This is a genomic window from Gracilibacillus sp. Marseille-QA3620 (assembly GCF_054950035.1).
In genome coordinates, this window is sequence record NZ_CM143102.1 from 852843 (window position 1) to 1083528 (window position 230686).

General features: G+C 42.4%; 243 protein-coding genes, 3 pseudogenes, 1 riboswitch and 1 other annotated feature (2 of these 248 only partly in view). Of the genes and pseudogenes, 174 read left to right on the forward strand and 72 right to left on the reverse strand.

The annotated features are described in order from the left end of the window. Positions 1-249 carry the beginning of a glucose 1-dehydrogenase gene (locus ACY8DX_RS04300; protein WP_049671981.1) on the reverse strand. It extends 486 nt beyond the left edge of the window, so the window shows 249 of its 735 coding nt (coding positions 1-249); its start codon is at positions 247-249; its stop codon lies off the left edge, out of view. Between the two features lie 156 nt (positions 250-405). Here ACY8DX_RS04300 and ACY8DX_RS04305 point away from each other — a divergent pair, with 156 nt between their 5' ends. Then, the gene (locus tag ACY8DX_RS04305; RefSeq protein ID WP_049671980.1) at positions 406-990 is read left to right on the forward strand and encodes a TetR/AcrR family transcriptional regulator; all 585 of its coding nucleotides are present in this window, start codon (positions 406-408) and stop codon (positions 988-990) included. Between the two features lie 35 nt (positions 991-1025). Here ACY8DX_RS04305 and ACY8DX_RS04310 read toward each other — a convergent pair. Next, a pseudogene (locus ACY8DX_RS04310) lies at positions 1026-1460 on the reverse strand (cytochrome P450); the annotation flags it as partial. Positions 1461-1648: 188 nt separating this feature from the next. On the opposite strand from ACY8DX_RS04310, the gene ACY8DX_RS04315 reads away from it, so the two are divergent. Continuing rightward, positions 1649-2542, forward strand: a complete 894-nt coding sequence (locus tag ACY8DX_RS04315) for a patatin-like phospholipase family protein (RefSeq protein ID WP_462406259.1) — start codon at positions 1649-1651, stop codon at positions 2540-2542. A gap of 33 nt (positions 2543-2575) precedes the next feature. Here the strand turns inward: ACY8DX_RS04315 and ACY8DX_RS04320 are convergent, their stop codons facing one another. Beyond that, positions 2576-2752: a hypothetical protein gene (locus tag ACY8DX_RS04320; RefSeq protein WP_462406260.1), complete on the reverse strand. Its 177-nt coding sequence runs from the start codon at positions 2750-2752 to the stop codon at positions 2576-2578. Between the two features lie 56 nt (positions 2753-2808). Beyond that, positions 2809-3342 (reverse strand): TetR/AcrR family transcriptional regulator, encoded by a 534-nt coding sequence (locus ACY8DX_RS04325; protein WP_049671978.1) that lies wholly within the window; start codon positions 3340-3342, stop codon positions 2809-2811. A 160-nt stretch (positions 3343-3502) separates the two neighbouring features. Here ACY8DX_RS04325 and ACY8DX_RS04330 point away from each other — a divergent pair. The 4 genes and pseudogenes from ACY8DX_RS04330 (at position 3503) to ACY8DX_RS04345 (ending at position 9009) form a co-directional block, all read left to right on the forward strand. Further along, a pseudogene (locus tag ACY8DX_RS04330) lies at positions 3503-5269 on the forward strand (ABC transporter ATP-binding protein). After that, positions 5259-7085, forward strand: a complete 1827-nt coding sequence (locus ACY8DX_RS04335) for an ABC transporter ATP-binding protein (RefSeq protein ID WP_439802467.1) — start codon at positions 5259-5261, stop codon at positions 7083-7085. Before ACY8DX_RS04330 ends, ACY8DX_RS04335 begins: the two are co-directional and overlap by 11 nt. Before the next feature lie 131 nt (positions 7086-7216). Then, positions 7217-8011 (forward strand): acetamidase/formamidase family protein, encoded by a 795-nt coding sequence (locus ACY8DX_RS04340; protein ID WP_439802468.1) that lies wholly within the window; start codon positions 7217-7219, stop codon positions 8009-8011. A 263-nt stretch (positions 8012-8274) separates the two neighbouring features. Next, positions 8275-9009 (forward strand): glucose 1-dehydrogenase, encoded by a 735-nt coding sequence (locus tag ACY8DX_RS04345; RefSeq protein WP_439802482.1) that lies wholly within the window; start codon positions 8275-8277, stop codon positions 9007-9009. Between the two features lie 96 nt (positions 9010-9105). On the opposite strand, the gene ACY8DX_RS04350 is transcribed toward ACY8DX_RS04345, so the two are convergent. Beyond that, a complete protein-coding gene (locus ACY8DX_RS04350) occupies positions 9106-9327 on the reverse strand; it encodes a hypothetical protein (RefSeq protein WP_049671974.1) in 222 nt (73 codons plus the stop codon). A gap of 160 nt (positions 9328-9487) precedes the next feature. Between ACY8DX_RS04350 and ACY8DX_RS04355 the strand changes: the two genes are divergently transcribed. The 6 genes from ACY8DX_RS04355 to ACY8DX_RS04380 all read left to right on the forward strand — a co-directional run bounded on the left by ACY8DX_RS04355 (position 9488) and on the right by ACY8DX_RS04380 (position 14020). Next, entirely contained in the window at positions 9488-9952 is a 465-nt protein-coding gene (locus ACY8DX_RS04355; protein WP_049671973.1) for an NUDIX hydrolase, read from the forward strand. A gap of 65 nt (positions 9953-10017) precedes the next feature. Continuing rightward, positions 10018-10362, forward strand: coding sequence for a hypothetical protein (locus ACY8DX_RS04360; protein ID WP_462406261.1), 345 nt, complete (start codon positions 10018-10020; stop codon positions 10360-10362). 160 nt (positions 10363-10522) lie between these two features. Further along, positions 10523-11482 (forward strand): LacI family DNA-binding transcriptional regulator, encoded by a 960-nt coding sequence (locus ACY8DX_RS04365; protein WP_462406262.1) that lies wholly within the window; start codon positions 10523-10525, stop codon positions 11480-11482. Between the two features lie 29 nt (positions 11483-11511). Continuing rightward, on the forward strand, positions 11512-12294 hold the full coding sequence (locus tag ACY8DX_RS04370; protein ID WP_439802470.1) for a Cof-type HAD-IIB family hydrolase: 783 nt from the start codon (positions 11512-11514) through the stop codon (positions 12292-12294). A gap of 84 nt (positions 12295-12378) precedes the next feature. Further along, positions 12379-13095 (forward strand): DsbA family oxidoreductase, encoded by a 717-nt coding sequence (locus tag ACY8DX_RS04375; protein WP_439802471.1) that lies wholly within the window; start codon positions 12379-12381, stop codon positions 13093-13095. Positions 13096-13282: 187 nt separating this feature from the next. Beyond that, entirely contained in the window at positions 13283-14020 is a 738-nt protein-coding gene (locus ACY8DX_RS04380) for a DUF975 family protein (RefSeq protein WP_462406263.1), read from the forward strand. A gap of 30 nt (positions 14021-14050) precedes the next feature. Here ACY8DX_RS04380 and ACY8DX_RS04385 read toward each other — a convergent pair whose 3' ends face one another. Beyond that, positions 14051-14629 (reverse strand): TetR/AcrR family transcriptional regulator, encoded by a 579-nt coding sequence (locus tag ACY8DX_RS04385; protein WP_439802473.1) that lies wholly within the window; start codon positions 14627-14629, stop codon positions 14051-14053. A 184-nt stretch (positions 14630-14813) separates the two neighbouring features. Here ACY8DX_RS04385 and ACY8DX_RS04390 point away from each other — a divergent pair, with 184 nt between their 5' ends. From ACY8DX_RS04390 to ACY8DX_RS04400, 3 genes are all read left to right on the forward strand, one after another. After that, complete coding sequence (locus tag ACY8DX_RS04390; RefSeq protein WP_462406264.1) at positions 14814-15572, forward strand: SDR family oxidoreductase; 759 nt, start codon at positions 14814-14816, stop codon at positions 15570-15572. A gap of 165 nt (positions 15573-15737) precedes the next feature. Beyond that, positions 15738-16961 (forward strand): ISL3 family transposase, encoded by a 1224-nt coding sequence (locus ACY8DX_RS04395; RefSeq protein ID WP_462406874.1) that lies wholly within the window; start codon positions 15738-15740, stop codon positions 16959-16961. Positions 16962-17077: 116 nt separating this feature from the next. Beyond that, positions 17078-17734: an MEDS domain-containing protein gene (locus ACY8DX_RS04400; protein WP_462406265.1), complete on the forward strand. Its 657-nt coding sequence runs from the start codon at positions 17078-17080 to the stop codon at positions 17732-17734. 59 nt (positions 17735-17793) lie between these two features. Here ACY8DX_RS04400 and ACY8DX_RS04405 read toward each other — a convergent pair whose 3' ends face one another. Continuing rightward, positions 17794-18132 (reverse strand): zinc ribbon domain-containing protein YjdM, encoded by a 339-nt coding sequence (locus ACY8DX_RS04405; protein WP_049671965.1) that lies wholly within the window; start codon positions 18130-18132, stop codon positions 17794-17796. A 331-nt stretch (positions 18133-18463) separates the two neighbouring features. On the opposite strand from ACY8DX_RS04405, the gene ACY8DX_RS04410 reads away from it, so the two are divergent. The 7 genes from ACY8DX_RS04410 (at position 18464) to ACY8DX_RS04440 (ending at position 26311) form a co-directional block, all read left to right on the forward strand. After that, positions 18464-19642 carry an acyl-CoA dehydrogenase family protein gene (locus tag ACY8DX_RS04410; RefSeq protein WP_049671964.1) on the forward strand — a complete coding sequence of 393 codons (1179 nt, stop codon included), beginning with the start codon at positions 18464-18466 and terminating at the stop codon, positions 19640-19642. Next, complete coding sequence (locus ACY8DX_RS04415) at positions 19620-21203, forward strand: class I adenylate-forming enzyme family protein (RefSeq protein ID WP_462406266.1); 1584 nt, start codon at positions 19620-19622, stop codon at positions 21201-21203. The genes ACY8DX_RS04410 and ACY8DX_RS04415 overlap by 23 nt, the downstream gene beginning before the upstream one ends. 521 nt (positions 21204-21724) lie before the next feature. Continuing rightward, positions 21725-22108 (forward strand): ArsR/SmtB family transcription factor, encoded by a 384-nt coding sequence (locus ACY8DX_RS04420; RefSeq protein WP_049671963.1) that lies wholly within the window; start codon positions 21725-21727, stop codon positions 22106-22108. Beyond that, positions 22086-24221, forward strand: coding sequence for a heavy metal translocating P-type ATPase (locus ACY8DX_RS04425; RefSeq protein ID WP_049671962.1), 2136 nt, complete (start codon positions 22086-22088; stop codon positions 24219-24221). Before ACY8DX_RS04420 ends, ACY8DX_RS04425 begins: the two co-directional genes overlap by 23 nt. A gap of 103 nt (positions 24222-24324) precedes the next feature. Then, a complete protein-coding gene (locus ACY8DX_RS04430) occupies positions 24325-24747 on the forward strand; it encodes a VOC family protein (protein ID WP_049671961.1) in 423 nt (140 codons plus the stop codon). A gap of 197 nt (positions 24748-24944) precedes the next feature. Further along, positions 24945-25175, forward strand: a complete 231-nt coding sequence (locus tag ACY8DX_RS04435; RefSeq protein ID WP_049671960.1) for a hypothetical protein — start codon at positions 24945-24947, stop codon at positions 25173-25175. A 137-nt stretch (positions 25176-25312) separates the two neighbouring features. Then, a complete protein-coding gene (locus ACY8DX_RS04440) occupies positions 25313-26311 on the forward strand; it encodes a BRCT domain-containing protein (RefSeq protein ID WP_049671959.1) in 999 nt (332 codons plus the stop codon). Between the two features lie 37 nt (positions 26312-26348). Here the strand turns inward: ACY8DX_RS04440 and ACY8DX_RS04445 are convergent, their stop codons facing one another. The 3 genes from ACY8DX_RS04445 to ACY8DX_RS04455 all read right to left on the reverse strand — a co-directional run bounded on the left by ACY8DX_RS04445 (position 26349) and on the right by ACY8DX_RS04455 (position 28099). Next, a complete protein-coding gene (locus ACY8DX_RS04445) occupies positions 26349-26759 on the reverse strand; it encodes a putative ABC transporter permease (protein WP_082197177.1) in 411 nt (136 codons plus the stop codon). Then, positions 26749-26877: a YpzI family protein gene (locus ACY8DX_RS04450; RefSeq protein WP_439802475.1), complete on the reverse strand. Its 129-nt coding sequence runs from the start codon at positions 26875-26877 to the stop codon at positions 26749-26751. The genes ACY8DX_RS04445 and ACY8DX_RS04450 overlap by 11 nt, the downstream gene beginning before the upstream one ends. A 94-nt stretch (positions 26878-26971) precedes the next feature. Beyond that, entirely contained in the window at positions 26972-28099 is a 1128-nt protein-coding gene (locus ACY8DX_RS04455; protein WP_231589544.1) for a NupC/NupG family nucleoside CNT transporter, read from the reverse strand. Between the two features lie 311 nt (positions 28100-28410). On the opposite strand from ACY8DX_RS04455, the gene ACY8DX_RS04460 reads away from it, so the two are divergent. From ACY8DX_RS04460 to ACY8DX_RS04475, 4 genes are all read left to right on the forward strand, one after another. Beyond that, complete coding sequence (locus ACY8DX_RS04460; protein ID WP_049671957.1) at positions 28411-29106, forward strand: Crp/Fnr family transcriptional regulator; 696 nt, start codon at positions 28411-28413, stop codon at positions 29104-29106. Between the two features lie 103 nt (positions 29107-29209). Beyond that, complete coding sequence (locus ACY8DX_RS04465) at positions 29210-29389, forward strand: hypothetical protein (protein WP_049671956.1); 180 nt, start codon at positions 29210-29212, stop codon at positions 29387-29389. A gap of 29 nt (positions 29390-29418) precedes the next feature. Further along, positions 29419-30276, forward strand: a complete 858-nt coding sequence (locus ACY8DX_RS04470) for a DUF421 domain-containing protein (protein WP_462406267.1) — start codon at positions 29419-29421, stop codon at positions 30274-30276. A gap of 200 nt (positions 30277-30476) precedes the next feature. Then, positions 30477-31184, forward strand: a complete 708-nt coding sequence (locus ACY8DX_RS04475; protein WP_462406268.1) for a TVP38/TMEM64 family protein — start codon at positions 30477-30479, stop codon at positions 31182-31184. 54 nt (positions 31185-31238) lie between these two features. On the opposite strand, the gene ACY8DX_RS04480 is transcribed toward ACY8DX_RS04475, so the two are convergent. The 3 genes from ACY8DX_RS04480 to ACY8DX_RS04490 form a co-directional block, all read right to left on the reverse strand. Beyond that, the gene (locus ACY8DX_RS04480) at positions 31239-31673 is read right to left on the reverse strand and encodes a DMT family transporter (protein ID WP_231589543.1); all 435 of its coding nucleotides are present in this window, start codon (positions 31671-31673) and stop codon (positions 31239-31241) included. 595 nt (positions 31674-32268) lie between these two features. Then, positions 32269-33537, reverse strand: a complete 1269-nt coding sequence (locus ACY8DX_RS04485; RefSeq protein WP_049671951.1) for an MDR family MFS transporter — start codon at positions 33535-33537, stop codon at positions 32269-32271. A gap of 172 nt (positions 33538-33709) precedes the next feature. After that, the gene (locus ACY8DX_RS04490) at positions 33710-34960 is read right to left on the reverse strand and encodes an esterase/lipase family protein (protein WP_462406269.1); all 1251 of its coding nucleotides are present in this window, start codon (positions 34958-34960) and stop codon (positions 33710-33712) included. Positions 34961-35203: 243 nt separating this feature from the next. On the opposite strand from ACY8DX_RS04490, the gene hpaB reads away from it, so the two are divergent. The 3 genes from hpaB (at position 35204) to ACY8DX_RS04505 (ending at position 38549) form a co-directional block, all read left to right on the forward strand. Then, on the forward strand, positions 35204-36649 hold the full coding sequence (gene hpaB, locus ACY8DX_RS04495) for a 4-hydroxyphenylacetate 3-monooxygenase, oxygenase component (protein ID WP_462406270.1): 1446 nt from the start codon (positions 35204-35206) through the stop codon (positions 36647-36649). 226 nt (positions 36650-36875) lie between these two features. Then, entirely contained in the window at positions 36876-37850 is a 975-nt protein-coding gene (gene glpX / locus ACY8DX_RS04500) for a class II fructose-bisphosphatase (RefSeq protein ID WP_082197175.1), read from the forward strand. Between the two features lie 135 nt (positions 37851-37985). Then, positions 37986-38549, forward strand: coding sequence for a GNAT family N-acetyltransferase (locus ACY8DX_RS04505; RefSeq protein ID WP_049671949.1), 564 nt, complete (start codon positions 37986-37988; stop codon positions 38547-38549). Between the two features lie 42 nt (positions 38550-38591). Here the strand turns inward: ACY8DX_RS04505 and ACY8DX_RS04510 are convergent, their stop codons facing one another. The 3 genes from ACY8DX_RS04510 to ACY8DX_RS04520 all read right to left on the reverse strand — a co-directional run bounded on the left by ACY8DX_RS04510 (position 38592) and on the right by ACY8DX_RS04520 (position 41936). Further along, on the reverse strand, positions 38592-38921 hold the full coding sequence (locus ACY8DX_RS04510; RefSeq protein WP_462406271.1) for a GtrA family protein: 330 nt from the start codon (positions 38919-38921) through the stop codon (positions 38592-38594). 153 nt (positions 38922-39074) lie between these two features. After that, positions 39075-39674 (reverse strand): tetratricopeptide repeat protein, encoded by a 600-nt coding sequence (locus ACY8DX_RS04515; protein ID WP_049671947.1) that lies wholly within the window; start codon positions 39672-39674, stop codon positions 39075-39077. A 126-nt stretch (positions 39675-39800) separates the two neighbouring features. Continuing rightward, positions 39801-41936: an MMPL family transporter gene (locus tag ACY8DX_RS04520; RefSeq protein WP_049671946.1), complete on the reverse strand. Its 2136-nt coding sequence runs from the start codon at positions 41934-41936 to the stop codon at positions 39801-39803. Positions 41937-42143: 207 nt separating this feature from the next. Here ACY8DX_RS04520 and ACY8DX_RS04525 point away from each other — a divergent pair, with 207 nt between their 5' ends. Continuing rightward, a complete protein-coding gene (locus ACY8DX_RS04525) occupies positions 42144-42647 on the forward strand; it encodes a YusW family protein (RefSeq protein WP_049671945.1) in 504 nt (167 codons plus the stop codon). A 61-nt stretch (positions 42648-42708) separates the two neighbouring features. On the opposite strand, the gene ACY8DX_RS04530 is transcribed toward ACY8DX_RS04525, so the two are convergent. Continuing rightward, on the reverse strand, positions 42709-46047 hold the full coding sequence (locus ACY8DX_RS04530; protein WP_049671944.1) for a hypothetical protein: 3339 nt from the start codon (positions 46045-46047) through the stop codon (positions 42709-42711). A 165-nt stretch (positions 46048-46212) separates the two neighbouring features. Between ACY8DX_RS04530 and ACY8DX_RS04535 the strand changes: the two genes are divergently transcribed. From ACY8DX_RS04535 to ACY8DX_RS04565, 7 genes are all read left to right on the forward strand, one after another. Continuing rightward, on the forward strand, positions 46213-46563 hold the full coding sequence (locus tag ACY8DX_RS04535) for a KGG domain-containing protein (RefSeq protein WP_439802479.1): 351 nt from the start codon (positions 46213-46215) through the stop codon (positions 46561-46563). 286 nt (positions 46564-46849) lie between these two features. Beyond that, positions 46850-47788 (forward strand): magnesium transporter CorA family protein, encoded by a 939-nt coding sequence (locus ACY8DX_RS04540; RefSeq protein WP_049671943.1) that lies wholly within the window; start codon positions 46850-46852, stop codon positions 47786-47788. A gap of 161 nt (positions 47789-47949) precedes the next feature. After that, positions 47950-48840 carry a cation diffusion facilitator family transporter gene (locus ACY8DX_RS04545; protein WP_049671942.1) on the forward strand — a complete coding sequence of 297 codons (891 nt, stop codon included), beginning with the start codon at positions 47950-47952 and terminating at the stop codon, positions 48838-48840. Positions 48841-48969: 129 nt separating this feature from the next. Further along, complete coding sequence (modA, locus tag ACY8DX_RS04550; protein ID WP_049671941.1) at positions 48970-49749, forward strand: molybdate ABC transporter substrate-binding protein; 780 nt, start codon at positions 48970-48972, stop codon at positions 49747-49749. A gap of 3 nt (positions 49750-49752) precedes the next feature. Beyond that, on the forward strand, positions 49753-50421 hold the full coding sequence (gene modB, locus ACY8DX_RS04555; RefSeq protein WP_049671940.1) for a molybdate ABC transporter permease subunit: 669 nt from the start codon (positions 49753-49755) through the stop codon (positions 50419-50421). A 102-nt stretch (positions 50422-50523) separates the two neighbouring features. Continuing rightward, positions 50524-51750, forward strand: coding sequence for an aminopeptidase (locus ACY8DX_RS04560; protein ID WP_049671939.1), 1227 nt, complete (start codon positions 50524-50526; stop codon positions 51748-51750). Between the two features lie 132 nt (positions 51751-51882). Continuing rightward, entirely contained in the window at positions 51883-52986 is a 1104-nt protein-coding gene (locus ACY8DX_RS04565) for an AI-2E family transporter (protein WP_439802480.1), read from the forward strand. A gap of 67 nt (positions 52987-53053) precedes the next feature. On the opposite strand, the gene ACY8DX_RS04570 is transcribed toward ACY8DX_RS04565, so the two are convergent. Beyond that, positions 53054-54439 (reverse strand): hemolysin family protein, encoded by a 1386-nt coding sequence (locus ACY8DX_RS04570; protein ID WP_049671937.1) that lies wholly within the window; start codon positions 54437-54439, stop codon positions 53054-53056. 532 nt (positions 54440-54971) lie between these two features. Here ACY8DX_RS04570 and ACY8DX_RS04575 point away from each other — a divergent pair. From ACY8DX_RS04575 to thiT, 3 genes are all read left to right on the forward strand, one after another. After that, positions 54972-55178: an Lmo0850 family protein gene (locus tag ACY8DX_RS04575; protein ID WP_442853811.1), complete on the forward strand. Its 207-nt coding sequence runs from the start codon at positions 54972-54974 to the stop codon at positions 55176-55178. A 276-nt stretch (positions 55179-55454) separates the two neighbouring features. Further along, a complete protein-coding gene (locus ACY8DX_RS04580) occupies positions 55455-56696 on the forward strand; it encodes a dicarboxylate/amino acid:cation symporter (RefSeq protein WP_462406272.1) in 1242 nt (413 codons plus the stop codon). A gap of 68 nt (positions 56697-56764) precedes the next feature. Further along, positions 56765-56867, forward strand: a riboswitch (TPP riboswitch). A gap of 110 nt (positions 56868-56977) precedes the next feature. Then, complete coding sequence (gene thiT, locus ACY8DX_RS04585) at positions 56978-57559, forward strand: energy-coupled thiamine transporter ThiT (protein ID WP_049671935.1); 582 nt, start codon at positions 56978-56980, stop codon at positions 57557-57559. Between the two features lie 52 nt (positions 57560-57611). On the opposite strand, the gene ACY8DX_RS04590 is transcribed toward thiT, so the two are convergent. Then, positions 57612-58229, reverse strand: a complete 618-nt coding sequence (locus ACY8DX_RS04590) for a nitroreductase family protein (RefSeq protein WP_049671934.1) — start codon at positions 58227-58229, stop codon at positions 57612-57614. Between the two features lie 129 nt (positions 58230-58358). Between ACY8DX_RS04590 and ACY8DX_RS04595 the strand changes: the two genes are divergently transcribed. Continuing rightward, positions 58359-58703, forward strand: a complete 345-nt coding sequence (locus tag ACY8DX_RS04595) for a winged helix-turn-helix transcriptional regulator (RefSeq protein WP_049671933.1) — start codon at positions 58359-58361, stop codon at positions 58701-58703. A 491-nt stretch (positions 58704-59194) separates the two neighbouring features. Further along, entirely contained in the window at positions 59195-59653 is a 459-nt protein-coding gene (locus tag ACY8DX_RS04600; RefSeq protein WP_049671932.1) for a helix-turn-helix domain-containing protein, read from the forward strand. A 142-nt stretch (positions 59654-59795) separates the two neighbouring features. Here the strand turns inward: ACY8DX_RS04600 and ACY8DX_RS04605 are convergent, their stop codons facing one another. Further along, complete coding sequence (locus ACY8DX_RS04605) at positions 59796-60305, reverse strand: universal stress protein (protein ID WP_462406273.1); 510 nt, start codon at positions 60303-60305, stop codon at positions 59796-59798. Positions 60306-60522: 217 nt separating this feature from the next. On the opposite strand from ACY8DX_RS04605, the gene ACY8DX_RS04610 reads away from it, so the two are divergent. The 3 genes from ACY8DX_RS04610 (at position 60523) to ACY8DX_RS04620 (ending at position 63350) form a co-directional block, all read left to right on the forward strand. Beyond that, the gene (locus tag ACY8DX_RS04610) at positions 60523-60699 is read left to right on the forward strand and encodes a hypothetical protein (RefSeq protein WP_462406274.1); all 177 of its coding nucleotides are present in this window, start codon (positions 60523-60525) and stop codon (positions 60697-60699) included. Between the two features lie 132 nt (positions 60700-60831). Further along, on the forward strand, positions 60832-62850 hold the full coding sequence (locus ACY8DX_RS04615) for a transglycosylase domain-containing protein (RefSeq protein WP_462406275.1): 2019 nt from the start codon (positions 60832-60834) through the stop codon (positions 62848-62850). Positions 62851-62999: 149 nt separating this feature from the next. After that, the gene (locus tag ACY8DX_RS04620; protein ID WP_462406276.1) at positions 63000-63350 is read left to right on the forward strand and encodes a nuclear transport factor 2 family protein; all 351 of its coding nucleotides are present in this window, start codon (positions 63000-63002) and stop codon (positions 63348-63350) included. A 75-nt stretch (positions 63351-63425) separates the two neighbouring features. Here ACY8DX_RS04620 and ACY8DX_RS04625 read toward each other — a convergent pair whose 3' ends face one another. Further along, positions 63426-63734 (reverse strand): HPr family phosphocarrier protein, encoded by a 309-nt coding sequence (locus ACY8DX_RS04625; RefSeq protein ID WP_049671929.1) that lies wholly within the window; start codon positions 63732-63734, stop codon positions 63426-63428. A 279-nt stretch (positions 63735-64013) separates the two neighbouring features. On the opposite strand from ACY8DX_RS04625, the gene fumC reads away from it, so the two are divergent. Further along, positions 64014-65402, forward strand: a complete 1389-nt coding sequence (gene fumC / locus ACY8DX_RS04630; RefSeq protein ID WP_462406277.1) for a class II fumarate hydratase — start codon at positions 64014-64016, stop codon at positions 65400-65402. A gap of 91 nt (positions 65403-65493) precedes the next feature. Here the strand turns inward: fumC and ACY8DX_RS04635 are convergent, their stop codons facing one another. Further along, positions 65494-65703: an alpha/beta-type small acid-soluble spore protein gene (locus ACY8DX_RS04635; RefSeq protein WP_049671927.1), complete on the reverse strand. Its 210-nt coding sequence runs from the start codon at positions 65701-65703 to the stop codon at positions 65494-65496. A gap of 291 nt (positions 65704-65994) precedes the next feature. Between ACY8DX_RS04635 and ACY8DX_RS04640 the strand changes: the two genes are divergently transcribed. After that, positions 65995-66237, forward strand: coding sequence for a hypothetical protein (locus tag ACY8DX_RS04640; RefSeq protein ID WP_049671926.1), 243 nt, complete (start codon positions 65995-65997; stop codon positions 66235-66237). A gap of 128 nt (positions 66238-66365) precedes the next feature. Here ACY8DX_RS04640 and ACY8DX_RS04645 read toward each other — a convergent pair whose 3' ends face one another. The 3 genes from ACY8DX_RS04645 to ACY8DX_RS04655 form a co-directional block, all read right to left on the reverse strand. Beyond that, positions 66366-67469 (reverse strand): ABC transporter ATP-binding protein, encoded by a 1104-nt coding sequence (locus ACY8DX_RS04645; protein ID WP_049671925.1) that lies wholly within the window; start codon positions 67467-67469, stop codon positions 66366-66368. A gap of 126 nt (positions 67470-67595) precedes the next feature. Beyond that, positions 67596-68501 (reverse strand): PucR family transcriptional regulator, encoded by a 906-nt coding sequence (locus tag ACY8DX_RS04650; RefSeq protein ID WP_439802957.1) that lies wholly within the window; start codon positions 68499-68501, stop codon positions 67596-67598. A gap of 32 nt (positions 68502-68533) precedes the next feature. Continuing rightward, positions 68534-68749, reverse strand: coding sequence for a YheE family protein (locus ACY8DX_RS04655; protein ID WP_049671923.1), 216 nt, complete (start codon positions 68747-68749; stop codon positions 68534-68536). Between the two features lie 302 nt (positions 68750-69051). On the opposite strand from ACY8DX_RS04655, the gene ACY8DX_RS04660 reads away from it, so the two are divergent. From ACY8DX_RS04660 to ACY8DX_RS04685, 6 genes are all read left to right on the forward strand, one after another. Beyond that, positions 69052-70188: a DUF445 domain-containing protein gene (locus tag ACY8DX_RS04660; RefSeq protein ID WP_462406278.1), complete on the forward strand. Its 1137-nt coding sequence runs from the start codon at positions 69052-69054 to the stop codon at positions 70186-70188. A 95-nt stretch (positions 70189-70283) separates the two neighbouring features. Next, complete coding sequence (locus ACY8DX_RS04665) at positions 70284-70634, forward strand: YlbF/YmcA family competence regulator (RefSeq protein ID WP_049671921.1); 351 nt, start codon at positions 70284-70286, stop codon at positions 70632-70634. Between the two features lie 593 nt (positions 70635-71227). Beyond that, entirely contained in the window at positions 71228-72493 is a 1266-nt protein-coding gene (ltrA, locus tag ACY8DX_RS04670; protein ID WP_049670210.1) for a group II intron reverse transcriptase/maturase, read from the forward strand. Between the two features lie 154 nt (positions 72494-72647). After that, on the forward strand, positions 72648-73520 hold the full coding sequence (locus ACY8DX_RS04675) for an HAD hydrolase family protein (protein ID WP_439802961.1): 873 nt from the start codon (positions 72648-72650) through the stop codon (positions 73518-73520). Positions 73521-73702: 182 nt separating this feature from the next. Beyond that, a complete protein-coding gene (locus ACY8DX_RS04680) occupies positions 73703-75208 on the forward strand; it encodes a coproporphyrinogen III oxidase (protein WP_462406891.1) in 1506 nt (501 codons plus the stop codon). A 212-nt stretch (positions 75209-75420) separates the two neighbouring features. Continuing rightward, positions 75421-76212: an enoyl-CoA hydratase gene (locus tag ACY8DX_RS04685; protein WP_439802962.1), complete on the forward strand. Its 792-nt coding sequence runs from the start codon at positions 75421-75423 to the stop codon at positions 76210-76212. A 51-nt stretch (positions 76213-76263) separates the two neighbouring features. Here ACY8DX_RS04685 and ACY8DX_RS04690 read toward each other — a convergent pair whose 3' ends face one another. Continuing rightward, the gene (locus tag ACY8DX_RS04690; RefSeq protein WP_462406279.1) at positions 76264-76449 is read right to left on the reverse strand and encodes a YhzD family protein; all 186 of its coding nucleotides are present in this window, start codon (positions 76447-76449) and stop codon (positions 76264-76266) included. A gap of 167 nt (positions 76450-76616) precedes the next feature. On the opposite strand from ACY8DX_RS04690, the gene ACY8DX_RS04695 reads away from it, so the two are divergent. From ACY8DX_RS04695 to ACY8DX_RS04715, 5 genes are all read left to right on the forward strand, one after another. Beyond that, positions 76617-77516: an ABC transporter ATP-binding protein gene (locus ACY8DX_RS04695; RefSeq protein ID WP_439802963.1), complete on the forward strand. Its 900-nt coding sequence runs from the start codon at positions 76617-76619 to the stop codon at positions 77514-77516. Continuing rightward, entirely contained in the window at positions 77509-78744 is a 1236-nt protein-coding gene (locus tag ACY8DX_RS04700) for an ABC transporter permease (RefSeq protein WP_462406280.1), read from the forward strand. Before ACY8DX_RS04695 ends, ACY8DX_RS04700 begins: the two co-directional genes overlap by 8 nt. Before the next feature lie 581 nt (positions 78745-79325). Next, positions 79326-79841 carry an RNA polymerase sigma factor gene (locus ACY8DX_RS04705; RefSeq protein WP_049671915.1) on the forward strand — a complete coding sequence of 172 codons (516 nt, stop codon included), beginning with the start codon at positions 79326-79328 and terminating at the stop codon, positions 79839-79841. Further along, complete coding sequence (locus ACY8DX_RS04710) at positions 79825-80781, forward strand: anti sigma factor C-terminal domain-containing protein (protein ID WP_462406281.1); 957 nt, start codon at positions 79825-79827, stop codon at positions 80779-80781. The genes ACY8DX_RS04705 and ACY8DX_RS04710 overlap by 17 nt, the downstream gene beginning before the upstream one ends. Before the next feature lie 27 nt (positions 80782-80808). After that, positions 80809-81171 (forward strand): hypothetical protein, encoded by a 363-nt coding sequence (locus ACY8DX_RS04715; RefSeq protein WP_049671913.1) that lies wholly within the window; start codon positions 80809-80811, stop codon positions 81169-81171. Positions 81172-81266: 95 nt separating this feature from the next. On the opposite strand, the gene ACY8DX_RS04720 is transcribed toward ACY8DX_RS04715, so the two are convergent. The 3 genes and pseudogenes from ACY8DX_RS04720 to ACY8DX_RS04730 all read right to left on the reverse strand — a co-directional run. Beyond that, a complete protein-coding gene (locus tag ACY8DX_RS04720; protein ID WP_462406282.1) occupies positions 81267-81671 on the reverse strand; it encodes a GNAT family N-acetyltransferase in 405 nt (134 codons plus the stop codon). A 145-nt stretch (positions 81672-81816) separates the two neighbouring features. Next, on the reverse strand, positions 81817-82167 hold the full coding sequence (locus tag ACY8DX_RS04725; protein ID WP_462406283.1) for a YciI family protein: 351 nt from the start codon (positions 82165-82167) through the stop codon (positions 81817-81819). 422 nt (positions 82168-82589) lie between these two features. Then, a pseudogene (locus tag ACY8DX_RS04730) lies at positions 82590-83123 on the reverse strand (DUF2199 domain-containing protein); the annotation flags it as partial. 133 nt (positions 83124-83256) lie between these two features. Here ACY8DX_RS04730 and ACY8DX_RS04735 point away from each other — a divergent pair. The 4 genes from ACY8DX_RS04735 (at position 83257) to ACY8DX_RS04750 (ending at position 88744) form a co-directional block, all read left to right on the forward strand. After that, on the forward strand, positions 83257-84483 hold the full coding sequence (locus ACY8DX_RS04735) for a metallophosphoesterase family protein (RefSeq protein WP_049671910.1): 1227 nt from the start codon (positions 83257-83259) through the stop codon (positions 84481-84483). 15 nt (positions 84484-84498) lie between these two features. Further along, positions 84499-87471 carry an AAA family ATPase gene (locus ACY8DX_RS04740; RefSeq protein ID WP_462406284.1) on the forward strand — a complete coding sequence of 991 codons (2973 nt, stop codon included), beginning with the start codon at positions 84499-84501 and terminating at the stop codon, positions 87469-87471. 65 nt (positions 87472-87536) lie between these two features. Next, a complete protein-coding gene (gene yhaM / locus ACY8DX_RS04745; RefSeq protein ID WP_439802967.1) occupies positions 87537-88475 on the forward strand; it encodes a 3'-5' exoribonuclease YhaM in 939 nt (312 codons plus the stop codon). A gap of 89 nt (positions 88476-88564) precedes the next feature. Continuing rightward, on the forward strand, positions 88565-88744 hold the full coding sequence (locus tag ACY8DX_RS04750) for a sporulation YhaL family protein (protein ID WP_049671907.1): 180 nt from the start codon (positions 88565-88567) through the stop codon (positions 88742-88744). Positions 88745-88776: 32 nt separating this feature from the next. Here the strand turns inward: ACY8DX_RS04750 and ACY8DX_RS04755 are convergent, their stop codons facing one another. Further along, positions 88777-89628 carry a peptidylprolyl isomerase gene (locus tag ACY8DX_RS04755; RefSeq protein WP_049671906.1) on the reverse strand — a complete coding sequence of 284 codons (852 nt, stop codon included), beginning with the start codon at positions 89626-89628 and terminating at the stop codon, positions 88777-88779. A gap of 289 nt (positions 89629-89917) precedes the next feature. Between ACY8DX_RS04755 and ACY8DX_RS04760 the strand changes: the two genes are divergently transcribed. Then, positions 89918-90004 (forward strand): YjcZ family sporulation protein, encoded by an 87-nt coding sequence (locus tag ACY8DX_RS04760; protein ID WP_049671905.1) that lies wholly within the window; start codon positions 89918-89920, stop codon positions 90002-90004. A 41-nt stretch (positions 90005-90045) separates the two neighbouring features. After that, on the forward strand, positions 90046-90132 hold the full coding sequence (locus tag ACY8DX_RS04765; RefSeq protein WP_049671904.1) for a YjcZ family sporulation protein: 87 nt from the start codon (positions 90046-90048) through the stop codon (positions 90130-90132). Between the two features lie 47 nt (positions 90133-90179). Here ACY8DX_RS04765 and ACY8DX_RS04770 read toward each other — a convergent pair whose 3' ends face one another. The 3 genes from ACY8DX_RS04770 to ACY8DX_RS04780 form a co-directional block, all read right to left on the reverse strand. Continuing rightward, positions 90180-90368 carry a hypothetical protein gene (locus ACY8DX_RS04770; RefSeq protein ID WP_439802968.1) on the reverse strand — a complete coding sequence of 63 codons (189 nt, stop codon included), beginning with the start codon at positions 90366-90368 and terminating at the stop codon, positions 90180-90182. Between the two features lie 214 nt (positions 90369-90582). Beyond that, positions 90583-91161, reverse strand: a complete 579-nt coding sequence (locus ACY8DX_RS04775; RefSeq protein WP_049671903.1) for an HTH-type transcriptional regulator Hpr — start codon at positions 91159-91161, stop codon at positions 90583-90585. A 127-nt stretch (positions 91162-91288) separates the two neighbouring features. Next, on the reverse strand, positions 91289-91654 hold the full coding sequence (locus tag ACY8DX_RS04780) for a YtxH domain-containing protein (protein WP_049671902.1): 366 nt from the start codon (positions 91652-91654) through the stop codon (positions 91289-91291). A 261-nt stretch (positions 91655-91915) separates the two neighbouring features. Between ACY8DX_RS04780 and ACY8DX_RS04785 the strand changes: the two genes are divergently transcribed. Further along, complete coding sequence (locus ACY8DX_RS04785) at positions 91916-92101, forward strand: membrane protein YhzF (RefSeq protein ID WP_049671901.1); 186 nt, start codon at positions 91916-91918, stop codon at positions 92099-92101. A gap of 60 nt (positions 92102-92161) precedes the next feature. Here the strand turns inward: ACY8DX_RS04785 and ACY8DX_RS04790 are convergent, their stop codons facing one another. The 3 genes from ACY8DX_RS04790 to ACY8DX_RS04800 all read right to left on the reverse strand — a co-directional run bounded on the left by ACY8DX_RS04790 (position 92162) and on the right by ACY8DX_RS04800 (position 94621). Further along, positions 92162-92680, reverse strand: coding sequence for a tryptophan transporter (locus ACY8DX_RS04790; RefSeq protein WP_049671899.1), 519 nt, complete (start codon positions 92678-92680; stop codon positions 92162-92164). A 114-nt stretch (positions 92681-92794) separates the two neighbouring features. Then, the gene (gene serC / locus ACY8DX_RS04795; protein WP_462406285.1) at positions 92795-93877 is read right to left on the reverse strand and encodes a 3-phosphoserine/phosphohydroxythreonine transaminase; all 1083 of its coding nucleotides are present in this window, start codon (positions 93875-93877) and stop codon (positions 92795-92797) included. 321 nt (positions 93878-94198) lie between these two features. Then, positions 94199-94621, reverse strand: a complete 423-nt coding sequence (locus ACY8DX_RS04800) for an HIT family protein (protein WP_462406286.1) — start codon at positions 94619-94621, stop codon at positions 94199-94201. Between the two features lie 543 nt (positions 94622-95164). On the opposite strand from ACY8DX_RS04800, the gene ACY8DX_RS04805 reads away from it, so the two are divergent. The 3 genes from ACY8DX_RS04805 to ACY8DX_RS04815 all read left to right on the forward strand — a co-directional run bounded on the left by ACY8DX_RS04805 (position 95165) and on the right by ACY8DX_RS04815 (position 97914). Continuing rightward, positions 95165-95908 (forward strand): ABC transporter ATP-binding protein, encoded by a 744-nt coding sequence (locus ACY8DX_RS04805; RefSeq protein WP_049671896.1) that lies wholly within the window; start codon positions 95165-95167, stop codon positions 95906-95908. Continuing rightward, positions 95898-97103, forward strand: coding sequence for an ABC transporter permease (locus ACY8DX_RS04810; protein ID WP_462406287.1), 1206 nt, complete (start codon positions 95898-95900; stop codon positions 97101-97103). Before ACY8DX_RS04805 ends, ACY8DX_RS04810 begins: the two co-directional genes overlap by 11 nt. Before the next feature lie 91 nt (positions 97104-97194). Beyond that, a complete protein-coding gene (locus ACY8DX_RS04815) occupies positions 97195-97914 on the forward strand; it encodes an EcsC family protein (RefSeq protein WP_439802970.1) in 720 nt (239 codons plus the stop codon). A 24-nt stretch (positions 97915-97938) separates the two neighbouring features. Here ACY8DX_RS04815 and ACY8DX_RS04820 read toward each other — a convergent pair whose 3' ends face one another. Both ACY8DX_RS04820 and ACY8DX_RS04825 read right to left on the reverse strand, forming a co-directional pair. Beyond that, positions 97939-99123, reverse strand: a complete 1185-nt coding sequence (locus tag ACY8DX_RS04820; protein ID WP_049671893.1) for an amidohydrolase — start codon at positions 99121-99123, stop codon at positions 97939-97941. Between the two features lie 204 nt (positions 99124-99327). Next, positions 99328-99831: an antibiotic biosynthesis monooxygenase family protein gene (locus tag ACY8DX_RS04825; RefSeq protein WP_439802971.1), complete on the reverse strand. Its 504-nt coding sequence runs from the start codon at positions 99829-99831 to the stop codon at positions 99328-99330. Between the two features lie 273 nt (positions 99832-100104). Between ACY8DX_RS04825 and hemE the strand changes: the two genes are divergently transcribed. From hemE to ACY8DX_RS04860, 7 genes are all read left to right on the forward strand, one after another. Further along, positions 100105-101145, forward strand: coding sequence for a uroporphyrinogen decarboxylase (gene hemE, locus ACY8DX_RS04830; protein WP_049671891.1), 1041 nt, complete (start codon positions 100105-100107; stop codon positions 101143-101145). 20 nt (positions 101146-101165) lie between these two features. Beyond that, the gene (hemH, locus tag ACY8DX_RS04835; RefSeq protein ID WP_049671890.1) at positions 101166-102101 is read left to right on the forward strand and encodes a ferrochelatase; all 936 of its coding nucleotides are present in this window, start codon (positions 101166-101168) and stop codon (positions 102099-102101) included. A gap of 28 nt (positions 102102-102129) precedes the next feature. Continuing rightward, positions 102130-103596 carry a protoporphyrinogen oxidase gene (hemY, locus tag ACY8DX_RS04840; RefSeq protein ID WP_462406288.1) on the forward strand — a complete coding sequence of 489 codons (1467 nt, stop codon included), beginning with the start codon at positions 102130-102132 and terminating at the stop codon, positions 103594-103596. Between the two features lie 189 nt (positions 103597-103785). Further along, positions 103786-104091, forward strand: coding sequence for a hypothetical protein (locus tag ACY8DX_RS04845; protein ID WP_049671888.1), 306 nt, complete (start codon positions 103786-103788; stop codon positions 104089-104091). Positions 104092-104108: 17 nt separating this feature from the next. After that, a complete protein-coding gene (locus ACY8DX_RS04850; protein ID WP_049671887.1) occupies positions 104109-104492 on the forward strand; it encodes a YbaN family protein in 384 nt (127 codons plus the stop codon). Further along, a complete protein-coding gene (locus tag ACY8DX_RS04855) occupies positions 104489-106222 on the forward strand; it encodes an ABC transporter ATP-binding protein/permease (RefSeq protein ID WP_439802975.1) in 1734 nt (577 codons plus the stop codon). Before ACY8DX_RS04850 ends, ACY8DX_RS04855 begins: the two co-directional genes overlap by 4 nt. 5 nt (positions 106223-106227) lie before the next feature. Next, complete coding sequence (locus tag ACY8DX_RS04860; protein ID WP_462406289.1) at positions 106228-107892, forward strand: amino acid ABC transporter ATP-binding/permease protein; 1665 nt, start codon at positions 106228-106230, stop codon at positions 107890-107892. 21 nt (positions 107893-107913) lie between these two features. Here the strand turns inward: ACY8DX_RS04860 and ACY8DX_RS04865 are convergent, their stop codons facing one another. Beyond that, positions 107914-108057, reverse strand: coding sequence for a hypothetical protein (locus ACY8DX_RS04865; protein ID WP_156185645.1), 144 nt, complete (start codon positions 108055-108057; stop codon positions 107914-107916). A gap of 153 nt (positions 108058-108210) precedes the next feature. Between ACY8DX_RS04865 and ACY8DX_RS04870 the strand changes: the two genes are divergently transcribed. From ACY8DX_RS04870 to ACY8DX_RS04905, 8 genes are all read left to right on the forward strand, one after another. Further along, complete coding sequence (locus ACY8DX_RS04870; protein WP_049671884.1) at positions 108211-108786, forward strand: TetR/AcrR family transcriptional regulator; 576 nt, start codon at positions 108211-108213, stop codon at positions 108784-108786. 74 nt (positions 108787-108860) lie between these two features. Next, the gene (locus ACY8DX_RS04875; protein WP_439802976.1) at positions 108861-111104 is read left to right on the forward strand and encodes a YhgE/Pip family protein; all 2244 of its coding nucleotides are present in this window, start codon (positions 108861-108863) and stop codon (positions 111102-111104) included. 249 nt (positions 111105-111353) lie between these two features. Next, complete coding sequence (locus tag ACY8DX_RS04880) at positions 111354-111482, forward strand: hypothetical protein (protein ID WP_462406290.1); 129 nt, start codon at positions 111354-111356, stop codon at positions 111480-111482. Between the two features lie 32 nt (positions 111483-111514). Beyond that, entirely contained in the window at positions 111515-112003 is a 489-nt protein-coding gene (locus ACY8DX_RS04885; protein ID WP_462406291.1) for an RDD family protein, read from the forward strand. A 701-nt stretch (positions 112004-112704) separates the two neighbouring features. Then, positions 112705-112872 (forward strand): hypothetical protein, encoded by a 168-nt coding sequence (locus tag ACY8DX_RS04890; RefSeq protein WP_462406292.1) that lies wholly within the window; start codon positions 112705-112707, stop codon positions 112870-112872. Positions 112873-113118: 246 nt separating this feature from the next. Continuing rightward, complete coding sequence (locus tag ACY8DX_RS04895; protein WP_462406293.1) at positions 113119-113868, forward strand: hypothetical protein; 750 nt, start codon at positions 113119-113121, stop codon at positions 113866-113868. A 220-nt stretch (positions 113869-114088) separates the two neighbouring features. Then, on the forward strand, positions 114089-114358 hold the full coding sequence (locus tag ACY8DX_RS04900; protein WP_049671879.1) for a hypothetical protein: 270 nt from the start codon (positions 114089-114091) through the stop codon (positions 114356-114358). 49 nt (positions 114359-114407) lie between these two features. Then, positions 114408-114875, forward strand: coding sequence for a DUF4306 domain-containing protein (locus ACY8DX_RS04905; RefSeq protein WP_049671878.1), 468 nt, complete (start codon positions 114408-114410; stop codon positions 114873-114875). Between the two features lie 300 nt (positions 114876-115175). On the opposite strand, the gene yhfH is transcribed toward ACY8DX_RS04905, so the two are convergent. After that, the gene (yhfH, locus tag ACY8DX_RS04910; protein WP_082197166.1) at positions 115176-115310 is read right to left on the reverse strand and encodes a protein YhfH; all 135 of its coding nucleotides are present in this window, start codon (positions 115308-115310) and stop codon (positions 115176-115178) included. Positions 115311-115509: 199 nt separating this feature from the next. Between yhfH and ACY8DX_RS04915 the strand changes: the two genes are divergently transcribed. From ACY8DX_RS04915 to ACY8DX_RS04960, 10 genes are all read left to right on the forward strand, one after another. Then, entirely contained in the window at positions 115510-116247 is a 738-nt protein-coding gene (locus ACY8DX_RS04915; RefSeq protein ID WP_049671877.1) for an MBL fold metallo-hydrolase, read from the forward strand. A gap of 19 nt (positions 116248-116266) precedes the next feature. After that, positions 116267-117262 carry a lipoate--protein ligase gene (locus ACY8DX_RS04920; protein WP_049671876.1) on the forward strand — a complete coding sequence of 332 codons (996 nt, stop codon included), beginning with the start codon at positions 116267-116269 and terminating at the stop codon, positions 117260-117262. 174 nt (positions 117263-117436) lie between these two features. Further along, on the forward strand, positions 117437-118279 hold the full coding sequence (locus ACY8DX_RS04925; protein ID WP_439802983.1) for a MurR/RpiR family transcriptional regulator: 843 nt from the start codon (positions 117437-117439) through the stop codon (positions 118277-118279). A gap of 109 nt (positions 118280-118388) precedes the next feature. Beyond that, on the forward strand, positions 118389-119660 hold the full coding sequence (locus ACY8DX_RS04930; RefSeq protein WP_462406294.1) for an ABC transporter substrate-binding protein: 1272 nt from the start codon (positions 118389-118391) through the stop codon (positions 119658-119660). A gap of 22 nt (positions 119661-119682) precedes the next feature. Next, positions 119683-120633, forward strand: coding sequence for a carbohydrate ABC transporter permease (locus tag ACY8DX_RS04935; protein WP_462406295.1), 951 nt, complete (start codon positions 119683-119685; stop codon positions 120631-120633). A 12-nt stretch (positions 120634-120645) separates the two neighbouring features. Then, positions 120646-121470, forward strand: coding sequence for a carbohydrate ABC transporter permease (locus ACY8DX_RS04940; protein WP_049671872.1), 825 nt, complete (start codon positions 120646-120648; stop codon positions 121468-121470). Continuing rightward, a complete protein-coding gene (locus ACY8DX_RS04945; protein WP_462406296.1) occupies positions 121457-122479 on the forward strand; it encodes an N-acetylglucosamine kinase in 1023 nt (340 codons plus the stop codon). The genes ACY8DX_RS04940 and ACY8DX_RS04945 overlap by 14 nt, the downstream gene beginning before the upstream one ends. Then, entirely contained in the window at positions 122472-123386 is a 915-nt protein-coding gene (gene murQ / locus ACY8DX_RS04950) for an N-acetylmuramic acid 6-phosphate etherase (RefSeq protein ID WP_462406297.1), read from the forward strand. The genes ACY8DX_RS04945 and murQ overlap by 8 nt, the downstream gene beginning before the upstream one ends. Further along, on the forward strand, positions 123379-123741 hold the full coding sequence (locus tag ACY8DX_RS04955) for a hypothetical protein (protein WP_049671869.1): 363 nt from the start codon (positions 123379-123381) through the stop codon (positions 123739-123741). Before murQ ends, ACY8DX_RS04955 begins: the two co-directional genes overlap by 8 nt. 682 nt (positions 123742-124423) lie before the next feature. Then, positions 124424-124879 carry a GNAT family N-acetyltransferase gene (locus ACY8DX_RS04960; protein ID WP_049671868.1) on the forward strand — a complete coding sequence of 152 codons (456 nt, stop codon included), beginning with the start codon at positions 124424-124426 and terminating at the stop codon, positions 124877-124879. A 171-nt stretch (positions 124880-125050) separates the two neighbouring features. Here ACY8DX_RS04960 and brnQ read toward each other — a convergent pair whose 3' ends face one another. Further along, positions 125051-126415, reverse strand: a complete 1365-nt coding sequence (brnQ, locus tag ACY8DX_RS04965; RefSeq protein ID WP_462406298.1) for a branched-chain amino acid transport system II carrier protein — start codon at positions 126413-126415, stop codon at positions 125051-125053. Between the two features lie 247 nt (positions 126416-126662). Between brnQ and ACY8DX_RS04970 the strand changes: the two genes are divergently transcribed. From ACY8DX_RS04970 to ACY8DX_RS05000, 7 genes are all read left to right on the forward strand, one after another. Further along, positions 126663-126824, forward strand: a complete 162-nt coding sequence (locus ACY8DX_RS04970) for a hypothetical protein (RefSeq protein ID WP_439802992.1) — start codon at positions 126663-126665, stop codon at positions 126822-126824. A gap of 180 nt (positions 126825-127004) precedes the next feature. After that, positions 127005-128555 carry a fatty acid--CoA ligase family protein gene (locus ACY8DX_RS04975; RefSeq protein WP_462406299.1) on the forward strand — a complete coding sequence of 517 codons (1551 nt, stop codon included), beginning with the start codon at positions 127005-127007 and terminating at the stop codon, positions 128553-128555. A gap of 174 nt (positions 128556-128729) precedes the next feature. Then, positions 128730-129701 carry an ABC transporter substrate-binding protein gene (locus tag ACY8DX_RS04980; RefSeq protein WP_049671865.1) on the forward strand — a complete coding sequence of 324 codons (972 nt, stop codon included), beginning with the start codon at positions 128730-128732 and terminating at the stop codon, positions 129699-129701. A 52-nt stretch (positions 129702-129753) separates the two neighbouring features. Further along, entirely contained in the window at positions 129754-130791 is a 1038-nt protein-coding gene (locus ACY8DX_RS04985; protein WP_462406300.1) for an ABC transporter permease, read from the forward strand. Then, the gene (locus tag ACY8DX_RS04990) at positions 130766-131560 is read left to right on the forward strand and encodes an ABC transporter ATP-binding protein (protein ID WP_462406301.1); all 795 of its coding nucleotides are present in this window, start codon (positions 130766-130768) and stop codon (positions 131558-131560) included. The genes ACY8DX_RS04985 and ACY8DX_RS04990 overlap by 26 nt, the downstream gene beginning before the upstream one ends. 85 nt (positions 131561-131645) lie before the next feature. Beyond that, on the forward strand, positions 131646-132368 hold the full coding sequence (locus tag ACY8DX_RS04995; RefSeq protein ID WP_462406302.1) for an AzlC family ABC transporter permease: 723 nt from the start codon (positions 131646-131648) through the stop codon (positions 132366-132368). Beyond that, on the forward strand, positions 132365-132670 hold the full coding sequence (locus tag ACY8DX_RS05000) for an AzlD domain-containing protein (RefSeq protein WP_462406303.1): 306 nt from the start codon (positions 132365-132367) through the stop codon (positions 132668-132670). Before ACY8DX_RS04995 ends, ACY8DX_RS05000 begins: the two co-directional genes overlap by 4 nt. A 40-nt stretch (positions 132671-132710) precedes the next feature. On the opposite strand, the gene ACY8DX_RS05005 is transcribed toward ACY8DX_RS05000, so the two are convergent. Then, positions 132711-133220: a CAP domain-containing protein gene (locus tag ACY8DX_RS05005; RefSeq protein WP_049673007.1), complete on the reverse strand. Its 510-nt coding sequence runs from the start codon at positions 133218-133220 to the stop codon at positions 132711-132713. A 613-nt stretch (positions 133221-133833) separates the two neighbouring features. On the opposite strand from ACY8DX_RS05005, the gene ACY8DX_RS05010 reads away from it, so the two are divergent. Next, positions 133834-135099, forward strand: a complete 1266-nt coding sequence (locus ACY8DX_RS05010) for a M48 family metallopeptidase (RefSeq protein ID WP_439802996.1) — start codon at positions 133834-133836, stop codon at positions 135097-135099. 262 nt (positions 135100-135361) lie between these two features. Here ACY8DX_RS05010 and ACY8DX_RS05015 read toward each other — a convergent pair whose 3' ends face one another. Then, the gene (locus tag ACY8DX_RS05015) at positions 135362-135589 is read right to left on the reverse strand and encodes an IDEAL domain-containing protein (RefSeq protein ID WP_049671860.1); all 228 of its coding nucleotides are present in this window, start codon (positions 135587-135589) and stop codon (positions 135362-135364) included. 204 nt (positions 135590-135793) lie between these two features. On the opposite strand from ACY8DX_RS05015, the gene ACY8DX_RS05020 reads away from it, so the two are divergent. Then, the gene (locus ACY8DX_RS05020; RefSeq protein WP_439802997.1) at positions 135794-136390 is read left to right on the forward strand and encodes a competence protein ComK; all 597 of its coding nucleotides are present in this window, start codon (positions 135794-135796) and stop codon (positions 136388-136390) included. Here the strand turns inward: ACY8DX_RS05020 and ACY8DX_RS05025 are convergent. Then, a complete protein-coding gene (locus ACY8DX_RS05025; RefSeq protein WP_049671859.1) occupies positions 136387-136761 on the reverse strand; it encodes a YhjD family protein in 375 nt (124 codons plus the stop codon). The genes ACY8DX_RS05020 and ACY8DX_RS05025 overlap by 4 nt on opposite strands. 223 nt (positions 136762-136984) lie before the next feature. Here ACY8DX_RS05025 and ACY8DX_RS05030 point away from each other — a divergent pair, with 223 nt between their 5' ends. The 7 genes from ACY8DX_RS05030 (at position 136985) to ACY8DX_RS05060 (ending at position 142108) form a co-directional block, all read left to right on the forward strand. Beyond that, positions 136985-137596: a TVP38/TMEM64 family protein gene (locus ACY8DX_RS05030; protein ID WP_049671858.1), complete on the forward strand. Its 612-nt coding sequence runs from the start codon at positions 136985-136987 to the stop codon at positions 137594-137596. 18 nt (positions 137597-137614) lie between these two features. After that, complete coding sequence (gene lepB, locus ACY8DX_RS05035; protein WP_462406304.1) at positions 137615-138166, forward strand: signal peptidase I; 552 nt, start codon at positions 137615-137617, stop codon at positions 138164-138166. Between the two features lie 66 nt (positions 138167-138232). Then, complete coding sequence (locus ACY8DX_RS05040) at positions 138233-138370, forward strand: RAxF-45 family protein (protein WP_439802998.1); 138 nt, start codon at positions 138233-138235, stop codon at positions 138368-138370. Between the two features lie 111 nt (positions 138371-138481). Continuing rightward, positions 138482-140338 carry a ribosomal protection-like ABC-F family protein gene (gene abc-f / locus ACY8DX_RS05045; protein WP_439802999.1) on the forward strand — a complete coding sequence of 619 codons (1857 nt, stop codon included), beginning with the start codon at positions 138482-138484 and terminating at the stop codon, positions 140336-140338. 94 nt (positions 140339-140432) lie between these two features. Further along, positions 140433-140681, forward strand: a complete 249-nt coding sequence (locus ACY8DX_RS05050; protein ID WP_462406305.1) for a hypothetical protein — start codon at positions 140433-140435, stop codon at positions 140679-140681. Between the two features lie 157 nt (positions 140682-140838). Next, complete coding sequence (locus tag ACY8DX_RS05055) at positions 140839-141258, forward strand: hypothetical protein (RefSeq protein WP_462406306.1); 420 nt, start codon at positions 140839-140841, stop codon at positions 141256-141258. 151 nt (positions 141259-141409) lie between these two features. Continuing rightward, positions 141410-142108: a DUF1287 domain-containing protein gene (locus tag ACY8DX_RS05060; protein ID WP_082197164.1), complete on the forward strand. Its 699-nt coding sequence runs from the start codon at positions 141410-141412 to the stop codon at positions 142106-142108. A gap of 304 nt (positions 142109-142412) precedes the next feature. Here ACY8DX_RS05060 and ACY8DX_RS05065 read toward each other — a convergent pair whose 3' ends face one another. Continuing rightward, positions 142413-143084, reverse strand: a complete 672-nt coding sequence (locus ACY8DX_RS05065) for a hypothetical protein (protein WP_439803001.1) — start codon at positions 143082-143084, stop codon at positions 142413-142415. A 186-nt stretch (positions 143085-143270) separates the two neighbouring features. Between ACY8DX_RS05065 and ACY8DX_RS05070 the strand changes: the two genes are divergently transcribed. Next, a complete protein-coding gene (locus ACY8DX_RS05070; protein ID WP_462406307.1) occupies positions 143271-143702 on the forward strand; it encodes a VOC family protein in 432 nt (143 codons plus the stop codon). A 162-nt stretch (positions 143703-143864) separates the two neighbouring features. Then, entirely contained in the window at positions 143865-144275 is a 411-nt protein-coding gene (locus tag ACY8DX_RS05075; RefSeq protein ID WP_439803016.1) for a GNAT family N-acetyltransferase, read from the forward strand. Between the two features lie 48 nt (positions 144276-144323). Here the strand turns inward: ACY8DX_RS05075 and ACY8DX_RS05080 are convergent, their stop codons facing one another. Then, positions 144324-145109: an SDR family oxidoreductase gene (locus ACY8DX_RS05080; RefSeq protein WP_462406308.1), complete on the reverse strand. Its 786-nt coding sequence runs from the start codon at positions 145107-145109 to the stop codon at positions 144324-144326. A 159-nt stretch (positions 145110-145268) separates the two neighbouring features. Here ACY8DX_RS05080 and addB point away from each other — a divergent pair, with 159 nt between their 5' ends. Together addB and addA are read left to right on the forward strand one after the other, a co-directional pair. Continuing rightward, the gene (gene addB / locus ACY8DX_RS05085) at positions 145269-148748 is read left to right on the forward strand and encodes a helicase-exonuclease AddAB subunit AddB (protein WP_462406309.1); all 3480 of its coding nucleotides are present in this window, start codon (positions 145269-145271) and stop codon (positions 148746-148748) included. After that, entirely contained in the window at positions 148741-152457 is a 3717-nt protein-coding gene (gene addA / locus ACY8DX_RS05090) for a helicase-exonuclease AddAB subunit AddA (protein WP_462406310.1), read from the forward strand. Before addB ends, addA begins: the two co-directional genes overlap by 8 nt. Before the next feature lie 250 nt (positions 152458-152707). Here addA and ACY8DX_RS05095 read toward each other — a convergent pair whose 3' ends face one another. Then, on the reverse strand, positions 152708-153238 hold the full coding sequence (locus ACY8DX_RS05095) for a GNAT family N-acetyltransferase (protein WP_462406311.1): 531 nt from the start codon (positions 153236-153238) through the stop codon (positions 152708-152710). Positions 153239-153457: 219 nt separating this feature from the next. On the opposite strand from ACY8DX_RS05095, the gene ACY8DX_RS05100 reads away from it, so the two are divergent. After that, a complete protein-coding gene (locus tag ACY8DX_RS05100) occupies positions 153458-154009 on the forward strand; it encodes a GNAT family N-acetyltransferase (protein ID WP_462406312.1) in 552 nt (183 codons plus the stop codon). A 66-nt stretch (positions 154010-154075) separates the two neighbouring features. On the opposite strand, the gene ACY8DX_RS05105 is transcribed toward ACY8DX_RS05100, so the two are convergent. After that, positions 154076-155311, reverse strand: a complete 1236-nt coding sequence (locus tag ACY8DX_RS05105) for a DUF438 domain-containing protein (protein WP_462406313.1) — start codon at positions 155309-155311, stop codon at positions 154076-154078. Between the two features lie 5 nt (positions 155312-155316). Then, positions 155317-155547 carry a DUF1858 domain-containing protein gene (locus ACY8DX_RS05110; protein ID WP_462406314.1) on the reverse strand — a complete coding sequence of 77 codons (231 nt, stop codon included), beginning with the start codon at positions 155545-155547 and terminating at the stop codon, positions 155317-155319. Between the two features lie 245 nt (positions 155548-155792). Here ACY8DX_RS05110 and ACY8DX_RS05115 point away from each other — a divergent pair, with 245 nt between their 5' ends. Continuing rightward, entirely contained in the window at positions 155793-156416 is a 624-nt protein-coding gene (locus tag ACY8DX_RS05115) for a Crp/Fnr family transcriptional regulator (protein WP_462406315.1), read from the forward strand. On the opposite strand, the gene ACY8DX_RS05120 is transcribed toward ACY8DX_RS05115, so the two are convergent. From ACY8DX_RS05120 to ACY8DX_RS05150, 7 genes are all read right to left on the reverse strand, one after another. After that, positions 156409-157125, reverse strand: coding sequence for a class I SAM-dependent methyltransferase (locus ACY8DX_RS05120; protein WP_462406316.1), 717 nt, complete (start codon positions 157123-157125; stop codon positions 156409-156411). The genes ACY8DX_RS05115 and ACY8DX_RS05120 overlap by 8 nt on opposite strands. Positions 157126-157265: 140 nt before the next feature. After that, positions 157266-157484, reverse strand: a complete 219-nt coding sequence (locus tag ACY8DX_RS05125) for a spore germination protein (RefSeq protein WP_049671841.1) — start codon at positions 157482-157484, stop codon at positions 157266-157268. 2 nt (positions 157485-157486) lie between these two features. Next, positions 157487-157879 (reverse strand): spore germination protein GerPE, encoded by a 393-nt coding sequence (locus ACY8DX_RS05130; protein ID WP_049671840.1) that lies wholly within the window; start codon positions 157877-157879, stop codon positions 157487-157489. An 8-nt stretch (positions 157880-157887) separates the two neighbouring features. Further along, entirely contained in the window at positions 157888-158064 is a 177-nt protein-coding gene (locus ACY8DX_RS05135; protein WP_049671839.1) for a hypothetical protein, read from the reverse strand. Next, positions 158061-158687, reverse strand: a complete 627-nt coding sequence (gerPC, locus tag ACY8DX_RS05140) for a spore germination protein GerPC (protein WP_439803009.1) — start codon at positions 158685-158687, stop codon at positions 158061-158063. Before gerPC ends, ACY8DX_RS05135 begins: the two co-directional genes overlap by 4 nt. A gap of 7 nt (positions 158688-158694) precedes the next feature. Further along, the gene (locus ACY8DX_RS05145; protein ID WP_462406317.1) at positions 158695-158871 is read right to left on the reverse strand and encodes a spore germination protein GerPB; all 177 of its coding nucleotides are present in this window, start codon (positions 158869-158871) and stop codon (positions 158695-158697) included. Positions 158872-158918: 47 nt separating this feature from the next. Then, positions 158919-159140, reverse strand: coding sequence for a spore germination protein (locus tag ACY8DX_RS05150; RefSeq protein WP_049671836.1), 222 nt, complete (start codon positions 159138-159140; stop codon positions 158919-158921). Between the two features lie 227 nt (positions 159141-159367). Between ACY8DX_RS05150 and ACY8DX_RS05155 the strand changes: the two genes are divergently transcribed. From ACY8DX_RS05155 to ACY8DX_RS05170, 4 genes are all read left to right on the forward strand, one after another. Further along, positions 159368-160576, forward strand: coding sequence for a DUF418 domain-containing protein (locus ACY8DX_RS05155; protein ID WP_439803010.1), 1209 nt, complete (start codon positions 159368-159370; stop codon positions 160574-160576). Next, a complete protein-coding gene (locus tag ACY8DX_RS05160; RefSeq protein WP_462406318.1) occupies positions 160561-161061 on the forward strand; it encodes a DNA topology modulation protein in 501 nt (166 codons plus the stop codon). Before ACY8DX_RS05155 ends, ACY8DX_RS05160 begins: the two co-directional genes overlap by 16 nt. A gap of 21 nt (positions 161062-161082) precedes the next feature. Continuing rightward, positions 161083-161946, forward strand: coding sequence for a fumarylacetoacetate hydrolase family protein (locus ACY8DX_RS05165; protein ID WP_439803012.1), 864 nt, complete (start codon positions 161083-161085; stop codon positions 161944-161946). A 74-nt stretch (positions 161947-162020) separates the two neighbouring features. Continuing rightward, the gene (locus ACY8DX_RS05170) at positions 162021-162374 is read left to right on the forward strand and encodes a YisL family protein (RefSeq protein WP_231589541.1); all 354 of its coding nucleotides are present in this window, start codon (positions 162021-162023) and stop codon (positions 162372-162374) included. A 1270-nt stretch (positions 162375-163644) separates the two neighbouring features. On the opposite strand, the gene ACY8DX_RS05175 is transcribed toward ACY8DX_RS05170, so the two are convergent. Then, on the reverse strand, positions 163645-164205 hold the full coding sequence (locus tag ACY8DX_RS05175) for a DUF2777 family protein (RefSeq protein WP_049671831.1): 561 nt from the start codon (positions 164203-164205) through the stop codon (positions 163645-163647). A 213-nt stretch (positions 164206-164418) separates the two neighbouring features. Between ACY8DX_RS05175 and asnB the strand changes: the two genes are divergently transcribed. After that, positions 164419-166266 (forward strand): asparagine synthase (glutamine-hydrolyzing), encoded by a 1848-nt coding sequence (gene asnB, locus ACY8DX_RS05180; RefSeq protein WP_462406319.1) that lies wholly within the window; start codon positions 164419-164421, stop codon positions 166264-166266. 105 nt (positions 166267-166371) lie between these two features. Further along, entirely contained in the window at positions 166372-166851 is a 480-nt protein-coding gene (locus ACY8DX_RS05185) for a DUF1648 domain-containing protein (RefSeq protein ID WP_049671829.1), read from the forward strand. Positions 166852-166890: 39 nt separating this feature from the next. Here the strand turns inward: ACY8DX_RS05185 and ACY8DX_RS05190 are convergent, their stop codons facing one another. Continuing rightward, positions 166891-168627: a glycoside hydrolase family 13 protein gene (locus ACY8DX_RS05190; protein ID WP_462406320.1), complete on the reverse strand. Its 1737-nt coding sequence runs from the start codon at positions 168625-168627 to the stop codon at positions 166891-166893. A 323-nt stretch (positions 168628-168950) separates the two neighbouring features. Between ACY8DX_RS05190 and ACY8DX_RS05195 the strand changes: the two genes are divergently transcribed. The 7 genes from ACY8DX_RS05195 (at position 168951) to rbsK (ending at position 177834) form a co-directional block, all read left to right on the forward strand. Further along, positions 168951-170222 (forward strand): extracellular solute-binding protein, encoded by a 1272-nt coding sequence (locus ACY8DX_RS05195; protein WP_049671827.1) that lies wholly within the window; start codon positions 168951-168953, stop codon positions 170220-170222. Between the two features lie 112 nt (positions 170223-170334). Next, a complete protein-coding gene (locus ACY8DX_RS05200; protein WP_049673002.1) occupies positions 170335-171630 on the forward strand; it encodes a carbohydrate ABC transporter permease in 1296 nt (431 codons plus the stop codon). Beyond that, positions 171630-172475 carry a sugar ABC transporter permease gene (locus ACY8DX_RS05205; RefSeq protein WP_049671826.1) on the forward strand — a complete coding sequence of 282 codons (846 nt, stop codon included), beginning with the start codon at positions 171630-171632 and terminating at the stop codon, positions 172473-172475. Before ACY8DX_RS05200 ends, ACY8DX_RS05205 begins: the two co-directional genes overlap by 1 nt. 36 nt (positions 172476-172511) lie before the next feature. After that, positions 172512-174014: an alpha-amylase family glycosyl hydrolase gene (locus ACY8DX_RS05210; RefSeq protein ID WP_439802218.1), complete on the forward strand. Its 1503-nt coding sequence runs from the start codon at positions 172512-172514 to the stop codon at positions 174012-174014. 130 nt (positions 174015-174144) lie between these two features. Continuing rightward, the gene (locus ACY8DX_RS05215; RefSeq protein WP_439802217.1) at positions 174145-175800 is read left to right on the forward strand and encodes a glycoside hydrolase family 13 protein; all 1656 of its coding nucleotides are present in this window, start codon (positions 174145-174147) and stop codon (positions 175798-175800) included. A 27-nt stretch (positions 175801-175827) separates the two neighbouring features. Further along, positions 175828-176865: a LacI family DNA-binding transcriptional regulator gene (locus ACY8DX_RS05220; RefSeq protein WP_439802216.1), complete on the forward strand. Its 1038-nt coding sequence runs from the start codon at positions 175828-175830 to the stop codon at positions 176863-176865. 99 nt (positions 176866-176964) lie between these two features. Further along, a complete protein-coding gene (gene rbsK / locus ACY8DX_RS05225) occupies positions 176965-177834 on the forward strand; it encodes a ribokinase (protein WP_462406321.1) in 870 nt (289 codons plus the stop codon). Between the two features lie 43 nt (positions 177835-177877). On the opposite strand, the gene ACY8DX_RS05230 is transcribed toward rbsK, so the two are convergent. The 4 genes from ACY8DX_RS05230 to ACY8DX_RS05245 all read right to left on the reverse strand — a co-directional run bounded on the left by ACY8DX_RS05230 (position 177878) and on the right by ACY8DX_RS05245 (position 180626). Beyond that, entirely contained in the window at positions 177878-178750 is an 873-nt protein-coding gene (locus ACY8DX_RS05230) for an SDR family oxidoreductase (protein WP_462406322.1), read from the reverse strand. 154 nt (positions 178751-178904) lie between these two features. Further along, on the reverse strand, positions 178905-179396 hold the full coding sequence (locus tag ACY8DX_RS05235) for a YajQ family cyclic di-GMP-binding protein (RefSeq protein WP_049671820.1): 492 nt from the start codon (positions 179394-179396) through the stop codon (positions 178905-178907). 148 nt (positions 179397-179544) lie between these two features. Continuing rightward, positions 179545-179679, reverse strand: a complete 135-nt coding sequence (locus tag ACY8DX_RS05240) for a DUF3941 domain-containing protein (RefSeq protein WP_082197160.1) — start codon at positions 179677-179679, stop codon at positions 179545-179547. A gap of 86 nt (positions 179680-179765) precedes the next feature. Further along, positions 179766-180626, reverse strand: coding sequence for a DegV family protein (locus ACY8DX_RS05245; protein WP_439802214.1), 861 nt, complete (start codon positions 180624-180626; stop codon positions 179766-179768). A 129-nt stretch (positions 180627-180755) separates the two neighbouring features. Here ACY8DX_RS05245 and ACY8DX_RS05250 point away from each other — a divergent pair, with 129 nt between their 5' ends. From ACY8DX_RS05250 to ACY8DX_RS05325, 16 genes are all read left to right on the forward strand, one after another. Continuing rightward, the gene (locus ACY8DX_RS05250; protein ID WP_049671818.1) at positions 180756-181598 is read left to right on the forward strand and encodes a YitT family protein; all 843 of its coding nucleotides are present in this window, start codon (positions 180756-180758) and stop codon (positions 181596-181598) included. A 423-nt stretch (positions 181599-182021) separates the two neighbouring features. After that, positions 182022-182819 carry a YveK family protein gene (locus tag ACY8DX_RS05255; RefSeq protein ID WP_439802213.1) on the forward strand — a complete coding sequence of 266 codons (798 nt, stop codon included), beginning with the start codon at positions 182022-182024 and terminating at the stop codon, positions 182817-182819. Then, positions 182809-183501 (forward strand): CpsD/CapB family tyrosine-protein kinase, encoded by a 693-nt coding sequence (locus tag ACY8DX_RS05260; protein ID WP_462406323.1) that lies wholly within the window; start codon positions 182809-182811, stop codon positions 183499-183501. The genes ACY8DX_RS05255 and ACY8DX_RS05260 overlap by 11 nt, the downstream gene beginning before the upstream one ends. 42 nt (positions 183502-183543) lie before the next feature. After that, positions 183544-184914, forward strand: coding sequence for a sugar phosphate nucleotidyltransferase (locus tag ACY8DX_RS05265; protein WP_049671815.1), 1371 nt, complete (start codon positions 183544-183546; stop codon positions 184912-184914). 50 nt (positions 184915-184964) lie between these two features. After that, positions 184965-185840, forward strand: coding sequence for a UTP--glucose-1-phosphate uridylyltransferase GalU (gene galU, locus ACY8DX_RS05270; RefSeq protein ID WP_462406324.1), 876 nt, complete (start codon positions 184965-184967; stop codon positions 185838-185840). Between the two features lie 12 nt (positions 185841-185852). Continuing rightward, on the forward strand, positions 185853-186533 hold the full coding sequence (locus ACY8DX_RS05275) for a sugar transferase (RefSeq protein ID WP_439802211.1): 681 nt from the start codon (positions 185853-185855) through the stop codon (positions 186531-186533). 89 nt (positions 186534-186622) lie between these two features. Next, positions 186623-188077, forward strand: a complete 1455-nt coding sequence (locus ACY8DX_RS05280; RefSeq protein WP_049671812.1) for an oligosaccharide flippase family protein — start codon at positions 186623-186625, stop codon at positions 188075-188077. A gap of 14 nt (positions 188078-188091) precedes the next feature. Further along, positions 188092-188844: a sugar phosphate nucleotidyltransferase gene (locus tag ACY8DX_RS05285; protein WP_462406325.1), complete on the forward strand. Its 753-nt coding sequence runs from the start codon at positions 188092-188094 to the stop codon at positions 188842-188844. A 43-nt stretch (positions 188845-188887) separates the two neighbouring features. Then, positions 188888-189649 (forward strand): WecB/TagA/CpsF family glycosyltransferase, encoded by a 762-nt coding sequence (locus ACY8DX_RS05290; RefSeq protein WP_462406326.1) that lies wholly within the window; start codon positions 188888-188890, stop codon positions 189647-189649. A gap of 17 nt (positions 189650-189666) precedes the next feature. Beyond that, on the forward strand, positions 189667-190575 hold the full coding sequence (locus ACY8DX_RS05295; RefSeq protein ID WP_462406327.1) for a glycosyltransferase family 2 protein: 909 nt from the start codon (positions 189667-189669) through the stop codon (positions 190573-190575). A gap of 84 nt (positions 190576-190659) precedes the next feature. Then, positions 190660-191289 (forward strand): CatB-related O-acetyltransferase, encoded by a 630-nt coding sequence (locus ACY8DX_RS05300; RefSeq protein ID WP_053103771.1) that lies wholly within the window; start codon positions 190660-190662, stop codon positions 191287-191289. A gap of 117 nt (positions 191290-191406) precedes the next feature. Further along, positions 191407-191688, forward strand: coding sequence for a helix-turn-helix domain-containing protein (locus tag ACY8DX_RS05305; RefSeq protein ID WP_439802210.1), 282 nt, complete (start codon positions 191407-191409; stop codon positions 191686-191688). Positions 191689-191692: 4 nt separating this feature from the next. Next, positions 191693-193363, forward strand: a complete 1671-nt coding sequence (locus tag ACY8DX_RS05310; RefSeq protein WP_462406328.1) for a right-handed parallel beta-helix repeat-containing protein — start codon at positions 191693-191695, stop codon at positions 193361-193363. A gap of 97 nt (positions 193364-193460) precedes the next feature. Further along, positions 193461-194894, forward strand: a complete 1434-nt coding sequence (locus tag ACY8DX_RS05315) for an O-antigen ligase family protein (RefSeq protein ID WP_049671806.1) — start codon at positions 193461-193463, stop codon at positions 194892-194894. Continuing rightward, positions 194891-196060 (forward strand): NAD(P)-dependent oxidoreductase, encoded by a 1170-nt coding sequence (locus tag ACY8DX_RS05320; RefSeq protein ID WP_049671805.1) that lies wholly within the window; start codon positions 194891-194893, stop codon positions 196058-196060. Before ACY8DX_RS05315 ends, ACY8DX_RS05320 begins: the two co-directional genes overlap by 4 nt. A gap of 22 nt (positions 196061-196082) precedes the next feature. Next, positions 196083-197216, forward strand: a complete 1134-nt coding sequence (locus tag ACY8DX_RS05325; protein WP_462406329.1) for a glycosyltransferase family 4 protein — start codon at positions 196083-196085, stop codon at positions 197214-197216. A gap of 38 nt (positions 197217-197254) precedes the next feature. Here the strand turns inward: ACY8DX_RS05325 and ACY8DX_RS05330 are convergent, their stop codons facing one another. From ACY8DX_RS05330 to ACY8DX_RS05340, 3 genes are all read right to left on the reverse strand, one after another. Then, on the reverse strand, positions 197255-197449 hold the full coding sequence (locus ACY8DX_RS05330) for a DUF3813 domain-containing protein (protein WP_439802206.1): 195 nt from the start codon (positions 197447-197449) through the stop codon (positions 197255-197257). 2 nt (positions 197450-197451) lie between these two features. Then, positions 197452-197589, reverse strand: coding sequence for a hypothetical protein (locus tag ACY8DX_RS05335; protein ID WP_049671802.1), 138 nt, complete (start codon positions 197587-197589; stop codon positions 197452-197454). A gap of 83 nt (positions 197590-197672) precedes the next feature. Beyond that, positions 197673-198491: a Cof-type HAD-IIB family hydrolase gene (locus ACY8DX_RS05340; protein ID WP_439802205.1), complete on the reverse strand. Its 819-nt coding sequence runs from the start codon at positions 198489-198491 to the stop codon at positions 197673-197675. Positions 198492-198632: 141 nt separating this feature from the next. On the opposite strand from ACY8DX_RS05340, the gene ACY8DX_RS05345 reads away from it, so the two are divergent. The 4 genes from ACY8DX_RS05345 (at position 198633) to moaA (ending at position 201241) form a co-directional block, all read left to right on the forward strand. Continuing rightward, positions 198633-199382, forward strand: a complete 750-nt coding sequence (locus ACY8DX_RS05345) for a prolyl oligopeptidase family serine peptidase (RefSeq protein WP_439802204.1) — start codon at positions 198633-198635, stop codon at positions 199380-199382. Positions 199383-199458: 76 nt separating this feature from the next. After that, positions 199459-199767: a metal-sulfur cluster assembly factor gene (locus ACY8DX_RS05350; RefSeq protein ID WP_049671799.1), complete on the forward strand. Its 309-nt coding sequence runs from the start codon at positions 199459-199461 to the stop codon at positions 199765-199767. Positions 199768-199864: 97 nt separating this feature from the next. Then, a complete protein-coding gene (locus ACY8DX_RS05355; protein ID WP_269431793.1) occupies positions 199865-199999 on the forward strand; it encodes a hypothetical protein in 135 nt (44 codons plus the stop codon). A 234-nt stretch (positions 200000-200233) separates the two neighbouring features. After that, entirely contained in the window at positions 200234-201241 is a 1008-nt protein-coding gene (gene moaA, locus ACY8DX_RS05360) for a GTP 3',8-cyclase MoaA (protein WP_439802203.1), read from the forward strand. A gap of 31 nt (positions 201242-201272) precedes the next feature. On the opposite strand, the gene ACY8DX_RS05365 is transcribed toward moaA, so the two are convergent. Beyond that, positions 201273-201923, reverse strand: coding sequence for an MOSC domain-containing protein (locus ACY8DX_RS05365; RefSeq protein WP_049671797.1), 651 nt, complete (start codon positions 201921-201923; stop codon positions 201273-201275). A 100-nt stretch (positions 201924-202023) separates the two neighbouring features. Between ACY8DX_RS05365 and ACY8DX_RS05370 the strand changes: the two genes are divergently transcribed. The 8 genes from ACY8DX_RS05370 to ACY8DX_RS05405 all read left to right on the forward strand — a co-directional run bounded on the left by ACY8DX_RS05370 (position 202024) and on the right by ACY8DX_RS05405 (position 209587). Then, positions 202024-203286 (forward strand): molybdopterin molybdotransferase MoeA, encoded by a 1263-nt coding sequence (locus tag ACY8DX_RS05370; protein WP_049671796.1) that lies wholly within the window; start codon positions 202024-202026, stop codon positions 203284-203286. Continuing rightward, on the forward strand, positions 203274-203813 hold the full coding sequence (mobB, locus tag ACY8DX_RS05375; RefSeq protein WP_462406330.1) for a molybdopterin-guanine dinucleotide biosynthesis protein B: 540 nt from the start codon (positions 203274-203276) through the stop codon (positions 203811-203813). Before ACY8DX_RS05370 ends, mobB begins: the two co-directional genes overlap by 13 nt. Positions 203814-204118: 305 nt before the next feature. Continuing rightward, positions 204119-205156 (forward strand): N-acetyl-gamma-glutamyl-phosphate reductase, encoded by a 1038-nt coding sequence (gene argC, locus ACY8DX_RS05380; protein WP_439802201.1) that lies wholly within the window; start codon positions 204119-204121, stop codon positions 205154-205156. Positions 205157-205164: 8 nt separating this feature from the next. Then, entirely contained in the window at positions 205165-206409 is a 1245-nt protein-coding gene (gene argJ / locus ACY8DX_RS05385) for a bifunctional ornithine acetyltransferase/N-acetylglutamate synthase (protein WP_462406892.1), read from the forward strand. Between the two features lie 13 nt (positions 206410-206422). Continuing rightward, positions 206423-207178 (forward strand): acetylglutamate kinase, encoded by a 756-nt coding sequence (gene argB, locus ACY8DX_RS05390; protein WP_462406331.1) that lies wholly within the window; start codon positions 206423-206425, stop codon positions 207176-207178. Between the two features lie 17 nt (positions 207179-207195). Beyond that, positions 207196-208350 carry an acetylornithine transaminase gene (locus ACY8DX_RS05395; protein ID WP_462406332.1) on the forward strand — a complete coding sequence of 385 codons (1155 nt, stop codon included), beginning with the start codon at positions 207196-207198 and terminating at the stop codon, positions 208348-208350. Positions 208351-208402: 52 nt separating this feature from the next. Beyond that, the gene (gene argF, locus ACY8DX_RS05400; protein ID WP_462406893.1) at positions 208403-209362 is read left to right on the forward strand and encodes an ornithine carbamoyltransferase; all 960 of its coding nucleotides are present in this window, start codon (positions 208403-208405) and stop codon (positions 209360-209362) included. 45 nt (positions 209363-209407) lie between these two features. Then, positions 209408-209587: a YjzC family protein gene (locus ACY8DX_RS05405; protein WP_049671790.1), complete on the forward strand. Its 180-nt coding sequence runs from the start codon at positions 209408-209410 to the stop codon at positions 209585-209587. Between the two features lie 69 nt (positions 209588-209656). On the opposite strand, the gene ACY8DX_RS05410 is transcribed toward ACY8DX_RS05405, so the two are convergent. Further along, positions 209657-209800, reverse strand: a complete 144-nt coding sequence (locus ACY8DX_RS05410) for a DUF2929 family protein (RefSeq protein ID WP_462406894.1) — start codon at positions 209798-209800, stop codon at positions 209657-209659. A 267-nt stretch (positions 209801-210067) separates the two neighbouring features. Here ACY8DX_RS05410 and ACY8DX_RS05415 point away from each other — a divergent pair, with 267 nt between their 5' ends. The 3 genes from ACY8DX_RS05415 to ACY8DX_RS05425 all read left to right on the forward strand — a co-directional run bounded on the left by ACY8DX_RS05415 (position 210068) and on the right by ACY8DX_RS05425 (position 211888). Then, positions 210068-210790 (forward strand): hydrolase, encoded by a 723-nt coding sequence (locus tag ACY8DX_RS05415; RefSeq protein ID WP_439802200.1) that lies wholly within the window; start codon positions 210068-210070, stop codon positions 210788-210790. A 58-nt stretch (positions 210791-210848) separates the two neighbouring features. Further along, positions 210849-211622: a hypothetical protein gene (locus ACY8DX_RS05420; protein WP_049671787.1), complete on the forward strand. Its 774-nt coding sequence runs from the start codon at positions 210849-210851 to the stop codon at positions 211620-211622. A gap of 77 nt (positions 211623-211699) precedes the next feature. Continuing rightward, entirely contained in the window at positions 211700-211888 is a 189-nt protein-coding gene (locus tag ACY8DX_RS05425; protein WP_439802199.1) for a ComZ family protein, read from the forward strand. Between the two features lie 3 nt (positions 211889-211891). On the opposite strand, the gene ACY8DX_RS05430 is transcribed toward ACY8DX_RS05425, so the two are convergent. Then, positions 211892-212158 carry a hypothetical protein gene (locus ACY8DX_RS05430; RefSeq protein ID WP_462406333.1) on the reverse strand — a complete coding sequence of 89 codons (267 nt, stop codon included), beginning with the start codon at positions 212156-212158 and terminating at the stop codon, positions 211892-211894. Positions 212159-212335: 177 nt separating this feature from the next. Here ACY8DX_RS05430 and ACY8DX_RS05435 point away from each other — a divergent pair, with 177 nt between their 5' ends. The 4 genes from ACY8DX_RS05435 to ACY8DX_RS05450 all read left to right on the forward strand — a co-directional run bounded on the left by ACY8DX_RS05435 (position 212336) and on the right by ACY8DX_RS05450 (position 216371). Further along, the gene (locus tag ACY8DX_RS05435; RefSeq protein WP_462406895.1) at positions 212336-213271 is read left to right on the forward strand and encodes a beta-ketoacyl-ACP synthase III; all 936 of its coding nucleotides are present in this window, start codon (positions 212336-212338) and stop codon (positions 213269-213271) included. A gap of 37 nt (positions 213272-213308) precedes the next feature. Further along, positions 213309-214547, forward strand: a complete 1239-nt coding sequence (gene fabF, locus ACY8DX_RS05440; protein ID WP_049671784.1) for a beta-ketoacyl-ACP synthase II — start codon at positions 213309-213311, stop codon at positions 214545-214547. A gap of 173 nt (positions 214548-214720) precedes the next feature. Continuing rightward, a complete protein-coding gene (locus ACY8DX_RS05445) occupies positions 214721-215521 on the forward strand; it encodes a DUF2268 domain-containing putative Zn-dependent protease (RefSeq protein ID WP_049671783.1) in 801 nt (266 codons plus the stop codon). An 88-nt stretch (positions 215522-215609) separates the two neighbouring features. After that, entirely contained in the window at positions 215610-216371 is a 762-nt protein-coding gene (locus tag ACY8DX_RS05450; RefSeq protein ID WP_049671782.1) for a YjbA family protein, read from the forward strand. Positions 216372-216464: 93 nt separating this feature from the next. Here the strand turns inward: ACY8DX_RS05450 and trpS are convergent, their stop codons facing one another. Together trpS and ACY8DX_RS05460 are read right to left on the reverse strand one after the other, a co-directional pair. Continuing rightward, positions 216465-217454 (reverse strand): tryptophan--tRNA ligase, encoded by a 990-nt coding sequence (gene trpS, locus ACY8DX_RS05455; protein ID WP_049671781.1) that lies wholly within the window; start codon positions 217452-217454, stop codon positions 216465-216467. A 47-nt stretch (positions 217455-217501) separates the two neighbouring features. Beyond that, positions 217502-217752, reverse strand: a binding site (T-box leader). Positions 217753-217806: 54 nt separating this feature from the next. Next, positions 217807-218184 (reverse strand): DUF3899 domain-containing protein, encoded by a 378-nt coding sequence (locus ACY8DX_RS05460; protein ID WP_049671780.1) that lies wholly within the window; start codon positions 218182-218184, stop codon positions 217807-217809. A gap of 364 nt (positions 218185-218548) precedes the next feature. Here ACY8DX_RS05460 and ACY8DX_RS05465 point away from each other — a divergent pair, with 364 nt between their 5' ends. From ACY8DX_RS05465 to ACY8DX_RS05505, 9 genes are all read left to right on the forward strand, one after another. Beyond that, complete coding sequence (locus ACY8DX_RS05465; protein ID WP_049671779.1) at positions 218549-220198, forward strand: peptide ABC transporter substrate-binding protein; 1650 nt, start codon at positions 218549-218551, stop codon at positions 220196-220198. 297 nt (positions 220199-220495) lie between these two features. Next, entirely contained in the window at positions 220496-221425 is a 930-nt protein-coding gene (gene opp3b, locus ACY8DX_RS05470; protein WP_049671778.1) for an oligopeptide ABC transporter permease, read from the forward strand. Continuing rightward, a complete protein-coding gene (gene opp3C, locus ACY8DX_RS05475) occupies positions 221425-222453 on the forward strand; it encodes an oligopeptide ABC transporter permease (RefSeq protein ID WP_049671777.1) in 1029 nt (342 codons plus the stop codon). The genes opp3b and opp3C overlap by 1 nt, the downstream gene beginning before the upstream one ends. 19 nt (positions 222454-222472) lie before the next feature. Continuing rightward, the gene (locus tag ACY8DX_RS05480; protein ID WP_049671776.1) at positions 222473-223540 is read left to right on the forward strand and encodes an ABC transporter ATP-binding protein; all 1068 of its coding nucleotides are present in this window, start codon (positions 222473-222475) and stop codon (positions 223538-223540) included. Position 223541: 1 nt separating this feature from the next. After that, entirely contained in the window at positions 223542-224483 is a 942-nt protein-coding gene (locus tag ACY8DX_RS05485) for an ABC transporter ATP-binding protein (protein WP_049671775.1), read from the forward strand. 271 nt (positions 224484-224754) lie between these two features. Next, positions 224755-224889 (forward strand): hypothetical protein, encoded by a 135-nt coding sequence (locus ACY8DX_RS05490; protein ID WP_462406334.1) that lies wholly within the window; start codon positions 224755-224757, stop codon positions 224887-224889. 87 nt (positions 224890-224976) lie between these two features. Continuing rightward, positions 224977-225354, forward strand: a complete 378-nt coding sequence (locus ACY8DX_RS05495; protein ID WP_439802193.1) for a hypothetical protein — start codon at positions 224977-224979, stop codon at positions 225352-225354. 196 nt (positions 225355-225550) lie between these two features. Next, complete coding sequence (locus tag ACY8DX_RS05500) at positions 225551-225955, forward strand: helix-turn-helix transcriptional regulator (RefSeq protein WP_439802192.1); 405 nt, start codon at positions 225551-225553, stop codon at positions 225953-225955. Between the two features lie 49 nt (positions 225956-226004). Continuing rightward, entirely contained in the window at positions 226005-226802 is a 798-nt protein-coding gene (locus tag ACY8DX_RS05505) for an aminoglycoside adenylyltransferase domain-containing protein (RefSeq protein WP_439802191.1), read from the forward strand. 80 nt (positions 226803-226882) lie between these two features. Here ACY8DX_RS05505 and ACY8DX_RS05510 read toward each other — a convergent pair whose 3' ends face one another. Together ACY8DX_RS05510 and ACY8DX_RS05515 are read right to left on the reverse strand one after the other, a co-directional pair. Next, positions 226883-228265, reverse strand: a complete 1383-nt coding sequence (locus ACY8DX_RS05510) for an MATE family efflux transporter (protein ID WP_439802190.1) — start codon at positions 228263-228265, stop codon at positions 226883-226885. Beyond that, positions 228262-228702, reverse strand: a complete 441-nt coding sequence (locus tag ACY8DX_RS05515) for a MarR family winged helix-turn-helix transcriptional regulator (protein WP_049671771.1) — start codon at positions 228700-228702, stop codon at positions 228262-228264. The genes ACY8DX_RS05510 and ACY8DX_RS05515 overlap by 4 nt, the downstream gene beginning before the upstream one ends. A 350-nt stretch (positions 228703-229052) precedes the next feature. On the opposite strand from ACY8DX_RS05515, the gene ACY8DX_RS05520 reads away from it, so the two are divergent. Next, entirely contained in the window at positions 229053-230174 is a 1122-nt protein-coding gene (locus tag ACY8DX_RS05520) for a YibE/F family protein (RefSeq protein WP_439802189.1), read from the forward strand. Continuing rightward, a protein-coding gene (locus tag ACY8DX_RS05525; RefSeq protein ID WP_049671769.1) for a YibE/F family protein crosses the window boundary here: on the forward strand, positions 230171-230686 show its 5' portion. Its footprint extends 252 nt past the window's final position; the window shows 516 of its 768 coding nt (coding positions 1-516); the start codon lies at positions 230171-230173; the stop codon falls past the right edge of the window. Before ACY8DX_RS05520 ends, ACY8DX_RS05525 begins: the two co-directional genes overlap by 4 nt.

Below are 230686 nucleotides of genomic sequence, written 5' to 3' on the forward strand. Positions count from 1 at the left end.
TACATCGACTCTCCCAAATGCTTTCTCAGCTTCAATGACAACCCTTTCCCAATCTTCAGTACTTGTTACATTTTGACTGACAAATAAAGCGTTTTCTCCTAATTCTGCAGAAAGTGCCTCGCCTTTTTCTTTATTTAAGTCTGTAAGAACGACCTTTGCACCTTCTTCAATGAATTTGCGTGCATGTGAAGCGCCCATGCCTTGAGCAGCACCAGTAATAATTGCAACTTTACCTTCTAATCGAGCCATGAATATATCCCCCTTAATTTTCCTTATATAATTTTGGTAAAATTAATTTACATCTGTAAATTAACAGAAAAAGTGGATGTTTGTCCAATAATAGGATTGATGTCATAATAAATGTGACAAAATAATGATAATTTCTAGTTAATAAGGAGGGAGAATATGGCTGGCAATGAAGATCGCCGAGCAGTGCGGACGAAGAAGAAGCTAAAGAAGGCGTTGTTGACCTTACTTGAAGAAAAGGATTTACTCGATTTGACGATTACGGAGGTCGCCCAGTTTGCCGGCTGTAATCGAGTAACCTTTTACTCGCATTATAAGGATTTACAGTCGTTATTATCGGCTATTGTGGATGAGTATTTAGATGGTCTTGTCGCGAACTTTCGAAGAAGCTTTCAAAATCGAAAAAGCATCACAGCGAACGATGTAAGCAGACAGGTGCCAATCTTCGAATATATTTATGAGAATCAATTTGTTTTCTCCTTGATTTTGAAAGGAGAGGTACTGCCAGGTTCCCAGAATCAGTTTTGTGAGAGTCTGGTGAAGGTTTCTGGATCGGAGCTGGAGCTGAAGGATAAAACTGCAGTAGAAATCCCGGTGTTAAATTATTTTTCAACTTATGGCAGTCTTGGCTTCTTTCTTTACTGGGCTATGACTGATTTCAAGGATTCTCCTGAGGTTATGGCACAGAAATTAGCCTATCTTCAAGGGAAAATGTTCGTAGAAGCCACGGTCCGCGACAAATAAAAGGCACCAGCTTAAACAGCTGTTGCCCATTGTTATTAGCGGTACACCTTCATTGGCAAATAGGTTAAGGATTGCCCAGTGGCAGAGGGGGTTAAATGGCCCTCAAGATCAAATCCAGCTACAGGCTCAATCTGTGAAAATCTGTGGAGGAAGGCTTCTAAGATGACTTTCATTTCCAAACGGGCAAGAGGGGTGTCTAAGCAAAAGTGGGGACCATTCCTGACTGTCAGGTGCTTTCGGTTATTCTTGCGGTGGATATTCAGGATGAACGGGTCCGCAAACATATCACCGTCCATATTGGAAGCGCTCATCCCTGTAACGACCACATCGCCCTTTATTAAGGGGGCACCGAGCAAGTCATTATCCTGTTTCACGGTTCGGACCCTCCTTGACAGATGGAAACGATAGCGAAGCATTTCTTCAACAGCTTTTGCAGATAACGCCGGATTCTGATGCAATTCCTCATATAGAGTTCCTATATTTCCCATGAAAAGGATGAAAGACTGTACTGGATTGATGCATTAGCGGAACGTATCCGTGCAAGAGAATTGTAGTATGGAGCTGGATCGTCAGTCCTTTTTTTGTTTGAGAGGCATTATGACTTACAACTAATGGTGATACATATATAATAATCACAGAATAAAGGAGGCCTGAACGCATGATTCCAATCAATGTCAAGAATACAAGCTTAATATTAGAGGGCGGCACGTTCCGTACCGTTTATACAGCGGGAATCTTGGATGGTTTCCTAGAGAAAGAAATCATGTTTCCATACATATTGGGAATCTCAGCTGGGGCAATCAGTGCCTGTTCCTATGTGTCTGAGCAGAAGAATCGGACAATCCGTTTTATTTCTACGTATCGAAATGACAAACGATATATAGGTATGCGGAATTTCCTTACGGAGAGAAGTCTGTTCGGGCTTACTTTTGCGTATGATACCATTCCCAATCAATTGGATTTCTTTGATTGGGAAACCTATCAAGGATATAAGGGGAGCCTTTTGTTTGGCGTGACGAATGCTTATACAGGAGAAGTAGAATACATTGATGCGAAAACAATGGATAAGGGAGCAACAATTCTCCGGGCAACCTGTGCCATCCCGGTGCTTTTCCCTGAGATTAAATTGAATGATGTTCCTTATTATGACGGTGGTTTAGCTGATCCGATTCCTATCCAAAAGGCCATCGCTGACGGTTATGATAAGCATGTCATTATTCTGACCCGGGAGCAGGGCTATCGGAAGGTGCTCGACGGCCAGACGAAATGGGCTATGAAGCTTTTTCGAAAGAAATATCCGCAAATGGTACGTGCGATGGAGAAGCGAGCGGACAATTATAATCAAACGATGGAGTTGATTGAGAAGCTGGAGAGGGAAGGAAAGGCATTTGTCTACCGTCCGCCCTATGCGCTGAAAAGCTTTGAGAAGAACACGGATGTTATGTGGGAATCACATAAGAAGGGGCTTGAGCATTTCTATGACCGGGAATCAGAATTGCTTGACTTTCTTGGGGATTGCTATGTAGGAAAACAAATCAAACTGTCACAATGACAAAAGAACCCATATATTATGGGTTCTTTTGTTTTAGCTGCTAATAACTTGAGCTTTTCGGTCTTGGCGTTTGTGTAATTTCTTCATGGCCTGACGGGCAATTGGCTGGGCGATCAGAGCCTCAACCCAAAAAGCGATGCAGAAGTTGCGCGCCAAATATAGAAGAAGTTCTCGATTGGATACATGGTGATTTCCCGCAGCCCTATCCAAGTGCCGATAATGAATAAAAAATGAGGATGACTGCTGACTTAAAGCATCGTCCTTTTTTATCCTAATGCAAGAGGAAGAGGAGGCGGTTTAATCATATCGACTAGGAAAGCCGCCATTTCTTCGGCGCTTTCCTTTGTTCCTTCCTTTGCCCATTCAAAAAGAACATTATGAATGGAGCCAGTGAAGAAGAAGGCTTGGTATTTATATGCAGAAGATAGAGATAGGCGAGTGAAATCATTGACTGATTCGAGCAATAGAGGGGAAAGATTTGCTTTTGAAAGACAAATCAGAAACTCATTATGCTTCAACCATGTTTGAAAGTACTTCACGAGACATTCATACCTATGTTTATTTGGATCCAAATTCTTTACTGTCTTATGAAATTCTTTGTGGATATCTTCGAAGTGCTGAATAATAATATCTTCTTTAGATGAGAAGTTACGGTAATAAGTCACTCGTGAGACTCCGGCCTTTCTGGCGATTTCTGTGATGGTAATATCCTTGTAAGCTTTCTCCCCCATCAGCTGAATCAATGCCGTTGTAATACAATCCCTTGCAAATACATTTGTGGGATTCCTTTCCTCTCTCAAGTTACAAAACCTCCTCACTTGTTACACCTGCGATTAAATTCCCGAAAAACGATTGTGTCTACATATTATTTTAATATAATAAATATCATTGGATGTATCAAGCGATGTATGAATTAACTAGCTGCATTCAGCAGTAATAGGAAAGGGAGTATCGTTTCAGATGATTAAAATATTCAAGTATCTGAAGACGAAGGAATGGATGCTCATTCTTGTGAGTGTGCTGTTCATCGTCACGCAGGTATGGCTTGATTTAAAGCTTCCTGATTATATGTCTGACATAACGACATACACCCAAACGCCTGGCAGTGAAATGAGCCAGATTTGGGAAGCCGGAAGCTATATGCTTTTATGTGCTTTAGGAAGCCTGGCTGCTTCTGTGATTGTCGGCTTTTTTGCCGCACGTGTGGCTGCGTCATTCTCCGCACGTTTAAGATCTTTACTCTTTGAGAAGGTTGAATCCTTTTCTATGGAAGAAATTAATCGGTTTTCAACGGCGAGCTTAATTACTCGTTCAACGAATGATATTACGCAAATTCAGATGATTATTGCGATTGGTCTGCAAGTGCTGATTAAGGCGCCGATCTTAGCTGTTTGGGCAATTGTAAAGATTTCCGGCAAGAGCTGGCAGTGGACGAGTGCGACGGGGTTTGCTGTATTGTTCCTGCTTGTGATGATTGCCATCATAGGAAGCTTAACCTTGCCGAAATTCAAACGCATCCAGTCTCTTACTGATAATCTCAATCGTGTGTCAAGGGAGAACTTGACTGGGCTGCGTGTGATTCGTGCCTATAATGCAGAGAATTACCAAGAAGAGAAATTCGAGGGTGCGAATGAAGAACTGACTAAGACAAATCTATTTACAAACCGTATGATGGCGAGCTTTATGCCAACTATGATGTTGATTATGAGCGGCCTAAGTCTTGCTGTCTATTGGATTGGGGCTTACTTAATCAATGAGGCAGACATGATGGATAAAATAAGCCTATTTAGTGACATGGTCGTGTTCTCTTCTTAGGCCATGCAGGTCATTATGGCCTTTATCATGCTGACTGTCGTGTTTATCCTGCTTCCACGGGCAGCTGTTGCAGCAGGACGTGTCAATGAGGTGCTTTCTACACCATTATCCATCCTTGATGGGGAAATGGGGGAGTGTGGATTTGGTCATAAAGGCAAAGTGGAATTTCGCAATGTCAGCTTTAAGTATCCTGATTCCAATGAGTATGTACTGAAAAATATCAGTTTCACCGCCAATCCAGGTGAAACGGTCGCCTTTATCGGTGCAACGGGCTGCGGAAAGAGCAGTCTCATCAATTTAATTCCTCGATTCTATGATGCGACAATAGGTGAAGTGCTCGTTAATGATATGAACGTGAAGGATTATAAAGTGAAGAATTTGCATAATAAGCTTGGTCTTGTACCGCAGCGAAATATTTTGTTCAGCGGCGACGTAACTTCAAATGTAGCCTATGGCAATAATGGAAAAGGGCCGATATCGGAGGCAGAAGTGAAACGGGCGGTTGCGATTGCACAAGGGACGGACTTTGTCGAGAGAATGGACGGGCAATATAAGGCCCACATCGCTCAAGGTGGAAGCAATCTATCTGGCGGCCAAAAACAGCGGATGACAATTGCACGTGCAATCAGCCGCAACCCTGAAATCTATCTATTTGATGATTCCTTCTCGGCACTTGACTATAGGACTGACCGGATGCTGCGTGCTGCACTCAAAGAAGAGACGTCGGGTGCAACGAGCCTGATTGTCGCACAGCGTATTGGTACAATCATGGATGCTGATAAAATTATCGTCCTGGATGAAGGAAAAATGGTCGGCTGCGGCAAGCATGAAGAACTATTGCGTTCTTGCAAGGTTTATCAGGAAATTGCCTATTCTCAACTTTCAAAGGAGGAGCTCGAAAATGCCCAATAAGTTACAGCCTAAAAAACATGCTCGCTCTCTTGAAAAAGGAGAGAAAGCCGGCTTTAAGCAGTCTTGGGGCAAGCTGATTGCCTACTGTAAACCATATATGACAATGATTATTCTTGCCATTACACTGGCATTCATCGGAACAATCTTTACCATTATCGGTCCTGATTACTTAAGTGAATTAACCGACATCATCATGGAAGGCTTGATGACGGAAATTGATTTAGAGGCGATTAAGAAAATCGGGTTCTTCTTGGCTGCCTTATATGTGTTAAGCTCCCTGTTTTCGTATCTTCAAGGGTTCATTATGGCGACAGTTACACAGAAGGTATCAAAAACTCTGCGGACGGCCCTTTCTGAAAAGATCAATAAGCTGCCATTAAGGTATTTTGATTCTAACAGCTATGGAGATGTCTTAAGCCGTATTACGAACGATATCGATACGCTTGGGCAAACGATGAATCAAAGCATCGGGACGCTTGTGTCTGCAGTGACATTATTTATCGGCTCGCTCATCATGATGCTGACGACGAATGTCATAATGGCCTTAACAGCTGTTGCGTCCACCGTTATCGGTTTTATGCTGATGGGATTGATTGTCAAGAATTCGCAGAAACATTTCTCCAATCAGCAGCGTGAGCTTGGAGCCATTAACGGCTATGTGGAAGAAATATATGCAGGACATTCTATTGTTAAGGTATATAACGGAGAAGAAGAGGCGAAGGAAACATTTGAAGCCATCAATAAGCGTCTGTATAACAGTGCTTGGCGTGCCCAATTCCTTTCCGGAATGATGATGCCAATCATGACCTTCATCGGAAACTTCGGTTATGTGGCGGTCTGTGTTGTCGGTGCATCCTTAGCGATGAACGGCAAGATTTCCTTTGGGGTTATCGTTGCTTTCATGGTCTACATCCGTTTGTTCACGCAGCCGCTTGCCCAAATGGCCCAAGCGGTCACGAACCTACAATCAACAGCAGCGGCAAGCAAGCGTGTCTTTGACTTCCTGGATGAAGCAGAGCTTGAAGATGAGAGCCATAAAGAGGCCATTCTGCAAAATGTCAAAGGGGATGTTGAGTTCAAGAATGTCCGCTTCGGCTACAATGAGGATAAGACCATCATTCATAATTTCTCCGTGTCAGTTAAAGCAGGCGAGAAGGTCGCCATTGTTGGACCGACCGGTGCAGGGAAGTCAACTATGGTTAACCTGCTTATGCGCTTCTATGAGGTCAATGCTGGTGAAATTTTGATTGACGGTGTGCCAATCCATACATTAACGAGAGAGAATGTTCATGAGCAATTCTGTATGGTATTGCAGGATACTTGGCTCTTTGAGGGAACGATTCGAGAAAATATCGTTTATAACAAGAACGGTGTAACAGATGAAGAGATTACGACCGCATGTGAGGCGGTTGGCATCCATCACTTCATTCAGTCATTGCCGAATGGATATGATACTGTGCTAAATGACCAAATCAGCCTTTCTGCCGGCCAAAAGCAGCTCTTAACCATTGCGCGTGCCATGGTGGAAAATGCTCCGCTTCTTATCTTGGATGAAGCCACAAGCTCAGTTGATACCCGGACAGAAATCTTGATACAGGAAGCGATGGATAAATTAACGGCCGGCCGTACATCATTTGTGATTGCGCACCGTTTATCCACCATTAAGAACGCCGATATGATTCTTGTCATGAAGGACGGAGACATTATCGAAAGCGGAACACATGATGACCTTCTTGATAAAGAAGGGTTCTACGCAGAATTGTATAACAGCCAGTTCAGTGAAGAGGCTGTCGTGGAAGAAGAATATGCAATCTAAGTTTAAACCAGGAGAATGGTCTCCTGGTTTTTTTGATTGTTCTGGCTGATTGTCTTGTGAATTCTCTTTCAGTTCAGTATGATGGATAAAATTACTGAATTTTCTTATAAAAAATGAACGGAGGGAATGGCATGGTTATACTCGAAAAGCAGAACTATATTTATTCCTTTGATAAAGAACATAAGCCAGCCCTGAAGGTATCGGCCGGTGCGAAAGTAGTTATTGAAACACACGATTGTTTCCTAGGTCAAATTGATTCGGAGGAGACCGCCTATGAGGCAATTGACTGGAATCATATCAATCCAGCCACAGGCCCAATCTATATAGAGGAAGCTAAGGCGGGCGATATCCTGAAGGTGAAGATAGACGATTTGGAGATTGCACCAACAGGCATTATCGCGACAGGCAAGAATCTTGGAGTTATGGGGCATCGGCTCGAGGGGTTCGCAGTTAAGAAGGTCGATATCGTAGACAATACATACGTATTTAATGATCGGCTGAGACTGCCGATCAATCCGATGATTGGCGTCATTGGAGTGGCTCCGGCGCAGGAGGGAGTCTCATGCGGGACACCAGGTGAGCATGGTGGAAATATGGATACCACGTTGATCACCAAAGGAGCTGAGCTTTATTTACCGGTCTTTCACGATGGAGCCCTTTTTGGTTTAGGTGATTTACATGCCGCCATGGGAGATGGAGAAATAGGGGTTTCTGGTATAGAGGTTGCCGGGAGGGTAACGGTTACCTTGGATATCCTGAAAGGAAGGTCTATTCCTCATCCGATTGTCGTAAATGAAGATGGAGCTGCCATTATTGTCTCCAAGCCGACGCTGGATGAAGCGGCAAAAGAGGCTGTAGAATGCTTTGTTGATATCATGCAGCCGCTTACAGGTTTATCAGCAGCTGACTTGTCTATGCTGCCTTAGTGTCAGCGGTCATGTGCAAGTTTCGCAGATTGTTGATCCTTTGATGACGGCTAGATTTTTCATCCCAGCGAGAGTATTCCATTCATATGAAATTAATTTATTCTAATAGAAAATGTAAGCAGGCGTGTTGTAAGAGACAGGCCTGTTTTTATTGTGTTGGATGTGGAAAATGTTCATAAAAATATAATATTTTGATATAAGAAAAAGGTGGTATATATATAGTGAAAGCGTTATCGCTTTTGGAACAAATAGGAGGGATTATGATGGGCAGATTAGATGGAAAAGTTGCTGTCATTACTGGAGGAGCAAGGGGTATGGGGGCCTCTCATGTTCGTAGATTTGTGAAAGAAGGTGCAAAGGTTGTCATCACAGATCTGAATGAGGAAGGCGGCATGGCTCTTGCAAATGAATTAGGGGAAAATGCGTTATTTGTTAAGCAAGATGTGACGAAAGCAGCTGATTGGGAACATGTCGTTAAAGAAGCAGAAGAAGCATTCGGTCCTGTGAATGTACTCGTTAATAATGCAGGCATCAGCATGAATAAGACTATTTTTGAGATTACAGAAGAACAGTACCGCAAAATTGTGGAAATCAATCAAGTGTCCGTCTTCTTGGGAATTAAGCACATTCTTCCGTCTATGCAGAAGACAGGAAATGGTTCTATCGTGAACATTTCCTCCTTGAATGGGCTCGTCGGCGGAGCGATCGGGTACACAGATACGAAATTTGCGGTTCGTGGTTTAACGAAAGCGGCAGCCCTTCAAGTGGCCGGCCTTGGCATCCGTGTAAACTCCGTCCATCCAGGTGTTATTGAAACACCAATGGTGACCCAAGGGGATGCCGTGGGGGTCATTAAGGAATTTGCTAAACATATCCCGTTGAAACGTGTAGCAAAACCAGAAGAAGTAACGGATTTAGTCACCTATTTAGCATCTGATGAATCCGGCTATTCTACTGGCTCAGAATTCATTGTTGATGGCGGATTATCTGCCATGTAACCATTTGTGATAGGGTCTTTCCGGATAAGTCTTTTATCCAGAGGCCCTTTTTTGTTTGCAAAAAAAAGATGCCATGAAGGCATCTTGAATAATGGCTTATATAATAGCTTCGTTTGTAATTTCCTCAAGAAGGGCGATTACATGCTCTTGGCCCTTTTCAAATTCGTTAACGAGCTGTTTGAGTTGTTTTGCTTTCTTATATTCAACAAGTTTACGTGAATAGTTTCTGATAGTATTAGAGGAGTTCACTGCCTCTTCGGCTTTTAGAATTTCTAAATCAATCATATACTTTAAGCTGTCTTTTGTTAGCTGTTCCATTCTATGCACCTCATATTCTTGAATATGTAAGTATGATAACATCAAATTATGCTGTATACAGTATAACTAACGAACCTGTTAGACTAGGAAAATCCTTTGTGAGTTATCGCATAATTTTTGATTTTCTAACAAGTTTGTCTCAAAAGGGAGGAGCGGGAGTATGGGGTATATAGAGGATATAAGGAAGCTGGTTGGACATCGACCACTGATTTTGGTTGGCTGTGTGGTCGTGATTCTGGATGAAAGAGGCCGGCTCCTGCTTCAAGAGCGAGTCTACCCGAAAGGAACTTGGGGATTAGCAGGCGGATTGATGGAGCTTGGTGAACGTGCGGAGGATACCGCTAAGAGAGAGGTTTTGGAGGAAACAGGCCTAGAGGTAGAATCGTTAACGATGATGAATGTCTACTCTGGTCCTGAGCATTTCGCGGTGGCAGAGAACGGAGATGAATTTTATATGGTGACCTGTGCTTACTATACAGACAGCTATAGGGGCGAACTGAAGGTGGATTTGACAGAATCCTGTCAGGTTCGTTTCTTTGATCCTGATCAGCTCCCTGAACGAATGGTGAAAAGTCATCGGATGATTATTGAGGAATATTTGTCTAAACAGGATCTAAGCCGGTAAGATGCATAAGGAGTATTCGCTTTGCAAACCTTATAGATAGGACTATCTATGAGGGAGTACACCATATGAATGATAACATAATTGATTTTCAGATGTGCTTGCTGAAACGCCAGCATCGCAAGCAGTTAGGGATGAATGAATTCGAATACAATGTGCTTATGGGCACGATGAAATGGCTGCTTCACTGTATGCCTCCGTCAGCGAAGCTGCACGCGCGAGAGCTCTCTATTCAATCATCCATCCAAGATTTATATGGAATGGATTCAAAGGCCTTTTATCATGCGGTGGACCATATGTACAGGCATTTTCATCTGCCGGAGCATTCGATGAATCGAGCCAGTCTAATTGAGAATTTCCAAACGGTTGGAGATGTGGCTAAGTATATGGAAATCTGCATTTTGAAGGCTTGAGCAGCATCAATCAAAACGGCTTTTATCAGGCGAGCAGTTTCTGCTTTGCCTTCTTTGTTTTCCACAGGTCATAAAATTATTTTATTTCTTTCGTTGACATGAAACGCGTTTCATACTTTACACTTATTCCAAGCCAATAACCATATTCAGGTGAATAAACATGACAAATATTAAAGATGTGGCAGCAAGGGCCGGAGTATCGGTAACAACAGTCTCTCGAGTATTGAATAATCACCCTTATGTAAGCGTTCAGAAAAGGGAGGCTGTGCTCGCAGCTATTGATGAAATGAATTATTATCCGAATATCAACGCTGTGCACTTAAGTAAAGGGAAAACACAAGCAATGGGCGTGGTTCTCCCTTATACAGACCATCCGTATTTTGGGCTTCTTCTGAAAGGAATCGCCAGTATGGCACTTGAGCATAATTATAAGCTCGTATTATACCAAACAAATTATCAAAAACGGGTTGAGCTGGAAGCTTTACAAATGCTGAAGACGAAGCAGATTGATTCCTTAATCATTTGCTCAAGGGGTTGCGAATGGTCCGTCATTGAAGAGCATATGCAGTACGGTCCAATTGTTGTAGCAGAGAAGCGGGATGACCCGCGGGTATCCTTGACCTATGTGAATCATTATGCTGCTTTTACAGCTGCCTTGGATTATTTATATAAAAAAGGGCACCGGAAAATCGGCTACACCATCAGCCGAACGAACGGAACAAGCAGCCGTGATCGTGAACAGGCTTATAAGGATTTTATCCGTCAGCATGGTTTGGCGTATCGGCCTGACTATATCATTGACCAATGCCTTTATTTCGAGGACGGCAGGCGTGTGATAGAGTGTATTCAGTCCATGCCGGAGCCGCCGACAGCCTTGCTTGCAACTAGTGATCAAGTGGCTGCGGGTGTCATGCTTTGTTGTCACCATGAAAAGATTAAGGTGCCGGACGACTTGGCGATTATCGGCTTTGATAATCAGCCGATTGCGCAGATGATGAATATCACTACAATGGAAATACCGCTTGAGCAAATGGGACAGAATTTGTTTAAACAAGCGCTAAGCGGAAAAATAGACAGCAAGGAAATAACTGTATCCTTGATTGAACGGGGCACAGTTTAACAGAATCGCTGTAGAAAGTAGGAATAAGGATGAAAGAAAAAAGTGTCATATTTTTTGATATTGATGGTACATTATTAGACCATGAAAAGGAATTGCCGCTTTCGACTAAGAAGGCTGTCTTCGCATTGAAGGAGAAGGGACATGAAGTGGCGATTGCGACGGGCCGAGCTCCGTTCATGTTTGAGAGCTTGCGCCGGGAACTCGAAATTGAGACATATGTCAGCTATAACGGACAGTATGTCGTTCTTCAGAATGAAGTAATTTATGCGAATCCATTGAAGATCTCAGCACTTGAACAATTGACGAAAAGTGCGCTTGAGCGGGAGCATCCGATCGTTTATATGGACCATGAGGACATGAAAGCAAATGTTCCGCCAGAGCATAATTATATTACAGAGAGCATCAGCGAGCTTAAGCTTGATGTCTTTCCAACCCATGACCCGCACTACTACCAGGGCAGGGAATTGTATCAATCACTTCTCTTTTGTCCAGAGGGTGAGGAACGATTCTATGAGGAGACCTTTAAGGATTTCGATTTCATTAGATGGCACCCATTCTCTGTAGATATTCTTCCACAAGGAGGCTCCAAAGCGAGAGGGATTGAGAAAATAACAGAACGGCTTGGCTTTGCAAAAGAACGTCAATATGCCTTTGGAGACGGACTGAACGATATCGAGATGCTCACACGTATTGAAAATAGCGTAGCCATGGGCAATGCTGTAGAGCGTGTGAAGGCTGTAGCAAAATACATCACAAAGCCGGTTGATGAAGAGGGGATTCTGCACGGTCTTCAGATGGTCGGGCTGCTTTAAGCTAAACAATTGATTCTTTTTGATATCTCTACTATTGTGAGAGTAGATACCAGAAAATGCTAGATAGACAGGTGGGATATCGAAATGAAGATAGAAATATGGTCAGACTTTATTTGTCCGTTTTGTTATATTGGGAAACGCCTGCTTGACCAAGCAATTGCAGCTTTTAACCATAAAGAACAGATTGAGGTTATTTACAAAAGCTATGAATTGCATCCTGATGTGGAAAGTGACGAAAGAATTGCTGTACATGAAATGCTTGCTGGCAAAATGGGGGTTTCAGTCGAGGAAGCCTCAGCCATGAATGAGCGTGTGAAGGCACATGCTGCTTCGGTTGGCCTTGATTATCAATTTGATTCTATGAAACAAACAAATACCCTTGATGCTCATCGCCTGCTGAAATATGCAGAAACAGCAGGATTGGCATCGGCTTATACAGAGCGTCTTTTTAAGGCTCATTTTACCGAGTCAGTATTCATCGGCAAAAAGGAAAATCTGTTACGGCTTGCAGAGGAAGCGGGATTAAATCGTGTACAGGCAGAGCAGGTTCTATCAAGTGATGCCTATCTAGATGAAGTGCGCCGCGATCAACTGGAGGGACAGACCCTTGGAGTCAGAGGGGTTCCGTTTTTTGTCTTTAATCGCAAATATGCCATTAGTGGTGCACAGCCGCTTGAGCTGTTCCAGGAAACACTTGACCGTGTGTGGAAGGAAGAAAATCATCTCCCTTCTGAATACGAGATAGAACCAAATGGTGATGTTTGTACAGGTGATGGCTGCGAAGTAGGAGAAAAGGAATAAGTGAGCGTAACAGGCCCGGAGGCAGAATCTCCGGGTTTTTTTGTTATGTGCTTTACATGTATCCAAAAGGAATTAGTATATTTATATTATTTTAAAAGTTGATTTTCAAAGAGTAGACACTATATTTGAAAATATCAAAATATTATTTTAATATATAATCATACCATAGAAAGGAGGAGGAAGGAAGATGGAATTTGCTGCTAAGGATTATAGACAGATTGCAAGAAATAAACTAAAAGGTCATTGGGGTTTAGCAATTGGGGTTTTCTTTACCGTTGCTTTAATTACGTCAGCTATTGATGCATTAGCGCAGGATAACTACTATGTTTATTGGATTCTCTTGCTCTTTATTTCCGTTCCATTGTCTGTAGGGCAATTATGGTTCTTTCAGGATGTGGAAAGAGGCGAAACATTGACCTACTCCCATTTATTTGACACTTTTAGAAAAGACTATGTCCGTACATTGACGGCCATGCTGCTTGTTTACCTTTATACATTTCTCTGGTCATTATTATTGATCATTCCTGGGATAGTGAAAGGTTTATCTTATTCGATGACGATGTTCGTGCTGCGCGATCATCCGGAAATGACCGCAAGTGAAGCGATAAAGGAAAGCCAACGATTGATGTACGGCAAGAAATTTGATTTGTTTAAATTGATCTTATCCTTTATAGGATATGTCATTCTTCCATGGGTGCTTATCGGAGCTGGAATTGTTTTGATGATCGCTCAAGTAGGTATATCAGGGATTGTGGAATCAGCCGGGCTTATGGCTATAGGTATAGCGAGTGGAACGATACTGGCGTTGATTGGGCTTGCCTTATTCTTTGCGATAAATATTTACTTAACACCATATATCTTAACATCGCTCGCAGCCTTCTATGATAAATATGTGACTACATCTGTTGTCACACCAGAGGAATGAGGCTTTCATGGGGCAGGGTTTTCCCTGCCCTCATGTTTTTGGCTTAATGGGAGATTCCTTTGCCAGGATGTATAACAGCTGGGTAGCCATATAGGAGGGAGTATACTTAAACCCTCCTTTCACCCATTCAACAATTAATCCCAAAATAGCATAAGATTGATAGCTTGCCATTAACTCATGGTCAATGACAGGATCGTCAAAATCCTTTATATGATCAGAGATGGATAAATCCTTGAGCAATTCGCCAATCTTGTTCAGAAAACCAGGAAGGGCATCATCGTGGATGACAATAGTGTAGAAGGTCGAATACTTGGCGACATGATCAAAGATTTTGATAGCTGATGCACTAAGACGATCATAATAGAAGGTTGATTGATTATGATACGGCGCTCGATAGGAATCCGTCAAATCTGAAAAGACATCATTAATCAAGTCATTTAATAAATCTTCCTTGTCTTGATAATGCTTGTAGAACGTGCCCCGGTTTAAATCGGCTAATTCAACTATTTCTGAGATGGTAATCCGTTTAAACGGCTTTTGATCCATTAAAGTAATGAGAGCTTGTTTTAATGCATGCTTTGATTTAGAAACCCTTCTGTCAACAGTCATAGAGAATATGCCTCCTTTTGTAGAAAATTGTAAAAATAATCAACAAAATTATATCTTCTGTCTATTAGTCAACAAACAGGAGTTTTTTGAATATTGAAGATTATTTGGTTAAATTCTATACTAAAAAGAGACAGATGTATATTTTTCAACATTTGTATACTTATGTGAAAAGGGGAAATCGACGATGAAACTTCAAGGGAAAGTAGCAATAGTTACTGGCGCTGCATCAGGCATGGGGAAACAAATCGCTATGTTGTATGCAAAAGAGGGTGCAAAAGTAGTCGTTTCTGACTTGAATTTGGATGGAGCAAATGCAACGGTTGAAGATATTAAGGCAGCAGGCGGGGAAGCTCTAGCGATCAAAACAAATGTAGCTGTGGAAGAGGATATTCAGACACTTGTAGATACAGCAGTAGATAAATACGGAACGGTTGATATTCTTGTGAATAATGCGGGAATCATGGACGGATTTGAACCAGCTGGGGATATTGTTGATGATAGATGGGAACGTATCTTTGCCGTTAACACGACAAGTGTTATGCGTGCGACAAGAAAGGTCATTCCAATTTTCCTTGAGAAAGAAAGCGGTGTCATTGTAAACGTGGCATCTGCTGGAGGTCTATACGGGGGAAGAGCGGGTGCAGCTTATACAGCCTCTAAGCATGCTGTTATCGGCTTTACGAAAAATACTGGCTATATGTACGCTCAAAAAGGCATCCGCTGCAACGCAATTGCTCCGGGGGCTGTTATGACAAATATTCAGGCTTCCATGACCAATATTGATAAATTTGGGGCATCTAGACAGCAGGCAGGTATGGGTATTAATCCTCGTGCAGGCCAACCAGAAGAAATTGCCCAAGCCGCTTTGTTCCTTGGATCAGATGATTCAAGCTTTGTGAATGGTACCGTTTTGGCAGTAGACGGCGGATGGACAGCCTATTAAGAATGAAATAGATTCAAATGGATATACCTGCAACGGGTATATCCATTTTTTATGGTTCTATACTAAATGTTGGGGTGTCCACAAAAAACGGACATAAAAAAAGAGCACACATGCTCCACTTTTCTTATACTTGAATTGTCGAGAAACAAGTCGAAAAGGAGATGTGTGCTCTTGAATTTTAACATAACATTGCCAGGTTTAGAAGACGTTAAGGTGATAAAGTCCAAGGTAAATGATCATGGTGTTTTTGAAATGACCGTGGAGATGCCCCTGACCCCGCATATTTGTCCAAGATGCGGCGAGAAAACAGGGAAGGTTCATGATTATCGCATCCAGTCCGTTCGACATCTGAAAATGGCGGAACGACCAACGATTCTCCAGTATCGTAAACGCCGGTATGCCTGTCAATGCGGGAAAAGGTTTGCCGAACAGAATCCGTTTGTCGATCGGTATCAACGCTTCTCAAAAGAATGGAACCAACAAGTACAAATACGAGCCATCAAAGCGAAGACATTCAAGGAAATCGCCGCTCAATACCACACATCCGTCAGTACCATCATCCGGCGGTTTGATGCCATTGTCCCGTCCTCCATGAAGGGGAAGTCAGCCTTACCAGAAGTGATTGCCATTGATGAATTCAAGGGGAATACAGGCAAGGAAAAGTACCAGCTCATCATCGCAAATGCCGAGACTCGCGAGCCAATTGACATCCTACCAAACCGGCGAAAGGACACCATCAAGGACTATTTGCGCCAATACGGCGCGAAGGTGAAAGTGGTGGTCATGGACATGAGCCAGGCCTTTAAAGCGGCGGTTCAACAGGCGTTGGATCGTCCCATCATTGTGGCGGATAGCTTTCACTTTGTGCGATATATGAATTGGGCGCTGGATCGGGTTCGAGTGAGGGAACAGGCCAGGTGGCATGAATATGACCGAAAGAAATGCAAGAAAGCCCGCTATATCTTTCATAAAGCTGCTCATAAATTAACGGAGAAAGACCAATGGCTTCTTCAGCGATACTTCAGCTTTTCCCCTGAGCTCCAGAAAGCGTATGAGCTCAAGGAAGCCTTTTATACTTGGTTTTATAAGGCAAAAGAAAATGGAGAAAATGGGATTGTGGAGACGCAGAAAGAACTTCGCAAGTTCTATCAGAAGGTAGAAGAGAGTGGCATTCCTGAATTGAGCAAGACAGTCCAAACGTATCGAAACTGGGAAAGAGAAATCTTAAATCGCTTCGAGTTCAATTACTCGAATGGGTTTGTGGAAGGCTTAAACAATTTGACAAAGGTCATGAAACGGAATGGATTTGGCTATCGGAATTTCACCCGATTCCGCGCGAGAATCCTTCTCCATCATCAATATAAAAACATCGGCGATTCATTAGGATAAGGGATAGAGCAAAAAGACTCTACCCCAACACTTGAAAAAGAACCTTTTTTATGTGTAAGAAAAGTTGCCGGATGTTCAATCTTTTTCCTTGAAAAAGAACATATTGCTAATTGGAAATGTTACACTATTGTTATAAAAATATCCTAATGGATATTAAGGACGTGATTAATCTGCTAAAACGGAAATTCTCGAAGCTGAACAAGAAGATTCACGAAGAGAATGGTGTTCACATTTTTTATAAAATTCAAGAACAAGATACGTACTTATGCAATTTAATCGCTTTTATTGATTCTGCCTTAGAACAAGGGGATCATGTGCTGTTAATTGAAAGTGAACGGATTATGATGAAGCTCCGTACGGAACTTAAGAGAAGATTGACGAGTGAGCAGCTTGGCTGTATTCATATGATCAATAATTTCAGCTATTATGTTTCAACGGGCAGTTTTCAGCCGGCTGTTATCTTTGACCATTTATCAAGAACATTGCAGCCGTTTTTTGATGAAAGAATTTCGTTTAGGATATGGGCTCATGTAGAGTGGGGACATCAGGAGGGGATTATCCCGATTCTTGAAGAATTTGAATGTGAGGCAGATAAGATTGTCAGTGAACTCGGTTTATATTTAGTCTGCTCTTACGACGAGGACCGTCTCCCTGAAACGCTTGAAGATAGATTGATGAAGTGTCATGGTTATGTCTTGATGGATAATGATATCGTTATGTCCGAGCTTTACGATCAAGTAAATGAATCAAGCCGCACCTTTAAAGAGGGATGATTGTTTTATAATTGATGTAAAAAAACACCTGTCAGCTTGATTGCTGGCAGGTGTTTTTTTTAGATTTTCTTCACGAATTCTGATTTGAGCTTCATAGCACCAAAACCTTCGATCTTGCAATCAATATCATGATCGCCGTCAACGAGACGAATATTTTTCACTTTCGTGCCGATTTTGATGACAGAGGAGCTGCCCTTTACCTTCAAGTCTTTAATGACAGATACAGTGTCACCGTCATTAAGAACATTGCCGTTTGCATCTTTGATGATTTTTACATCTTCATTGCTTTCCTCGGATTCAAGTGTCCATTCATGTGCGCAAACCGGACATACAAGCATATTTCCGTCTTCGTATGTGTATTCTGAGCCGCATTTCGGGCAATTTGGTAAGTTTTCCATCGTAATTCCTCCGTTACTGTTTCGAGACAAGCGGCATTCGATGCCGCCTTTCATTCTCTATGTTTTCTCTGCCTTTATACTGTCATAGTCTTTCCGGAAAGACAATATTTCAAGTGCATGTAAAAAATGGATACACAAGTGTTTTAGTATCAGACAGACTTATAGCGGAATGTATGGAAATCAAGAAACTCTCTGCAGGAGGGTCCTGCACTCTTCCTTGTTTATACTTTGGCATGAATATTGCATTTATCTTAGGTAATAGCCGAAGGAGGCTTTAAATAATTGAATGACGTCTCTTGACTGAGTATAGAAAGAAAAGGAGGAAGATGCTATGGCAAAAGCAGCGGTATCAGACAAGCAGAAGAAAGAGCGGCCGTATTATACAGATGAGCATGTGATGTTTCGTGATTCCTTGCGGAGGTTCTTGGAAAAGGAATGTCTGCCCTATTTCGAACAGTGGGAGGAAGAACGGCTTGTACCGAGAGAATTCTGGCTGATGATGGGGGAAAATGGATTTCTATGCCCTTCTGTCAGTGAAGAATATGGCGGAGCAGGCGGTGATTTTGGATTCTCTGCCATTCTGTCCGAGGAAACAGGAAGAATTGGCGGAGGTATGGCAGGACCTGGTGCCCATAGTGGTATCATGGTTCCTTATATCGAATCTTTCGGAACAGAAAAGCAAAAGAAAAAATACCTGCCTGGCTGTGTAAGCGGAGAAATCATCACAGCGATTGCGATGACGGAGCCTGGGACAGGATCGGATTTGGCTGGCATTAAGACAACTGCTGTGAAGGATGGCGATGAATATGTCATCAACGGTCAGAAAACATTCATCACCAATGGAATACATGCAGATCTTATTATAGTCGCATGTAAAACAGATGTGAACATCAAGCCTGCTCACAAAGGCATCAGCCTGCTGATTGTTGAGAAGAATATTCCGGGTTTCTCCCGTGGGCGCAAGCTTCGCAAGGTTGGAATGCATGCACAGGATACCGCAGAGCTCGTCTTCGAGAATGTCAGGGTTCCAGCGGAGAATTTGCTTGGCAATGAAGGGGATGGCTTTAAATACCTAATGGAGAATCTCCAGCAGGAACGGCTGCTTGCAGCCATTGGGGGCCAAGTGGCTGCTGAAGATATGCTGGAATTAACGCTTTCCTACGTAAAGGAGCGGGAAGCATTTGGAAGGTCAATAGCGAAATTTCAAAACACACAATTCGTTCTGGCTGAAATCGCAACAGAGGTTCAGCTCGGAAGGAACTTCCTTAATCAGTTAATTGCACGGCATATCAATGGCGATCAAATTGAAACAGAGGTTTCAATGGCCAAGTGGTGGATCACAGATATGGCGAGGAGAAATGCGCCGAAATGCATGCAGCTTCATGGTGGGTATGGATATATGGAGGAATATAAAATTGCGCGCCGATACCGTGATATTGCTGTTTCTCCAATTTTTGCAGGCACAAATGAAATAATGAAGGTGATTATTGCAAAGAGAATGGGACTATAAGGATGTGAAAGCCATGAATGAATATTCCTCACTCAGTCAGCAATTATTAATCGGCGAGGCATTAAAATGTGCGGCTCACAATGTCCCAAAGCAAGAGGCATTTGTCTTTGAAGAGAAACGGTTGACCTATGAGGAGACACTCAAAAAGGCAAGCTCTGCTGCTGGATGGATTCTATCACAGGGTATCCGTAAGGGTGATCATATTGCTTGCTTGTTCAAGAATAACCTTGAATTCATTGATGTCTATTTTGGTGCCAGCCTAAGCGGGACGGTGCTTGTGCCTGTTAATTTCCGTCTTGTGCCGAATGAGCTCATCTTTATTATCAATCAATCGGAGGCACGGATGCTCTTTATAGAGGCGGAGTATGTAGAAATGATTCATTCTATCAGCGAGCAGCTGCCAATGGTAGAGCATTATATTGTCAATGGTACAGCAAGCTTGCCGAAAGGCTGGATTTCCTACAATCAAATTGGTATGGCGGCGGAGCTTCCTGTGGACCTCAGGGATGATGACGCCCATGTTATCATCTATACCTCAGGCACGACGGGGAAGCCGAAGGGAGCTGTCCTAAGTCATAAAAACCTTTATATGAATGCACAAAATAAAATGTATCATTCCCCTTCGCCTTTGGGAACAAAGCTTCTAATTGTCCCGCCTTTATTTCATGTAGCTGGACTGGCCCATATTGCGATTACATGTTTGATGCAAGGAACGATGCATATCCAGCGTGAATATCAGCCTGTACAAATTCTTGAAACGATTGAAAGAGAAGGCATCAATTCGATGTTTCTTGTGCCTTCGATGTGGAATTTCCTGCTTCAAGTGCCCAACTTCAACGATTATGATGTCTCGTCCATGAAGGTCTGTGCAATTGGAGGTGCAATCTGCCCGCTTGAGATTAAGAAAGGAATCATGAACGCCTTCCCAAACGCTCAATTAAATGAAGCATTCGGTCAAACGGAGATGAGCCCGACGACCACTTACCTAACTGGTGAAGATACGCTTCGAAAGACTGATTCAGTCGGGAGACCGTCAATCAACGTTCGGATACGAATTGTGGATGAAGAGATGAACGATGTACCTATTGGAGAAGTCGGAGAAATTGTTTATCAGGGCCCGACAATGATGAAAGAGTATTACCGCAACCTGGAAGGAACAAAGGAAGCCTTCAGGGGCGGCTGGTTTCATAGTGGTGATTTGGTCAGGATGGATGAGGAGGGTTTCATCTATATCGTTGATCGCAAGAAGGATATGATTATTAGCGGCGCCGAAAATATTTATCCAAAAGAAATTGAGGAAGCTCTCTATCAGCATGAAGCAGTCTTAGAATCTGCCGTTATCGGAGTACCGGATGCTGATTGGGGAGAAAGCGTAAAAGCCTTTATTGTCCTGAAGCCTGGATATGAATTATCAGAGCAAAATGTAATTGACCATTGCCGGTTATGCGTCTCTTCTTATAAAAAGCCTCGGTATGTAGAATTTATTGAGACCTTGCCAAAAAATGCTTCTGGAAAGATCCTGAAGACGGCGCTTCGGCAGGGGGACTACGCAAAAGAGTAAAGGTGCTGAAACAAGCCTCTTGGATGCTAAACATAGGAGTTATTCAGAGAGGAAAAGAGGCTGGGAAAAAAGGATTTCAGTCAGTGATAGACTCGAATAATTAGACGATAAAGGAATAAATTTATCGTCAAATTATTCGGGTCTTTATTTGTGGTTTTTCATGCATGAATTGATTGTGGCTTTCTACTATTAGTGACTAGTGGACTGGAGCAAAAAGCACTCGACTCCAGCGGGAAGTAGAGGAAAGGCTGAGACCCTGCAGGCGTAAGCGACGAGGAGGCTCAAGCCTTCCTCCCCGCGGAAAGCGAGTGCATTTTGCGGAATGGAACGATCGTATATTCCCAACTGCTATTGAATTGGAAGAATAAGTGACAACCATTCGTTTCTGAGGATCATTTATTTCGTTTTTTCCCAGCCTCTATACTTTTTAACATTCAAGTAAACATTTGAATGACTAAGCCGAGCAATGATATAATATACATATAATCAAATAGATGCTTGAATGAAATGAGTGATATTTTATGAACGAGAAGGATGCGTGTGAGATATATTGTTATAGTGAGCCGAAGGTTATTCAAGTACAGCAGAAAATACAGCAAGAGAATATAGCCGGTGTAAAGCAATTGTTTAAGGCACTTGCTGATGAGAATCGGGCAAAGATTGTTTATGCACTTTGCTGTGAGGATGAATTATGTGTATGCGACCTTTCCAATATTATTGGGGCAACGGTTGCGAATACATCCCACCATTTGAGGAACCTCTATAAGCAAGGGATTGTAAAGTACCGCAAAGAGAAGAAGCTTGTCTTCTATTCGTTGGATGATGAGCATATTAAGCAAATCATGATGGTGGCGCTTGCGCATAAAAAAGAGGTGAAGGAAAATGGCAGAGCATCAACTAAATAATCCTAAAGGGAAAACATTTCGAATCGAAGGGCTAAGCTGTGCAAACTGTGCCAAGATATTTGAGGATAATGTGAAGAATATCGATGGCGTAACAGATGCTAAAATCAATTTTGGCGCATCAAAGATTTATGTAGAAGGAGCAGCCACTGTCGAGGAAATTGAAAGGGCAGGCGCATTTGAGCATCTGAAAATAAGGGATGAAAAAGAAAAACGAATTGAACGTGTACCGTTTTGGAAACAGAAAGAGAATTGGAAGGTATATGCTTCTGCCTTTATCTTACTCATAAGCCTTGTATTATCAGCTAAATATGGTGAGGGGCATATCTACCCAACAATTGGCTTTTTCATCGCGATAGCCCTTGGCGGATCCTCCTTGTTCTGGACAGGATTGAAGAATTTAAGCAAGCTAATCTTTGATATGAATACGCTGATGACAATTGCGATTATCGGGGCTGCCATTATTGGAGAGTGGAGAGAAGGAGGGATTGTTGTCATTCTCTTTGCCATCAGTGAGGCGATGGAGCGTTATTCCATGGATAAGGCGCGTCAATCTATTGAGCTTCTAATGAATCTAGCGCCGAGTGAGGCGCTAATCCGCCGTGGGAATCAGGAAATGATCCTGCCAGTTGATGATATTGAGCTTCACGATGTCATGATTGTTAAACCAGGACAGAAGGTTGCGATGGATGGAGTGGTGAAGAAGGGAAGCTCTTCTTTAAACCAGGCAGCAATAACCGGAGAAAGCATTGCCGTCCATAAGAGTGTTGGGGATGAGGTTTATGCTGGGACCTTAAATGAAGAAGGATTATTGGAAATTGAGGTTACCAAACGCGTTGAAGACACAACAATCGCGAAGATTATCCAATTAGTTGAGGATGCGCAGGCAGAAAAAGCTCCTTCACAGGCTTTTGTGGATAAATTTGCGAAGTACTATACACCAGCTATTATGGCTGCAGCTTTTCTGATTATGATTGTCCCGCCCCTCCTAATGGACGGCGAGTGGGGTGTATGGATTTACCAAGGGCTCGCTGCATTGGTAGTCGGATGCCCGTGTGCGCTTATTGTTTCTACTCCGGTCGCTGTCGTGACAGCAATTGGCAATGCGGCAAGAAACGGCGTGCTCATTAAGGGTGGCATTCATTTAGAGGAAGCAGGGCATTTAAAGGTGATTGCGTTTGACAAGACAGGTACACTTACAGAAGGCAAGCCGGCAGTTACAGATATTATTGCTTATGATAGTGATGAAGAACAAGCTCTTTCTATCGCGGCTGCAATCGAAAAAGGCTCTGCGCATCCCTTAGCTGCCGCAATTGTCGAAAAAGCAAAAGCGTTAAATCTGGATATCGATATTCATAAGACAGATGATGTGCAATCCATTACAGGCAAGGGGATTTCTGCTGTCATTAACGGAAACCGTTATTACGTCGGCAGTCCTGGTCTCTTTAAGGAAAAGATGTCCGTTTTCCTTTCAGATGAAGTAAACAGTCAAATCAGCGGACTGCAAGCTGAAGGCAAGACAGTCATGATCTTGGCATCCGATGATGCAGTTATGCTGTTAATCGCCGTTTCTGACCGTGTAAGGGAATCGGCAGGATTGGCCATTGATAGGCTGCATCGAGCCGGTATTGAAAAAACGGTCATGCTGACTGGTGATAATACACGTACGGCGGAGGCTGTTGCTAAACAAGTTGGTGTAACAGATGTCCGTGCTGAATTGCTTCCGGAAGAAAAATTAAACTTTATCAAGGACCTGCGAAAGGATTATGAACATGTGGCCATGATTGGCGATGGTGTTAATGATGCCCCCGCCTTAGCTGCCGCAAGTGTCGGTGTTGCCATGGGGGGAGCTGGAACAGATACAGCACTTGAAACTGCGGACATTGCCTTAATGGCAGATGATCTTGATAAGCTTCCTTACACGATCAAGCTGAGCCGGAAAGCACTCAAAATTATTAAACAGAATATCACCTTCTCACTTGCTATAAAGGCATTGGCGCTAGTTCTTGTCATACCAGGCTGGCTTACCCTTTGGATTGCCATTTTTGCCGATATGGGTGCGACTTTGATTGTAACGCTTAATAGCATGCGATTATTACGGGTGAAAGTGAAATGAAGCGGGTTTTTCCACTGCTTCATTTTTTTTACTTATGGGAAGGAATATTTGAGTAAAGGAGAGAATTATTATAGTAGAACAGAGAATAAGGGGATGAATAAGCATGAACGAAAAACTAAACAGAGTAGGTACAATCTATATTCCTGTAACAGATCCAGACCGTTCGCAGAAGTGGTATGTTAATCACCTTGGGGCTGAATTAAAGTATCTTGATAAAGAAAAAGCCATTGTAAATCTGGCAGGATTAAGTTTCTTCCTGTTGAAGGCAAGTGCTGGACAAAGCGTAAATTTCACTGATATTAATGGGGAAAAGCGTTTTATCCTCACCTTTGAAGTTGATGGGGAGAGAGCGCTTACGGATCTTCGGGAGGATTTCATCCGACGGAAAATGCCTGTCGGTGAGATTGAGGACAGGGGACATGCTGGCAGAAATTTTGTTTTTGCTGATCTGGACGGTAATCTTTTCGACGTGTGGAGTGAGTTAAGCCCAGCCTATAGAAAAACACCATTATTGAGTAACGAATGAATACTTTAATCGGGACGCGGGCGATCTGCGTCCCTTTTTGTGCGACAGAATGGAATGCTTTAGCCAGCTATATATTAAGGACCGAGTTCATAATCTAGAATGTATAGTTTATGGCTGATAGGCGACATTAAACATAACTTAAGGGGGCCTTATGCCCTGATATTCATATGCTCACATAGAGAGGGAGGCAATCGAGAATGGTCGAATTAATTGGAATCCTTGCAGGAATATTGGTGCTGCTCTCGTTTGTATTAACAGGCGAACGGAAGATTCGGATGGTCAATATTTTTGGAGCGGTTTTGTTTGTTATTTACGGGATGTCGATTGATGCCTTGAGTATATGGCTGTTGAATGGGATTTTAGTGTTTGTGCAGCTATACTATTTAGTGAAGATGAAACCAACGCCGGATGGTGAATATATCTCGTGAGATGACAGGCAGATGGGCTCTTTTAGATGGGGCTAATCTGTCTGTCTTTGTTTCCTGCCAATTTTTATTAGGCTGTATCCATTCCTTTTCCTTGTACAATAAGATAAACACTATGTTGAAATGAGGATATAGATTTTATGGAACGAATGAAGGAGATAAAGGGGCGGATATTCAGCATACGGGAACAGATGAAGGCAAGCAGCCCTATGGATGCAGCTTATATCAGATTGAACCAAGAGCTCGCTAAATGGGAGAAATCCTATCCTGAGTTTATTCTTGATGATTCACCAGCCGAAAAGGACATGAGGCGATTTACCGGAGAGATGATTTATTCTGAGAATAACCCCCCTTTTTTAATCCAAGAACAAGAGGTGCTCTTGAATGAGTTAACGTCTATAAACGAGCCGGTCATAATGCAGCTGCTGCCAAAAGGAATAGAGGCAGAACTGCATTATGAACAGGGATGTTTTCAATATGCTTGTATGGCTGATGAATTGATGGGAGTGAAGGAGATTACTTCCCAACTCGCATTAAGCTTTGATGTGCCGCGTTTTATTGCCTTTGAAGAGCCGTTGTCGGTGAAGGGCTGTTTATTTTTTACGGCATCTTTTCAAGAGAAACATCCAGAGGCCGATTTGCTAAATGATGAGAGCAATCGAGAGATACGGCAGAATAGAAGGCTCATGGTGAAATGGGGCCATTCTGCCTGTGTGGAGCTGCCGTTTCTTAGGAAGCTTGGTTTTCTTGTTCCATACCATCGTGTATATACTGTTGATACCTTTCAGGAGATTATCCCTGAGTGTGAGGCATTGTTAGCTTATGATACAGGCTACGAGATAGAAGGAGTGCTTCTTCAGACTGGAGGAAAGGAACTTCTATACAATCCTTTTCTTGGCAAAAGCCGATTAGATGGCAAAACGGTTGTCATTACAGGCGTATTGTCTAAGAGAAGATATGATTTCAGAAAGGATATAGAAGCTTTGGGAGGAACTTTGGCCGGCACAGTGACAAAGACGGTTGATTTTTTGTTAATGGGTAAGAATGGAGTTGGAACGACAAAATATCAGAAAGCGATAAAGCTGGGTATTCCCATTATGACGGAAGAACAATTCAAGGAGACTTTTTGTGTGGAGTAGGAGTCTTTGATCGGCTAGCCGATTAAAGACTCCTATTTTAAATGATGCGGTATTTTGGTCTTTCCAGGCGGAAAAGCAGGCAGCGCAGCTCGTGATAAAGCGGGATGGCGGCCAATGATAAAGGCAACCAAAGAAAGGCATATCGTAAACAGATTTGCCCGAATAGATTGTAAGGAAGGTGGCTGTAATCCCAAATCCCCCATTGAAGCCATACATTCAGAATGAGGCCTGTGATGAGCTCTAGCAGTGTAATCATCAGGCAGCCTGCGATAGCTTGGCCGAGTAGAGGGAGCCGTAAGATGTGCATGCTTCCGACAATGATGAAGCAAATGCCGCCTAGTACCCCCATAGACCAATGTGAGTATCCCCTCCAAAGCCATTCGATGCCCATATAAGCACTGCCGCCGATGATCATGAATAGTATGCTTTGAAACAGTTTATTGATCATCACGTGCTTCTTCCGGTGTGTCGAGCCTTGTGGCTCCTTTTTTATTTAATGCTTGATCACGGTCAGATTCTACTCTTTTCGAAGACCGCAGTTTTTTCTCTTGTCTGTCTTTGCCCATTGTTCTCACCTCTTTTGTTTGTAGGGTAACCTTGTTATGTCCTTTTCATGAAAAAAAGCTGGCGGGAAATTCCCGCCAGCTTAATAAATAGATATTAGTTGAACAAACCTACAAGTGTTGCAGACAAGATGGAAGCCATTGTCGCAACTAATAACATTTTCAATCCGAAAGAGCTAACTTCTTTTGCTTTGAAACCGTTGACGGCTTGTACAGCGCCAGCGACGATTCCAATTGAGCTGAAGTTTGCGAAGGACATTAAGAATGTGGATAAGATACTTACTGTTTTATCAGAAAGTTCCCCCATAATTGGTTGGAAGTCAAGGATTGCAACAAACTCATTCGAGATTAATTTTGTACCCATAATTGACCCTGCTTGAAGCATCTCATCCGCTGGAACACCCATTAAGAAGGCGATTGGAGAGAAGATGTATCCTACAATTGTTGTAAGGTCGATGCCAATAAGTCCGTCAAAAATGCCATTTAATAAGGCAAGCAAACTTAAATACCCAATCAGCATTGCACTTACGACAAGGACAACTCGACCTCCATCAAGGGCGCCCATACCGATGGCATCAAAGATGTTTTTAGAATGAATCATGTCTTCAATAACAATTTCGTTCTCTTCTTTTGAAACGATTACTGGAGCGATGATAGATGAAAGAATCAAAGCACTGAACACGTTTAGAACTACGGCAATCAATACATACTTAGCTGGAAGCATTGTCATATATGAAGCGATAAGCGCAGCCGATACACTTGCCATAGCAGATGTTGAAACGATAAACAAACGATTTTTATTTAAGTTGTTAATGGATGATTTAATAGCAAGGATAGACTCTGATTGACCAAAGAACATGGAATTGACTGCATTGAAACTCTCGATTTGGGGTAACCCAGTTACTTTAGAAATGAGACCCCCAATGTATTTAATTAAATATGGAAGTACTTTCAAGTGAGTTAACAAGGATAATAATGCAGATGTAAAAATAACTGGCAGCAAGACATTCACGAAGAAAGGTGAACCACCTTCAGGAATCCAGCCTCCAATAACAAAGTCAACGCCTTCAGTGGCATATCCTAATAATTTATTGAAGCCGGATGAAATGACATCAATTACCTTTAAGCCTCCTGATGTACCTAGAAGCAACCAAGTAAACACAGCTTGAATAACGAACATAACACCGACAGCCTTGACATTAACGTTCTTTTTATCATTTGACATTAGGTATGCAGTACCTAATAAAAGAATTATGCCAATTAATGATATAATTACACTCACGGTTGTATCTTTCCTCTCATTTTCTTTATTTTATTTGAAGCCATTTAAGTCCATGTTTGATGGCCCTTATGAATAATAATGGCAAACCCCGATGGTGAACAAGGACATATGTCCTATATGGAGCTATTTATAAAAAGTAAAATTAACATGAAAAGTCACACAATTTTTTTGGCAATAGTTGTCCGTTTACCCTTCGAGGGTATTCCCTTTATACTGACTATAATTAGTGAAGCAGGAATAGGTGAATAGACAGCATGAATGCAGCAGAAATAGAGATTTCGTCATACTTGGAGAAATTTGGATTAGAAAAGATATTTTCAGGTTTGAATGAGGATGATTTCGAGCAGGTTTATATCCCTAAAGGAGATATCCTATGTTTGAAGGGCGAGGAAATGAAATATATGTATCTGATTGTCGAGGGGAAAGTGAAGATTTATGCCGCGACTTCAGATGACAAGAGATTGATTCTCCGCTTTCAAAAGGCTTTGGAAATTATCGGAGATATCGAATATGTGCATAATCCAATTGTTCATCATACGGTGGAAGCGGTCACTGATTGCAAAGCTCTGAAGGTATCCTATGAGACAATCAGAAGAAAGATTGGGGATGACCCCGCATTTCTTCATTTCATGCTTAAGGCAGTTACAAGGAAATTCAGTGATAAAACGAATGCTGTAACCTTTAATCTTCTATATCCAGTGGAGGTCAGAGTAGCTAGTTATTTATTGTCCATCACCAATCCGTATGAAGATAAGTCCTTTTTTCATGACATTACTCATGGATCCAGTCTGACAGATATTGCTGATATGATTGGTACGAGCTATCGTCATTTGAACAGGGTACTCAAGAAATTATGTATGGACGGTGTTATTGACCGGACCGGCGGAAAATTATTCGTGAAAGACATGGATGCTTTGGCAAGAATTGCTGAACATAATATATATGAATAAGTGGAAAGCTCTCCTAGCATAGGAGGGCTTTTTTTGTATGCTGTTTTTTATGATGAATAGCTTAATCAATCCGTTCCATACTAAATGACAAAGGAGCCTTGATATGACATTGAAATATGAGTTGAGCATTTGTCTGGCCAAATTAAAGGCAATTGAGACAGGGCTGCAGAAGGAAGCAGAGCGTGCCGACAATGCCGAAGACGCGAGGACCTATCGGGATGCCATGCGGATGATTAGTGATATTCGTGAAGATACGAAAAAAAGACTGGAGACGCTTGGGTGACCCAATGCGTCTCATAAGGATGTGAGAAGATGCCGGATTGGATTCATGTAGTATTAAGATCAATTCTCTTTATGATTATTCTGTTTATTATTACAAAGATACTGGGCAAAAAGCAGATTGCTCAATTATCGATGTTTGAATATGTGACAGGGATTACAATCGGAAATATAGGCGCTGAGCTCGTTATTAACTTAAGTGAAAAATTTTATCTGGGGGTTATCGCTATGCTGGCTACTGCCTCTATTCCCTATGCCTCCAGCTTCATTACGATGAAAAGCAAATCCATGCGCAATTTCCTTGACGGGAGAGGGACTGCCTTTATCGAAAAAGGCAAGGTACTTGAGGAAAACTTGAGAAAAGAGAAAGTAACCATTGATGAATTCCTCGAAATGATGAGAAAGGAAGGTGTCTTCGACCTTTCTGAGGTTGAGTATGCCGTTCTTGAAGCAAATGGATCTTTAAGTGTCTTGCTTAAAAAAGAAAATCGTCCGTTGACACCGAAGGACATTCAGTTATATGTAACGAACGAGGGGAAGTCTCACACGGTGATCATGGATGGCGTTATTTTGGATGAATCATTAGAGCGTGCGGGGAAAAGCAAGGCATGGCTAAAGAAGCAGCTAAAGGCTCAAGGTGTATCAGATGAAGATGTATTTATTGGACAGGTGAATGCATCTGGTGAGTTTAAGGCTGATTTATATGATGATTCCCAAAAGGGACATTCAGAGGATAAGCAAGTATTATTAGCTGCCATGCATAAATGCCGGAATGATTTTGAGTGGTTCTCCCTTTCTGAAAAAGAGGATGAGGTAAAGAAGGCATACAGGAAAAATGCTGAAAAGCTGGAACAGGTAATTGATAAGGTAAGTAATCTATTGCAAAAATAAAAGGTTTAAAAAGGATTGTCGAAGGGGTATTGGTAAAAATGGGATTATTATGAGTATAAAAGGTATGGAATAATCATATTGGGAAATATATACGTGCCTAATTATGTAGGACACCATGTTAAACTGTTATATGCATTGAGATGGAGATTTCCTCGTATATGACAATACTTCCTCGCAAGGCGGGAAAGAAATGGTGATGAATGAACAGACTTAAGATCGATAAATATATCAATTGGAAGGTCCTTTTTCTTGCCATAGCTGTTATCCTCTTTGTCAGCTTTTTTGATTCCATCACTAAAAGTCTCCTCTTTAAAGCCGTTAAGGCTGGTGACATTCAATATATTCGCGCCTCATTGGCAGATTCATGGCTTTATGCATACAGCTTGATGCTTGTCATAATGGTCATTCAGAATTCTTTTACGGTGATTCCGCTGATTTTGGTGATTACCATAAATATTGCTCTTTTTGGTTTTTTGAACGGCTTTTTATGGAGCTGGTTCACAAGTGTGATTGCCGCTGTTATTATCTTTTTGGCCGTTCGTTATTTATTCAGTGACTTTGTTTCAAAGAGAATCAGTGCCAAGCAGCTGAGAAGAATGGAAGAGAGGGGCTTTATGTTTGTCTTTTCAGCGAGGGTGCTTCCTTTTATTCCTACCAGTCTCATTAATATCCTGGGCGGCTTAAGCACTATTGGGCTTAAGGGTTTTACTATTGGAACCGCATTGGGCAATTTTATTTATTTCTTTTTGCTTGCCTTAGTGCCAGCAGGATTAATGTCCAGTGGGATAAATGATTTTATGTTCTATGGATTGGCAGCTGCTGTACTTGCCTTCTTGATTTGGCTGAGAAGATTCAATGGAAGAAAGAAAATAAAGATGACAATGAAATCTGTATGGTTTAACAGGTGACAAGGAATGAATAATAGGCTGGGAGACAGAAATTTTGTTTTCCAGCCTATTTCTTTATGCGTTATAAATAGCAATGGCAGCAAGCATTAAGCCAATGGCTGCGAGCTTTTGCATGCTGATGGGCGCTGCGGCAGCTCCAAACAGCCCATAATGATTAATGACTGCTCCAATGATAATCTGGCCGGTAATAGCGATAAGGAGTGTTAAGGAGACCCCGATTCTTGGCACACAGAGAGTAATGGCCGCCACAAAGAAGGCTCCGAATAATCCCCCGGTTAATTGCCATTTTGGCACCGTTGTGATTGGTGGAAAACCGCCTTTTCCGAACAGGAGGACAAGAATAATTAAGACAATGGTTCCGGCGGTAAAGGAGATGAGAGATGCCTCTAAAGGACCAATTCTTTTTCCGAGCTCGCCATTGATTTGGCTCTGCATGGCAACGCCGCTGCCGGCTAAAAGGGCTAATAAGGATAATAAATATTTCATCATTATAAACTCCAATCATTATCGTGCATATAGTTTATATAGATAAAGCAAGGTGCCTATGAATGAAGCATTCAAAGTTATGTAAAAACCGGCATGAGCGCTGAGAAAGCTATTGATGAGACTGATCGATGTTACTCCCGGCAGAATCGGCCATGTGAGAAAAACATAGATGCAAAACAGGGGTGTAAGTATTAAGCATAAGGTAAGTAATCCTCGCAGCTTTGACATATATAAAAGAATGATAGAGCCAAAAAGGGAAAATCCAAGCAGCGGAAAGCTCTGCAACGTTTGCCATCCATTCACATGGCTTATATCCATATCTGTATAAAACCATGGGAGAAAAAGGCTGGCTGTACTGAGGACCAGACAGATGAAGATGATTCTTTGGATGTGGGTTGTTTTCATATATAAGCTCCTTCAACAATCAGGTTATCATCTATTATATTTTAATCATTCTTGTTTCAAAAGGGATGAAATAACTAGTCATCTTCTCCGAGAGCATTGAAATAGAAATCACCTACTAAATAGAGATGGGGCGTAGGTGTACATGCAAAATGCGAATGGTCTTTACTTCTCAATAACAAGAAGCACAACTCATTTACCCGAGCCGTGCTTTTTCGTTTATTGACTGATTCACCTTAGTTCGTTCATCAAGGGCAGGGAGGATTCGCGCAAATATGAGGACGCCCAGGAACCCGATAATCGCGATAAAGATAGTCGTGCCAAGTTTAGGCAGATAAGCACTTATGGTAATTGTAATTGAGCAAATGAGATTGCCGATATTATACGTTAACCCATTGACGGCCAAATAGGAGCTGCGCGCATGCTCTGGCGGTAGATTAGCGAGATAATTTTGCTGAACTGGCACCCGCAGGACTTCGCCAATCGTTGCAAACAGCATCGCTGCGAATAATAGCCAAAGATTATTCGTATAGGAAATAATCGTATAGCCTGCTACGAATACTAGGCAGCTAGTCAGTAATACGGTCCGGTCATTTAAATTGGCAATCATTCTGGTGGCAAATAAGGCTAGGAAAACAACGAGAATTGTGTTTTCTGTGCGGAGAAAACCGGTCATTTCAATTCCGCTGAATTCAAATCCGAACAAGCTTTGTAGAGGAAAATCATCTGCAAGACGAACTCCGATATAGTTCGTCAGCTGAAATTCCATGGATAATACGAGAACGCCTGCCAGTACGAAGAGGACAAATACCCTGTCGCTGAACACCTCTTTATAATTGCTGATAAGCTTTCGTGCATGGTCTGCCGGTCTTACTTCTTTTGTTGAGGCAGGGATGTAGGATTCATGAATGACAAAGGTGATAAGGAACCAGGTTATAAGTGTCGTAACCGATAATGCGAGCAATAGCTCAAATAAGTGCTCTTTAAACAAGAAGCCGCCAGCAATACCGCCGATGGCGATGGATAGATTATTAGCCCAGTAGATAATGGTATAGATTGTCTTTCGTTCTTCAGGTTTGCTCACATCAATAAGCATCGCTTGATTAGCTGGACCGGCAAGACCCCAGCAAACACTATTGACTGTCATCATGAAAAAGGTGATAAGGGGTGCGGTAAGCCATGGTGAGTTGCAAATCATCATGGTTGAAAAGGCAAGAAAGCGCATGGATTCCGCAACCACAATAATCTTTTTGCGCCCAAACGTGTCTGAAAAATAACCGCCAAAGAAATTGATGGCAATCCCGACAAATACATTGATCAATAATAAGAGGCCAGCTGTTTTCAACCCGAAATGAAAGGATAAATAAATGGCCATGAAAGGAAAGACCATACTCCCAACTGCCGAGCTTAAGAAAGTTTCAATAATTCGTATTTTAATGGTTCGGTGAAACTGAAAGAAGTTCATCTTATTCTCCCTCTCTATGTTCTATCTTCCATCTTAGTATTATTTTCCACCCGTGGGAAGATGGTAATTGATGAACTCATTATATTTCTTTTCGTCATGAGGGGAATCAGAAAAAGGACCGAGCCGCTGTCATCCTTTTGATGTAGAGACCCGGTTCCTCACAATCAATCTATTATTCTTGTAACGCTGTAACGTTTGCAGCGATTTCCTCATATAGCGGGTATACATTAAACGGTTTTGTATGGCTGCTCAGGCTTAAAATTCCGATAAAATCGAGATGATCCCACGTATTTTTGATAGGATGATAGTTCCATACGCCCTTTTCAGGGGAACCGCTATAGGCTTTATGCGGCTGACCCGATGGATAGAAGGAGGATACAGTGCTGACAAGCCCGTCATTTGGCCACCAGCTTTCATCAATGATTGGTCCTTCGGCCGGATTGTCTCGTGTAAATTTGCCAATGAAGCCTGTCGATGCCAATACAATTGGATGAGAAGATACAATAGGGAGATGATGCCCTGTTAACAAGGAAGCTTTAGAGGCCTGACCAGTATATGAGAAATAATAGACATTAGGTTTCGTATCAACCTCCTCATTCAAGATGGCCGCTCCTAGCGTGCTTAAGTCATAGGCGCTGATATCTTCGCTATCCCATACCTTGCTGTTCATGACTCGGGTCATATAGGAGGTGAAGGTCTCGCCTGCTTGTCTGCGAATACCCCAGTGGTCCAATTTGAAATCGTAGAGAAGGTTTTCTTTGCTGATGCCTGTCACGGTAGATAGGTTAAGCACAAGATTCTTGATGAAGTTAATGAGGTTATTTTCATTATCGGCAAAGGTCGAACCGTTATGAGGGGTCGCTATGCTTGTCGCGCTGTGTACCCAGGATTTCCCGCCTTCGAATAATGAAGCGATTGTTCCTTCTGGATGTGTGTCCTGATAGGCTTGTTCTGCTTCACTGCCATCCTCTAGGAGGTCAATGACACCGCGGATTGTCAGGCCTCCCATACTATGCCCGACTAAATGGATAGGATGGTTCTCATCCCATTCAGGGTAGATGCCTGCGTAGGTGCGGCCGTATCTGGCATGGCCGTGCTCCTCTGCGTGAGCTGCTCCGTAATCAATCGTTCCGCCTTTAATATAATAATAAAGCTCTACGGAACGGTCATAATTACTAGCGACAGGGCTGACGGTTGCCTGATAAGCTTCATAGCCCATATTATTCAAGTGGCCGATAACATCCTTTGTTCCTCCCCAATAAGGGTATCCAGCGAATTCACCTTCACCCCAGCCGCCGAGACCATGAACAAAAACAATGGGATAGTTATTCCCCTCGTTATCAGCCGCCTTTCCTTGAGATGGATAAAGCGGTATCATGAGCAGCAGGATTATGACAGCTATCAACAATTTACCTTCCTTCAAATACCTTTCCTCCTCTAAATATCGTTTACAATGTCTGATAATTCTGTCTATTAAACATATTATGGCAACGCTTTCATTTGGACAAGTGATAATTAGGCGGCCTGCTGAAAATGAGAGGAAACTCCTAATCAGGCACATGTCTGCAGTCATAGGGCATAGAAAGTATTTGTTAAACAATCATAAAGCGAAGAGCATGATTCATAATCTATATAATAAGACAATGACAATGGGGAGGACTTCTTTATGGCAGCTAGGTCGGGAAAGCAGTATGTGCAGGCCATTAATCGGTTGAAAGCAAATGTATGGATTGACGGGAACAAGATTTCCGGGAATATATCCGACCATCCTGCGCTGAAAGGGGTCATCAAAAGCACTGCAAAACTGTATGATGTTCAATTGCGTAAAGAAAATCAAGACATTATGACTTTTCGTTCCCCTACTTCAGGTAAACTGGTGGGAACTTCGTTTTTGAAGCCTGAAAGCAAGGAGGATCTTGAAAAGCGGCGTTTATCCACACAGCTTTGGGCAAAGGAAAGCGGTGGGCTTTTAGGACGCTCACCGGATTATATGAATACAGTGATGATGGCTTTTGCTTCTTCGAGTGAGATTTTCTCTCTGCAAGATTCTCGTTTCACACAGAATATGAATACCTTATTCGAACAGGCACGTGAGAAGGATTTATGTTTCACACATACCTTTATCAATCCGCAAGTGAATCGTTCCTCTTATTATATTGAGAATGTCACCGAAACAATCGCTGCCCAAACGGTTGATATAAAAAAGGATGGCATCGTCATTCACGGCGCACGCTTGCTTGCGACTCAAGGGGGAATTACGGATGAAATACTTGTTTATCCTTCAGGCGGAGCGGCAGGTAATTCAGATATGGCCTATGGTTTCTCCATTCCGAGCAATACACCAGGGCTGAAATTTATCAGCCGTGAACCCTATAGCTATCGTGAATCGGTTTTTGACCACCCGTTGAGTTCACGTTTTGATGAGCTAGATATGATTGTTGTCTTTGATCATGTACTCGTACCATGGGAGAGAGTATTCTTTTATCAGAATCCTGAAATTGCCTTAAAAGCTTATCGAGAAAGCAGCTTTCATCTCCTGGCGGTTCACCAGGTAACAAGCAGAAGAATCGTGAAATTGTCATTTATGCTTGGGGTTGCCAAGAAACTGATAAATACAATACAAGTTGGAGAGTATCCGCATATCCATGAAAAAATTAGTGAAATGAAGGTCGGAATCGAGTCCTTAAAAGCATTGGTGATTGCGGGTGAAAGAAACGCATCACTTGATCAATGGGGGGTGATGGTCCCAGAGCAAAACGCAATGGACGCAGCCGTCATGTTATTTCCAAAGCTATATCCCCGTTGCGTAGAAATTATTCAGCTGATTGGCGCTAGCGGGCTCGCATCCTTACCGACCGCAGCTGACTTCTCTTCTGAGATTAAGGATGATTTAGAATTGTATATGCAAGCAGCAACCGTTGGAGCTAAGGAGAGAGTGAAGATCTTCCGGCTTGCTTGGGATTTGACGATGAGTGCATTTGGTTCACGGCAGACACTCTACGAGAGGTTTTTCTTTGGAGATGCCATTCGTCTTGCCTCTGGGCATTATTATAATATAGACAATAGTGCGACAGAGATTGTGGACCAATTCCTGGATGGGTATGAGGAGTAGAATATAATCAAAAGCTGCATCTCATGTTCAATTTTTGTCCGTCACCCTGTTTTTAACCTCTGAGCAATAATCAGGGGTTATTTTTGCTGATGATTTTCTAATCTCTGTCTAATTTCTCTACTGCCCACTTGGAATATAATACCTATCAGAAAAACCTGTTAAGAATAGGAATATAATCATAGAATATCATTATGTGTTTAAACCATGTAATGAAGGAAGTAGATGTATGGAATATACCAATGATACCAGCAAGGACAATGGCATGAAGGGAATAGCGGAAGAGCTGCTGAATGTGACCCAGCAGGCTGCTATTGCTGCCTATCCTCTTATAGGGAAATGTGATAAATTGCGCGCGGATGATGCGGGGACAAAGGCAATGAGGTATCATCTCAATAATGTTGATATGTACGGCAGAATCGTGATAGGCGAGGGAGAAATGGATGAAGCGCCTATGCTTTATATAAATGAAGAGGTCGGTACAGGGAAGGGTATTGCAGTAGATATTGCCGTCGACCCAATTGAGGGGACCAATCTGATGGCTACGGGGAAGGATAATTCATTGGCGGTTTTGGCTGCTGCCAGGAGCGGCTGCTTATTACATGCCCCGGATATGTATATGAGAAAATTAGCTGTTGGACCTGAAGCAAAAGGCAAAATAGACATAAATGCTCCTTTGACAGACAATATGAAGGCAGTCGCAAAGGCTCAAGGCAAGGATATCCGAGAATTGACCATCATGATTCAAGAAAGGGACAGGCATAGGGAATTAATTAACGAGGTTCTTCAAGCCGGTGCTAAGCTTAAATTGTTTTCAGATGTTGATATTACTGGGGCTATCGGAGCTGCGATGGATAATATCGAGATTGATATGCTCGTTGGAACAGGGGGAGCTCCTGAAGGTGTTGTCACAGCGGTTGCGCTTAAATGCCTCGGAGGAGATTTCCAAGGACAGCTTGTCCCGCAAAATAAGATGGAATATAATCGCTGTCGCGGGATGGGAATAGAAGATCCCTATAAGGTGCTTCAAATGAATGACATCGTTCAAGGTGATGATATTCTCTTCTGTGCCACTGGCATAACGGATGGTTTATTCCTTAATGGAGTCAAGCAAAGAAAGAGCGGAAAGATGTACACTCATTCCTTGCTGTTGGTCGGTGCCAATGCAAAGAGATATGAGCTTATTGAAGGCTTCCATAGCTGATTATGAGTCGGACTAAAGAGTCCGGCTTTTTTTTTTTGTTGTCAAAAATCTCCAACCGGATGATAAAATCATATCAAGATAATCCGTATTACGTAGTCTCGCTAAAAAGGAAAGTGGATGAAGGAGGGATTGGAAATGTTTTTATACAAGGTGAATGAGGAGCTGTCTCTTGAATTATTGCAGCAGCATCATAGGTATGAGCTCTATGATTTAATAGATACAAATCGGGACCATCTACGCAAATGGCTGCAATGGGTCGACAAAAGACAATCCCCAGAGGATTTCGAGCCGATTATAAAGGCGTGGCTCCAAAACTATGGGGAGAATAATGGGTTTGATGCAGGAATTCGCTATAAGGGCCAATTGGTTGGGATGGTTGCCCTTCACTATATTGATTGGACGAATCGTACGACAAGCATAGGGTATTTTTTAGCAGAAAGCGCCCAGGGGAGAGGAATCATGACGAAAACCCTCCATGCTTTGCTGGAGTACATATTCTCTGTTTTAGCTCTTCATCGTGTAGAGATTGAGTGTGATCTTTCAAACGATAGAAGCTTGGCTGTTCCAGCACGATTAGGTTTTGTGCAAGAGGGCATCAAGCGGCAGGCGCACTGGCTGTATGATCATTATGAGGACCTGGTTACGTTTAGTTTATTGGCAGATGAGTGGATGCGGTGTTCCTCGTTCCAAACGACTTAAGGGCGTGCATGCACCTCCTAAAGCATACCCGCTTGTGAATTTTTAAGGCTTGGCCAGTACCATTCTTGATGCGAGAAAGGTAAAGGGTATAGAGAAAATGGATGCCACGAGCGGAGCAATCGTGTCGGGCAGCTGAAGCATTTGAACGGAAATGAAAATCGTACCAGTGCTGATGGCGATATTGACCAAGTAGGTGAGCGGGAACTGCAGAAACTTCTTTAAGGTAGGCTTCGTTCGATAGGTAAAGTAGGTATTCATGAAGAAGGAGCCAATAATACTGATGAAAAAACTAATAAAATGAGCTCCTAAATAATTGAATTCAAGAATATTTTTAAAGAGTAAATAAAAGATATAATAATTAATGGTATTCATTATTCCAACAAGATTAAACTTCCAAAATTCCTTGTCCGTAAACATCATGTGTATTACCAGCCTTCTGTATGGTCATTATGGAATAGTATGCACATATGAGAGAGGGCTAAAAACACATAATAAAAAACCGGAATTCAAAAAAGAATTCCGGTTTTACGTCCAAACATTATATTCTTTTAATAAATCCATTCCAATATCCCGATAATAGGGCAACTGGGTTAGATCATACTGATTCGGCTGTCCAATTAAATAGCTGCGAAATTCCTCTGCCTGTTTTCGTTGATCCTCGGTCAAGCTTGGATGATTGTCGAGAACAACATGTCCGAGTTCATGCAGAATTTGTGAATGGACAACTAGTATTTTATCTCTTGGTGTATTCTTCGCGGCATAGTGCAAAGACTGCAAATAATGACTTGCTGCTTCTTCGTAATTTCCTGTTAGATAGGCGAGTTTCCCAGCTGCTTCGTACACATTCATTTTTTCCATATCGGTTTTAGCAAGCTGAATCGCGGATCTGTATGTGTCGAGCGCCTTTTGGAATTCCTGCTTTTTTGTATAATTTTCTGCTAATAATATGGTTGAAGGGAGAATCATCTTTCTGACTCTTCTCGGTGTTTTGTCTGTTATAGAGTTCAGCCCTTTTTCAAAATTGACGATGGCTTCGTCAATATGATTGTTTTCATCTGCCTTAATAGCCTTTTGCAAGTAATCTTCTGACTGATTGGAGGTGTTGAAAAAATTTAGTTTTTGCATATAAATCACCTCTTTCACAAAATCGTATATCAATATAATTATAACATACAAAACGTACAAATGTTGCAAGATTTTGAAAATTATATTTGATTAAAAACCCGTTCTGTCCTTGAACGGGTTTTTGTCTTACTGTTTCTCTTGTTCTTTCGTGACTTTCCCTGGGAACCACCAGTTCCATTTCCCCAGCAGTCTCATCAGGGCGGGTACAAGGACCATTCGGATGAGCGTGGCATCAATGAAGATGGCGAGCGCTACCCCAACTCCTACCTGCTTGACGGGGACGATATCTGTGAAGGCAAAGGCACCAGTGACAGCGATCATGATGGCAGCGGCTGATGTGATAATTCGGCTTGTAGTCGTCAAGCCCTCAAGGGTCGCCTTATCATTATCCCCGGTCTCCAGGTATATCTCACGAATACGGGAAATCAGGAAGACTTCATAGTCCATGCTCAGCCCAAAGACAATTGCAAAGATGAAGATAGGAATCATGAGGGCGATGGGATTGGGATCTACCCCGAGATGTCCCTCTTGGAAAATCCAGACGATCAGACCGAATGCAGCCCCAAGAGATAAAATATTCATCAAAATTGCCTTAAGCGGAATCAGAATGGAGCGGAAGGCGACCATTAGAATCAAGAACGTTGCACACACAATTAAGATTAAGCCTTTAGGTGTTTGTGAACCAATCTCATCGTATATTTCCTGGTTAAATTTCGCCCGTCCGCCTGCTGTGTAGGTCAGCTCCGTATCAATACTGTCCTCTTCTAGGTCTCGGACATATTCCTTTGCTTCTGTCGAATCATAAGGAGCATCAAGCTCAAGCATGATATAGGTTGTATCCTCATTAACCATGGTTTCTAATGCCGGTTCAAGCTGTGTCCGCATTTGTTCAGCTTGCAAGGCTTGGTTTAATCGGTCGGCTGAACCCGTGTCCGTGATGGAGAAAATTGAATCGATATTTGTCACGAGAGGATTTTCTTTTAGTTCCTTTATGAATCCTTCCACCTGTTTCAATGAGCTTGTGGACAGAATGCTATCATCTGCCTGAAGGACAATAGGCATATTGGTATGGTCCTCGGGCTGGAAGTTTTCCTCAAAGGTTTCATAGGCAATCCGTGTTTCACTGTCAGCCGGTAATGATTCAGCATCTGGAATCTCAAGCTCGATATGACGGATTGGTGTCGCGATGAGAAGTAAAATAGCTAAAGCTGCTAAAGCTGTCAATATTGGCTTCTTCATAACATATCCAGCAAATTTTCGCCAAGTAGAGGCATCCTCATCCCGATTCTTTAGAATCATCGCTTTATTGATATTCTCTCCAAGGATGGAGAGAAGTCCTGGCAGAAAGGTTAAAGCGGAAATGACAGAAACCAATACGACGACAATTCCTCCAACAGCTACACTTCTAAAGATATCAATTTGAATGAAAAGCATACCAGTTAAGCCTAAGATTACACAAATCCCGGAAAAGCCAATGGCTCGACCAGCTGTCTTTGTCGTAATCGAGACAGCCTCCTTTACGCTATGATGCTTCAATTCCTCCCTGAAGCGATTAATGTAAAGCAAGGCGAAGTCAATGCTGACGGCAAGTCCAATCATTGGTGCCACATTTAGGACGAAAACCGATAAATTGATGATTTGTCCAAGGAAATAAATAATTCCCATCGCGGTAACAACAGCGACTGCTCCGGTCAATAAAGGAATAAAGGCTGCAATCAATCCCCCGAATGCTAATAGGAGAACAATCATGGCAACTGGGACACCAATCAATTCGGCATTTTTTAAGTCCTTTTGAGAGGCCTTATTCATTTCTTCCTCAATTACATCACCGCCAGTTAACGAAAGCGAAATGGCGTCATTTTTTAACTTTGCATTCAGCGCATCGATGTTGTCCGCAGGCTCTCTCTCTTCCTCAAAGGAAATGGAGGCATAGGCAACGTCCTCTTTAATTTGAGAGGGATTTTCAAGCGGTGATGATACAGATGTGATTCCATCAATGGATTCAAGCTTCTTTAAAGTATCTTGAATGTGCGTCTCAAATTCTTCCTCGCTTAACTTCTCGCTGTTTTCAAATAAAACGATATAAGGTGATGAAGATTGACCGAAATGATCTTCAAGCAGTTGATTTGCTTGATCATAGGAAGAATCCTTCATTTCAAAGCCGCTGCCTTGAAGGATTCCCGGCATTTTCAAAGCAAAGAATCCCATGGTGATGGTGAAGATAATCCAAAATAGTACAAGTCCTTTTCGATATGTATACATAATGTCCTCCCTTCGAGAATTAAACGACTATTGATATATACCCTATTGATAGTAAATATGCTCTCCTATCCCTATTGTCCTGTATTTTCCTTGTTGATTCAATTATGCGACAATTGGTAATTATTAAAATATGTGTACAGAGAATAAAATGAGGGGAATAAGTGAATAGTACAACTTAGTACAGACAACAAAGGAGGAACATTATAAATGAAAAAATTATTATCCATTCTGACTATTTTTTGTATGGCATTCATGGCGGCTGGCTGTAATGATGATAATAGCAGTGGTCAAACGAATGACAATACGGCAAATGAGGAATCATCCAATAACACGAGCAATTCAGATCAGGATACCAATAACGAAACAAATACAAACGCCACTGAAACAAAAAATGATATTCCATTCAATGAATTCAGCTTAGAAGTAAAATATCCAAACAACAAAGAATATGAAGCGGATTATGAATATGAAAACAATACCGTGGATGCATCCATTGAGGATGATTTGAACAACAAACGGGTAACCGGTGATGATGCCGAAAGTCAATTACGTGATATCTTGAAGTCACTGGACATCGATGCTCAAACCTCTGAGGATGATGTAATCTCTAAGGTGATCTCAAGCTTTGATGTAGCAGACGATTATCAAGAAATTGATGTAGACATTACCTTCACAGATGGAACTGAGAAAGAGTATCGTAAAACAAAATAAGAAAGTAAAAAGCGCAGATTTTGATTCTGCGCTTTTTGTATGGAAACAGCGATCAGTTTGCCTATTTCCATCCTCTGAAGTATAGCTTAATTCTTCTCGATATCTCTTGAAAGAGATTTTCCTTCTTCCCATTCTGTTCATTTTTCTTAGCCTTCCATTCATTTAATGCAGCGACCGTAATCAAGATTGCTCCTCCAATAAAGAGATACCACCACCAAGGGAGATTCCCCCAATACGGTCTTGTCTGAAGGAATACATTTAATAGAATCATGCTTATGCCTGTCGAGAAATACAATAGGCGTTTGCCATAAAAGCCGTAGATGGCAGCCGCTAAGGAAAGAGAGCCGACGGTAATAGCTTCTTCAACGCTATTTTCAAGAATCGCGTCATACACAATCAGTGCTGAGGTCAGAACGAGTGCAATCTTATGAAGCTGACTGAGTGTTCCATTGTATCTCCAGACCTTCTTTTCCAAAATCAAAAGAACGAAAATGAGCGGCAATAGATAAGCTTCCATTTCTACATATGAAGGGAGGCCAATATTGCTTATTAGAACATAATATGGTTGAAGCAACGCCATTATTGTAACGGTCATCATGATTCTGCGCCATTTTTGATTTTCGAATCGCTGAATCTGGACATAAAATAGACCAGCAGCCACAAGACCCGGCAGCATCTTTAAGAAAAGGAATGTATCATGTGGCACGGGAAAAGCAACTAGGTAAATAAAAGAACCGACCAAGTACCAATCCAAAATGGGCTCACTCTTTATCCATTTTCCTGAATGCTGAAATGGCTGCTTGAATGTCGAAGTTCCCATAACAGTGAATAGAAGAATCGCTGTCATAGCTCCCGCAAGTTCCAGGTACATGGAGTCTGATAAATAGGTACTCACATATCCTTTCCATATCAGGATAAAGGTGAGCATCGGCCAAAGCAGGATGAAAAACAGCCTTGTTTGATGGATGAAAAATATCAGTAACCCAGAATAAATGAGCACAAAAATGATGGAATAGCCTTCATCCATAAAGAAGGAGGAGGGCAGGCCAAGAGACATGAACAGCACGATGAAATACATGAGGCGTTTCTTAGTAGCTGGATTAGCCAGCAGCCAATAAAAGAAATAGGTCAGGGCTGAAATAAAAGGCACAAGCGCTAGGGTGGATAACGACCAATCCATCTTAAGCCCCCATTCTCCAATCATTAAGGGAACGAAGCTCATAGAAAGGTACAGTGTCAGCTTTTTCATCCATTCCATATGAACCAGCCTGCCGGCGTAATAGAAGAGACCAATCCCAAGGATGTATTCCCAATCAGCACTCATGCCTGTTATCTCAAGTATCATGCAGGCTACGAGGAAGCTAATGAGTGCGGTATAGAGGAAGAATGGAAAGATAGCTATTCTTCTCTTGAGGTAATATTCTGCTGCAGCCAAAAGGACAGGACCTAAGAGACAGAGGAATGAAGCCCAACTGCCGGTATCAAAGAGCCGGATTGCGGCAAAATAGGTGAACAAAAAGGCAAGCCCTGCTCCAATCCATAGGTAACGAACGGAATTGATTTTAGCCAGATGGCTGAATAAAATCATGCCAAAAGCAAAGAGGAAAACAGGCCATAAATTGTCAGGCTCATTGATTGCCGGGACAAAACAGAGAAGAATACCTAAGGCATATAATCCTCCTGATAGATAATCAAACATTAGACGGATCTTCGGCAGCTTTCTATAAGCAGCAAGGGCCGTGAGCCATAGGATGATGGCCAGGTAGAAGGGAATCCATTTCCCATCTACAGTAGAAAATTCGCTGAAAAAGGAATACCAGCCAACCGCTAAAAGGAATGGAACGACCTTCGCTAAGGGAGACTGTCTCTCTATATATAAGAGGATGGATTGAATGATGGTAACCAGCCAAATACCAAAAGGGACAGAATCAACTGCTGCATAGCCTGCCAATAAGAGAAAAATGAGATGCACCGCATTGTAATAGACCATTTTATACTTCTGAAGGTAAGAAAAAGGAGCAAAGAGAACAACACCATACATGATGAGCGTGCTGATTAATAGGAACGGCCAAGTCAAACTCATATGGGTCCAATCAGACAAGGCTAGGCCGAGTGAGAAGCAGCCTAAAAAGAGATAGACAATTCCAAATCCAGCGATTGGAACAAGCTGGATCTTCTTTGTGAGTGCAAGGATGGTTGCATACATAAGGAAATAGGCAATGGACGTCACAAATTCATCCCCGTTCTGTACAAAGAAGGTATCAAGTGAGACATAACTAAACGCAATAAATGTCACTGCTGTGCCAGTGTATCGATACAGAGTGCTCCAATCGGCAGATGAGCGTTCCTGCTGGAAATGGAGAAGTGCGGTAAATACAAATCCTAAGGCAGCCATCAGAAGAACAGCAGCCTCATGAGATAAGTGATTAAAGGTTTGATACACCCCGTAAATCAGCAAAATCGGGAAGATATAGTAATATTCTTTTCGATTCTGATACTGGCTCACCAAAAGGTACAGTACACTCGAAAGAAGAATGCTAAAGCCGTTAATTGTCTTGCTTTCAAAGAGGAAAAGGGTGAAAAGTGAGACGAGTACAAGATTGGCCTGTATGTATAAATGATAGTGGTTGGTGAACAAGGTGTGATTCACCCAGCTTGTTAACCGCTCTCTTCCTATAAGAAGCAGAAAATTAATCAAGGTCATGCAAAGGAAGAACAGGTCTTCTGATATAATGATGAATTTGACCAAGAAACCCACTGTAATGGTAATCCCAGCATAAACAAAAGAAGTGAAAAACAAGGAGAAATGCCTCCGCATGAAATAAAGGTATAAGGCAGTTGTGATGAAGGAAGATAGAAAGCCGAAGAGGTATCTTCCGCCACCGTCAATCGAAAGCCAAGTGCCAAACAGGTGGAAATAGCCTGCGCTGACCCATATAACGGGGAAAAACAATGCAGCTAAAACGAGAAAGCTGAAGGAACTCTTAGTGATTTTGAAAATCTTATCTGTCACAAGGTGAATCCCGTAAAAGAAAAGACAAATAAGTGCAACCCATAAGGTTTTCGCAATAGGCGAATAGGAGCTCCAATTATTTGTTGCGAACATAAGTCCTCCAAACAAGAGCATAATGACCCCCGCAATTAATGACCAAGTAATATTCCTTTCTCTAAGCTCTGCCTTAGATTTAGGTGCTTTTTGTTTGATCGGCTTAACCGCTGCGGCGGATTTTGGCGGATTTTCGATTGGCTGATGAACAGCCGGCCGGTTATTCAGTGCCTGGCTTTTCTCGATTTGGAATTGTTCATGGGCTGTATAGACTTGCTTGAATGCCTTATCTGAAATAAGCCCGGAGCGATAAAGCTTTCTGAGATGTGTTATAAAAATATCCTCGTGTTCCAATGGGCATTCCTCCCTTCCTTTAGGAATATATTCCGGACTGTATTGGTAAACTCCTTTTTTTGTATCAGTCTCGTTACAAAAAGATTAAACGAGTTATTTATTTGTTTAGTTTATTAGTAAATGGCTATAAGAATTGTAACAACTTGGAATAAGGAGAGGAATTGAGTGGACAACAAAGAAGAGAAATTGAAAATGACGCGTGCCGAGGCGGGCAGAAAAGGCGGGCTTGCCACCGCGAAGAAGCATACCCCTGATTTCTACAAAAAGATTGGACAAAAAGGCGGTAAATCAACGGCAGACAAGCATGATAAAGAATTCTATCAAGGAATCGGGCAAAAAGGCGGAAGCTCAACCTCTGAAAAGCATACAAGTGAATTCTATAAAGAAATTGGCCAAAAGGGCGGAAGTGCGACAGCAAAGAAATTCGATAAGGACTTCTACCGAGAGATTGGGAAGAAGGGCGGAGAGACAGCTGCTAAGAACCGGAATGGCCAGGCGAAGGCCGGAAATGGCTAAATGTCCTATAGGGGACTGGTTTTAAGAAGTTTGCCTCAGTATGAGGCGGGCTTCTTTTTTATATACTGATTTTTCCCGTTGCACATTCATGAAAGTTAGGTATAAGATGTAATAGGCATAACGAATGAAAAGGAGTTGATATTATTGAGTAACTACGACTCGGGAGACCCGGACACGAGTAAAACTGGGGAACCCAATGGTGCTTTTTTTGAAAAGTGGGGAAAGATAATAATCAATCCTGTCAAAAGAGTTGGTGCTTCCCTCTAAAAGAGGAGGTTTTTGTTACATGTTGGAATACTACATTACAGACTCAGCAAATACATTGAAAAAAATTGATGACCTGCAAAAGGGCTGCTGGGTGAATATGGTCGCGCCGAGCGAATCAGAGATTAAGCTCATATCAGAACGCTTGAACATTCCGGAAGACTTCATTAAAGACCCGCTCGATGATGAGGAGCGCTCACGTTTGGAGAAGGAAGATAATCATGTATTGATTATCGTTGACTTCCCCTACATTATTTATGATGATTCAGGCTTCCCTGTCTATGAAACCCTCCCGATTGGTTTGATTGTGACAGAAGAATGCTTTATCACCATCTCACTGATTGAGAATCCAATTATCATGGACTTCATTAATAAGAAAATAAAAGGGTTCTTTACGTATAAGAAAACCCGTTTTGCCTTGCAAATTCTCTTTCATATCTCCACCTACTATTTACGATACTTAAAGCAAATCAACCGGAAGACCGATGACATAGAGAAAGAACTCCATCAATCCATGAAGAATGAGGAATTATATGCCTTCCTCTCCTTGGAGAAGAGTTTAGTTTATTTTACAACATCCTTAAAATCCAACAAAATTGTGCTGCAGAAAATGCTGCGCCTCAATCATTTGAAAATGTATGAAGAGGATAAGGATTTGCTGGAGGATGTCATTATTGAAAACACCCAGGCGATTGAAATGGCTGAGACGTATCACTCAATTCTTACCAGTATGATGAATACATTCGCATCGGTTATCTCAAATAACTTAAATATCGTCATGAAATTCCTGACTTCCATCACCATTATCTTGTCTTTCCCGACGATTGTGGCCAGTATATATGGAATGAACGTTGATCTGCCTTATCAAAACAATCCTTATGCCTTTATAGGCGTTATATTTGTTGCACTTTTGTTATCATCTGTCACAACTATCATATTTTGGAAGAAGAAGTACTTTTAAAGATAGCGGTTCGCTATCTTTTTTTTTGGGGCAGACTAAGCTTATTCGCTATTGAAGTAAGAAGAATGGTGGTAGTCCTTAGTTGAAAGGGATATAAGATAGAGCTACACTTAAGGTTTGTGCAGGAAATATTTGTTTAATTAGATGAGGTGAATACATCAGTGGAATTTAGAGAAAGTGCGGCTAAACGGGTTGCTTGGATCAGTATTTGGAGCAATATTATTCTTACGCTTGGAAAGCTGTTCATCGGCTTATGGGCAGCCAGCGATGCTTTATTTGCGGATGGTATTCACTCGGCGGCTGATGTGTTTGCTTCTGTTATTGTCTTATTAGTCATAAGGGTCTCCAATAAGCCTGCAGACCTGGAGCATCCATATGGACATGGAAAAGCGGAGGTTATTGTATCTGGCATTATCGGGATACTGCTCTTCCTTGTGTCTCTTTATATTGTCTATGAAGGCATTGCAGGGTTTTTCCACCCAGTGGAAGCTCCAAGCTTTATTGCGTTTTGGGTTGGACTGTTTTCTTATGTCGCTAAAGAATGCTTGTTCCGCTATTCAATGAGTGTGGGCAAGAGGATGAATAGTAAGGCCATCGAAGCGATTGCCTATGACCATAAAGCGGATATCGTAGCATCACTTGCCGCAGCGATAGGGGTGCTCGTATCCTATCTTGGTGATAAGTTTGGCATTGGGTTCCTTCTATATGGGGATAAAATTGCCAGTATATTCGTCGCTTATCTAATATTCAAGATTGCCAAGGAAATGCTGACGGAGTCCTTTGATATCCTTATTGAGCGCAATGTGAGTCAAGAGCTTATGGACCAATTCAGAGACATTGTGACAGCTTTCCCGGATGTCAGGCGCATTGACAGAATCAGAGCGCGAGAGCACGGACATTATATTATAATGGATATCCGCATCTCCATTGATCAAGATAAGACCATTAAGCAGGGACATGATCTTTCGCGTGATATTAAGCATACATTAATGGAGAAATTTGACCATATAGAGGAAGTATTGATTCATCTTAATCCATACTTTCCTGAATGACAAAAGCCAATTTGTGCCCCGGGGTGCAAGTTGGCTTTTTTATGTCCAATCATCAGAATGTTTTTTGCTATTTTTTCCTTTGGATAATGATATAGTAGAAAATAATAGTGACGGGAAGGAAGAAGGGAAATGATGAAAAGAGGAAAGAACTGTCTGTATGTATTAGCCCTTCTTTTCCTTCTGACTTTAGCTGGATGCCAGTCTTCAGAAGGAGAGAGTAAGGAGAAGGTTGAACTCATCATTAGTGCTGCAGCAAGTCTTCAGAATGTACTCGGTGAAATTAAGACGGTTTATGAGGAAGAGAATGAAGATATCTCGCTCGTTTTTAATTACGGCGGTTCAGGTGCGCTTCAGCATCAAATAGAGAATGGAGCTCCGGCTGATTTGTTTATCTCAGCTGCCATTGAACCCTTTGAACTTCTCCTTCAGAATGGATGGATTGATAAGGAGGCACAAACGAATCTTCTTAGCAATGAGCTGGTGCTCGTGGCGGGTGATCAATCAGAGATGCGAGGAATAGAGAATCTTGAATCTGCCTCTAAGATTGCGATAGGCTCTCCTGATTCCGTTCCAGCAGGACAATATGCTAAGCAGTCACTTGAGGCACTTGGTCTGTGGGAAACAGTTAAAGATAAGCTTGTCCCCACAAAGGATGTCACACAGGTTCTCACCTATGTGGAAACAGGGAATGTTGAGGTTGGCTTTGTTTATGCAACAGATGCGAAAAACTCTAGTCAGGTGAAGGTCATTGATACGGTTCCTGATGAGAGTCATGAGGCCATTATCTATCCGGCCGGTGTTATTTCTTCAAGCAAGGAAAAGGAGAATGCGGAAGAATTATATAGGTATCTCCAATCAGATGAGGCGCAAAAGATATTTGAAAAGTATGGGTTTAAAGGGTTGAAGTAAACAATGCAAATCGATTTTTGGGCACCAATCAAACTATCTATTGAAATAGCAGCCATCTCCGGTCTGCTGGCTGTCTTTTTGGGTATCATGTCGGCTAGAATAATGGTCAAGCGGCAATCAATGAAGGGGAGGATGCTGATTGAAACCTTTTTTCTTCTCCCGATTGTGCTGCCGCCAACCGTAATCGGATTTCTTCTAGTCGTTATCTTTGGGCAGAGGAGCCCAGTTGGAGAGTTGATTTATACTTTATTTAATCAATCCATTATTTTCACATGGAGTGCGGCTGCGATTGCTTCCACAGTTGTCGCATTTCCATTAATGTATCAAAGCGCGAAGGCTGGCTTTGCTGCCGTTGATCAGGAGATAGAGGATGCGGCCAGGGTGGACGGGGGAAGCGAATGGAAGGTTTTTTGGAGGATTTCTATCCCGCTTTCGGCAAAAGCCCTGCTCGCTGGAGCCATTCTTACATTTGCGCGTGCGCTCGGAGAGTTTGGAGCGACGCTTATGTTTGCCGGAAATATACCTGGGAAGACCCAAACAATGCCGATTGCGATATACATGGCATTTGAATCAGGCCAATCAACACTTGCCTGGGCTTGGGTGGGCATGATGATTCTCATGTCTATTGGCATGCTTGTCGTTGTGCAAATTTTTCAAAGGACGCATTCTTAATTGGCGAGAAGATTAAATTTTTTGAAAGCTCAAGATGTGATAATGCGTTATAGGGCTGACTAATGGTAAAATAGGTATTGATAATGAAATAAGGGAGCTGGAATGATGAATTTGGAGCAAAGATTAGATAAATATGCTGAGCTAGCTGTCAAAGTCGGGGTTAATATTCAGAAAGATCAAATATTATACATATCATCCTCAGTAGAGGTCGCACCATTTACCCGCAAGGTAGTTCGCAAAGCCTATGAGGCAGGAGCACGTCATGTTTATGTGGACTGGGCGGATGAAGAAGTGACTCGTGCTAAATTTGAGCTTGCGCCGGAAGATGCCTTCAGTGAAGTGCCTGAATGGCTCGTCGCTCAAAAAGAATATTTAATCGAAAAAGGCGGAGCAATCATATCAATCGTATCGCAAAGCCCAGATGCCTTGAAGGGCATCGAAGCAAAACGTATCGCAAATTATCAAAAGGCTACTGGCACAGCACTTAATAAATTCCGTCAAGCCATGCAGGCAGATAAATTCAGCTGGAGTGTCATCGCAGCTGCCGGCCAAAAATGGGCAAATAAAGTATTCCCAGATGCGGAAAACAGCGTTGAAATGTTATGGGATGCTATTCTAAAAGCAGTGCGCGTTGATTCAGCCGATCCTGTTCAAACATGGATAGAGCATGATCATACACTGCGTGCAAAGGCAGATTACTTAAACGAGAAGAAATATAAAGCCTTACATTATCGTGCGCCAGGAACGGACTTAACTATTCAGCTTTCCGACAAGCATGAATGGTGCGGGGCGGGAAGTATCAATGCCAAAGGTCACTCCTTCATGGCCAATATGCCGACGGAGGAAGTGTTTACAGTCCCATTGAAAGAAGGGGTCAATGGAACGGTGGCCAGCACGAAGCCGCTCAGCTATGGCGGAAATGTTATTGACCGCTTCTCCTTGACATTTGAGAACGGAAAAGCGGTTAGTGCGAAGGCTGAGACAGGAGAGGATGTCCTTCTTAGTCTTCTTGATACAGATGAAGGATCTAGATATCTTGGAGAAGTGGCGTTAGTGCCTCATCGTTCGCCGATATCTGATACGAATGTGTTGTTCTATAATACATTATTTGATGAGAATGCTTCTAACCATTTAGCCATTGGCTCCGGTTATGCCTTCTGCTTGAAAGGTGGAAAGGAAATGTCAGAGCAGGAGCTGATTGATAATGGTGTGAACAATAGCATTACCCATGTAGATTTCATGATTGGCTCTGCGGAGATGGATATTGACGGTGAGCTTGCGGACGGGACACTTGAACCAATCTTCCGCGGCGGAAACTGGGCATTTTAATTAATTTAGGCCTTGGGTCAAGGACCCTTGGCCTTCTTTTATCATTATCTTCTACTCCTTTAAAAGGAGTAGTTTATCGCCGGTAATTTACGCTATAATAAATGGAAGAATGTTAAGGAGTGGAAGAAACCGTTGAAATCTAAATTACAGTTTTGGACTTTGGAGATCCTGTTGCTGCTGATTATTATTTATGTGAGCACGAAAATCTCTTTTCTATTCCATCCAATTGGAATCTTTATCTCAACACTGTTTTTCCCGATTTTGATTTCGGGATTCTTATTTTACTTGTTAAATCCCGTCTTAAAGCTGCTCATGAGGTGGAAGGTTCCAAAGATTGTTGGAATCTTGATTTTATACATAGCGCTTATCGGTTTAATTACAATTGGAATTACAAAAGTAGTGCCTGTTGTTTCTGAACAAATCACAGATATCGCTAAGAATACCCCGCAATTTGTAGATGATGTTGTCGCATTCATTGAGGATGCCTCAAAATCTAATTGGTTCAATTACGTGGTAGAGCAGGAGTTTATTGAATTTGAAGAAATAAAGGACCGCTTGCTTGCGTTTACGACTAATATTACAAGCAATATTACTACCGGCATATCAGCTGTTGTTTCGTTTATCACCAGTTTGACGCTGATTATTATTACGGTTCCATTTATCCTTTTCTACATGCTGAAGGATGGTCATAAATTGCCAGGTGCATTGATGAAGTTTCTCCCAGCCTCATTTAGGAAAGAAGGACTTGTTGTTATTCAGGAGACCTCTCAAACCTTGGCCAATTATATACAGGGTCAGATTACGGTATGTATCTTCGTTGGTACGGCTTGTTTCATTGGCTTTTTGCTGATTGATCTGCCTTATGCCTTGACGCTTGGACTCGTGATTGCGGTCACGAATATCATCCCGTATGTTGGTCCATTTATCGGTGCTGCACCAGCAGTGGCTGTCGGGCTATTCCAATCGCCTTTGGTTGCCATTTTGGTCATCCTGATTATTGTGATCGTGCAGCAGCTGGACGGTAATCTTATATCCCCATTGATTATCGGGAAGTCATTGAATATTCATCCGCTGACCATCATCATGATTTTGCTAGTTGCTGGTTCATTAGCTGGGATCCTTGGCATGATACTTGCCGTTCCAACTTATGCGGTTGTTAAGACAATTACGAAGAATATCGTCCGGCTTGTTAAGCTTTACCGGGCAAAGCATACCGTCATTACAGAGGATGCTTGATAAGCAGAGGAATTGATGAAAGAAGAATAAAAAAGAAAAACACACGTGGTTTCACGTGTGTTTTTCTTTATTCTATTGTACTGCTTGATAATGGCTGGGTGAACAGCTGGCTCTCTCCTTCTGCAGCTGTGCTGTGAGAGGTGAGGGGCTGAGCTTCCCGCGGTTTTTTGCGGATTTCGAGATAGCGGATATGATGTTCCTCCATATCGATAATCGTAATTTCATAATCGCCAATCTCAAGCATATCACCAAGCTTTGCTTCATACTTCTCGGTCAGGACCCATCCGCCGATTGTGTCAATATCGGTATCATCGAGGGCCGTGCCAAGCAGGTCATTAATTTCACTGAGAAGTACCTTAGAATCAACGATGTAAGATCCATCTGTATTCTTCCGAATCTCCGGAATCTCATCACTATCGAATTCATCTCGTATCTCACCAACAATCTCTTCGACGATGTCTTCGATGGTGACTAATCCGGAAGTGCCTCCGTATTCATCCATCAGGACTGCCATATGAATCCGTTCAGATTGCATTCTCGCCAGTAAATCATGGATTGGAATGGTGTCAATGACATGGATGATTGGCCTTATATATTCTTGAATGGTTGAATTTGAAATGCTCTCATCTACGACAACATCGGTCAATACCTCTTTTACGTTGACAAGTCCGACGATATGGTCCTTGTCACCGTCAATGACCGGATAACGAGTGAATTTCTCTTCATGGTACATCTGAATAAAGTCCTTGATGGAATCCACCTTGGATAAGGAGACCATTTCGGTTCGAGGAACCATGATTTCTTTAGCGACTCGGTTATCAAATTCAAAAATATTATTCACATATTTAAATTCAGATTGGTTAATTTCGCCGCTCTTATAACTGTCTGAAAGAATAATCTGCAATTCCTCTTCCGTATGGGCAATTTCATGTTCTGAAGCGGGATGAAGACCGAGCATGCGGATGATCAACCGGGCAGAACCATTAAGCAGCCAGATAAATGGATACATAATTTTGTAGAATGCCATGAGAGGTCTTGAGAATAAAAGAGCAATTGCTTCCGCTTTTTGAATAGCAATCGTCTTTGGAGCTAATTCGCCGATTACGACGTGGATGAAGGTAATCAGCAGAAAAGCAATAACGACGACGAGTGGCGTTGTAACAGTCTCAGGCAGGGAAAACAGTGCGAATAAGGGAGCGAGAAGGGATTCAAAGGTTTCTTCCCCAATCCATCCTAAAGCGAGGGCTGTAATGGTGATCCCAAGCTGGCAGGCGGATAAATACTCATCCAGATTCGTAACGATGTTTTTGGCGCTTATTGCCCGCCGGTTTCCTTCCTCCATTAACTGATCAATTCGCGAGGAGCGAATCTTGACAATCGCGAACTCTGACGCAACAAAGAATGCGGTCAGTGCAATCAAAATGGCTATAAAAACCAAATTCCATATGTCCAATAATTTTCCTTTAACCGTGATTAGACGGTAAAGGAGTCACCTCCTGTGATAATAAGCTGTTAACAGCTGTATGGTTTAACGTCAAATGCAAGCATAGTCCGACTGGATAGCTGGCGATCAACTTCCCATGTAAATCCCCCCTTTAAAATAAAGAGAAGTAGTAAAAATGGTTATTACTTCTTATTATATTAAATTTCTAACCGAATATCATTTGTTTTAGGTACATTTTTAAAAACAAATCAATTTTTGAGAAAAAAAGAAAAAAGTCCCTTTATTTTTTTTTATAGTTTAGTACAATTTAAATGTTGTGAGTTTTGTGCGTATTGATTGACATACATATGTACTTATGAGGCGTTTCCCCCACCGCCTTGGATGATTGGCATTGAAGTGAATTCGTGCCTGAACGCATGATGACAAGCAATAAAAGCTCTCTTTGACTAATTGGCTATTAGAAATCTCGAATAGAACATCATCGTTTGAAACAGTCAAGTATTTTGCTCAAACGATGTTTCGCTGCATTATTTTCGGGTAAATGAAATACTGGTTAGCAAAAAATCAGAAGGTGGAGAATGTGAGAATGGATATCGTATCTAAATTTAAGATACAGGGCGTAAAGATTGAAAAAACAAAATCCCGTAATGAAATCTTCTCTAGCTTAGTATGTTCTGAGTCAACATTCAGCGAATTGTTACAGAACCCATATTCTTTAAAGAAACAAGTAGAAGTGAAGAGTCATTAATGTAAAACATACAAGCTATGTTTTTAAATAAGGTGATAACCTAAGGCGCTCCTGTTGAAGCGTCTTTTTTGTGTCTACATAAAGTGAATTGATTGATGCGTGTAATTCTTACCATTGTTGTTTCTTAAAAACTTGTCTATTATTATATTAGAAAAGTAATTGTTGATATCTAAAAAGATTGAATATTTCTTTTCTATTATCCTCGTTTGAGGAATTTTTTATGGCTTGCAATAGTTAGGGAAACAATCGTTTGCTTGAATTTAGAGGAGGTCATCAATGAAGCTTACCATAAGAATTATTATAGGTTTAATTACAGGTGTATTGGTTGGTTTAGGTCTGAATCAATTTTCCTCTGAACTATTTGGCATCTTTGATATGTATATCTTCGATCCAATTGGTTCATTATTTATTAATGCAATCACGATGCTTGTCGTGCCGATTGTATTGATATCCATCACATTAGGAACTGCTGGACTCGGCGATCCGAAAAAGCTCGGACGCATTGGCGGGAAAACCATGCTGTATTTCTTGGCTACGACTGCTTTTGCTATCACCATCGGATTAGGTCTTGCCTTGCTTATCAAGCCGGGTGCGAGCGCTCATGTTAACTTATCTGCTGCTGAATATACGGCAAGTCAAGCCCCCTCAGTAATTGAAACTCTCATCAATATCATTCCTAAAAACCCAATCCAAGCCATGGCTGAAGGAAATATGCTTCAAGTAATTGTTATGTCTATATTCTTCGGTATTGGAATTAGTGCACTTGGTTCTAAAACAAAAGGTCTGGTCCATTTATTGGAGCAGGGTCAAGAAGTGCTGGTTTACCTTGTTAACTTCATCATGAAGACGGCACCATATGCGACATTTGCCTTGGTAGCAACAGCTGTAGGAAGCCAAGGGGTGTCTGCTATTAAGAGTATGGGCCTATACATGGTGGTTGTTATCCTAGCGTTAATCATCCATACCGTATTTGTATATGGAGGAGCGATTGCCGTTCTTGGCCGCCGAAATCCAATTGATTTCTTTAAGAACTTTGCTCCTGCAATGGCTGTAGGATTTAGTACATCTTCAAGCAGTGCTTCGCTTCCTGTAGCGATGGATACTGCCCAAAGAGCCTTAAATGTTCCGAAAAATATCTCAAGCTTTGTTCAGCCGCTTGGTGCTACCATAAATATGGACGGAACAGGAATCCTTCAAGGAGTCGCTGTAGTCTTTATTGCCCAAACGTACGGAGTTGATTTAACGACACCTCAGCTGATTTCCGTTATTTTTACGGCTGTTTTGGCAAGCGTTGGTTCAGCAGGCGTACCAGGCGCAGGGTTGATCTTGCTTGCGATGGTGCTTGAGCAAGTTGGGTTGCCGGTTGAAGGGATTGGCCTGATTCTCGGAATTGACCGCTTGCTTGATATGGCAAGAACAGCTGTAAATATCACAGGGGACGCTTCCTGTGCGGTTATTATTGCTGAATCAGAGAAAAAACGTGAAGTAAACCAAGAAGCAAACGAAATGATTGCATAAGAAACAGATGTATACTTTCCTTGCTATTGGAAAGCCATTCTAGTAACATGAAAGTACATGAATATAGATTATTCCACAAGGGGAGCCTGTGAGGCTGAGAGTGAATGTTCGAATTCTGACCCTTCGAACCTGTTAGTTAATTCTAGCGTAGGAATGTGGCGGATAAATGCGATTGTGTAAAGCAATGTGTGCCATTTTTTGACGCACATTGCTTTTTTGCATTTTTTTAGCCCGCTTTCTCGAGAGACTTCGGTACTCCTCCAAAAAGAAAGGGGAAAAAGATGAGAAACAACCGGTTATTGTATTTGGTAGAGGTGGCTATTTTTGCAGCATTGGCATTTGTATTTGATTTTCTGGGGAATATTATGTCGCTTAGTTTATGGGCACAAGGGGGCAGTATTTCTATTGCGATGGTGCCAATCTTTCTTATGGCAATCCGCTGGGGTGTAAAAGGCGGTGTTGTGACAGGGCTGCTATTAGGCTTACTGCAAATCGTATCAGGAACAGCTTATATATTGACGCCTGTACAAGGGTTTCTTGACTATATCGTCGCCTTTTCGGCGGTTGGTCTGGCAGGCATCCTGTTCAGTCAGATTCAAACAGACAATGGAAAGAATCGAAAGAGGAATATGATGTTTGTTGTTGGGGGTATTCTCCTTGGAAGCTCTTTGCGGTTTCTTGCTCACTTTATTGCGGGAGTCGTATTCTTTGGGTCTGGCGCGGCAGATGGTCAGTCTGTTATCGTGTTTTCTTTGCTTTATAATTTATCCTATTTGCTGCCGAGCGTGATTGTTTCTGGAGGAGTCATTCTTCTACTTTCATCTTCGGCTCCGCAATTAGTCTTAAAGAAGCCGGCCCATTAATGTATGATAGAATAGAAAAAAGCCGCCCCACTTGTAGTTGGGCGGCTTTTTGTTAGTCGATATATGTTGTCAATGTTTCAATAGGCAGGCGTGTTGTATTGAATGCCGGTGCTGCAGCTTTACCAATAGCAATCAGGGTGATTGGGAAATGATTGTCAGGCAAGTCAAAGCGCTTAGCAAAAGCAGCTTTGTCGAAACCGCCCATTGTGATAGTATCGTAGCCGCGTTCCTTAGCAAGCAGCATGAATTGCATGGCAATGGAGCCAGCATCATAGGCTGCAATTTGCATTAATGCTTCCTTCGGCATGGATGGGTATGCGTTCAATGTTTGTTTAATCGTACGATCAGCAATGCTTTGGTCCATATAACCCTTCTCAACATTAAGGCTGTATATTTTTTCGACGTTCTTATATGCTTCAATATCACCTATAACAGCAACGATAGCAGAGGAGTCTTCAATCTGTGCCTGATTGAAGCCAAGTGCTCTTATTTCTTTTTGAAGCTCTTTATTGTGGATGACGATAAAGCGCCATGGCTGCAAATTGCTAGAAGATGGAGCCTCGGATGCCAGACTTAATAGTTCCAGAATTTCCTCTTTATCCATCTTGAATTCCGAATTATAGCTTCGGACAGATTTACGCTGTTTGATTAGTTCTTCTAAATGTGACATAGATACTCTCCTTGTAAACTTACTTAAAGTTAGTTTCTTAATAATGATAACTTACCAAAAGTAAGTTAATGTGTCAACGTAAAGTATTCATGTTATGATAATAAGAGCACAAGGTTGGAGGCGAATGATATGCCAGGAGCACTAGATAAAGGCCAGAAGTGCCATATATGCAGTGATTTTCATCAAACAATTGAATTCATCGGACGGAAATGGATGGGAATCATTATCTACTCTTTGCTGGATGGCCCGAAACGATATCATGAACTCACTGGAATGATTGAAGGAATTTCCGACAGAGTTCTGACAGAAAGATTGAATGAATTAGTAAAAGAAGAATTAGTGAAGAAAAGCTATTTGGATGGTTCCTTGAAGAAGGTTCAGTATGAATTGACCCCGAGCGGCGAAGCATTGAAAGATGTGATTGTATCAATTCGTAAATGGGTTGAATATAAAAACCAACTGGAGAAGAAATGAGGAAGTAATGTCGGAGAATCACCCCTTAAAAGGGAGGCTCTCCGGCTTTTTCTATGCAGGTGAAAAAGGATGGATATTGCATCATCAATGATCTTCCTGCTCATTATCTGGGGCGATCATATTCGATGTAATTGCTGGTAACCTCATCTTTGGGTATGCGGGCATATGTCTAATAAAGCATGCCAAAAAGTCCTTAAAAGGCAAGTTTGCTATAAAGCCTCTTGCAAGATAACTTCGTCAGGCAATATACGACATGAAAGAGACAGGTGAAAATCATAAAAAAAATCAGCATGGAAGACGATAAATCTACTGACAGCCTTGTCAGTAGGTTTTTTTTTCGGATTCAAGGGAATAAAAAAATTAGTAAATATATACAAATTAATATCAAATTTCCATTTATTTCTATTATAATAGTCTTAGTGGTTCAGTTATTGTAAAATATTCCATAAACATAGTTTGGTACCATAACATTAAAAGAGAAGAGGGATGGCATGACGAAGGATGAGATAATTCGTTTAATATCAGAACGCATGAGATTAATCCGTGTTGAGGTTGATTATACACAAGATAAGATGGCAGAGATTATTGGAATTTCAAAAAAGACCCTTGTGCAGATAGAGAAGGAAAGGAACGAAGCAAGTTGGACAACCGTCGTTGCTGTTGTATCGCTTTTCCGTGAAACCTTGACTGTACAGACGCTATTTGGCGGGGATCCGCTTGAAGTCATAGAAACTGTGTCGAGAGAACAGATAGATTACCGAAAAGAAAAGATGCTTGGCGGGAAAATGTGGTGGAATGATATCATCTCTGAAAAGGGATATACACTCCAGCAAAACATGATCAGTCAGCATTATCGAATTTTGGATGATGACCGGTATCGTATTTTTAGTTCATTGGATGAGGATGTATCCCAGCAGAAGTTTAAGGAGCTGGTCAATCGAGTAGGATAAGCATCAACACCTAAGTGTTTTTCTTTTTTCTTTACCGACAAATGGAATCCCAGTTATCTTTAGCTGAGGATTTTTTGTCGTTGAAGGGACCATGCTTATGAAAAGAAACCTGCCAGGCATGTAGGCTGGCAGGTTTCTGCGGTTATTTCGCCACCAAGACAGGGCAGTTGGCATTTTTGATGATTTTTTCCGACACGCTGCCAAGGAAGAAGCTCCTTAACTTAGAACTGCTGCTATTTCCGACAATAATAAGGTTTGCACTTTCTTTCTCAGCATATTTCAAGATGGCATCATCTGTCGAACCTTCCAAAACGACGAAATGAGAATTGATTATGGAATCATTGACGATCCCTCTGACATAACCTTCAATCTCTTCAAGGCGCGAATCTGCCTCATAAGGGCTGTTGATATCTTGGTCAGGCATGTCTATAGGCTGACCTTGTGTATGGTCTACATATAAAGGGGCTGCACCAGAGAGGGGGGCAGCGCCGACAGCGCCTACTGGATAGTTCTGCGAATCTTCAGTTTTATTATAGACATAGATGATAGATAATAATGAATTTTCCTTGTCCTTGCATAAGCTCATTCCCATAGATAAGGCTTTCCTGCTTGAATCGGAGCCATCAAATGCAACCAGAACATGATTAAACATGGCGATCATTCCCTTCTATTGATTCCTATACTTAGTCCTTTATCCTTTATCCTAAATGTTCATTTCAAAAACATTTTTTAAGAGACATTTTTTGACGAAATAGCCCTTCCATATTCGTGTAAAAATAAAAAATACGTGTTTTTTGAATTAATATGACAAAAGGCCAATGGAATAGCAGAACGGTATGGTTTATAATGGAAAGAAAGAGGTGATGGGGATGTCAACTAATAATAGGATGCCATCGGAAGTGCACCCGATTATTCGGAAATGTTTAACCCATCTAGACATACTCGGAGCGGATGATAAGCTTAAGCAGATTGTTTACATGTACATGGAATCCCTTCATCAGGATGTGGATTCGACTGAACAATGCCCGAAAGAGCAGGCGGAATAAATAGAGAATAACGGACATAATAATAGAAGCTCACTGAAACAACTGGATACCAGTTGTTTTTATTTTTGTGTATAAATTGTAGAATTGGGGTAGAAAGATAGAAAATTTACACCCTAACTGCAAGGAGGAAGTATGTCTCAAATAAAAAAAATACTGCATAAGCTTGGAAATATCATCGACCATTCCAAGTTATTTCATATTCTCCTGCTGGGTATATCCTCATTCACATTAATTGGTTTACTGTATCTGACGTATATCCTGCATGAGGAAGTCGATTTGTCCAAGCTGGATACAGAACTGATGAAACCAACGATTATTTATGATGAAGCAAACGAAGAGGCGAGTAAGATCACCGCCAATAAAATGGAGGGTGTGGCGATAGAGGAAATACCGGAACATGTCATTAATGCAGTTCTTTCGATAGAGGATCATCGTTTCTATGAGCATAGTGGAATTGATGTGAAAGGCATTATCAGAGCTGCATTCGAAAATCTCACCGCCGGAGGCGTTGTACAAGGCGGAAGCACCATTACGCAGCAGCTAGCCAAAAACACCATTCTCACACCGGAGAAGACATATGAAAGAAAAATCAAGGAAGTCGTTATTGCCAGTCAAATAGAGCATCAATACACGAAAGACGAGATTCTTGAAATGTATTTGAACCAAATCTATTTTGGACACGGTGCATGGGGAATTCAAAATGCCAGCCGAGTCTATTTCGGCAAAAATGTCGAGGATATGACGGTCGCAGAAGCAGCTATGCTGGCTGGATTGATTCATTCACCATCTGCCCTTGACCCATATAAGAATTTTGATTCAGCCAAGAAGAGACAGCAGGTTGTCCTTGTGCAAATGAAGACGTTTGGAAAGATTGATAAGACAGGCTATGAAGAAGCACTTAATGATGATATTCAGTTGAAAGAGCTGAGCGATCCGCTCAAAGGGAAATATCCATATTATGTGGACCAGGTTATTTATGAAGCCGTCCATAAATATGGACTTGAGCAGGACGACATCCTGATGGGCGGATATAAGATATACACTGAGCTAGACCCGAATATGCAGGAGACGGTAGAAAAGGTTTATGAAGAGGAGAACCTTTTCACAAAGGGCTCCAATCCAGATGAAGAGCCAGAAAGTGCAGCCGTTCTTGTGGATCCGAATGATGGAGGGGTTAGAGCCTTGGTTGGCGGCCGCTCTGATCATATCTTTCTCGGCTATAATCGGGCGACTCGGTTGAAAGCACAGCCAGGGTCAACCATGAAGCCGCTTGCTGTATATACGCCTGCCCTAGAGGAGGGCTATGGAATAAAGGATATACTCCCTGATGAGAAGACCGAATTCGCCGGCGGTTATTCCCCGAAAAACAGTAATAATCAATATGAGGGGAAGGTTCCTATGTTTGAGGCTGTCTATAAGTCGAAGAATGTACCGGCTGTATGGCTTCTGAACGAAATAGGAATTCAAAACGGGATGGATGCTGTTGAACGATTTGGCATCAATCTAGGGGATGGAAACCGCGAGCTTGGACTTGCGCTTGGAGGAGGCGGAGTTGCCGTATCACCGCTTGATATGGCTCAAGCCTACTCGGCTCTAGCTAATGGCGGTATTATGCATGAGGCTCACCTGATTAAGAAGATTGTTAATAAAAGCGGAGAAACGGTTGCTTCGTTTGAAGATAAGGAAACAAAGGTGACGACTGAAAAAGTCGCTAAGAATATGACGACTATGCTCAAGGGAGTAGTCGATCATGAAGAAGGGACCGGCCGGTACGCCAAGGTCGATGGTTGGGATATAGCAGGTAAAACAGGCTCCACCCAAGTAGTAGGAGCGGCTGCTGAAAATGCGATTAAGGACCAATGGTTTGTTGGCTACTCCCCTAATCTGGTGGGAGCTGTTTGGTCAGGCTATGACAAAACAACCTCAGAACAATATTTAGTTCGTGACAGCACAAAGGGTTCGACTGTCATCTTCCAAAAAATCATGAGCGCTGCATTGCCAAATGTCGAGAATGAAAAATTTGGCGTTCCATCTGTTTATGAGCTCGAAGAAGAGGTTGAGAAGAAGTCCTTAAGGGAGCTGTGGGAAGAGCAAAAGAAAAAAATCAATGACAGCTTTACGGAATGGATTGAGAGATGGAGAGGTCATTGATAGGGAAAGAAAAATAAGAGGCATTTTAAAATGCCTCTTTTCTCTATCTTCAGGCTGGTTTCGCCTATCCATTATCTTTTGTGAAGAAGAAAAAGAGGTAGCTCGTTCAATATTGACGAATATATGTTGATAGATAGGAGGGAACTGAAATGAATCCAATGCGTATTCTGCATATAAAGGAGTTAGAAGAAAGTCATCTAAAACCAGAAATTCGCCGCTCTAAAGAAGAAATGGACTGGATTCTGGCCGAGGAATATAGAGAAATTGGCAGTTCGGGGAGAATATTCGATAAAGAAGATTGCTTGAGCAGGGAGCTTTCTCAGGATGATTTGTCCCTTGAGCAATTTGAATACCGGCAGCTGGCTCCTGATGTTGTCTTAACGACTTACCTCCTTAGGAATAAGACAACAAACCGTCATACGTTAAGAAGCTCCCTTTGGAAGCGGATAGAGGCGAGGTGGCAGCTATATTTCCATCAAGGAACCGTTACTGGGGAATGAAGCATAACAGCAAATTAGCACAAGAAAACGGATGGATGGAATGACCCAACCGTTTTCTTGTGCTAATTAGATTGATTAAATAAAGGATGCCTTTGAAAACTCTATATAATTCGTTTTCCCTGATATACATACTTCTTTAATTCGGTTAATGGCTGATTGAACGTCTGGTCCATCAACATGAATGCTTACCTTAGAGCCTTTTCGTAAAGTCAGGAAGAATGCAGTTAATGCAGGGATATTAGTCATATTAATAACTTGTCGTCCGCGGACAATTTTGATGGAGCCGCTGTAGGATTTTGCATAATCTGCGATGCACATCAATTGTTTTAATGTAATGGGATCATTAATTGGAAGTATAGAAGAAACGCTTTCTATCTGTTTCATTTCTTTCACCTTTCCTTTTTCTTTTATTTTTGTGTTTAATCATATGTACCCGATAAAAATGAGGTAAAAACTGGTTCGTGTGGAATGAAATAGTTTTGTAATAAAACTATAAAGTTGTAAAAATACTCTTTTTCATTTGAATATTGCCAAATTAGCTAAGGCACTTCTATAATATTATTTGTATTTTTTGAATTTTAAGCGCTATCATTTGACCATTTGCTTCCAGAGAGAGTATGTTTTTACTAGAAAGATTTTTAAGGGTGATAGGAGGATTTTAACGTGGAATATCGGATTGAGAAAGACACCATGGGGGAAGTGAAAGTCCCGGCAAGTAGTTTCTGGGGTGCACAAACAGAAAGAAGCCGCAATAATTTCAAAATTGGTGAGGAAATCATGCCCCTTGAGATTGTTCGTTCCTTCGCACAATTAAAGAAGGCAGCTGCTCACACAAATTATGAGCTCGGCAATCTTTCGGAGAACAAGAAGAATGCCATCTCCAAAGTATGTGATGACATTATTGCTGGTCAATTAGACGAGCATTTCCCATTAAAGGTTTGGCAGACTGGAAGCGGTACGCAAAGTAATATGAATGTAAATGAAGTGGTCGCCTTCAAAGGCAATGAATGGCTCCGCTCTCAGGATATTGAGGAAGTCTTGCATCCGAATGATGACGTCAATATGTCACAAAGCTCCAATGACACCTATCCAACGGCCTTGCATGTTGCTGCCTATTCCATCATTCAAGAGAGAGTGCTTCCTGAGGTAGCTGAATTCAAGAAAGTCCTTCTAGAAAAGGAAGAGGAATTCAAAGACATTGTGAAGATTGGCAGAACGCATCTTCAAGATGCGACACCATTAACACTTGGCCAGGAAATAAGCGGCTGGAGATATATGATTGAACGTTCTGAGCAAATGATTGAGGAAAGTGCCATTAAGCTTCTTTCTTTAGCAATCGGCGGTACGGCAGTAGGAACAGGTATCAATGCTCATGTTGATTTTGGAGAAAGAACAGCTGCTTATCTTGCTGAGCAAACAGGCTATGGGTTCACCTCTTCACCAAATAAATTCCATGCGCTGACAAGCCACGATGAAATCGTATATGCCCATGGTGCTATCAAGGCACTTGCAATGGATGCCATGAAAATTGCGAATGATATTCGCTGGCTGGCGAGCGGTCCGCGAAGCGGCATCGGGGAAATCACGATCCCGGCAAATGAACCAGGAAGCTCTATCATGCCTGGTAAGGTCAATCCAACCCAAAGTGAGGCATTGACAATGGTTGCTGTACAAGTATTCGGCAACGATTCGGCAATTGGATTTGCAGCGAGCCAAGGGAATTTTGAACTGAATGTATTCAAACCCGTGATTGCCTATAACTTCCTTCAATCCTCCAGATTAATGGCTGATTCACTGGAATCCTTCCGTGTGAACTGTTTGGTTGGTCTTGAAGCGAATGTAGAAAGCATTGCGAAGAACGTTGAATCCTCACTTATGCTTGTGACAGCCTTGAATCCGCATATCGGTTATGAAAAAGCAGCTGCTATTGCCAAGCTTGCCTTTAAGGATAATAGCACATTGAAGGAAGCAGCTTTAAAACTTGAGTATTTAACTGAAGAAGAGTTCGACCAATGGGTTAATCCAAGCGATATGGTCAAACAAAAAGGTTAAGAGGCATACATAGCCTCTTTAAGAAACATTCAGAACCCCCTTCCGAATCATTCGGAAGGGGGTTTTTAGCCATAAATATTCAGTTGGTTAATTATTTTTGACCGCTGATTTGCTGTTCACCCATGCGGACAAGGCGTTTTGTGATTTCTCCGCCTACAGAACCATTTGCGCGGGAAGTTGTTTCTGCTCCCAGGTTCACTCCAAATTCGCTGGAGATTTCATATTTCATTTGGTCAATTGCTTGAGCTGCTCCTGGAGTAAGCAATTGATTAGAGGAATTGCCTGAACTATTTTGTGCCATGATAAATATCCTCCTTAAAAATAATATGGTTTGGTTGGGTCAGCCGGAATTGAACCGGCTTGATAACAGAGGATAACGTGTGTCACCCCTGTTTGCCCCTTATATGGCTTGACCCAATGTTGAATGCTTGATTGTACTAACTAGTATAGATTCATCGAAGTGATTTCATGCAAAACCGAAAGAGAGAAATAATGGGATATATGGAATTACGGAGAATAGAGGAGAGGATTAGATTTATAATGGGCATTCTATAAGGGAATCATCAACTTTCAAATAAAGGAGCGGGTAACAATGGAATGCCCTTTATGTAACGGATTATGTACGATGATGGAAGCTTGCGGGTCCTGCGGCGCCTTGCTTTCCGATATGGGAAGAGTCATGGATTATGATGATGATTACAGTGCCTATCTGGATATTGCCACTCAAAAGATGAATGACGGAGACGCACAGTCGACTGAAAATGACTTATGCTATCACCTTTTCTCCTGCAAGGAATGTGGATGGGATATGAGAGCGGCTATTGAGGAAATTTAGAATCATCAAAGAAACCCCCTATTCATGCTTGTGGTGCACGGATAGGGGGGAGGGTTTCAAATCCAATAATAAGTCCATAGCAGAATAAAAAAGCTGGCCAAAAAGATCTTGGTCAGCCTTCATATCCATTATGGGCGAATTCTTACTTCTGTTTCTTTATCAAAGAAATGAGCTTTATTCATATCCAAACCAAGCTGTAATGTATCCATTGGTTTAATATCAGAGCGGGAATCAATCCGTGCTACGATTGATTGGCCTTCAATAGAAGTATAAAGCATTGTTTCAGCTCCCATTAATTCTGCAACTTCAATTTGGCATTTAATGCTGGTTGCTGGAGAAGCGTCAATGAAAACAGGCTCATCATGAATATCTTCAGGACGGATGCCGAGAATAATATCTTTATTGATATAGCCTTGTGCACGAAGATAGCTTAGTTTTCCTTCCGGAATGGCAATTCGAGAACTGCCAGTTACGAAGAAGCCGTCTTCTTTAATGGTTCCAGTAAGGAAGTTCATCGCTGGGGATCCGATAAATCCGCCGACGAAGACGTTCTCCGGGTTTTCGTATACTTCTTTTGGTGCGCCGACTTGTTGGATGAAGCCATCTTTCATGACGACAAGACGAGTGGCCATTGTCATTGCCTCTGTTTGGTCATGCGTTACATAGATGGTTGTTGTATCCAAACGTTGGTGCAATTTAGAGATCTCAGCACGCATTTGAACACGGAGTTTCGCATCAAGATTGGATAAAGGCTCGTCCATTAGGAAGACCTTTGCGTCACGAACAATTGCACGGCCAAGGGCAACACGCTGGCGCTGACCGCCTGATAGTGCTTTTGGTTTTCTGTTTAAATATTCTTCAAGTCCGAGAATGCGGGCAGCATCCTTTACACGACGGTCAATTTCAGCTTTATCGAATTTACGAAGCTTTAATCCGAACGCCATATTGTCATATACGGACATATGTGGATAGAGAGCGTAGTTTTGGAATACCATGGCGATATCACGGTCTTTAGGCGGTACATCGTTCACGCGTTTGTCGTCGATATAGAAATCGCCCTTAGAAATTTCCTCAAGTCCGGCAATCATACGAAGGGTGGTGGATTTACCGCAGCCGGATGGACCGACGAATACGATAAACTCCTTATCCTTGATATGTAAATCAAAATCAGTTACCGCTGTTACTTTATTATCATAAATCTTGTAAATATGCTCGAGTCTTAATTCTGCCATACTAATAGCCTCCTTGACCGTATGTATAATGATGTAACCCTTTTCAATACATATATTACTAGTCTGCTGGGCAAAAATATATGGTCATTGTGCACAAAGAAACGAAGAAGTTCATGGGCTGTTTGCTTACTCCTTATTCAAGCCTTCAAGGAGACGTATGGCTAAATAGGCACTTAAGCTATCTTCGAATTGTCTGACATCAAGACTCGTGATTTCATGAAATTTATCGAGCCGGTAATTTAAGCTGTTGCGGTGCAGGAAAAGCTTTTTTGCAGCAACTGTAGCGTTTGCATTTGATTCAATATAAACCTTGATGGTTTCTAGCAAATCTGTATCGGTATCAAGTGTCCCGAGCATATTCCGGGCAAGTGTCTGGCAAAGCCTTTGGTTCTGACCGGTTAGAATCAGATCGATAAAAGCTTGGGAAAAGCTGGTTACCCGCATTTTAGGATGTGTGAGAGACAGGACATTGAAGCAGGCTTCCTCCGCTTGGAAACTCGCAAGCATTCTTCCATTAACCGGATAATAATTGCCGATGAATAGGCGCAGATGAGCATATAAATCGCTTTCAAGTGTGTCAATAATGGCACCAAAATCCTGGTTCGTCATTGTACTAGCCGTAGATTGTTCGATGACAACGCCGCTGTAACGGTCTTTCCAGCACAATACGGCATCAGGGAATAGGGCGTAGATAGCAGAGCTGAAATCAACTCGGCTCGTATCATTGCTGGCTAAATAGAAATGGATAAATCGATAAGAACCTGTACCAGCTTCCTCAATTCGACCTTGGTTACCCATGTATAATAGGTCATGCCAGATTTTTTGTGCGGCTGTCATGTTTAGCTGGTCGGCATTCAAGGTAAACGGTTCTAAGAACACATCAAGAATTCTTTTTTGATCGACGTTCATGGATTCCTTTGGGATACCAATATACCCATGCTGTTTATCCACGTACCAATGGCAGGATGAATCCTTTAAAGGGTAGGATGCCTGTATTAAGTCTGGGAATAGTTTTCGTAGGTCAGTGTACATATCGATTGGCCTCCATATTGGGGTAATACATGCTATTGGTTGTCATATACATGGTAAAGCATCAATTCATGAAGTCTTGATTCAAGCTCTTTGCGGGAGCTTTCAGCTGGCTGCCCATTTGTCCACTCTATGGAGCCATCTTTATGGTAGATGCCTGTATATCGTTTTCTTTCGTAATAAAAGGAAAAAGACCATCCTGGTATTTTCTCTGTCTGATAGAGTGATTGGAAAGTAAAATGGTTGATCATGGAAGAACGCTCCTTATAAGTTTGATAGGTTGGAAAAACATAAATAATCAAGTAATTACCGATATAAGATGATGTCTTTATTTTCTTAAAAAGACATGTCCAGGGATATCGAATGTCATCCGTTTCTTTATTGGCAGACGGAATCGGTGACAGCATAGTTTTATTATAAAACAATTTATTGCGATTAGGCGCTTATCACGGGTCACAAATAGTTGAAAAAGACCCCCGAATATATTGCAATTAACAGCTATTAGAGTCTAAACTATTCTTTATTAGCTTTAATAGAAGAAGGAGCAAAAAACATGAATTACTTTGTGACCATCACGACAGTGGTGATTGTTGGAGCAGTCATCGGCGGTATAACAAATGCTCTAGCGATTAAGATGCTGTTTCATCCATATGAACCCATCTATCTTTTTGGAAGACGCCTGCCTTTTACACCAGGCTTGATTCCTAAGAGGCGTGATGAGCTGGCCGTACAAATGGGGAAAATGGTTGTCCAGCACTTGATCACCCCTGAAAGTGTCAAACGGAAATTACTAACGTCTTCTGTAAAAGTAGAGGCAAAACGTATTGCTGAAAATATGCTCGATAGAACTGTCTTTTCGGAAATGAAGATAGAGGAAGCCTTCCGCAAATTAGGCATCGATGATCTGCCTGATATGCTTGTTCATCGAGTGGCAGATCGATCCTCCAATTGGGTGGAGGGATGGTACCAATCCAATCAAGAGAAGCCAATCATCTCTTTTTTGCCAGATACGTTTGGAGAAAAAGTAGAGGAAAAGCTGCCTGATGTTTCCCAGTACATTCTCGATAAAGGTATTGCCTTCTTTTCAAGCATTGAAGGGAAAGCCAGGCTGCAGAAAATGGCAGATGACTTTATGGGAGAACGAGGAAAGTTCGGCGGATTTATGCAAATGCTTTTAGGCAATGTTAATTTAGGAGAAAAGCTGCAGCCTGAAATTATCAAATTCCTTGCCAATCCTGGGACAAAGGAAACACTCACACAAATCCTTAGGAATGAATGGGATAAGGTAAAGACGATGAAGGTATCAGAGGCTGAACAATATTATTCCCTTGAGGAGCAGAAGAAGCTCATCCATCAAGGCATCTTCTATGCGTATCGCCAGCTTGATTTATCTGCCATGCCTTTATCTAAGGTGACAGGAGAGTGGAGTGAGACCATAAAGGGACGCATCCTCCCAGAATTAATTGAAACAGTATCAGAACGAATCATCAATCAAGTTCCAGTTATCATGGAGAAATTCAAGCTGGAAGAGATTGTTCGTGAGCAAGTGGCCTCATTCCCGGTGACGCGCTTAGAGGAGATGGTCTTATCCATCACAAGAAGCGAGTTGAAGATGATTACGTATCTTGGCGCATTGCTTGGCGGACTCATTGGAGCATTCCAGGGTGTCTTTATGATATTTATGAATTAATGAACAGAATTTTGATTGCCATAGGGTGTATTGGCAATCAGATAATGGTATAGTTATGAAGACTGAAAAAGCGTTTAGCAAACAGGAGGTTTCCCATGTCAGTAAATGTATATGATCTTGCTTACACAGTAGAGAAAGGCATTCGCGAAAGTGCAGAATATGCCGAGTTGAAGAAACAATACGAAGCGGTTATGGCAGATGAGAATGCCAGAACGATGTTCCATAATTTCCGTGATATTCAGGTTAAGCTTCAAGAGAAACAAATGACAGGACAAGAAATTACGGATGAAGAAGTGCTGCAGGCACAGAAAACTGTTGCCCTTGTACAACAGCATGATTTGATTTCTAAGTTAATGGATGCAGAGCAGCGCATGAGTGTCGTTCTTGGAGATGTAAATCGCATCATTACAAAACCGCTTGAAGATCTTTACGGTACTCAAGGCTGAGAACTAAACCGATTTGACCATTGGGTCGAATCGGTTTTTTTAGTGTGCCCGGCATGGGTGTAAGCTTTAGGGTGAAAGTCCCGAGCCTCGAAGGCAGTAGTAGGGGTTAGCCAAAGACAAGGGTGTCCGTGGTGACGCGGAATCTGAAGGAAGTTGGAGGCAAATCTCCGCCCCAAGGAACACGAACTGCATACAAGGCTAGCTGTCATTGAGTGAGTTTGCTAAACAAAACAAAGCTCTTACTGCCGAAGGTGATAGAGAGTAAATGCAGTGGGGACATGGAGAGAAAGCGTGCGCCCTTACCCGGGGAGGTCTGATGGAGATGTGAAGTACCCTTCATAACCTGTCTAGTGATAGGCAGCTGAACCATCAGAAGTCAGCTGAGGTCATAGTACGAATCGGTCTAGAACGATTCGGAAGGACCGAACAATCAAGAGAGAATAGCCCTTGGCATTCAGTCTGTCATGATGACCATAGAAAACGTAAGAGACCTCACGAGAAGAAGGATGCGGTGAATCCCGCAGGGGACTTCCCGGAGGATGGAGTGACGGCTGGCATAAGAAGATAAGCTATTCACGGAAGGAAGAAACGAGATGCTTTTGAATCAAATCCTGTCACGGGAGAATATGCTTCTCGCATTAAAGCGAGTCGAAAAGAATAAAGGAAGTCATGGAGTAGATAAGATGCCCGTACAAAACCTACGTCAGCACTTAGTCGAAAATTGGTCTTCCATCAGAGAAGCTATTCTGGAGGGAACCTACGAACCGATGCCAGTCCGAAGAGTCGAAATCCCGAAACCTGATGGCGGCTTCCGGCTACTGGGAATCCCTACCGTGACAGACCGTTTGATTCAACAGGCGATAGCCCAAGTGGTATCGAAGATATACGACCCCATGTTCTCCGAACATAGTTATGGCTTCCGACCAAACCGGAGTGCCCATGACGCTGTACGGAAGGCGAAGGGCTACATCCAAGAAGGATACAGATGGGTAGTAGACATGGACTTGGAGAAGTTCTTTGACAAGGTCAATCATGACCGACTAATGAGCACGTTGGCAAAGAGAATCGATGAGAAACCTCTATTGAAACTAATTCGCCGGTATTTACAAGCTGGAGTGATGATCAATGGAGTGGTTACCAGTATGGAGAAAGGAACTCCTCAGGGAGGTCCCCTAAGCCCCTTACTTTCAAATATTGTCCTAGATGAATTGGATAAAGAATTAGAAAGCCGGGAACATCGATTCGTACGCTATGCGGATGATTGCAATATCTACGTGAAATCCAAGCGTGCAGGTGAACGAACCTTGGCCAGCATTCAACGACTCATTGAGGGGAAGCTCCGATTGAAAGTGAATGAGAAGAAGTCAGCGGTAGGCCGACCTTGGAAACGTAAGTTTCTGGGGTTTACTTTCGCATCGACGAAAGAGCCAAAAATTCGCATCGCAAAAGCGAGCATCCAGCGAATGAAGGAGAAGGTCCGGAAAATCACTTCCAGGAAGATGCCTTACCCAATGGAATACCGGATTCAGAAACTGAACCAGTATCTAACCGGATGGTGTGGATACTTCGCGTTAGCCGATACGAAGGCTATTTTTGGATTGTTGGATAAATGGATACGCAGAAGGTTGCGAATGTGCTTGTGGAAGAACTGGAAGAACCCAAAGGCGAAGATAAGGTACCTCATGAACCTAGGTGTTCCGAAAGGAAAAGCTTATGAATGGGGGAACAGTCGGAAAGGCTATTGGCGTATCTCGAAAAGTCCAATATTACACAAAGCCCTCGGCAATACCTATTGGTATTCCCAAGGGCTCAAAAGTCTACAAGGTCGGTATGAAACCTTGCGTCATCAACTTGATTGAACCGCCGTATACGGGACCGTACGTACGGTGGTCTGAGAGGTCGGGGGTTAGTCGCCCCCTCCTACTCGATTTTCAGATGCTTTCTTGGTGTTCTATATTTCCTTTTTTAAGCATAGAGAATTATATGGGCATCATGAAAGGTGGCAAGAACATCATGGTATACAAACTGTTAATGATAAACATGGATGGTGCGCTCTTATCCTCGAAAGGGAAACTAAATCCGGTAACGAAGGAGTCCCTTGAATATGTCGCCAATAAAGGCGTAGAGGTGGCTCTTATTACATCGAATAATTATGATTATGCCTTTAGAACAGGAAAGGCACTTAAATGTAATCCCCATATCATTGCTCATCAAGGCGGCTTTATCCTGGAAGATTTACAGAGGCCCATTTTTGTGAAGCGGATTCCGGAGGAAACGACTGTTGATATCATTCGATTCTTAGAAAATATATCCAGTCATATCCGGCTCATTCATGAGGATGTCACGATTGGCAATAGGGAGGACCTTCCAAGCTCACTCTTTGCCAGAATTAAATGGACTCCTGGAGATGCGGGGATATACGCCCAGCAGTTTGTGGATTCCCTCTATGATTACTTATTAAAGACACCGCTCTCCCCGTTACAGATTGATGCGTATATTCACGATGAAAAGGAGCGCAAGGATACTCGAGCGGGCCTGATGGCAATGTTTGATAATGTTGAAATACAGGAGAGTTTTCCCGGGAAATTAACACTCATCCCGAAATCTGTCGCCAAAAATACAGCTGTCAGATATTTATCGAAGAGCAGAAGCATTGCCTTAGATGAAATGGTGATCATCGGATGTGATGCCGATGAGGCAGAGCTTGTCCGCCATGCTGGTCTAGGGGTAGCGGTTGCCAATGCTTCTGATACAGTGAAGCGGGGAGCCAAATGGCTAACCCGAAGTAACGATGAATTAGGTGTAGCCTATTTAATTAAGGAAGTATTTAGAAGGCAGCATCCAATTGGATTTTTGAGAAAAATGAATATAAAAGTCGATAAATAATGCGATGATTGCCCATAAAGCCAGACGGATATATCCGTCTGGCTCGTGTTGTTTGATAGGAGTCGTTATGTTATCGTCTAGAAATGGGAAATCTAACAAGCATAAACTCTCCTTTGACAATTGACCAACAAAGGCAGGCTTAGTAAACTGAGAAGGATTGAATCATGAAAAAGGGGATTAGCATGCATATATATGTTAAAGGTATTGAAGATGAACGGTTAGTCCGGCCTTTATCTCTTATAGCAGATTTATTCTTTGAGGAATCTGTCTTATCAACGGACAAGGCGGAAGGGGCAGACTTGATTATTGCCATCGAAAAGCAGTCAAGCTCATCTGCCAAGATGACACTTGCCGCTGTATTGGAAGCAAAGACTGACGGCAAACTCTACGAAGCATCCTATGAAACAGAACTGAACGAGCAGCTGGACGAAAAGGCGCTTTTTAAACAAATAAAGAATGCTTATTTATATGTACTCTTGAAGGTGCTCGAGGAATATACGGGTATTGTGCAGAAATGGGGCTTGCTGACCGGAGTAAGACCAACGAAGCTGTGGCATCAATATCGAAAGCAAGGTGTGGAGCCTGCTGAAGCGAAAAAACGACTGAAGGAACAATACTCTATCTCAGAGGAAAAGCTTGATTTACTGGAGCAAATAGTGAATCATCAGCTTGAAGCTATTCCAGATTTATATGATTTAAAGAAAGAAATCAGCATCTATATCGGAATCCCATACTGCCCGACAAAATGTGCTTATTGTACATTCCCGGCTTATGCAATCAATGGAAGACAGGGAAATGTTGAATCCTTCCTTGGCGGGCTTCATCATGAAATGAGAGAGATGGGGCAATGGCTGAAGGAGAAGAACGTGAAAATAACGACCATTTATTTCGGCGGCGGGACACCAACAAGTATCAGTGCACAAGAGATGGACATGCTCTATGAGGAACTGTATCAATCCTTCCCAGATGTGGAGAATGTCCGGGAAATTACGGTGGAAGCAGGCCGTCCTGATACAATCACAGAGGAAAAGATTGAAGTAATGAAGAAGTGGAATATTGATCGAATCAGCATCAATCCACAGTCGTACACACAGGAAACTTTAAAGGCTATCGGACGCCATCATACGGTCGAGGAGACGATTGATAAGTACTTGCTCGCAAAAGAATGCGGGATGGACAATATTAATATGGACCTCATTATCGGCCTGCCTGGAGAAGGAGTCCCAGAATTTAAGCATAGTCTTGATGAAACGGAGAAGTTAATGCCTGAATCATTGACTGTTCACACACTTTCTTTCAAAAGAGCATCCGAGATGACCAGGAATAGGACCCGCTATAAAGTGGCTGGACGAGATGAGGTGGAGAAAATGATGCAGGAGGCACAAAGCTGGACTGAATCGCATGGCTATCATCCATACTACCTCTATCGACAAAAGAACATCCTCGGCAATCTTGAAAATGTCGGCTATGCAAAAAAAGGGATGGATAGCCTTTACAATATCCTCATCATGGAGGAGCAGCAAACCATCCTTGGGCTTGGCTGCGGCGCAGCAAGTAAATTCGTTCATCCAACGACCGGGAAAATTACGCATTTTGCCAATCCTAAGGATCCGAAATCCTATAATGACGGCTATGAGCATTACACGAGAAAGAAAATTGATATTCTAGAGGAAACGCTTTTCAGTTAGTAACTCATGAACCAGCCTCACTTGTTCAATTGGACAGGGGAGGCTGTTTTTTATAGAAGCTTCTTAAATGATGGTTTTATACCAGTGCGTGAATTAAACAAATCTGACGGCTGTTTGAAAATTTCAGGAAAATTACACATTTTAGTATTAAAACGCTTACATAAACCTTTATAATGAATGTACATTCATTATTTGGAAGGAGTCGTTGCAAAGTGGAATCTGCCTCTGTCGTTAAGAGTGTAAACGTGCAAAAGGACGGATCTGTTGCCATCGTATCATTGAATCGCCCGGAGGTATTAAATGCTCTTAATAAAGAGATGGTGCAAGAATTAAATAAGGAGCTTAAAACGCTCAGCCTTGATGATGAAATCTCCATCATTATTCTAAAAGGAAATGGAGGAGCTTTTTGCTCAGGCGGTGACATTAAGTCCATGTTTAATTTAGGAACAGAGAAGGACTTCTATGCAATTATGGATAGTATTAATGAGCTTGCCATGTGCTTATACACAATGCCAAAGCTCACAATAGCGGCAGTCCATGGAGCGGCTGCAGGGCTCGGCCTAAGCCTCGCTCTTGCGACAGACTGTATCATTGCTGATAAGGACAGCAAGCTTGCAATGAATTTCATTGGTATTGGACTAATTCCGGATGGAGGAGGGCATTTCTTCCTCGAACGCCGCTTAGGTGAATTAAATACGATGAAATTAATATGGGATGGCGAAGTCTTGAAGACACCGCGTGCGTGTGAGATGGGGCTTATTGACATTGTGGCAGAAGGCGGTTTGGATGCGGCTGTGAACGAAAAGGTAGCGGAGTGGAAGCAAAAGCCGATGCAGGCAATGATTCGTACGAAGAAGATTCTGGCTGAGACGAAACGTCCGCAATTACTGAAAATCCTGGAGCTTGAAAAAGGCTCACAGTTTGTCATGAGACAGACGGAGGATCACCAAGAAGGTATTAAGGCCTTTGTTGAGAAAAGAAAGCCCGTATTCAAGGGGAAATAATAACTGAAAAGACCTATCTGCAAGCATTGAACTCGCAGATAGGTCTTTTCATTAGCGGTGGAATAAAATTAGTTTTCCAACTGGGGATGTCAATCGATGAGTCATTTCTTCAAAGCCTTTTTCTTCAAGAAGCTTTGAACCGATTTCTTTTGCGGCATCATCATTAGCAGTTTCAATCGATTCATCCATAACCTTCTCTCCGTTTGGCTCAAACACAGTCAGTTTATAAATACTCATAAGTCCCCTCCTAGTAAATAACAGATTCTCCAATAATATTCTCCCATAAATAGATAAAAAATGTAAAGTTTTGAACATTTTGATAGCAAAATCCAGTACACTTAAAGAATATATATTAGGTCTAATGTAAATATAAGACCGGAAGAATGATAGGAGGGGGCAGATCATTGACACTAAAGATTCAGGAAATTACTAAGCAGTTCGGCCGTTTTACGGCTGTGAAACAACTATCTCTTGAGATAGAAAAGGGAAGTATTTTTGGCATGCTTGGGGCAAATGGAGCGGGAAAGACAACGACTTTCAGGATGATTCTCGGCCTCATTGAACCGACTGCAGGAGAAATCACCTGGGATGGAAAACCTATTGGCTACACGAACAGTGCGCAAGTCGGTTACTTACCTGAAGAGAGGGGACTTTACCCAAAATTAAAAACTGGCGAGCAGCTCGTTTACCTGGCAAGATTGCGAGGCATGGACAAAGCGGATGCCGAGAAAGAAGCGAAGGCATGGCTTGAACGCTTCAATGTACCGGAATATTGGGATAAGAAGGTCGGGGACCTATCAAAAGGTAATCAGCAGAAAATCCAGTTTATTGCATCAGTCATCCATAAACCTGAGTTGTTGATTCTTGATGAACCATTCAGCGGCCTTGATCCTGTTAATGTGGAGCTGCTGAAGAATGCTGTTCATGATTTACGGAAAGAAGGAACAACGATTGTCTTCTCAAGCCACCGGATGGAGCATGTTGAGGAGCTGTGTGAGAATCTTTGTATCCTGCAGCATGGCGAGGCCATCGTGAAAGGGAAGCTGAAGGAGATTAAGCGCTCATTCGGCAAGAAGAATGTTGTCATACATGCTGATTATGACTTGAGCTTTTTGAAAGAGTATCCAGGTGTCGTAAAGATGAAGGAAGTAACTGAAGGTGTCCATTTGCAAATCTCTAAAGAAGAGGATGCAAGGCTGATTTTAGAGGATACGGTTAAACACGGATTCATTCGTAAATTTGAGCTTGAAGAGCCTTCCTTGCAGGATATCTTCATCGAAAAGGTAGGTGCACGATATGAGTAAGTTCTGGATTGTTGCCATGCATACGTACATACAGAAAGTAAAAAGCAAATCCTTCATTATCTCTACGGCGGTTATTTTGCTGTTTATGGCGGCCTTTGCCAATCTTGACCGTATCATCGGGTTATTCGGGGATGAGGAGGAGAAAATTGGTGTCGTTGCGCTATCAGGGGATTACTTTGCTGCCCTCCAGGAGCAATTAAAGGCAAGCGGCAGTGAATTGGCCCTTGAGGAATTTGATTCTGAGTCAAATGCAAAAAAGGCAGAGGAAGAGGGGGATATCAGCGGCTACGTGCTTCTTGAAGACCAAGCCGGATTGCCTGCAGGAAACTATAAAGCGGCATCTATTGCTGATTCTACAGAAAGCACAGAGCTTCAAAATGCCCTTCAGCAAGTGCAAACAGTCATTATGACCGAGAAGGCTAATATAACGGATGAACAATTAGCGGCCATTTATACGCCGGTTTCATTTGAAGTGGAAGCATTGAATGAGGATGCAAAGTCTGAGGCTGAATTAAGTCAGGCAAGAGGGCTTGTTTATATTATGATATTTGCCATTTACTTTAGTGTCCTTGTCTATGCCGGCATGATTGCCAATGAGGTAGCCATTGAGAAATCGTCAAGAGTTATGGAAATTCTAATCTCCAGTGTTTCGCCAATCAAGCAAATGTTTGCTAAGATAACAGGGATTGCCCTATTGACCTTAACCCAGCTTATTATCTTTGTCGTCGTTGGTTATTTGGCTCTGATGAATAATTCAGGGGTTGGGGATGTCTTTGAATTATTCAATTTCAACAATATAGAGACCAAAACGGTCATTTATGCCGTCGTATTCACCTTGCTAGGCTATTTGCTGTATGCGACGATGGCAGCCTGCTTAGGGTCTTTGGTCAGTAAGCTTGAGGACTTGCAGCAAATGCTTCTGCCGATGACCATGCTCGTTATATTTGGATTCCTCATTGCGATGAACGGGCTGTCTAATCCTGAGGCAAACTTTATTACAATCACATCCTATATCCCATTCTTTACGCCGATGATCATGTTCCTTCGTATCGGGATGCTCGATATTGCCCCGCTAGAGATTGCCATTGGCATCATTCTTATGCTTGTGACAATCGGGCTCTTAGCCTATGTTGGAGCCAAAGTCTATAAGGGCGGCGTCTTAATGTACAGTAATTCAACTTCATTGAAGGATATTAGGAAAGCCATTAATTTGACTAAGAATCAATGAATCTATACAGTGTGCCAGGCATACTGTATATGGACTTTAGGCACACTCCTGATGGGGGATGCCTGAAGTCTTTTTCATGTCTGTAAAATGTTTCTTGCTTTCGTATGATAGAAAAAGGCAGTCCTCCCTCTAGGTTAATGCTACTTCTATTCAACTCAACTACCTAATTTGTTTCATTGTTTCTGGAAGGAAACAATCTGTCTATTAAATACCAAACAATGGTGAATACTGTGGAAAAACCAATCATATTTAACAAGGTTGCGTGTTCGCCTTTTATCAATAGCATAAAGCAGACCATTTGTAGAATTAATGACAAAATAAATAAACGCAGATACGGCATTTGACCATTCTCCTCTCTATGAAAGCATAAAGCTATGTATGTCTATTAATTCCCTGCATCACTTTCATTCTCCTTCTTTTCCCTTCTTCTTATTGACTACTGTGCTGACCCAAGGTGTGCCTCTGGCCACCAAGTCCTATTTTTTGTTCAGAAATTTACCAAAAAAATATCATATATATTTTTTTCGTAAACTTGTACACTTTTATTTTCCCTATTCGTTATATAAATGAAAGGAGGGCCAATGAAGACTGAGACGATAGAAGACTTATACCGGAGGAAGTTTCAAATCATCTTCAAGTATTTAATAAGCATTGGCTGTTCGAAGGAAAATGCCGAAGATATTGTACAAAATACGTTCTACAAGGCTATTGAAAATATGGTTCATCTGGAAGTGAGAAACATATCTGCCTGGCTGTTCAAAGTTTCTGTAAATCAATTCTATGATTTATGTAGGCGAAAGCAGCGCTTTCCAAAAGTCCATATTAATGACCAAGCATTTATCGATTTTTTTATTCAGGAAGAGACAAGCGAGGATTTATTATTGGTTAAAGAATTTCAAGGGGATATCCGTCATCTATTAGATGAACTAAAACCAAGTCATAAAAACTTACTGCTTCTCAAATATGACCTGGGACTATCCTATGAAGAAATATCGGCCATGCTTGATATGAAGGTGGAAACGATTCGAACAACCTTGTACAGAGCTAGGAAAGAATTCAAACAGAAGTGGAGGGAACAAAATGAACGAAGACCGTGAAATCGACCGCTTATTTGATCCAGACTTTGATGAGAAGGATTTAATAAAATCAGCAAAAAGAAAAAGTTACTTCCGCATGACGGGTGTTAGCTTTCTCGTTTCGATATGTGTATTAACTTTATTGATACTATTAAAGATTCAATTGACGCCCTATTATATGGGACAAAAAATGACGGCTAAAGAATTATATTATGAAATTTACGGCGCCAATATTTATACAGGTGCCTGGACAGAGCGCTATAAATTAGTCGGCAGCTCGGCTATTGCTCCAAAATACAAACTCTTAAACGGTAAACCAGTTCATCTTGGTGAAGTATCCTATGACACTCCTGATATAGAAGTGACAGTTGGAGCTTCAGAGCTGACTCAATTCTCATATACAGGAGATCGAGTAATGAACTTCTTCCATCCTTCTTTACAGTACCGATCCTATAAAAATGATTTGAGTAAATTAGATAGAGTGAATGACGGCAAATTAATTGAAATGGCCCTATCCTTCAATAAGGCTTACACCTATAAAGAGGTTGTTGCCATGCTGCCTGCAGATGTGACACTGCAATGGAACTGGGTAAATGCTTATTCCGCAGAGGAGCTTGAAGGGTTAAAAGATATAAGCAATGCCCCTTCTAAGGACCCTTCAATCCTAAAAGAATATGAAGTAGCCGGCTTTCCTTCTATTTCAAAAGGCGGGGAAGCAATCCAAGATCCGACAAATACCTTTATCGAAACACTCGACTTGGCCATAGAAAAAGGCGGTTCTTACAAGGAAGATTTTGAACATCTATACAATACGATGAAGGAAGACGATGAATCACTTACAGAAAAACAAATTGGAATCATTGGTGTGGTCGTTGTAGGTAATAAACAACAATTACAATCGCTGATCGACAAAAATTATATTAAGGCGTCTAGTTTTGGTGCCATTATTGATCAATATTAATCCCCTACAAGAAAGGATGTCATAGTTATGAAAAAAGCAGTATATTGGATGATTTGGACGCTGGTTCTTGTCGCTATTAACATTGGAGCATTTCCTATAGCACTCTTTTCGCTATTTGGAACAGCTGAAGGAACGAGCATTTTTTCAATTGATTATTTAATTGCCTTTTCTATTATTCTATTAGCGAATATCATTTCCGTTCAATTATTCATTGCTATACGAAAACAGGATCAAAATGGATTTTTGATTGGTTTAGTTCTTGCTATCATGGAAGTAGGCTCATTTGTACTCCTCATTAATAGCACTGCGGACTTTATGGTTTGTCTTGCTTTAGCAGCCGTTAGTATGATAGGAGGAGTCATTCTGCTCATTCGGTCTTTTGTCCGTTAAATATAAAGGAGCTATTAGAAGGCGCTTGTCCTTTTAGAATAGCTCCTTTTCCTTGTTGATAATATCGCCCCACAACAATACACCTATAGATACGGTTAGAGCTTCAGCTTTAAACCTTCATGCGTTGCTTTAAAGCCTAATCGTTCATAAAATCTTAGCGCGTCTGGTCGTTGTTTATCCGTTGTCAGCTGTACTAAGCGGCAACCGCGTTTTCTTGCACGCTGGATTGCCCATTTTATAAGCTCCGCACCAACGCCCTTGCCTCTTACAGAAGCCGCTGTTCTTACTCCTTCAATAGTCGCTCTCCATCCGCCCTGATGGGTTAGATAAGGAGTAAAGGTGATTTGCTGTACCCCAATGACTTGATCATTGCCATCACAGGCTACTACTAAGTCGTTATTAGGGTCATTGACGATTGCCTCAAAAGCGTTTATGTAACTACTAGGAAGCGGGTGCTCATAACGCTCGCGCTTTCTCCCCAAAATGTCGTCAGCAAGCATGGCGATGATTGTATCTAAATCACTTTCTACAGCAAGCCTTACCTTTATTTCAGTCTCCAGTCAAATCACCCCATAATAGATATTCTTTATGGCTGCTCCATAAGCAGAAAAGAAAAAGTCTGTTTCCCATTCGCTGATGCCTAAATTAAAATACTTGGCGCAATTCAATCTGTCCTTCTCCAAATCCTTGAGGGTCCGGCATACGCATTGCCCAATCGATGGCCTCCTGTCTCGACTTCACGTCGATTAGAATGAACCCTGCAATCAGCTCCTGCGTTTCTGTAAAGGGGCCTTCAGTGATCAATGGCTCTTCTCCGGGACGCGGAAATGAGATACGGATTCCTTTTGAGCTTGGATGAAGTCCTTTAGACATAACCCGCACGCCTGCCTTAACTAATTCCTCATTATACTTTGTCATAGCCTCCATAAGCTCAGGACTAGGAAGGTTACCGGCTTCCGAATTCTTCGATGCTTTTACAATCAACATAAAGAGCATGAAATTCCCTCCTTCTCATTTAGAGGCAAGGCCTCTTTCCTAATAAGAGTTCAACAGCAGCGGAGGTGAATCCTCTATGAATTTCTGCTTTATTAGTTAATGAAATAATAATCAAAGGCACTCCAATAAAACAGGAGGGCACATATGAACCAAAGGACAGAGCCCTTCCGCTGTTTTGGTTTGATGATAAATTGTTCGATTGAGATTAGCAGAAAGTTCGTGCCAAGGAGAAAGTATATAATTGCCATAGAACTCAGAGAATCATTATTCCAAGTTAAAAACAAAGTTAATACTATGCCGATACATAGGGTTAATTGTGCATACATGAGCGGTTTAACTGTGCGATTAGTCTTTTCAAAAAAGATGCCGATTGCTTTATTGAGAAAAGAGTTCATCGGTTTTTCCCTAAAGTCCTTTTGCAGTTCATTTTTTTGCTGCTGTTCTCCATCACACAACTCTTCTGCTATTTGCTTTATACGCTCCATTGAGACTCCCTTTCTTTGTTCAATGGCTAATGGATGGTTAGTTGGTTCGAGTTCAATATACGGTTTTATCCCAACTGAGCGGGTATGAACCATTGTTTTTAAATGAATCGTTTCTGGATAGCAGGGAATAGAAGTAGATAGCCAGCCAAACATCGGTTCAAGAACTTCTTCTCTTCCTTCGGTATCCCAATAATCAATTAATCTATAGAAATTAGCTTCGCTTAATGAGACCCAGACATCCCATATGAATTGTTTGTCACTACCAATGACAGGAATTTCAATGCATCCCCGAACGAAAAAATGTTCATTGTCAATCACACACACATCTTGATTGATCTCCACTCTACTTTTCTGATGTTCAACGGATAGTTCATCATAATAATCAGGAGCAGGGCTTCCGTAACTCATGGGGAGTTCATTATGATATTTCTTGCAGCAACTGCAAAAGTATCCTTCAATTTGTTGATTCATGTTTTATCCTCCAAAAAAAACAGCTATTGTTTTATTCGATATACGAGGAAAACATTCCTTCTTCCTTGGAGAGTTTACCTATGAAGGACAAGGCAGCTAGCGTCTTTTGTAGTAAAATAGGGAGAGGGAGTGAATGAAAGTGAAAAATATAACATTTATCCATGCGGCCGATCTTCATTTAGGCGGCATGTTTTCTGGATTTCGGCATCTGCCGGATACCTTATATGAAAAGCTGAGAACGAGCAGTTATGAAGCATTAAGGAATTTGATTCAAACAGCGATAACGGAGAAAGTAGATTTTGTCATCCTGGCAGGGGATATTTATGATGGGAATGACCGCAGCCTTAAGGCACAGATTCAGTTCCAAAAGGCGATGGAGCAGTTGAATAAGGAAGGTATTCCTGTATATCTGATTCATGGCAATCATGACTTTCTTGAAGGAAACTATTTTAATCTGTCTCTTCCGCCTAATGTCCACATATTTGGACGAGAGGTAGAGGTTAAGGAGCATGTGAAGGAGGATGGGACATCGTCTATGCTTTACGGCTTCAGCTATGGACAGAGACATATAAAGGAAAGGATGATTGAAGGCTATATCAAGCAGCCATCAGGGGATTTTCATATCGGCCTCTTGCACGGCAATCTTGATGGGGAAACGGCCCATGGTAATTATGCTCCTTTCACGAAGATGGAGCTAGTGCAAAAGGGATTTGATTATTGGGCATTGGGACATATTCATAAACGGATGCTTGTTCTAAATGAGCCATATGCTGTATACCCTGGATGCCTCCAAGGCCGGAACAGGAAAGAGACAGGAGAGAAGGGGTTCTATCTTGTTCATTTATCTGAAACAGAAACGAAACTTGATTTCCGCCCAGCTTCTGTTCTGAATTGGCAGGAAGAGACGGTGGAAGCAAGCGGACTCGAGATGAATAGGCTTATTCAGCACATCAACGAGCGGAAGGAGCATTATCGTCAAGCGGGCAAGGACATCCTTCTTGAGTTGATTCTGGATGCTTCAAAGGCCAAGGAAGAAGACTGGCTTTATTCAGATATGGACGAATTGCTTGAAGCTGTGCAGGAGGGAGAGGAGGAAGAAACTCCGAGGGTTTGGATTCACACGATGAAGCTAATCCCGCCTGCTTGGATGGATGAGGGCACGGATGAAACTCAGAGCTTTTTAGCTGAGCTATTAGATGTTTCGGCAGATCTCGGCAAGGAACAATTCGAGGAGCTTATAGCCCCTCTTTTAACTCATTCGGCTGCAAGAAAGTATGTGAAAGGCTGGGATTACGCTTCACAGAAGGAAATTATCCTAGAGGCCAATATGGAATTGGTGAAGCGATTAAATAGCAGATAAGGAGACAGAAGACCGTTGATTATTAAGAAAATACATATATTTGGATACGGGAAATTCGAAAATTATCAACTAGATCTCTCCTCTGGAATCAATGTTCTTTATGGGGAGAATGAGGCAGGCAAGTCGACGATTTTTTCATTTATCCATGCCATGCTTTTCGGCTTTCCGCAGAGAAGTCAGAATGCCCCCTCCTATGAACCGAATGGAGGAGTGAAATACGGCGGCAGACTGACGGTTGAATGGCCGGCGAATGGAGAAATCACCATTGAGCGAATCAAGCATACGCAGGGCAGTGAGTGCAAGCTATATCAAGGTGGTCAGTTCATCGGTCAGGAGGAGGAACTAAAGGAGCTTCTTAAAGGAATTGACCGGGATTTCTATGAATCCATCTATTCCTTTAACTTAGATGGGATTAGAGAAATTTCCCGTCTAAATGAAGAGGAGCTTGGACGATACTTATTTTTTGCCGGCATGTCTGGAAGTGAACGGTTGTGGGATTTGGAGAATGGTCTTCAAAAGCAAATGGAGCTCCTCTTTAAGCCGAGCGGTAAGAAGCCGGAGTTGAATCAGAAACTCGCAGAGATGAAAGAAAGCACGAGGCAATTGCAAAAGGCCAAGGAAAGCGAAAATGAGTATAATGAGTTCCTCCATCATCAGGAAAGGCTTTCGAACGAAATAGCTGAACAGCGGACACGCTTGGAGAAAATAAGAAGCCATTTGATTCATTTAAAGGACTGGAGGCGCCTTTTGCCAAGCATTCAGGAACTTTCCGGCATTAACGGCAGGCTGAGTGAATTAAAGGAGAGGCCTTTTCCTGCCGGCGGAACGAAAAGGATGGAGACCATTGAAGCCGAACTGGTGGCGAAATCCGCCATGCTGAAAACGCAATCGACTAAATTATCTGCCTTGAAGGATGAAAGGCAAAAGCTTACCTATCAGGAGGACTGGCTTCTTAAGGAGGCTGAGGTCCATCAAATGGAACGTCCTATAGAGCATTGCGAGTCACTGGAGGAAGAAATAAGGGCTAAATCAATTGAGTTGAAGCATTTAGATGCCCGTATGTATAAGCTGCAGGAAGAATTGCATATGAATTTAGAGGAGGAGACAATTGCCTCTCTTGATACGAGTGTTTTCCGTAAAGAGGAAATCAAGAAGCTGGAGCTTGAAATGAGCACCCTCAAGAAACGGAAAAGTGAACTGGATTTCCAATTTGAACAGGAGAAATTGAAGCTTGACCAAGTGGAAAAGACAATGAAGCTCTATGAAAGCAAGCTTTTGCCGGATGGGGAGAGAGCGAGGCTTGAAGAAAGGCGCAAGACCTTCAAAGAATCGTCCGACTCATACAATTTGGAGGAAGTGCGGGAAACACTTGAGCGATTGAAAAACCGGCGTGAGAAAATCTGGACAAAAGAACAGAAAATGAGGAAGAAACAAAAGCGATTTTCTAATCTCGCAGGTATTCTGCTTATTCTGACAGCCATCCTAACCATGTTCAGCGGGAAAGTACTGCTTGGTACCGGGATTGGACTCGGAGGAGTTCTGCTTATCTTCATTTGGAGGCAGTTCCTTGGCAGTTATACGAAATCTAGTGAGCTGGATGAAGAAATCCTCTTTTATGAGGAAAAGCTGGCAGGCTTTTCAAACCGTGTTCAAAGGCAAGGAGATAATGGTTTGACAGACAGACTTCTCATGGAGGATGCGGAGAACCGTTTGCAATATGAGAGGGAGAAATATCGGAAAGAACAGCAGGATGAAATTTTCGAAGGTTTAATCCAAGCATTTGAGAAGTGGGAACAGGAGAAGCAAGCCTGTGAAAGACGCTTAACCGCCCTTGGGGATGAATGGTTCATTCCGCGGGAGATTTCGAAGTCTATGCTCTCTGAGGCATTGGACCGTCTTGAAAGCATGAAGGATATTATTCTGGAGAAAAACAAGCTTCAATCCTCCATAGAGGAAAACCGTCAAGTGATTGTCGCCCTTAGCACTAAATTAAATAAGCTTGCTGAGGATTTTCATGTCAGCACTGAACAGTCAAGGAGAGAGATCTATCGTCAAATCAAGCAGAAAATGGATGAAGTCATCCGAGTAAGGGATGAAGCGAAACGTCTTGATGATCGGATTGCTGATTTGACGGAGGAGAAAGAGCCGCTTGAGGAAATATGCGAACATCTGCAGGCAGAGCAGGCAGCGCTGCTGAAGGAAGCGGGCTGCGAATCTATTACAAGCTTCTATCAGTTGGGCAAGGAATCCGAAGAACGAGAGCAGCTCGTAACAATAAGACGCCAATTAATGATTCAGCTTGGTGAATTCTCAGATAGTGAGCATTATTTGGATACAAGTGCTGCTAAGCTGGATGAGCAAATAGCGAGTGCCGAGGAGGATAGTTCGTCTGTTGAGCAGCAAATTGAGGCAGGCCTTCAAGAGCTTGCCAAGGTTCAATATGATATTAAGAGGCTTGAGGAAGATGGAACAGTGGAAGCCTTGCAATTCCATCATCAACAACTGCTCGAGGACTTTCAGGTACTGTCGCGGAAATGGGCGAAGCTTGCTGTGGCTAAAGGCATTCTTCAAGAGGCTATCACGAAATATAAGAATGAGCGCTTTCCCGCCATATTGGAGAAATCCAATGAACATCTGTATTATTTGACCAATGGCAAGTACGAACGGCTTGTATTCTCAAATGAGGGGACAGGGCTGATGCTACAAGATAGCCAGGGAGAATACATTCCTGCCCGGGATCTGAGCAGAGGTACAGCAGAGCTTGCTTATGTATCAATTCGTCTTGCATTAGCTTTAACCATTGAAGGACGAAAGGATCTTCCGATTATGATGGATGACACATTCGTTAATTTCGATGATAGACGAACGGAGCGGGTTCTTTCCTTGCTGAAGCAAATTGGACAAGAGGAGCACCAGATTCTCTTTATGACTTGCCATCAAAAAATCAAGGAGCAGTTTACTTCACATGAAGTGATCTCCATAGGGTGATAAACAACGAAAACAGTTGCCTAGCATGCTATAATATAAAAGGAATAGACTGGGAGGGATTTAAGATGAAGGGAATTGCCCATTACGAGGTAGGAGATACAATCGATCTCCATTTATTCATAAAGAATGCGATCAAAGGTACAGCCAGCAACGGCAAACCTTTTTTATCATTAATATTCCAGGATAAAAGCGGGGAAATTGAAGCAAAGCTTTGGGATGTAAAACCTGAGGACGAACAAATTTATGTTCCGGAGGCAATCGTCCGCGTTACTGGAGATGTACAGAACTACAAAGGAAAGCTCCAGCTGCGCATTCGTGCCATCCGATTGAAATATGATAATGAAGCGGTTAATATCGGAGATCTGCTGCCAACAGCTCCAATTGGCAAGGATGAAATGGCTGATACCATTACGAAATACATATTTGAAATGACTAATCCGAATATCCAGCGCATTACTAGGCATCTGGTCAAGAAGTATTCAAAGGAATTTCTTGAATACCCGGCTGCGACGAAGAATCATCATGAATTCTTCTCAGGGCTTGCCTATCATGTCGTCTCCATGCTGGATTTGGCTAAAGCCATTGCAGAGCTATATCCATCCTTGAATAAGGATTTGCTGTATGCAGGTGTTATCCTTCATGACCTTGGTAAGGTGATGGAATTGAGCGGGCCGATTGCTACTACTTATACAGTTGAAGGGAACTTGCTCGGTCATATCACTATCATGGTCAATGAAATCGGCAAGGTGGCCGAGGAACTCAATATACAGGGAGAAGAAATCCTTATACTGCAGCATATCGTGCTGAGTCATCATGGCAAGGCGGAATGGGGAAGCCCGAAACCGCCATTGGTGAAAGAGGCTGAAATCCTGCATCACATCGATAATTTGGATGCGAAGATGAATATGATGGATAGAGCGCTTGACCGCGTGAAACCGGGTGAATTCACTGAGCGCATCTTCCCGCTTGATAACCGCAGTCTCTATAAGCCATCCTTTAAATAAATACGGACGAAAGTTTTCCTCATAAGAGCGGATAAGCCGCATATAATGTTTGAAAAGGGCCTGTCCCTTAAGAAAGGGAGAATGTCTTCGTGCCATTTTTCATGTGGTTCATCGTCGCAGGAATTTTTGTCAGTGCTTATATGACCATCAAATCAATGAGAGAAGACAGAGAAATTGATGAAGCCTTCATAGAGGATGAGGGGAAGGTATACATCGAACGAATGGAAGAGGAAAAGAAGAAGCGCACATTAACAGATGAGGCAAATTAAAAAACTCGGCTGATCAGCCGAGTTTTTCTTTATTAAAAGGCGTCTTCCAAATCTTTATCCTTCACATCGATTTTTGCATCATCGATTACTTTTTGAATAGCTTCTTGGGCTTTTGTAGAGTCTAGTTTAGCGGTCTTAACGCTTCTCTCTACATCAGCTTTTGCATCTTCAAAGGAAGGACTGTCGTTTTTGACGCGATCTGTCACTTGAATGATATGGAAACCGTAATCTGATTGTACAGGGTCAGAGATCTCATCCACCTTCAATTTATAAGCTGCATCCTCAAAGGCAGGCACCATCTTGCCTACACCGAATTCACCAAGGTCTCCGCCTTGTTCTTTAGATGCCTCATCAGTGGAGTATTCTTTAGCCAAATCAGCAAATTTTTCGCCATTTTCAAGCTTTTTCTTTACTTCTTTCGCTGTTTTTTCATCTGCTACAAGGATGTGTCTGGCTTTAAGATTGACTGTATACTTGTTCTCATAATAATCCTTCAGCTCATCTTCTGTGACATCGACTGTTTCGAGAGCTGCTTTCTCTTGAGCAAGCTGATATTTAAGCTCTTCCTTGAAGGCTTTTTCATCTGCATAGCCGTTTTGAGCAAGAGCACTTTCGAAGTTCTCACCAAGGTTAGCCTTTGTTTCTTCAAGGCGTTTGTCGACTTCCTTGTCACTTACCTTATATTGATCGGTGAAGACCTTTTTGTAAACAAGCTCTTGAAGTACTTGGTCCCCATATTTGTCCTTCAATTCCTCATAGAATTCATCTTTCGTGATATTGCCTGATTTTGTTTCTGCGATTGTCTCATCAGAACCGACATTGTTGCAGGCACTGAGGCCGATAAGTGTCGATACGGATGCTACTGTGATTAACCATTTCTTCATCCCTTACACTCCTTTTAGCATATTGCCAAAACATCCCTTTATCTTTAACAAGCATAACTATACCACAATTCCTCTGCTAAAAAAAGGATAAGGAGGCTCATTTACCTTATAGGGCTTATGAGCATAAACAATCTTGACATACCATGCATAGGATATAGGGACAGGAAAAAAGACAGGCGGTTCATAAAGAATTGGTCTTGTCAAAAAAGTGAGCATATGAGTAATGTGCCCATTCCTTTCTTACCAAGCTTGAATAGGATAGGGTAGCAGCTCAAAAGGAGGTGTTATCATGGGTCAGAACTACGGAGGAGGATTTGCCTTCATCGTCGTACTTTTCATTTTGCTCGTGATTGTTGGTGCGTCTTGGATTTACTAAGAAGTAAACCAATCCATTGTGATTGAAAGGAGGATACAACAATGTCTGGAGGATATGGCGGAGGTTTCGCTTTATTGGTTGTTTTGTTTATCTTGTTGGTCATCATCGGGGCATCCTGGATTTGCTAATCAAAGATTTCCGGAAGAAGAAAGACGAGTGCTTAGGCATTCGTCTTTTATGCTGTATATAGTATTTCGAGATAAGTTGAAACTAGCAGGATCGTGATTAGGACATTGATTGTACGATAAAAACTATCCTGTTTTTCTTCTGGAATCTCTTTCTTTATACAGAAGCTGGTGGATAGCTTATTAATATAATACAAGAAAAAGAGAGCAAATAAGGAAAACCAAATAAGAATTATCATCCTGCTACCCCCTTGGCGCTGTTATCTCTCTTACATTATCAAAAAATTGCCTATACTGCAAAGACTATGAGGATGAATAACGGTTTATTATCAGTTCGAGGAAAAGGTTGGTTTATTTTCTTGTTGAGGAAAAATATGTGAAGAAATGAACAAGGCGTTTTAAGGTAAAAGCGGATGTAAATTTAGGTCCGCTTTTATCGGGAATGCCCCTGTGTTATTGTATTGGTTCTTTTTCTGGATGTTCAATCTTTTCGAGAAAACCGTTCTCATCTGTAAATTCATGTTCAAGATTAGCAAAAGATTTTTCGAAAATATTCATGAAATCATCCCCGTAAATATTCTTAACGATGGCCATCATTTCCATCATATCCGGGAATTTACCGTATAGCTCCTTCAACGGTTGTGCTCCTAGATAAACAGAGTTCTTGGAGGAATCAAAGACTTTAACAATTTCAAGCAAAAGTTCGACCCCTTGATCTGTCAATTCAATATACGTATTCCGTTTGTCATTTTCCTTTTTGGAGAAACGAAGTAGTCCGCGTTCTTCAAGCTTCTTCGAGAAATTGAATGCGGTTGATACGTGCATAACTCCGAATTTCGCCACATCAGAAATGGAGGCTCCCTTTAAATGATAGGCAATCCAGAGAATATGGTGTTCATTAATATTCAAATTATAGGGCTTGATCCATTGCTGCCAGTCTTTTTCGATTGCTTTCCATAAAGCCTTGCTCAACTGTGCCACACGCTGAGTGAATAACATGGCTTCTTTCACTGAATTCAAATTTTCAGACATGATTCATTCACCTACTTTTCTTTTTTTCATTATTATCCTTATAAAATATTAAATAACAAAAAAGGTAATTTGCCAAATATTTAGAAACTTTTTCTACAAATTTCTATCAATTTTCCTCTATAATGTTTTATTTTGCCGGCGTTGGTGTAATAGCTGCTTCAAGTTCGTTAATGGCTGTTTCCACATCCTTGATTTGTACCTGTATCGCATCGGTATGCTGTTTTGCATCTGCATTCCATTCCTGGATCAATTCTTTTACATCCTTAATGAACATATTGACTTGTGCTTTACTCACGTTGGCGGCTGATATACAGTCATTTTTTAATTGGATGACCGCTTCTTGGACATCTTGAAGAAGGAGGACGGTCTCATCCTTTGTTTCCTTCAAATTTGAACGTACTTCCTTGCCGGATGCAGGGGTGCTGAGCAGTACACCAACTCCGGCTACGGCGAAACCAGATATGAATCCAATCGCTAAAGATTTTGCTTTCATTGTTATTCACCCCAATTTATTCTTCCTTTTACAGATTTCTACATAAACATAAAAATCCCTTTAAAAAATAGTCCTTATATTAAACATTTCCTTTTTTTATATTATTTTAAACGTTAATTGTTATTTTCGGAAACTATTTTTGCCAAAAAATTCATGGTTTTTTTCATAAACTTGCCAAAATGGTCTTGGAATTAGCTTTCTCATATCAAAAACAAGCTGTGCATAATATGAGTAAAGAATGAATGAAGGAGGATAAATAATGTGGCGGCTCTTGTCTTATTACTCATTTTAATCAGTGCTTCTTTCGGTGTTATGCTTCATTCTGTTTATGTGATTGGAAAGGGAGGGGTGTATCCTTCAAAGAAAATTCTTAAGAAGAGATTGCAGCTAAGCGGGGGCGCCTTTCTGGCGGCAGCGGTCCTTTTATTGGCGACGTGGATCCTATAGAGGTGGGATGTACAGGGATTAAAAAAGAGGATAACGGCTTCGTTATCCTCTGGGTATTATTTATGATGTAATTACAGCATTGGTTCGTTTCAGAATACTTGATGCCATTGGATAAATAACAGCCATTGCAACGGTGTTAATGACAAGGGCAGGAAGAATAGCTCCGGCAGCCAATGTCAAAAATGGTCCAGGCAGGCCGACAAGTAAATAGGCTGATGTTAAGAAAATCGTTCCCGAAATCAGTGTGCCGACCAAGGTTAAGGATAGGCTGGCAACTGCGGGTTTAACAAATTTCGTAAGCAATTTATAGACTGCATAAATAATCAACGCTGTTATAATCTTATCAATGATATTGGGTATTTGTCCTCCTGGAAATGAGGTAGTCAAACCAGAAATAATTCCAGTGACTGCGCCTATTAATAGCGCATTCTTCAAGTCTGGCAGTAAAAAGATGCCGAGAAACATCATAAGAAGCATTAAGTCCGGCTTCATTCCAAAGACAAACCCAGGTACAATCGTGTGCAGAACGGCACCGATTCCGACTAGCAACGATAAAGTTACTAATGATTTCGTATTCATTTTTATCTCTCCTCTTCTAAGCTCAACTAACTATTTGCTTTTTCGGATGTGCTCTCTATGCCAGCCGCAAAAAGCTTACCCAGATTATAACATCATCATCAGAAAGAATACAGCCTAACTATTGATTTTTTTGAATTTTACCATAAAATCTGCTAAGGCCTGGCAATGCTCATGTGGAACGGCATTATAGATGGAGGCCCTGCATCCGCCTACAGAACGATGACCGCCAAGCCCGATAAAGCCCTCATTGGCAGCCTCCTGAAGGAATTGCTTCGTCAATTCGTTTGTAGGCAGGGTGAAGGTAATATTCATATTCGACCGGCTGTCTTGATCGGCATGTCCGGAATAAAAACCGCTACTTTCATCAATCGCATCATAGATCAGTTTGGCTTTCTGCTGATTTTGCTGCTCTATCTGGACTACGCCGCCCTTATCCTTAGCCCATTCTAATACTAAAGATAAAAGGTAAATGGCCAAGGTAGGCGGTGTATTATACAAGGAATTGGAGCCCGCATGAGTTTCATAAGAAAGCATCGTCGGCAAGCTGTCATCCTTTTGGATTAAATCTTTGCGGATGATGACCACCGTTACCCCGGATGGGCCGAGATTCTTCTGTGCCCCCGCATAGATAAGCCCGAACTGGGAAACATCTATTTTCTTGCTCAATATATCACTCGACATATCAGCGATAAGCGGAATCTGATCCGTCTTCGGATACTCCTTCCACTGCGTGCCGTATATCGTATTATTGCTCGTCAAGTGGACATAAGAGGTATTCTCTTTCCACTGAATATCGGAAAGCGGTGGAATGGCATGGTAACCGGATTCTTTCGTGGAAGCTGCTATCTCTATCGGACCGAGTTTTTTGGCTTCCTTCAAGGCCTTCTCAGACCACGAACCCGTAAGGATATAGCTTGCCCCGCGCTCCTGGTCAAGTAAATTCATCGGAATCATCGAAAACTGCAGGGAAGCTCCTCCTTGAAGGAACAGAATCTCGTAATCCGCAGGAATCTCCATCAGCTCTCTCAGCAGCCCGCTCGCTTTATCATGGACCCTGCTGTACTCCTTGCTGCGATGGCTCAGCTCCATAACAGACATCCGGCTCCCCTCGAAGTCAAGAAACTCCTTCTGTGCCTTCAATAACACTTCCTCAGGTAAAGCGGCCGGTCCCGCATTAAAATTAAACGCTCTAGCCATATGAAAACTCCCCTTCCTCATGCAATCTGTAACCTTATTGTTAAATCAAGGCGTGAATATGACAATTTTACTGAACAATCAAAGGAAAGTAAATGTATATTCTGATAATTTCGCCAGTTGGACACAGAAGGGGGTAAAAGGGGGGTATCTGTAAGCGATGGACCACCCAGTGCTCGTGCAAAGGGTGGACATCGTCAGAGAAAGCCCACCCAAAACCCATAGAAAGGGGGGGAGGGGGACAAAGGGTGGTCCAAAGCCTAGCTCCATTAAACTTTCCCAACCATAAAAAAGAAGCCCCCATCCAAGGAGGCTTCCCTGTCATCAGCTAATATGCTGACCAATTGAGCTGGCAATTTGCTTGAGCTCGTCTGGTGTATATTCGCTCGTATGGGTTTTCCAAACGGCACCGAAGCCGTCCCCTTCGCCGTAGCGCGGCAATAGATGGATGTGGAAGTGGAAGACGGATTGTCCGGCATGTTCGCCATTGTTGTTAAGGACGTTCATGCCAATTGGGTTGAATTCTTGTTTGATGGCGCGTGCGATTTTTGGTACGACCTCAAATACATGGGCTGCGATTTCTGGTGTGAGCTCGTATACGTTTTCTTTATGTATTTTCGGGATGACGAGGGTATGTCCTTTAGTTACTTGGCTGATGTCTAAAAAGGCCATTACATGTTCATCTTCATAAACCTTGGAGGAAGGGATATCCCCGTTGATGATTTTGCAGAAAATGCAATCTGACATGGCTTTACACCCTTTCTTATCGTGTTTTTTTTAGTGTAGCACAATTGCTGAAGGGAAAAAAGGACAGGTGCATGAGCTGGAAAATAAAGAGGACGCAGCATGTGCTGCGCCCCCAATAGAGAGGAAGCTTATTCCTTTGACTGGTTTTCCAGACGCTTCTTGGTACGAGTCACCCCACATCGCTTTGAGTGAAGCGACTTTTGATACCTTAATGCCATGTTTCCAACGCTACCATCCCCTTATAATTTGGATAGTCAAATTTCAGGTACTATGGCCTTTGGCGAACACCTCATTTTTTTAGAAGTTATGACTGATCTACCTTAGGGTAAAGCCTACATTATCGCGAACAAACACCCCCGCTTACTGGTTAAGTGTATGTCGTTCCTCTCTGATAATAGATTGCCCGCTTTGACAGGATATATACAATCGGTGAGAGAAATTTTAAAAAAAGATTTCGGAGCGTCACTTTTGGTGAAGGATTTTTCCGTATGAAAGGCATATTTGTTACAATATAAGAAAGAAAAAGATAAAGGAGAATGACCGATGTCATTGCTTGAAATTAACCATGTTACGGGCGGATATACGAGAACGCCTGTCCTGAAGGATGTTAGCTTTGAGGTTAAACCAAATGAACTTGTGGCACTGATTGGATTAAACGGTGCCGGAAAGTCAACGATTATTAAGCATATTATTGGGTTAATGACCCCGCGTAAAGGCGATATCAAGATAAACGACAAGAAGTTTTCCGAGGATATGGAATCATATCGGAAGCAGTTCTCTTTCATTCCAGAGACACCGATTTTATATGAGGAGCTTACGCTTGAGGAGCATTTGCGTTTGACAGCGATGGCGTATGGACTTGATGAGAAGACGTTTGAAGAGCGTTCTGCGAAATTATTGAAGGAATACCGGATGGAGAAAAGGTTGAAGTGGTTCCCTGCTCATTTCTCGAAAGGGATGAAGCAGAAGGTCATGATTATGTGTGCCTTTCTAGTGGAGCCATCGCTTTATATTGTGGATGAGCCGTTTGTTGGTCTCGATCCGCTTGCGATTCAATCCTTGCTGGATATGATGGGGGATATGAAGGAGCAGGGAGCAGGGATCCTGATGTCTACGCATATATTGGCGACAGCGGAAAAATATTGTGATTCCTTTGTTATTCTTCATGAAGGAGAAGTTAGGGCTAAAGGAAATCTCGAGGAGCTTCGCCGCCAGTTTGATATGCCGGGTGCTTCACTTGATGATATTTATTTGCAGCTGACAAAGGAAGATCGCCATGAAGATTGAGTCATTATGGAAGGAACGCTTTAATCATTTTTTAAAGGAGACCGGTAAATACTTAAAGTATATATTCAATGGCCATTTAGTGTTTGTGATGATTATTTTGATTGGCGGAGCAGGCTATTATTACAGTGAATGGGTTAAAACCTTAACACCAGATTTTCCGGCGCCGATTATTATGGCACTTATACTTGGTCTCGTCGTGACAATCAGTCCGCTCACAACCTTTTTCCGAGATCCGGATATTGTTTTTTTGCTGCCAATTGAGACAAGGCTTGATTCGTATGTGAAGAGATCCTATGTATTCAGCTTTGTCATGCAGTTATATGTTTTGCTTATCATTCAAGCTGTTTTGACCCCAATGTATATGCAGGTAATGGGGGGGCAGGCGCTTTCATTCTTAAGTCTTCTCATTGTTTTGCTTATCCTGAAGGCGGTTAACTTGGCAGGTCGCTGGTTTGTTCTGTATGACCGGGAGCCGTATGCTCCATATGTGGATACCTTTGTGCGCTTTGCTTTGAACGGTGTGTTAGTTTATTTGATTGTAAAGGGTGCGAATGTACTTCTCATTCTGCTTGTGTTTGCTGTATTAGTGGGCTTGTGCTTGTACTATGTGAAGTCCTCTAGAAATACAGTTCTTCAATGGGAAAGGCTGATTGAGCTTGAGAATGGTAGAATGGCCGCCTTTTACCGGATTGCAAATTTATTTACGGATGTGCCGAAGCTGCGCGAGAAAATAACGGAACGCAGATGGCTGTCTGCAGTCATCCGGGTGCTTTCAGGCAGAACGAAGAATCCGTTCAGCTATTTATATGCCCGTACATTTGTGCGAGCAAATGATTATTTTGGTTTATATATGCGCTTATCCATCATCGCCTTTTTGGTTGTAGCCTTTGCCGATCTGGGCTGGGGCTCAGTGTTTGTCTCAGTGCTGTTTCTTTATATGACAGGTCTGCAATTGCTGCCGATCTGGCATCATCATGACCAGAAGATGACCATCGAGCTGTATCCATACAATCCTGCATACCGCAAGAAGGCGGTTATGGATTTATTGACCATCCTAATGGTGATTCAGTGCTTTTTCTTTGCCATTGGCATATTAATTGGAGGAAGCCTTCAATTGGCTGGGCTCTCACTTATTCTAGGTCTAGCAGTCATTGTCTTTTTCAGGATGTTTGCAAGCCGTAAAATGCAGGAATAAGGGGAACTTCATTCGTGGGCTTCATCCACGCTGTTTGTTAGTAGAACAAACATTGCCTCGATATGTCTAGGAATGAAAAGGAGGAAGATGGATGTCTGACTCATATGAACGGAAGGTTATGCAAGACTTGGCCATTTGGGAGAAGAAACTTCTGGCGAAACCGAGCAGGATGGAACGGATGTCAAAGAATGCCCAGAATTTCATTAGTGCGAAGCTGCCAAAGAAGATAAATGATGCCTTCCGTCTTTCGGTTAAAGGAATGGTAGAGGGTGTGCTTGCGGGTTCTTCCTATGTGCCGAAAAAGGAGTACGGCCATGATACGCTTGCTGAGATGGATGAGGCCGCGGAGCGTACACTTGAGGCTTATCGAAGGACAGCTGTTGTCGAAGGTGCCGGTACAGGCTTTGGCGGAGGAGTTATTGCATTGGCCGATTTTCCGCTGCTTCTGTCTATCAAGGTGAATTATTTATATGCTTTGAGCAGGATTTATGGCTATAACCCGAAGGAATTAAGTGAACGGATTTTTATTCTGCTAGTCTTCCAGCTTGCCTTTTCATCTGTGGAGAAAAAGAAGGAGCTTCTTCCGATTATCCTAAATTGGGAGAAGGAAAAGGAGCAGTACGAGAATATTGATTGGGATAGCTTCCAGCAGGAGTATAGGGATGCGATTGACTTTGTCAAAATGTTTCAGCTTATCCCAGGCTTTGGCGCAGCAGTTGGCGCATATGCGAACCATCAGCTTCTGGACCAGCTTGGTGAAACGGCCCAAAATGCCTTTCGTATAAGAGTGATAGGAGAAGGAGGAGCTTAAAGGCTCCTCCTTCTTGCATTCTTATTAAAAATAGCGCCATTCCTGAAAGCCGATTGCGGCATAGCCTAGTGTTTTAGCGGCAATCAGCATTGCCTCTTCATTAAAGTCAAACATTGGGTGGTGATGAGGATACGGATAATCCGTATTTGACGGCGCTGCTCCTGTCAGGAAGAGTGCTCCCCGTACGGCCTCTAAATAATAGGAGAAATCCTCCCCAATCATGAGCGGGTCCAATGGGCGGACGTGCTGGAACCCGACTACATCCTCTGCCTTGCTGATGAGATAATCTGTTTCCTTTTCATGGTTGACGGTCGGCGGGTAACCTCTGAAGTAACGGAATTCATAATCACAATCATGTGCAGTGCATGCCCCCTTGATGATTCGCTCCATCTCCTCGATGATGAAGTCCTGCAGCTCTGTCGAAAAGGTTCGTACAGTTCCTTCTAGATAGGCTTCGCTCGGAATGATATTAAAGGCATTTCCTGCGTTGAACTGTCCGACAGAGACGACAGCTGAATCCATCGGGTTGATTTTTCTGCTTGTGATCAGTTGTAGAAGTGATACGATTTCCGTTCCTATGACGAGTGCATCCTTGGTGGTATGCGGCTCTGCCCCATGACCGCCCTTTCCCTTAATGGTAATTTGGAATCTGTCAGCCGCAGCGGTGACGGGACCAGGGCTGCAATAAATCTCACCGGTAGGATAAGGAGCCCACAAATGGGTGCCAAATATCGCGTCTACTCCATCGAGGCAACCATCCTCAATCATCGGTTTGGCGCCTCCAGGAGCCAATTCCTCTGCATGCTGGTGAATGAATACATAATTGCCAGTGAGTTGATTTTCCATTTCCTTTAATGCTTTGGCAAGAACGAGCAGCAGAGCAGTATGTCCATCATGTCCACAGGCATGCATCACGCCTTTTACAGTTGAACGATATGGGACCTGCTTTTCATCCTGAATGGGCAGTGCGTCAAAGTCGGCGCGCAGTGCAACAGTCCGTCCGGGCTGTTTTCCCTCAATTGTGGCTACGATTCCTCCGCCGCCTACACCTGTGCGAACAGGTATGTTCAGCTTTTTGTAATATGTTTGGATAAATTGAACAGTCTTCCTCTCCTGGAAGGAAAGCTCTGGGTTCATGTGAAGGTGACGGCGGATGGAAATCATTTCGTCATAATACTGCTCGAGTTTTTGATTAAGAATCTCTTCCATTTTCCTTCCTCCCCTAACGTGCATCTTACTACCTTATTCACAGATTTTACCATTTTTAAACTATCTACAGCTCTCATCTGGAAATGACTAAATATACGGAACTGAATACGCTCATTATAGCAGAAGCTCCTGTTATAAAGGAGATTTGTTCCATTTTGGGCATGAAAAAGGAAGCTCCATGAATCGGAAGCTTCCTTTCTTTGTCTAATCCTTATCTTTATCCTTGTAGGCATGCAAGGTAGTTGTGTACGGTTTTCCTGTAAAAAGGACTTGGGTGTTAAAGAGGCTTTCCAATTTCTTATTTGTGAAGATTTTAGCCTGGTCAAATCGTGCGTAATCCTGCTCTTTCGACCAGTTAGTCAAAACCACATAGGAGTCAGATGAAATCGGACGAAGCAATCGGTAGGCACGGAGACCAGGCTGTTCGGGGATATGTTGGGCCGCCTTCTTTAGATCTTGCTCAAAGGAAGGGCGGTCCTCCGGTGAGACAGGGATATAGTGCAAGGAGAAGAAGCCCTCCTGCTTTAATTGTCCAGACTGTTCAATGACTTCAAATGTACGAGGGGATTGAAAGAAGCTTTTCCCGCTGCTTTCATGAAGAAGCATGGATGTGCTCGGGTTATTTAATAAGATCGTCTTGGAGGATGAATGCTTTTGTTGAATGATTTTCAAAAATGACAATGTACCTGACGTAATATAGAAGTTCATCGTTTGCCCCCTGTTTAAATATTTTAGTATAATGGAGTCGCAATTGAGAATAGTTGGTCTCGCTACGTTATTTTGGATATTTTACCTCCGTAAATATCCTCATAAACTGTGAGAGTAAATGATAGATAGAATAAATAAGACGATTTAATGACAGTTCGACAGGTTTCATATACAACTTGAATATGAAAGGATATAGTTGTTATTGATGCCTAATTCTAACAATGTGTATACGAAAATTAAATAGAATGAAGATGACGAAAGGTGGAACAGCATTTGGCGAAAAAATTCAATGATACCTTCCTTAAAGCTGCCCGGAACGAAAAGGTTGATTACACGCCGGTCTGGTATATGAGACAGGCTGGTCGCTCACAGCCGGAATATAGGAAGATCAAAGAGAAGTACTCTTTATTTGAAATAACCCATCAGCCTGAATTGGCCGCTTATGTAACAAGACTCCCAGTTGAACAATATGATGTGGACGCTGCCATCCTCTATAAGGATATCATGAGTCCTCTCCCTGGGATAGGTGTTCAAGTTGATATTAAATCAGGCATTGGTCCTGTTATCTCCAACCCTATCAGAACCCTTGGGGATGTAGAAAGACTCGGGGAATTGAACCCGGAGGAACATATTCCTTATATCCTTGAAACAATCAAATTGTTGACAGAGGAACAATTGAACGTTCCGTTAATCGGATTCTCTGGAGCCCCGTTCACCATTGCCAGTTATATGGTTGAGGGAGGACCGTCCAAGAACTATACGAAAACAAAAGCGCTTATGTATGGAGATCCAAAAGCATGGTTTATGTTAATGGACAAGCTTGCCGACATGATCATTGTTTACGTGAAGGCTCAAATCAAAGCCGGTGCCAGAGCTATTCAAATTTTTGATTCCTGGGTCGGTGCACTAAATGTACAGGATTATCACTATTATATTAAGCCAATCATGACAAGAATATTCACAGAATTGAGAGAAGAAAATGTCCCGTTGATTATGTTTGGAGTTGGAGCCTCTCATCTTGCACTTGAATGGAATTCCTTGCCTCTTGATGTCGTAGGACTAGACTGGAGGCTGTCGATACCAGAGGCACGAGAGCTTGGAGTAGATAAGGTTGTTCAAGGAAATCTTGACCCAGCCCTATTGAAGGCCCCGTGGGATGTAATCGAGAAGAAAGCAAGCGAGATTATTGACCAAGGGATTCAGCATCCAGGACATATCTTTAACCTTGGACACGGAGTATTCCCAAGTGTTGACCCAGATGTATTAAAGAGACTCACCGCTTTCATCCATGAGTATTCTGCAAGAATGAAATAATGATAAAGGGGATTCGTATAATGTCTGAACGCAAACAAGTCGGCCTATTAGTCATGGCCTATGGAACACCTTATAAAGAAGAAGATATTGAACGTTATTATACACATATCCGTCATGGCAGAAAGCCGTCAGAGGAAAGCCTTGAGGATTTGAAATCAAGATATGTTGCTATTGGCGGACTTTCTCCACTAGCAAAGACGACTGAAGAACAAACTGCTGCCCTTGAGAAAGCCATGAATGAAGCACAGGATGAGGTAGAATATGTTGCCTATATTGGTTTGAAGCATATTGAACCCTTCATTGAGGATGCTGTGAAGAAAATGCATAATGATGGCATTACAGAGGCAGTTAGTATTGTACTGGCACCTCATTATTCCACATTCAGCATTAAGTCTTATAATGGACGTGCCAAAGAAGAGGCAGCTAAATATGGAATCAACATTTCCTCTGTTGAAAGCTGGTATACACAGCCTAAATTTGTTCAGTATTGGGTAGATAAGGTAAAAGAAACATTTGCCCAAATGCCTGAAGAAGAAAGAGCAAATGCAGCCTTAATCGTTTCTGCACATAGCTTACCTGAGAAAATTATCAGTATGGGCGATCCATATGCTGATCAATTGGCTGAAACAGCTAAATTAATTGCTGAAGGAGCAGGTGTGGAGAATTATGCGGTCGGCTGGCAAAGCGCCGGACAAACACCCGAGCCTTGGCTAGGACCAGATGTACAGGATTTAACAAGGGATTTGCATGAAGAAAAAGGCTATAAAGCTTTTGTCTATACGCCGGTAGGATTTGTGGCTGAGCATTTGGAAGTTCTGTATGACAATGATTATGAGTGCAAGGTCGTAACGGATGAGGTTGGTGCCGCCTACTACCGTCCAGCCATGCCAAACACTGATCCATTGTTTGTGCAAGCCATGGTAGATGCTATTGCTGAATTAACGGTACGCAAGTAATCATTTCGGAAAAGAGAAGGGGATACAGGTGGACTCAAACAACCAACAGATAGCAATCATTGGCGGAGGACTGACAGGATTGGCGGCAGCCTTTTATCTGCAAAGGAAAATCGAAGAAGAGCATCTGCCGTATCGCGTGGTTCTAATAGAGAGCTCTGATCGTCTTGGCGGTAAGATGCAGACGGTTGAAAGAGATGGTTTCGTCATCGAACGGGGCCCGGATTCCTTTTTAGCCCGCAAGAAAAGTATGACACAGTTAGCCAAGGATGTCGGGATAGAAGGGACCATTGTTCCGAATTCAACCGGGCAATCTTATATCTTGATTGATGATGAGCTTCTTCCAATTCCAGGCGGAGCTGTGATGGGTATCCCGACTGAAATCAGCCCCTTCATCAAAAGCCGCCTATTCTCACCAGCTGGGAAGGTGAGAGCTGCAATGGATCTTGTTCTGCCGCGTTCAAAGGAAACTGGTGATCAGCCTCTCGGTCCTTTCCTGAGAAGGAGGCTTGGTGATGAGGTAGTAGAAAACCTTGTTGAGCCGCTCATGTCGGGTATTTATGCAGGAGATCTCGACCAATTGAGCATCTTATCAACATTTCCTGATATGCTGGAAACCGAGCAAAAGCATCGGAGCCTTATCCTTGGAACGAAGAAGAACCGCTCGAGGAAGGAAGCTCCAAAGACAGAGAAGGATGTCAAGAAGACAGATCACCGTATCGGGATGTTCCGTACATTCGAAAAAGGCCTTCAATCACTCATTAATGCGATTGAAGCTCAGCTTCCGCCTGAGATGGTGCGTAAGAATCTCGCGGTTGAGAGTGTAACGAAGCAAGCTCAAGGATATACCATTGAATTGAGCAATGGGGAATTCATGCAGGCAGCTGCCATGATTGTAACAACGCCGCATCAAGCTATCCCGCACATGTTTCCCGATTATTCATTCTTCAAGCCGTTTCAGCATATGCCGTCGACATCAGTTGCAACTGTGTCACTCGCATTTGATGAGCATGCAGTTAAGCAGGACATTAACGGGACAGGATTTGTTGTCTCGCGCAATAGCCCTTGCCGCATAACGGCTTGCACGTGGACACATAAAAAGTGGCCGCATTCTACTCCAAAAGGCAAGGTACTTCTCCGCTGCTATGTCGGCAGACCAGGCGATGAAGGGGTTGTTGACCTGTCCGATGAGGAAATTGTTCAGCTTGTTCAGAAGGATTTGAATCATATTATGAATATTACAGAAGAACCGCAATTCTCGGTGGTGAGCCGCTGGAGAGAGGCAATGCCGCAATACAAAGTCGGGCATATTTCTACTCTCAGAAAGGTTGAGAGCTTGATGAACGAAGAGCTTCCTGGCGTTTATTTAGCAGGAGCCTCTCATAAAGGGGTAGGCATGCCGGATTGTATTGATCAAGGTGTCGCTGCTGTTGGGAAGGTTCTTAATCATATGAAACAACAAGCCAATGTTGAAAAAGAATTGGCCAGCATGCGCTAAACAGATGAAAAGATGTCATGAACCCGCTAAATAGATGGGTTTCACGGCATCTTTTTTTCGTTAGAAATGCATTCTTCAATCGCTGTAAAGTTAACAAAAAAATGTAATTTTAACACATGCATTGACAGTGAGAATCATTATCAATAATCTTAATATAGTAATTAGTTACATATTGTAGGTGGGTGACAAATGGTGTTGATGATGATTCATAAACTTGGATTGATGCTGGCCATCATATTTGGTTCCGTTTATTTAGCTAAACGTACGGAGCCCCTCAAATGGCTTCATCGAATCTTTGGTTTATTAACGATTGTAAGTTTTATTGTATATATTATTGTGAAAAATTTCACGAATTCTGGTTATATCTTATATGCTTTGCTGTTACTAGCGGCAAGCTTAATTCCTTATTTGTATAAGAGAAGGGCTAAAACGGCTGTGCACTTAAGCCTGGTGGCAGCGTCTATCGTTTGGCTTGTGCTGATTCATGTAGTTTAGGAGAGGTGAAAACCGAGATGAAAAAGAAAGTATTCTTCCTATTAGGGTGGCTTTTTACTGGGTTGGGCTTGATTGGTGTCGTACTGCCGTTGCTGCCAACGACTCCGTTTATTCTGTTGGCTGCTGCCCTTTTCGCAAAGAGCTCAGAGCGCTGTGAACGCTGGCTCAAACAATCAAGTGTTTATAAAAGATATGCGGTGCCGTTTCTCGAGGCAGGCGGCTTGAGTTTGAAGAAGAAGGTCGAACTGCTTATGACCGTCTATGCCCTGCTGCTGTTGAGCGGTATAGTGATAGCCAATACACATGTACGGATTTTCTTGGCTGTACTGGCGATTGTAAAGCTCATTGTTATCTGCCGCATGCCGACTATTGATAAGAAAAAGGATATGGTGAATTTATGATTCAAAAGGAAATGCTGCAATTCGCGAAAAAATATAAAGTATTTCATATTGTCCTCTGGATAACCGTTCTGCAAATCATCAATCTTTGTGTAAATATTTTGCTCGCCTTTCAAATTGCCAGTGTGCTCAGTGACTTGATGTTTGCGGAAGAATGGACAATAACAGGAAAATTCACAGGTCTCATTGCCTTTTTATTAGTAGTGAAGGCCGTTTGCCATTACATATCGACTTATTTGACCCATTATACTTCCCATCAGTTGAAATATGTGATTCGAAGGGACTTGTTCAAAAATGTGCTGTCTTTAAAGCCAGCGCAAGTAACGAAGCTTGAAATCAGTAAAATCAGTCAGCTGAGTGTGGAAGGAATCGAGAATATTGAGGTCTACTACAGCCGCTATCTCCCTCAGTTTGCATACAGTATTCTTGCTCCGATGATTTTGTTTGTTCCTTTATCAGCCGTCAGCTGGAAGATTGCCCTAGTCTTGATGATCAGCGTCTATCTCATCCCTGTTGCTATCGTTGCTGGGGTGAAGATTGGCAAGAAAGTGTTTCGTACCTATTGGAATAAGTATTTAAATGTCGGAAAGCGATTTGTTGAAGGCGTGCAAGGTCTGCCTATATTGAAAATGTATGAGGGGGACCGGGAATATCAACAAATGATGGACCGGGAGTCAGAGGATTTCCGTCGGATGACGATGCGGGTGCTGACGATGCAGCTGCAATCCATTACTATTATGGATCTAATCGCATATGGCGGTACGGCAATTGGAATCGCGCTGTCTGTGGGCAGTTACCAAAACGGGAACATTTCCTTCTTAGGCTTTGTCTGTTTTGCTTTGCTTGCAGTTGAATTCTTCCTGCCGATGCGATTACTCGGCTCTTACTTTCATGTGGGCTTGAATGGCGTAAGTGCGATGGAGGAATTGCAGCATCTTATTCAATTGCCGGTGGAAAATGAAAAGGCAGCTGTATGCACAGATATAGAGGGAAGCATGATGGTCCAGCAGCTATCCTACACCTATCCGCAATCATCAAGTACGATAAAAATGGACTTCCTTGTCCTTAAAAAAGGGCATTTAACTGGAATTGCCGGGGTATCTGGTTCAGGGAAAACGACCCTCAGTCATTTGCTGCAGCGTTTCATTGAGCCGGATGAGGGAGCTGTATTCCTAGGCTCTGCCAATCTTGCAGAGCTGTCCACTGAAGTCATTCATCAGTATATCGGCAGCGTTGCCAGTCAGTCGCATCTCTTTGAAGGGACTATTCTTTCCAATCTGCAAATGGCTAAGGATTCATTGACAGAGGAAGAAGCCAATGACATGCTGGCTTTTGTCCGATTGCCAGAATTCCAAGGTAGATTAGAGAAGCCTGTTCTCAGTGAAGGAGCGAACCTCTCAAGCGGGCAAAAGCAAAAGCTTGCGGTAGCCCGAATGCTCCTGCAAGACCCTGAGGTCATGATCTTTGACGAAGCAACAGCCAATATGGACCAGCAGAGTGAGAGGGAGATTATGGAAACCATCGCTCTGCTGAAAGAGAAGGGCAAGACGGTCATTGTCATTACCCATCATCTTCAAAATCTTGTACAGGCAGACTCCATTTTCGTCATGGAGAATGGAGAGGTTGCTGAACAGGGCACCCATCAGGTGCTTCTTCAAAAAGGCGGGGTATATGCTGGCCTATGGGAAGAACAGCAATCATTAAATACACTTCGTGATAATGTAGGAGCGTAGAGAGTATGGAGAAATTAACCTTTAAAGAACTTCGGCAGCTTGTCAGCCTCTTAAAACCATTGCTGCCTTTAATGCTTCTGACCATAGCATTAGGTACATTAGGCTATTTGGCGATTACAGCCATAAGCTTTGCTGGCGGGATGGGTGTTCTGCAGATCGCGGGAATTCGAGAATACGGCTCATTGAAGCTTCTGATATACGCCATTCTTCTTGCAGGTGTCTTACGGGCGGTCTTTCGTCTTAGTGAGCAATACTGCACCCATTATATCGCCTTTCGCCTTCTTGCCATCATTCGCGAGAAAGTATTTAAACAGCTGCGGCTCTTGACGGAAAACCAGTTAAAGGAGATTCGCAAGGGTGAATTGATGAACATTGTGACAAAGGATGTCGAGCTCCTCGAGGTCTTTTATGCCCATACGATTGCTCCTGTGTTCATTTGGATTGCTACTATGATTGTTTATGGTGCTATGTTATATAGCTTGCATCCATTATATGCGTTGATTGGGGTGATCAGTTACTGGGTGATTGGCTATCTTATTCCGGTGGCGGTGTACCGCTTTGGACAGAGATCTGCTGAGGTTTACCGCACGAAGCAGGGGATGCTGAGCAGCTTCTTAATGGACTCATTGAAGGGGATAAAGGAAATCATTATCTTTGGGAAAAAGAATCATACTCTTCATTCCATTGACACATACAGTCATGAGCTGAATGGTACGACGAAGAATTTAAAAAGACATGAAGGGCTATTGAAAGCTTTAACTGATACAATGATTTATCTAACTGTTTTTGTACAGCTATTCACATCTGTCTATTTCATTACGGAAAGGGAATCCCACATGGGAGCTGTTCTGCTTGCTATGCTTGTCTTGTTCTCCTCCTTCGGTCCAAGCCTTGCTCTTTCGCAATTAAGTGCGAGTCTTGTCCATACGTCCGCCAGTGCGAAACGCGTTCTCCGTCTTCTCAATTTGAAACCGGATATCCTCTATAGCGGAAGAAAGAAGCTTGATCAGGTGGAGACGATCCGCTTTGAAGATGTGAAATTTGGGTATGAAAATGGCCGGGAGTTATACAGACATGTTAATCTGACTTTTCATAAGGGAGAGATTACCGCCATTAGAGGAGCGAATGGTACGGGTAAATCAACGCTTATTTCTTTACTGCTGCAAAATCTGAGACCGCTTGAGGGAAATGTCTATATAAATGATGAGCTTGCTATGTGTTATTCTCATGAGAGTCTCCGTCAAAATATTGGTCTAGTAACAGCCTCCACTACGGTGTTCACAGATACACTGCGGAATAATCTGACCCTCTATCAAAAGGGATACACAGATGAGCAGATTAAACAAGCCTGCTTCAAGGCAGGCCTCTCCGAATATGTAGAGAGTCTGCCGAAAGGTCTGGATACATTTATGGAGGAATACGCGGCCAATATGTCGAGCGGACAAGTGCAGCGTATCGCCTTAGCGAGGATGTTCCTGAAGGATTCCCCTATTTTCATTCTCGATGAGCCGACCAGCAATCTTGATGCCTTGAACGAAAAAGCGGTACTGGCGACAATCAAACGTCATGCAGCCGATAAGGTGGTTCTCTTAATCAGCCATAATGAGGATGTATGGGAACTGGCTGATCAAGTGTACAAAATAGAAAATAAAATGATTCAAACAGCGTAATGAAAGGAGAGCCGTCTTTTATTAGAGGCTCTCTTTCTCTTTGTCTGAATTACCCGTTGGGAAGATGAATTTTTGCTGCAGCTTGTGGAAATAGTAAGAGATGAGAGCTTCAGTGAATAGAAAGATGAGATAGATTCCAACTGCTGCTAAGATCCATTTCAGCATATTGTCCCTCCTTGTTCTTTTCTTTATTTACCCAGCTGACACAAAAATAATAGTGTATCTAATTACTTGACGAGACACGCAGATTTTGATAATGTATTATTCATATTTTAAATTGACCAGATTGTTCATTTGGTCAATAACCGAGGTGAGGGAATGGCTGTTGACAGAAGAAAGCTGATTCTTGACGCAGCAATACATAGCTTCAGCAATTATGGCTATAAAGCGACGACGATGGATCAAGTATCAAGGAGCGCCAACGTCGGGAAGGGAACAATCTATACCTTTTTCAAGACGAAGGAGGATTTGTTCCGAGAGGTTGTTAGCATGATTATCCTCGAGATGAATGCTGAGGCAGAGGATGCGATCAAAAGCGATAACACAACACTTGAGAATGTTCATGCCATTCTGTGTCGGCTTCTAACATTTCGAAAGTCCCATCAGCTGACGGCCAAACTTATTATGGAGGCCAAAGAGATTGGAACACCAGCCGTACTTGAGGCTGTAGATGAATTGGAAGAGCATATCCTCCAAGCCATCAGGAGGAAGGTGGATAAAGCCATCAAGATGAAGGAAATTCGAGAATGTGACCCGAATTTAACAGCCTTTATCATTGTTAAAATGTATAAGGCACTTATTTATGATTGGGAAGAAAAGCATGAACCGTTGTCTGAAGAGGAAATAGCAAACTATTTTAAATTATATTTATTTGAAGGGTTGTCTTATGCATAGGCAGCCTGTTATTTGGACCACAATGACTAAAATTCAATATTGGTCATTAAGTTTTAGGGTAGGAGGGATAAAGCATGAATGCTTTTAAGCTATGGCTGGCAGAATGGAAGGACATCTTTAAAAGCAAGATGATGGCCATCTCGTTAATTGCGATCATATTCCTTCCGATTATTTATGCCGGTGTATTCCTATGGGCCTTCTGGGATCCCTATGGAAATATTGAAAAACTGCCGGTAGCTATCGTCAATCTTGATAAAGGCTCTGACTTTGAGGGCGATCATCTTACTTTGGGCAAGGATTTGACAGAAAATTTGAAGGAGGATAAATCCTTCAACTATACATTCGTTGACAAGGATGAAGCCTACGAGGGTCTTGAAAATAATGAATATTATTTAATTGTTCAAATACCCGAGAATTTCTCCAAGAATGCTACAACCTTGCTTGATGAAAAGCCTGAGAAACTCGAGTTGGTCTATGTGCCGAACCAGTCCTTGAACTATACGGCTTCGAAGATTTCGGAATCCGGTATTGAGAAAATTAAGGAGGCCATTTCAGATGAGGTTAGTGAAACCTATGCTGAAACGATTTTTGAAAAGGTGACGGAAATGGCTGATGGGTACGCTGAAGCAGGTGATGGAGCCTCCAAGCTTCAAGATGGAATCGGCAAGCTGGGCGATGGCGCAGCGGAAATTAAGACCAATCTTGAAACCTTGGCAAGCTCTCAGCTTGACCTGACAAAGGGAGCATCCACCCTTGAGGAAGGGGCGAAGGAGCTCGCAGATAAAACAGCTGAATTAGCTGATGGCGTTAATGAGCTGAGTAATGGAAAAAACCAATTATATGAGGGTGTGCAGTCCTCTCAAAGCGGAGCAGCCGCTTTAGCCGATGGAATCACGGAGTTTAATTCCGGCTTGGCAAGTGCAAGCGGAAAGTTTGCTGATATCCAAACAGGAGCCAATACACTATCTAGCGGATTGAGCAGCCTCGAGGAGCAAACAAATCAATTAGGCAATGCAGCAAGCGGGATTACCTCCCTGCAGCAGGGTGCCAGTGATTTGCATACTGGAATTGTTCAACTAAATGAGCAATTGACAGCCTTGCTGGATTCCTTGCCATTAACAGATGAGCAGAAGCAAGCGTATATCGCTCAATTATCTGCACTGGAACAAGGCAGTGCCCAAGTATCAGCGGGGACGCAGCAGCTTCCAGGCGGGGATCAGCTGGCAGCACTTGCTGGAGCGGTATCTCAATTACAGGATGGCTCTGAAACATTGGCATCAGGAATTGGGCAATTCAATGACCAGGCTTTAAGCCCGTTGGCTCAAGCCGGAACCCAGCTTGAAACCGGTGCAAATCAGCTTGCTGAAGGGCAAAAGACCTTGCTCTCCGGTTTCGATACCTTTAATGCTGGCTTCAGTCAGGTTCAAACTGGAACAGAGAAGCTTTCTAGCGGGGCATCAAAGCTTGCGAACGGTACAACCGAGCTGAAGGAGGGAGCAAGCCAGATTGCAGATGGTTCCTCTCAATTAGCGGACGGCTCTGGTGCGCTTGTTGATGGAACAGGAGAGTTGAAGGACGGATCGAGCGAATTAACGGATGCCTTGAAGGATGCTGCAGAGGAAGGAAGCTCTGTTAAGGCGGACAATAAAACCTATGAAATGATGGCAAGCCCGGTTAAAACAGATAAAGAGGTCGTAAATGGGGAAGTGCCTAACTATGGAACCGGCTTAACTCCATACTTCTTATCAATGGGACTATTCGTCGGGGCCTTGCTCTTGACGGTGGTTTATCCGATGAAGGATCCGGCGCGTAAACCAAAATCATTCTTTGGGTGGTTCTTGAGCAAATTCGGTGTCATCATCATCGTTGGATTGCTGCAAGCCCTTATCGCGACAGGAATTATCCTTTATGCGCTTGATTTAGAGGTCCAAAGTGTACCTCTTCTGTTCTTGATGGCATGCGCGATGAGCATCACCTGCATGTCAATCATACAATTCCTTGTGACAGCCATGGGCGACCCAGGGCGTTTCATCGCGATTATTATGCTTATCCTTCAATTAACAACCAGTGCTGGAACCTTCCCATTAGAATTGATTCCAGACACCTTGCAGGATATCAATGCCTGGCTGCCGATGACTTATTCTGTCCGAGGCTTTAAAGCAGTCATCTCAAGCGGAAATTTCGACTATATGTGGCAAAATATCGGGGTGCTCGGTATATTCACCGCTGTCTCCATTACCGGGACCTTGCTGACATTGGCGTGGAAATATCGCCGTCTCCGTACAAAGAAATGGACGGAAAGTCAGCTTACAGTTTAATAGATAAATTGATTTCAAGAATGAGGCCCTTTAGCAATCGGTTATTTTATTGCTAAAGGGTCTTTTGCTGTTGACCTTTTTCGTCAAGAGTATAGGTGGAAACTTCTGTTCTAGAGAAAATGAAATTCAAAAATTGCTTAATAAATACGAAGCTTTTGATCTTTCGCACCTTACATTTTCCTTATTTTTCCGATATACTAGTGCACGGACTTATCAATAGAAAGATCGTTACTAAAGGGGGAAGATGATTTGAATCAACCAGCAGGCTTCTGGATTCGCTCTGGTGCAGCCCTTCTCGATGGGCTTTTATTTTTGGTCCTCGGTTTTCTCTGTTTTATTCTCTTCTCTGAAAGCGCAGCTACGAAATTGATTGATTAATATTTGATGCCTATCGTTTCTTGCTCCCGGCGTTGTGGTACGGGTACACTGTCGGGAAACGAGCTCTAGGTATTCGAATTATCCGCACGGACGGAAGAAATGTGGGTTTTTGGAATATGATGAGGAGAAATATTCTTGGCGGGTTGTTATATCTTTCGCCATTATTGATTGCTCTTATAGTCTGTTACGCTATATTAGGCCAGCAGAATGTCGAGTTGTTTTTGTCTGATAAGACTGTTTGGCTGGAGTCAGATGCCGGGAATAGGCTGGTGGATGAACGAACAAGTGAGGTTCATCAAATAGAAGGATTAAATGCGGCTTCTATTGCCTTAGATATCGGGACCTTTAGCCTCTTTGGCCTCATTTTGGTATCTGGGCTGATGGTCGGCATCCGAAAAGACAAACGTAGTCTGCATGATTGGGTCGCGGGGACCTATGTGACTAGAAGCCGTCCTGAAGATCATGATAGGCTTTTTCCTCATGAGGAAGAAGCTGTTCCAGTAGACAAAGTGAATATATGAAGAGGCCTCTTTTATTGAGACTTGCCTGTTCACTTAACGAGGGTATTAATCTAAGAAGGATTAATACCTTTTTTGTTGAACTCCTTATTATAAAGTGAAATATGAAAGGAGGTGAATACATTGAAACAATTTAAAGATTTTTTTCCAATCCTATTAACCTTCGTATTGTTCTTAATGGCATTATTTATTTTCTTTGTATACCGGTCTCCGAACTTAAATCTATGGAATCTCATTTTCTTGTATATTTTGATCGACATTGGATTTTTGGTGTCGTTAATTTTGGGAGGCAAATCTAAAATAAGCGCTGTAAAAGTGTTTTGCATCCTTTCGAATATGGCATTAATGATTCCATTATCCATATTAATCTATCTACTACTATTGGCAAATGGTATGTCTGAACCATAGAAGTACTCTTTCATTCTGGGAATTAATTATAGGACAGCAGATGATATATGCATGAACAAGGGAGAGATTTTAATGAAGAAAGTCTATTTCTTACACGGTTTTATGGGGACGGCTGAAACACATTTTACAGATTAGATAGCTTATTTCGAAGATAAGCATGCTGTTGGATATACCGGAGCATGGAATGCACCTGTTGAAGCCTCTATTTTGAGGAAACTCTTAATTACGTTATTACTCAAATCAAGAATTAAGGGGAAGGATTTATAGCCGGGTGATCATTAGGAGCTTCCTTAGCCATGCATGTTGCTTTAAGAGTGCCAGAGTTCATGAACGGTATTGTCCTTACAGGTTATGCACCGTTCATTCCCGAAGAGCTAGAAGGGATTATGGAGAAACAATATGAATATTTCTCAAATATTGAAGAGAATGATGCAAATATAGCGTATAGCATATTCAAAGCATAAGGATACCAATGCTCATCCTGAATGGCGGGAATGAATGATATGAGGTAGAAGCAGCTGCCTATATCAAAAAAATGAAAGCGGATAGTAAGGTTGGATTGGTTCCGAATGCTGGGCATACAGCTAATATTGAACAGCCAGAAATCTATCCTATAATGCTTGATAATTTTTTGGAAGTTGTTTTATCGGAAACAATTTCGAAATAAGAGCAATCGCTTTATTACTATCTCGGAAAACTGGGGGAGAAGAATGAAACAAATATACGCTTTTGAAAGGGAAGAGGAGTTTGTAAAGTATCGAGATGTTACTCATAGATTTGGAGAGAAACTGAGTGAATACCAAGCCATACTTGAGCAACAATATGATCTAACAGAATTACCAAAAGGCATTTTATGGACTAGCGAAGAATTGGCAACGATGTTTTTTTCAAATATCCCCATACCAGCCTATACGAATAAAGATTTAATCTATATGTCTCCTGATGTGAAAAGTTGGAGGAGAATTCTTCTGAGCCAATTAGACGGAAAGGATCTTCCGGATGTTCAGGAATTTTATGAAAATTACTCTGAAAATCAGGTATTTATTATATTAGCACACGAATTAACTCACCATTCTGATTTATTCTTGGATGAATTTGATGATGAAAGTGAAAATGGGATATGGTTCGAGGAAGGGATGTGTTTTTATCTGCCTAGGAAAATTCTATTAAGTGAGAAGGAGTTTAACGAAATAACCAATGCGGAGATCCAATTATTTGAAGCGTTCAAAGACAAATATGGAAAATATTCATTAGAAGATTTCGGAAGTCTTTCATATCAAGGCAGCCTTTCAAGTATTATGTTTGATTATTGGCGAAGTTATCTTTCTGTAAAGTATTTAGTAGAGGACCGTGCCAATAATAATGTGAAACAGGTCTTTAATACATATCATCAATGGGATAGAGAAGGTAGAAAGGTTCCATTGACGGAATACTTTGGAATTGAGTCCTTATTGAAGTAACAGAATAATAGGAGGAAAGACTGTCAGATTGATGGTCTTTTCTTATGTTGCTAAAGGGAAGCATTCTTGTAATAGATGAAGAATGTGGGGGAAGTATGTGAAACAATGTATTTAAAGTGAATAGACCCCCTTATTAGAGAAAAGGGATCGGTTTGTTTTGGAAGTTTAAAGGACTATTTCATCTAAGCAGAGAATTATTCAGGTAGTGCCGGACATTTAGTTGATCCAGGATGAGCTGGGTGTAGCAGTACCGCTTCTTAATGGGGAAAAACATATCCCATTTCTTATACATAAAGACATACATCTAGATATGATGTTATTGAAGGAATATCTTCATTCGTCTCTAGAATCATCTCGACTTGCTTTGTTCGGCGATATTCAAGTTCATTATGTCTTACAGGATGAACCAAAACGAAAGAAAATGGTGATAGATGCAATGATTCATATGAAGCTTTATGATGAAACCAATCGACTAACGAAGGATTGTTAATTTCCTTTGCCTATTATTTTATAAGAAGATAAAAGAAGGAGGCCGTACTATGAGAAAGCAATTATCGTTACACCTTCCAATTGCTTTGTTCTTTCTCATCTTTTCGCTGTTTGGAACATGGTATGAGGGAAGCAATATTTTGGAGAACTCTTTTGAGTGGGAGGATTCAGCTCCTTTCTCCACCCTATTTCATGGACCTTTAACCTCTGAAGCAGATATTATGCAAGTGGATTTCTTTGTTTATGCAAGCAAGTTTTATCCTTTCTTCCCAACTGTATTGTTGTTGAGTGTGCTGTACCTGTTAACTGTATTAGGAGTGTGTACTATTGAGGATAGAAGAAGGAGAATTTTATTTTTTCGTATCTATACGGTCTGCCTGTTAGTTGTTCTCGCTGCGGTTCAATTACAGCATGTGGATACGAAGTATTATTATACATCATGTCTTTTCATTGGCATTGGGGTCAATTGTCTGCTTAGTGTAAGAAATAATAGGCGTTTAGCAGCTATGAAAGGATAGGGACAAATCTAATTAGCAGGGAATAGCTCCCGGTAATTTGTATACAATAAGTCAAGCTGCTTCCTAATCAGAAGCGGCTTTTTTATTTTTACAATGATTAAACTGGAGTAATTCACTTATGATGACAGTATTTCTGCTTCAATGCAAAAAAAAACAGGCTTCTTTGAAAGCCTGGCTTTGCATTCTGCAAATTAGAGGGAATTTTGAATGAACCAAGACTGTTGTACAGTCCATTTCACACCAACCTAACATAGGGGGATGCTTGCGCATTTATAATCAAGGGATTATTCCCGTTGATTCTCATTCAGATACATGACGCAGGCATCGATCACAGACGATTCCGTAGCATTCGTGCTGTTCTTCGATATTTTCACCACATTCAGCGCATTTCTTTGGGGGCAAGTTTCTGAAGAATTCCATTACGTTTCGTACCATGCTCATAACCTCCGTTTAATTGATTTATAACAGTTTGTTATTTTCTGAAACTGTTATATAACTATTTGTTAATAACAGTGTATTATAACAGATATGGAATGTCAACACTGTTTTAAAACAATTTTGAAAAAGATGAAAAAATAGGCATTTTAGTTTATAGTGATTAAGGGAGATAGCTCGTTTTGTAAGGAGGAATTCGATGCAATTAACGGTGATTGGTTACTGGGGCGGGTTTCCTGCTGCAGGTGAAGCCAGCACAGGATACTTATTGGAACATGAGGGCTTTAAGCTGTTGCTTGATTGCGGAAGCGGGGTTTTATCAAAGCTTCAATCCTACGTCTCGCCTAGTGAGCTTGATGCGGTTTTGCTGACCCATTCTCATCCTGATCATACAGCTGATATTGGTGTTTTACAGCATGCGCTTTTGATTGGACATATGTCTGGCGGTCAGGAGAAATGTCTGCCAATCTATACCCATTCAGAGGAGCAGGGATTTATCGAAACACTTCAGTACAAAGCCTATACAGAATGGAAGCCGATAGAAGAGGACGTGCCATCCCAAATCGGTCCGTTTTCGGTTCGTGCGATGAAAACGAAGCACTCTGTTCCATGCCTGGCTTATCGAATCGAGGCAGGAGGGCGTGTATTCGGATTTACGGGAGATACGGCTTTTAAAGAGGACTTTGCATCCTTCTTTCAAGGGGCACATGTGCTGCTAAGCGAGTGTAACTTCTACAAAGGAATGGATGCAGCGGAGCGTGCCGGCCATCTAACGAGTGAGCATGCTGCCATGATTGCGAGGGATGCAGGAGCAGAACGGTTGATCCTAACGCATCTTCCGCATTTTGGGGATGTGAAGCAGCTGAAGGTTGAGGCAGCGGCAGTTTTCAGTGGAGAAATTGGACTGGCCAGCACTGGACTGACAATCGAAATATAAATCATGTGGAGGTAAAGGTATGTTATTTTTGGATAACAGGGGCATTACAGACCCGCGAATTAACTTAGCGATTGAGGAATATGCGTTAAAGAATTTGGACATTACAGAGGAATCCTATTTACTTTTCTACATTAATCAGCCATCTATTATTATCGGCAGAAATCAAAATACAATAGAAGAAATTAATCAAGATTACGTGGATGAAAATGATATCATTGTCGTGCGCCGGCTTTCAGGAGGCGGTGCGGTTTACCACGATCTTGGGAACTTGAACTTCAGCTTCATCACGAAGGATGACGGGGAGAGCTTCCATAACTTCAAGAAATTTACTGAGCCTGTTGTGGATGCCTTGAAGGAGCTCGGAGTTGAGGCGGAGCTTAGCGGACGGAATGACTTAATTGCTGGCGGAAGAAAAATTTCCGGCAATGCACAATTTGCAACAAACGGGAGAATGTTCAGCCACGGCACGCTAATGCTTTCTAGTGAGATCGATCATGTTGTGTCCGCTCTTAATGTGAATCAGGATAAGATTAAATCTAAAGGCATTAAATCGATTCGCAGTCGTGTGGCTAATATTTCTGAATTCCTAACTGAGCAGTTGAGCATTGAGGACTTTAAACAAAAAATCCTTGAGCACATTTTCGGCGGAATGGATAAGGTCGAGCGTTATGAATGGACAGAAGAGGATTGGAAGAAAATCATGGAGATCTCAGAAAGCCGTTATCAGCAATGGGATTGGAACTATGGCAAATCTCCTAAGTTTAATGTTCAGCATTCACAGCGCTTTGAAGGAGTTGGCCAAATTGATGTCCGCTTGGATGTGGCAAAAGGCCAAATCGAGAACTGCAAAATTTTCGGCGATTTCTTCGGAGTTGGAAGTGTCGAGGAGATTGAGCAGAAATTAAACGGTGTCCGTTTCTCGAAGGCGGAGATTGAGAAGGCGCTTGATGATGTGAATATCAAGCATTACTTCGGCAATTTGACGAAGGAAGAGTTCGTCAAATTATTGTATTAAAGAATAATAGAGTTTAGGCAAATCTGCTGCTCATGTATATGAGCAGACAGATTTGCTTTTTTTATAGGTCTATATCCCATTATTGTAACAAAATTTCAAAAAATTGGTTGTAGAACGAAACTTTATTTTATATACTGAATAGTAAGAAATTTACAAGTAAGGGATGGCATTCATTTGATTTTTATAGAAGAGAGTTTTCATACCTTTAAGCCGACGGAGAAGAAGGCAGCTGAATTCATCCTGCAAAACCCGAATGAAGCGGTTAATCTTTCTATCCAAAAGCTGGCCGCACGAGCTGAGGTCAGTGAGGCATCCATTATCCGGCTCGCAAAGAAAATGAATTGCACAGGCTTTAAGGATCTTAAGCTGAAACTGGCTTATGAGCTCGCCAAGAATGAGCACAGGACGGAGCAATATGAGGATATTCCGGATGACGGCTCTATTAAATCCTACATACAATCAATCTCGCAAAATAATATTCAAGCGATAGAGAACACAATGGTGCTGCTGACAGAAGAGAGTGTTGAAAAAGCCATATCCCTTATTGCCGGCGCCCGCATGGTGGCTGTCTATGGCATCGGTGCTTCTGCCATCATTGCTCAGGACTTCAAACAAAAGCTTACCCGCATCAATTATTGGTGTGAAGCGGCGATTGACGGTGATACGCAATTGACGGTTTCAGCGAATCTTGGTCCGCAGGATGTCGTCTTCGGCATTTCTTACAGCGGCTTGACGAAGGATATTTGTGATTCTGTCTCCTTGGCCAAGAAGAATGGGGCAAAGGTCATCACCTTGACCAAGTCTGGAGATAATGTGCTTTCCCTGATGGGAGATGCCTGTCTATATACCACTTCATTGGAGCGGAATATCCGAAGCGGCGCGACAAGCTCACGTATCGCTCAGTTAAATGTCATTGATATATTGTTTGCCGGCATCACTAGGGCAAACAAAGAGAAGAATATTGAGGCATTGGAGCGGACACGTAAAGCGGTCCGCCGTTCAAAAAGCGGGAAATAGTCGTTTTGATGAGGCTTTTATCCGGCTCCTTACCTTTAGTACTGTTGCTTTACTTTGTGTATCTTCCTTGATACATGAAGCTAATTATAAACTATGGGAGGTCAAATGAATGAAGAGGATGGGGAAGGCGTGGCTGGCAGGTATTATGTTGTGTTCAGCCATGGTCGCGACAGCTTGTTCACAGGATGAGGAAACGGCCAATGGGAAGAAGGAAGATGCGGTTACCTTGACGATTGGAAGCTGGAGAACAGAGGACACAGAAGGCTACAAAAAAGTCATTGAAGCATTTGAAAAGAAAAATCCAGACATTCAAGTAGAGTTTAAGCCATCGAAGAATACGGAGTACAACACAATCTTGAATACGGCACTCAAAAGCGGGGAAGGTCCAGATATCATTCATTTACGTCCATATGCTCCAGGAATTGCGCTTGCAGATGCCGGCTATTTAGAGCCGCTTGATGATATAAGCGGACTCGATACATTTACAGATGAAGCACTTACTGCCTCAAAGGGGTCGGATGGGAAGCAATATGGTGTACCAATCAATATGAGTACCACACAGGTCTTCTATAACAAAAAGATTTTCAAAGAATTAAAGCTTGAGGAACCTAAGACATGGGATGAGTTCATTGAGTTGAATGAAAAGATAAAAGATGGAGGTTATGTTCCTTTAGCCCTGGGAACTAAGGAAGGTTGGCTGTTATCACTCACTCATGGCATCTTCGGTCCAGCAGTATATGGCGGGACAGAATTTGTTGATAAGATTCAAAAGGGAGAGACCAACTTTACGAGCAAGGAGTTTGTTCAATCCGTCAAAGCTATGGATGAATTGAAGAAATATTTCCCTGATAACTATGAAGGGGTTGGCATGGAGGATATGAGGACAATGTTCTTCACGGAACAAGCAGCGATGTTCCCGCTCGGAAGCTGGGAGATTGAAGTTGTGCGCGGAATGAACCCGGATCTTGATTTTGGCTACTTCCCGATGCCTCAGCAAAATGGAGGAGAACCGGCTGTAACAGCATGGGTTGATGGCTCGTATGCGGTGAATGCCAATTCCAAGCATAAAGAGGCAGCAAAGAAATTCGTGGAGTTTATGACGACGAAGGAATTTGGGGAATTGTTTACGAATGAATTTAAAATGATTAGTGCCATCCCGGGCATCACCTCAGAGGATGAGCTCGTGAACAGTCTTGGGAAGGCGATTACAGAAAGCTCTACTCCTTATATGATGGTCATTCACTTCGCGGAAGGGAATCCAACCACAAAGGCCACTTTTGAAACTGAGCTGCAGGGAATGTATCTTGGCGATCAAACACCTGAGGAAGTAGCGAAGAAAGTGCAGGAAAGTGCGAAGAGTTGGTATAAACCGTTTCAATAAAGGAGCAGGAGGCGGGTAAGCTATGCAGCCGGAAACGATTACAGCTGAAGTGAAGAAACCAAGCGTGAAGAAGCGCAGGGGATGGAAGATTCATCTCCTGCCTATTCCCGCCCTTGTCATCTATGGATTATTCATCGTTTATCCCCTTTTAGCCGCGCTGACTTACAGTTTTTTTGACTGGGAGGGAATTAAGCAAGGGGCATTTATTGGACTGGGGAATTACAAGGATTTATTTACACTTGAGCCATTTCGAGGCATGTTCTGGAATGCCTTTGGCCATAACGTTCTTTATTTCGTGATTCAAATGATTGTTCAAAATGGCATTGCCTTTGTTCTGGCGCTCATTCTTTATCAAAAGATACGGGGAATGGAATTCTTTAAGATTGCCTATTTCCTGCCAAGATTATTATCAGTTATCGTGGTCGGCTTTCTTTGGAAGCTGATTTTGAATCCAAATTTCGGTGCCCTGAACATTTTATTAGGTAAATTCGGGCTGGAATCCCTGCAGAAGGCATGGCTTGGCGATCCGGATACAGCCTTGATTGCGATTATTTTAGTGAATTGCTGGTTTGGTGTCGGATTTGCCGTCCTTATTTTCCTTGCAGGTCTGCAAGCCATACCGCATGAGCTGATTGAGGCGGCTAGGCTTGACGGGGCAAGGGGGTTGACTCTTATACGGAAGATTATGCTTCCATTAATGGTCCCTTCCTTGATGATCATGACCGTTCTGACCTTTATTCAATCCTTTGAGGCCTTTGAGCTTGTCTATGCGATGCAAGGCTCTCAAGGAGAACCATATCGTTCAACAGATACGCTGGCAGTTTATTTCTACCGGCTGGCCTTTGGAGGCGGAAGCGGAGATTCAACAGCTGTAGGTCTTGGATCAGCACTTGCTGTTGTGCTTTTTATCTTTATTGCGTCCATCACAGTGGTGTTATTGAAGGTCATTAATCGAAAGCAAATTGATATGTAGGAGGGAAACAGAATGAAAGCAACGATTTGGACTCGCCCATTTTATTATATTATCGCATTCTTGTTTGCCTCCATCAGCTTGTATCCCATTATCCTGATGGTTCTTTCGTCCTTTAAGCCGAGTGCGGAAATATTCATGAACCCGCTCTCCTGGCCGGAGCAATTCAGCCTTGATACATACCGAACCTTGCTTGAGCGCATTCCATTCATGACGTATTTCTATAATAGTGTGTTTACGAGTGTGGTCTCCGTTCTTCTCATTGTTATCACAACCTCTTTAGCCGCCTTTTATATCGCACGGTATACGTTTTGGTGGAATAATCTGCTCTTCTTCTTCTTTTTGATGGGGATGATGATTCCCATCAAGCTTGGGATTGTGCCGCTATTTTTATTAATGAAGGATTTAGGCTTAACCAACTCTCTATGGTCCTTGATTTTTATGTACACAGCACAGGGTATTCCTTTATCCATTCTAATATTGACCGGTTTCTTTCGGACGATGCCGATAGAGCTCGAGGAAGCGGCGCGGATTGACGGTGCCAGCGATTTGAGAATTCTCTGGAATGTTTTATTGCCTATCATGCGTCCAGCCCTTGCGACTGTCGTTATCATTAATTTCATCCAGGCATGGAATGATTTCTTCTTCCCGCTGATTTTTATTTCAGATGAGATGAAGAAGACTATCCCGGTCGGCATGCTGTCGCTCTTCGGTGAGTATTCCGCTGATTGGGGCTCCTTATTTGCAGGGCTGACGCTTTCCTCCCTGCCGATGATTGTCCTCTTCTTCATTGCGTCAAAACAATTCATGGAGGGAATGACTGCTGGTGCCGTTAAATAAGGAAATCATTCTCGCAATTGATGGCGGAGGGACGAAAACGGATTTGGCGGCAGGTGAAGGAAACGGTCGAATCGACTTTCTTGTTAGCGGTCCCTCGACTAATCTGAAATCCCGACCCGAAAACACGGTGAAGGCTGATCTCTATCGAATGCTGGACTCCTTGTTTCTGGAATCTGATTATTCAAAGGAAGCGATTACGGCAATCAGCGTAGCGGCCGCCGGCGGAGACAGACTGGAGGATAAGGTCAGATGGAGGGAGTGGTTCCTTGACTATGGAATCAAGCCAAGGGACATTACGGTCATGAATGATTGCCTCGCTCCTCTCACGGCAGCTACGAAGAGGAAGGAAGGATTGGTGTTAATCGCCGGTACCGGATCCATCGCTTATTATTTCAAAAAAGATGGCAGAGCTATCCGAGCAGGCGGATGGGGATATTTATTAGGGGATGAGGGAAGCGGCTATGATATAGGCAATAGGGCCTTACGTCGTGTGCTTGAGTCTCATGATGGAAGAAGAAAAGGCGGCGGGGCATTATGTGCTTCCGTATTAACGCATTTCGGATTGGAAGGTCCGATGGAGCTTATCACGTATGTATATGAAGCAAATTATCCGAGGGAGGCCATCGCTGGGCTTGGAAGAAAAGTCATTGAATTAGCGGAGGCGGGAAATAATGACGCCTTAGCCATTATGGCTGAAGCGATTCAGGAGCTGGAAAGGCTGCTGTCAGCCATTTATGCAGCTGATGCGAAAAGCCGGAACGGCTCACTCGTCATCTCAGGAGGGCTGTTTCAGTCAACCTTCTTCCGGCAGGCTTTTGAATCATCCATCCGAAAGGCCGGGCATCAACAGGCTGTCATTCTCTCACATTACCCACCAGTTATTGGAACTTATATGTGTGCACTGCTTGAGAAGATGGACCATATTTCAGACGAGATTGAGGAGAATATCGCGAAATCCTGGCAAGCTGCCAAGACAATAAAAATAGATGGAGGCCTGGTTGATGAATGAGGGAAAACGGCAAATGATCACGGAGATGAGAAACGAAAACTCAGAAGGTCTCCACCTGTTCTCAACGATGGAAATCATCGAATTGATGAATCGGGAGGATAAGACGGTTGCTTATGTGGTTGAAAAAGCGCTCCCGCAAATAAAAGGGGCCATCGATGCGGCTGTCACCCGCCTCGAAAACGGAGGCAGACTTTATTATATAGGAGCCGGAACTAGCGGGAGGCTCGGTGTACTTGATGCCTCTGAATGTCCTCCGACCTTTGGTGTTCCCGCTGAATTAGTCAATGGAATCATTGCCGGCGGCGAGATGGCCGTTCGAATCCCTGTTGAGAATGCTGAAGATAACAGTGAGGAAGGAAGAATGATTGTCAAAGAATTACTGGTGAAGGAGGATGTTCTTGTCGGTATCGCTTCGAGCGGCAGAACTCCGTATGTACTTGGCGCCCTTGAACAGGCTAATACTATTGGCTGCCAGACAATCGGGCTTGCCTGCAATCTTCAGACAGAGCTATCCAAGACAGCTGACATCATGATTGAGATTCCTGTCGGTCCGGAAATTATCACTGGATCAACAAGGCTGAAGGCCGGGACCGCCCAGAAGATGGTTCTGAATATGATTTCAACCGCCGTGATGATTAAACTGGGAAAGGTATACGGGAATCTAATGGTGAATGTGCAAGCGACGAATGATAAGCTGCGCATGAGATCGGTATCTATCATTCAAGATATCACAGGAGCAGAAGAAGCCCTCGCCAAGAAGATGAACGAGGAGGCAAAGGGAAACACACGAGCTGCCATCCTGATGATTCTTTACAAGCTTTCCTACGAGCAGGCTTGTTCGGAGCTAAGAAAGCATGACGATCATTTTCCACGGGCCATGAAGGCATTGGAGAACCGGCGTGTATGAGAAATTTGATAAGGACAGGTGGAGAGAAGCTGATTGCTTGCCGCCTGTCTTTTCGTTTGGTTTCTTTCTTCTTGGTTTAGGAGCAAAAGAGGATGGAGATTTATTTTGTGGTACTGTTAAAGGCGGGCACGTCTATTATGAACAATTAAATAGTAAAGAGGGCGTAATTAGACATGGGGGAGGGAACTATGGACAGTTTTATATGGGAATGTTTCTTTTTCATCATAATCGCAAATACGATTGGCTATTTAATCATTCGAAGAAAGGAAAGTATCTATCTGGCTGCATTGGCGGTGTTCTGTTCAGCTATACTAGTTGGCGTAGCAGGATATCTATTGACGATTGGAATACATGATTCCTATCAATATATGATTATGATAGGAGGCATTCTAGTTTTTAATAGCGTTATTCTTCTGTTATTTGCTTTATCAATATCTGTAGTAAAAAACCTATAAAAGTCTTACATCTGGCATTTGTCCTGAAGGATTAATGCCTTTTGGTGTTGAACGTTTTATTGTAATAAAGGGACATTTTAAAGATCTTGGTATCTGATAAGAAGCGGGAGGGTTATATGGATAATCACAAGTTTAATGAAGAACCTTATTCTTCCTTTCGAACAAAAAAACTCCCCATAAGGAGAGTTCTTTTACTTTAAAAATATCTTAAAGTGGCTTGAAAATGGTAGAGCCTAGCCGCTCTATTTTGGTACAGGAAAATGACCCAAAATTATTTTAACTTAGTTGTATACTAGTATGCAACACTTATTTTTTAATTTTTGAAGATACAACATTAATAGAGGAGAAAACGAAGATTAAGGCATTCTGGTTAGGAGAAAATCGATAGAGGAAAAAATTATTAGAAGCATCATCTACCGCCAAGAAAGGAACTTTTTTAATGAACTAATTGGGCTGTTGAGCCAAGAAGGATTAAAGTCCTTTTCTGTAGAAGTCCTTATTGTAAAAAAGGGACAGGTTAGTGTAAGAAGGTGAGGGAATTATCCTATTAATAAAAAAATAGTGAAGTATAGGGGGAGCATATTGGAATTTAAATTTTTGGACTTTTATATTATCAAAGGGGATGAAATTGATTTGCATCTCATAAAAACAGTACCAGGAAACAAGGATAAAAAATGGGTTCCAGCGTATCATTTCAATATTTCTTTAAGTGGTTCATCCGAACCTATTGGAAAAATAGATATTAGAATTGGATACAATGAAAATTTATATTATGGTGGTCATATTGGATATGCAGTTAATGAGAAATATAGAGGTAATCACTATGCTGCAAAAGCTGCATTGCTTTTAAGGGAAGTGGCGACTGCTCATAAAATGGAGAAACTGATTATTACCTGCAATCCAGATAACATCGCCTCAAGAAAAACCTGTGAATATGTCGGAGCTAATCTATTAGAAATCATTGATGTCCCAGAACACAACGATATGTATCAGCGAGGGGAAAAGGAAAAATGTATATATGAATGGATGTTATGCTAACGGATGTGATTTTCTAACAAGGATGGCTTTTCCTTCTTCAAAGCACAATAATAATCGGTTTTACCAGTTGCATTTAATCATATTCTTTCCAGAAGAATGAACGCCAAAAAAAAAGCTGATCCGAAGCCTGCTTTGTGCAGCGCTTTTAGATCAGCTTTTCCTGTGTTTTATTTACATTTCTGTTTCCCCGGTAAGGGAGATTTCTGTTCCTTCAGCTGGATTTTCAGCTGTCATTCTTGCGATGATGCAGCCGGAAATGAAGCCGATTAGTGCAAATGTGAGCCAGCCCATGGATACATTATAGAGCGGCACATAGCTGGAGAGGATTTGGTCCAGCCCTCCTAAGGAAATGCCGAACCCGTGAATACCTTCCACGAAGCTCATTATGAGTGTAGAAATCATTGTGCATACATAGACTACGCGGCGCCCCTTGAAGATAGAATCAGCGAGCACGAGCAAGATGAGCACAATCGTGATTGGATACAAGAACAATAATACCGGTGTGGAGAAGGTAATTAAATTCGATAACCCCACATTAGCAACGGATACCGAGAATATGGTAAAGACAATCGCATATGTTTTATAGCTGAACTTAGGCACTAGTTTATAGAAATAAGCGGCACAGGCTGATGTGAGACCAACGCTAGTTGTCAAACAAGCAATGATAATGATGAAGGCAAGCATGATTTGACCAAGCTGTCCCATATAGTGTTTGGAGGCTCCTGAAAGGATAGGAGCTCCGTTATCAGCAAGTCCAAGTGCCGTTACCGAAGTGGAACCAATATAGGCAACGAAGATATAGACGAGTGCTAATAAACTAACGCCGATAATCCCTGATTTAAGAACAGATGTGAAGATTGCTTTCTTTGATTTCTGCCCATATAATTTCACGGCATTGATAATAAGAATGCCGAATGCTAGTGCTCCGAGCGCATCCAGTGTATTGTATCCTTGCAGGAATCCATTTACAAAGGCTGCCGTATCATAGCCTTCTTGCGGCGTTGTTTGTGCGCCGAGCGGGTTTACGAAAGACATAATGATAATAAACGCGATGAAAAGCAACATTAATGGAGATAGGATTTTGCCGATTCGTTCGACGATTTTGGATGGATTCAATGAAAGCCATAAGGAAATACCGAAAAAGAGAATCGTATAAATCAATAGTTTAATGGTTTGATTGTCACCGCCAATAAAGGGGGCAATTCCAATTTCATAAGATACAGTACCTGTTCTTGGTAGTGCAAAGAACGGTCCGATTGTTAAGTAGAGCAATACTGTATAAATAACGCCGTAAATAGGGTGAACCCTTGCCGCAAGGGGCTGTACATTATCGACGCCAGAGATGCCAATTGCTATGATGGCCAATAATGGAAGACCCACTCCTGTAACGAGGAAACCAGCAACGGCTATCCATACATGTGTGCCGGATAATTGTCCGAGATAGGCGGGAAAGATTAGGTTTCCTCCGCCGAAAAATAAGGAAAATAGCATCAGCCCGATGATTAGGTAAGCTGATATAGGAAGTTTTTGATCCATTTGTCAGAGCACCTTTCTAGTTGTTTGAATTATCTGAATATTTTACAAGATGTGTATTAATCTCTTTAATTTGTTTTCTAACTATAACAGAAAAAAATTATTTCGTACAACGAACAAAGATTTCCAGATAATGATTCATATCTATTGATGAGGTATTTACCTGTCTTTTACATTATTTAACAAGTGAGTCATCATCCTTTTACAATGTCCATTTATACTTTAGTTGAATTCGATAAGGAGGGATTGGATGTTGAAGAAGAAGGGTTGGCTGCTTGCAGGTGCCAGTGCACTTGTCATTACGCTTGGGGGCATCAGTCATAGGAAGAAGGGGCTAGTCTATAGACACCCTTCTTTTTTTAAGATAAAACCTATTAAACAATTTAGCGATATTCTATATCTATTATTTTGACATTATGAATTTGAGAATATTTACAGGATGAAAAATGCTGGATTTTGCTTCGTAATTCCTGTTTTAGCATGTAAATATTCTTAATGGTTGCATAGGGTGATTTCTTTTTCTATAATAAAAATTGGATGTATTTTGAATATTTTAGTAAAATATACATCTCGCAAACAGGGAGGGAGAACGATGAATTTATCAACTCAACTTCATGAAACGGCAGCCAAGTTTACGTCAAAACCAGCATTTATTTTTATGAACCATGAAACAAGCTATGCAGAATTTGACCATGCAGTGACACAGTTTGCTGACGGGTTGCAAAGCCTTGGCATCAAACAAGGGGATAATGTGGCATTGCTATTAGGAAACTCACCTCATTTCATCATTGGATTATATGGTTTATTCAGATTAGGGGCGACCGCCATCCCGGTAAATCCAACGTATACCCCAGATGAGATTTCTTACATATTGAAGAATGGAGACGTAAAGGCAGTTATCACGCTCGATCTCCTCATTCCAATGTTTGAGAAGATGGACCGGATGCTGCCTAGTATCGAACACTATATCATTTGTCCATCCGAGGCAGTAGAACGTCCAATACCGGAAGACCTCTTAATCAGCGGAAAAATGAAATCGTTTACAAAGATATTTGCCTTAGGAAGCGGTACATTCATAGAGCCGAAGACTGAGGACGAGGATACGGCCATTATCCTGTATACCTCCGGGACAACGGGGAAGCCGAAGGGCGCAATGCTTTCTTATAGAAACTTATACAGCAATGCACGGGATGTGGCGGATTATTTAGGTATTAATGAGAATGATCGCGTGATCACCGTATTGCCCATGTTCCATGTGTTTTGTTTGACTGTCTCTTTAAATGCACCTTTACTGAATGGGGGGACGCTTGTCATCATTCCTAAATTCAGTCCAAAGGATGTCTTTCACGCGGCGAAGAAATATGAAATTACCCTGTTTGCGGGTGTGCCGACGATGTTCAATTATTTGCTTCAATACCCTGAAGGCAATACAGAAGACTTTCGTTCATTGCGTTTCTGTATTTCCGGCGGTTCGGCCATGCCGGTTGCCCTGTTAAAGAATTTCGAAGAAAAGTTCAATGTCATCGTGTCTGAAGGATATGGCTTGTCAGAGGCTTCTCCGGTTACTTGCTTTAATCCGATTGACCGGCCGAGAAAGCCGGGCTCTATTGGAAAGGCCATTATTCATGTCGAAAATAAAGTCGTCAATGAGCTTGGTGAGGAAGTGCCGGCTGGGCAGGTAGGAGAGTTAATCGTTAAGGGGCCGAATGTCATGAAGGGCTACTATAAGCTACCGGAGGAAACAGCTGCTGCAATCAAGGATGGCTGGCTTTATACAGGAGATCTTGCCCGTATGGATGATGAGGGGTACTTCTATATTGTTGACCGCAAAAAAGATATGGTCATTGTCGGCGGATTTAATGTTTATCCGAGGGAAGTGGAGGAAGTGCTTTTTGCCCATCCTGACATTGCTGAGGTTGCGGTTATTGGTGCACCAGACCCCAATTTAGGTGAGGTCATTCGCTGCTTCGTCGTTCCGAAAAAGCCCTCTTTGACCGAAGAAGAGGTAATTGATTATTGTAAAGAACGATTGGCGAAATATAAGGTGCCAAAATCAATTGATTTCATGGAAGAGCTTCCAAAGAATACAACAGGAAAGATTTTGAGAAGGGCACTAAAAAATGCCGTTCTTCAACAATCCTGAATTCAAACCCGCAAAACTGCGGGTTTTTTGTTTGGTTAAATTTGCTGATAATTCTAAATATTATTTGCAATTATGGTCCTATCAGGCTATAATTTAGCAAACAAAATCACAAACGCATAAACGCACAAAAGCGAAAAAGCGACAAAAATAGACAAAAAGAGAGGGGATACAGGAATGAAGAAAAGATGGTTAGGACTTACCGCAGCAATGGCAATCTCAATGATCCTGACAGCTTGTGGATCAGATGACACATCATCTGGAGATAGTAAAACATTTAAGGTAGGTATTTCACAATATGTAGAGCATCCATCGTTGGATGAGGCGACTAAAGGATTTAAGAAGGCGATTGAGGATGCTGGTGTCGAGGTGAAGTTCGATGAACAGAATGCTCAAGGTGATGCGACAAACAACCAGACGATTGCGACTAATTTTGCGGGAGATGGAGTGGATTTAATTTTTGCCAACGCTACCCCTAGCGCACTTTCTGCCGCAAATGCCACAACGGATATTCCGGTCGTGTTTACCTCTGTGACAGACCCTGTCGGTGCGGAGCTTGTGAAAGATTTCGAGGCGCCTGATAAGAATGTAACAGGTACAACAGATTCTCATCCAGATGCGATTCCGAATACAGTCAAGCTAATGGCGGATATGGGATATAAAAAAGTCGGCACCGTCTATAACTCTGGTGAGCAAAACTCAGAGGTACAGGTGAAGCAGGCGGAAGAAGAGGCTGGGAAGAATGGTCTGACCTTGCAGAAAGTATCTGTTGCTACATCTGCCGAGGTGAAGCAGGCAGCTGAATCGTTGGCAGGAAAAGTGGATGCCATTATGATTGTGACAGATAATACGGTTGTCTCTGCGCTGGAATCAGTTATTTCTGTTGCAGAAGCGGAAAAAATTCCTCTCTTTGTCGGTGAGCTTGATTCTGTAGAAAGAGGCGGATTTGCAGCCTATGGGTTCAGCTACTATGATATCGGCTACCAAGCAGGAGAACAGGCTGTGCAAATTCTAAAGGATGATAAAGAAGTGAAGGATATCCCTGTGGAGGTACCGGGAGATCTTAAGCTGGTAATCAATAAGAAGGCAGCTGAAAAAATGGGAGTCGATGTCGACAGTATTAAGGAAGAAGCGGAATATATTGAATAGCCGCCAATAGAATGAATGGAAGCCTGGAATCCAAGCAGAGAGGAAGAGGAATGTGTTTGCATCTGTTTTTGGGTCGGTTGAGGCCGGCATTATCTATAGTTTAATGGCTCTAGGGGTCTACTTATCTTTCAGGATATTAGATTTTCCTGATCTTACGGTTGATGGAAGTTTTGTAACAGGGGCAGCGGTCGCTGCCGTCGCAATCAGCAATGGGATAAATCCATTTTTGGCAACCGGTATGGCGATGATTGCCGGATTCATGGCTGGAATGACAACAGGATTGCTTCATACAAAAGGAAGAATTAATCCGTTATTATCAGGGATTTTAATGATGATTGCCTTGTATTCGATTAATTTACGGATTCTAGGCAAGCCGAATGTCCCTTTATCATCAGAAGAAAAGGTATTTACCGTCTTTCGTTCGTGGTTTGAGTCACTAGGCATAGATGAAGGGATGAGCTCATTCCTTAATGCCATCAGTCTATCAGGATTCATTCCCTCCACTTGGTCCATTCTCTTGCCGATGGCTGTCTTTGTTCTCATAATTAAGATTCTGCTGGACGCTTTCTTGAGAACGGAAATAGGCCTTGCCATTCGCGGAACCGGAGATAATGAACAAATGGTCAGAAGCTTCTCTGTTCATACGGATTGGACAAAGATGATTGGACTTGGTCTCGCAAATGGTCTTGTTGCTTTATCAGGCGCATTTATCGCCCAGTATAATGGTTTTGCTGATGTCGGGATGGGGATTGGCATGATTGTAATAGGCCTTGCCTCCGTTATCATTGGGGAGGCCATCTTCGGCGCTAAATCGGTTGTGAGAGCTACGTTGGCTGTTATCGGAGGGGCAATTGTGTATCGTCTTGTGGTGGCGTTTGCTTTGAAGGTTGAATTCCTCGAAGCAGGTGATATGAAGCTGATTACCGCTATTATGGTCATTGTAGCGCTTCTAATTCCTAAATGGGTTGACTCGTATAAGAAATACCGCCAGAAACGAAGCCGATTGAAACAGGCTGCTGCCATGGGCATCCAAGCGGGAACAACTGGAAAGGGAGGCGAGCAGCTTGCTGCAACTAAACCAGATCAATAAAGTATTTAACGAAGGTTCTCCAGATGAGAAGATTGCCTTGAAGAATGCTAATCTCTACCTAAATGAAGGAGATTTCGTGACGGTCATCGGCAGTAATGGTGCCGGGAAATCGACCTTAATGAATTTGATATCGGGTAAATTAATTCCTGATTTCGGTACGGTCTACATTAATGGGGATGATGTGACCGGCATGGGAGAGCATAAGCGGGCACGCAAAATCGGCCGAGTCTTTCAGGACCCGCTGGCCGGAACGGCTCCTCATATGACGATTGAGGAGAATCTAGCTATTGCTTATGCCCGTACCAAAAGAGTCGGTTTTGGGTTCGGCGTAACCAATAAGAGAAGAGCATTCTTTAAGGAAAAGCTGGCCGAGCTTCATCTCGGGCTGGAAAATCGATTGTCTGCTAAAGTCGGTCTTCTCTCAGGTGGAGAGAGACAGGCGCTGTCATTATTGATGGCAACTTTCACAGAACCGGATATTCTCCTTCTTGATGAGCATACAGCGGCGCTTGATCCATCCAGGGCTGCCTTGATTACAGAGCTCACAAAGCAGCTTGTTCAAAGGCATAAACTGACGACTTTGATGGTCACGCATAATATGCAGCAGGCTCTTGACCTTGGAAGCCGGCTGATCATGATGGATGGCGGAGAAATTATTTATGAGGCAGATAGCGTCGTGAAGAAAACGCTTACGGTTGAGAAGCTCCTGGCTGAGTTCCAGAAATTAAAACGCGATTCAAATATATCAGACCGGTCCCTGCTGGGATAATAGAAGCTTGCGAATAAATGTCTGGCCTCGGGCCAGGCATTTTGCCGTATAGCCAACTTAGATGAAGGATAGGGGGTATAGGGGAATGGAAGAAGTACAGGCAGGCTATATGAGGTCATCTGACTTTATGAGCGGCCTAAAGGCCGGAATGAGTATCGCTATCGGTTATTTTCCGGTTGCGGTCACTTTCGGTCTGCTGTCCAAATCAACCGGTCTGACCCTTGCAGAGACTTTATCGATGAGTCTTATTGTATATGCTGGGGCTGCACAATACATAGCATTGAATTTATTGTCACTTGGAATCGGAATTGCTGAGATTATTTTGGCGACCTTCATCCTCAATAGCAGGCATTTTCTTATGTCAGCTTCCATTCAGGCAAGAGCAGCAAAGGATCCGTCATGGAAGAAACTCATTTATGCCTTTGGTATTACAGATGAGACCTTCTCTGTTGCCTCTTTAAGGTCGGGCAAGATTACAGCAGGGTTTATGTTTGGACTGGGCGGAATCGCCTATGGAAGCTGGGCATTGAGCACACTGCTCGGATACTTGTTTGGAGCAAGCCTGCCGGATGTATTGAAAGAGAGTATGGGAATTGCCTTGTATGCTATGTTTATTGCCTTGCTTATTCCGCCGTTATCGAAGAGCCGCAAGGTTTTGTCCTTGGCTTTAAGCGGGGCGGGATTGAATTTTCTGCTCAGTTCTTTTGATCTTCTTTCAACAGGCTGGTCCTTGATTGCTTCCGCCTTATTGGCATCGGTCGGAGTCGAATGGCTTTATGGGAGCAAAAGGAGGAGTAAGGAAGCATGAGTATATCCATTTTTCTATTGATTGTTGGGATGGGGCTGGCTACGTATCTTCCGCGTATGCTTCCTTTCTGGCTTATGAAGGAGGGGGCTTTACCACCGTTTTGGATGCGTGTACTCGAAAATATTCCTTATGCTACGCTTGGCGCTTTGATTTTTCCCGGCGTCCTCTATATTCAAGAGAATATTTGGGCAGGGCTTGTTGGCGGTTTATCTGCTGTTATCATCGCCTTGCTTGGGGCCAACGTGATTGTGGTCGTGCTTGGTTCAATCGCTGTCTTAGCGGGTCTTTCCTTGTATATGTAGAAGAAACCTCCAGCCAAGACTTGGCTGGAGGTTTCAAAATTTATTGAGCGATGAATAGCTGTGTCCAGTAGTGGCGGTAATCACCGCCAGAGACATAACCTACACCGATATGTGTATATTTCTTTGAAAGGATATTAGCTTTATGGCCAGAGCTGTTCATCCATGATTTAACGACAGCTGCTGGAGTCGTCTGTCCGGCGGCGATATTCTCACCGGCTGCTGTATAAGAAATGCCAAACTTTTTGAGCATATTAAAAGGCGTTCCATAGGTAGGGCTTGTATGAGAGAAGTAGCCTTTATCACGCATATCCTTGGATTTCGTTTCTGCAACATTATTCAGTTTCGAGGAGCTCTTCAATGCTTTTAATCCGGCAGCTGCTCGTTCTTTGTTCACGAGCTTCACAACCTGCTCTTCAAACGTTGGTGTGTAGGATCCAATTTTGAATTTGGAGGAAACAACCCATCCGACAGTAGAACCGGATTTCACCTTGTAACGTTCGCCACTCTTACCCACAATCGTGACGTTTGTTTTAGCATTTAAGGTTTTCAATACTGTACTCTTGGTGCTTGTTGTTTTGTAGATTTTTTGCTTGCTCAAGGAATGAGCAGATTGACTGACCTTGCTTTTCAGTACCCATCCGGTTTTGCCGGAAGCTTTTGTTTTGTAGTAACCGTTCTTCAGTGTACCCGTATCAATTGAAAGGGCTTTACCCGTAGATAGTGTAAGTAATGTAGATGAGTTGCTCTTCGCGGATGCTTTCAAGCTTGTTTTGGCTTTCACGTAGAGTGTTTTTGCCGTTGCTGCTTCTGCGTCTGGAATGCGAATAGCGGTTAATGCGGCTAGAAATAGAATCATGGATAGCAAGACTGGCAATATCTTTTTCATTAAGCTGATTTCCCCCTAGAATACATGTTGCTAATTCTTAGACTTATCGTATTATGACAAAAAACGATAAAATTCTTTAGCACGATAAGAGTCTAGTAGATTAATATGAGAAATACAAGAGGCTTTAGTAGGATTTAAGGTGAGTGGAAAAGATCGTTTAGGTAAATCGCCGATTGCCTATATAAAAGGCTTCACATGGTCAAACTATGCTAGGTTCTAACTTGTCTGTATATGGACATATATATAGATGAAAATTCAGGAAGGGGGAGAATAACGATTGAAGAAAAAGTGGTTTATGGCCGCAGTTGGCTTATTTCTTCTGTATGTGTTCTCCATCTATATCTATCTGTTCCATGGTGCCGATACAAGCATACCTGATGCCTTAAATGGTACAAGTGTCGACCCTAAGACTTTTATGGATGGCGAAACACTAGAGGATAGCGAGGCTTATTCGAAAATCAGGAACTTCTTCTTTTTCATCAGTACGCCTTTGGAATGGCTGTTCTATGGAATTGTGCTTGTAACGGGTCTTTCTAAGAGGCTGGACAGATGGGGAAGGATGTCATGGAAGAGACAATTTGTGCAGACGGGCGCTTATGTTTTTTGGCTTTCCTTATTGCTGTTTGTTGTCTTTTTGCCGCTATCTTATGTACGCTATAAGATTTCCTTGTCTTATGGGATATCTACACAAGCATTTTCCTCATGGATGAAGGATAACCTGATTGAATTCTGGGTTGATTATGCAATGACCGCTGTTGTGGTGATGGTTTTGTACTGGCTCATCCGTAAAAGCCCCAAACGATGGTGGCTGTTTGGCTGGCTGCTTTCGATTCCATTTACGGTTTTTGTCATGTTCATCCAGCCGGTTGTGATTGATCCTTTGTACAATGACTTTTATCCATTGCAAAACAAGGAGCTTGAGGAAAAGATCCTAGCACTCGCGGATAAGGCGGATATCCCGGCTGACCATGTCTACGAGGTGAATATGTCCGAGAAGACCAATGCACTGAATGCTTATGTGACCGGTGTAGGATCTAATTCACGTATAGTGCTTTGGGATACGACCCTTAACAGCCTAGACGATGATGAAATTCTCTTCATAATGGCTCATGAAATGGCCCATTACGTCGAAAAGCATATATATATTGGTATTGCAGGATATTTGCTTTTAACACTTGTGGGACTCTGGCTCACCGATAAGTGGATGAAGCGGGCTATTCGAAAGCGGGGAGATCTTTATCAACTTGAGTCGAAGCAGGAGATTGCCTCCTTGCCGCTCTTTCTGTTGATTACCTCAATTCTCTTGTTTGCCGCAAACCCAATCACCAATTATGTATCACGTGTACAGGAAACGAGGGCAGATGAATATGCTCTTAAGATGACGGATAATCCGGAAGCAGCTATTACCTCATTCCAGAAGCTTTCGGAAAGCGGCTTAAGTCAAATGAATCCGCCATATCTTGTCAAACTGTTCCGCAACAGTCATCCATCGATGCTTGAGAGAATCCAGCTTGTCAAACAATATGAGAAGAATCATCATTAAGATAAAGGATATTCGATTCAAGAGGAAACGGGTTCCTTTCTTCTCCTTGCCTTTTATGGAAGGAGCATATGGCTCTTGATCTCAGTGGTCATGCTAGGGGTTGGCATATTGGTATTCATTTAGAGCATCGAAGAAAGATTCACTAGTTATTCGAAGGCTGTCTGCATTTATGCAGACAGCCTTCGATGTTGGCCTTTATTTGTAATACGTCATAATAAAAACGCCTCCTGCAGTGGAAGAGGCGTTTTTATTGGTCCATTTATTAATTCCCGAAGTTCTTCTCTAATTCAATCAGTTCAGAGGATAATTGAAGGAATAACTCTTTATCCTTTTTGTCTAAGGCCAGATCAATCTGGTCCTTAAGTTTTCGCTTTGCATGGGTTAATTGGGCTTCGTAAATCATCATATCCACTAATACTTCTTCAGTTAGTCCCTGGGCAGCAGTCACATCAGCGTTGACAATATCTGTATTTGCTTTTTCGTGATTCATATGAATCCCCCCGTTGCTTTTTTTTATTATATAGCAGTTGGGGAGAAAAAACAACTGAATGTTTTAATAATTCTGATAATTATTTTGTTTTTAATCTAGCATAAACTAATATTTGGATTTTTTTGACAAAATATGACTTATTTACTATATGGTATGGTATATTGTTACTAAGGTAGTAAATTTGTCTTGAATAAGGAGGAAGTCATGGAAGAACGCTTCATAAATCAAAAGGAAGAGTATGAAATAAGTCCTTACACGTTTGCTGTGATCCCAGTGGAATATGGCTATAAAACGTATTCAAAAATCATCGAATTCGATGAAGAATTCCTTGTTCCGCAAAAGCCGCTTGATGTCGTTAAAACAAGCTGCAAGTATTTTGGATCAAGTTTCGATGGCAGGTGTGAAGGGACGAAGGAGCTCCTGAATATCTCGCATAAGGTTCCAATTGCTCTCGACCCGGCAAATGGCCTGTTCTTTTTTCCGACGACTTCTCCTCATAGGGATACGTGCGTTTGGCTATCCTATGAACATATTGTTTCGAGAATCCGCATCGCACCTGCCAAAACGCAGATTAACTTCCGGAACAAGCAGTCCGTTCTGATTCCGGTTTCCTACAGTATCATCGAGAATCAGATGCTTCGGACTGCATTATTGAAGTCAAAGCTTCATCAAAAAATGGAGGAGACCGTCAGGCAGACTAACTATTTGTATAATTACATGCAGGTGAATGATGGACATTCGGCGTTTCATTTGAAGGGAGCCTTATCTGAATCCTCCCGCAATGGTTTTGATAAACATTAAGCATCCTTCTTTCCCTGCCATTGCTTAATGAAATAGTACTCTAATAATTCCTGAACTTTATTGCGAATACGCGGGTTAAAGTAATTATGATATTCCTCATACCCTTTATATAGAAAGAGAAATAATGTGAAGGATTCATCCCTTTTTGATTCTTCGACCTTTAGCTGATGGGTCCTCATATAGCGGCTCACAGCTTTTAACTCATGCTGAACCTGCTTCATTGTTTCCTCAATTAAAAGAACGTAAGGCTGTTTTAGTTTGAATGGTGCCGCCTCAACGGCTTTCAAATCTCTCGTGAGAATTGTAAGCACCATCGGCAAATAAATAGCCTTTTCCATTATATTTCGATCTTCGGTGGGGATGCGGGTCATTTGGAATCGCGTCCTTTCAAATGTATTAATACGAACATATGTTTGTATATAGGATAATAGGTCCAGTGATTTTTGACAAGTTTAATTTCTGCCGAAAGATGATATATAGTACTATCTGATATAATAAGTATGAAGGTAATGAGTTCGTCTAATCCAATGAGCGGAAATGAAATTACCTATTATGAACTGACTGACAGCAGTCATTGATTGGTGAGGAGATTTTATGGATTTAAGCTGGTTGACCGAATGGCTAACAATGGAACGGCTTGCGGAATTAATAAGCGATTACCGGAATTTAGGGCCGATACCAGGCTTATTATTGCCCTTTTTAGAAGCATTCTTACCGTTTCTTCCTTTATTTGTATTCGTTACGGCTAATGCTAATGCATTCGGCCTTTGGATAGGGTTTTTATTATCTTGGACAGGCGCGGTGGCAGGTGCGATGGTCGTCTTTTATTTGGCGAGAATGTACGGCCGGAAGCGGACAACCTCCTTTGTGCACAGGCATCCAGCCGTCCAAAAGGCGATGAGCTGGATAGATCGGCATGGGTTTGGGCCTTTATTCATCCTTCTGTGCTTTCCTTTCACTCCGTCAGCAATCGTCAATATCGTCAGCGGCTTGTCGGACATCAGCCCAAAACAATATATGATTGCAGTCTTTGGCGGGAAGATGGTTATGATCTTTACCATCAGCTATATCGGCCACGATATCATGTCGCTCATTCGAGAGCCGATTAAATCTGTCATTATGGGTGTGATTATCTTTATTCTTTGGATAGTCGGCAAACAGGTGGAGATTCGATTGAATAAGACGGGACAGAAGGAACATTCCTAAAGGAACGGAGGGGGCACGATGTCTCCAAGGAGGAAGGGACTGCTTTATTGGTGCATTGGATTTGTCTGTGGAATTGTCCTGCTTGTGCAGGTGCAGAATCATTTGTACTCCAATTACCGAGTGGAGGGCAAATCGATGACCCCGACCTTGGAGGAGGGAAACCGCTTAATTGTCACCAAGGCTGGATTTGATGAAAGGGATATAGAACATTTTGATATTATCGTCTTTCATAAGAATAAGCGGGAGGATTATGTGAAGCGGGTAATCGGCTTGCCGGGAGATGAGATCACATACAGAAATGGATTTCTCTATATTAACGAGCAGTATATAGAGGAATTGTACATAAGGGATGAGGCTGATTTAGGAACTGGATCTTCTCAAACAGGTTCATTCACGCTGAAGTCCTTGATGGGTGTGGATAAGGTGCCTGAAGGGATGCTTTTTGTTCTTGGGGACAATCGCGATAAGAGCTATGACAGCCGCCATTTCGGCTTTGTTCCGGTCGATGAGGTTGTTGGGAAGGTAAATATGAGATATTGGCCGCTCACGGAATGGCAGGCTGACTTCTAGTTCTGTTTGCTTTGTCTGAATATTTAACTTATAATAAGAAGACCAATGATTAAAGGAGGTGTAGAGATGAATCGTTCTGTTAAGGTATGTTTGCAATGGCTGGAAGACCTGTCATTGATTCGTGCCATTTTTCATGCTGAAATTCGCCAAGGGGGAAGTCTGCCCAATTTTACCGAATTTCATATGAAAACAGTACGATTATAAGTCTCTATACCCAGCGGAATAACAAAGCTAGAAGCCATGGGAAGTCTTATAATGACTTTTCCATGGCTTTTTTTATTAAAGGGTATGGACATGAAAAAGGAGTTCATACAAATGATACTATGCAGTGTACGTGATATCGGAAAAAGCTATGGAGGAACCTATATATTTGAGAACGTAACCTTTGAAATCAAAGAGGGGGAAAGAATCGGGATTGTCGGGCCAAATGGCTGCGGCAAATCAACGATTCTGAAGCTATTGGCAGGGCAGGAGAATCTGGACACGGGAGCTATTCACATGAAAAAGGGCACCTCTGCCGGATTGTTAGCACAAATCCAGTCCGCAGCGAAGGATGAAGTTGTGTATGAGTGTTTGCTCTCTGCCTTTGCGAAAGAACTGCAATGGAAAAGGCAATTGAGCGAATTAGAGGGAAGGCTGTCCACCGAGCAGGACGAAATTATGGCGGAGCGTCTTCTGAAGCAGTATGGAGACCTTCAGGAGCAATTTGAAGAAGCCGGTGGCTATGAGCTCGACAGCCGTGTGATGAAAGTGGCAACAGGGCTTGGGCTCGAGCCTTTATTGAAGAAGGAATTTGGCGCATTGAGCGGAGGGGAGCAGACCAAGGTTGGTCTTGGATTATTGCTCCTGCAAAATCCGAATTTGCTGCTCCTTGATGAACCGACAAATCATTTAGACATTCTGGCGGTGGAATGGCTGGAGCATTATTTACTTTCTTATGCGGGAACAGTCGTAATTGTATCCCATGACCGATTCTTTCTGGATAAGACAGTTAGCAAAATCATGGATATGGATGGTTCAGAAGTGCATGTGTATGCCGGGAATTATACGGCCTTCGCAGAAGAAAAGGAAAAGCGTCTGTTCATTGAATTTGCTGAGTATAAGGAACAGCAGCGGAAGATCAAGAAGATGAAGGAGGCCATCAAGCGCCTGCGGGAGTGGGCGAACCAGGCAAACCCGCCAAGTGCGGCTCTTCACAGGCGGGCAACGAATATGGAGCGTGCCCTAGAGCGCATGGAGAAGTTGAAGAAGCCTGTCCTGGAAAAGCGTAAGATTGGCCTTGAACTTGATATGGCAGACAGAAGCGGGAAGGACGTTATTCAGCTATCAGCTGTCTCGAAGCAATTTGACGGTAATAAACTGTTCCATGATGTTAATCTCCACCTACAATATGGAGAAAAGGCAGCCATCGTTGGAGCAAATGGAACAGGGAAATCAACCATTCTGAAAATGATACTTGGAGAGGAAAAAGCGGACCAAGGAGTTGTGAAATGCGGAAGCAACTTGAAGATTGGTTATCTGTCCCAACATTTATTCAGGGATGAGAAGGACTTGACCATCCTCGAGCGCTTTCGCCGCGAGGTTAGTGTAACGGAAGGGGAGGCCAGGCATATCCTGGCACGCTTCCTCTTCTATGGACCAAAGGTCTTTCAAAAAATCACGCAATTAAGCGGCGGTGAACGAATGCGTCTAAGGCTTGCCGAATTGATGTATCAGGATATCAATTTTCTCATCCTCGATGAACCGACCAACCATTTAGATATTGATTCAAGAGAAGTGCTCGAGGATGCACTCGCTGAATTCGAGGGAACAATCCTTGCAGTCAGCCATGATCGTTACTTACTCAATAAGTTATTTCCGAAAACGTATTGGTTAAGTAATCAGCAATTGGTTACCTATGTTGGGAACTATTCTTACGCAAGGGAGAGAGCGGACCGCTTGCCGCAAGCAGTTGAGCCAAGGGTGAGCTTCAACAAAGCAGAAAACAAATTAGAGATGTTAGAGAAAAGAATAGAGAAGGTAGAAACGTCCTTATGTGAGATTTCAGAAAAGCTTCAAAAGGGAAACGATACAGAAATCCTGAGAAAATTAACGAAGCAGCAGGGGGAATTGATGAGGAGGCGTGAAGAACTTTATGAAGAGCTTGCCTCTGTTTTGGATGGCGAGAGCTAGACATGAGTTAGGCTGGTCTCAAAATAGTTATTGCTTCCATATAAAAGGTGAACTATATAAGATAAATAGAGAGGGTTTAGTGGAGGGATAACAAATGAAAAAATTTTACTTGGCCGTCACTTATGATGTCTGTGAGCATAATGATCTTTTTATAGACATGAACGAATATATCCTGGATTTAACGAAGGATGTAGAGGAACAAATTAAGGAATTGGCCAAGGTGGATGTGGCTCCTTTGGTTAAGGTATATGAATCGGATACATGTGAATTTAAAGAGTATAGACTATACAAGGAATTCATCTTCAAGGAATATGAGTGTGGTTGTGAGGAAAGTGAATGTTAGTCAATAAAGGACTTTGTTAATTCTAGTAAAAAAGAGCTGTTATCAGCTCTTTTTTTGCTCATATGCAAATGGAGAGGGCAGCAGGATGAGGAAAGCTATCTCGATTTAATATTCAAATAACAAAGAGGTGATTAAGGTGAATCGCACCCCAAAGATAATGGAACGATTACTGGATGAGGAAATAGATGAACAGGAATTTGTGGATATAATCGATGGCATTTATAAGCAAGATTGTTATATATATGCCATTATTCCTGATTGGGAGGAAGATTTGCTAAATCAGCTGTCGGATAATTTTGTTGTAATCCAAAAGATTAAATTCCCCTTAATACAGATCTTTCCAAGGACGATTGGACTTTTGGGGTATGTGAAGGATCGTAAGAAACAATATGTTTACGAGTTTTATTTAAGGTCTTCAACAATAGACTTTTTTGTTTTTTCGGAGTTAGATATATCCCAGCATTTAAATCAAATTAGCAAGAAAAACCTTGATTTAGGTGAACTCTTTAAAGCACTCAAAGTTCCCCACATAACCGTAGGGCCGGATGGTCAATGGCTGAGGATTGTAGAATATTGAGATTTTGCTCTTAATCTAGTTAATGAGGCATGAATTCAAGAAGGATTCATGCCCTTTATTGTTGAATTCCATATGGGAGTATAGGAGAAAGCATTATTTCAGTGACTATCAGAATATATAATTGATTGCTTTATGCAGAGGGGGGAGATAAATGAAGCTGAAAAAAATAATGTTGATAGCTGGCGTGGGTTTGGCGGTGACAGCTCCCTTGTTTACGATGCTTTATCGGGACGGTTTGATTTTGGACATGGCAGGTATACATCTTGATAATCCCTTAGCAGAAAAAGTTACTGTGGAGGAAAAGTATGCAAGGGTTGATCAAAATCAGAATACGGTGGCTGATCCGCTGGACATCGTGAATGCTGCGAGGGAAGAAGTGGAGAATCGAACACGTTACAAGAGTGCTTATTATGAAGGCGGTTATCCTCCAGACAGCGAGGGAGTATGCACAGATGTTATTTGGAGAGGATTGGCAGGAGCGGGCATCCATTTAAAAGAGTTGATGGATCAAGATATTCAAGAACATTCGTCTTTATATCCACGGGTAGGGGAAAACCCTGATCCTCATATTGATTTCAGGAGGGTTCCTAATCAGCATGTCTTTTTTGAGCGATTTGCCGAATCCCTTACGACCGAATTGATTCCTAATGATCCAGAGAATTTAGCGGAGTGGCAGCCTGGGGATATTGTCATCTATTTGGAGGGGACAGACCATGCCGGCATCATTTCTGATAAAAGGGCCAAAGATGGCATCCCTTATTTAATTCATAACACCCCTCCCTTTGCATCGGAAATTAAATTAACTTCTTATCAACAACCAATTGTAGGTCATTATAGATGGAAATATTGATTGAAAATAGAAAAGGGCATTTATTGCTCCAGGTCAGAAGAATAGCAGGGGTCAGTAGAAGATGAGGAGAATCAGAAAAGCAGGCAGATTTCTTAAAGATGTCCTAATAGATATTATCGTAGAGATAGTTTGGAATATCATCATGTTTATACCAAGAATGATTATACGCTTCATAAGTCACCTTTAGTGAAGTGATTGGCAGAAAAGTATTAATGAGAATGATAGAACGGACTGGGGGTCTGTAAATAATAATAGTTACATTAGCATAGCTGTTTGAGAAATCCAGGCAATAAAAAACTGGACATCAGTCCAGTTTCGGATAACGGGTGCCATCGGTATCGGTGACAATGATTTCTTCTTTCAGCTCATTTAAGCCAATCATAATGGTTGGATTTGCCTCAGAGGACCCATTCGCAAAACTCCGTACCGTGATAGTGGTTCGGTTGTTTTCGTTCTCCACGTTTACCACTTCTAGGTTAGAGCCTTTCATTACCTCACCAAGGGAGAGGACGATAGCGGGATTGCCCTCTGAAATCGTGTGAATGGAATAACCTCGGACAGACGCATTTCGCTGAAGGGCATCATACTCGCTGGAAAGAGAAGAGTCCGTATAGCCATCAGTTCCTTGCTTGTCGAGCACCCAATAGTTTGTTTCCCCTGCCAACAATGGAGTGACGAGCAAGAGGCCTGCCCAGCCGGCCAGAAGAACCAGCCCGATTCGCTTGATGAGCGGAAAGCGAATAGTCAGAGCGAGCAAGACACTGACGATGCCAATGCCGATGGCCATGAAACCAAACGGAATGCCATCCCATCCACCGATGAGGGCAATGCTTGCCAACAAAAGCATGACGGCTGCCCCGCCGACCATAAGCGATCGATAAAGCGGGGAAATCAATTTGGATATATAGTAAGTCATGGCATAGCAGCCAATTCCGGCTAAGATACCGGCTGCAAGGAATAAATTTAGATAATTCATGAGTAATCCTCCTTTCTCTCATTTTTATTCGATAAAATGGATGGTTCTTCCTGCTTGTGGAGGTACAGTAACGAAACAGGTGTTCATTTCCTTTTGCAGGTTAACGGAAGATTGGAATGGCAGAAAGAAGGATTAACGAACCATTGTGTTGAAGATGGTATTTAAAACAAAGAGGAGGGACTATTAATGGTTTTGCAAAGGGTTAGCTTGATTACAATTGGTACAACCAATGTGCCTGATTTACGTTCGTTTTACAAAAAATTAGGTTGGGAAGAAACGGGGACAAGCTCTGATCATTACGCTGTCTTTAAAACGGCAGGCGTCCTGCTTTCCCTGTTTCCTATTGAGGAATTGGCTAAGGATGCGGGAGTAGAAATAAATCAAAATGCAGATACCTTTCGAGGAGTATCCTTTGCTGTCAACGTCAATAAACCTGAGGAAGTGGATACAACCATTGATACGATTAGAAAAGCGGGCGGCAATATTTTAAGAGAACCAAGTGATGCCTTCTGGGGCGGGAGAACAGCTTATTTTGCGGATCCTGAAAACAATCTTTGGGAGATTGCGTGGAATCCGGAATCCGTATTTGATGAACGCGGTGCGATGATTTCTTTTTAATCTCTCTCCTGATTCTGTCTTTAGCCAGATGGCCGGGTTTCTTATTCTGCAAACGGGATAATCTAGAGTAGGGCTGATGATTGAGAAGATAATTGGAAAGTGAGATTGCATTGGGTGGACCAATAGAATTATTTTTGGCCATCAAAATACGGAGGTGCCGTTATGCAGCCGAAGCAAATGTATATTCGAAGGTTTGAAGAAAAGGATTTCTTCCATATACAGCAGTTAAATGAAGAGGAAGGATGGACGAATCTAGCAGGGAAATCCGAGGAGACAAAAGCTGCCTGGAAACATTCTGATGTCGCCTTCGTAGCTGAATGTAATGGAGTGATGGCCGGGTATATGCGCGGTCTTACAGATGGGGTGGTCACCCTTTATGTATGCGAGCTGCTTGTGAAGAAGGAGTACCGCGGCTGTGGTATTGGAAAAGCCCTACTGAAGCATGCCCATAGCTTCTATCCGAAGACGCGGATGGAGCTGCTGGCCAGTTCAACATCCAAAACCTATTATGAACAGCTGGGATTCCGCTCGTTCAGCGGATATAGAATCACGATGCCAGAGTGGGAAAAATAAAAACGCCAGCGGGAGAATACCTTGATCCCGCTGGCGTTTTCATTTTGTCTAAATCGTATCTTCCCATATCTTTTGTTCATAATCCTTGACTTGCTTCTCAGAGCTTTCGGGCCAGACGGTGCGGAAGGCATGATGCTCGGCCGGGATGACCTCAACCATTTTCGCAATCATATCCTCAGGGGCAAATTGCTTTTCGAACACCTCGGTTCCCTTGGCGTATTGCTCTCGCGTGGTGAAGTGAATCTTAGGGTCGTACCATTTCCACGGTTCCTCAACCATGCGGTCATTGAATCCGGTTTTGTATGGCCCGGGATTGATGGTGGCAACCTGGACACTGAATGGTTTCAGTTCTTCCTTCATGGATTGGGCGATGGCTTCAAGAGCATGTTTTGTGGCCGAATAGGGACCGAGATAAGGAGCGGCACTTAAGCCGGCAATCGAGCTGACGAACACGATTTTGCCGGATTGCTTTTGCACAAATTTTCGTGCAGCAATTTGGGCCGTTTTTAAGGTGCTGAATACATTTGTCTCAAATAAATCCTTCAGACGCTGGACTGGAATCTCAGCAATCGGTCCTCCTTCGCCTAGTGCGGCATTGGCAACGAATATGTCAAAATCACAATGCTCCATTGCCCTCAAATCTCCTGGGTCATTAATATTGACCTTCATAACCTCAAGCTCAATTCCCTTTTCCTTTGCTTCTTCTCGTAAAGAGGTGACTTGGCTGGTGATTTCAACGGTTGCAATCACGCGGTGGCCTGCCTGTGCCAGTCCAAAGGCTGTTCCACGACCGAGTCCGGTACCTGCTCCGGTGATGAGTATGCTTTTGCTCATTCGATTTCCTCCTAATGGGGTTTTGTGTACACTTCCCTAATTCCCTGTTGCTGGAAATAAAAAACAGAATGTTTGTTTGCATTTTTGGGGTTTGAATGCGTGAGCGGAAGAGGTGATATGGTAAAATAGACGATAGGTATGTAAAGGGGGAGTTGAGAAATGTCTTTACAATTCTATATTGGTAAAACAGGCACGGGGAAGACCACGGCCATTTTAGATGAAATTCGGACCAAGCTGGCAGAAGATCCAGAAGGTCCTTCTATTATATATATCGTACCAGACCAAATGACCTTTCAGGCTGAGCTTGAGCTGATTAACACACCTGGACTTGGCGGGATGATCCGCACCCAGGTGTTCAGCTTCAGCCGTCTCGCCTGGAAGATTCTGCAGGAGACAGGCGGGATGGGGCGCCGGCATTTGAGCAATGTCGGGGTCAATATGGTTATTCGCAAAATCCTCGAGGAAAAGAAGGATGAGCTGACGACCTTTAAGCGCTCCAGCGATAAGCAGGGCTTTATCGCTCAGCTAAACGAGATGCTGAAGGAATGCAAGCGTTACTGCCTTACGCCTGCTGAAATGGCGGAGAAATCAGAAGGAGAGCTGTCACCGATTCTTCGCTCCAAGCTGGATGACTTAACAGCGATTTATGAGGGCTTTGAACAAGAACTTACAGGCAAATATGTCGATACAGAGGATTACTTCACCCTGCTGATGGAGAAAATCCCGGAATCCTCCTATTTACGTAATGCAGAGATTTATGTGGATGGATTCTACAGCTTTACGACACAGGAATACGGCATCCTGGCAAGCTTAATGCAAACCTGCCGCAATGTGACGGTTTCCTTAACGCTTGATCAGCCATTCAAGAGCGAGATGCCGGACCCTCTCCATCTGTTCCGCATGACAGGAGAGACGTATTTTGATCTTTACCAGATTGCTCAGGATAATGGCGTGCCGATTGAAGAGGATCGCCTATTTGTTGAGCCGCATCGTTTTATTGAGAATGAATCTATGCAGCATTTGGATCAATGGTTCGCGAACCGTCCGGCCCCTATCTTTGAAGGGGAGGCTCAATTTGAGTTCTGTCCATCCGGCAATCGCCGTGCAGAGGTAGAGGGCATCGCAAGGAAAATTCTGAAATCGGTACGTGAAGGGTATCGTTATCGGGATATTTTTGTCTTAACGCGCAACAGTGGGGAGTATGCAGAAGTAGTGGAGACCGTATTCACCGATTACGGCATTCCTTTCTTCATTGATGAGAAGAGGCCGATGCTCAATCACCCGCTTATTGAACTTATTCGCTCCACGATGGAGATTCTCTCGACAAACTGGCGGTATGAGCCGGTTTTCAGGGCCATTAAGACGGATTTATTATTTGCCGAAGGCTCCGATTTGAAACAAGCGCGCGAGAAGGCAGCTGTTCTTGAAAACTATGTGCTCTCAAGAGGATATTACGGGGACCGCTGGACGAAAAAGCAGACTTGGACGTATAAACGTAATCGCGGCCTTGAACTAGTCGATACGGTTCAGACCGATGCAGAATTAAAGATGGAAGCAGAAATCAATGCCATCAAGGAAGAGGTAGCTGAACCGCTCCGCCGTCTCATGAACCGAATTAAGAAGGCGAAGCTCGGAATTGACTATGCCCAAGCCTTCTATCAATATCTTGATGAGCTGGCTGTACCAGCCAAGCTTGAGAGGCTTGCGGAAATGGGAGAAGAGGAAGGGCAGCTCACCAATGCGGCCGAGCATGGACAAGCGTGGAATAGTGTCATCGATTTGCTTGACCAGTTTGTCGAGATTGCCGGTGACAGGCCGATCACGATGAAGAATTTCACGGCGATTATGGAGAGCGGGATTGAAACGCTGAATTTCTCCTTAATCCCGCCGTCACTTGACCAAGTCGTTGTCACGAATCTCGATTTATCACGTCCACAAAACGTGAAGATTGCTTTTATTGCCGGTTTAAATGAAGGCGTCATCCCATCGAGAATGAGTGACGAGGGCATCCTGTCAGATGCGGACCGTGAAACACTGCAGTCTGCTGGACTGAAGCTTGCGCCGACCTCTAAGACCAAGCTTTTGGATGAGGAATTTGCTGCGTATAAAGCATTCTTGCTCGCATCAGATTATACGTATTACTCCTATCCGCTTGCAGATGATGAGGGCAAGCAGCTCCTCGCCTCATCCTATATCAAGCGAATCAAGGATTTATTTGCCCATAATAAAGAAACCTTCTTCGTTCATGACCCGGCAGAAATGAGTGATGAGCTCCAGCTTGAGTATATCGTTCATACGAGATCGACACTATCGTTCCTTGCCGGCCAGCTGCTGCAGAAGAAGAAAAATTATCCTGTTTCTGATATTTGGTGGGATGTTTACAATGAATACCGCCAGGACGGTCCAATGAAAGACCAGGCGGCCTTCGTTCTCTCTGCTTTGTCCTATGAGAACAAGGCGAAGAAGATTCCTGATGAGAAGGCTCAGGAATTATACGGGGAAACCATCCAGGGAAGCGTCTCAAGGATGGAACTCTTTAACAGCTGTCCATTTGCTCATTACACATCCCACGGACTCCGGCTGCGCGAACGTGAAGTGTACAAGCTAGAAGCGCCGGATATAGGAGAGATGTTCCACGGAGCGCTTCAGTGGATGACAGAACAAATCATCAAAACTGGAACGACTTGGGGAGCAATGACGAAGGAGCAATGCTTAGAGCTTGCCCGCCAGGCGGTCGAACTGATGGCACCAAAGCTGCAAAATGAAATTCTATTATCCTCGAACCGGTTCCATTATTTGAAGAGGAAGCTCGAGCATGTTGTCGGCCGGGCATCCATCACCTTGAGTGGTCAGGCAAGAAACAGCCAGTTCTCCCCGATTGGGCTGGAGCTTGGTTTCGGGAAGCGGGGAGATTTGCCGCCATTAACCTTCTCCCTGAAGAATGGAACGAAGATGGAACTTGCCGGACGGATTGACCGAGTGGACCGGGCTGATGTTGGAGATGGAACGTACTTGCGTATCGTTGACTATAAATCGAGCTCCAAGGATTTGAATTTCACGGAGATTTATTATGGGATTGCCCTGCAGATGCTGACTTACTTGGATATTGCTGTCACACATTCACCGCTGTTGGTCGGTAAACAGGCAAAGCCTGCCGGGGTATTGTACTTCCACGTCCATAACCCAATGATTAAGAATAATGGCGTCTATACGCTTGAACAAATAGAACGAGAAGTATTCAAGAGCTTCAAGATGAAGGGCCTCTTGCTTGGCGATGATGAGGTCGTCAAGATGATGGACTCTGATTTAGAGGGCGGAGAATCACTGATTGTACCTGCAGGTTTCAAGAAGGATGGAACGTTCACTGCCGCCTCCAAAATTGCGAGCGAAGAGGAGTTCTCGCTTCTGAGCAAGCATATGAAGAAGATTTATACAGATACCGGAACAGCTATCACAAGCGGGGTCTCAGACATTAAACCATACCGGCTGCAGAATAAGATGCCTTGCACCTTCTGCCAGTATAAAACCGTCTGCCAATTTGACCCGTCTCTTGAGAGCAATGATTATCGAATATTAAAACCAGCTAAGAAGGATGCCATCTTTACTGCATTGAGAGAGGAGGAAGAAGCAGATGAATGAACGAACACCGTTGCCAAAAAAGCCCGCTGATGCGCTTTGGACAGATGACCAGTGGAAGGCCATCGCCTCAGACGGCAGTGATATCCTTGTTGCTGCCGCTGCCGGGAGCGGGAAGACAGCCGTCCTTGTTGAGCGGATTATAAAGAAGGTCATTTCTGAGGAGAAGCCACTCGATGTTGACCGCCTATTAATAGTAACCTTTACGAATGCTTCAGCTGCTGAGATGCGCCACCGGATTGCGGAGGCGCTAGAAAAGGAAATTAAGCGCCAGCCTGGTTCAAGACATTTACGCAAACAGCTTGGGCTTTTGAATAAGGCTTCCATTTCCACGCTTCACTCCTTCTGCTTGGAGATTGTCAGAAGCCATTATTATTTGCTCGACATTGACCCTGGCTTTCGAATCGGCGATGCGACAGAAATGGAGCTAATTCGAGATGAGGCATTAGAGGACATGCTTGAGGATGAGTATGGCATTCCAGATAATGAGGACTTTTTCCGACTTGTTGATGCTTTTACAGATGACCGAAGCGACCGGACCATCTTGGAAATTATCCGCAGGCTCGATGATTTTGCCCGCTCTAATCCTGATCCTAGTGCATGGCTGAATGGTTTGGCTGACATGTATAATGTCGACCCGTCAGCGAAGATTGAGGAGCTGCCATTTTATCCGGTGCTTGAATTTGATATTAACATGCGTCTTCAAGCAGCGAAGGAAATGATTGAGGAGGGGTACCAATTAACCCTTCTCCCTGAGGGTCCGGCTGCATTGGGGGAAACCTTCAAGGCGGATGAGACTGTGATTGACAGCCTTTGGCAATCCGTGCAAAATGGCTGGTCAGCGATGTCTGAAGCCTTTAATGGGGCAGCCTTCGTAAAGGCAAAATCCATCCGTAAAGGCACATGCGATGAAGCTCTTGCCAAGCGGGCGAAAACGATTCGCGATAATGTGAAGAAGTCCATTAAGGCGATTGCTGATGACCTCTTCTTCAGGAAAGAAGAGAGCTTCATCAAGGACATGATAGACATGAAACCGTATGTCATCACGCTTGCGCGGCTTGTTCAAGCATTCCAGCAAAGATTCACGCAAGCTAAGCTTGAACGAGGCATCGTGGATTTCTCAGACCTTGAGCATATGGCTTTAGAAATCCTTGCAACAAAAGAAAATGGGGAATGGATTCCAAGCAATGTTGCCCTTGAGTACCGGAAGAAGTTCAAGGAAGTGCTCGTCGATGAGTATCAGGATACGAATATGGTCCAAGAAACTATCCTGCAGCTTGTGACCGAAGAGGGAGAAGCTGCAGGCAATATGTTCATGGTCGGGGATGTGAAGCAGTCTATTTACCGCTTTCGTCTTGCCGAACCGAATTTATTCATGGGTAAATACGGCCGATTCCTGCCCGTGCCGGAAGATAGCGGAATGAAAATCGACTTGAACAAAAACTTCCGCAGCCGGCGCGAGGTGCTTGCCGGGACGAACTTCTTATTTAAGCAGCTCATGGGCAAAACGGTTGGTGAGATTGATTATGATGAAGCGGCTGAGCTGAAAAAGGGAGCGGCTTATCCGGAGGAAGAGGAGTACCCCATTGAGCTCTATCTGATTGATAAATCAGAGGAGACGATGGAAACGGCTGACGGCGAAGAGGATGAGGATATGGAAGCCGTCCTTCTGGAAGCAAGGCAGATGGCGGAAATCATTAAAACATTGATCGAGGAACGCCGCAAAATCTATGATGCGAAAACAAAAACGTACCGTAATATTACTTATCGGGACATTGTCATCCTGCTTCGTTCCATGCCATGGGCACCAGCCATCATGGATGAGTTCAGGGCACAGGGAATCCCGGTCTATGCAGATCTATCGACTGGTTATTTTGAGGCGACTGAAGTAGCAATCATGATTTCCTTGCTGCAGGTCATCGATAATCCATATCAGGATATCCCGCTTGCCTCTGTATTGCGCTCACCAATGGTCGGGCTGAATGAAGAGGAGCTGGCTGATATCCGCATCACGATGCCAAAAGGAACCTTTTATGAGGCGCTGAAGGAATACTGCTGTAAGGGTTCTGCAGAGAAATACGGCTCTGCCTTTACAAGGGTGCAGACCTTCTTTAAGCAGCTTGATATATGGCGGACAGAAGCTCGCCAAGGGGCTTTATCAAGCTTGATTTGGCAGCTTTACCGTGATACGGGCTATTATGATTTTGTTGGCGGAATGCCCGGAGGAAAGCAAAGGCAGGCCAATTTACTCGCACTCTACACAAGGGCACGGCAATATGAGGAAAGCTCCTTCCGTGGTATCTTCCGTTTCCTTCGCTTCATCGACCGGATGAGGGAGAGGGGAAGTGACCTTGGAGCAGCAAGGGCATTAGGTGAACAGGAGGATGTTGTCCGCCTGATGACGATTCACAGCAGTAAGGGTCTTGAATTCCCGGTTGTCCTTCTTGGCGGCCTGTCTAGGAACTTTAACCAAATGGACCTCCGGAAATCATATTTGATTGATAAAGACTTGGGACTTGCCTTCCGTTACGTGAATCCGGAGCTGCGTCTCACATACCCATCCTTGCCGCAGATTGCCTTTAAGAAAAAAATGCAGCTAGAGAATATTTCAGAGGAAATGCGGGTTCTCTATGTGGCTTTAACACGTGCCAAGGAGAAGCTGTACTTGATTGGAACCGTCTCAGATGGCGTGAAGGCACTCGATAAATGGTCTGCCTACAGCAAGAGGGAGGATTGGCTTCTTCCCGATTATGTACGTGCCAATGCGGTTTCCTATATGGATTGGATTGGTCCTGCTCTCTGCCGTCATCAATCCGTGACAGAAGGGGCAAGCGGCGAGGTTGCCGAGCATCCTTCTAGATGGCAGGTTCATCTTCGGGGGGGAAGCTCGCTTCAATCCGTCAAGGAAGAGGAAAGCTTGGAGACAAAGCAATTGTTTGAATCCATTCAGCAAATGGAGCCTGTCCCGATTGAATCGAAGTATCATGAACATGTCAAACGACAGCTCGCATGGGAATACGAATATACAAGTGCGACTGGAGAACGGTCGAAGCAATCCGTATCCGAATTGAAACGAATGAATGAGCCCGAGGATCCGTACAGTGCAGCAACGCTCGTCAAAGCCCGGTTCAAGCAAACGAACCTAAAGCGTCCGTCCTTTATACAGCAGAAGAAGATGACACCTGCCGAACGGGGGACATTGGTCCATCTTGTTATGCAGCATATTGATGCACGCGAGCCGGTGAATGAAGAGTCTATTCAGACCTTGGTGGAAAGGCTTGTTATGAAGGAGTTCATTACGAAGGAGCAGGCAGAGGCAATTGATGCCGCTCAGCTACTTGGCTTCTTTGAAAGTGAAATTGGACAGCGAATGAAGCACGCGAAAGAAATCCGTAAGGAAGTACCATTCACGATGGCTTACCCAGCAAGGGAAGCCTATCATGATTGGGACGGCGGGGATGAGAATATCCTCGTGCAAGGGATTGTTGACTGCCTGTTCGAGGATAAAAATGGCCTCGTGCTCGTCGATTACAAAACCGATGCTATTACCGGCCGCTTCCCGAACGGATTTGAAGAAGCAGAAGAAGTATTGAGGGCGCGTTATGTGAAGCAGATTGAACTATACACACGCGCATTGGAGCAAATATTGAAGAGAGAGATTAAGGAGAAGTACTTGTTCTTCTTTGACGGCGCCCATTTCATTAAGCTATAGGCGTTTATATAAAGGCTGTCATGCATGAATGATTGTGCATGGCAGCTTTTTTATTTTACTCAAATCTTTTAGCCAGCTGTCCTTCAGTAAAATAGCTATTATGGTACTAATCTTTTTTGTTCTGGCTTATCTGATACGCAAAAGGGTATTAATAGCGGTTTACTCTGTCAATAAACAGAGGCGATTGATAGGACAGGAATCTAAGAAAAAAAGCCTATATTCTCTCTGAATAAGGCTTTTCACTAGTAGGTTAATCCGTTATTAGCTTCGAATACATATTTAAATCAATCAATAGGCCTTTTGATTTCTCGGATTTTCGTAAGGTGCCTTCAAACTGGAAATGCAGCTTTTCCAACAGTCTTATGGAGTTGCTGTTTTCAGGCTCGACTTTTGCTTCGACTCTATTGAAATGAAGCGTATGGAATGCATAATCCACTAAGCAGTTAATGGCCTCCCCGGCATAGCCTTTACCCCAGTATTCCTTCCCAAGCTCATAACCAATTTCTGTTTTTAAGTTTTCGAAATCTAAGAAATTGAAGCCGCAGGAGCCTATTATTTGATTTGACTCTGCATGAATAATCGAATAACGAATAGCTTTACCTTCTTGGAATAAGCTGTCGAGCATAGCAATGATGTCTAGTGCCTCACGTTCTTCCGTTAAACGAGTGATATTCATGAACCTGGTAACTTCCCGATCAGACCAGATTTTAAATAAAGCAGTGGAGTCTGAAGCTTTTATTTTTCTAAGTATTAATCGTTTCGTTTGTAATTCGGTAATCAATATTTTTTCCCTCTATTTTCTTATTTCCATATCTGGAGCTTAACATTGTGCATAGGTCAGTCGCTTCATGCATTGGAATAGCGCTATTATATACAATAAAAATGCATTTGGAAATAGAAATGATGGAAGTCTTTTTTTAGCTGTTGGACAGATTATCTGAAGGAAATAAACGACATCACCTAGAAGTACATTAGAAGAGTGAATTTAGGGGGAGTTAGTATGTATTGCGGGGTTGATGGACTGGTGATTCGGCCAATTATGGAGCAGGACCTGCCAATATTATGGTCATTAATTTATAAAGAAGAGTCTCCGGAATGGAAAAAGTGGGATGCTCCATACTTCGAGCATAAGCAAATGCCGTTAGAAGAATATTTAGCTAAAAAAGATCAGATTATCGGTCAAGATAAACAGTGGGTTATTGAGGTAAAAGGCGAGGTGATTGGAACCGTCAGTTATTATTGGGAGCATCAGCCATCCCTTTGGCTGGAAATGGGGATTGTCATTTATAATCCGAGGTATTGGAATGGAGGGTATGGGACTAAGGCTCTCCGTCTATGGACCAATCATTTGTTTAATACCCTGCCATTGGTCCGAGTAGGTTTTACTACTTGGTCGGGGAATGAACGGATGATTTGTCTTGGTGAAAAGCTTGGCATGAAGATGGAGGCAAGGCTTCGGAAATGTCGTTACTATAATGGAAGGTATTATGATTCCATCCGAATGGGCCTTTTAAGAGAGGAATGGGAGTTGAATGCATTGTTTCATGCATAAGTAGTTAAGGGAAAATATCGTTCATATAAAACAGGGAACCTTCAAATTAGAAGGTTCCCTGAAATCTTAATAGGATAGAATGCGTTTTTCTCCCTCAATTTCTTGGATAGGCGTGATATTCTGGGTGAATTCAAGCGTCCCTTTATATGCGCCTTCTGCATCACAGACGGCAAAATAACGGATAAAGATATACTTGTCCTTAAATTTAATCCAGAAATCCTCACTATCCTTCAGGCCGGATTTAAAGTCGTGCAGGAGCTGCTCAACGACATGGACGCTTCTCGGGGGATGGCAGTTCTGCACCGTTCTGCCGATGACGGCCTTTGTCCGGGTGAAAATCCGTTCCTTCCCGTGAGAGAAGTAGCGTACAACATCATTTTCGTCAATGAAGGTGATGTCTACCGGCAAGTGGTTGAGCATTAATTCTAACTGCTCAACGGATAGTACGCCTGTTTCCATCTTAATGAATCCCTCTGACATGGCGGAGCCGGCCAATGCTTTTCTTTCAGGCTTCCATTCTGCTGCACCGTTAATTAGGCAGAATCCGATTACGTCACTTTCATGGGCAATCTTCATCCATTCATCCTCTGTCAGATGCTGAAGAGCCATTGGGAAGAGGATGTTTTCCTCTTTGAAAATCATTTCAGATACTTCTCGAATAACAAAATCCATTTTATTCATCAGGAAGTCCAAACCAGTGCCGTCATAGACTGTTAAAGCCTGCTTGGCAGCCTTAATGGCATCTCGGATTCGGTCATCGACACCCCACATGACTTGGGTAGGACCTAATATGCCATATTTCTCGAGATAAGGAAGCAAGAGATTTTCTTTACGGCTGTAATGTTTATCGATATCGAGCAGAAGATTTAAGTCCTCTAGCAGCTTAAGGGCGTTTTCCTGGCTGTCCTCTTTTAAGAAGCGCTCATAATGCAGCTGAATCTTGAAATTAACGAGCATGTCGATTTCTCTGTTCTCAAGCTTAAATGTATGGACTGGGTGGCCTGGCTGTTCCTCTGGTTTGCTGCTTCGGTGGATTTCTTCAATTCCGCCTTTAAATACAGCGGTGTGTACGGAGCAAAGACGCTGGACTTCTGAGACGGGGATACCCTCTTCTTCGATAAGTGCTTGTTCAAGCTGAGAAATCTCTTCAACAGAAATAGTACCTGCAGCCTTTTCAAAGAGCTCCTTTACTTCGTCGACACTGCGTCCGTTATGCAGATTGATGATGATTTCTTTTAGAAGTTCCTGACGCTCGGTTTTTGTTAATTGAGTTTGTTCACGATTATTGATTATTTCGCTCATTTCAATCAATCCTCCATTAATGTGAATCCATGCTGTTCAAATGTTTTTGCAACCATATCGAATGGGATGCCTCTCATTTTGCAGCCTTTCTCAATTGTCATAATCTTGCCGGCTGTCTGGAGCAACCCTGGTTTATTAATATGTGTAAATCCCAGTTCACTCATAATCGAGATTACCTCAGGATGTTTTTGACAAATGTCATACAATGAGTTATTCAGTTGAATGATTTTCATCATTATTTCACCTCTTTAATACTGAACCTTTATGTAAAAAGTAGCATGAATTAAATGGATTGAATGTGACCGGCATCACATCTTGGAAAAGTATTTTATCTAGTCAGTTAAGACATAATGAAGGACAATAGGGAATGGCGAAATGCCATCAATCTAACTAGATGTTTTAAGCAGGGGGGAGTTACATAATGACTTGTTTGCAATGCAGTAGAAAATCTTGCTTAGCTTTTGTGCCTATTTTCAAAAGCTTGAAAAGCGAAGAGTTGTTGGAGCTCTCAAAGATTATTACCCATAGAACGTATAAAAAGGGAGAAGCCGTTTATATAGCTGGCGAGTTGAATGATAATTTGTTTATTGTGCGTAAAGGGAAAGTGAAAATCACCTATATCTCAGGTGAGGGGCGTGAGCAAATCGTCCGAATCATCCAGGAGGGTGACTTTTTCGGTGAGCTTTCTTTATTTAGGAACAGTCCGCTTCCATCCAACGCCGAAGCACTTGAAATGACGGAGGTTTGTATTTTAGAAGGCCGATTGTTTAAACAAATATTAGAGAAAAGCCCAAGTTTGGTCTTTAACTTATTCCATCAGCTGAGTGAGAGACTGGAACGTGCCGAGCTAACCTTGAGCCAGATTAGTCATCATGATGTAGGACAACGGCTGGCTGCTTTTCTTCTGCAATGTGCCGAGAAGAGTGGTAAGGAGAGCTTTGAGTTCCCAGTCAATAAAACGGATGCCGCTTCGATGCTCGGTACGACAAGGGAGACATTAAGCAGGAAGCTTTCTTTCTTTCAACGGGAAGGATACATCAAGCAATCAGGGAGGCAGATCACCATTTGTGATGCTGCCGCCCTGGAGGATCTTCTCTTTAGCTAGGCTTTACGGCTGAGACAATGAGAGCAGGAGATTGAGGAGAAGAATACTCCTTGCTCTTAAAGTTTCCGTACATGCTGACAGTCTTAAACCCGCAGTCCTGAAGCAAGGACAGCAGCCTCTTTGAGGTAGCCGGGTATAAGGGAATCGTGTTCTTGATGGTAGAGCCGTTTTGGGAAATGGATGTGGTAAACAGAATATGGTCACCATCAAGCTCATATTCGCGCATGAATGTGAATGAATCCTTCTCCATAACAGGAAAAGTAAAGTCTCCGCTTTTCAGTACCTTATCATAATTGACAATTTGGAAAATTAAGCGGCCTCCATTATTGAGCTTTTGAAACACTTGTTTGAAGAAGCTGCGAATTTCCTGCTCGTCATGCAGATGAACCAGGGTATTGCCAATGCAATAAATGCCGTCAAAGGACCCCTCAAGCTCGTCCAATTGCTGCATAGTTTTCGTTGTAACGGCAATTGGAAGATGACCGGACTCAGCCTTTGAGCGGATTTGTTCCGCCATCACGCCCTCCGGTTCCATAGCGGTCAGCTGGAACCCTTGCTTGGCTAGAGAGACGGCCATATTTCCAGTGCCTGCGCCCGCATCAAGCAAGGAGGCGCCTTTTTTAAATTGGGATGCGATAAAGGATAATGCCTTTTCATTGGTTGGAAAGATGGCATCATAATAAGGAGTTAGTGATAGATAAAAGGACATAGTCTATTCACACTTCTTTCAGTTTATTTGTCACGATAACAATAACGGATTTTTTTGTTGAATACCGTGACGACAGACATGTTTTTTTTGATATTGAATGTAAAAAAAGGCAGTCTCCACTGTAGGAGGCTGCCTTAGGTTTAGTAATTCCCCGTAATCGGCTGGTCTATTCCGTTGATGTCAATGACAGAGTTTGCACTCAAGCCATTCGTATCAAAGATGAGACCTCCCGTGATACCTGAACCTGATCCATTGACACTTTTATTAGCGAACTTAGGCGAGATAACCAAGGAATCACCGAATTGAATGACACCGCTGCCCGCATTTAAGATTTGTACCGAACCAACTAGAGCCGGCAATATTAATCCCCTCCTTCCTTGGTCTGCCTGTTACTCAATAATTGCCTTATATTCATGACTCTTGTTTCATGGCGCATATATCGGCCGTTGCCAATCTGAAGAATAGATGAACTGGAAACGGCCTGAGATTGGATACCGCCTACATAGATGTACGGATTCGGATTCAAAAAGCTCATTTGGATAGGTTCATAGACGGGCTCAAAATCTGGTTCAGCATAGAACACTTTATAATCCCCAAAGTTTCCTTCCTGACCAAAAAATAGTTCCTGCTCTCTTTGATAGGCCAAGACATTATCGCTGGTGCGGAAATATTGAATCTCTCCAACCTCAAAAATGGCTCCCCGTGAAAGAATGGATACATGGATATTGTTAACGATGGATGTTCTCTCCCACATAATCTGCCTTATCTCGTTACGATTGGCTGTAAAGGACCAAACTCTAGTGCTTGTGGAGGAATATCAGAGGCAGTGAATAACTGCATGACCTCTGTATCCCCTACTTTTAAAGCTGAAGAACTGGAGATGGAAATGAGGTGAATATTTCCTACGCATAATTGTTCATTAATGACTTGGAAATTCATTTGGAATCCTCCTTCATGGATTCAGGATAAACCTGCAAAAAGCGGTTAATGGCATTTTGGATATCGGTGTGAATGACTTCGAGTATTTGCTCGCGCACCTGCGGCAGCTTTTGTTCATGCCTGTTATAAGCTGGTGTTTGGTCAAGATAGTGATTGATGCGCTGCGGCACCTGCCGTGCTAGATCATCTGTGATGAATGACCGCATATCCCCGTCTGCTTTCCTGCTGCAATGTCGCTCAGCCTCCGAAAAGATTTCATCCTTATCCTTATGGAACCCTTGAATAATTTCATCTGATAACTGATGAACAAATTCTTCTCGACCTGGGAATAGGAAGGGAGCAAAAGGAGCCTGGCCATTGACGGCAAATTCATCTATGTCGTTTAAATCTTGTGGAGATAAGCCAATATTCAATGTGCCCTCAAGCCGTTCAATTTTCAATTGATCGAAATTATATTCAATCTTATCGATGCGTACAGGGTTTTGTTGTTTCAATTCGAGAAGATCGCCCTGTAATTGAGCCAGATTATTCTCAAGTTGGCATATGGATTCCTTTTGGCTTTGGATGGTTTGCTGCAACTGAAAGAGAAGCTGGGTCAGGTTATACTGCAAAACTGAATTCACCCCTTTTTTAATCCATAATCTTCACTTGTGATGTCTCCTGCGCAGTTTGAAATAATGGATGTTTTGGTTCAGGTGCCGGTGCTGTAAATTCGCCGCTATTCGATAAATAGGATTGTGCTTTAATGATTCCTGTGCTTCCGATTTGAAAGACAGACGAGTTGGCAATGGCATTAATCCTAATCATATTTATATTAATGCTCTGTTTAATAAAGAAATTCATCTCTTCCACCCCTATAAAGTAAATGCAATTGGTTCGTCAATAGCATCGGCGTCATACGTATTCGTGGCACTGTATGGATTGTTGACCGCCACGTAATCCCCGGTGTTGAAGGAACCGGCCCCTGAGAAGGTTTTTGCATTGGAATACGGGGTCACTTTGTAAATATCTCCAATATTGAAGACCCCGCTGCTTCCGATTTGGAGGATTTGCACGACTCCGACTATACCTGGCATATTCTCACCTTCTTAGAATGACTTAATCAGATCAATCCCTCCAATCAGTATATGCCGACTGGGCGAATACGTGAGACAATCAAGAAAAACCGCAGCCCTTTCATATAAGAGAAGAGTAACGATTTATACAGTTATCTTATAAAAGGTCTTTTAATAACAGAACAAGGAAGAACCTGCTAAAATGAGAATAGTAGTTTGTCTATTCTGACTATTGATAAGGGGGATATATGCATTCTGTTTCGAGAAGTGAACGATTGACGGTAATTGACCTGTTAAGGGGAGTAGCCATTCTTGGTATCCTGTTGGTCAACATGATTGATTTTCATGCTCCATTTCTCTATTTGCAAGCTGATTATTGGAGCGGAGCGGATTACATTACATATGCGTTGGTAGATGTTTTGGCTCAAGGGAGCTTTTATCCAATGTTCGCGTTTTTATTTGGGTTCGGAGCCATCCTTTTAATGGAAAGGACAATCAAGAAGGGAATTTCCTTTCCACTTCTTTTCTCCAGAAGAATGGCTTTTCTCCTTCTTGTAGGTATTATTCATGCCTTTGTCATTTGGCATGGAGATATCTTGATCTCGTATGCCATTTGCGGCTGGTTCATCCTGCTGGTTTATAAACTTTCAGGTAAAGCGCTGCTAAAGATGGCCGTTTTGCTGTATACGATTCCATATGGATTGCTCGGCTCATTGACAATCCTCAGTAGTGTTATGTTTCCAGATGAGATGGCGGTGGAGACAGACTGGGCAAAGGCACGGGAAGCTGTACAGGTTTATGGGAGCGGCAGTGTTTCGGATATCTTTTCCTTTCGTTTTGAGGAATGGATGGCGGTGAATGGGTCGCTAAATGTTATCTTCCTCTTTCTGTCCATTTTTCCTTGCATCCTTGCCGGCATGTCCTTTGCAAAGCTTGGCTGGCTAAAGGACATCAGCAGCCATCGGAGGAAGCTGCGCTGGATGTTTGGGCTTTCCGCCGTTGTTGGCATAGGCTTGAAAATATACCCGTATTACGATGGATTTACGGTAGGAAGCTTATTTATGCAGGACAGCTTTGGCGGTCCCTTATTGGCCTTGGCTTATATGACAGGTATCACTCTTACGTATGAACGATTTTCTTCCTTTAGAAAATTGACCATGCCTTTCATTCCGCTTGGCCGGATGTCAATGACCAATTATCTGACTCAATCCATTTTTTGGACATTCATTTTTTATTCGTATGGCCTCGGTTTTTACAACCAGATTGGCATGCTCATAGGGACGATTCTTGCTATCCTTTTTGTCGCAGTTCAAGCGGTTTTCTCTGCCTATTGGCTTAAATCATACAAAATGGGTCCTGTTGAATATGTATGGCGTGTGGCGACATATGGAAAGAAGCAGTCATTCAGGCTTACTACTAAAGAGAAGGAACAGGGCGAGCGATGGAAAGAGTTATGATTATTGGAAGCGGGGGAGCAGGAAAGTCTGTGCTTTCCAGGGAGCTTGGGCAGCGCACGGGCCTGCCCGTTCATCATTTAGATACGGTTCTTTGGAAACCAGGCTGGGAGCCAATGCCTAAGAAAGAATGGGGGAGGAAAGTTGCGGAGCTTGCTCGTGAGCGGGTTTGGATCATCGACGGCAATTATTCAGGTACCATGGATATCCGGCTGAAGGAAGCGGATACGATTATTTTTCTCGACTATTCAAGGTGGATGAACATCTATGGAATTGTTAAACGCCGAATTGTGTATCGAAAACGTTCACGCCCTGATATGACAGAAGGATGTAAGGAGAAGCTCGACTGGGAATTTGTTAAATGGGTCTGGAACTTTGAAAAGGAGAAAGCTCCTTTGCTGCGTGAAAAGCTGAAGAAGATGGAAGAGAAGCGTGTGTATCATTTTAGAAGCCGAAAAGAACTAAAAGCCTGGCTTGCAGGTTTATAAAAGAAAGGAAGGGATTGTAGAATGAAATTGGCAACGGTTGTAATAGAGGGAAAAGAGAAAGCTGGGGTAATAGAAGGTGAGTTATTTTATCCACTGGAATCTGTTCGGGAAAAGATGGAGGGAATTCCGACGGATTTGAATACGCTCATTGAGCATTCGTCTGAGTGGCTGTCTGACCTAGCTAAGCTTAATTTGACAGACATGGAGGGATTGGCCGTAGAATCTCTTCAATATGCCTCCCCAATTAAGCCGAACAAGAATATATTCTGCATTGGGAAGAACTATGCTGCCCATGCAAGAGAGTTTGACGGAACACCGCCAGAGAATATGATTGTGTTTACAAAAGCGCCAACAACCGTCATTGGCCACGGGCAGCCGATACCGCTGCATGAAGGTGTAACAAATGAGCTGGATTATGAGGGGGAGCTTGCCGTAGTTATCGGAAAGAAAGGCAAGGCTATCTCGCGAGATGAGGCAGAGGACTATATTTTCGGTTACACCATCTTGAACGATATAACGGCAAGGGATCTTCAAGCAAGACATCAGCAATTCTTCCTGGGGAAAAGCCTCGACGGCACCTGCCCAATCGGACCATGGATTGTCACAAAGGATGAAGCAGGAGATGCACGAGACCTTGAGATTGAAACAAAGGTGAATGGAGAGGTAAGGCAGCATGCGCGAACATCCTTATTCCTCTTCCCTATTGATGAGATTATCGCTACTCTCTCTAAAGGAATGACCCTGGAGCCTGGAGACATTATTGCGACAGGAACCCCGGCCGGTGTCGGCAAAGGATTTAAGCCCCCTCGTTACTTGAAGGATGGCGATGTGATTGAGATTTGTGTCGAATCAATTGGAACCTTGGTGAATAAAGTCCAATCATAAGACATATTCTTCGAACTCGAAAAAAGATTATGCTACGATGGTATTGATGTCAGTAGGAAAGGTGGGGAAATCTAGTGGGCGGAACAGTAGAACATATTTCTATGTGGCTTTTGGCCATCATCTTATTCTTTGTATCCTTTAAGATGACGGGAAAATCATTGAAAATCACGATGATGATCAATCGGGTGCTATACATATTGATTATCGTCACAGGCGCGATGCTTCTCTTTAGCATTTCCAATATTAATGGGGAATATATCGGGAAGGCCATCATCGGTCTTTGGGTAATCGTATCGATGGAAATGACATCGGTCAAACGTTCTAAAGGAAAACCATACAAATCATTCTTGATTCAATTCTGGATTGCATTTGTGCTAGCGCTGCTTCTCGGATTCAGATTGCCATTAGGCATTCAGCTATTCGGATAATATGAACGAAATCTCCTTTACAAGGAGAGGATAAGTCTGAAGACAAGAACCTGACTTCTCAGGTGACGTCTTCAGCTTTTTTTATGCAGTAAGAAGATGACCTGACGAAGAACAGCTTAAAAAGATTGACGCAGAAGCACTGTGAAGCAGGCTTGTGGGTTTGTTTTTTTGTGGTTTTTGATTAGCTGATAAAACCAGTCAAGCGGTTACAACTAGAACAGGAGAATGTCCGCCACTCTTGGCCCAAAGAAAGTCCACCCTATTCCCATGCAAAGGGGGTGAAGGGTGGGCAAAGGGTGGAGAAAGCCAGACGATGCCCACCCAAAGCCCAAAGAAAGGCCACCCTAATCCCATGCAAGGAGGGTGAAGGGTGGCCAAAGGGTGGGGAAAGCCAGACGATGCCCACCCAAAGCCCAAAGAAAGTCCACCCTATTCCCATGCAAAGGGGGTGAAGGGTGGCCAAAGGGTGGGGAAAGCCAGACGATGCCCACTCAAAGCCCAAAGAAAGTCCACCCTAATCCCATGCAAAGGGGGTGAAGGGTGGGCAAAGGGTGGAGAAAGCCAGACGATGCCCACCCAAAGCCCAAAGAAAGGCCACCCTAATCCCATGCAAGGGGGGTGAAGGGTGGCCAAAGTGTGGGGAAAGCCAGACGATGCCCACTCTTGGCCCAAAGAAAGTCCACCCTAATCCCATGCAAAGGGGGTGAAGGGTGGCCAAAGTGTGGGGAAAGCCAGACGATGCCCACTCTTGGCCCAAAGAAAGTCCACCCTAATCCCATGCAAAGGGGGAAGGGTTGGCAAAGTGTGGGGAAAGCCTGACGATGCCCACCCAAAGCCCAAAGAAAGGCCACCCTAATCCCATGCAAGGGGGGTGAAGGGTTGGCAAAGTGTGGGGAAAGCCTGACGATGCCCACCCAAAGCCCAAAGAAAGGCCACCCTAATCCCATGCAAGGAGGGTGAAGGGTTGGCAAAGTGTGGGGAAAGCCAGACGATGCCCACCCAAAGCCCAAAGAAAGTCCACCCTAATCCCATGCAAAGGGGTGAAGGGTTGGCAAAGTGTGGGGAAAGCCAGACGATGCCCACCCAAAGCCCATAGAACCCCCACCCTTTCCCCATTCAAAGAGAACAAAGCATAGGACAAAGTATAGACAAATCCAGAAAATCCAAATTTGCAGGTAAAACAAGAAAAACAGGTACGAAATGATAAGAAATCATTCATCACCTGTTTTTCTAATCGAGCAGCTTATGGAGCTGCCCTTTTTCTTCTGTTTTACGATAATAATTTTTCAATAAGGACTTTCTTTCCTGTATTCAAGGTGAACTCAAAACGATTGTGATCCTTCTCTTTCTGGTTGAAATGATGATGGACAGAGCATATATATTCTCCATTATCAAATATATAAAAATTGGTTCCAGAGAGATGGTCGGATGTCATGAAGGATAGCTGGTTATAGCCGTAAATACAGTCATAGATGGAGAAGTTCATTCCATTTAAGGCTGTGACGAATTGATAGAAGGCATCATCGTAAAGCTCATCTAGTAATCGTTCAAGTGAATAAAGCAGATTCTTTTTGATTCGGACCCGGTCTTCATCCATGATGAAGATTAATTCCGATCCGCATAAGAGCTTGCCGTCCTCGACAAGGATTCCTTTGCGCCAGCGGTTGTTTCGGAAGATGGAGATTTCATTGTTCATGTATTCCTCTAAAGGATAGGCTTCATCGGTCTCTTCATCAAAAAACACCCATTGGTCATTAATGTTCTCAAAAACGCCTTCTGTGTGCGCCCTTTTCTGGGCACTTAACAGTTGTGTTCGCAGCTGATTGTTCATGTTCGCGCCTCCAAATGCAGTAAACAGGGATTAGCCAGCCAGGATTAAGCCCTGTTGAAATGTGTTAATTGGCACCTATCTTATTGATTGACATAAACGGTGCCTTTTATAACCCGACTCTTGAAACTCTGGACAATTAACCATCTATTTGAGTAATGCATATCATGTAAGCAGGAATGGGCCACAGGCTTGTTTTGAAAGGATGATGTTATTTTGTGTGGTATTACTGGATGGGTAGAATACGACAGATCGATTAATCAGGAAAAAATGATTTTAACGGCTATGACGAATACCCTCTCCAAGCGAGGACCGGATGACATGAATATCTGGGATGATAAGCATGTTGGACTTGGGCATAAGCGGCTGGTCGTCGTTGATCCAGAAGGCGGAAAGCAGCCGATGGCCCGTGAAAAAAACGGCCACAAGTATGTCCTTTGCTACAATGGAGAATTGTATAACACCGAAGATATTAGAAAAGAACTTTTATTAAAAGGATATTCATTTAAGGGTCATTCGGATACAGAAGTCTTGATAACAGCCTATATGGAATGGAAAGAAAAATGCGTGGATTTTTTCAATGGGATATTCGCCTTTGCCGTTTGGGATGGAGAGAGGCAGCAGCTCTTTGCTGCGAGGGACCGGCTTGGTGTTAAGCCTTTTTTCTATTCCTTAAAGAATGGCCAGTTCCTATTTGGCTCTGAGATCAAGGCACTGCTTGCCCACCCGGATGTAAAACCGGTCATTACGCGTGAAGGATTAGCAGAAGTCTTTTCACTCGGGCCTTCTCGTACGCCTGGTGCAGGTGTATTCAAGAATATTGCTGAACTAAGACCTGCCCATGCCATGATCTTCAGCCGTGATGGATTGTCGATTTGGCGGTATTGGAATGTGAAGAGTGAGGCACATGAGGGAACCCTTGATGAAACGGTCGAACAGGTTCGCTATCTGGTGACAGATGCCGTAAAGAGGCAGCTGGTTTCAGATGTACCTCTTTGCACGTTCTTATCTGGAGGCCTGGATTCCAGCGCAATTACAGCGATTGCTGCTAAGCAATTCCATGCGGAAGGGAAGGCGCCGCTTCATACGTATTCCATTGATTATGAGGATAATGCGACCCATTTTGTTGCAAACGATTTCCAGCCTAACTCAGATGGATATTGGATTGAGTTAATGAAGAATGAATTTGGCACCAATCATCATTATTGTGTCATCAGCCAGGAGGACTTAATTACGAATCTCTCAGAAGCCGTTATGGTTAAGGATCTACCGGGAATGGCAGACATTGATTCCTCCTTGCTATGGTTCTGCCGAAATATTAAAAAGGATTTTGTCGTCGGTCTGTCAGGGGAATGCGCCGATGAGATTTTTGGCGGTTATCCATGGTTCCATAACCCTGAAAGTCTATCTAACGATGCTTTCCCTTGGATGAGGTCGATCAAGGAAAGGCAGGCATTACTTAGAAGCGACTGGCAAACCAAGCTCAATCTCGAAGAATACATGAAAGCAAGATATAAGGAAAGCTTGGCAGAAACGCCGCTTCTTGATGGGGAATCTGAGCTGGAGCAGAAAAGAAGACAATTATTCTATTTGAATATGACATGGTTCATGACCAATCTTCTGGACCGGAAAGACCGGATGAGCATGGGGGCGAGCCTTGAGGTAAGGGTGCCGTTTGCCGACCATCGTCTTGTTGAATATGCATGGAATATTCCATGGGAGATGAAGATGGCTGATAACCGTGAAAAAGGAATCCTGCGCAGGGCGCTCAAGGGGGTGCTGCCGGAGGAGGTGCTTTATCGCAAGAAAAGTCCGTATCCGAAAACACATCATCCTTTGTATACAAAGCTGGCAAAGGATTGGCTGACGGAGCTTCTGGAGGACGGGAATTCACCGCTGTTGGAATTCTTTGATAAAGAACAGCTCAAGGAACTCATTGATACAGGCGGAGCCTCCTTCAAAACTCCTTGGTACGGGCAATTGATGAATGGACCGCAATTGCTTGCATACTTGATTCAGGTTGACTTATGGTTTAAGCATTATCATATCCAGATAGAGGATTGACCTGCTACCTGCCGCCAAAGCGCGTCAGGTTTTTTTATTGGATAGTCATTTCGTGAAAGTGAACGATGATATAATAAGATATCTACGTTTAGCGGAGGTGGAGGATTGGTTCATAAAGGGGATAATCTTGATCGAACTTCATTGGCTGCTTATCTGGCGGTACTGGTCGTGCATTTCATTTTTTTGTTTGTTGAATGGGGAAATCTGCCGAATGAGATTGCCATTCATTATACGGATGGCCAGGCAGATAGATTTGGGAGTAAGTATATATTATTTATTTTGCCTGTCATCAGTTTGGCTGCTTGGCTTATCTTAGGGTTTCTTAAACGGAGACCCGAGAGCTATACGTATTTTAATCTGACAGATAAAAACAAAGACTTCCAGTATATGAAGGGGAGAAGAATGATGACGCATATGCAATATTTAGCGTCTATATCAATCATCTTCATGAATCTAGCCTTCCTGAAGGAGGCTGCCGGGGAGGACCATATTATCCAGCTTATCATTGCTGTCATCCTAATAGGGCTTTGCTTTCTCCTGCCGATTTTCTTTTTGATTTGGTCAGCTAGATTAAAGGAATCTTAATGTAATAGAAAAGCAGGTGCGCAATGCACCTGCTTGAACTCATTTCTCCTTTTTCAAGATGGCAAATCCTCGTTTGGATATGGACAACGTATCTGTAAAGGATGTCTCTGGATTAGCATATAGAAGAGAGGCACCAACACATTCCTCTATGGAAAGCTCTTTTTCGTTATCTCCTAGATTAATAAGGACATAAGCATCTGCATTCGCAGATTCTCGTTTATACATGACGACCTCTGAGTCAATATGGACAAACAGCAAATCTCCTTCATTGGCAAGAACGGGATGTTCTTTGCGCAGAGCAATCAATGTTTGTACATGTTCAAACATATCCCGGTCTTGTTCATTCTCATCCCATGGCATGCATTTTCTGCAGCCGGGGTCCTGCCCGCCATCCATACCAATCTCGTCTCCATAATAAATGCAAGGCGTGCCAGTGAAAGTTAACAGGATCGTATAGATTTGTTTAACTTTCTTGATATCTCCCTGGCATTCAGTCAGAATCCGCGGTGTGTCATGGCTGCCAATCAGATTAAAAGCGGCCTTGTTTACTGTATGAGGATACATATGATAGACCTTTGTCATCTTCTCAGCGAATTCGGTCGGCTCCAATGTCTCAGAGGAGAACATTTCAAGGATTGCTGTTAAGAATGGATAGTTCATCACGGCATCGAATTGGTCGCCGCGCAGCCATGGCATGGAATCATGCCAAATCTCCCCGAGGATATAGGCATCCTCCTTCTCTTCTTTGACGGTCTTTCTGAATGAGCGCCAGAAATCGAAATCAACCTCATTGGCGACATCGAGCCGCCAGCCGTCAATTCCGCACTCCAGAATCCAGTGTTTCGCGACTTGGAGTAAATATTCTTTGACCTCTGGATTTTTTGTATTTAATTTCGGCATAGATGCCACATACCCAAATGCATCATAATTGACCTTCTGTTCATCGAGAGGAAGGGAATGTGGGTGGAACCAATCCTTATATTTAGATGCCTCCCCATGTTGAAGTAAATCCTGAAATGGCTTGAAATGATAACCGCTATGATTGAAGACGGCATCCAGCATGACCTTAATGCCGCGATCATGGGCTTCATCGACAAGCTTCTTTAAGGTTTCCTTCGTACCAAATTGCGGGTCGATTTCCATATAATCTATCGTGTCATATTTATGGTTAGAGAAAGCATGGAAGATGGGGGTGAAGTAAATGCCTGTGATGCCTAGCTCCTTTAAATAATCTAAATGATTGATAACCCCTTCAAGATCACCGCCGAAGAAGTTTTCCGGAGTCGGGTCCGCGCTGCCCCACTCAAGTGTTCCTTCAGGGTCCAGCTCCTTATTCCCATTGGCAAAACGTTCAGGAAATATTTGATACCAGACTGTGTCCTTTACCCAATCCGGTGCGCTGAATACTTCTGTATGATGCAGGTAAGGAAGGGCGAATAGCAGACCTACTTCAGGCAGCTTATCGTAGAATCCCTTCTCAGAGAAATAGGCTGTTTTTCCTTCATGATCTGTAAGGCGAAAAGCATAGCGGGCCCGGCGATGGGGCAGTTCAATTGTCTTACGATAGTAATCATAGAGTTCATCACTTCCGGTATAGCGCATGTCTGTAGTCTTATAGATCCAGTTGGATCCTTTGAAATCATAAGGGTCTCCATGGACGAGCTCCATTTTAGCGATGTCCCCTTTTTTCGCCATAATCATGATGGTGATGGAATCCAGGGATGAACTATAAAGAAACTGGTCTCGTGCGAAATGTATAACCGATGATTTATCCATACTTTCTCTCCTCTCAAAGTGCAATCGCTTGCATTGATTCTATTCTTTACTATAGCTATTCTAAGCTGAAAGTTCAATGAAATCATAAATTACTCGGATAAACTGTTATTATTTACCCAAAAGTGGCAGTTTTGTAACACTTTTAAAAATTTGGTAAAAATGTATTGTTAATTATTGATAATACAGTATAATAAAGGTGTTAAGATTGCAATCGCTTTCATAGGGTGAATATGTCGAAGCATGTTATTTCACTGCCTTTTTATTTTGTCACTTTGTGCAACCGTTTGTATTCTTGGCTACATAATAAGAGGAGGGGTTGACCCATGAAGAAAGCATTCTCCATTGTAATGGTGTTAATGCTTGCAGTTGGTATTCTTGCAGCCTGCGGACCAGATAGAGAAGAAAGTGCAGGAGGCAAAGAGGGAAGCGGTTCAGACGGTAATAAACCTGAGAAATTAGTTGTTTGGGAAGATACAGATAAAAGTGTGGCTTTAGAACCAGCTGCAAAAGCGTTCGAAGAGGAACACGGCATTAAAGTAGAGTTCAAGGAATATGGAATCTCAGAGGATATGAGAAACCAAATTCGCCTTGATGGACCAGCTGACAAAGGTCCGGACGTTCTGACTTTGCCTCATGACCAAATCGGTATGCTGGCTGAAGAAGGGACGATTCAGGAAATTTCTGTTGAACAAAGTGTCCTTGATACATTCACGGAATCTTCCATCCAAGCACAAACATATGACGGTAAATTATATGGCCTACCAAAGGCAACCGAAACACCGGTATTCATTTACAATAAAGAATTAATGCCTGAAGCACCGGCTACAATGGATGAAGTATATGATTTTGCCAAAGATTTCACAGATGGCAAGAAGTTCGGCTTCATCGCCTTATGGGATAACTTCTATCATGCGTACGCAGTCATTGGCGGCATGGGTGGATATGTATTTGGAGAGAAAGATGGTGCCTTGCAAAGGGAAGACCTTGGTTTGAACAACGAAGGAGCCGTGGCAGGTGCTGAGTACATCCAAAAATGGTATAAAGAAGGCTTGTTCCCTAAAGGGGTTATCGGAGAATCAGGCGGATCTGCTCAGGACGGCTTGTTCAATGAAGGTAAATTAGCTTCCGTTCAAAACGGTCCATGGGCTTTCCAAGGCTATATGGATGCTGGAATAGATATAGGTGCAACACCAATGCCGACACTTCCAAATGGCGAGCATATGACGACATTCATGGGTGTTAAGGGATGGCATGTATCTGCTTATACGAAAAACAAGGAATGGGCAACGAAATTGGTTGAGTTCCTGACAAACTATGATAATGCCAAGATTCGTTTTGAAAAGACAAAAGAAATCCCGCCTGTTAAGAAACTGATTGAGGATCCAATCATCGCAGATGACGAGTTCTCTAAAGCAGTAGCTGTTCAATCTCAATATGCGATTCCAATGCCGAACATTCCAGAAATGGCAGAGGTATGGGGTCCAATGGCAACTGCCCTTCAAACATTGGCAACCAATAAAGCTAAGCCGCAGGAAGCAATGGACGAGGCAGCTAAAACGATACAAACAAATATCGAAACAAATCACAGTAAATAAAGAACCTGATGGGCATTATCCTATGCTGAGGGTAATGCCCATCCTCTTATAGAGAAGAAGAAAAGAAGAAGTTTCTTTTCCTAAGAAAGGGGAGTCTTCCGAAATGGAAAGTCTGCAAATGAACATCGAGCCACAAGCAACGCGGACGAAACACGCGAGGAATGCCTTGCTGCTCTCAATTATACCTGGGGTTGGACAGTTCTATAATGGGCAGAAGCTTAAAGGGTCCATGTATTTAATCCTAACCATTATTTATCTTGCTACATTCTTTCAAACATTAAATTTAGGATTCTGGGGATTGATCACACTCGGAGAGATTCCGATGCTCGATCATTCGATTCGTTTATTAATTGATGGAATTCTAGCACTCCTGATTACGGTCATCGGGCTTGTGATATATGGAATCAACCTATTTGATGCTTATCAGAATGGAAAAAAGAGAGATTTAGGGATTCCTTTAAATTCCTTGCGTGAACAGTATCAAAATTTGATTGATAATGGGTTCCCGTATTTGATTATATCACCGGGAGTATTGCTGCTCGTTTTCGTCGTCATCTTTCCAATTATCTTTTCATTCCTGCTCGCCTTTACGAGCTATGATCTCTACCATTCCCCGCCGGCCAATTTGGTTGATTGGGTTGGGCTGCAAAACTTTATTGATATTTTCAAGATTGATATTTGGAGAAAGACCTTCTTCAACGTGTTTGGCTGGACGCTTATTTGGACATTTGCGGCAACCACCCTCCAAGTGGCATTGGGAATATTCCTGGCAGTACTGGTGAACCAAAAGGATCTTAAAGGGAAAGCCATTATACGAACAGTATTCATTTTGCCATGGGCAGTTCCGGCGTTTGTATCGATCTTGGTATTCTCAGGAATGTTCAATGAATCATTCGGTGTCATTAACACGACCATCCTGGCTAGCCTCGGCATTGATCCAATCAGCTGGATGACAGAATCCAACTGGACGAGACTGGCACTGATTCTGATTCAAGGGTGGCTTGGTTTCCCATTCATCTTTGCGATGACAACGGGTGTCCTGCAATCCATTTCGGAAGACCTGTATGAAGCAGCTACAATTGACGGGGCAAATGTATGGCAAAAATTCAGGAAGATTACCCTTCCGCTCGTGCTTTATGCGACAGCGCCGATTATCATCACGCAATACACATTTAATTTCAATAACTTTAATATTATCTTCTTATTTAATAATGGCGGACCGGCGATTGCTGGACAGAACGCATGGGGAACAGACATTTTGATTTCCTGGATCTACCGTTTAACCATGACTGCTGGACAATATGGAAAAGCAGCGGCTATTACAATGATTCTTTCCTTGATTGTCATGTCTGTCGCCTTGTGGCAGTTTAAGAGAACAAAATCATTCCAAGAGGAGGATATGATGTGATGAAGAGTAAGAATAGCAGAAAGTTCGTCCGTTTATCATTAACCTATCTTGTCATCGGCATTATGTTTGCCATCATCATCTATCCTGTTCTCTGGATTATCGGCTCCTCCTTTAATCCGGGCGACAGCTTATCAGGCTCCAAGATGATTCCGGATAATGCGACATTAAGCCATTACAAGGAATTATTCGATTTAGAAAACAGTGATTATCTGCTCTGGTATTTTAACTCCATCAAAATCAGTGTGATGACGATGGTGTTGACGGTCATCTCCGTCTCCTTTACTGCTTACGCATTTTCCCGCTACCGCTTTGTCGGACGGAAAAACGGGTTGATGACATTCTTAATTCTACAAATGATTCCGAACTTCGCTGCGCTTATTGCTATCTATGTGCTGGCGATGAGAACAGGTTTGCTTGATACCCATCTTGGTTTGGTACTGCTCTATGTCGGCGGTCAGATTCCAATGAACACATGGCTGATGAAAGGATATTTGGATACCATTCCGCGTGACCTGGATGAAAGTGCGAAAATGGATGGTGCGGGACACTTGCGGATTTTCTTCCAGATTGTTATGCCGCTAGCTAAACCAATTATTGCGGTTGTGGCTCTATTCTCATTCGTGGCTCCTTTTGGTGATTTCATTCTTGCAAAGATTCTCATCAGCTCGAGTGAGAAGTATACGCTTGCGGTTGGGTTATACTCAATGGTCGGTAAGCAGTTTGGAGCTGAATTTACCAAGTTCGCAGCTGGTTCTGTCTTGATTGCCATCCCTATTGCCCTCCTTTTCTTACTATTACAAAAATATTTTGTTTCTGGTTTGACGGCAGGAGGGACGAAAGGATAAGGTTATCCTGTATGGATAATCTTGGGGGGACAAAATATGCTGAAAAAACTCATCGTCATCCTGCTTGTACCGCTTCTTCTCTTCCCGCTTTTTTCTAAACCGGGAAGTGCGGCGGACTGGCAGGATGATGCCATTTACTATGTAATGGTAGACAGATTTTACAACGGTAATACACAAAATGATCAGGAAGTCAATATTGATGATATGAACACCTATCAAGGGGGAGACTTTGCAGGTATTACGGAAAAGCTGGATTACATAAAGGAAATGGGATTTACGGCCATTGCGCTCAATCCTGTTATCCAAAACATGAACGGAGATTATACGGGCGGTTCGCCGCTTGATTTTACGGCCGTTAATGAGAACTATGGAACAATGGAGGAATTGAGAAAGCTGGTCAAGGAAGCACATGATCGCGATATGAAGATTATGCTGGATTTTCAGGTGAATCATGTCGGGGAAGGTCATCCGTGGCTTGAAGAGAATGGTAAGAAGGACTGGTTCCATGAAGAGAGAGCCATCACAGAAAACGGACAAACGGACAAGCAAGAGACTGGCTGGCTCGATGGAAAACCAGACTTAGCGCAGGAAAATCCGGAGGTTTCAAGCTATTTAATTGATGCGGCCAAATGGTGGATTAAGGAAACCGGTATTGATGGTTATCGGCTTATTTATATGAATTATGTACCCCAGTCTTTCTGGGAAGAAATGATTAGTGCAATCAGGGAAGACCGTCCGGATTTCTTTTTTATCGGAGATGTGGATGCAGATAAAGCAGAGAAGCTGGGCATTGGCATGCTCGATGAAGAGCAGATGACGGGCATGAGAGAGGCATTTTCAACGACAGATGTTGAGATGGACAGCCTGTTTAAGAGATGGGAGACGCTTTTTGGAGCCTTAAACACTCCTTATACCACAGGCATTTCAGTCGATACAGAGCGCACAGAAAGATTTACGAAGGAAACTGAGCGGGCTAAGCAATTTCCAGGGACACGGTGGAAGATGGCTTTAACCTATATGTATACAATGCCGGGTATCCCTGTTGTAACCTATGGTTCTGAGATTGCCTTGAATGGCGGAGAAAAGCCGGACAACCATCGAATGATGAATTTCCGCACAGACGAAGAGCTCATAGATTATATGAAACAGTTATCTGCTCTTAGGAAAGAGTACCCTGCACTAAGGACGGGTGATTTGGAGCTCCTGCAATCAGAGGATGGGATGGTTGTTTTTAAAAGAGAAACAGAAGAGCAGACAATGATTGCAGCTATCAATAACAGTTCGAAAACGAAAACGATTCAGCTTGATTCAGCCTTTATTCAGGACAATCAAGAGCTTCGAGGAAAATTGAATACAGATCTTGTCAGGGAACAGAATGGTACATTTAGTATTACCCTAGAGCGGGAGATGGCCGAAGTTTACTTGGTAGAAAAGGAATCTGGCATAAATTATGGCTTCCTGGCTGTTCTTATTTTAGTTCCTATTGCCTTTATCCTTTTCTTGATCCTTGCGAGGAAAAGGGGTAGACAAACGAATTAAAGATAGCGAAAATATAGGGGGAGTGTAAGCGCTCCCTTCTTTTGCATGATTTCACCTGTATTTTGGGCCTGTAGGAATGGGGGCTTCGAATGCTTGATGGAGAAAAAGAGTTGAGTGAGGTAGGGTGCTTATGAAAAAGAGATGGTGGAAAGAAGCAGTTTGTTATCAAATCTATCCGAAAAGCTTCATGGATTCAAATGGAGATGGAATTGGCGATTTAAAAGGCATCATCAGTAAGCTTGATTATATTAAATACTTAGGGATTGATGTGATTTGGGTATGTCCTATTTATCAATCGCCAAATGAAGATAATGGATATGATATTAGTGATTATCAAGATATTATGGATGAATTTGGTACGATGGAGGATTTTGACCGTTTACTGGCTGAAGTGCATAAACGGGGGATGAAGCTGATCATGGATTTGGTTGTTAATCATACAAGTGATGAGCATCCATGGTTTATTGAATCCAAGTCTTCTCCTGATTCTCCAAAACGGGATTGGTATATTTGGAGCGATGGGGCAGAGGATGTGCTGCCAAACAACTGGGAGAGCATCTTCTCAGGAAGTGCTTGGGAGTATGATAAGGCAAGCGGGCAATATTATTTGCATGTCTTTGCGAAAAAGCAGCCTGATCTGAACTGGGAAAACAAGGAGATGCGCGAAGAGGTCTATCGTATGATTAACTGGTGGCTTGATAAGGGCATTGATGGATTCAGAATTGATGCTATAAGCCATATTAAGAAAAAAGAAGGCTTCCCTAATGCCGAAGCCGATGACCAGTCACAGATTCCTGGCTTCTCCTTCTATACGAATCAAGAGGGTATTCATGATATTCTCCAGGAGCTTAAAGAAAGAACATTCTCTCGCTATGATATCATGACAGTCGGTGAAGCCAGCGGGGTGAGCAGTGAGAATTCTGACCCTTGGGTGAATGAGGAGATTGGCGCCTTTAATATGGTCTTTCAATTTGAGCATTTGGCTCTGTGGGAGAAGGAATCAGAAACCGAGCTCGACCTTGCAGCCTATAAAGCAATCATGAATAAATGGCAGACAGGCTTGCATGGCAAAGGGTGGAATGCTCTATTTATCGAAAATCATGATAAACCTAGAATTGTCTCGACACTTGGAGATGATCAGAAATATTGGAAAGAGAGCGCTAAGATGCTTGGCGCCATGTATTTCTTCATGCAGGGAACACCTTTTATTTATCAAGGTCAGGAAATTGGGATGACGAATGTCTCATTTGAATCCATAATGGATTATGATGATATTAGCATGAAGAATTTCTACTATATGGAGCTTGCAAAGGGCAGGAGTCATGAAGAACTAATGAAAATCATCTGGAAGAGCGGAAGAGATAATTCGCGAACTCCGATGCAATGGGATTCATCGTCCAATTCTGGTTTCACGAAGGGAACGCCTTGGATGAAGGTCAATCCTAACTATCAAGAAATCAATGTGAGGAAGCAAGAGGATGATCCTCAATCTATTCTTCATTTCTATAAGCAGATGATTCAGCTGCGTAAACAGCATGAATGCTTAATTTATGGGGATTTCAAGCTTCATTTGGAAGATGATCAGCATATATTCGCCTATTCTCGTAATGACGGGAAACAGACGGCATTAATTATTAATAATTTCAGCAGAGAAGAGCAAGCCGTTGAATTGCCGGATTTTGCCGGTAAAGAGATGGAAATGATCCTAAGCAATTATGAGAAGAAGGACAGGCAATCAAATCCATTCCTCCTATCTCCCTATGAGACGGTTGTGTATCTCCTGTAAAGCTGCTAAGAAAGGAAGGCTGATTGTATGGCAGTAACCATAAAGGATGTTGCAAAATTGGCAAATGTGGCTCCGTCTACAGTATCAAGAGTGATTGCCAACAATCCGCGAATCAGTGAAAAGACAAAGAGAAAAGTGCGGAAGGCGATGAGTGAACTTGGTTATCACCCGAACTTCATCGCAAGAAGTCTGGCTAGTAAATCAAGTGATGTACTTGGTATCATCATGCCGAAATCAGGGGACGGATCATTCCTAAATCCCTTCTTTCCAACGGTTATGAAGGGGCTGAGCCAGGCGGCGCATGATGACCGCCTTGGCCTTCAGATCACGACGGGGATTACCGAAGAGGAGATTTACGGGGAAGTAGAGAAAATGGTTCATGGCGGTCGTGTGGACGGGTTGATTCTTCTCTATTCGAAGGTCGGCGATAAGGTGCTTCATTATTTAAGGAAAGCAAATTTTCCATTCGTAGTCATCGGCAAACCGTATCAATATGAAAGCAGTATTACCCATGTGGATAATGATAACTTTCAGGCTGGCAAGGATGTAGCGCAATACTTGCTGGATTGCGGCCACACCGATATCGCCTTTATAGGCGGGAATGCGGACCTTGTTGTCACGATAGAGCGGGTGAAGGGCTATGAGGCAGCGCTTAAGGAAGCGGGAATTCCAATGCGTAAGGAGTATGCTATACACGAAGACTTCATGCTAGAAGGCGGAAAGGAGGCGGTTAAGCGGTTGATGAACTTGGAGAATTCTCCAACTGCCTTGATTGTCGCGGATGATTTTATGAGCCTTGGTGTGCTGAATATGCTAGATGAACTAGGGATAGATGTCCCTGGGGATATTTCTGTTTTCAGCTTCAATAATGTGTTGCTGGCACAATTATCTAAGCCGCCTCTGTCCTCCGTCGATATCAATATTGAATCGCTCGGTTACCAGGCCGTGAAATTACTGTTAACGAGAATTAAAGAGCCTGATAGTCCGGCTATGAGGATGATTGTTCCTTATCAGCTCGTGCTGCGCTCATCCGTTGCGGAAATAAACGGAGGAAGAAACCAATAAGCTTGGGAGATTGCTCCTAAGCTTCTTTATGTTCTACTGACCGGTTGAGATGAGGTTGCCTTTTAGAAGGGAATCTTATATAAAAGATGAGGTGATTTGATGACAATCAAAATCGTAGTAGTAGGAAGCATTAATATGGACCTGGTTACATCGGTAAAAAAAGTACCTGTAGCTGGAGAAACCGTCATGGGAGAGACATTTGCGACCATGCCAGGCGGGAAGGGAGCCAATCAGGCTGTTGCTGCAGCCAGACTCGGAGCAGAGGTATCCATGATTGGCTGTCTTGGAAGAGATTATTTAGGGGATGAGCTTCTAGAGGTTCTGAAGAAAGAAGGTATACAGACCGAGGCAGTCAAAAGGGTTGAGGGTTCGAGCGGAACAGCTAGTATCATCCTTTCTGAAGGGGATAACCGCATTATTGTTGTACCAGGAGCTAATCATAAGTTGAAGCCTGAATGGATTGAAGAGAACAGGAGTCTAATAGAAGAAAGTGATCTGCTTCTTGTTCAGCTTGAAGTACCGCTTAATTGTGTGCAAAAGGCACTGGAGATTGCGAAAGCGGCCGGTACCGGGACTATTTTAAATCCGGCACCAATCACACAGCTGCCCGCAGAAATCGTTCAGTCAGCCGACTACATAACGCCTAATGAGCATGAATATCAGGCCCTTTTAAAGGATTTTTCCAATGAAGAACTATATTCGAAGCTCATCATCACATTGGGTGATGAGGGAGTACTCTATTATGAAAATGGAAAGAAAAGGCAGATTCCTGCCCATTCGGTCAAGGTTTGTGATACGACCGGTGCAGGAGATACCTTTAATGGAGCACTGGGCGTAGCGATTTGCGAAGGCAGCAAGCTTGGGGAAGCTATCCGTTTTGCCAATAAAGCAGCTGCTCTCTCTATTACGAAAATGGGTGCCCAAAAAGGAATGCCCACTAAAGAGATGTTGAATCAATTCTCTCAATAAAATAAACCCCCGGCTTCAGATGAAAGCCGGGGGTATTCTTTATTTAACCATTCACGACTGAGCCGCCGTTTACATGGATTACTTGTCCGCTCACATAAGAAGAATCATCACTCGCTAAGTAAACATAGGCTGGAGCTAGCTCTGCTGGCTGTCCAGCACGGCCAAGCGGTGCGTTTTGGCCAAATTCCTTCACTTTATCTGCCGGGAACGTTGCCGGGATGAGCGGTGTCCAGATTGGACCTGGTGCTACACCGTTCACGCGAATGCCTTTGTCAGCAATATTATTGGCTAATGCCCTTGTAAAGGAAACAATTGCTCCCTTGGTGGAGGAGTAATCAATAAGCTGAGGGTTTCCTTGATAGGCTGTGATGGATGCTGTATTGATAATGGAACTGCCTTTCGATAAATGAGGAAGGACTGCTTTAGTTAAATAAAACATGGAGAAGATATTTGTTCGGAAAGTTTTCTCCAACTGTTCATCACTGATATCTAAAAGGCTTTCCTTCACATGCTGTTCAGCCGCATTATTGATTAGGATATCAATCTTGCCGAATTCGGATTTTACTTTATCGACAACCTCACGGCAAAATGAGCTGTCCCCGACATCTCCTGAGAGCAGCATGCAGCGGACGCATTCTTTCTCTACCATATCTTTCGTTTTATTGGCATCTTCATGCTCATTCAAATAGACAATGGCTACATCTGCGCCTTCCTTGGCAAAGTAGAGGGAGACCGAACGGCCAATTCCGCTGTCACCTCCTGTGATGATGGCTGTTTTTCCTTTCAGCTTATCGCTGCCTTTATAATTTTCATCCACTTCAATTGGATGAGGATGCATCTCTTCTGTCATTCCAGGCTGCACATCTTGCGCCTGTTTAGGGAATCCGTCTTTTCCTAATGTAATATCTTCGTTCATCTTAAATCATCCTTTCTTAACGTTGGTCTCTATTGTTATTCCTCATATCAGGAAAAAGAAACCTTAAAATGTAATATTAGGATGAGTGACTCTGAGGCATTGTCTCTTTTAAATGAAAAAGGAAGCAGGCATGGAATCCCTGCTTCCCGTTTCTTTATCTGAAATTAATAAATTGAACCTCGATTGACAAATCTGCCTCTCGAATTGCTGCAATGACTTGTTGAAGGTCATCCTTGCTTTTACCGGTCACACGGATTTGGTCTTCTTGAATCTGTGATTTAACCTTTGTACCGGCATTCTTTACGATTAGGTTGATTTTCTTTGCATTATCTTTATCGATACCTTGGACAAGCTTAGCCCTTTGGCGGACAGTCCCGCCGGATGCACCCTCAATTTTTCCATAATCTAAATTTTTGATAGGAACACCGCGCTTAATTAATTTGCTGAGAAGTACGTCTTTAAGCTGGCCAAGTTTGTATTCATCATCGGAAACTAAGACAAGCTCTTCGCTTTCGAGCTTAATGTCACTTTTGCTTCCCTTAAAATCATAACGGGTTTTTACTTCTTTCATTGCTTGGGTCACAGCGTTCGTAACCTCTGAAAAATCTATTTTTGATACTACATCAAAGGAGCTTTCTTTTGCCATATGGATCCCTCCAATTTCTTGTTTTCAAGCAGTCTTATTCAGAGCCTATTATAGGAAATATTCCGAACTTATTCAATTTCAATAAAAAATAGAGGATTTTGATTGAAATCCTCTATTTGGTCGTTATAAGATGTAAATTATGATTTCATCATAAATGATCGGTTTTTTTGGAAAATGATTTTTTTCCAGCTTTTCGATTTTGTTCTTCTTGAATATTTTTAATCTCATGCTTCGCTTGGTTATCACGTGCTTTCTTATCATTGTCAGATGTATGATATGACATTATTTATTGCCCCCTAGACCAATTAATTGATTGATTCATGTCTAGTATGGTGTGAATGGGGAAAAATAATGTATGCACTAAATGGTTTATTCAGGAAGCTGATTCAAGAAAAAGATTGCAATGGTCCCAGGACCTGAGTGAGCACCGACTGTTGCACCGACTGATGAAATATAAACAGATTTTGGATGGAATGTCTCTTCAATGAGAGCCTTGTATTCCAACGCTTCTTTCATGTCATCACCATGACTGATGCCGATGATTTGGTGGTCGAGACGGTCGCCGCGTTCTTTCATTGTATCCATGACGGCGCGCATTAATTTTTTCTTTCCGCGGAATTTTTCAAGTGGAATCAATTTGCCTTCTTCCACATTAAGCAGCGGTTTGATATTTAAAAGACCGCCGATAAATGCGGAAGATTTTGAGATACGTCCGCCGCGAGCCAAGTAGGTCAAGTCAGCTACAGTGAATAGATGCTCCATATGAGCGCATTGGAATTTGGCGATTTCAGTCAAATCAGCTAAGCTTGCTCCTTTAGCTGCATGGCGTGCCACTTCCATAACAGCAAGTCCAAGGCCTAAAGAGGCACATTTGCTATCAACGATCTCAAGCTCAAATTCAGGAAACTCTGCTTTTACCTCATCACGCATCATGACAGCTGTTTGATATGTACCGCTTAACTCGGAGGAAAAGGCAATATACAAGCCTTGCTGCTTATCCTTCGCAAGCTGTCTGAACGCTTCATAAAAGTCTTGAGGTGATGCCTGAGAAGTTTTAGGGGCTTTCCCATTTCGCATGGCATCATAGACAACCTTAGGCTGAATAGTCACTAAATCGTTAAATTCTTCATTATCCATATGAACTTTTAATGGTATGAGAATGATATTGTTGTCTTTGAAGTATTCCAATGGCAAATCGCTGGCACTGTCTGCTATAATTTGGACATTCATTTTAAAGCACCTTCTTTTTTTAATATTCATTTTAGTAACAGTTTAATCATTATAAAGAAAAATCACAATTTGTCTATAACTTTATTTTATCATGTTTATGGATAGATACCATCTAAGGAGGAACAAAGATTGGTTTGGAATGAAACAAAAAAAATAATTGCTGTCATAGTGGGGGCTGTATTAAACGCAATCGCCATGAACTTTTTCTTAATCCCTGCTAATGTCTTCGCAAGTGGATTTACTGGAACAGCTCAAATTATTTCTGCTGCGTTCAGTATCTTCACAAATATTGAAATATCCACTGGTGTTCTCGTTTTACTATTGAATATTCCAATTGCTATTTTAGCATGGTTTAAGGTTGGGAAATCATTTACATTTTATAGCTTTATGGCTGTTGTATTAATGTCTTTCTTCTTAGAAGTAATACCAGTGCAATCCTTCTCGGATGATATTTTACTTAATGCTGTTTTCGGCGGTGTCATCGGTTCAGCTGGTGTGGGGATTACCCTGCGTTTCGGTGCGTCAACAGGCGGTATGGATATCGTCGCCATGATTCTCTCACGAATTAATGATAAACCAATCGGGATCTACTTCCTGATTTTGAACGGTGCGATTGTTGTGATTGCAGGGCTCATGTATTCTGAAGAGCAGGCACTTTACACACTTGTCTCTCTCTATGTATCCACAAGAGTAATTGACGCAATCCATACAAGACATATAAAGGTAACGGCGATGATTGTGACCAAGCATGCAGATGAGCTGAAGAAGGCCATTCACTCCAAGCTGGTCAGAGGAATTACAATGATTCCGGCCGTTGGTGCTTTCACAGGCGAGGATAAATATATGCTCATGATTGTCATTAGCCGATATGAGCTGTATGATTTACAAAGTATTATTCAGCAGGTTGACCCGCAGGCCTTTACAAATATCGTACAATCCACCGGAGTAATCGGATCGTTTAGAAAAGATTAAACAGTGCCAATAGGCACCTTCCTCAACTGGGGAAGGTGTTTTTCTATTGGGACTATTGTCCGGAAAGAAGGTGTATTCTCAATAAAGAAAGCGCTTACGACAAAAAATGATTTAATCGTAATAGGATGGAATGAAAGAAATAGCCGTTCGTGATTTCTCAGAAATTTGTTTAGTGAAAAAATGATTCTATGCTTGTTCGCTATAAAGATGATGTTGTTTAGAGAGTGATTCTTACTTTGTGAAATATATAGGAATACGAAAAGGGCAAGTGAATACATTGGTTATGTATAGGAGAAGAAAGTGAATCAGAGAACTACACTGCAAAATTCGACAATAAAACACTGTTTTCATTTCAGATTTTCTGTACTACAATCAACAATAAGTTCTCTTTTAAGAACAAAAATGCAAAATGTGGAGGTAGGTATGGAAGATACAGTTAGTTTCAAAGAAATACTCAATGTGATGAAGAGGCGGGTAAATTTAATCATATTAATGACATTAACCGCCACCTTGGCCAGCGGTATAATTTCCTATCTCTTTTTATCCCCCATGTATGAATCTTCTACACAAATACTTGTCAATCATCCCACGACATCAAATCAGGCTCAGACAAATGATAAGAAAAGCAAGAAGGATGAGAATGAAATAAATTCTATCGATCCGAATCAAGTGAGAACCAATATTGAGCTTATCAATACGTATACAGCCTTGATTAAGAGTCCGGCTATCATTGAAACAGTCATAGATGACCTTAATCTGGATTCTAGCTTTATGGATTTAAATGACCGGGTAGCCGTCAATACAACCCAGAACTCGCAAATGGTTGAAATCGTTGTACAGGATAAAAATCCTGCTGCAGCGGCTGATATTGCCAATCACATAGCCGAGGTTTTTAAACAGGAAGTAGTAGCCTTGATGAAAGTAGATAATATCAACATATTGGCTGCCGCAAGCGAGCAGGAGCCTTATGGAGCATTAAGCCCAGATATGATTAGGAATGTGATGATTGGTCTGGCTCTAGGATTGTTTTGTGCTATTGGAATTGCATTTCTGCTGGAGTACCTTGATCCAACAATTCGTAATGAAAGAGATATTGTCTACGAGCTTGGAATCCCTATTGTCGGGAATATCCCTGAGATTAAAGTCAGCCGCAAGAGAATCAACAAGCAGCAAACCGAAAGCAGCGGAGTAAGAATTGGAGGTCGTACACTTGACTCGTAAGATTAATAAGGAATTATTTATAAGTAAAGAACGTGCGAAATATTCCCAGCTTTATAAGCAATCTGTCATTAGTGAACAATTTCGTCTGCTTCGTTCAGGGATTACCTATTCACGAGTCGGAAAGGACTATCAAACGATTATGCTCACATCTCCGGGTCATGGAGACGGCAAGACAACAACCGTGGCAAATTTGGGTATCGTATTAGCCCAGCACGATAAAAAGGTTATGATGATTGATGCAGATTTGAGAAAAGGAAAGCTCCATCAGTTATTTGATATCAATCATTCTGAAGGGCTGATAGATCTTCTGGCTCGCAAGGCATCAGTTGAGGAAGCCATCTGTCTTTCCAATATTCCCAATCTTCATATCATCCCGAGCGGGGCTATCACGAAGACATCCTATGAGCTTTTAACCGCAGCTAGAATCGAAGAAATCGTCTCTATCTTGAGTACGGAATACGACATGATTCTCTTTGATACCTCTCCAATTCTCTACACGGCAGAAACTCAAATCATCGCAAATATTTGCGAAGCTTCCTTACTCGTGTTAATGAGCGGGAAGACCTTGAAGGAGGAAGCAGCGAAGGCGACAACCATATTGCAGAATTCGAAAGCGCAATTGCTAGGGGCATCCTTAAACGGGAATCAGGTCCGTTCAAAAGTATATGAGTTTCAGCAATAACTAGTAGCAGGAAAGGACACTTTAAAGGAGTGGTGCAGGGAAATGGAAGTCATTCTTCTTTCTGGGGGATCAGGTCAAAGGCTATGGCCTTTATCCAATGATTCGCGTTCAAAGCAATTTCTGAAGGTGTTGGAGTGTCAGAAGGGGAGCTCTGAGTCGATGGCACAGCGAGTATGGAGACAGCTTGGTGAAGTTGGATTGCAAGATAAAGCGGTCATTGCAACGAGTATAAAGCAGATGGATATTTTGAAGAACCAGCTGGGCGGGCAGGTACCGATAGTCGTCGAACCGAAGAGACGGGATACTTTCCCGGCAATCGCCTTAACAGCCGCTTATTTATCGTCAGTTAAGAGAATTGCTCCTGAGGAGGTAGTAGCTGTCCTGCCGATTGATTCATATGTGGACAATGATTTCTATGAATCTGTGAAGGATTTAGAGCATGTACTTGATATGAGCGGAGCAAGCATTGCTTTAATGGGAGTAGAACCGGACATTCCATCTTCACGTTTTGGCTATATCATCCCTAAGGAAAGGCAAAACAACCATGTTCTTGTCAGTCACTTTGTTGAAAAACCATCTGATGAGTATGCCCTGAAATTAATAGAGAAAGGCGCATTATGGAATTGCGGAGTCTTTGCCTTTCATCTCGGTTTTATACTTTCAATCTTAGAAGAAATGGGATTGCCGCAAAACTATGCAGACCTTCTAGCTCATTATGAACAATTGCCTAAAATCAGCTTTGATTTTGAGGTAGTAGAGAAGACGAAGAGCATTGCAGCCCTTCCATATAACGGAGCGTGGAGGGACTTGGGGGTTTGGAGCACATTGACTGAGCATATGTCTGAACATTTTAAAGGCTCCGGGGTTATATGCCCAGATTCTAAGAATACGCATATCATTAATGAACTGGACATACCGGTAGCCGTGCTTGGGATATCCAATGCTGTGATTGTGTCAGGACCTGATGGCATATTGGTATCTGATAAAAGTGTCAGCCATGATTTAAAGAAATATATCTTCCATTTCAATAAAAGACCGATGTATGAGGAAAGACGGTGGGGATGGTACAAAATCCTTGATCATACCGTGTACGAGGGTGAATCGGAAGTGATTACTAGAAGAATGGCCATTCGAGCTGACAGCAGTTTAAGCTATCAAAGGCATGAACAACGAAAAGAAATTTGGACGATTCTTACCGGGGAAGGGTCCATCATCCTGGACAATGAATTATTTGAGGTGAGGGCTGGAAGCATTATAGAAATACCAGCTGGAACAAAGCATGCGTTGAAAGCTCACACAGATATGGAATTGATCGAAGTTCAAAAAGGCCCGGTGTTAAGCGAAGAAGATGTGTATCGAATCTGCTTGGAATGGGAAGACATTCTCCCGCTTCACAGCTCATTAACGCTTTAGTGTGTTTATTTAATTCGTTATTAAGAACAAAAAGGAGGAGCTGAAGACCGTTGAAGATAAAGAAGGCCATTATCCCGGCTGCGGGGCTGGGTACGCGGTTATTGCCGGCGACAAAGGCGTTGCCGAAGGAGATGCTTCCTATTATTGATAAGCCGATGATTCAATACATTGTGGAGGAAGCTGTTGAATCAGGAATTGAGGATATTCTAATTGTCACAGGAAAAGGGAAGAGAGCGATAGAGGACCATTTCGATCATTCACATGAGCTTGAACAACGGTTATTCCAAAATGAGAAATATGATTTGCTTAAGAAGGTCCAGCATAGCTCGATGGTCGATATTCACTATATTCGTCAAAAAGAGCCGAAGGGATTAGGTCATGCTATCTGGTGTGCTCGTAAATTCATTGGAAATGAGCCTTTTGCGGTGTTATTGGGAGATGACATCGTTCAAGCAGAGGTCCCATGCTTAAAACAATTGATAGAGAAATTCGAAGAAACCGGGTCCTCTGTTATTGGCATTAAAGAGGTGCCGGAAGAAGAAACACATCGTTACGGAGTAATAGATGGCCCGCTGATCGATTCCGGCCTGGTCCATATTCAGAGGATGGTAGAAAAGCCAAAGTGCAATCCTCCTTCTAATTATGCCATCATGGGGAGGTATATCCTGACCCCTGAGATCTTCTCCTATTTAGAGACTCAGGAAGCAGGTAACGGAGGTGAAATTCAGCTAACGGATGCCATGCAGAAAATGGCAGAACATCAATCCATGTACGGGTATGAATTCACGGGAAATCGATATGATGTCGGAGAGAAATTAGGGTATATCCTGACGACGATAAAACTAGCCATGCAGGATGAAGAACTAAAGGAGAAGGTAATCGAAGAAATGGAACAGTTCATGCCGAAAGTGAAAGCAACCATATAACAATTTAAAGGAGTGTATGTATTGAATTCTCCAAAGGCAGGGACTACACAGGAAGCTTACGTTGGAACAATTGAGCTGTACGATAACAAATATTATCTATTATCGAAGAGATATATGGATATCGTCCTCTCGATTATAGGTCTTCTTCTGTTGATACCTGTGTTTGTTATTGTAGCTGCATTAATTAAGCTAGAAGACCCTGAGGCACCGGTATTTTTTAAGCAAGTCCGTGTTGGGAAAGACGGTAAGACGTTCAATATGTATAAATTCCGTTCTATGATTCATCATGCTGAAAGCTTAATTGATTCTCTGCTGGATCAAAATGAATCCAGCGGCGCACTCTTTAAGATGAAGGAGGATCCGAGAGTCACAAAGATTGGTCGGTTCATTCGCAAAACGAGTATCGATGAATTACCGCAGCTATGGAATGTTCTTAAAGGAGAGATGAGTTTGGTGGGCCCGCGTCCGCCATTGCCTAGAGAGGTTGAAACCTACACCGAATATCATAAACAGCGCCTATCGGTCGTTCCGGGATGCACAGGTTTATGGCAGGTGTCAGGTAGAAGCAGCGTCGGATTTGAGAAGATGGTCGAGCTTGATTTGCATTACATTCAAAACCGTCATTTCTTCTATGATGTGAAGCTCATATGTAAGACGATTATCATTATTTTCTATCCTAATAATGCTTATTAAGAAGAAAGATAATGGCAGGAAAGATGTGATTGTCATGAATAATCAAGTAGTAATAAAGATCACCTATAAGGGGCTTGGCGGGAAACAGCATGATTAGAGAATCTGCCTTGTTATCTATTAACCGCTTCGCCAAATCATTCGTTCAAATCATGGTAACAATCATTATCGCTAGATTGCTCACGATAACAGAGATGGGAATCTATCAGCAGATTTTTTTGATTGCTGTCATGATAGGCGCGCTGCTCCCTTTTGAGATGCAGACGACCTTTAGTTATTACTATAACAAAACAGATAATGATCGTGAGAAATCGTATACCATTGCCAACACATTTTGGGTGTTGTTTACATTAGGTATGGTGATGCTTGCCTGCTTGCTGATGTTGTTTAATCTTCCTTTTCTTATGAAAGACAGTACGCTTCACCACTATACCTTATGGATTGGTTTATGGAGCTTTGCTACTATAATGGGCAGCTATCTGGAAAACTTATTCGTCTCCATTAAGAAAGCGAAAATATACAGCATCATCAACTTGTCCTATTATTTCACTTATTTTTTGATTATAGGCTTTGCTCTATACACAACAAGGGAATTATTGATCACTATTGCGTTGATTGCGCTCTTTGAATTATTGCGTGTGACGATTTTGCATCTTTACTTTCATTTCAGTCACGGAATGTCATGGAAGGGAAATGTTCCATTATTAAAGGAGCAGCTTCGTTATACAGGAGCAGTGGGGGCCGTTACAGCCATAGATGTTTTAACGCAATCAAACGATAAGATGATTATTTGGCTTTTCTATTCAGTTGAGTTGTTTGCGGTTTACTCCATTGCATCAAAAGAAATCCCATTCATGTCCATCATCACCGTTGCGGTCATTACAGCAATGCTGCCTAGGCTTGGGCGTCTATACAGCATCAAGAGTCAAAAGATTGAGGCACTGCGTTTATGGTCAGAATCAAGCCGTATGCTTGCGCTGATTATGTTTCCGATTTTTTGGATTTTGCTCTTCTACCATCAAGAATTCATTACCCTATTATACTCATCTGCTTACCTAAGTGGAGCAACCATTTTTCTCATATATTTATTGAAATTTCCTCTTCGATTCACCGTCTTCTTTACACCATTGCTTATATCAGGCAACCAGAAGCTTGTGCTCACCAATACAGTTATAACAGTTGTCTGCAATATCGTTCTTGGATTCATATTCATGGCCTTATTCGGATATTTGGGTGTGGCCGCAGCATCAACCCTTTCTTGCTTCATTGGAATTTATCTACAACAAAGAGATGTCTGTAAGGTCTTTGAGATTCCGCAAAGAGAGCTTCTCCCATATAAATCAATCCTGACGACCTTTTTCTCATCCGGCCTGCTTGCTGGAGGAGTTTATGCGGCTTTCTCATTCTTCCCTGGGCATCAGATTCTGCATTTTATCATAGGCGGAATCGTCACAATGCTTTTATGCGGAGGACTTGCGATAGCGAGAAAGGAGATTTCGTATACTGTCTTATTTAATAAACCACTGGCTTTGAAGGCAAGAAGATAAAAAGGAGTGATTTTATGAAAGGTGTAATACTTGCAGGAGGCACGGGTTCACGGTTGTATCCATTGACAAAGGTTACGAATAAGCATCTTCTTCCGATTGGAAAATATCCAATGATTTATCATTCGGTTTATAAGCTTAAGGAAGCTGGAATTGAAGATATCCTGATTGTCACGGGCCGAGATCATATGGGGGATGTTGTTGATCTCCTTGGAAGCGGGTATGAATTCGGGGTCCACTTTACGTATAAGGTTCAAGATCGTCCTGGCGGTATAGCGGAGGCCTTAGGGCTCGCCCGTGATTTCACAGGGTTGGAGAAAATGGTTGTTATTCTAGGAGACAATGTATTTACCGATACGATTAAGGTATATGTCGAAAGCTTTGAGAAGCAAGCAATAGGGGCAAAGATTCTCGTTAAAGAGGTAGAGAATCCGAAGCGATTTGGTGTTCCTGACATATATGATGGACGAATTTTGACTATTGAAGAGAAGCCTGCTGTTCCGAAATCACAATATGCGGTTACAGGTATTTATATGTATGATGCTTCTGTTTATGGCATCATTGATCAAATTCAGCCTTCAGCGAGGGGAGAATTGGAAATAACGGATGTCAATAATCAATATATTCACAATGGGTTGCTGACATATGACGTTCTTTACGGCGATTGGACAGATGCTGGTACTCATTCCTCCTATGCACACGCAAATATAGTTGCACAAAATATTGATTTCAGCAAATTGTTTGTAAAAGAGGCAACGTTAATGAAATGAGAAGGAGTATCCCGAGCAATCTAGGAATAAGGAGAGGTAGCGAATGCCGAAAAGTCAATTGGGCAATGTAGCCATGGATGTTGTCAGTGGAGCGGAGGGCTTGGCATCTCTGCAGCAAAGCTTGGTGAACAGAAAGAAAACGGCTGTCTATTTTCTCAATGCCCATTGCTATAATATCGCGCAAAAGGATGAGGAGTACCGCAATGTAATCAATATGGCTGACCTTTTACTCAATGATGGGGTTGGAATTAAGATGGGCGCCAGATTATTTGGTGTTCAGCTGAAGGAAAATTTAAATGGGACAGATTTCATTCCTGAATTGCTGCAATTAGCAGCAGAAAAGGGCTTTACGGCTTATTTGCTTGGGGCAGGACCTGGAGTGGCTGGCAAAGCGGCTGAGCATTTGCAGAGAGCCATTCCTGGTTTGCGAATTGTCGGCTATCGGAGCGGTTATTTCAGCAAGGAAGAGAATGATGCGGTAGTCCATGAGATCAATCGGTTAAAGCCAGACATCTTAATTGTTGGCAGAGGAGTCCCGATTCAGGAGAAATGGATTTCAGATAATAAAGAATCTCTGAATGCCACTATCATTCTGGGTGTCGGTGCCTACATTGATTTTGCTTCAGGCAGAATCCCGCGCGCACCGCAAATAATCAGGAAACTGAGGCTGGAATGGGTCTATCGCCTGCTGCTAGAGCCTAAGCGGATGTGGAGAAGATACTTAGTTGGCAACTTCCAATTTTTCTATTATGTAATAAAGAACAAGAATTTGTTTAATCGAAAAGCTGAGGTTCAAGGTCCATAAGGGGAGGATTAAGTAGTATGCAGCCGAAGGTCTGTACGATAATCGTCAATTATAACGGAACGGAAGATACAATTGCCTGTCTTGAATCGTTAAGCAAGGCAACCTACTCCAACCATACCGCAGTTATTGTGGATAATGCCTCGAAGGAAACCAGCAGTCTAAAAAACTATGTTGAGGATGCAGGATTTCATTTTTTCGGGCTGAAGGAAAATGGGGGATTTGCTGCCGGCAATAATAATGGCATCCGCTATGCACTTGAGTGTATAGCGGATATTGATTACTTTTTGCTCCTCAATAATGATACAGAGGTTGATCCGCATTTCATTGAGCCATTAGTGGAGGAATGTGAGAAGGATCCCCAAGTAGGAGCTTGCGGGTCCCATATTAACTATTATGCCAATCGGGATGAGACTTGGTTTGGGGGAGGAGATATCAAGTGGCTGACAGGACGAGTCTTGCATAAAACCCGTGAACGAGGCAAGGGGGAGCCGAGTGATGAGAACTTCCTGACAGGATGTGTGTTTTTATTTCCGGTTTCTATGCTGGATAAAGCGGGATTTCTGGATGAGGATTATTTTCTCTACTATGAAGATGCCGCATACAGTCTGGAGATTCGTAAAGCAGGCTATCGTTTAAGATATGTTCCGCAATCACTTGTCTATCATAAGGTTTCAGCGACAACTGGCTATCGGTCGCCGCTCTCAAACTACTATGGTACGAGGAATAATCTGTTGTTTATGTCCCTTTATGCGAAAAAACCAGTATTCCTCATGTTCCTTCTGTATTTTTTCGTGAAGAATACCGTGAAATATATTTGGTATATCGGAAAAGGAAAGCAGTTCAAACGGGTGAGCCTAGCTATCAAAAAAGCATTTTATGATTTTGCGACTGCTGCAAGCGGAAAGCGTGAATACCCATTTATGTAACGAAGGTTATCCGGTATAAAGGAGGAGCTTATTATCAAGTATTTAAATGGTCTCATTCCTCATGCTCTTAAGAGGGGAATTAGAGTGCACGCATTTAAGAAAAGTAATAAGTCGGTATTTATTGGACCTTATGTGGAGGTTGATCCAGCGACAACGAAGGTTGGGAAGAATTGTGCCTTGAATTTTTATACGAGAATCTCAAATTCAGATGTGGGTGATTACACGTATTTCTCGGCAAACTGTCATGTTATGTATGCCAGTATAGGTTCGTTTTGTTCTATCGGACCTGGTACCATGATTGGGCTAGGCAGCCATCCTATAGACTTTGTTGCCACTTCTCCTATTTTCTATTCCACTTCTAAGGTTGTTAATAACATCAACTGGGTGGACCGAGACTATTATGAAGAATTCGCGCAAGTGAAAATGGGGGATAATGTTTGGCTGGGAGCCAATGTATACGTTATGAACGGTATTGAAATAGGCGAAGGCGCTATATGTGCAGCTGGTTCCGTCGTTACGAGGGATGTCCCTCCATATGCCATTGTGGGGGGAGTACCGGCAAAAGTAATTAAATACCGTTTCGATGAACAAACCATTGAACAGCTTCTCCAATTGGGACTTTTCAAGAAAAGTGAAGAATGGCTGAAGAAACATTTGTGTGGAGCTATTACTCCTGCAGACCTGCTGGAAAGTAAGATCGCAATGGAGGCATAATTGAAAATTTAACAAGGGTAAGAGAGAGGAAAGTCATCTAAGGCAAAAAGCCCTAGATAAGGAGGAGCGATGTTTGGAAAGAGACTAAAGGAGTTGAGAGAGGAGAGGGGGCTCTCTTTGTCAGAATTGGCTGCAAGGTCAGGAGTAGCAAAATCTTATTTAAGCAATATCGAGCGAGATAAGATGACCAACCCGAGTCTTGAAATACTGACGAAAATTGCTGGTGTTCTTGATATTACTCCACAGGTTTTAATATCGATGAATAAGGATGTCGAAAAAGATAATGAACAAACCGATCTTGAAAGGCTCGCTCTTAAGGAGGGAATCAATCAAGCTCAGCTGAAAGAATACAGTGATTTAATAGAATTTATTAAATGGCGATCGAGTAAAAAGGAGTAAACCAATGATTCCAATAATCATACAAGTCCGCTTGACTTCTCTTTTGAAGGACACAAAATTTTGGCTGGCAATCTTGATTTTTATGGGACTCCTTTCTGTACTTGCTATTAAATTGAAGCCGGCTGATGAGCCGACAGTTCTGCCTTCTATTCGTAAGCCGGTTGAAGAAGTATTAGCTAAGACCATTGATCTTCAGAGTGAGATTGATCAAGCGAGTATCAATGGCGGCGGCATTGTAGCTGTTCCAAAGGGCATGTATGTGGTAGATGAACCTATTATTTTGAAGTCGAATGTTCATCTGAAGGGTGCAGGGATGGGTGAATCGATCCTTCGTTTAAATTTGGAGAAAAGCAAAGGGAGCGAAGATGATTCATCTATATTAATGACAGAGCCAAATGCTCAGAATATCCAGATTAGTGATCTCACATTTGATGGAGAGAAAGACAAGCGCAGAGCACAAATCAATGATTCATATTCACATACTCTTATTCTTCAATTTGTTGATACATTCGAAATCAGCCGAGTAGAAGTTCTTCGGTCGCCAAGTGCTTCCATCATGCTCTTCAATTCAAAAAATGGCACAGTGAAGGACTCAAAGATTGTAGATGGAGGTTCTAATGGAATTATTGGCTTGCAGAAAACAGAAAATGTTCAAATCATCCAGAATGAAATTGATCATACGGATCATCAAAATGGGATATTCATCAGCTATCAGGAAGGAAAGTCAAGCCGGAATGTCATCATTGAAGATAATGTGGTTAAGGATGCAGGAGATTTTGGCATTGAAGTTGGTCATTTAGTTGAGGATGGCGATGAGCAGCATGTCAATATTACGGTAAGGAATAACGAGGTAATCGGTTCACGGAATGCAGGGGTGGCGTTTCGAACAGTCAGTGATGGGGTGATTGAGAATAATATCATAAGAGGGTATGGAAAGACCGGCGGATACGGTGGAGACGGCATATTTGTGGAAGGATGGAAGAACCAATCTGCCAATGTAAAAGTTGTTAATAATGTCGTCGAGCAAACCTATAAAACTGGAGAGGCAAATGCCATTTATGTCACTGGCATGAATAATACGACCATAGAAAACAATGAAATCACTGGCAGCAGGGGGAAGGGGTTATTTATTCAGGCCTCTGTCATTGGTGAAGAAACAGGCGACTTTCCAGAAGGAATTCGCTATTACAATTATCTAACCATTCAAGGAAATAAGATTTCTAGCGGAAGAATGGAGGGAATCCATCTACAGGGATATAAGGCAGAAGGCATAGTCGTAAAAAGCAATGAAATCAATCATAATCTTTCCGCAGGATTAGTTATTGCTAATTTAGATGTCATGAGCAGAGGTCTCGAGGTTAAAGACAACCTTATTAAGGATAACGGATTGGCTGGAATTGATCTATACAGCCAAGAGGATTTCACCCTTGAAGGGAATCAGCTGATTGGGAATGGACAGAAATCAAAGGATAGGAAAAATCGTTCTGCAATCATTCTGTTCAATGTCGGCAATGGCCTGCTTAAACAAAATACATATGAAGACAGCCAAAAGGTTCCGACACAGAAATATTATTTGCACATTGCTGAAACGACTGGACAGGTAAACCAGCAAGGAGCTGTATTTGTTGGGGTGACACCAGCATTAAGTGATGCAACGGGTGATTATGTTGAGTAAGAATCATGTCAATCTGTCTTTTTGAAGAGCAGCCTGTGAAGAAACCCACGAATGACCAAAAAAAAATCCCTGTGAAGAAGTCGAAAGGAGAGGAAACGTGAATAGTCTGCTTTGGAATAATCAAAAACGGCAATATGTTCAAACGGCAATCGCAGCTATCTTAGCTTTGGCGGTGGGGGCGTTCGCCGCCCTCCCGCTTGCCTATCTTCCTATCATCTTAATCATTATTGCCGTTATCTTTTTCTTTCCTTTAACTGTAGAAAGAGTCTTTCTTTTTATTGCACTAAGTATCTTTATTGATCGTTCATTTATTACCTTCCAAGGCTCTTATATACGAATCTTTCAAATATTGTTCTTAGCGCTCTTTCTTAAATTTACGATAGAGTTCCTGCTTTCTAAAAGGGAACTATATAAGACTCCCTTATTTATCCTGATTAATCTGTGGGTATTCAGCTACTTCTTCAGTATAGGACATTTGATCAGCGTGGGAGATTTTTGGGAATCAGTCGTTGGTCAGCTATTTTTGAATCTGTTTTATTTCATATCTGTTCAATGTATTTACAATAAAGGTCTTGATTTCTTTGATAAAGCTTTGAAGTACACATTGGTATCCGGAATTATTGTAACAGCTGTCGGGATACTGCAATGGATTGGCTTCTTTTTGGGATTTGAATTCGGGCTGAGTCATTATGAGGAAATCGGCATTCCGCGTCCATCATCCTTTGCCCATGAGCCCGACTGGTATGGCTTATTTGCAGGATATACCGCTGTCTGGTTTGTGGTGATGTATTTAAGCAGGAATACGCGCTTATTTCCGCCGATGTTTATCCTGATTGGCATGTTCATGAGTTTCATAGGTGTGTTCATCAGTATGGCGAGGGCAAGTATTCTTTCCTTGGCGGTCGCCGTAATTGCCATCTTTATCATTACGAAGAATATGAGGGCAATTAAGCTCTTTGCTTCCTCTGCAGTCATTTTGATTTTGTCAGCTATCATGCTTTTTATCGTGAACCAAGGAATCTTTATGAAGGTCTATGACCGCTTTCATCCAAGCACAAGCCTTGAGACAGACCAAGGGGCTGCAGATAGCCGTTTTGCCTCCATCCAGTTAATGCTGGATTATATCCCGAAGCACCCTATTGTCGGCAATGGGAGCGGCGGGATGGCTGAATTGTCCATGAGGGATGATATCAGACAGGAATATATATATGGAGGAGAGCTCAATGCAGGTAAGGGGAATGCAAATTTATTCTTGACGGTCTTGTTTGATACCGGAATAATCGGGCTTGCCATCTTCCTTTTGATTCTTGGAAGAATCACCTGGATGATTCTTTCGGTTTATGATAAATCCAATTTTATTCCTCTCGGATTCTTGGCAGCCAGTCTGTTTATACTCGTAGATTTTAATTTTAATAATGGATTTAGAATGGGATTTGTCTGGTTTCATGCAGCATTAATTACAAGCTACTTCCTTTTGATAAGAAAAGAAAAACAAACTCTAAAGTCTATACCGAGGGGAGAACGGTCATGATAAAGATCAAACAAAGAGTGGGGATAATCGGGAGCGGTTTTATTGGAAAAGGATTAGTGAAGGCATTAAACCTGTGCCAAGATTTAGAGGTTGTTAAAGTCATGACAAGAACCAGGCTGGATAGGCGGGGCGACTTTCCTTATCCTCATTTATTAACAAATTCCATCGAGGATTGTATTGAACACTCAGATATTATTGTTGAATGCACGGGAGATGTGTTATTCGGAACAGAAATGATTGCAAAGGTAATGGAGGCCGGTCTTCCGGTTGTGACCATGAATACAGAGCTTCAGGTAACGACTGGCTCGTACTTTGCTGGAAAAGGATTTATTACAGAAGCGGAAGGAGACCAGCCTGGGTGCATTGCTGCCTTGCGTGAGAATGCTCTGCAAATGGGGTTTGAACCGCTTGTGTATGGAAATATTAAGGGATTCTTAAATCCTAACCCATCCTTTGAAGATATGCTTTATTGGTCGAAGAGAAATAAGATTAGCCTTGAGATGGTCACCTCCTTTACGGACGGAACAAAAGTCGAATTTGAGCAGACTCTGGTAGCGAATGCCTTTCAAACAAAGCTTCTGCCAAGCGGGATCAGTGGAATAGCTGCTGAGGATTTACTAGCTGGAGCTAATGTATTGGCTATGAGGGCGGAAGAATTCGGTTATCCAATCAGTGATTACGTTCTTTCTGCTAAAGCGCCTGCTGGGGTGTTTGTAACAGCAAGACATCTTGATGGCGAAGGGCAAAGGGATGCTCTTCACTATATGAAGCTTGGGGAAGGACCGTACTATACATTGATTATGCCGTTTCATTTATGCCATCTGGAAGTCGTCAAGACAATCAGGCGAGTAATAGAAAGAAAAGAGATTTTATTGAATAATACAAGCGCCCCTTCTTATAGCATGGGAGCGGTGGCAAAGAAAGACCTTGCTGCAGGAACGCCGATTAAGCGTGGAATTGGAAGCTTTGAAGTTAGAGGGAGAGCAGTGAAGATTAACGATAAGCCTAACCATATCCCGATTGGACTGCTTGATCTGGCTACTATAATCAGACCGGTTGAAGAAGGGGAGATGCTGACATTTGCTGATGTCGATATTCCAGATAGTCTCGCCTATAGAGCATGGATGTCAACGAAGGAGCAAGCCCTTATGCCTCAGGGAATTTAATTAAAGATAGAGGAAGTGAATCATGAGAATTCTTCATGTAATCAGGCAATACAAGCCGGTAATTGGCGGGATGGAAAATTTCGTGGAAAACTTAGCTGTTCACTTGAAGGAAAAAGGCATTGAATCAGAGGTATTAACGTTAAATGCTGATTTCTCCAATGGAGAAAGATTCCCGGAGGCCGAAATCATCAATGGCATAGCGGTAAGGAGAATCCCCTATTTTGGATCTCGGCGCTATCCTATTGCTTTATCGGCTGTTAACTACTTATCAGAATTTGATTTAATTCATATACATGGCGTTGATTTCCTGCTGGATTATCTAGCTGGCTTGAAGCTGATTCATAAAAAGCCCATGATTTTATCTACACATGGAGGTTTCTTTCACACGAAAAAATTCTATTTATATAAGAAACTCCATTTCCATACCTTCACAAAGATGAGTCTGAGGAACATGAGCTGGATTGTGGCAGACAGTGAGCCTGATTATGAAACATTTAAGCCGATTTCACCCGAGCGAATTGAGTTAATCGAGAATGGAATTAACTTCGACCACTATCATACGGTTGCACAGGAAAAGGGAAGAAAGAACCGCTTTATCTTTGTCGGCAGATTTTCTAAAAATAAGCGGATTGATAAGCTGCTTGATCTGGTTGCCCGCTTAAAAACAGAATTTCCAGATGTTCATCTATCGGTTGTTGGAAGGGACTATGATCATTTGAAGGGGGAATTCCTGAACTTGATTGAGCGTTATGATATTGGACATCATGTGACCATCTGTGAGGCTCTATCAGAGGAGGATCTATTAAAGGAAATGGCCGAGGCAGCCTATTTTATTTCAGCTTCTGAGTATGAAGGATTCGGTCTATCTTCTTTAGAAGCTATGGCTGGTGGACGTACAGCCTTCCTGAGCCAGATTCCTTCCTTCAAAAAGATGGTATCAGATGGGAAGAATGGTTATTTGGTTGATTTTGAGGATATGGATTCAGCGGCAGAGAAGATTAAGCAAGTTCTTCGGAGCGGGGGGCATGATTCTGTCAGGTTCGCAGGTGTAGAGACAGCTAGACAACATTCATGGGGAGCTATTGTGGATAAATTCATCAGCATGTATGAGATGGTTCAAAATGAGGAGACAGCACCTGTATCGAAGGTGAAGTGAAGAAAAGGGACGCAAGGAAATTTCCTTGCGCCCTTTCTTTATTGAATGCTGTTTTCCAGGGAATCAAGCAGATCTTGCATTTGATGAAGCTGCGCTTGTTCAGCAATAGTGGAATTGGCAAATGCTGAGGAAAGTTCATTCCTTGCCTTTGCAATCAATTCCGGCTGGCTTCCATTGCTGTTATAGGCTAGTTCAACGGCTTTCTTTGCACGACCAAATAATTCATTCCGCATAATTAAAGCCCCGCAAAGGTATTCTGATTTTTGGATTCAGCTTCTGCCATCGTTAAACGATACGGAAACTTCTCGCTATGCTTAGCGACGGCATCCTTCCCTTGCTGGACAAAGCGTTTGGATTTATTTCTTTTTCCCATGAGAAATACCTCCTGCATTCAATGTTTGACAGAGGACAATTCCTCCGTCCTTTACTATCATGTCCAGGAAGAATTTTTGTTAGTCATGCACTTTTAATATTGAATTTATCTTCAAGGAATACAGCAATTCCGTCTTCCTCATTCGTTAAGGTAATATGGTTAGCGACTGATTTCAATTGTTCAATCCCATTGCCCATAGCCACACCAGTTCCTGCATAATCAATCATTTCCAGGTCATTATCTTCATCGCCAAAAGCAATGATGCGTTGCTTTGGAATGCCTAAATCCTTGGCTACCTTGTCGATGCCGACAGCTTTACTTAATCCGTTCCTGACAATCTCAATGACATGCCATGGATCAGCCCAGCGTCTGTGGTCAATGACTTCTGCGTGAACATCAGATAGATGCTTTCGGATTTGTTTGACATCCTCCTCCTCTGTGTGTATTAGCATGGATGTTGGCGAATCCTGCAGGAAGCGGCGGAGGTCACCAGTTGTGACGCTTGGATTGCCCATCTTGAAGACATCAAGTAATTTCTCATCATGATAATGGAAATAAACATCGTCCTTCACTTCAGCTATAATATTGAAGTAACGGTAGTGATCCAATGCTTCAACAATGTCCTTTGCTACCTTAATATCCAGTGGCGTATGGTGCATTCCCCATGACTTGGATAGGGGATGGTGGACAAATGCCCCGTTAAAGTTCACGATAGGAGTCGTCATGCCAACCTCGCGGTAGTATGGTTCACTTGAGCGGAACGGTCTTCCGGTTGCAATCATGACTTCATGGCCGTTGTTCTTTAAGGTTTGGAGCACGTTTTTGGTTCTTGGTGAAATCGTTTTATCATCTTTTAAGAGTGTGCCGTCTAAATCCAGCACAATTAAATGTTTTTCTGACATATGGCTCTCCTTTGAATCATCTGAATTTTTAAGGGTATATCATTACCATCATGTGTAATATCTTATATAATCATATCAAGTATAGCCGAATAATGGTATTTATTGATTTGTAAAATATATGTAAAGAGGTGGAGAAGCACAATGATTCAAATAGAGAAAGTAACGGTAGAAGATGTTCCAATGCTGATCATCGGCAAGCAGGATTTGAAGAATATCCCGCTGCCAGGGTTTATTTTTCTACATGGATTCATGAGCGCGAAAGAGCATAATCTTCATTATGCTTATCTCCTTGCTGAGCGTGGGTTCAGAGTGTTTCTTCCAGATGCGATTATGCATGGGGAAAGAGGGGGAGACTATTCAGAAGAGGTGATGTCTAAATCTTTCTGGAAGATTATTCTATCGTCTATTAAAGAATTACCGAAAATTAAGCACTATATAACGGAGTATGGTTATGTGATTCATGATCGAATTGCGCTTGGAGGAACATCTATGGGGGCAATCACAACCTTTGGGGCTCTTACACAATATGAGTGGATTAAGGCAGCTGTCAGCATGATGGGGACTCCTGCTTACCAAGATTTTACCCATGGGATGCTGAAACAAGGGATAGAAGGAATCAGCGAGGCGGAGGTTAAGGAAACCTTGGATGCTTTAACCAAATATGATTTATCCTTGCAGCCTGAAAAGCTGAATGGAAGACCGTTATTTATTTGGCACGGCGAGAAGGACCCGGTTGTCCCGATAGCTGGCATACGCACCTTCCTCGAAAGTCAGGCTCGGCATTTTAAGGATGAGCAGGTTACATATGTGACAGATGAGCAAGCAGGCCATGCGGTTACAAGAAAAGGCTTGCTTGAGGCTGTAAACTGGATTGAAGAAAAGGTCATATAAGGTTCAAAAAATAGCCACTGAACATGAATTTTGGTAGGATTAGGACAAAGAGGTGCAAGGAAAGGAGCTAAAATTAATGGATCAAGATATGAAAGATAGCATTATGGGTGCTTTAGAGGATGTATTAGACCCTGAATTGGGAATTGATATAGTAAATCTTGGACTTGTGTATGATGTTGATATGGATGAGGAAGGCAATACGACTGTCACGATGACTTTGACGGCGATGGGCTGTCCGCTTGCTGGCACAATTGTCGATCAAGTGAAATATGCATTGAAAGATCTTCCTGAAGTGAAGGACGTGGACGTGAATATTGTATGGACGCCTGCCTGGACTAAGGATCGGATGTCCCGTTATGCGAAAATTGCTCTTGGCATTCAGTAAGAGCATATCCTTTATAAAATGATTTTCACCTTTTTGGGAATGATAGTATATAAAGAGTTTGTCTCTTTGAATATTGTCCAGCCAGGGAGGAAAAATCATGAACAATTATCAAATTGCAAAGCTAAATGATCATCAAGTGCAGAAATTGAATGAATATCAAAAGCAATTCAGCGAGGAACTTGGGAAGGATATTATCCTGATTGCTCATAATGATGACCATAATGAAAAGTAACTGTCCAGAGAGCCGGTGGGATGACCATCCGGCTTTTTTTAATGAAATGAAATGGAATGGACTTAACTAATTCCCTCTGGCATAAAGGATAGGAAGAGGATTAGTCACATAAGAAAAAGGGTATGTATCATAAATTAAGGGATTCAAAAATATGACTCTATTGGTAATTATTTATACATAATCAAGGTGTAAGGTAGGATGAAAGAGAGATCGCGATGAATAGGGGGGAGACAAATGAATAATGAACAAATAACAGATATGCTTGACAGGCCCCTCAGGGACTTAAGGATTTCGGTCATTGACCGATGCAATTTGAGGTGCCAATACTGCATGCCTGCTGATCAGGAGTATACCTTCCTTCCAAAGGAAGAGCTCTTAACATTTGAAGAAATAGAACGAACAGCCTCTGTTTTTGCTGAGCTCGGGGTAAAGAAGATTCGCTTGACTGGAGGAGAGCCGCTTCTTAGAAGAGATTTACCTGTACTGGTAAATATGCTGTCCAGTATCAAAGGGATAGAGGATATTGCTTTGACGACGAATGGAATCCTGCTTCCAAAGCAGGCGAAAGCCCTTAAGGAAGCGGGGGTTAACAGGGTCAATATTAGTTTGGACAGTATAAATGAATCTTTATTTAAGCTGATAAATGGAAGAGGAATAGGGACAAAACCTGTTGTAGATGGGATTCGGGCTGCTAAGGAGGCCGGCTTTGAGACGAAGGTGAACATGGTTGTCAAAAAAGGAATGAATGATGACCAGATTATCCCGATGGCAGAATTTTGCAGAGAAGAGGGTGTGCAGCTTCGTTACATAGAATTCATGGATGTCGGCACGACTAATGACTGGAAGATGGATGAGGTTATTACGAAGAAGGATATCTTTGTCCTATTGAATGAGCGGTTTGAACTTGAGCCGCTAGACCCGGATTACTTTGGTGAAGTAGCGAAGAAATACCGTTATAAGGATACGAATACCCTAGTTGGATTTATTACCTCCGTTTCAGAATCATTCTGCGGCAGTTGCACGAGGGCAAGATTATCAGCAAATGGTCATGTATATACATGCTTATTCAGTGAGGCTGGCCATGATATAAGAGACCTGCTGCGCAGTTCGAGTGAGAATGAACTTTTACGCGAACGAATTGTATCGATTTGGAACCATCGTCATGACCGTTATTCTGACCAGAGAACCGAAGCTGCATCTAAGCTGCGAAAGAAAATTGAAATGTCCTATATTGGCGGATGAAAAAAGCACCCATTTTCCTGGGTGCTCATCTTCATGTGAGGCTTGCTAGTTTCTTCGTCAGCTGTTTGCTCCAGGAGGCTGATAATGCCTCCTCGTTTAAAAGCCGCTTAATTTGTTCAGAAGGGGTATCATCTCCATACATAATGGTGTTTGCTGAAGCAACAGTAATCCCGCCTTTGCCCCTTTCTTTAAGAATGGCGCTGTCACCTGCTTGAAGGCTGCCTTCTTTCAATACGCGGAAATAATAACCGGAATAGCCTGTCTGCCTAATCCACACAGGCAGCTGAACGAGATTGTGCCTTGCAGCGATTTTATAGCAAGGTTCCCGCGGCTGGGATACTTGCAGAATGCATTCCCCGATAGAGAGAATATCGCCAATCATGATTGAATCCTCTCTGAGACCGCTGACTGTTAAATTTTCTCCAAAGGAGCCAAAAGGGAAGGCTTGGCCAATCTTTTCGGTAAAAAATGCATAGTTTTCCGCTGCATATGCACAAACGGCTTTATCTGGGCCGCCATGATGCTTCGTATCGGCTTGAATGTCGCCATCTAGGTTCGTGAGGGTGACATAAATCGGTTCTGTGACTGCCTCTTTAAAGATGGCTGATTGTACGATCTTGCTGCGGTAGGGCAATGGTTTGGGCGTACCAATGCGCACGCTTTCGATATGGCCTTCTAGCATGATGAATCCCGCCTTTCATGTATAAGATTGATTATAGCAGGATATTGTAAATTTCAAAATATTGGTTGATAGATAGAATGAAAATGAGGTGGAAAGAAAGATGGAGATGAGGAAACCGATACCGGTAGGGGAAGCTGTTCAAAGAGTTATGGAGCATGCGCTGATTGGACAGGATGAATTACTGCCTATACATACTTGCTTTAATGAAACACTCGCACAAGATATAACCGCAACTCATGATGTACCTTATTTTGATCGCTCTCCATATGACGGGTTTGCTATACGTTCGAGGGATACACTTCATGCATCAAGGGATTTCCCGGTTGAATTTGAAGTGATCGAAGAGATTGGTGCTGGTATGGTTGCGACAAGAAAGCTTGAGGATAACCAAGCTGTCAGAATCATGACAGGCGCTCAAATGCCGGCAGAGGCAGACGCTGTTATCATGCTTGAGCTCGTTCGTGAAATAAAACGGGACGGCAGGAACTTCATCCAGATCAAGCGTAAGGTGAAAGAGGGAGAGAATGTATCGTTTAAGGGGGAGGATGCGAGGAAGGGAGAGTTGCTCGTAAAGAAGGGAACAAAGTTGAACCCGGGAATTAAGGCGGTTTTAGCGACATTTGGCTATACGAAGGTCCCCGTGGCGAAGAAGCCTGTTATCGGTCTTTTTGCAACGGGAACGGAGCTGCTTGATGTGGGTGAGGAACTGCAGCCAGGAAAGATACGAAACAGCAATTCCTATATGCTGGCTGACCAGATTAAGAGAGCTGGAGGGGATGTGAAATTTTTCGGTATCTTGCCTGACGATCTTGAAGGGAGCTATTCGGCTATAAGTGATGCTTTGGATAAAGTGGATCTGCTGATTACGACTGGCGGGGTTTCGGTTGGTGATTATGATTATATGCCCGATATTTATCATCGCCTTGGGGCGCGTGTTCTGTTTAATAAGGTTGCCATGAGGCCGGGCAGCGTGACAACTGTTGCAGCCATGGGAGGGAAAATCCTCTTCGGCTTATCCGGGAATCCCTCAGCAAGCTATGTTGGTTTTGAATTATTTGTCAGGCCAATCATCCGCACAATGCTCCACTCACCAAATCCCCACCTTAAGAGAGTGAGCGCTGTACTCGGTGAGGATTTCACAAAGGCAAACCCCTTTACCCGCTTTGTCAGGAGTCGTACTTATTACGAGGATGGCCGGCTTTGTGTCGTTCCGAGTGGAAAGGATAAGTCCAATATGGTGATGAGCTTAGTTACTGCCAATTCTTTTGCCATTCTCCCCGGCGGGACAAGAGGGTATCAAAAGGGGGAAGAGGTGGATATTCTCTTGCTTGAGGATGAAGAAGGGAGTGCATGGCCTTGGTAGCACCTGTTTGGCAAGTGGTCGGCTATCAAAATAGCGGTAAAACGACATTTATTCTTTCAATGATTGCTTATTTAAAAGAAAAAGGAATAGAGACAGCCGTGCTTAAGCATCATGGCCATGGTGGTAAGCCTGATTCAACTGCATGGAAGGATTCCGATAAGCACTTCCATGCAGGAGCGGCAGCAGCACTAGTGGAAGGAGAAGGATTCATCCATCTGCAAGGTCGGATGGATGAGGAATCCTTATTGCATAAAAATCTAGCCTTATTAATGGTCTTTAATCCGGAAATTATTATCTTAGAGGGATATAAGAAGGCACCGTACCCTAAGATTGTGCTGATTCGTGAGGAAGAGGATCTGTCTTTATTAGAGGAATTAACGAATTGTCAGGCAGTACTTCTTTGGCCTGAAGTAAACAAGAACCATGAATGGATTCCCTTTGACGTGGCAGTCTTTTCATTAGAGGAGAATATGCAGATCTTCGAATGGTTGATGGGAAAAATGAAATTAAATCACGAAAGGATATGAGCGTTACCGCCCGAAAGAACTGGGCGGTGCGCTTTTTTATTTATGTTCCTGATGATTTATTTTTAGGAGATACATAGGGATGGAAAAGGGAATAAATGTATAAAATGATATTTCGCAGTTTGTTAGAAAGGATAAACGAATTGCGTGTATGAATCTGATTGTTTGGAATATGAATTGTTCAAAGAATCTTAGGGGGATTATTCTGTTTAAAATATTATAAAAATACATTTGATTTTATAATTATACATAACTATAATAAATAGATATTACTGAATTTTAAAAAATTGTTAAGAGGTGGAATATAAATGAATGTCTCTGTTGTTGGTGCGACTGGCTATAGCGGAATGGAATTGATTCGGCTTTTGGCAAATCATCCTTCCTTTTCTTTATCAGGTGTATATTCCTCTTCGACAGCCGGTTCAAGGCTAGACTCAGAGAACAAGCAATTGCACGGCTTAACACAGCTAATATTGAAGGTGTACGATGCCGATGAGATTGCAAATACAAGCGATCTCGTATTCTTGGCTTTGCCAAGCGGAATTGCAAAGAAATTGGTACCTGGATTATATGAGAAAAATCTGAAGATCATTGACTTGTCGGGGGATTTAAGACTAAAGGGACAAGGTGAATATGAGAAATGGTATAAACAGCCGGCTGCTAAAGCGGAATATGTGCAGGAAGCTGTTTATGGATTGTCAGAGTGGAACCGACAGGAAATCGCAAATGCCAGGCTGATCGCTAATCCAGGCTGCTATTCAACCGCTTCCCTTCTAGCACTTGCACCCCTGGCAGCCAATGGATTGATTGAATCGAGCGACATCATTATCGATGCTAAGTCAGGTATATCAGGGGCAGGGAAAAAGAGTACGGATACGACTCATTATGCTCAGACAAATGAGAACCTATCGATATATAAAGTCCATAAACATCAGCATATCCCAGAAATTGAACAGCAACTGAGGCATTGGGATGCTTCCCTTGAACCGGTCATGTTTACGACTCATCTTGTCCCGATGACAAGAGGAATCATGGCAACCATACATGCAAAGGTAAAAAAGGGTGTGACAGCAAGCAAAATTGAAAGGACTCTAGTGGATCACTATGGAGACGAACCTTTCATTCGGCTGAGAGGGGATAATCAATTCCCATCAACCAAGGAAGTGTATGGCACGAACTACTGTGATATCGGCTTTCGAATGGATGAAAGGACTGGCAGAGTCACACTTGTATCTGTGATTGACAATCTTGTTAAAGGGGCTGCGGGTCAAGCGGTCCATAATGCAAATATCATGATGGGACTTGAGGAGACTGAGGGTCTGCGCTTAGTTCCAGTGTTCCCGTAAAGAGAATGATGGAGAGGAAGGTATGTATGAATGCAGAGGTGAAGGAGTTAATGAAAGCAATCGACGGCGGTATCTTGGCACCGAAGGGATTTTGGGCAGAAGGAATTCATGCTGGGCTTCGCTATTCACACAATGATTTAGGAATTCTTTATTCAGAGAGGCCGGCACAGGCAGCAGCGGTATATACATTGAACTCTTATCAGGCAGCGCCAATCCATGTTACGAAGGAGAGCATTGCAAAAAACGGTACCCTGCAAGCATTGGTTGTGAACAGTGCCTGTGCAAATGCATGTACTGGAGAACGCGGATTAAAGGACGCCGAAACGATGCGGGCAGCAGTTGCTGATAAGTTCGGCTTAACCCCCTATGATGTAGCTGTCGCATCAACGGGAGTGATTGGTCAATTCCTCGAGATTGAGAAGATTACAGCCGGTATTAAAGAGATTGAACTCACAAAGGAATCGTCCGGCGGGGAAGGTTTTGAAAAGGCAATCTTGACGACAGATACTTGTACGAAAAAGTGTGCGTTTGAAGCCGTTATCGATGGAGTGACTGTTTCCATGGGAGGGGCGGCTAAAGGCTCTGGTATGATTCATCCCAATATGGCAACAATGCTTGGGTTTGTGACCACGGATGCTAAGGTTGAGCAGAAATCACTTGAACGTGCGTTAAGGAAGGTGACCGATATCTCCTTTAACCAGATTACCGTTGACGGAGATACCTCCACAAATGACATGGTTCTAGTTATGGCTAACGGTGCCGCCGGAAATGAGCTGTTGAATGAAAACCATCCTGATTGGCTTATCTTTATGACCTTGCTGAAGGAGACATGTGAATGTCTCGCAAAGAAAATAGCTCGTGATGGAGAGGGTGCGACGAAATTAGTGGAGGTTCATGTGACTGGTGCAGAAACTGACCTAGAAGCAAAGACCATCGCCAAGACAGTGATTGCTTCTAATCTCGTTAAGACGGCCGTTTATGGTGCAGATGCAAACTGGGGAAGGATTGTTGGTGCAATGGGACGCAGCAATATCCCGTTTAATCAGGAAAGGGTTAGTATTTCCTTTGGTCCTGTTGAAGTCTTTCATCACGGTACTCCGGTCATTTTTGATGAGGAAAAGGCGCGTGATTATTTGCTTGGAGATGAAGTGCAGATTCTCATCCAATTGGCGGATGGACTTGGTGCAGGCAAGGCATGGGGCTGCGACTTGACCTATGATTATGTCAAAATCAATGCCAGCTATCGAACGTAGGGGAGACGGGCAGATGAAAACCATAGTGATTAAATGCGGCGGCAGCATCATTGGCCGCTTATCAGATCAATTCTTTGACAGTTTGGCTGAATTGCGAAGTGAAGGATATTCATTCGTGTTTGTTCACGGCGGAGGACCAGACATTAATGAGATGTTGGATAGGTTTGAAGTTCCTGTTCAATTTGAGAATGGTCTCAGGAAGACAACGAAGGAGACGCTGGAAATTGCCGAGCTGGTTTTAGCCGGCAAAACGAACCGGCAGTTAGTGCATATGCTTCAATCTCGTGGTTTTAAAGCGGTTGGCTTAAATGGTTCGGATGGTGCGATTCTGGAGGCAGAGCATATTGATCAAGCGGCACTTGGAGAAGTTGGAAAAATCCGAAAAGTCGATACCACCCTGCTTGATGTTCTTTTGGCTAAAGAGGTGTATCCAGTTCTGACACCGATTTCCCTTAATCAAGACGGGGGGAAACTGAATGTAAATGCGGATACTGCTGCAGGAGCTGTTGCTGCGGCGCTCCATGCAGAGCTGTGTATATTTATTACAGATGTAGCCGGGATAAGAAATGGTCCCAGCACGATTGACCATATAACGGAGGCGGAGATTCATCAATTAATTGATACAGGCACGATTTATGGGGGCATGATTCCCAAGGTGAACGCCGCCATACAGGCGAAGCAAGAAGGAGCCTCAACCATTCTCATAACGAGTGGAGTATCCCGTTTCTTTTCGAATAAAGAGTGGAAGGGTACGTTTCTTGGGGCCTAAAGAAAGGGTGGAAAGCATTGTCATCATTACTTCCGGTATATAAAAAATGGGGAATTACCCCGGTTAAGGCCAAAGGGACTTGGCTTTCAGCAGAGGATGGAAAGGACTATCTGGATTTCACCTCGGGTATTGGAGTAGTCAATCTCGGTCATGGTCATGAGGAGGTCATGATGGAGGTTCAAGCACAGCTAGCGCGCTTTTGGCATACCTCCAATCTATTTCAGCTTCCTATTCAAGAGGAAACTGCGTCCCTATTGGCTCAGTTGAGCGGACTTGACAAGGTATTCTTCTGCAACAGTGGTACAGAAGCAAATGAGGCAGCACTGAAGCTTGCTAGAAGAGCAACAGGGAAAACAACTATAATCACGTGCAGCCAATCCTTTCATGGAAGAACATTTGGAGCGATGGCAGCGACTGGACAGAGTTCCATTCATAGTGGGTTTGGCCCCGTGCTAGAAGGGTTCAGCTATCTTCCATTTAATGATTTAGAGGCTTTCGAACAGGAGATAGATGAAGAAACAGCTGCAGTCATGGTAGAGGTAATTCAGGGAGAAGGCGGTGTTATACCTGGAACAGAAGCTTTTCTGTCAGGGTTGACCGAGATTTGCCAAAAGAACAATGCCCTCTTGATCATTGATGAGGTGCAAACGGGGAATGGACGGACCGGTTATCCATTTGCTTATTTGAAATATCCGAATGTGAAGCCTGATATCATCACGACGGCAAAGGGTCTTGGCAATGGACTGCCGATTGGCGCTGTTATCGCAAAGGCTGAACTAGAGGAGGCATTCTCACCGGGAGTTCATGGTTCAACCTTCGGGGGTAACCCCATATCTCTTGCTGCAAGCAAGGCTGTTCTCACAAAAATGAACGATGAAACCTTCCTGCAAGAGGTGAGAGAGAAATCAGCCTGGTTTATGGATAAATTGAAGGAGCTCGCTGAGCGTTCGCCGGCAATTAAAGAGGTTCGGGGAGAAGGCTTTATGATTGGTCTTGAGATGTATCATGAATCTGCTCCCTATATAATGAGCCTGCAGGAACAGCAATTATTAGTACTGACTGCTGGAGCAAATGTTGTGAGGCTGCTTCCGCCTTTGACCGTGACTAGGGAAGAATTATCAATCGCTTTAGAGAAAATAGAAGAAGTATGCGGGCTTAAAGTCTCTAACTAGAAATTCATGAATGGAAGCATAATTGGGAGAGGGGAAATGCAGGTTGAGAATTATGTATGGAATCAAACCAATCGTAAATCAGAAGGATTTTTTGGAAATGGGAGAGCTGACATGTGAACAGCTAGCAGACCTGCTGGACCTTGCGGAGGAATTGAAGGCCCGCATGCAGGCTGGATATTCCGATCTTCCTCTAAAAGGGAAGATACTCGGCATGATTTTTGAGAAGAACTCTACAAGAACACGGGTTTCTTTTGAAACCGGCATGCTTCAGCTTGGCGGAAGCGCTATTTTCTTAAGTGGTCATGATACACAGCTCGGACGGGGAGAGCCGATAAGTGATACTGCTCAAGTGTTATCAGAGTATGTAGATGGATTAATGATTCGAACACATGAACATGAGCGGGCCCAAGCTTTAGCTGAATTTGCAACTGTCCCTGTTATTAATGGATTGACCGATTTGGAACATCCATGCCAAGCATTGGCAGATTTATTGACAATTAAGGAAATGAAGGGTGTGCTTTCTGGGGTAAAACTGGCTTATATTGGTGACGGGAATAATGTAGCGAACTCCTTGCTGGTTGCTGGTGCACTGGCCGGTATGCATATTGTCTGTGCGACTCCGCCTGGTTATGAGCCAGACGAGGAAGTGATAGATAAGGCAAAAAGAGCGGCGAAAGGTACGGGAGCGAAAGTAGAGGTTGTGCAAGACCCATATGAAGCTGCTCAAAATGCAGACGTGATTTATTGTGATGTCTGGACGAGCATGGGGCAGGAATTAGAAAATGAAAAAAGGCTGAAGGATTTCGCAGCCTACCAAGTCAATGAAGAGCTGACTGCTTGTGCGAAAGAGGATTATCTGTTTATGCATTGCCTGCCGGCCCATCGTGGTGAAGAGGTAACAGCCGCTATCATTGATTCAGGGCATTCTGTAGTTATGAAGCAGGCTGGCAACCGTCTGCATGCACAAAAAGCCTTGCTTGTTGATTTAATGGCAACGCCAAGGCAGGCATGAATAAATGGAAAATGGGGATTCTAGAAGAGAAAAGGAGGGATTTTCTTGGGACAGAATCGTCATTTTAAGCATGGACAGAAGGCGCCGAATAACGGTGAGTATATTGAGATCGGAGAAACAGGAAGCAATATTGTTAATCCGAAGAAAATTCGATTGAAGGCCGGAGATGCGTTTCCGGAGAACTCGAATCATAATAGACATTGGACATATGTCAGAAAGCCGTAAGGAAATGATATTACGGTAAGCAAAAAGGACAACCGAAGGGCTGTCCTTTTTGCTTATTGCGTTCATCCATTAATGATGCTCTTGTACAGGTTCATTTGGAATGATCGCCGCAACGATAAGAATCAAAACAGTGATGACGACAGCGAGAATAGATGCAGTGCTAAATACATATTCTCCACCTTCGACCATAGAGCTCGTTACGTACATGACCATATGTGTTAATGCAAATGTCCAGATAAATGTAAAAAGATATTTCAACTTGTTCACCCCGTTCATCTACAATCATTAATTATTCTATCATAGATCAAATAAGCTGGAAACTATTTCGTTAAGCTAATTTTTCCAAATATATATCCATTATCATTCCCCAACCACATGAAATTATGTATCCATCTACATAAGAGCAGGAAAGGGGGGAATGCCCGGACACCTTCCTGCACTTCTACATACATTATCAAAGTACCAATTAGTAAGGGGAAAATGATGATGAATCAAAAAACATTTCGATTTAATCATGAATGGACAACCATCTTTTACCCGGAACGGCCGAGCGGTTTTTCAATCCTGCTTGTAGGCGGGGAAAGACATTATATCCATGAAAAAACGAACTTTTGGATGGAGCATCCTGGTAAAAGACAAATGGTGGATCATCTTTTAGGGAAGGGGTACACCCTTTTTGCCACAAACCTCGGTGCCCATTGGGGAAAGGAAGGAGCCTCTGACACACTTGCTGAACTATATGCTCATTTCATCCGTCATGAAATTGTGAATGATAAAATTCATCTTCTGGCTGAAGGAACAGGTGCACTTCTTCTTGAAAGCCTCTGCGTGCTCCTTGATGGAAAGATACGCTCTATAGCGATGGTCGATCCGGAATTATCTTTGCTAAAGCGTTATGAAAAAGAAAAAGAAAATAAATTCTTTCATAAAAAATTTATGAAAGAAATAAGCCATGCATATAATATGGAAACCGCTGATGCGGCTAACTGGCTTAAAGGCAGGCATGACTGCCGAATTCCTGAAGAGATTCCTGTCCTGTTGATGCATGTGATAAATTCCTACGAAAAAAATCTAAAAGCACATTATCAGCATATCGCATCCACTCACCCGCATTTTGACATCAACTATATAACCCCTGAGAAGCGATACAGTATCCCATATCAAATGAATTCATTCTTTAAGAGGCATGAAAAACAATTATAAGAGAGCATAACCCCTGTTTCCCATGCATAATGTGTAGAAAACGGCAGGGGGTTTTACTATGCCAAGGAATATCGTTATGTCGCCATTTTCGTTTGTGGCCTTTGAGCTATGCTCGCAGCTGATGGAAGACGGTCAAGAAGTGATTGGTATTGAACCCTCTTTACCCTATTTAGATAAGGGGGTTAGAGAAGAAAAGGAATTATATATCGGCCGAAATGCCAATTTGCTCTTGTATTCAATAGAGGAATTTTCATTCAGTAAGGAAGAGGATTCTATTCTGTATGTATACCAAGAGGACATAAGCTTGCCTGATGTTGAGGAATTTTTGGAACTGAATAAGAAAAAGACCGGCAAGATTGTTTATATCACTGGTAATCACCAGCGGCCTCTCATAGATGTAATGAAGTGGTCTGAATCAAATGTTCAGATTCAGCTGCCAGATGTGTATGGACCATGGAGGGAGGAGGGTGTCTTTGAACAATGTCTTACGGGAGGCTCATTTCCTTTCGAAGAATATGAGAAGGCAGACCGGGGGGACCTCCTTTATATTGATGATGCGGTCATGAGTATTCTGGAGATTGCTGAATCGAAGAGCGGGAACTATCAGCTGAGGTCTGGTGTGGAAAATCATTGGTATGAGGTACTAAAGGAGCTTGGATACCATATTATCTATGACAGAGAACGGGAGATGCCGGGAAGGGCCTTCCCTTCCAATAAAGAAGAGGAGCAGGTTTATGTTGTGAATGCTCCCATAAAGCCGGAAAAGGGCGTAGAGATGCTGCGAAGGCATGTCAACCAAGTCAGGAAAAGGAGCCTATTTCGTCAGGGCTAACCATTGTATGCCAAATAAGAAAAATCCCCTTTCTCTTCTACATGAAAGGGGATTCAATTTTGCTGAGGGGGCTGGGGATGTCAAAAAGGAAGATAGATTACTTATCGATGGCCATGAAGCATTATCCGGAAATCAAGAAAAGAATGGCGGAGAGCACTCTCGATATTCACAAGAGAGATTTAATCCCCTTTATGGACATATTTACAAGTATCATGAATGATGCCTATGAAAAAGGCTTTAAGGATGGAAAGGCAGCCAGGAAATAAAGGCTATTTTGAAATAAACTTTGAAATAAAGGACGGAATTTTGCGCAAGACTGGTGATAGCTCAGATACGCTGTTGAGCAGGGTATCTGAGTGCTCCATTAGTTTAACAATATCGATTTGCTGATTGGATGATTGGGATGGCTTCGCTGAGGCTGTCTCTTTTTTATTGGGACGAGGACCGAACATGAGACGGTCTAAGCCATCCCCTTCCTCTTGCCTCTTCCATAAGCCATCACCGTCTTCTTGCCTCTTCCTAGGGAATAGATCCATGAAATAACACCTCCATACGTTTAGTTGTCTACATTAGAATATGAATAATCTGTCCAAGTGGATATGACATTCACCTTATTCCAAAAAATTTCTTGCAAAGAGGAATGGCTTCTTTTAAAATTAGTACCAAGTCTTAATATCAATTAATAAAACATGAACATTAGGAGAGGTGCTATGATGAATGCTGGCATATTAGGAGTAGGGAGATTCCTGCCGGAAAAAGTGGTCACCAATTTTGATTTAGAAAAGACCGTAGACACTTCAGACGAATGGATTCGTACACGCACTGGCATTGAGGAAAGAAGAATCGCTGATGAGCGGATAGATACTTCTGACATGGCGTATGAAGCAGCTGTCCAAGCATTAAAGGATGCTGCTATTACGGCAGAGGAGATTGATTTGATTTTGGTTGCAACGGTTACCCCTGATAAGGCTTTTCCGTCAGTTGCTTGCATCATTCAGGATAAGCTGGGTGCAAGTAAGGCTGCTGCCATGGATATCAGTGCTGCCTGTGCCGGATTTACATATGGAATTGTTACTGCCTCACAATATATAAAGTCTGGTGATTACCGCCACATTCTTGTAGTTGGTGTTGAAAAACTATCAAAGATTACGGATTGGAATGACCGTAATACAGCTGTACTTTTTGGAGATGGAGCAGGTGCTGTCGTGATGGGGCCAGTCAGTGAAGACAGAGGAATTCTCTCGTTTGAGCTTGGTTCTGACGGGTCGGGCGGAAAGCATCTAGAGAAAGCGGATGAGTTCATTACAATGAACGGTCGGGAAGTATTTAAATTTGCGGTCAGACAAATGGGTGAGTCCTCTCTTAATGTATTGAAGAAAGCTGGTTTAACGAAGGAAGAGGTTGATTTTCTCATTCCCCATCAAGCGAATATTCGTATTATGGAAGCGTCTAGGCAGCGTTTAGAGCTTCCAGTTGAAAAGATGTCAAAAGTTGTTCATAAATATGGAAACACTTCATCGGCCTCGATTCCGATTGCATTATGTGAAGAAGTAGAAGCTGGGAGAATAAAAAACGGGGATTTAATTGTCCTGGTTGGATTTGGTGCCGGTCTCACTTGGGGTGCGGCCGCTATACGCTGGGGCAAATAAACGAATGATTGAAATCACATAGAAGGAGCGATTGTACATGGAGCTGAAACGAGTTGTTGTGACAGGCATGGGAGCTGTTTCTCCATTAGGAAATTCTGTCAAAGAGAATTGGGAGAAAGCTATTAATGGTGTATCTGGGATAGGGCCTTTGACAAGAGTGAATGCAGACGAATTTCCGGCAAAGGTTGCTGGAGAAGTAAAAGACTTCGAAATAACGGATTATGTGGACCGAAAGGAAGCAAGGAAGATGGACCGCTTTACTCACTATGCCATTGCGGCAGCCAAGATGGCAGTAGAGGACTCTAAGCTGGAGATTACACCGGAAAATGCCGAGCGAGTAGGCGTCTGGATTGGATCGGGAATTGGCGGAATGGAAACCTTTGAACAACAATATGATGTGTTCTTAAAAAGAGGCCATAGACGTGTAAGTCCGTTTTTTGTACCGATGCTGATCCCAGACATGGCGAGCGGCCAAGTCTCCATCATGCTTGGGGCTAAGGGAATTAACTCCTGTACAGTTACCGCTTGTGCTACAGGGACAAATTCAATCGGCGATGCCTTCAAAGCCATTCAGCGCGGGGATGCTGACGTCATAGTCACCGGTGGAGCGGAGGCACCGATTACGAGAATGGCCTTGGCGGGTTTCTGCGCCAATACAGCTCTTTCCACGAATCCAGACCCAGATTCAGCTAGCAGGCCATTTGATAAGAATCGAGATGGCTTTGTCATTGGAGAGGGAGCAGGCGTACTGGTGCTAGAGGAGCTATCCCATGCAATGAAGCGAAAGGCACCAATCTATGCGGAAATTGTTGGATATGGATCTACTGGTGATGCTCACCATATTACAGCTCCTGCACCTGAGGGAGAAGGCGGTGCGAGAGCAATGAAAATGGCTCTTGATGATGCCAAGCTTTCCTCTGACGCCATTGATTACATTAATGCACATGGAACGAGTACTGAATACAATGACTCTTTAGAAACAATGGCCATTAAATCTGTGTTTGGCGAGCATGCCTACCAGTTGGCTGTGAGCTCAACAAAATCTATGACCGGACATTTGCTTGGCGCTGCCGGCGGAGTAGAGGCCATTTTCTCGGTACTATCAATTGTCAATGATCTTATTCCTCCGACTATTCATTATCATGAAAAGGATCCAGTGTGTGATTTGGATTATGTCCCGAATGAAGCGAGAGAAAAGACCGTTCGCTGTGCGATGAGCAACTCCTTTGGCTTTGGCGGTCATAATGCAACGATTGTTTTTAAGAAATACGAATAAAAATATTATGTCACGATGAAATAAAAGGCAAGAGATGATTGCCCGAAGGTTGAAAGATGAATCCTTCTGGCTAGTCTCCTGCTTTTTTTATTGGATTGTGCCTATTCACCATTCCCAAAACATAGGGGTCTTCATATAATGCAGGAGCAAATGATTTGGGGAAGTGAACAAAGATGGGCATTATCAGGACAGACAAATGGCTTGATGAGTCTTTTGGAGATATGAGGAAGGTGGAAGACCATATATTAGAAACGGTTCATTCCCAGGAACAAGCATTGATTGAAACGTTAAAAAAGACGGGAATGTATCGTCCCAATAAAAGGACTAAGGTTATCTACGAACAGATGAAGGAAAGAGCTATATGGGATGAGGCAGAAGGATATTTCAAGAAGTATCAAAAGGAATGGAATGGACCGGATATTCCTATCTTCATTTTTCCTGTGGCAATGGAGGGCCTTAGACTTTTCAGGCCTGCTGAAAAAAGGAAGGCGGGACTCGCCTTTGTCGATAAACTGTTTCTCTTTGTCTCTGGGGATATTGAGAAGAAGGAGTTAGAAGCTTTATTTGTTCATGAATATCATCATGCTACACGCCTTTCTATACTGGATGAAAGAATGGAAAGCAATTTGGCAAGCTCGATTGTGATGGAAGGCTTGGCTGAATATGCAGTGAGTGAATATTGCGGTACGCCGTATTTGGCGCCTTGGACAAAAAGACATACAACTGACGAAGTCCGTAAAAGACTTAAATCGAATTATGTTCCCAACTTTGAGCTGGAGAGAAATGATCCACTGCATGACAGGCTGCTTTTCGGCGGCGGCGGTGTGCCGAAGATGGGGGGGTATGAAGCGGGATACAGGGTCGTGAAGGATTATGCAGAATATAAAGGGTTGAAGACAAAAGCGTTATTTACTCATTCAGCCAAGGATATCATCAGTCGTTGGCAGGAACTAGCCGGGGAACAGACGGATTAATCGGAATTTCCCGTAGAAACAGGAATATTTTCCATGAATTCTGCCTATAATGATTGACAAATAGGATAGAAGCGAGGGATATTCTGGTATGTTGTATCTCCATGATGTTTGGGTGAATTGGTTTGAAGGAGAAGAAAATAGCTATAATATTTGCAGTTTTCATGAGTGGAGAAAAGAAGACACGGTAGAATTACTCGATCAAGTGCCTCTTTTGAAGCTGGAGCCTGTTTTATTTCACTACATCGAAAATGATTTATTGGAGCTTCCATCAAGCCTTTTGGAGGAAGTCTATAAGAAGGCTTATATTCGCAAGAATCATGAACGTATTCCAATGGATTATTGCTTTGTCGCAACTGATGGGACAGGCATTATTGCCATCGATACGATTGGCTACAGTATCCCAATCCGCAAGAGCCGCCTTATTCCTCGTCAGGAGCAATTGGCTTATGAAATGATCCAAAATATTGAACCGGAAAAATATGATTATGCCTCTATGATCGCGGATTACAAGAAGAAGGAATATCATATACTCTCCCCCTCGCCAACTAGTATGCTTGGACTAACGAGGCGTGAGCGTCAATTGAAGCAGCTGCTCTTCATGGCACTGGATCAATTAAAGAATGCCGGCAATACAGCTGAAATCCGCTATTGGTATACGGAATGGGCCCCGGAGGAATACTCCAATGTGCTTGAAATGAGCTTTGAGGAAATATGGCAGAAGTTATTTGATGAAATGAAGCAGGGCTGGACAGGAAAGCACACAATGCTGTGCGAACGTCTCATAAAAGGTCAGCCTTTCTTTGAAAAGCTGTGGGAAATGGAAGTTGGTGACCGGCCATCCATGCTGTAGGATGGCCTTTTCTTATGAAAATAGTTTTTTCTGAATAGAAAAAGAGTGCAGACTGCAAGCAAGCTTGCGTAATCTGCACTCTTTTTTTGCGTTTTAGCGTCTTTTTCTGCCTAGCCCTACGGCATTCTTCATCTTTGTTAATGTCTTATTAGCTGCTTTATTAGCTTCAAATGCACCTTTATCAAGTATTTCATCAAGCTCAGGAGAGTTGAGCAGCTCGTTGTAACGTTCCTGAATCGGGCGGAGGGTATTGACGACAACCTGAGCAACCTCTGCCTTGAAATCTCCATAGCCTTTTCCTTCAAATCGTGCTTCAATGCTTGATACGGGCTCTCCGCTTAAAGCAGAGTGAATATCCAGCAGGTTGGAGATGCCTGGTTTGTTCTCGCGGTCATATTTCACGATTCCTTCAGAATCAGTGACTGCACTCTTAATCTTTTTCTCAATTTGCTTCAAGTCATCCAATAGGCGGATGGTTGACTTTTGGTTTGTATCGGATTTACTCATCTTTTTGGTCGGTTCTTGCAGGGCCATGATCCTTGCACCATGAGCCGGGAGCTGAATGTCAGGAATGGTGAAGATCTCCCCGTATTTCTTATTGAATCGCTCTGCGATATCACGGGTCAATTCAACATGCTGCTTTTGGTCATCACCGACAGGGACGATATCGGTCTTATATAGAAGGATATCGGCTGCCATCAATGGCGGATATGTGAGCAGACCCGCTGAAATGGCCGCCTGCTTCTGTGATTTATCTTTATACTGAGTCATTCTTTCAAGCTCGCCAATATAAGAATTACATTGCATAATCCATCCTGCCTCGGTATGGGCCGGAACCTCTGATTGAATGAAGATTGTTGCCTTTTCAGGGTCGATTCCAACAGCAAGGTAAAGAGCAGCAAGACTCTTAATATTCTTTCTTAGCTCTAGTCGGTCTTGCGGAACGGTAATAGCATGCTCATCTACGATACAGAAATAGCAATGATATTCATCCTGAAGCTTGACGAATTGTCTCATTGCTCCAATATAATTTCCTAATGTAACTGTTCCAGTCGGTTGAATGCCGGAAAAAATCGTTTTCATCTTAAAAACTCCTTTCAGTAATAAAAAAATCCCATTCATCCTCTTAAAAAAGGGACGAATGGGATTCGCGGTACCACCCTAATTGTTTATGATCTTCATACATAAACCGGCTCTATATCATGCTTATTATGAAAGCATGATTGCCCAATAACGCGGGCATTAACGTCCATGCCATACTATTAGTTCCGGCAGGAGGCTCAGGTAAGTCCATTCGGGCAAGGGGGATGTTTGTTCGCAGCGACCACAAACTCTCTGAGATCCTTTCAATTGCCGTACTATTCTCCATCATAGCCTGTCATATTTAGTAAGCTTTAAGTAATGATATTTTACTCAAATATCCCGTTTTTGGCAACTACCTAATCATCATATAGGAACAGGCAAAAGTTATCAGAAAGGATAAGGCTCCGGAATAGATGAGCGGACGGGTCCAAGAGGAGGTGAGCACCTTCATATCAGGCCCTTTTTCTTCAGTATCGCCCGAAAGCTCGGAAATATATTCTTCTTTTTTTGTACTTCTCTTCATAACCTTTTTATAGCTATGGGCGAAAATGCTGAAAAATCCGCGGCCGATAACAAACATCATCGCTCCGATACTTAAGTATACGAGCCCAATCATAAAGTAGGCATTAATGAAAGGAAGAAGGATTTCCGGTTGAAAGAGAGAGTAGGCTAATGCAATAAGAAGAGCGGATGCATTTAGAATCAAATATTGTCTGCTGGGAGATATCATGATTGTCCTCCATTTTGTTTAGCGTTGTTGTAATAATATTATACCTTTTTTGAAATTAAAAGTTTATTTTTTAAATTAGGAGTTGAAAGATTTTAAATAAAATTTTAATATATTACTATGTTTTCTAAAAGTTAATTTACAAGGTATCTGTTTTGAATATTCTGAAAATATAAAAAGATTGTTTTAGTTTATTCATGCGTTACCTAAGTAAAACAAGCTTTTGACGGCAGGTTTGACTTTCTACTGACACAGTAACTTAACGGAATTGTAAAAAAAGATTGCAAAATTGTCAGAAAGCATTTATTATTGGTTACGAAATCTTCTGAAAATTAGAAGAGAAAAAAATAGGGAGGTCATTAACTGTATGAAAGCAAAAAAAGTGTCATTATTCCTTGTGATGATTCTTGCTTTAAGCACGTTCTTGGCTGCATGTTCTGGCGATGACAGTACATCTAGCAAAGGCGGCGGGAGCACAGAGGGAGTAGAACAAGTACTTAATGTTGTTGAATCGTCTGAAATCCCATCTATGGATACAACTTTAGCAACTGACGCAGTATCCTTCAACGTTATGAATAACGTTATGGAAGGTCTTTACCGTTTAGGTGAGAACGATGAGGTTACTGACGGTGTAGCTGAGGGTGAGCCAGAAGTAAGCGAAGATGGCAAAACGTACACTTTCAAATTAAGAAAAGATGCTAAATGGTCTAACGGCGATCCTGTCACAGCTCACGATTTCGTTTATGCTTGGCAAAAGGCTGTTAATCCTGACACTGGTGCTCAATATGCATACATGATGTATGTAGTTGAGAATGGCCAAGAAATTAACTCAGGAAAGAAAAAACCTTCTGAGCTAGGTGTTAAAGCTATTGATGACAATACACTCGAAGTTAAATTAGCAAATGCGGTTCCTTATTTTAAATCACTTCTTTCTTTTGGAACATTCATGCCTCAAAACCAAAAATTCGTTGAAGAGCAAGGCGATAAATATGGTTTAGAAGCAGATACAACAATCTATAATGGTCCTTTCACACTATCTGAATGGAAACATGAAGAAAGCTTTAAGCTTTCCAAGAACAAAGAGTATTGGGATAAAGATACTGTAAAGCTTGAAACAGTAAACTTCAAGATTGTTAAAGATACAAACACAGCAGTTAACCTATATGAAACTGGTAAAATCGATCGTGTAGGCCTATCCGCTGAACATGTTGATAACTTTAAGGATTCCGAAGAGTTCCTAACTGAACCAGATGCTTCTGTTTTCTACTTGGAATTCAACCAAGAAAATGAAATTCTAGCAAACACAAAAATCCGTAAGGCTTTAACAATGGCATTTGATAAAGAATCTTATGTTGATACTATTTTGAATAATGGTTCAGTTGCTGCTTACTATATCGTGCCGAAACAATTCTACACAACTCAAGACGGCAAAGATTTCCGTGACGTAAACGGAGATATGCTTAAAACAAATAAAGATGAAGCTGCTAAGCTTTGGGCTGAAGGCTTAAAAGAACTTGGTAAAGATAAAATTGAGCTTGAATTGTTAAATTATGATTCTGATGCTGCTAAGAAAACAGGTGAATACCTGAAAGAGCAAATGGAATCTGTACTTGAAGGCTTCACGCTTACAATCAGCCAACAGCCTTTCCAAAATAAATTGGATCTTCAAGCAAAAGGTGATTTCGACATTTCCTTCTCTGGATGGGGCCCTGACTATCAAGACCCTATGACATTCTTGGATATGTTCACAACTGGCAACGGAAATAACCACGGTAAATTCAGCAACGCTAAATACGATAAATTAATCAAGGATGCTAGCACTACACTTCTTGATGATTTAAAAGCACGTGATGCTGCTATGGCAGACGCAGAGAAACTTCTTATTGAAGAAGAAGCTGTTATTGCCCCAATTTACCAACGTGGTGGAGCTTACTTGATGAAAGATAAAGTTAAAGGATTACTTACTCACTCATTCGGTGGGGACTACAGCTACAAGTGGGTATCAATCGAGGAATAAAATCTTCGTGAGCCTATCTAGGAGAGTGCAAGCCAAAAAAGGGCTTGTACTCTCCTTTTCCCTAGTTATGGGATTGTATTCAGAATTGACTGTAAATTTTTTGAGTGTTGCATTATGTTAAATAGGTTGTTGATATCGTTATCTATTTTCTGTGGAATGGGTCGCAATATCTAATTGATTACTTATATGGCTGGAACAATCTTGTAAATTGCCATATAAGTCCATTCCACAGAGAATACTTATAAAAGGACAACTAGTATATTTAACGATGCTAGATAGAAAAAAGGGGGGCTAATTATGCTGCGATTTACACTACAAAGATTACTCTATATGATCATTACCCTTTTTGTTATTACCACTGCTACCTTTTTCTTAATGAAAATGCTTCCTGGTTCTCCCTTAAAGAACCAAGAAAAGCTATCAGCAGAACAAAAAGAGATTATTTACGAGAAGTATGGGTTAAATGACCCGGTACCTGTGCAATATGTTAACTATATGGGAGATTTGCTTAAAGGTGATTTAGGGACATCCTTCCAGTATGATAATCGCCCAGTTACAGAATTGATTGCGACACGTATTGGAGCTTCTGCTCACCTCGGTTTCCAGGCCTTACTGTTTGGGACAATTATGGGGCTTATTTTAGGAATATTTGCCGCTCTTCGGCATAATACATGGGTTGATTTCAGTGCAACTGTCATTGCGGTTCTAGGGGCTTCGATTCCATCATTCGTTTTTGCTGCTTTCCTGCAGTACTTCTTGGCTGTTAAGTGGGAGGTATTCCCTGTTGCTTTCTGGGAAGGCTTTGAGTATACAATACTGCCTACACTCGCATTATCCGCTGGTGTAATTGCTTCCATTGCCCGATTCATGCGTTCTGAGATGCTTGAAGTAATGGGATCCGATTATATTACACTAGCAAAAGCAAAAGGGCTGTCCGGTACAAGTGTTGTTATCAAGCACGGAATTCGTAATGCCTTAATTCCAATCATTACGATTCTTGGACCGATGGCAGTCAATATCATGACAGGAACATTAATTATCGAGCAAATCTTTGCTATTCCTGGTCTTGGGTACCAGTTTGTTAGCTCCATTAATCAGAATGACTATACTACGATTATGGGTACAACCATTTTCTACAGTGTGCTATTTATCTTAGTCATATTTGTGGTAGACATCCTTTACGGTGTTGTTGATCCTCGTATTCGTTTAGCAGGAGGGAAGAAATAATGGAAAAAAACATACAAAATGAAAATCTCTCTCCTGAATTATTCCAGGTTGTTGGTCCAAAAGGTAATGATGCTGAAAAGATTGAAAGAAAAAGCTTAACATTTTGGCAGGATGCGAGACATAGATTGTTCAAAAACAAAGGTGCCGTTGCTGGATTAATAGTGATTATCATCTTTGTCCTTCTGGCGATTTTTGGACCGATGGTATCCGGATACACTTTTAAGGAACAGGATTTAGGGAAATCAAAATTTCCGCCAAGAGTTCAAGGTCTTGAAAATATATCTTGGCTTCCGTTTGACGGAACGGATAAAAATGGGAACAATGTGTATGAGGCTAAGGGGTATGAAGACACATACCACTGGTTTGGTACAGATGATTTAGGACGTGACCAATGGACAAGGATCTGGTATGGAGCGAGAATTTCCTTATACATTGCCGTCTTAGCAGCTGTCATCGAATTCTTCATAGGAGTTACCTATGGCGGCGTATCCGGTTTCTTTGGCGGAAGAATTGATGCGTTCATGCAGAGGATTATAGAGGTGCTTGTAGGGATTCCATATTTAATTGTCGTTATTTTGATGATTTTGATATTCGATAAGCCAGGGGTACTGTCCATCACGCTTGCCATGGTTGTTACGGGGTGGATAGGTATGGCTCGAATGGTCCGCGGGCAGTTCTTGAAGCTTCGTGATCAAGAATATGTGCTCGCGTCTAAAACATTAGGAGCTACAAATTCAAGTCTTATCTTTAAACATTTATTACCTAATACATTAGGCCCAATCATTGTTACATCGATGTTCACTATTCCAGGGGCCATTTTCACAGAAGCGTTCTTAAGCTTTATCGGTTTAGGGATTGCTGCTCCGGAAGCCTCATTGGGCTCCCTGGTGAATGAAGGGTTCAGATACTTACGTTCATTCCCATATTTATTGATTATTCCAGCTCTTACAATCAGTATCTTGATTTTGAGCTTTAACTTATTAGCTGATGGAATGCGCGATGCGCTAGATCCAAAAATGAGAAAATAGTAGCGGAGGAGAATAAAAAATGGATAAATTACTAGAAGTAAAAGATTTGCATGTCTCCTTCAATACCTATGGTGGGGAAGTAAAAGCTGTCCGCGGTGTCAGTTTCGACCTTTTTAAAGGCGAAACATTAGCGATTGTCGGAGAATCCGGTTCCGGTAAATCTGTTACGACGAAAGCGTTAATGAGATTGTTACCTGAACCAGCAGGATTTATTAAAGAAGGCCATATCCTCTTTGGAGACCGTGATATTGCGAAATTAAGCGAGAAAGAAATGCAAAAGGTACGCGGCAAGGAAATCTCTATGATTTTCCAGGATCCGATGACTTCCTTGAACCCGACGATGAAAGTCGGCAAACAAATCATGGAGGGCTTAATCAAGCACCAAAATTTCAGTAAGGCAGCTGCTCGTGAGCGGGCAATCGAGCTTCTAAGACTCGTTGGGATTGCGCAGCCTGAGATTCGGATGAACCAATATCCGCATCAATTCTCAGGTGGTATGAGACAGCGTGTAGTCGTTGCGATTGCTCTGTCTTGTAATCCTAAGGTTCTTATTGCCGATGAGCCGACTACTGCTCTCGATGTAACCATCCAAGCACAAATTCTTGAATTGATGAAGGATTTGCAAAATAAAATTGATACATCCATCATCTTTATTACGCATGACTTGGGTGTAGTAGCCAACGTAGCTGATCGTGTGGCTGTTATGTATGGCGGTCAAATTGTTGAGACAGGAACAGTTGACGAGGTATTCTATGATCCGCGTCATCCATACACATGGGGATTATTATCCTCCATGCCAAGCCTTGATAATGATGGAGACACAGAATTAATCGCGATTCCGGGAACGCCTCCGGATTTAATCAATCCACCTAAAGGCTGCCCATTTGCACCGCGTAATGAATATGCACTGGAAATTGATTTTGAGAAGGAGCCTCCATACTATCAAATTTCTGAGACTCATTTTGTGAAGTCCTGGCTTCTTCATCCGGATGCACCGAAAGTTACGCCTCCGGAAGCTGTACAAGCACGAATTCGCCATATGGCCTCCAATTTTGATAAACCTGTAGAAGTGGGAGGGATTAACTAATATGGCTACGAAAGAAAAAATCATTGAAGTTAAAGGAATTAAGCAATATTTCAATGTCGGTAAGCCAAATATGGTTAAAGCCATTGACGGTGTCTCCTTTGATATTTATAAAGGGGAGACACTAGGGCTAGTTGGAGAGTCTGGCTGTGGGAAATCGACAACAGGCCGCTCCATTATCCGTCTATATGACTTAACAGAAGGTGAAGTTCGTTTTAAGGGAAAAGAAGTTCATGGCAAGAAGAGCCGTAAGGAATTAAAAGAATTTAACCGCGGCATGCAGATGATTTTCCAAGACCCTTATGCTTCACTTAATCCGCGTATGACAGTTGCTGACATCATTGCGGAAGGTATTGATATTCACGGTCTGGCGAAATCAAAAGAGGACCGCATGAACCGTGTTTATGAACTATTGGAAACAGTAGGTCTAAACCGTGACCATGCGAACCGTTATCCGCATGAATTCTCCGGCGGTCAAAGACAACGGATTGGGATTGCGAGAGCGCTGGCAGTAGAGCCGGAGTTCATCATTGCTGATGAACCGATTTCTGCACTTGACGTATCTATTCAAGCCCAGGTCGTTAACCTTTTGAAGAATCTTCAAAAAGAAAAAGGATTAACGTATTTATTTATCGCCCATGATTTATCCATGGTTAAATACATTAGTGACCGTATTGGTGTTATGTATTATGGAAAATTAGTCGAGGTTGCGGACAGTGAGGATTTATATAAGAATCCAATGCATCCATATACACAATCCTTATTATCTGCCATTCCATTACCGGACCCTGACAGCGAAAGAACGCGCCGCAGAAAAGCGTACAATCCAGAGGTCCATCAATATGGTGAAAATGAAGAGATTGAAATGCGTGAAATTGCTCCAGGACACCATGTGTTATGCTCTAAAAAGGAATTCGAGGAATATAAGAAGAAGTATGTTAAATAAGCTTGATGAGACCATCCAAACAGGATGGTCTTTTTTTGCACCTATTCTTATTAAGAAGGTTACCCAGCAGAAAGAATTAAATGGTAAACTATTACAAAAAGGTATCTAGGAGGATAGAAATCTTTCGCTGTATATATGATGTATTGAACAACTAGGAAAATACCTGCTAGGACTGGGTGTATTCATTTGTGGAATGTTTGGATTCTTAGTTATTAGGAGTGCTATAAAGGTTGAGATACACGTAATAGAAAAGGGGGGGCTTAGGCTTTTGATGATTCTTATAGTAATAATCTTATTCGTATATCTCTTTGATTTCACGAAATTAAGAAGACAAAATGAGACCATCATTGAACAGAATGAAAAAATGATTTCTCTATTGGAGGAGATTAAAAATAAAAGCAGCTAAGACTTCAGTTGTTGGAGATATAGGTTATAAACAAAAATGAAGGATAATAAGAATGAAAGGATGATGCTTTACAGGGGGGAGAACTAGATGATTATTGCTTTCATTGGAGGCGGCTTATTTTTGCTGGTTGCATGCTTATATACTTTGCTGGCTTTCGGGTTCCCATATGGAGAATTTGCAATGGGCGGTAAATACACGGTCATGCCGATTAGATTGAGAGTGGCTTGTGGCTGTTCTGTGCTGATTCAGTTATTTGCGATCATCATTATCTTACAGACTGCTGACATCATTCCTTCTTTATTCTCGATTGGCATTACCAGGGGCCTTTGTTTTTTATTTGCCTCATATCTTACGCTTAATGCAATGATGAATGGGTTTTCTAAGAGCAGAAAGGAAAGGTTAGTTATGACACCTCTGGCTATCCTTACAGCGAGCTGTTTTTGGATAACAGCTATTGCTTCTTAGGAAGTATAAAAGAAAATTTAAAAGTTCAAGTTCCTCTTATCAAGAGCTGAATGATCAGCTCTCTTTTTTATGTGAGGGAAGAGGAGATTTTTTTAGAGGCTGCATTGAATGTAAACCTGCTGTTTACGTTTGTAACGATAAGTTTATTCCATACTATCCCATTTTTGTTGTAGGATTTTATTAGGAGATATCGGATATGGATAATGATTTTGGAAGTAAATTAAAGACTCTGAGAGAGGAAAGAAAATGGTCTCAAGATGAATTAGCCAAGGAATTGAATATGTCTCGTCAGGCTGTGTATAAATGGGAAAGCGGTAGAGGGTATCCTGATATTCAAAATCTAATTAGGATAAGTGATTTATTCGGGGTGACCGTTGATGATTTGATAAGAAATGATAAAAAGCTGCAAGATCAGATTAGTATTAAGGAAGAGGTATCAATTGAACAATTTGGTGATCCAGGTTTTTATTTAGGAATGATTTTGGTTTTTATCGGCATCTTTACATCAAATGATTCGTTATCAACTATTGTTATGATTATAGGCTTATTAACGATTTGTTTCTTTACTGATGCTGTCAAATCAATCAAATCCCTTTATTAACGTAATCTTATATATGGCTGGGTAATAAAACGAGAGAGGGAGTTGGAAGATGGGGTACAACTGGTATTCGTGTCCTGGTGAAATAAAGGATTATGTCTATACTTTAACTAAATCTATTAAGGGGATTCTTAAGGACAATTATAGAGGAGTGTATTTACATGGCTCTTTAGCAATGGGAGGGTTCAATCCTAGAAGGAGTGATTTGGATGTTTTGGTGATAACGAAAATTTTCATGACAACAGAAGTAAAAAGGGATTTAGCACGATTTTGTCTACATCATTCCTATTCTCCTTTTGCTCTTGAGATTAGTTTTATTTGTGAAGAACATTTAAAGCATTGGCAGCATCCTTGTCCCTTTGATTTACATTATAGCGAGTTCTGGAGAGAGCGATATACAGAGGATTTACTAAATGATACCTATCAGTTTTTGAATGATGAAGTACATGCTGACAATGATTTGGCGGCTCATATGACCATTATCAATCATAGAGGCGTATGTGTGGATGGTGATTCAATCAATGAAGTATTTCCTCTAATTCCGAAGTCTGATTACGTTTCGTCGATTTTAGGCGATTATGTAGAGTGTTTAGAGCGTATGGAAGAAGACCCAATCTATTGTTCACTTAATGTATTAAGGGTGCTTTTGTATTTAGAAGAAGGAGTCATCTCATCCAAGCAAGAGGCTGGGAGCTGGGGAGTAAGAGTATTACCAAAAGAATTTGCCATTACGCTTAATAAAGCAATCGATGGTTATTCGGGTTGGAAAGATACATATACCTTTAATAAGTTCGAGCTGTTATCTCTAAGGAACTACCTATCAAAAAGGGTGCAAAATGTACTAGGATGAACAGTGGTGTTGAAGGGACTTTAAATAGAAAAAGGCAGAGGTATTGTTCAAACAACATCTCTGCCTTTTCGATTCTTTCATCAGCCGGCCAAGGAGTCCTCCATTTCTTTTGGATAAGAAATCTGACCTCTTGTCCTTTTCATTTCACGGCGCAGGAAGTATAGGGTGGTAACGGCTGTAATTGAATCACTGATAGGCATGACAAACCATACTCCCTTTAACCCCATAAAGCGGGGAAGTATGAATAGTAAAGGGATAAACAGCAGAACCTGGCGCATCAAGCTTAATAATAAGGAGATTTTAGGTTTTCCGATTGATTGGAAATAGTTAGGTCCCACTACTGAAATGCCTAAAATAGGAAGGGCAAATAAGAAGATCTTCATCCCTTCTACCGCCATTTGAGTAAGAGTAGGATCATTATTAAAAATGCCAACGAAGAACGCAGGAAATAATTGAATCATTGCTGCACCAAGGCTTAAAACGACCGTTGCCGCAATGATTGAATAGATCAACGCTTTTTTGCTGCGATGATATTGCCTTGCCCCGTAGTTGAAACCGATAATTGGCTGAGAGCCTTGATTAATACCGAAAATCGGCATTAGGAAGAACAATGATATGGAGTTAATCACGGTCATTGCACCAATGGCCATGTCTCCGCCATAGGTCATCAATGTATTGTTTGCAAATATTTGTACAAAGCAAGAGGCAAGCTGCATAGCGAAAGGCGCCATACCGATTGCGAAGATTGTTTTGATAATCGATATGTTGAGTTTCATGTTGATTAATGAAATTTTTAATACAGATGAACCTTTTGTGAAATGGAATAATAACCAGAATGCTGTAATCGCCTGAGAAATAACAGTAGCAATGGCCGCTCCTTGGATACCTAAATCAAAACCGAAGATAAGAATTGGGTCTAAGATCATATTAATTGCACAGCCCACTACCATAACGATTGCTGCTAATTTAGGATGTCCATCTGCACGCGTCATATGTGAGAAGGCAAAAGCGAATAGGTTAAAGATAATTCCGATAAGGATGATTTGGATATAGTCTTTAGCAAAAACAATGGTTTGATCAGTTGCTCCGAACGAGCGCAGCAATGGGTTTAAAAACAGTAGCCCAAGAACAGTTAATCCAATTCCAAGGAAGATTATTAGCTTAGTCGCATTACCGATAATTTGCTCTGCTTCATTCTTATTGCCTTGCCCTAGTTTAATGGATATACTTGCTGTCGCACCGATTCCCACTAACATCCCAAATGCCAATATTAGTGTCATAATCGGCATTGTAACTCCAACGCCTGTAATGGCCATTGGGCCCACATTAGGGATATGCCCGATGAAAATACGGTCTACAATATTATATAGAGCATTCACGATCATCCCGATAATGGCAGGAACTGAATACTTCAATAAAAGTTTTCCGATTGATTCTGTGCCTAATACGTTTTGATTATTCAATGGTTTTCTCCTTTCAATAAGCTGGTTGTGATTTTTTTCAGCAGATAAGTCATCTGTGCTTCTTCTTCTTTTGTTAAACTCTGTTTGATGGTTTCGTCCCAAGCGTGAAGTTTATTAAATACTTCTTCCTTAATGTTCAATGCTTTTTCTGTAATAAAAACCTTGTAATAGCGTTTATCTTTTTCATTGCGAACCCGATAAACTAAATTCTCCTCCTCTAATTTCTTTATCGCTCTAGCAACGGTTGCTTTGTCGACTAAAAGAAGCTTTGCCAGCTCCTCCTGACTTACGCCGTCTTTGCGGTAAAGTTGTAAGAGAAAGGCGTATTGTCCAGAGCCGATTCCATATTCCTGGAGCTCTTTAGATATTAAGGCTGACCCTTTACAATAAATTTTCGCGATATAACGTCCAATATCCTCTGAATGATTACTATTCATATTAACTGTCACCCTCTCTTACAGAATTTGTTTAGAAAGAAAATATGCAATTCTGTTATTTACCTATCAACTATATGCATTCATTCAATAAACATTATATTAGTATAATAATAGATAGTTGTTTATGCAACTATTTTTTCTTTCTTCCTTAATGGAATTGATTGATATTCCTGTAAGTGTTTTTAAATAAACGAACCCTTCTCTTTTGAACAAAACAGAAGCCAATTTATTAAAGGGTATGAAGATTGAACAGAATCTTCTTTTTTGTGGATTTAATTGACGAGGGAAACAAAGTCTTGCTATTCTAACTCCAATACATATAGTAAGATTCTAGTACTGGGGGTGTTGTCTTGCGTAGCTTCTTGTTGAAAGTAAATAAACCGTTATTTCGCGCTCTCCTGCTTGCGATTTGCATCCTTTCTTCTATTGTGTTTGTGAATCATAATCATGCACTTTATGATAAGCCTATAGCAGAAGTGACAGAGGTAAAGACTGTTGATACGGAGGACTTATTGGATCGATTTGAGAATCATGATTCCCTCTATACGCAGGAAATGAAAGCAGTCATGAGAAATGGTGATCTAAAGGGTCAGGTGATTTCTTTAACCAATATGTATTCTGATTCGGGAGCATATGATATAGATTATCAAGTTGGCAACGATGTTTTTGTCACTATTAAGGAATCAAGTGAGACTGATTCGCTCACTGGCACCATCCAGTCGTTAAAGAGAGATCACTATGTGCTGCTGGCGGCATGGGTGTTCATTTTAACGCTTTTATTTGTTGGAAGGAAACAGGGTTTTTTTGCGGTTATTAGTCTTGTGGTGAATGCGGCCATCTTGTCTTATGCATTGGATGTTTATCTGGGCACAGGCATAAGTTTACTCTGGATTTGTGGTGGCTCTGTTGTTATTTTTACTGTTATTTCTCTTATACTTGTCAATGGCCTTAATGAGAAGACCTTTGCTGCTATTATAACGACCTTGCTTGGGACTTTTGTATCATTTTGTCTGACATTTCTTGTGATGGAAATGACGAAGGACAGCGGTCTGCGCTATGAAGAAATGCAATTCTTGACGAGCCCATACCGGATAGTATTCCTGGCTGGGTTATTCATTGGGTCGCTTGGTGCTGTCATGGATGTGGCTATTACGCTTGTTTCTTCTATCTTTGGACTTTATGAAAAGAAGCCTGATATATCGGTTAAAGCACTGCAGACATCTGGATTTGAGATTGGCAAGGATATAATGGGGACAATGACCAATATTTTATTTTTCGCTTATATAAGCGGGTCAATTCCTATGTTAATCCTGTATTTAAAGAATGCATCCCCTCTTGGATTTACCCTTTCAATGAATCTTTCATTAGAGATGGCTAGAGCATTTGCGGGAGGAATTGGAATCGTCATCACTATTCCGATTGGATTATATACGGCGATTTTCTTTATTAATCGAAAAAGGAGCAGGCTATGAATACACTTGTGTCACTGGCGCTTCTGTTGTTTATCCTTATGCTGATCATCGGAGGGAGAAAAGGGGCCAGGTCTTTTATTGCAATATTCTTCAACTTTATGGTTCTGATGATTTCAGTCATTATCATGTTAATTCCGCAGGCTGACCCAATCATCGTAACGTTTATTGCCTGCGTGATTATTGGCTGCATAAATTTGTTCTTTATTAATGAAATAAATACAAAAACAAAAACAGCCTTTCTTGCTTCGCTTTTGACCATTATTGTTCTGCTTGCATTCATATGGGTTCTGACTGATGCTTCGAAGATACAAGGATTCGGAGAAGAAGAAGTGGAGGAGTTGACGATTTTCTCCCTTTACATAGGAACTGACTTTGTGAAGATTGCTGCATCTGTTATTATCATGAGTACAATCGGTGCGATAACGGATGCTGCCATGGCTATCTCTTCTCCAATGTTTGAGATGCGCTTCCATCATCCTTATGCGAGCAGGAAAGAATTCTTCTCGTTCGGC

Excerpts from the sequence above, each read along its gene's own strand:
- ACY8DX_RS04305 (WP_049671980.1), top strand. The coding sequence starts at position 406 with ATGGCTGGCAATGAAGATCGCCGAGCAGTGCGGACGAAGAAGAAGCTA.
- ACY8DX_RS04315 (WP_462406259.1), top strand. The coding sequence starts at position 1,649 with ATGATTCCAATCAATGTCAAGAATACAAGCTTAATATTAGAGGGCGGC.
- ACY8DX_RS04335 (WP_439802467.1), top strand. The coding sequence starts at position 5,259 with ATGCCCAATAAGTTACAGCCTAAAAAACATGCTCGCTCTCTTGAAAAA.
- ACY8DX_RS04340 (WP_439802468.1), top strand. The coding sequence starts at position 7,217 with ATGGTTATACTCGAAAAGCAGAACTATATTTATTCCTTTGATAAAGAA.
- ACY8DX_RS04345 (WP_439802482.1), top strand. The coding sequence starts at position 8,275 with ATGGGCAGATTAGATGGAAAAGTTGCTGTCATTACTGGAGGAGCAAGG.
- ACY8DX_RS04350 (WP_049671974.1), bottom strand. The coding sequence starts at position 9,327 with ATGGAACAGCTAACAAAAGACAGCTTAAAGTATATGATTGATTTAGAA.
- ACY8DX_RS04355 (WP_049671973.1), top strand. The coding sequence starts at position 9,488 with ATGGGGTATATAGAGGATATAAGGAAGCTGGTTGGACATCGACCACTG.
- ACY8DX_RS04360 (WP_462406261.1), top strand. The coding sequence starts at position 10,018 with ATGAATGATAACATAATTGATTTTCAGATGTGCTTGCTGAAACGCCAG.
- ACY8DX_RS04365 (WP_462406262.1), top strand. The coding sequence starts at position 10,523 with ATGACAAATATTAAAGATGTGGCAGCAAGGGCCGGAGTATCGGTAACA.
- ACY8DX_RS04370 (WP_439802470.1), top strand. The coding sequence starts at position 11,512 with ATGAAAGAAAAAAGTGTCATATTTTTTGATATTGATGGTACATTATTA.
- ACY8DX_RS04375 (WP_439802471.1), top strand. The coding sequence starts at position 12,379 with ATGAAGATAGAAATATGGTCAGACTTTATTTGTCCGTTTTGTTATATT.
- ACY8DX_RS04380 (WP_462406263.1), top strand. The coding sequence starts at position 13,283 with ATGGAATTTGCTGCTAAGGATTATAGACAGATTGCAAGAAATAAACTA.
- ACY8DX_RS04385 (WP_439802473.1), bottom strand. The coding sequence starts at position 14,629 with ATGACTGTTGACAGAAGGGTTTCTAAATCAAAGCATGCATTAAAACAA.
- ACY8DX_RS04390 (WP_462406264.1), top strand. The coding sequence starts at position 14,814 with ATGAAACTTCAAGGGAAAGTAGCAATAGTTACTGGCGCTGCATCAGGC.
- ACY8DX_RS04400 (WP_462406265.1), top strand. The coding sequence starts at position 17,078 with ATGTTACACTATTGTTATAAAAATATCCTAATGGATATTAAGGACGTG.
- ACY8DX_RS04405 (WP_049671965.1), bottom strand. The coding sequence starts at position 18,132 with ATGGAAAACTTACCAAATTGCCCGAAATGCGGCTCAGAATACACATAC.
- ACY8DX_RS04410 (WP_049671964.1), top strand. The coding sequence starts at position 18,464 with ATGGCAAAAGCAGCGGTATCAGACAAGCAGAAGAAAGAGCGGCCGTAT.
- ACY8DX_RS04420 (WP_049671963.1), top strand. The coding sequence starts at position 21,725 with ATGAACGAGAAGGATGCGTGTGAGATATATTGTTATAGTGAGCCGAAG.
- ACY8DX_RS04425 (WP_049671962.1), top strand. The coding sequence starts at position 22,086 with ATGGCAGAGCATCAACTAAATAATCCTAAAGGGAAAACATTTCGAATC.
- ACY8DX_RS04430 (WP_049671961.1), top strand. The coding sequence starts at position 24,325 with ATGAACGAAAAACTAAACAGAGTAGGTACAATCTATATTCCTGTAACA.
- ACY8DX_RS04435 (WP_049671960.1), top strand. The coding sequence starts at position 24,945 with ATGGTCGAATTAATTGGAATCCTTGCAGGAATATTGGTGCTGCTCTCG.
- ACY8DX_RS04440 (WP_049671959.1), top strand. The coding sequence starts at position 25,313 with ATGGAACGAATGAAGGAGATAAAGGGGCGGATATTCAGCATACGGGAA.
- ACY8DX_RS04445 (WP_082197177.1), bottom strand. The coding sequence starts at position 26,759 with ATGATCAATAAACTGTTTCAAAGCATACTATTCATGATCATCGGCGGC.
- ACY8DX_RS04450 (WP_439802475.1), bottom strand. The coding sequence starts at position 26,877 with ATGGGCAAAGACAGACAAGAGAAAAAACTGCGGTCTTCGAAAAGAGTA.
- ACY8DX_RS04455 (WP_231589544.1), bottom strand. The coding sequence starts at position 28,099 with ATGTCAAATGATAAAAAGAACGTTAATGTCAAGGCTGTCGGTGTTATG.
- ACY8DX_RS04460 (WP_049671957.1), top strand. The coding sequence starts at position 28,411 with ATGAATGCAGCAGAAATAGAGATTTCGTCATACTTGGAGAAATTTGGA.
- ACY8DX_RS04465 (WP_049671956.1), top strand. The coding sequence starts at position 29,210 with ATGACATTGAAATATGAGTTGAGCATTTGTCTGGCCAAATTAAAGGCA.
- ACY8DX_RS04470 (WP_462406267.1), top strand. The coding sequence starts at position 29,419 with ATGCCGGATTGGATTCATGTAGTATTAAGATCAATTCTCTTTATGATT.
- ACY8DX_RS04475 (WP_462406268.1), top strand. The coding sequence starts at position 30,477 with ATGAACAGACTTAAGATCGATAAATATATCAATTGGAAGGTCCTTTTT.
- ACY8DX_RS04480 (WP_231589543.1), bottom strand. The coding sequence starts at position 31,673 with ATGATGAAATATTTATTATCCTTATTAGCCCTTTTAGCCGGCAGCGGC.
- ACY8DX_RS04485 (WP_049671951.1), bottom strand. The coding sequence starts at position 33,537 with ATGAACTTCTTTCAGTTTCACCGAACCATTAAAATACGAATTATTGAA.
- hpaB (WP_462406270.1), top strand. The coding sequence starts at position 35,204 with ATGGCAGCTAGGTCGGGAAAGCAGTATGTGCAGGCCATTAATCGGTTG.
- glpX (WP_082197175.1), top strand. The coding sequence starts at position 36,876 with ATGGAATATACCAATGATACCAGCAAGGACAATGGCATGAAGGGAATA.
- ACY8DX_RS04505 (WP_049671949.1), top strand. The coding sequence starts at position 37,986 with ATGTTTTTATACAAGGTGAATGAGGAGCTGTCTCTTGAATTATTGCAG.
- ACY8DX_RS04510 (WP_462406271.1), bottom strand. The coding sequence starts at position 38,921 with ATGAATACCATTAATTATTATATCTTTTATTTACTCTTTAAAAATATT.
- ACY8DX_RS04515 (WP_049671947.1), bottom strand. The coding sequence starts at position 39,674 with ATGCAAAAACTAAATTTTTTCAACACCTCCAATCAGTCAGAAGATTAC.
- ACY8DX_RS04520 (WP_049671946.1), bottom strand. The coding sequence starts at position 41,936 with ATGTATACATATCGAAAAGGACTTGTACTATTTTGGATTATCTTCACC.
- ACY8DX_RS04525 (WP_049671945.1), top strand. The coding sequence starts at position 42,144 with ATGAAAAAATTATTATCCATTCTGACTATTTTTTGTATGGCATTCATG.
- ACY8DX_RS04540 (WP_049671943.1), top strand. The coding sequence starts at position 46,850 with ATGTTGGAATACTACATTACAGACTCAGCAAATACATTGAAAAAAATT.
- modA (WP_049671941.1), top strand. The coding sequence starts at position 48,970 with ATGATGAAAAGAGGAAAGAACTGTCTGTATGTATTAGCCCTTCTTTTC.
- modB (WP_049671940.1), top strand. The coding sequence starts at position 49,753 with ATGCAAATCGATTTTTGGGCACCAATCAAACTATCTATTGAAATAGCA.
- ACY8DX_RS04560 (WP_049671939.1), top strand. The coding sequence starts at position 50,524 with ATGATGAATTTGGAGCAAAGATTAGATAAATATGCTGAGCTAGCTGTC.
- ACY8DX_RS04575 (WP_442853811.1), top strand. The coding sequence starts at position 54,972 with ATGAAATACTGGTTAGCAAAAAATCAGAAGGTGGAGAATGTGAGAATG.
- ACY8DX_RS04580 (WP_462406272.1), top strand. The coding sequence starts at position 55,455 with ATGAAGCTTACCATAAGAATTATTATAGGTTTAATTACAGGTGTATTG.
- thiT (WP_049671935.1), top strand. The coding sequence starts at position 56,978 with ATGAGAAACAACCGGTTATTGTATTTGGTAGAGGTGGCTATTTTTGCA.
- ACY8DX_RS04590 (WP_049671934.1), bottom strand. The coding sequence starts at position 58,229 with ATGTCACATTTAGAAGAACTAATCAAACAGCGTAAATCTGTCCGAAGC.
- ACY8DX_RS04595 (WP_049671933.1), top strand. The coding sequence starts at position 58,359 with ATGCCAGGAGCACTAGATAAAGGCCAGAAGTGCCATATATGCAGTGAT.
- ACY8DX_RS04600 (WP_049671932.1), top strand. The coding sequence starts at position 59,195 with ATGACGAAGGATGAGATAATTCGTTTAATATCAGAACGCATGAGATTA.
- ACY8DX_RS04605 (WP_462406273.1), bottom strand. The coding sequence starts at position 60,305 with ATGTTTAATCATGTTCTGGTTGCATTTGATGGCTCCGATTCAAGCAGG.
- ACY8DX_RS04610 (WP_462406274.1), top strand. The coding sequence starts at position 60,523 with ATGTCAACTAATAATAGGATGCCATCGGAAGTGCACCCGATTATTCGG.
- ACY8DX_RS04615 (WP_462406275.1), top strand. The coding sequence starts at position 60,832 with ATGTCTCAAATAAAAAAAATACTGCATAAGCTTGGAAATATCATCGAC.
- ACY8DX_RS04620 (WP_462406276.1), top strand. The coding sequence starts at position 63,000 with ATGAATCCAATGCGTATTCTGCATATAAAGGAGTTAGAAGAAAGTCAT.
- ACY8DX_RS04625 (WP_049671929.1), bottom strand. The coding sequence starts at position 63,734 with ATGAAACAGATAGAAAGCGTTTCTTCTATACTTCCAATTAATGATCCC.
- ACY8DX_RS04635 (WP_049671927.1), bottom strand. The coding sequence starts at position 65,703 with ATGGCACAAAATAGTTCAGGCAATTCCTCTAATCAATTGCTTACTCCA.
- ACY8DX_RS04640 (WP_049671926.1), top strand. The coding sequence starts at position 65,995 with ATGGAATGCCCTTTATGTAACGGATTATGTACGATGATGGAAGCTTGC.
- ACY8DX_RS04645 (WP_049671925.1), bottom strand. The coding sequence starts at position 67,469 with ATGGCAGAATTAAGACTCGAGCATATTTACAAGATTTATGATAATAAA.
- ACY8DX_RS04650 (WP_439802957.1), bottom strand. The coding sequence starts at position 68,501 with ATGTACACTGACCTACGAAAACTATTCCCAGACTTAATACAGGCATCC.
- ACY8DX_RS04655 (WP_049671923.1), bottom strand. The coding sequence starts at position 68,749 with ATGATCAACCATTTTACTTTCCAATCACTCTATCAGACAGAGAAAATA.
- ACY8DX_RS04660 (WP_462406278.1), top strand. The coding sequence starts at position 69,052 with ATGAATTACTTTGTGACCATCACGACAGTGGTGATTGTTGGAGCAGTC.
- ACY8DX_RS04665 (WP_049671921.1), top strand. The coding sequence starts at position 70,284 with ATGTCAGTAAATGTATATGATCTTGCTTACACAGTAGAGAAAGGCATT.
- ltrA (WP_049670210.1), top strand. The coding sequence starts at position 71,228 with ATGCTTTTGAATCAAATCCTGTCACGGGAGAATATGCTTCTCGCATTA.
- ACY8DX_RS04675 (WP_439802961.1), top strand. The coding sequence starts at position 72,648 with ATGGTATACAAACTGTTAATGATAAACATGGATGGTGCGCTCTTATCC.
- ACY8DX_RS04680 (WP_462406891.1), top strand. The coding sequence starts at position 73,703 with ATGCATATATATGTTAAAGGTATTGAAGATGAACGGTTAGTCCGGCCT.
- ACY8DX_RS04690 (WP_462406279.1), bottom strand. The coding sequence starts at position 76,449 with ATGAGTATTTATAAACTGACTGTGTTTGAGCCAAACGGAGAGAAGGTT.
- ACY8DX_RS04700 (WP_462406280.1), top strand. The coding sequence starts at position 77,509 with ATGAGTAAGTTCTGGATTGTTGCCATGCATACGTACATACAGAAAGTA.
- ACY8DX_RS04705 (WP_049671915.1), top strand. The coding sequence starts at position 79,326 with ATGAAGACTGAGACGATAGAAGACTTATACCGGAGGAAGTTTCAAATC.
- ACY8DX_RS04710 (WP_462406281.1), top strand. The coding sequence starts at position 79,825 with ATGAACGAAGACCGTGAAATCGACCGCTTATTTGATCCAGACTTTGAT.
- ACY8DX_RS04715 (WP_049671913.1), top strand. The coding sequence starts at position 80,809 with ATGAAAAAAGCAGTATATTGGATGATTTGGACGCTGGTTCTTGTCGCT.
- ACY8DX_RS04720 (WP_462406282.1), bottom strand. The coding sequence starts at position 81,671 with ATGCTTGCTGACGACATTTTGGGGAGAAAGCGCGAGCGTTATGAGCAC.
- ACY8DX_RS04725 (WP_462406283.1), bottom strand. The coding sequence starts at position 82,167 with ATGCTCTTTATGTTGATTGTAAAAGCATCGAAGAATTCGGAAGCCGGT.
- ACY8DX_RS04735 (WP_049671910.1), top strand. The coding sequence starts at position 83,257 with ATGAAAGTGAAAAATATAACATTTATCCATGCGGCCGATCTTCATTTA.
- yhaM (WP_439802967.1), top strand. The coding sequence starts at position 87,537 with ATGAAGGGAATTGCCCATTACGAGGTAGGAGATACAATCGATCTCCAT.
- ACY8DX_RS04755 (WP_049671906.1), bottom strand. The coding sequence starts at position 89,628 with ATGAAGAAATGGTTAATCACAGTAGCATCCGTATCGACACTTATCGGC.
- ACY8DX_RS04760 (WP_049671905.1), top strand. The coding sequence starts at position 89,918 with ATGGGTCAGAACTACGGAGGAGGATTTGCCTTCATCGTCGTACTTTTC.
- ACY8DX_RS04765 (WP_049671904.1), top strand. The coding sequence starts at position 90,046 with ATGTCTGGAGGATATGGCGGAGGTTTCGCTTTATTGGTTGTTTTGTTT.
- ACY8DX_RS04770 (WP_439802968.1), bottom strand. The coding sequence starts at position 90,368 with ATGATAATTCTTATTTGGTTTTCCTTATTTGCTCTCTTTTTCTTGTAT.
- ACY8DX_RS04775 (WP_049671903.1), bottom strand. The coding sequence starts at position 91,161 with ATGTCTGAAAATTTGAATTCAGTGAAAGAAGCCATGTTATTCACTCAG.
- ACY8DX_RS04780 (WP_049671902.1), bottom strand. The coding sequence starts at position 91,654 with ATGAAAGCAAAATCTTTAGCGATTGGATTCATATCTGGTTTCGCCGTA.
- ACY8DX_RS04790 (WP_049671899.1), bottom strand. The coding sequence starts at position 92,680 with ATGAATACGAAATCATTAGTAACTTTATCGTTGCTAGTCGGAATCGGT.
- serC (WP_462406285.1), bottom strand. The coding sequence starts at position 93,877 with ATGGCTAGAGCGTTTAATTTTAATGCGGGACCGGCCGCTTTACCTGAG.
- ACY8DX_RS04800 (WP_462406286.1), bottom strand. The coding sequence starts at position 94,621 with ATGTCAGATTGCATTTTCTGCAAAATCATCAACGGGGATATCCCTTCC.
- ACY8DX_RS04805 (WP_049671896.1), top strand. The coding sequence starts at position 95,165 with ATGTCATTGCTTGAAATTAACCATGTTACGGGCGGATATACGAGAACG.
- ACY8DX_RS04810 (WP_462406287.1), top strand. The coding sequence starts at position 95,898 with ATGAAGATTGAGTCATTATGGAAGGAACGCTTTAATCATTTTTTAAAG.
- ACY8DX_RS04815 (WP_439802970.1), top strand. The coding sequence starts at position 97,195 with ATGTCTGACTCATATGAACGGAAGGTTATGCAAGACTTGGCCATTTGG.
- ACY8DX_RS04820 (WP_049671893.1), bottom strand. The coding sequence starts at position 99,123 with ATGGAAGAGATTCTTAATCAAAAACTCGAGCAGTATTATGACGAAATG.
- ACY8DX_RS04825 (WP_439802971.1), bottom strand. The coding sequence starts at position 99,831 with ATGAACTTCTATATTACGTCAGGTACATTGTCATTTTTGAAAATCATT.
- hemH (WP_049671890.1), top strand. The coding sequence starts at position 101,166 with ATGTCTGAACGCAAACAAGTCGGCCTATTAGTCATGGCCTATGGAACA.
- ACY8DX_RS04845 (WP_049671888.1), top strand. The coding sequence starts at position 103,786 with ATGGTGTTGATGATGATTCATAAACTTGGATTGATGCTGGCCATCATA.
- ACY8DX_RS04850 (WP_049671887.1), top strand. The coding sequence starts at position 104,109 with ATGAAAAAGAAAGTATTCTTCCTATTAGGGTGGCTTTTTACTGGGTTG.
- ACY8DX_RS04855 (WP_439802975.1), top strand. The coding sequence starts at position 104,489 with ATGATTCAAAAGGAAATGCTGCAATTCGCGAAAAAATATAAAGTATTT.
- ACY8DX_RS04860 (WP_462406289.1), top strand. The coding sequence starts at position 106,228 with ATGGAGAAATTAACCTTTAAAGAACTTCGGCAGCTTGTCAGCCTCTTA.
- ACY8DX_RS04865 (WP_156185645.1), bottom strand. The coding sequence starts at position 108,057 with ATGCTGAAATGGATCTTAGCAGCAGTTGGAATCTATCTCATCTTTCTA.
- ACY8DX_RS04870 (WP_049671884.1), top strand. The coding sequence starts at position 108,211 with ATGGCTGTTGACAGAAGAAAGCTGATTCTTGACGCAGCAATACATAGC.
- ACY8DX_RS04875 (WP_439802976.1), top strand. The coding sequence starts at position 108,861 with ATGAATGCTTTTAAGCTATGGCTGGCAGAATGGAAGGACATCTTTAAA.
- ACY8DX_RS04890 (WP_462406292.1), top strand. The coding sequence starts at position 112,705 with ATGCATGTTGCTTTAAGAGTGCCAGAGTTCATGAACGGTATTGTCCTT.
- ACY8DX_RS04895 (WP_462406293.1), top strand. The coding sequence starts at position 113,119 with ATGAAACAAATATACGCTTTTGAAAGGGAAGAGGAGTTTGTAAAGTAT.
- ACY8DX_RS04905 (WP_049671878.1), top strand. The coding sequence starts at position 114,408 with ATGAGAAAGCAATTATCGTTACACCTTCCAATTGCTTTGTTCTTTCTC.
- yhfH (WP_082197166.1), bottom strand. The coding sequence starts at position 115,310 with ATGGTACGAAACGTAATGGAATTCTTCAGAAACTTGCCCCCAAAGAAA.
- ACY8DX_RS04915 (WP_049671877.1), top strand. The coding sequence starts at position 115,510 with ATGCAATTAACGGTGATTGGTTACTGGGGCGGGTTTCCTGCTGCAGGT.
- ACY8DX_RS04920 (WP_049671876.1), top strand. The coding sequence starts at position 116,267 with ATGTTATTTTTGGATAACAGGGGCATTACAGACCCGCGAATTAACTTA.
- ACY8DX_RS04930 (WP_462406294.1), top strand. The coding sequence starts at position 118,389 with ATGAAGAGGATGGGGAAGGCGTGGCTGGCAGGTATTATGTTGTGTTCA.
- ACY8DX_RS04935 (WP_462406295.1), top strand. The coding sequence starts at position 119,683 with ATGCAGCCGGAAACGATTACAGCTGAAGTGAAGAAACCAAGCGTGAAG.
- ACY8DX_RS04940 (WP_049671872.1), top strand. The coding sequence starts at position 120,646 with ATGAAAGCAACGATTTGGACTCGCCCATTTTATTATATTATCGCATTC.
- murQ (WP_462406297.1), top strand. The coding sequence starts at position 122,472 with ATGAATGAGGGAAAACGGCAAATGATCACGGAGATGAGAAACGAAAAC.
- brnQ (WP_462406298.1), bottom strand. The coding sequence starts at position 126,415 with ATGGATCAAAAACTTCCTATATCAGCTTACCTAATCATCGGGCTGATG.
- ACY8DX_RS04970 (WP_439802992.1), top strand. The coding sequence starts at position 126,663 with ATGTTGAAGAAGAAGGGTTGGCTGCTTGCAGGTGCCAGTGCACTTGTC.
- ACY8DX_RS04975 (WP_462406299.1), top strand. The coding sequence starts at position 127,005 with ATGAATTTATCAACTCAACTTCATGAAACGGCAGCCAAGTTTACGTCA.
- ACY8DX_RS04980 (WP_049671865.1), top strand. The coding sequence starts at position 128,730 with ATGAAGAAAAGATGGTTAGGACTTACCGCAGCAATGGCAATCTCAATG.
- ACY8DX_RS04995 (WP_462406302.1), top strand. The coding sequence starts at position 131,646 with ATGGAAGAAGTACAGGCAGGCTATATGAGGTCATCTGACTTTATGAGC.
- ACY8DX_RS05000 (WP_462406303.1), top strand. The coding sequence starts at position 132,365 with ATGAGTATATCCATTTTTCTATTGATTGTTGGGATGGGGCTGGCTACG.
- ACY8DX_RS05015 (WP_049671860.1), bottom strand. The coding sequence starts at position 135,589 with ATGAATCACGAAAAAGCAAATACAGATATTGTCAACGCTGATGTGACT.
- ACY8DX_RS05020 (WP_439802997.1), top strand. The coding sequence starts at position 135,794 with ATGGAAGAACGCTTCATAAATCAAAAGGAAGAGTATGAAATAAGTCCT.
- ACY8DX_RS05025 (WP_049671859.1), bottom strand. The coding sequence starts at position 136,761 with ATGACCCGCATCCCCACCGAAGATCGAAATATAATGGAAAAGGCTATT.
- ACY8DX_RS05030 (WP_049671858.1), top strand. The coding sequence starts at position 136,985 with ATGGATTTAAGCTGGTTGACCGAATGGCTAACAATGGAACGGCTTGCG.
- lepB (WP_462406304.1), top strand. The coding sequence starts at position 137,615 with ATGTCTCCAAGGAGGAAGGGACTGCTTTATTGGTGCATTGGATTTGTC.
- ACY8DX_RS05040 (WP_439802998.1), top strand. The coding sequence starts at position 138,233 with ATGAATCGTTCTGTTAAGGTATGTTTGCAATGGCTGGAAGACCTGTCA.
- abc-f (WP_439802999.1), top strand. The coding sequence starts at position 138,482 with ATGATACTATGCAGTGTACGTGATATCGGAAAAAGCTATGGAGGAACC.
- ACY8DX_RS05050 (WP_462406305.1), top strand. The coding sequence starts at position 140,433 with ATGAAAAAATTTTACTTGGCCGTCACTTATGATGTCTGTGAGCATAAT.
- ACY8DX_RS05055 (WP_462406306.1), top strand. The coding sequence starts at position 140,839 with ATGGAACGATTACTGGATGAGGAAATAGATGAACAGGAATTTGTGGAT.
- ACY8DX_RS05060 (WP_082197164.1), top strand. The coding sequence starts at position 141,410 with ATGAAGCTGAAAAAAATAATGTTGATAGCTGGCGTGGGTTTGGCGGTG.
- ACY8DX_RS05065 (WP_439803001.1), bottom strand. The coding sequence starts at position 143,084 with ATGAATTATCTAAATTTATTCCTTGCAGCCGGTATCTTAGCCGGAATT.
- ACY8DX_RS05070 (WP_462406307.1), top strand. The coding sequence starts at position 143,271 with ATGGTTTTGCAAAGGGTTAGCTTGATTACAATTGGTACAACCAATGTG.
- ACY8DX_RS05075 (WP_439803016.1), top strand. The coding sequence starts at position 143,865 with ATGCAGCCGAAGCAAATGTATATTCGAAGGTTTGAAGAAAAGGATTTC.
- ACY8DX_RS05080 (WP_462406308.1), bottom strand. The coding sequence starts at position 145,109 with ATGAGCAAAAGCATACTCATCACCGGAGCAGGTACCGGACTCGGTCGT.
- addB (WP_462406309.1), top strand. The coding sequence starts at position 145,269 with ATGTCTTTACAATTCTATATTGGTAAAACAGGCACGGGGAAGACCACG.
- addA (WP_462406310.1), top strand. The coding sequence starts at position 148,741 with ATGAATGAACGAACACCGTTGCCAAAAAAGCCCGCTGATGCGCTTTGG.
- ACY8DX_RS05100 (WP_462406312.1), top strand. The coding sequence starts at position 153,458 with ATGTATTGCGGGGTTGATGGACTGGTGATTCGGCCAATTATGGAGCAG.
- ACY8DX_RS05105 (WP_462406313.1), bottom strand. The coding sequence starts at position 155,311 with ATGAGCGAAATAATCAATAATCGTGAACAAACTCAATTAACAAAAACC.
- ACY8DX_RS05110 (WP_462406314.1), bottom strand. The coding sequence starts at position 155,547 with ATGATGAAAATCATTCAACTGAATAACTCATTGTATGACATTTGTCAA.
- ACY8DX_RS05120 (WP_462406316.1), bottom strand. The coding sequence starts at position 157,125 with ATGTCCTTTTATCTATCACTAACTCCTTATTATGATGCCATCTTTCCA.
- ACY8DX_RS05130 (WP_049671840.1), bottom strand. The coding sequence starts at position 157,879 with ATGTGGGAGAGAACATCCATCGTTAACAATATCCATGTATCCATTCTT.
- ACY8DX_RS05135 (WP_049671839.1), bottom strand. The coding sequence starts at position 158,064 with ATGAATTTCCAAGTCATTAATGAACAATTATGCGTAGGAAATATTCAC.
- ACY8DX_RS05145 (WP_462406317.1), bottom strand. The coding sequence starts at position 158,871 with ATGATTAGGATTAATGCCATTGCCAACTCGTCTGTCTTTCAAATCGGA.
- ACY8DX_RS05150 (WP_049671836.1), bottom strand. The coding sequence starts at position 159,140 with ATGCCAGGTATAGTCGGAGTCGTGCAAATCCTCCAAATCGGAAGCAGC.
- ACY8DX_RS05155 (WP_439803010.1), top strand. The coding sequence starts at position 159,368 with ATGCATTCTGTTTCGAGAAGTGAACGATTGACGGTAATTGACCTGTTA.
- ACY8DX_RS05160 (WP_462406318.1), top strand. The coding sequence starts at position 160,561 with ATGGAAAGAGTTATGATTATTGGAAGCGGGGGAGCAGGAAAGTCTGTG.
- ACY8DX_RS05165 (WP_439803012.1), top strand. The coding sequence starts at position 161,083 with ATGAAATTGGCAACGGTTGTAATAGAGGGAAAAGAGAAAGCTGGGGTA.
- ACY8DX_RS05175 (WP_049671831.1), bottom strand. The coding sequence starts at position 164,205 with ATGAACAATCAGCTGCGAACACAACTGTTAAGTGCCCAGAAAAGGGCG.
- ACY8DX_RS05190 (WP_462406320.1), bottom strand. The coding sequence starts at position 168,627 with ATGGATAAATCATCGGTTATACATTTCGCACGAGACCAGTTTCTTTAT.
- ACY8DX_RS05195 (WP_049671827.1), top strand. The coding sequence starts at position 168,951 with ATGAAGAAAGCATTCTCCATTGTAATGGTGTTAATGCTTGCAGTTGGT.
- ACY8DX_RS05205 (WP_049671826.1), top strand. The coding sequence starts at position 171,630 with ATGAAGAGTAAGAATAGCAGAAAGTTCGTCCGTTTATCATTAACCTAT.
- ACY8DX_RS05210 (WP_439802218.1), top strand. The coding sequence starts at position 172,512 with ATGCTGAAAAAACTCATCGTCATCCTGCTTGTACCGCTTCTTCTCTTC.
- ACY8DX_RS05215 (WP_439802217.1), top strand. The coding sequence starts at position 174,145 with ATGAAAAAGAGATGGTGGAAAGAAGCAGTTTGTTATCAAATCTATCCG.
- ACY8DX_RS05220 (WP_439802216.1), top strand. The coding sequence starts at position 175,828 with ATGGCAGTAACCATAAAGGATGTTGCAAAATTGGCAAATGTGGCTCCG.
- rbsK (WP_462406321.1), top strand. The coding sequence starts at position 176,965 with ATGACAATCAAAATCGTAGTAGTAGGAAGCATTAATATGGACCTGGTT.
- ACY8DX_RS05230 (WP_462406322.1), bottom strand. The coding sequence starts at position 178,750 with ATGAACGAAGATATTACATTAGGAAAAGACGGATTCCCTAAACAGGCG.
- ACY8DX_RS05235 (WP_049671820.1), bottom strand. The coding sequence starts at position 179,396 with ATGGCAAAAGAAAGCTCCTTTGATGTAGTATCAAAAATAGATTTTTCA.
- ACY8DX_RS05240 (WP_082197160.1), bottom strand. The coding sequence starts at position 179,679 with ATGTCATATCATACATCTGACAATGATAAGAAAGCACGTGATAACCAA.
- ACY8DX_RS05245 (WP_439802214.1), bottom strand. The coding sequence starts at position 180,626 with ATGAATGTCCAAATTATAGCAGACAGTGCCAGCGATTTGCCATTGGAA.
- ACY8DX_RS05255 (WP_439802213.1), top strand. The coding sequence starts at position 182,022 with ATGGAAGATACAGTTAGTTTCAAAGAAATACTCAATGTGATGAAGAGG.
- ACY8DX_RS05265 (WP_049671815.1), top strand. The coding sequence starts at position 183,544 with ATGGAAGTCATTCTTCTTTCTGGGGGATCAGGTCAAAGGCTATGGCCT.
- ACY8DX_RS05280 (WP_049671812.1), top strand. The coding sequence starts at position 186,623 with ATGATTAGAGAATCTGCCTTGTTATCTATTAACCGCTTCGCCAAATCA.
- ACY8DX_RS05285 (WP_462406325.1), top strand. The coding sequence starts at position 188,092 with ATGAAAGGTGTAATACTTGCAGGAGGCACGGGTTCACGGTTGTATCCA.
- ACY8DX_RS05290 (WP_462406326.1), top strand. The coding sequence starts at position 188,888 with ATGCCGAAAAGTCAATTGGGCAATGTAGCCATGGATGTTGTCAGTGGA.
- ACY8DX_RS05295 (WP_462406327.1), top strand. The coding sequence starts at position 189,667 with ATGCAGCCGAAGGTCTGTACGATAATCGTCAATTATAACGGAACGGAA.
- ACY8DX_RS05310 (WP_462406328.1), top strand. The coding sequence starts at position 191,693 with ATGATTCCAATAATCATACAAGTCCGCTTGACTTCTCTTTTGAAGGAC.
- ACY8DX_RS05320 (WP_049671805.1), top strand. The coding sequence starts at position 194,891 with ATGATAAAGATCAAACAAAGAGTGGGGATAATCGGGAGCGGTTTTATT.
- ACY8DX_RS05325 (WP_462406329.1), top strand. The coding sequence starts at position 196,083 with ATGAGAATTCTTCATGTAATCAGGCAATACAAGCCGGTAATTGGCGGG.
- ACY8DX_RS05330 (WP_439802206.1), bottom strand. The coding sequence starts at position 197,449 with ATGCGGAATGAATTATTTGGTCGTGCAAAGAAAGCCGTTGAACTAGCC.
- ACY8DX_RS05335 (WP_049671802.1), bottom strand. The coding sequence starts at position 197,589 with ATGGGAAAAAGAAATAAATCCAAACGCTTTGTCCAGCAAGGGAAGGAT.
- ACY8DX_RS05340 (WP_439802205.1), bottom strand. The coding sequence starts at position 198,491 with ATGTCAGAAAAACATTTAATTGTGCTGGATTTAGACGGCACACTCTTA.
- ACY8DX_RS05345 (WP_439802204.1), top strand. The coding sequence starts at position 198,633 with ATGATTCAAATAGAGAAAGTAACGGTAGAAGATGTTCCAATGCTGATC.
- ACY8DX_RS05350 (WP_049671799.1), top strand. The coding sequence starts at position 199,459 with ATGGATCAAGATATGAAAGATAGCATTATGGGTGCTTTAGAGGATGTA.
- ACY8DX_RS05355 (WP_269431793.1), top strand. The coding sequence starts at position 199,865 with ATGAACAATTATCAAATTGCAAAGCTAAATGATCATCAAGTGCAGAAA.
- moaA (WP_439802203.1), top strand. The coding sequence starts at position 200,234 with ATGAATAATGAACAAATAACAGATATGCTTGACAGGCCCCTCAGGGAC.
- ACY8DX_RS05365 (WP_049671797.1), bottom strand. The coding sequence starts at position 201,923 with ATGCTAGAAGGCCATATCGAAAGCGTGCGCATTGGTACGCCCAAACCA.
- ACY8DX_RS05370 (WP_049671796.1), top strand. The coding sequence starts at position 202,024 with ATGGAGATGAGGAAACCGATACCGGTAGGGGAAGCTGTTCAAAGAGTT.
- mobB (WP_462406330.1), top strand. The coding sequence starts at position 203,274 with ATGGCCTTGGTAGCACCTGTTTGGCAAGTGGTCGGCTATCAAAATAGC.
- argC (WP_439802201.1), top strand. The coding sequence starts at position 204,119 with ATGAATGTCTCTGTTGTTGGTGCGACTGGCTATAGCGGAATGGAATTG.
- argJ (WP_462406892.1), top strand. The coding sequence starts at position 205,165 with ATGGAGAGGAAGGTATGTATGAATGCAGAGGTGAAGGAGTTAATGAAA.
- argB (WP_462406331.1), top strand. The coding sequence starts at position 206,423 with ATGAAAACCATAGTGATTAAATGCGGCGGCAGCATCATTGGCCGCTTA.
- argF (WP_462406893.1), top strand. The coding sequence starts at position 208,403 with ATGTATGGAATCAAACCAATCGTAAATCAGAAGGATTTTTTGGAAATG.
- ACY8DX_RS05410 (WP_462406894.1), bottom strand. The coding sequence starts at position 209,800 with ATGGTCATGTACGTAACGAGCTCTATGGTCGAAGGTGGAGAATATGTA.
- ACY8DX_RS05415 (WP_439802200.1), top strand. The coding sequence starts at position 210,068 with ATGATGATGAATCAAAAAACATTTCGATTTAATCATGAATGGACAACC.
- ACY8DX_RS05420 (WP_049671787.1), top strand. The coding sequence starts at position 210,849 with ATGCCAAGGAATATCGTTATGTCGCCATTTTCGTTTGTGGCCTTTGAG.
- ACY8DX_RS05425 (WP_439802199.1), top strand. The coding sequence starts at position 211,700 with ATGTCAAAAAGGAAGATAGATTACTTATCGATGGCCATGAAGCATTAT.
- ACY8DX_RS05430 (WP_462406333.1), bottom strand. The coding sequence starts at position 212,158 with ATGGATCTATTCCCTAGGAAGAGGCAAGAAGACGGTGATGGCTTATGG.
- ACY8DX_RS05435 (WP_462406895.1), top strand. The coding sequence starts at position 212,336 with ATGAATGCTGGCATATTAGGAGTAGGGAGATTCCTGCCGGAAAAAGTG.
- fabF (WP_049671784.1), top strand. The coding sequence starts at position 213,309 with ATGGAGCTGAAACGAGTTGTTGTGACAGGCATGGGAGCTGTTTCTCCA.
- ACY8DX_RS05445 (WP_049671783.1), top strand. The coding sequence starts at position 214,721 with ATGGGCATTATCAGGACAGACAAATGGCTTGATGAGTCTTTTGGAGAT.
- ACY8DX_RS05450 (WP_049671782.1), top strand. The coding sequence starts at position 215,610 with ATGTTGTATCTCCATGATGTTTGGGTGAATTGGTTTGAAGGAGAAGAA.
- trpS (WP_049671781.1), bottom strand. The coding sequence starts at position 217,454 with ATGAAAACGATTTTTTCCGGCATTCAACCGACTGGAACAGTTACATTA.
- ACY8DX_RS05460 (WP_049671780.1), bottom strand. The coding sequence starts at position 218,184 with ATGATATCTCCCAGCAGACAATATTTGATTCTAAATGCATCCGCTCTT.
- ACY8DX_RS05465 (WP_049671779.1), top strand. The coding sequence starts at position 218,549 with ATGAAAGCAAAAAAAGTGTCATTATTCCTTGTGATGATTCTTGCTTTA.
- opp3b (WP_049671778.1), top strand. The coding sequence starts at position 220,496 with ATGCTGCGATTTACACTACAAAGATTACTCTATATGATCATTACCCTT.
- opp3C (WP_049671777.1), top strand. The coding sequence starts at position 221,425 with ATGGAAAAAAACATACAAAATGAAAATCTCTCTCCTGAATTATTCCAG.
- ACY8DX_RS05480 (WP_049671776.1), top strand. The coding sequence starts at position 222,473 with ATGGATAAATTACTAGAAGTAAAAGATTTGCATGTCTCCTTCAATACC.
- ACY8DX_RS05485 (WP_049671775.1), top strand. The coding sequence starts at position 223,542 with ATGGCTACGAAAGAAAAAATCATTGAAGTTAAAGGAATTAAGCAATAT.
- ACY8DX_RS05490 (WP_462406334.1), top strand. The coding sequence starts at position 224,755 with ATGATTCTTATAGTAATAATCTTATTCGTATATCTCTTTGATTTCACG.
- ACY8DX_RS05495 (WP_439802193.1), top strand. The coding sequence starts at position 224,977 with ATGATTATTGCTTTCATTGGAGGCGGCTTATTTTTGCTGGTTGCATGC.
- ACY8DX_RS05500 (WP_439802192.1), top strand. The coding sequence starts at position 225,551 with ATGGATAATGATTTTGGAAGTAAATTAAAGACTCTGAGAGAGGAAAGA.
- ACY8DX_RS05505 (WP_439802191.1), top strand. The coding sequence starts at position 226,005 with ATGGGGTACAACTGGTATTCGTGTCCTGGTGAAATAAAGGATTATGTC.
- ACY8DX_RS05515 (WP_049671771.1), bottom strand. The coding sequence starts at position 228,702 with ATGAATAGTAATCATTCAGAGGATATTGGACGTTATATCGCGAAAATT.